This window comes from Limnospira indica PCC 8005 (assembly GCF_000973065.1).
Lineage (GTDB): Bacteria > Cyanobacteriota > Cyanobacteriia > Cyanobacteriales > Microcoleaceae > Limnospira > Limnospira fusiformis.
On record NZ_FO818640.1, the window covers coordinates 3,773,760 to 4,004,445 of the forward strand.

The following is a 230,686-nucleotide window of genomic DNA, read 5'->3' on the forward strand; positions in this document are numbered from 1 at the left end:
GACCTCAACAAGATAGAGAAATGTTGGTCGTGGCTGAAAGCCCGTATTCGCCACTGCACGTGAGCAGTTTGATTCTCTCCATGATGCCATGGATTCCGTTCTCAAAGCTGCGTCCTAACCACCTTGACTAATGCTATATTAATTGTAGAGGCGGGTTCTGCTGTTAGTTCTCTCACCCCAACGTTTGCTTAGAAACCCGGTTTCTTTGATAAACCGGGTTTCTTGACCACGATAGGGGCGGTGCGTCAGATGAACAAAATTGGCCGTTGACCCGATAGGTTATCCCTGTGACGCACCCTACGAGGGTGATAATTATTAATTGTAGAGGCGGGTTCTGCTGTTAGTTCTCTCACCCCAACGTTTGCTTAGAAACCCGGTTTCTTTGATAAACCGGGTTTCTTGACCACGATAGGGGCGGTGCGTCAGATGAACAAAATTGGCCGTTGACCCGATAGGTTATCCCTGTGACGCACCCTACGAGGGTGATAATTATTAATTGTAGAGGCGGGTTCTGCTGTTAGTTCTCTCACCCCAACGTTTGCTTAGAAACCCGGTTTCTTTGATAAACCGGGTTTCTTGACCACGATAGGGGCGGTGCGTCAGATGAACAAAATTGGCCGTTGACCCGATAGGTTATCCCTGTGACGCACCCTACGAGGGTGATAATTATTAATTGTAGAGGCGGGTTCTGCTGTTAGTTCTCTCACCCCAACGTTTGCTTAGAAACCCGGTTTCTTTGATAAACCGGGTTTCTTGACCACGATAGGGGCGGTGCGTCAGATGAACAAAATTGGCCGTTGACCCGATAGGTTATCCCTGTGACGCACCCTACGAGGGTGATAATTATTAATTGTAGAGGCGGGTTCTGCTGTTAGTTCTCTCACCCCACCGTTTGCTTAGAAACCCGGTTTCTTTGATAAACCGGGTTTCTTGACCACGATAGGGGCGGTGCGTCAGATGAACAAAATTGGCCGTTGACCCGATAGGTTATCCCTGTGACGCACCCTACGGCGGTGATAATTATTAATTATTAATTATTAATTATTAATTATTCATTGACGGGGTTTAGCTGTTAGCTGGTAGGGTTAGACCTATCGATAATCATTGATTGATGACAGATACAAATCAACTCACCCACCAATTGAGCAGTAATGGTATGATTATGTCGTCTCCCATCAAACCTTCTATCCACAGATGACGATTCACGCCACAGCTATAATTGAACCGGGTGCAACATTAGGCGAGAATGTAACAATTGGACCACTTAGCTATATTCAAGCGGGGGTGACAATTGGCGACCACTGCACGATCGCATCCCATGTTACCATTCTATGTGGAACTACCCTAGGCGATCGCACCCAAGTTCATGCCGGGGCGGTATTGGGGGACACACCCCAAGATTTAGCATTCTTAGACGAACCATCCTCAGTCAAAATAGGTAATAATTGTGTAATCCGTGAAGGTGTAACTATCCATCGCGGCACTAAGGCAGGTTCAATGACCCTGGTGGGTAATGATTGCCTATTGATGGCTAACTCCCATATCATATAGGTCATAATGTGAAGGTAGGCGATCGCGTGATTATTGCCAATGGAGCCTTATTAGCTGGATATGCCCAAGTAGGCGATCGGGCTTTTATCAGCGGTAACTGTCTCATTCACCAGTTTACCAGAGTTGGGCGATTAGCCATGATGTCTGGCGGCTGTGCTATCCAAAAAGATGTTCCCCCCTTCTGTATCACCCGCAGCCTCAGCACTAATACCGTTATGGGTTTGAATGTGGTCGGACTGCGACGGTCTGGCTTCAACGAAGGACAGCGCCGGGAACTTCAGCAAGCCTTTAAAATCCTGTATAGGTCAAATCTCAATATTTCTCAAGCTCTGGAAAAACTAGAATCTGAGTTTACCTCAGAATTAGTCCGGGAATTGTGCGAATTTATCCGCACCTCCGAGAGAGGATTATGCAAATTTATTAAATAAAATTCAGTAATTGCGATAAAATAACAACTGGAGATTCTCGAGTTTCTAACATTTTGGACAGTAGGGCTATGCAATCAGCAGTCAATCCCCATCCCGAAAAGACCATGGACGAACCCCAAGCCGCTTTACCTGTGACAATTATTACCGGTTTTCTCGGTAGCGGTAAAACTACCCTTCTTAACTTAACTACATACTCTCCAACCAACAAGGCTTGGCTTAAAAACGGCGGTTTTGGTTAATGAGTTTGGCGAAGTCGGAATTGATAACGAGTTAATTGTGGCTACCGACTCAGATAATACTATGGTAGAACTAAGCAATGGTTGTGTTTGTTGTACCATTAATGAAGATTTAGTGAACGCAGTTTACAAAGTCCTGGAACGCCCCGAAAAAGTCGATTATATCGTAGTTGAAACTACGGGTTTGGCTGACCCGCTACCGGTGGCTTTGACATTTCTGGGGACGGAATTAAGAGACATGACTCGCCTCGATTCCATTGTCACTATGGTAGACTGTGAAAACTTTAGTTTGGATTTGTTTAATAGCCAAGCGGCGGAGAGTCAAATCGCCTATGGGGATATTATTATCCTCAATAAAACTGATTTGGTAGATGAGGCTGATGTGGATCTGCTAGAAGTTCGCCTCCGAGACATGAAAAAAGATGCTCGAATCCTCAGAACTAAACGTTCTCAAGTTCCCCTTCCTTTGATTCTCAGTGTGGGTTTATTTGAGTCTGACAAGTATTTCCAACACAGGGAAGAATCAGACCATCATCACCATGACCATGACCATGAACACGAACATCATCACCACCATGACCATGACCATGACCATGACCATGAACACGAACATCATCACCACCATGACCATCATTCTAACCACCTAGAAAATGATGGGTTTACTTCGATTTCCTTTGAGAGCGATCGCCCCCTATCCCTGCGGAAATTCCAATATTTTTTAGACAATCAATTACCAGCTAATATATTTCGCGCTAAAGGAATTCTCTGGTTTGATGAAAGTCCGAAACGTCATATTTTCCACCTCAGCGGTAAGCGATTTTCCATTGATGATGATGAGTGGAAAGGTTCCCCAAAAACCCAACTGGTGTTAATTGGTCAAAACCTAGATAAACCCACCCTAAAATCTCAGGTTGAAAATTGTTTCTGTAAACCTTCCCCAACTCGCGGTCAAGGCTTTTCGAGGTAGTTAGATGGTAGTGGCAACCTTCTATGGTTGCCTACCCTCTCAGTCAAATTAAGCAATCAGTAACCTATGCGAGTTGTTATCCAAAGAGTTAAATCTTCACAGGTCACAGTTAATGGTCAAATTATTGGTAAAATTAATCAAGGACTAAATCTGCTGGTGGGTATTTCAGCGACGGATACAGAAGCAGAACTAGACTGGATGGCTAGAAAATGTCTGGATTTGCGATTATTTCCCGACCCGGATAATCATAGCGGACGTTGGGATAAATCCGTGCAAGATATTGGAGGAGAATTATTAGTTGTGAGTCAGTTTACCCTCTACGGAGATTGTCGCAAGGGCCGCCGTCCATCCTTTGAGCGTTCAGCGGCTCCAGAAGCTGCCGAAAAGTTATATCAGTTATTTATTGAAAAGCTCCGAATAAGTGGGTTAAAAGTCGCCACAGGTGAGTTTGGAGCGATGATGAATGTGTATATTGAAAATGATGGTCCTGTAACCCTGTTATTAGAACGGGAAGCTGATAACTAGATGATTCTCTCATAGTTGTTTCAAGTTTAACATAAGATTCTCTGTTTGAGCAAGTTCTCAGCAATGATGCTTTCCACTGGCTTAGAAAAATAGTAACCTTGTCCTTGGTCACAGCCTAAACTGCGAAGTTTAGCGAGTTGTTCGGCGGTTTCTATACCTTCCGCAACTACGCTAATTTGCAATTGATGAGCGAGGGTGATAATGGCATCAACAATTTGTAGGTTTTCGTTAGGTGTGCCAATACAAGTAATAAATGAACGGTCAATTTTTAAAGTGTTAACGGGAAACCTATGTAAATAACTTAGGGAGGAATAACCGGTGCCAAAGTCATCCAAACTCAAATGGATATTGCGATGAGTAAGCTGTTGTAAAAGTTGTCTAGCAGCTTCGGGATTTTCGACGATCGCCGTTTCGGTTATTTCCAGCTTTAGGTAACAACTTTGAAAGTTATTTTTAACCAGAATACGGTCGATTTCTTCAATCAAATAAGGCTGAGTAAACTGCTTAACTGACAAATTAACACTCATCCGAAACCCGTGAGTAATTAACCCTTTTTTTTGCCACTCATTTAACTGTTTAGTTTAACCGCCTGGTCTAAAACCCATAAACCAATAGGAATAATTAACCCAGTATCTTCAGCTATGGGAATAAATTCGGCGGGGGAAATTATGCCATGTTCGGGATGATGCCAACGCAAAAGGGCCTCAAAGCCTATGACGGAGCCATCTGCGAGTTCAATAATAGGCTGATAGTTGAGGACAAAGTGATTATTTTCTATTGCTAATCGCAGTTCATTTTCTAGTTGAAATCTGCGATGAGCATCATCGTGCATTGTGCCATCAAAAACCCGATAGCAGCCGCGACCTTGACTTTTTGCCTTATACATAGCAATATCAGCATCCCGCAAGATTTGTTCGGGTTCTGTGTATTCTGATGTACCGATAACAATACCAATACTAGCCTCTAAAAACAAGTCTTTATCATCTAGTTGAAACGGCCAAGTTAAGGCTTTTTGTAGGCGTTTAGCAATATTGGTAACGGCTTGGGGACTCTCAATATTTTCCAGTAAAATTGTAAATTCATCTCCTCCAAATCTCGCCAAATTAGTGGGAGACATTTTTAAGGTTAATTGCAACCTTCTGGCTAAGGAAATTAAAAGGCGATCGCCAGTTAAATGTCCGAGGGAATCATTAACGACCTTAAAGCGATCGCAATCCCAAAATAACACCGCAAAGCGATAATCTGGATTTTGTTTAGTTTGGGATATCGCTTGCATCAATTTATCCATAAAAAACACACGATTAGGTAAACCCGTTAGTGCATCATGGGAAGCCATGTGTAGCAGCTTACTTTGTGTTTGTTGGTGATGAAGAATCTCCCTCTCTAAAAGACTATTCATTTTTTTTAACTCTTCATTAGCGGACTCTAGTTCTTCAGTTCGTTGTAGAACCCGCTGTTCCAGTTCAGAATTAAGGCGCTGAATTTGCTTCTGAGCCTGTTTGAGAGCAATCTGATTTTCAATGCGAGCAATAACCTCCTCAATATGAAAGGGTTTAGTAATATAATCAACCCCGCCGACCTCAAAGGCTTGAACCTTATCAAAAACCTCATTAAAAGCACTAATAAAAATTACCGGGATTCCCCGTGTGTTTGGTTCAGATTGCAGTTGTTTACAAACATCATAGCCACTGATTCCCGGCATATTAATATCCAGCAAAATCAAGTCTGGAGGACTAGCTTTTGCTCCCATTAGTACCATTTCCCCGCTAATTGCACGCCGGACTTGATGACCGCGTTCTTCTAACAAATTTGTCAAAAGATTAAGGGTTTCCAGAAAGTCATCAACTATTAATATATGACCAGGAATAATATTCACCTCATCAGATTTCATAACTTCAATGCCGATTGGGTCAAACTAAGAATCATATCAAACCGCACCCTTTCAACCAAATCAATTAAACTCTGCTTCAATGCCAGTTGGTCTTCGGAAATCTCTTCAAGAAGTTGTAGAACTAGCTTATCATCTAATTCAGTAGCTGCCTGGTGAAGTTGCACAACCCAGTCTGTTGGCATCACCATCAAACAATTCGCCTCTAAGGGCTGATGTTGAACCACACGCGTAGGTTGAGAGCTTATCTGTTTTTCATAAATATAGCGAACACCTAGATGTTTAGCCATTTTCTCAAACAAAATCTGTTCTTCAAAAGGTTTGCGGACAAAATCATCACATCCAGCGGAGAGGACAACTTCACGTTCTTCCTCAAAGGCGCTGGCGGTGAGAGCAATAATCACGGTGGCTTGACCCTTTAAATGGGATTTAATTCGTTTAGTGGCTTCGTAGCCGTCCATAACTGGCATTCGCATATCCATCCAAATTAGATGAGGTTCCCATTGATTCCAGATGGCGATCGCTTCTTGGCCGTTTTCAGCTTCCAGTACCTCAAACCCTACAGGAATGAGGAATTTAACCAAAAGCTGTTGGTTACTTTCGCGGTCATCGACCACCAAAATCCGATATTTCGGTTGATTCGGAGCCAAGGAAACAATCTTTTGAGCCAGGAGTTGACTGCTTGATATTTCTTCTGGGTATCCTAAATTTACCTTGATATTAAATTTAAACACACTACCGACCCCTCGTGTACTAGATACGGAAATATCACCCCCCATTAACTGGAAAAATTCCTGACTAATCGGTAAACCTAAGCCAGTTCCTTGCTGATATTTTCGGCCAGTTTCCGTCTGTATAAATGGCTCAAAAAGCTGGTCTATATCTTCGGGTGCAATACCGGGTCCGGTGTCTTCTACTGTGAACTGTAAAACCATCTCCGCTTCCTGTTGGTTATCAATTTGGCTAGGTGGGTCAATAACTTCGCTGTGGAGAGTCACAGAGCCACTTTCCGTAAACTTCACGGCATTTCCGATTAAGTTAATTAGCACTTGTCGCAGTTTCCTTTCATCAGTTTTGATATAATGGGGGAGAGTCTGCGATCGCACAAAAATTAATTTTAATCCCTCCGCTGCGGCTCTGATAGAGAACATCTCCTCTAAAGAATCTAGTAAACTCCACAGGTCAAAGTTATTCTGATTAAGGGAGATTTGACCAGCCTCAATTTTCGACATATCTAAGACATCATTAATTAGTTGCAGCAGATGTTACCCACTGCGTTGAATAATGCACAGATGCTCTCTAAAATTATTCGGGTTATGGTTATTTTCTAAGCTAATTTGGCGCAGCATCAGTTGAGTAAAACCAAGAATTGCATTTAATGGGGTTCGCAGTTCGTGGCTCATGTGAGCCAAAAATTGGCTCTTAGCTTGATTGGCAACTTCGGCGTTTTCCTTGGCTTTTCGGAGTTCTGCTGTCCGTTGTTCGACACGAATTTCTAGGGTTTCAAATAATTCTTGTAGCTGGCTGCTCATCTGGTTAAAAGTTTGGGATAATTTCTTGACCTCTCTGATTTTTTTAATATCGACTCGATGGTTGAATTCTCCATTGGCGATCGCTTCACTAGCTTTAATCAATTGTAAAATCGGTTCTGCGACCCAACGGGAAGTGTAAACACCAAGGAAAATTGCCACAATTAAAGTTAATAAACATAACAACAACGTTTAACGAGCGTTACTGTGAATCCTCTCCATAAAATTCGACTCAGGAATTACCACGACAATTAACAAATCTAAACCTAGATTATCCTGATATGGTAAAACATGTAAAAAGTAGCGATCCTGATGTATTATTAACCTTTTGTTAAAACTTTAATTAATATTAAATAAACTACCACAATTACCAATTAAAAAACTATAAACTTCTCGGCTTAAATTATCTTGGCTAGAATCAATATATATTCGGGATGCTTGTTTATTTTAAATATGAAATGGCTGTGCCATTGTAGAACTAGCTACCACTAATCCAGACCTTTCTACAATCAAAATTCTACTATAATTACAAACATCTAACGATTGCAAAAAATCACTAATTTTGTCCAAAAAAAAGTTGCTGACAAATACCCCAATTATTTATTTGCCCTTGAGGATTCCTCACGGCTACACTAGCAGCTAAAGCCATTTTCGGATAGGCATGATAGGAAAAAATATCCCCCCACACCCCATGCCCAGAGGCGATCGCCGCCTGATACCATGTCCGACTTTTCACCGGAAAATCAGGTTTTTCATTGACCATTACCAGAGGATTTCCTGATTCATCCAAGCTAAAAAATTGAATGTTGCCATTAGTTTTTTCTCCGGCAATCATTAAGTGAGGTTGTTTACCGTCAATGCGTGCCAACCCGACAAATTCACCAGTGTCACTGCCCCAAAAAATCGAGTCAATTAAATCAAAATGCTCTAATTGGCTCCTAAACAATTTTTGCATTTGTTGACCATCTTGCCAATCCAAGTTATTGGATAATACCTGATCGCGATTAAGTTGATTAATCAAATTCGGAGTCATCAAGAACTGATCAAGTTGATCCTAAATCCGATTAGTAATTTCATCCTGAAGCTGATTGACGGCTTCATTAACAGCTTGATCGCCATTACTCCAGGACAGCCACCCAGTTAAGCCAACAGCGACAAAAATCTGAGTGACAAAAGGAACAATCAGAAAAAACTGTAGTGGCAAATGGTCAAAAAAATTACGGAACACTTTGAATGGTTCTCCCCAAATACCAATGCTCATGACCAAGCAGGTTAACTGCTGCGGCTCTGCTCAGGCATCAAGTCAACTTAAAACTAGGAATAAATACTAAGGATGCTTGACTACTGCTATTGTATCAAAATTCACCGGAAATGGTTTAAATTCAACAAGTAATCTTGTATAATGTCTGGTATGTAACTGAACCAGAAAAATGTGGATTGTTGTTTTAATGAATGTCACCATTGCCATAGGCTGTTTTTCTTTGGCCAGACGGACTTGGAGACTTCATTATAGACTAGAACGCCTAGAACGCCGGATACTTTTACTAGACCGACGGGTAAATACGGTTCTGCAACAGACGACCCATGTTTTTGAAAAGCAACAGGTCGTCAGTTCTAATCTGAAACAGCGATATTCGCGTCTTGAGGTCCAAATCCAACAGCTTCAGAAAATATTAACCCTGGTAAATTTGGGCCTAAGCCTGTGGCGGTGGCAACGACGGAGGAGACCTGCTCAGTAGTATCTAAATTTTCTTTCGTTGTTATGGTCGAAAGGGAAGTCACCTTCGCCAACTCCAATTCCAAACCGTGCTTGATACTTTCACATCACACGGCTCCTAATGTGAATACCCTATTGTCAGTAGGAACGGGACTACAACCCCCCGCTTTATGACTTCAACTTTCAGAGCTATATGACATACGTAGTCTTTAAACTCGCTTTCGCCGTAGGACTCCTACTTACCGCAGTCTCTATATCCACACCGTGACTAGTGGGCATATCCTAACCATTACAGTTAGGCATTAGCTTTCAGTCACATCCTTTCCCCTTAAAGGTATACGCTTACACTTTTGACTACTCAATAGACACAACACTACTGAGAGCCTAAAAGGGGTTTAAACGTTCCGTTTATACGGGCATTCCATCTTTAGACTTGTCCTATCCACCGGGTTACTTAAAAAGGTCTGTGTAGGTAGCGTGCTCAGACTCCTACTTTTCTCCTTACTCTTTTGAGTGCAGCGTATCAACCTATTTCGCTACTTACTATTGACGATGGTTCAAGTCGGAACATTCAGATTTCCTTAGTCATGGATGGTTGGCAGTGGTCGAGTGAGAGGTAGGTTCCCCTATTACGCCTTCCGTTCCCCGCTTCAACCCTAGGAGTGTGAATCCTCAAATTGGGGGTGGCTATCGCCGTTACTCTATCCCATAATCGCCCCAAGTGGGTTTAATACTCCTCCTAGGTATACTTGGACGGTATATTGCGATTTCTTAAAATGGGATTGACCTTGAGTTCCCTGCCTTGCTTAGATTTCTCCAAGCGTTGGGACATATAAACAGTTATGGGATGGTCAGGGTACGAGTCCCTTATATTTCACCAAGGTGTGAAAGTCCCACTAGGAAGTTATTTCAGGCATTGCAGCCCTATTTCACTCCTAAACGTCTCGCACGAACAAAAATAGCGATGCATTCCCCCACCTCGCCGAACGGCAGGTGGGGGTCAAGGAGCCGCCGATCTGACAAACCTTGGGTTATCATACCGTTATGGCACAAACCACATCAATCATCCGTACAGACCGATGGAATCTTAACCCGACAGCAGCAGCGCGAGTGCTTCTGAGCCAAACGGTTGAGGTCTCCCTAGGTGTCTGTCGGCATTTGATGGGAATTCTCTTAACCCATTGGCCGTCTATCGGAGGGTTATCGAGTCAAAAACGGGTTCTAGCCGTTGAGAAACTGATTCACCAAACCGCCAAGAACCCCAACCCCAAATACTGGCAATTTGACCAGACCTTTTACAAGTTCCCCAGCTACTACCGAAGGGCTGCCATCGTCTTCGCCGCTGGCCAAGTCAGTAGCTACATGACCCGATATCGGGAATGGCAATCGGGAACTCGTCAACGTCGGGATGCTAAACCTCCCGTACTCAATCCCAACAGTGGCTGTTATCCGACCCTGTATAAGGGTCAGTGCTATAAACTCCATGGCTATGACCGCATCGACATCAAGGTATTTAACGGAACTGATTGGGTCTGGACTACCATTGAGATAACCAGCCTACGAGAACGGCATACCGTAGATAGTAACAAGCTGCTGTCACCGTCCCTTATCTTCAATGAGCAGAAAAAAGCCTGTCATCTCTCAGTTCCATTTGAGTGTCATCCACCTCAACGGGAGGGAGAGGGTCGAGTTGTAAGTGTTGACCTGGGTATCAACACCACCGCTACTGTGGCAGTCGTGAATTTTGACGGCACTGTAACCTATCGGGAGTTTATTCACCCAGCCAGAGACATAGACGAAGTCGCCGCAGCCGCTGGAACCTGCGTCCAGCGGAACGGCGACCGTCGAGATAAGCGGCTGAAATCGGTATCTAAACGAGCTAGTAAGACAATGGGGCTAGGTGGAAGTCTCCAGAAAGGCTTCTGCTCTCATACCTACCGCAAATGCCGTAATATCAACCGTCAAATTGGGCAGATTGTCTCGAAGCGTATTGTGCAGATTGCCCAACAGTTCAATGCCGATGCCATTGTCTTTGAGAACCTGAAAGGATGGAAGGCTAAGGGAGGGCGCAAACGCTCCTTACTGCGCCAACGCTTTCATGGATGGCTCAAAGGGATGATTCGAGATTTGACCGAGATGAAGTGGCAAGAAATAGGCGGTAAGGTCATTGATGTCGTAGCCGCCTATACCTCAAAACTGGCTTATGACGGCAGTGGAGTCGAAAGGGCGAGACGGCCAAAACTATGCCCTGGCTAAATTTTCCTCGGGCAAGCGATACAATGCCGACCTCAATGGGGCGCTCAATATTGCTGCACGAGGTATTCTTCAGCTCACTCGCCGAAAGGACAGTGAGGAGCCCTCGAGCCAAAGTTCGAGGGCGATCGCCTAGAAGCTGGGCTTGTTTGTGTGACCTGTGGACTAGCACGGTTCCAGGTTAGCACCGACACCCCCACCTGCCCAAGGCAGGTGGGGTGAGCTTCATCAGATTGCCTAAAATTATATGTACAGATATTGATCAGAAAATATGTCAAAAAACCGTTCTGGATTATTTGTTAGCGGTCTAGTGATTGGGTCTGCCCTTGGTACAGTAGTCGGTCTACTGATTGCGCCGCGGTCTGGTCGCGAGACTCGAAAACTATTACAAAAATCGGCGGCGACTCTCCCGGAGTTAGCGGAAGATGTATCAACCACAGTGCAAAATCAAGCTGAACGAATGTCAGCATCAGCTTTGCGTAGTTGGGATGATACGCTAGTGCGACTAAAAGAAGCGATCGCCGCCGGACTAGAAGCGAGTCAGATGGAACGTCAGACTCTATCGGAACTTGAGAATCAGAATTTGGCTGAACCCCAGGAGACGAAAAGCGATCGCCGCTAAAAATAGTTATCGTGTTTGGAGCGAAGAGACACTAGCGATCGCCAGTTTCGATATCATAGTGTTGTCCGTTATCGCCGAATCCTACCATTGTTGTGCTTGATCCTATTTTTTGGCTAGGACTGTCCCTATTATTGGTTGCAGTCAGCCTGACCGCCTTATTAATTGCAGCACTCCCGGCGATACTCGCCTTGGGGAGAGCAGCACGCAGCGTCGAAAAATTAGCTGATACCCTGTCGCGGGAATTTCCTCCCACCCTAGAGGCTATTCGCCTAACGGGGATGGAAATTAGCGATCTGACAGATGATGTAGCCGAAGGAGTCCAAAGTGCTAACCAAGTAGTTAAACAAGTTGATCGCAGTATTAGCAGCGCTAAACAACAAGCGAAACAACTAAAAATCGGGACTGGGAGTATTGTCGCAGGTATCCGTGTCGGTTGGGGAACCTTCACGGGTAAAGGTCGCCCTTCCCACCAACCCAGTTTACCCCCAGAACGCTCCTCCCAGAGACTACCATCCGATCGCGATCGACTTCAATTAGGGGGAAACCCACCCTCCTATGAAGACTATGATTCTGAAACCCGACAGCCCTACGATTGAAAAAAAGCCATGGTAAATATCTAAGTAATTGACCAGTAATAATTATTGAATATCCACAGTTCCCAGCCCTAGCCATGAAAAAAGGGAACTTTCAAAAAAGTCCCCTATCAGTGTCCAGTCAAATATCGAGTAGACCACCCAATTTAATAGTCAGTCTAGTTATCCGTTTTTCCCAGTTAGGTAAAGGTCTTTTCGGATTCTATAAGTTAGATAATAACCCATAGAAGCACAAAAAACAAGCATATTGTGTGAACTTTATGCAAAAATTTGTAAAGTTTAGGCAAAGCCCTTACATTCGATCTAATACCGAAATCCCCAATAGGGATAGACCCAGCCTCAAAGTTTCAGCCGTTAAGTGACACAAAGCTAAACGAGAAGCGCGATCGCATTCATCAGCTTTCAAAACTGGACAGCGATCGTAAAACTGATTAAACTTCTGGCTCAATTCAAACAGATACTGACACAATCGATTCGGCAACAACTCTTGGGCTACCGTATCGATAACCTCATGTAATTGTAGTAAATGTTTAGCCAAAGTCAACTCAGAAGGGTCTTGTAAATGAATACTCGCCCTATCCCCCACCTGTTCAAAATCAATACTCCCCTTACGGCTAATCCCCTGAATCCGCACATAGGCATATAACATATAGGGAGCCGTGTTACCCTGTAGAGACAGCATCTTATCAAAACTAAAGATATAATCACTGGTGCGATTTTGACTCAAATCAGCATATTTAACCGCATCAATACCAACCACCTCCGCCACATGATGCACAAATTCTGGAGACTCTGCGCGTCCTTCCTGCTGTAGGCGAGTTTCCAAATCCTCCTGAGCGCGTTTAACCGCTTCGTCCAAAAGATCCCGCAGCCTGACCGTTTCCCCAGACCGAGTTTTTAGCTTTTTCCCATCCTCTCCCTTAACGAGACCAAAGGGAACATGGACCACATCCACCCCATCGGGTATCCACCTCACCCGACGGGCCACCTGCCACACCTGGGCGAAATGATTAGCCTGACCTGCATCAGTGACATAAATTAGACGAGTAGCACCTTCCGTGTTAATCCGATGACGCACCGCGGCCAAATCCGTAGTAGCGTAGTTATAGCCGCCATTGGACTTCTGCACGATTAATGGTAGGGGGTCTCCTTCCTTATTGGTAAATCCTTCTAAAAATACGCATTTTGCGCCTTGGTCTTCCACCAATAACCCAGATGCTTCCAAATCCGCCACCACTTCCGCCAACATGGGATTATAAAATGATTCACCCCTTTCGGTGAGTTTAATATCAAGGCGATCATAGATTTGTTGAAACTCCCGGCGAGACTGATCACAAAGTAATTCCCAGGCGCGGCGACTATCCTCGGATCCTGATTGTAAACGGACTACCTGATCGCGAGAGGCTTCTTTAAACTCTTCATCTTCATCAAACCGCTTTTTGGCTTGACGGTAAAACTCGACTAAATCCCCAATATCTAAAACGTCAGCAGTAGTTAAGGCTGAGGGGTATTTTTCCTGTAGGTAAGTAATCAACATCCCGAATTGTGTCCCCCAGTCGCCAACGTGATTCAGTCGTAGCACCTGATGACCTTCAAACTCTAAAATCCGGGCGATACAGTCCCCGATAATGGTCGATCGCAAATGACCAACGTGCATTTCTTTGGCAATATTGGGGCTAGAAAAGTCTACAATCACGTTTTGTGGGTTTCCATTCGGGGCGATTCCTAACCGAGGGTCAGTTAATTTAGCATTAAGTTGGGTTTCTAGGTACTCTGATTTGAGGCGCAAATTGATAAACCCAGGTCCGGCAATTTCTGGAGGGGAGCAGATATCATCAATTTGAAGATGCTCTATAATGGTGCTGGCTATCTGGCGAGGGTTACTTTTGAGCCTTTTGGTTAGGGACATGGCAACGTTGCACTGATAATCCCCGAATTTGGGGTTACTGCTGTTAACTATTAATGGATCAGTCCCGCTGACGGTTTCCCCAAAGGCATCAGTTAGGGCTGTTTCAAATCGCGATCGCATCTGTTGGATTAGAGAAGACATAATTTTCGGCTGCCGATTACGCAGTGGTTGGATTACAGAAAACATGATATTTTTTGCCGATTATATACAAATCGGCCCTTTGACCATCCCCAAGGGTGATCAACATCTATACTGGCTGATTTTATCGCATTAGGTCAACTCTTCGTTGTTTAGTTATGTGGATTTATGGACTATTAAATCCCGGTTTTTTCACAGAACAGAATCTATATTTACCCAAATATACACAAGCCATATAAAATAAAAATAAATTAAACCGCGCTCTCTTGGGGCTCACTATTTACTTGATGGACAACAGGCAGTCAAAATGTTAGAAGCACTTATTTGGATAGGGATTTTTGCAGTTAGTCTGGCGGTTCTCATCTATGCCTCGGATTCCTTTACAGAATCAGCTAGTAAACTGGGGCTATTTTTCGGCTTGAGTCCCTTTATTGTGGGCGTGACCATTGTGGCGATCGGTACCTCTCTTCCTGAACTGGTTTCTTCTCTGGTAGCCGTTTATCGAGATACATCAGAAATTGTAGCTAGTAATGTTATTGGTTCTAATATTACTAATATTTTTCTGATTGTTGGGGTTGCCGCCGTTATCAGTAGTCCGATGAAGATTAATTATGACCTGATTTCTGTGGATCTACCTATGTTGGTTGGTTCCGCTATTTTGCTCTATTTTACCATTAGTGATGATTTTTTCACCACCGGAGAAGCTCTGTTATGTCTCATCGGATTTGTGATTTATCTGGTTTATATTATCCGAGAAGGTCAAGAGGATAATGACCAGCAAATTGACGAGGAGGTGAACTCCACTCGATTTGTGATTGTGAATTTGGCGATTGTGATTTTGGGCGCGGTTTTTATCTTTGTCGGCGCTAACTATACCATTGAATCGATTATTAAACTCTCAGAAATTTTCCATCTGGGAACTGAGATTATTGCCGTTACTGTAGTGGCTTTAGGGACATCTTTACCGGAGTTGGTAGTCACTATTTCTGCCGCTCGAAAAGGTAATGCAGAAGTGGCGATCGGAAATGTGGTCGGCTCCAATATTTTTAACTCCTTAATCGTTATGGGAGTGCCGGGACTGATTAAACCGTTAGATATCCCTGATGAGATCTTAATTAATGCTCTTCCGGTCATGCTGGCGGCGACTTTACTGTTTTTCTTTGTCACCCAAGATAAACAGGTAACACAATGGGAAGGATTGCTATTTTTTGTGCTTTACGGTTGGTTTGTTGGTCACATTTTTGGCTGGTTATAAACTGTCCCCAGCAGAATAACTCCCCCAACCAATAGCCAGTCATCAGTAGGGGGGAGATTTTTCGCTCCTACTGATGATTAACAGAGGCGAAGGGAGTCTCAAGTTGATTTGGCTGCGTCAGAATCATCAGAGTTGGCTTTTTTTTGCCAGTTTAAGCTGTTCTTCGATTTGCTCTCGATGACTGACGGTGGTTTGGCGGGACTGTGGCCAACTGCGATCGCCTGTTTTCTCGGTTCCCGATGACTCAGAAGGATCACCGTTCAGCGTTTTGGCAATTCTAAGCTGCTCTTGAATCTGATCTCGGTGACTCAGAAGCGGTTCACGGGGAACTTTCCGACCCGCTACAGTTCTCCGAGGCGGAGGGGGAGGAGGAGTAGGAGAAGTCGGGGGAGATGCTAATGGTGCGATCGCATCCTTGAGCAGTTTAATCGCACTGTTACGAGCATCTGTTTGTTTCGGTAACAAATCTATTAGTTCCCGGATAGTTTGCTCGTACTGGACTTCTTCGGGAGATATCAACGGGGTGGATAATCTAATTGGATCTCGCTGAACAGCAGCGATCGCCTGACGCACCGTTTCTTGGATTTTACCCCTGTAGGTTTTCGCTCGTTGCTCCTGTTTGTTTCTACCCTCCTGACAAGACGCATACAACGGCGGCAGACGGTTAAGAGCATAGGTTGCTACTTCAACCCGACTAATATACTTTAGTAAATTCTGTGACAGACGCTGTAACTGACGATCAATTTCTTCATCTACCCAAATCTCCATCACATTTTGGTATTGTGGCGGTTTGTTATCGTTAGTAGTATTCATTTCATGAATTATATAGTAATAGTTCTATATTTAAATCAGTAGCATATTACTTGTGGATTGGCTCAATATTCTCTGTCTCCTTATCAAAAATTTACGCAATTTTGAGCAAATTTTATAAATCCCAGAGGTTTGTAAAGAACAACAATATAATAAGGGGTTATGCCCATCATGGGTATTACCACCCACCAAGACTGCGAGGACAAGTTACAGGACCATGATCTGATGAGCTGGCTAGTCACCTTGAGGGATGTACTTTTAGTCCTGATATTTATCGTGACAGTAGATTTATAATAGATAGTAAATTTGACTAACACCTAGTTAGTCACCATTTATACTCAATATATATTAACCAATTATGAATAGATTAAAATGGCAGTTGTCCAAAATCTTCAACCGCAGACAACTATCTAAACTGGTTAGAGCCTTAGCCCAACTACTCCGAGAATTGATAGAAATCGTGTTAATTTTAGTAGCTGTTTTCCTGTTAATTTCTGCAATCCTATATATAGAAGACACCCTACAAGCCAACACAGAATGGGGTAAATTCTTTATAAATGCCCTAGAAAAGTCCCGAATTCTTGGCACATTTGAAAGCATCAGTATTGTCACAGCATTAGTAATTTATGTCAGACAAGGAAAAAAGAAATCTCATTACGAAGCATGGCAAGTCATTGACTCAGCTCAAGGCATTAAAATTAGCCATGCTCGCATTAAAGCCCTAGAAGAATTATCAAAAGACGGAGTAAGTCTTAAAGGTTTATCTTTACCAATGGCTGATCTGGAACAAGTGACCTTGGTAGACACCGACTTCAAAGAAGCAAATCTAAAAACCGCTAAACTCCAGGAAGCCAACCTAAAAGGCAGTACCTTTGAACTCACCCAACTCCAAGGCGCTAACCTATGGAAAGCCAATTTACAGGAATGTTTTTTTCTGCTTACCCAACTCCAGAAAGTCAACCTAAATGCAGCCAACTTAGAAAATGCTGAACTTCAGGGAGTCAATTTATTAGAAGCTAATTTACAGCAAGCCAACCTACAGGGAGCCTATATTTTAGGAAACTTACAAGGAGCCAACTTTCAAGAAGCAAATTTAAAAGGTGCAAACCTTCAGGGAGCCTATCTTCAGGATGCCAACTTTAAACGAGCCAACTTGCGGGGAGTCAATCTTAAAGATGCCAATTTAACCGGGGTGAATTTTGAAGAAGCCAATTTACAAAGCGCTAACCTGCAAAATGCTCAGGGATTAACCCCCCAACAAATTAGAGTAGCCAAAAATTGGGAACAGGCTCGTTATTCTAAGACTTTTATCTTGAGTTTAGGACTACCTCAAGACTCATCATTGGTCAACCCAGAAGAGTTGACCTAAATCTACGATTATGGCAATAAAGATACCCATAAATTGGGGATAGTTCAATCAAAACTCAACCATCCCCAAATTTGATTGGGTGTTAATTCCAACTGGATACCATCCAAAACAGGTAGCACAGTATCTCCCTCATACAACTCTATTTTTTGTTCAGGAAACACCAGGATGACACTGCCATCTTCATCTGGATTAATTAACCATCCCAACTCCGTACCATTTCTTGAACACAATAACAACTTAGACAGAACTCTGGTCAAGTTTTGTTCTGGGGACAAAATTTCAATACACCAGTCAGGATATGTTTGAAAGCGATTAGCAATTCTCCCGGAAGGTTCGCGAGGAATCCTGGACCAGCGAAATACAGAAATATCTGGCACAATTGACCTGCCATCAAAAGTGCAGCGCAATTCAGGAAAAGCCTTAGCAATTTTCTGAGTCTTGGCTACCTGATTGATAGCTTCACAAAGATCGACTTGAATTGAACTATGTTCTCCCTGTGGCATAACTTTCTGAGTAATTTCTCCATTGATAAATTCTGAAGCTGGCTTAGTTTCCGGAAGTTTCAGAAACTCCTCCAACTCAAGCTGAGGTTGAGCAATTGTAATCATGTCAGTTCTGTTAAGAGTAAACTGGATTGTATCTTAGACAAGAGATGAGTTGGCATACATGGCCACCAAGTTAAGCCTAAACCAACTATAACATCTACAGTTTAGGACATTCAGCCAAGTAGGAGTTGAGGGTATGAGAATATTAGTAACGGGTGGAGCCGGATTTATTGGTTCCCATTTGATTGACCGACTAATGGAACAGAAACACGATGTTCTGTGTCTGGACAACTTTTTCACGGGGAATAAGCAGAATATTCTTAAATGGATAGGGAATCCTTACTTTGAACTGATCCGCCATGATATCACTGAGCCAATTCGCCTAGAGGTGGATCAGATTTATCACTTGGCTTGTCCTGCTTCCCCAGTACATTATCAATACAACCCGGTCAAGACCATTAAAACTAATGTCATGGGGACTTTGAATATGCTGGGTTTAGCCAAACGGGTCAAGGCTCGATTTTTGCTGGCTTCCACCTCAGAAGTTTACGGAGATCCAGATGTTCACCCCCAAACTGAAGAGTATCGGGGTAATGTTAACTGTATTGGTCCCCGTTCCTGTTATGATGAGGGGAAACGGGTAGCGGAAACTCTGGCTTTTGACTACTACCATCAAAATAAGGTAGATATTAGGGTGGCGCGCATCTTTAATACCTTTGGACCCCGTATGCTGGAAAATGATGGACGGGTGGTGAGCAATTTTATTGTCCAAGCTATCCGGGGAATTCCTTTAACAGTTTATGGTGATGGTTCCCAAACCCGTAGTTTTTGCTATGTTTCGGATTTGGTGGAAGGACTGATTCGCCTGATGAATGGGGAGTATATAGGGCCAGTTAATTTGGGTAATCCGGGAGAATATACGATTTTGGAGTTGGCTACCAAAATTCAACAGATGATTAATCCTGATGCCGAGATTCAATATAAACCCTTACCCCAAGATGATCCGAAGCAGCGACAACCGGATATTACCAAAGCCAAGAAGTATCTTAATTGGGAACCTACGGTACATTTAGATGATGGACTCGAGCTAACCATTGAAGATTTTCGGAGTCGGGTTATCCTTGAGAGTAAGTAGTTTAGGTAATTGCCGATTGATGGGTCTTCTACAATTCTAAATGGTTGTGCTAATAAATCATGGCACTGCTATAACTCCTGTTGTATCAATCATTTGAGGAAGTTTGTATGCGTGTTTGTGTAATCGGTACTGGATATGTGGGTTTAGTAACCGGGGTTTGTTTGGCTCATACAGGTCATGATGTGATTTGTGTGGACAACAACGAAGAAAAAGTTAAGTTGATGAAGTCGGGACAGTCCCCAATTTATGAGCCGGGACTTTCGGAGTTGATGAAGTCCTGTGCGGAGTCTGGGAAGTTGTCTTTTACTTCTGACCTGAAAGCTGGGGTTGAACATGGGGATATTTTGTTTATTGCGGTGGGAACCCCTCCCCTACCAACAGGAGAAAGTGACACTCGATATGTGGAAGCAGTGGCGCGAGGAATTGGCGCTAATTTGACCCGTGGATCTGGTTATAAGGTGGTGGTGAATAAGTCTACGGTTCCTATCGGTTCGGGGGACTGGGTGCGGATGATTGTTCTTGATGGTTTTACTGAACAACAAAAGGAACAAGGAACTTCTGGGTCGGCGGGAGAATTGCAGTTTGATGTGGTTAGTAACCCGGAATTTCTGCGGGAAGGTTCGGCGATTTTTGATACTTTTAATCCCGATCGCATTGTTTTGGGAAGCAATAGCCAAAAGGCTTTGGGTCTGATGCAGGAATTATATCAACCCATTGTAGACCGTAAATATGCTGATGATCCCGATTTACCTCCGGTTCCGGTGGTGATGACTGATTTAAGTTCTGCGGAAATGGTCAAATATGCGGCTAATTCCTTCCTGGCGACTAAAATCAGTTTTATTAATGAAATCGCCAATATTTGCGATCGCGTTGGTGCTGATGTTAAACAGGTAGCCACTGGTATCGGTTTAGACTCCCGTATTGGTAACAAATTCCTGCAAGCTGGTATTGGTTGGGGGGGGTCCTGTTTCCCTAAAGATGTCTCGGCTTTAATTCATACCGCCGATGATTATAATTATGATGCCAAACTGTTGAAATCAGCCGTAGAGGTCAATAATCAGCAGCGGGTAATTGCGATCGAAAAATTGCAGCAAGTTCTCAAAATTCTGAAAGGGAAAACCATTGGTTTACTGGGGTTAACCTTTAAGCCGGATACTGATGATATGCGGGATGCACCCGCTTTGAATTTGATTGAACAACTCAGCCGTTTGGGAGCCAGGGTGAAAGCCTATGACCCGATTATTTCCCAAAGCGGAATGCGTCATGGTCTGTCTAATGTGATGGTGGAAACCGACCCAGAATTGATGGCTGAGGGTTGTGATGCTTTGGTCTTAGTAACCGATTGGGAACAGTTCCAAAACCTTAACTATGCCAAAATGGTTAAATCTATGCACAGTCCTGTTATCATCGATGGTCGGAATTTCTTAGACCGCGAAAAACTCCAAGAACTTGGTTTCCAATATGTGGGAATTGGACACTAACTTATCATGAGTTAGTTTAATCTGCTAATTATCACTAATCAGAAAGAGATATATTGGATATATTGATAAATCTGGTTTCTCCCCAATTAAAAGACGGAAGATATTACCAACCTTCCGTCTTTATTTATTTGTTGATTTAGCGGTTAATTACACACGATTCTAGGCGTTAGAATCGTTAGTAGGTAGGAGAGCTTATACCGAGGTATCGGGGGCGATTTTGGGAGCTACAAACCCGCCTGAGTAAAGCACCGAACCGCGTTGTTGTTGAGCAAATACCGGGAAGATTTCACGGACTTGAGAAGCAACTTCAACAGTTTTTACATCATAGGTTTGAGTAGCTACTTTGGGATATAAACCAATCCCGATAATTGGTAATAGCAAACAGGTAGCAATCATCACTTCGCGAGGTTGGGCATCTCCCAGATATTTATCAATGTTGAATCCGCCACTATTTTCACCGTAGAAGACAACCCGCAATAGGTTCAGTAAATAAATGGGGGTTAAAATTAGACCGACAGCAGCTAAACCAATCACTACAATTTTGAAGCTGGAACTGTAGATATCGCTAGTTGTGATACCGAGGAAGATAGTTAATTCTCCGACAAAACCACTCATTCCAGGTAGTGCTAAAGAAGCCATTGAACCAGCAGTGAAGAGGGCAAACACTTTAGGCATATCCTTAGCCATACCGCCTAATTTTGCCATTGATAGGGTGTGGGTACGTTCGTAGGTAACACCTGCTAGGAAGAACAGCATGGCGGCGATTAAACCGTGGGAAATCATTTGCAGAACCGCGCCGTTCAGTCCCAATTCAGTTAAGGAAGCAATACCCAGGAGGACAAAACCCATGTGGGAGATAGAGGAACAAGCTAATCGACGTTTGAGGTTATCTTGAGCAAAGGCGCTTAATGCACCGTAGACAATATTAACCACTCCTAGAATTGCCAGAATTGGGGCAAAATACAGGTGAGCGTTGGGTAGCATTTCCATGTTCATGCGGATTAAGCCGTAACCACCCATTTTGAGCATAACACCCGCTAAAATCATTGATACAGGGGCGGATGCTTCGCTATGAGCATCAGGTAGCCATGTGTGGAGGGGGAAGATAGGGAGTTTGACGGCGAAGGCAATTAGGAAGCCTGCATACAAGAATAATTCTAAGGCTAGGGGATAGTTTTTGTGAGCGAGGGTGCTAATGTCGAAACTGGGGTTGGAGCCGTAGAATGCCATGGCTAGGGCGGCGGCTAGGATGAAGATGGAACCTAGGGCAGTATATAGGATGAATTTAGTAGCTGCATAGAGGCGCTTGGCTCCACCCCAGATGGAAATCAGGATATAAACGGGAACCAGTTCTAGTTCCCACATCAGGAAAAATAATAGCAGGTCTTGGGCTGCGAATACCCCCATTTGGGCGGAGTACAGCACTAATAAGAGGAAATAAAATAGTCTGGGCTTGTTGGTGACGCGCCAGGAAGCTAGAATAGCTAATGTATTAACGAAACCTGTTAGCACGATTAGGGGCATTGATAGGCCGTCTACTGCTACTGACCAGTTCATGCCTAATTGGGGAATCCAACTATAGGTTTCGGCTAGTTGGAATGTTGAATCGTTGAGATTGTAGTTAGAAAAGAAGCATACAATTGTCAGAACTAAGTCGAGCAAACCGACTCCTAGGGCATACCAGCGGATAGTTTTGCCTTCTCGGTCGGGAATTAGGGGAATGGCAAAGGATGCCAACAGGGGAAATAGGATAATTGCTGTTAACCAGGGAATTTGACTGCTCATGGTCAGTGTGTGAGAATAAATACCTATTGGTTGGTTGTTAGTGAATTATACTCAAAGAGTAAAGTTTTGTTAAGCCTTTTGGCAAATTTTGTTTCGAGATTGTCTGAATTCACTTGACAGTCAGGGTTTCAGGCTTTGTTTTTTTTTGTGTCCTGGGTGATCCTTGACTGTCAAGATTGATTATAGTCTATGGTTATAGGTATGTCAACTCATTTGAGTCTATTAAAAAATGGGGTCGGTGGACCACTTCTAGGGACTTTGGTTGAAAAAGATGGATATTTATTCAGAAGCGACAAACTCTGTGTCACAATTGGGATCGGTTTAACCCATTTGTTAAGAAGTATAAAGCTGTCATCAGTTATGGAACCCCTTTATCAATATGCCTGGTTAATTCCGGTGTTGCCCCTCTTTGGTGCAATGCTGGTAGGCATAGGGCTAATCTCATTGAACAAAGCCACTAACAAAATTAGACAGGGAAGCGCTATATTCCTGATTTCCCTGTTAGGTGCATCAATGGTTTTGTCCTTTGCTCTCCTAGCCAGTCAAATCAACGGCCATGAATCCTACACTCGTATAATTGAGTGGGCGGCGGCTGGAGACTTTAAAATCAGTATGGGCTACACAATTGACCATCTGACCGCTGTGATGTTGGCGATCGTCACGACTGTAGCCCTATTGGTAATGGTCTACACCGACGGGTATATGGCTCATGATCCAGGATATGTTCGTTTTTATGCCTATCTGAGCCTATTTAGCTCGTCTATGTTGGGTCTGGTAGTTTGTCCCAACCTGCTACAAGTCTATATTTTCTGGGAATTGGTGGGGGTATCTTCCTACCTACTGATCGGGTTTTGGTACGATCGCAAACCAGCAGCAGATGCCTGTCAAAAAGCCTTCATCACTAACCGTGTCGGTGACTTCGGTCTGCTGTTAGGGATCCTCGGTTTATATTGGGCGACTAACACCTTTGAATTTGAGTTAATGGGGTCTCGTCTAGAACACCTAGTAGAAAGCGGGTCCATTAGTGGGGCGCTGGCTGCTCTATTTGCCATCCTAGTGTTCTTAGGTCCCGTGGCGAAATCGGCTCAATTTCCCCTCCATGTTTGGCTTCCAGACGCAATGGAAGGCCCGACCCCGATTTCCGCTCTCATTCACGCCGCCACCATGGTAGCGGCTGGGGTATTCCTGATCGCCAGAATGTACCCGGTGTTTGAGGGTATCCCCGTGGTGATGACTACGATCGCCTGGACAGGTTGCTTTACTGCATTTCTAGGCGCTAGTATCGCTATCACCCAAAACGACATCAAAAAAGGACTCGCCTACTCCACCATTTCCCAACTAGGCTATATGGTCATGGCAATGGGTGTCGGTGCTTATAGCGCCGGACTGTTCCACCTAATGACCCACGCCTACTTTAAGGCAATGTTGTTCCTGTGTTCCGGTTCGGTTATTCATGGTATGGAAGCCGTAGTCGGGCACGACCCGGTTCTAGCCCAGGATATGCGACTAATGGGGGGACTGCGGAAATATATGCCCATCACTAGCACCTGCTTTTTGATTGGGACTCTGGCTATTTGCGGCATTCCCCCCTTTGCTGGCTTCTGGTCAAAAGATGAGATTCTCAGCAGTGCCTTTGCTTCTAATCCTGCCTTGTGGGTGGTAGGCTGGCTAACGGCTGGTATTACGGCATTTTATATGTTCCGTATGTATTTCAGTACCTTTGAAGGTCAATTTCGGGGTAATGATACAACCATACAGCAACAGCTAACGGCGGAGGCTAACGGCCCTAATTATGCCTTTGGTCCGGGTGCGATGAACCCAGAGGAACTACATAGCGATGATCATGGTCATGGTCATAATCACGGTCATGGTCATAGTGATAGCCCCCATGAGTCTCCCTGGACTATGACTATAGCTTTGATGGCTTTGGCTGTTCCCTCTGTGTTTATTGGGTTATTAGGAACTCCCTTTAATAACTATTTCGAGATGTTTATTCATGCTCCTGGGGAGTCAATAGCCGAGGTTATGGAACATTTGGCTGAGTTTGAACTCGGCGAATTTGTGATTATGGCGGGGAGTTCCGTTGGCATTGCTTTGATTGGTATTACTTTGGCATCCTTGATGTACTTGAAACATCAAATAGCTCCAAATGCGATCGCTAAAAAAATCCAACCTCTTTACCAATTCTCCCTAAACAAATGGTATCTCGACGATATTAATGACCTCCTTTTTGTCAAAGGAAGTCGCCGCCTCGCCCGTCAAATTCTCGAAGTTGACTATCGAGTTGTTGATGGTGCTGTTAACTTAACAGGTTTAGTCGCTTTAGTCACCGGAGAAGGTCTCAAATACTTAGAGAATGGTCGCGCTCAATTTTACGCCCTAATTGTATTTGTAGCAGTCCTCGGCTTTGTCGTATTTTCCGGCATTGGCTAACTGCAATTACCCCCGTGTTTCCGTAATTTGGGGAAGTGGAAAATCTCCGGTTTAACTAACCATTAGATTCACAACACTTTCCCAATCTTGTAGTGAATGATTGGCGCTTGTGTCCTAAGCGTGAAAGGACAACTAAAACATGACAATGGCTAATTTTCCTTGGCTGACGATTACAATTCTGTTTCCCATTGTGGCATCACTTTTTCTACCGTTTATCCCTGATAAAGAAGGGAAAACGGTGCGCTGGTATGCCCTAATCGTGGGATTGATTGACTTTTCAATTATTGTTTATGCCTTCTGTACTGGCTATGACTTGAATACCCCCGGTTTACAGTTGGTAGAACGTTATGACTGGCTGCCCGAAATCGGTTTGAGTTGGTCTGTGGGGGCTGATGGCTTATCTATGCCCCTAATTATCCTCACCGGATTTATCACCACCCTAGCGATTTTAGCCGCTTGGCCAGTGACTTTTAAGCCCAAACTTTTCTACTTCCTAATGTTGGCGATGTATGGCGGTCAGATTGCCGTTTTCGCTGTCCAGGATATGTTGTTATTCTTCCTGGTTTGGGAGTTGGAATTAGTTCCGGTTTACCTAATTCTTTCAATTTGGGGCGGTAAAAAGCGCCTGTATGCGGCTACTAAGTTTATTTTGTATACCGCAGGCGGTTCCCTGTTTATTTTGGTGGCAGCCCTGACTATGGCTTTCTATGGCGATGCTGTTACCTTTGATATGCAGGCGATCGCCATTAAGGACTTCCCCATTAAACTACAATTACTCCTGTATGGTGGCTTTCTGATTGCATACGGGGTCAAATTACCCATTTTTCCCCTTCACACCTGGCTACCTGATGCCCACGGAGAAGCTACCGCCCCCGCCCATATGTTACTAGCGGGTATCCTCCTAAAAATGGGCGGTTATGCCTTGCTACGCATGAATGTGGGAATGCTACCCGATGCCCATGCCACCTTCGCCCCCATTTTAGTGATTTTAGGCGTAGTTAACATCGTCTATGCCGCCTTCACTTCTTTCGCCCAACGCAACCTCAAGCGCAAAATTGCCTATTCCTCAATTTCTCACATGGGGTTTGTGTTAATTGGTATGGGCTCATTCACAGAAATAGGCCTCAGTGGTGCCATGTTGCAGATGATTTCCCATGGCTTAATTGGGGCTAGTTTATTCTTCCTGGTCGGCTGTACTTATGACCGCACCCATACCCTCATGTTAGATGAAATGGGGGGGGTTGGTTTAAAGATGAAGAAAGTTTTTGCCATGTGGACTACTTGTTCAATGGCATCTCTAGCCCTACCTGGAATGAGTGGATTTGTGGCTGAATTAATGGTGTTTATTGGTATTGCTACCAGTGACGCTTACAATGCCACCTTTAAAGTCTTAGTCGTCTTCCTCGCCGCCGTAGGTGTAATTATTACCCCAATTTATCTGCTGTCCATGCTGCGGGAAATTCTCTATGGCCCTGAAAATCAGGAACTCACCTCCCACGAAAAACTCGTAGATGCAGAACCCCGGGAGGTCTTCGTTATCGCCTGTTTATTAGTGCCGATAATTGGCATTGGGTTATATCCCAAAGTGGTAACACAAATGTATGATTCAACCACAACTCAACTCACCGCTTTAATGCGGCAGTCTGTCCCCACTTTGGTTAACAATAATCCCATTGCTACCAATACTCAAGAATTGGTTTCTCTAAATGCTCCCATTATCGGTAAGTCCCTGTCTGAGAATTAACCAATTTAACCAATTCAATACCTAATTAATCATTCCCCCCCCAACTGCTGGGGGGATTTTTTGATTTTACCTATTCTCGTCGGCTGCTGACCCACCAGGTCAATCACAATAATGAACCCGCCTTCACTAGCCAATGATTGACACAAGGGTTGCTTAGTATGTGGGGGGGTAAATTCACAAAAGACTTATGGCCGCTGGTCTGGTGAAAACCATATATGATATAATTGTATATAGTCTTGTCTTGTTGATACCAGGAAAGCTCATGAATCCATTTTCCCATCAGAACCCTAATTCTCATAAAAATCATCAATCCCCCAATGGATTAAGCAATATCCATCATCCCTCGGAATCAGAAATCGAAGACCTGCAATTTAATGAATATGATCCGCGAGTGGTTAAAAATCTCAAAAATTCCTTTCTGTTTCTAGTAGTTATTGGCTTAGTTTTAGGGTTGTTTATTGCGGCGGGGGTTGTCTATATCATGAATCGATTGGATATTAATGCTCAACCTAGTAATAACTCTAGCATCCCACCATTTGAAGAATTGTTATGAATTTTCTTTTCTGATTAATTATTCCGTATTATACCGCTGTTCGGCGATTTCTTTGACTTTTTTAGAAAATTGCGGATAGTTTTCTAAAACACTGTCAAAATCTTCTTTTAACAGCACAAAAAGCTCACAATAGCTGAGGGTTTTAACCGAAGCTGTGCGACGGGTAGAATAAAGTAGAGCAATTTCGCCAAAAAATGACCCGGCTGACATGATTCTATATACTTTTCCAGTTTTCTCGGAAAAGGCTTGCACTTCTCCCCGTTGGATAAAATACATTTCATGTCCTAACTGTTCCTCCCTAATTATATAGTCATTAGGTGGCAATATTCTCGGCTTTAGTTTAACCACTAAGGCTTCAATACAAGCCGGATCAGCATCTTTAAATAGGGGGACTTTTTCCAATAATTCCTGATACAAATACAGATAAATTTTGGTTTTTAAAGAATTGGGGATTTCATCAAGAAAATCCCGGTCAAATGATGTGTCTCGGTTGCATTCCCACAGATATTGATAGTAGTCCCTAACCTGCGCCTGTAAAAAAGCGGGAATTTGGCGATCGCGCATATAAGACTGAACTTGATCAAGTTGTTCTCTAAACCTAGCCTGACTAGCATCTAAACTACTGACCACAGAAGCCACATTACCAATAATAAACGCATACATAGACACCCCCAAAATCATTACAACTAAAGTAAATGCAATCTCTAAGTTACTGGTGGGGGTAATATCGCCATAACCGACAGTTGTTAAAGTAGTAATTGACCAATATAGAGATTTCATATATTGGGTAGCTATGGGGGCTGTATCTAAGTTAGAATTAATTAACCAAGAGTCTCCGTAAGCAATCATTGACTTACCAATCCAAAACCAGATACAGGCGACCCAATGATCAATCAGAAATATAATCAGCACTAACTCAGTCATACGCACTAGGGCTGGATTAATTTTAACATTAGTCTCCCATCGCCGAAAAATTCTAAAAAATTGCGACAGTCTCAACAGCCTCGGTATTCTGAGGATAGCCAATATCAATACTGATAATTGAGGAAAAAATAGCCTAGCCATTAAATCCAGGGGGAGACTAGCGGCTAGGTTCATTTTCAAATATGTAGCCCGGTAATTTTGAGCGATTTTTTGCAGGTCTGTAATACATTCTCCTTGGTCAATATATGCCATCCTAAATCTTAGGAAAATATCCATGATGAAAATTAAGTCTGCGGCTAAATCTATCCCTAACCATAAATGGGAAGTAGTGGTATCAAAAGCTATGCGAAATGGGATAACAACAAAATTGTATAGTATCACCAAAACTAATAAACATTCCCATAAAAAAACTTCTTTTGATTCTGGGTCAAAGATTTGCATTTATATCATCTCTCCTGATTGACTGTATCCGCGATTACCAAACATGGGATAATTTTAGAAATTTTCAGCTATGATTAGATCTAACCATGGCATAAATATGGTATCTGAGATAGACTGGGGAAGAAACTTGTGTTTTCAAAATTTCCGGTAATTTTAGCTAGATAGTTGTTACAATAACTGATCATCATAGTACTAGCCAATTAATCATGATTCAGACCACGATCGCACCATTTCACGAAACAATTAAATCCCCTTTAACCAAAAACTCGATTAGGGTTTTACAGATTAATCTAGGAAAACGCTGTAACCTCGCCTGTACTCATTGTCATGTAGAAGCTGGTCCGCGACGCACCGAAGAATTAACCCCAGAAATTTGTGAACAATTAATTGAGTTAATTCGGCGTTTTCCACAAATTGAAACGGTAGATTTAACTGGTGGTGCGCCCGAAATAAATTATGGTTTTAAGCCATTATTAGAAGTCGCGAAATCCCTCAATAAACAAGTAATTGTCCGTTCCAACTTAACTATTTATTTGGTTAAGGGATTTGAGGATATCCCCGCCTACTGTAGCCACCACCAAGTCAGGATTATAGCATCTTTACCCTGCTATTTGCAAGATAATGTCGATCGCATGAGAGGTTCAGGGGTCTATCAAGACTCGATCGCCGCCATTCAAAAACTCAACCAGCTAGGATATGGTCACGCGCCGGATCTGATTTTAGATCTAGTCTATAACCCAGCTTTACCCACCTCAGACAGCTTTTCCCTCCCCCCCCAACAGGAAAACCTACAACAAGCCTATAAGGTCTATCTGCGAGAGAAATTCGATATTGAGTTTAATCAACTTCTCACCATTACCAACCTTCCCATAGGTCGCACTAAGTTATTTTTACAGCGTCAAAAACTCCACGATAAATACTTAGATTTTTTGGCGGATAACTATAATCCTGATACCGTGGAAAATCTCATGTGTCGGAATGAATTATCAATTGATTATCTGGGAAATGTCTACGACTGTGATTTTAACCAGATGGAAAATCGACCCGCCAGAACCCCTGATGGTCAAAATATCACAGTTCAAACACTTCTGGAAGCTGACAGTTTAGATATCATTCAAACCGTCCACACTGAAGCCTATTGCTATGGTTGTACTGCGGGCTGCGGTTCTAGTTGTGGAGGTGCTTTAACATAATGATTTGGGGGCTAGTTTAGGCTCATACCCTTGACTATCGCCTACCATAAAGCCGGGAATATGTCAAGTAAAATCAATGATAATTCCTGGCTAATTAGCGGATAAGTTATAAGGTGAGTTTGGCAAAAATGTTGGCAATTCAAGATATATTAAGAAATGCGATCGAGTGGATAGACAGCTTAGGCGGCTGGGGGGCGGGAGTATTTATGCTCCTGTATATTGTGGCAACTGTTGCCTTTTTACCTGGTTCGATATTAACCCTAGGTGCGGGTTTTGTCTTCGGGGTAATTTGGGGTTCTGTTTATGTATCGATCGCCTCAACTTTGGGGGCAATTTGTGCTTTTTTAATCGGGCGATATTTAGCTAGGGGTTGGGTATCGGCAAAAATCGCAGGTCAAGCCCAATTCCAAGCGATCGATAATGCAGTAGGGAAGGAAGGCTGGAAAATCGTAGGACTCCTGCGCCTGTCGCCCATCTTTCCGTTTAACCTGCTAAATTATAGTTTGGGCTTAACCAAAGTTTCCCTAAAAGATTATTTTCTGGCTTCCTGGATAGGTATGATGCCAGGAACAGTCATGTATGTGTATATTGGATCTATTGCGGGTAGTTTAGCCACCCTGGGAACTGAGCGATCGCGCACAACAGGGGAGTGGATACTCTATGGCGTGGGACTTGTAGCCACCGTAGCCGTCACGGTCTATGTCACCCAAATCGCCCGCCGTGCGTTAAATGAGAAAATCGCCGGTCCTGAACGATCCTAAAACCTTCCCAATCGAGAAAAATTAGTTATAATGGTGGCAGCTTTGCCCAAAATCAGGTCGCAGTCATGCCACGTCAGGATACAATTTTTGAGCGCTATTTAGCGCCCATGTTCAAATTATTGGTAGACCGAGAAGCGATCGATAACTTGGACAAAAGTATCGATTGGGAATCAGTGTGCGATCGCCTTACTGACCCCAACCTCGTCTATCCCCAATATTACCAAACCCAAGACTTTCACGGTATCGAGGGAGGATACCTGAATAAAAGCGCCGCCCTCACCTACGACCCCATTACCCAATACGCCATTCCCCCCAATGAAACCTGGGTCCGCCAAGAAGCTATTGATACCATTACCGTTAAACCTAGACGCATATTAGACCTAGGGTGCGGCACAGGTTCAACTACCCTACTATTAAAACAAACCTTTCCTAATGCCGAAGTGATCGGCTTAGACTTATCTCCCTATATGTTGGCGGTGGCGGAAACTAAAGCCAAACAAGCCGGCTTAGATATCAAATTCTATCATGGTTTAGCAGAAGAAAGCGATCGCTTTGAATCTCAATCTTTTGACTTAGTTTCCGCTTCCCTGCTTTTCCATGAAACCCCCCCAGAAATAGCCATAGCCATAGCGCGGGAGGCTTTCCGACTTCTGAAAGCCGGGGGAGAAGTAATGATTCTTGACGGTCATCAGAAAATCTTACGCCAAAACCCCTGGCTAACCGAAATTTTTGAGGAACCCTATCTCAAAGATTATGCCACCGGAAGCGTTGATGCAACTCTTGGGGCGGCGGGTTTTGCGAAAGTGCGATCGGAGGATATATGGTGGATAAATCAAGTTACCGTAGGTCTCAAACCGATTATTAACCATTCCCCCAACATCAATTCACAATGGGAACAACAGCCCAATCAGAACCCATTTCCTGCCCCAGCCTAAGATAATTAATACTTTGGTAGGGGCGGGTTCTGCTGTCAATCTCAATTCCCACAGATAACACTGGTAAACCCGCCCCAACCCACCCCATATCCATCAATAATTGGTTATCATGTAGGGGCGGGTTCTGCTGTCAATCTCAATTCCCACAGATAACACTGGTAAACCCGCCCCAACCCACCCCATATCCATCAATAATTGGTTATCATGTAGGGGCGGGTTCTGCTGTCAATCTCAATTCCCACAGATAACACTGGTAAATCCGCCCCAACCCACCCCATATCCATCAATAATTGGTTATCATGTAGGGGCGGGTTCTGCTGTCAATCTCAATTCCCACAGATAACACTGGTAAATCCGCCCCAACCCACCCCATATCCATCAATAATTGGTTATCATGTAGGGGCGGGTTCTGCTGTCAATCTCAATTCCCACAGATAAAACTGGTAAACCCGCCCCCAACCCACCCCATATCCATCAATAATTGGTTATCATGTAGGGGCGGGTTCTGCTGTCAATCTCAATTCCCACAGATAATTATTAATTAATAATTATTAATTAATAATTTCCATAGATAACATTTGTCCATTATCCATTAACTGGGTATGAGTTTAAAGGCTGTTATTTTTGATTTTAATGGTGTAATTATCAATGATGAATCGATTCATGAACAGTTAATCGAGGAATTATTGGTCGCTGAAAATCTGCGGGTGAAACCAGATAAAATTCGTGAAGTTTGCTTAGGAAGAAGCGATCGCGCCTGTTTACAGGATTTACTCTCATTATACGGCAGAGTCGTAACTTCTGAGGAGCTAGAAAACCTGATCGCGCGGAAAGCACAAGCCTATCAACAGCGGTTAAATGCTATGTCAGACCTACCTCTATATGATGGGTTGCGGGAACTAATTACACGCATTCAGACGGCGAATTTGAAAATCGCCCTAGTTACCGGCGCTATTAGAGAGGAAGTTGAGTTAGTTTTGACTCGCGCGGGGTTGATTGATTATTTTTCCATCATTGTCGCTGGGGATGATATTACCACCAGCAAGCCGGAACCTGATGGCTATTTATTGGCGCTACAAAGGCTAAATTCTGCTGATGAGACCTTGAATTTGCAGCCGGAAGAGTGTTTAGCTATTGAGGATACTTTTGCTGGTATTGAGGCGGCGAAACGCGCGGGTATTCCTGTCGTGGGGGTAGCCCATACTTATCCTTTCCATATGCTACAGCGTCGCGCTGATTGGTGTGTGGACTATCTCCAGGACTTGGAGTTAGAGAGGATTTTGGGAATCTCTGGAGAAGTTGCACTATCGGAACCCGATTGATGTTATAATGGGCGGTTGTGTCCTATCTCTCTCTATACTTGGGGAATTAGCTCAGTTGGTAGAGTGCTGCGATCGCACCGCAGAGGTCAGGGGTTCGACCCCCCTATTCTCCATATCGCTTAAAAGCCTATTCTGGCTACGATAACCGGGAAACACTCAACCCGATAGTCGTACCGTTACACTCAAAATGCACTCCATTCAGTCTTAGCACACGGGACAATTAGTGCATATCCCTTAGCAATAAATCTTAATCATTGACGGGTTAATCAATAAGCACAACTTAATCAATATGTCAAATACCCATATCACCCCCATAACCGGACGCTGATAGGGTAGTTCCCTTGTGATACCCGTCAATGGCAAGTTTATCGGTTCGTTCCTCACCATTGACTGCTATCACATCGGTCACTCCCCAAGAGTGCTTGTCCCGGTTATGGGGGGAGGGTATGATTCAAAGCCAACACGATCGCCTATCCGGTTATCTATGGGTCCAATTGATAATCTCCGGTGAGGGAAACTAAAAGTGCGATCGCAAAACCTGAACTATCATCTACCGGAACCAACCCGATACCCCCCAAACAACTTTTCAACTGGAGGCAATTACCGGGATGGGAATCGATACCCACATAATTCTCAGCAAGTCTCCAATCTTTGATGGTAATCATCACGTCCAACAGTCACTACCAACATAATCGCCTTACCCAAAAATCTTAGTCGTAGGTTGTAGGTAAAGCGATCGGTTAGGGGTAATATCCGTTATGGGTAATATCTGGACATGATAGGGTGAGCATTCATATAAACCCGTAATTAGACTGTTGCAGTTAGACTGTTAGCATTTAAGCTAATGAAAAAATTGACATTTAATTAGACTGTTGCCGTTAGACTGTTAGCCCAAAATACATAGACACCCCCTACAGTCAGAAACCATAGGGGGTCATTAAGTTATTGAGTTAGCTGTTAGGCTGTTAGGGTTTACGCCAACCATCATCGTCAATATCATCTCTGTTGATTGAGTTAGGTGGTAAACGCGTATCATGGTCATATATTTTGGGGCAGATTATACTATCTAACGAATATTTAAAAAAATCAAATAATATGTCTAAATTTTTATTGTCTTAATCTAGCTTAGACTCCATGATTTTATTACCTATAAATAAAGAAATTACCAAATAAAAAATAACAATTATCAATAATGCCACCTCTAGTATAATTAGATTCATTGTATTAATCTCCAAAAATAAATGGTCAACCACTTAATCCTCTCTAAGGGGTCAAATACTGCGTCAAAATTGCTATATGGCGGCTCGGCAATGATTTGATATTGATTAAGCCAAATAATATATTGTTTAACCATCATATTCTGTTGGGCATCATTGTATGCGTAAAATTTTAACCATCCCGCGATTTTCCAATCTACAGGAATTTGGTCCGCCTCAAATAATATCCTCACAAATTGGCTACCTGATATATCTGGAAATTTCTGACTACCATGTTTTGAATCATCCTCTTTGATGAAATATTGGTGATAAACTCAAAACCAATGAGTCTCAGATATATCATAGTTGTTAGGCATTATCTAATCTGTTTGATTACATGATCGTTAGCTGTATCGCACCATAAATCACCAACCCTTAAACCTGTAGGGCTTGTCGGTAAATTACTGAAATTAATTCTATGCCCTCTTATATTTCCATTAACATCTAATCTTGTTTGTGCTACTGTGGTTCCGATACCGACGACGTCAGCAATACTGACGGCGCCAAAGTCATCGATGCGTATGGGTTCGGAGCCAGCGGTTCAAAATGATATTGAGCCTAATCCATTTAGTCTAACAATTGGGTAGATGTACAAGTTGGGCAGGTAGGCATGGAAATTGAACCCGAGTCGGTTTTTACACCTCTATCATTAATATTAGGCACTACCCCCGGTAATTGCCTCCAGTTGAAAAGTTGTTGAGGGGTATCGGGTTGGTTCCGGTAGATGATAGTTTAGATTTGGCGATCGCACTTTTAATATCAGCCAGATGATAGCCCATAGTTTCCCCTCACCGGAGATTATGAATCAGACCCATAGATAACCGGATAGGCGATCGCCATACTTTCATAATCTGATACTGAAAGGCGGTCTGATATCTTTGTACGTTGATTCCCTAGCGGGTTCCCCCCCACCTACGGCTATCGTGTTGGCTTTGAAACATACCCTCCCCCCATAACCGGGAAAAGCACTCTTGGGGAAGTGACCGACGTGATAGCAGTCAATGGTGACGAACGAACCGATAGGCTTGCCATTGACAGGTATCACAAGGGAACTACCCTATCAGCGTCGGGTTTAGGGAGTGATATGGGTATTTGACAGATTGATTAAGTTGTGCTTGTTGACTGAGTAATCATCCTATTGACAGAATTATTTTCCTGTGCTAGGACTAGATTGTGAGTAATATCTGAGTAATTAGGTGCGACTATCGGGTTAAGTGAATCCCGGTTATCGCTGCTAGGATAAGGATTTCCCGAAAATGGGCGATACTGGACTTGAACCAGTGACATCCTGCTTGTAAGGCAGGCGCTCTACCACTGAGCTAATCGCCCTTTTGCATTCGATGTTTTCTATTGTAGCAGCAATCGCTAAAATAGGGAAGCTATTTTTGAAAAAAATTTTTGCGCTATGCCTTCTGGCAAAACCCACGATCGCATAACACTCTGGAGCTTGCCACTGGTGGCGGCTTTGACGTTTGGACAAACTCGCAGCAGCCATCTAACTCTCCTAGTATCTGGCAGTTTTCTATTTAGTGGCCTGATATTTGGGCCAGATTTAGATCTAAACTCACGACAGTTTCAACGTTGGGGGTGGTTCCGTTGGCTATGGGTTCCCTATCAAAACAGTTTACATCATCGCTCGTTTCTGTCCCACGGGCCTTTTATTGGGACGGCTTTACGGGTTCTGTACTTGTTCACCTGGCTAGGCGGTTTTGGTCTGATTATGACTATGGCGATCGAGTTTCTGTTTCCGGTAGAGTGGACGCTATCGAGTTTAGCAGGGGAACTATGGCAATTTCTGTTAAATCACCCTATGGAATGGATCGCTATCTTCTGCGGTTTAGAAGTCGGTGCTATGAGCCACTATCTATCTGATTGGGGGTCATCTATTTATAAACGTCTTCAAAGCCAAGGGGTATATGGACTGATACCACCATCGGCTCTAGTCAAAAAACCGAAAAATAGCACCTCGCGGCGGTCTCGTTCCAATTCGTCGTCAACTTCCCCTAAAAAAAAAGCAGTCGTCGTTCTAGCAATTCCTCGACTGTGGGAAACTCCCGCAAACAATAGCATATATCCTAACTGTTGGGAGCAATAATGGGCATATATACTGTAGCCTTTTATCAGTGAGTCAAATTTGTATAATCCGACCCTATTAATCAATATGTCTGAATCTAGTCATAATCAACGGGAAAACGACACCCTAAATGCCTTGCAAGAACTAATTGATGTGGTGGCTAAATTACGATCGCCTGATGGTGGGTGTCCTTGGGATTTGGCTCAAACTCCCCAAAGTTTAACCCCTTATATTCTGGAAGAAGCCTATGAGGTAGTTGATGCGATCGCTACGGGAGACCCAAAAGCGATCGCTGATGAATTAGGAGATTTATTGTTGCAAGTAGTTCTCCAGGCTCAAATTGCCAGCGAATCTCAGCAATTTTCCCTAGCTGATGTGGCGGCTGGTATTACGGAAAAACTCATCCGCAGACATCCCCACGTTTTCGCAGATGTGAAGGTTGATAGCGTCGAAGAAGTACACGAAAACTGGGAAGCTATTAAGGATAAAGAAGCGGAAAATCATCAAGATTCCCAGTCTTTGAGTGCTAAATTAAACCGTTATTCCCGACAACTTCCGCCTCTCATAGCAGCTATGAAATTATCTAAAAAAACCGCTGCTGTTGGCTTTGAGTGGGATAATATTGAGGGGGTTTGGGATAAGTTTCATGAGGAATTGGCGGAATTTGAAGAAGCCTTACACCACGAAGATAAGGCACAACAACAAGCGGAATTGGGAGATATTTTATTCGTGTTAGTCAATTTAGCTCGTTGGTATGATATCGACCCTCATGAAGCACTACGGGAGACTAATCATAAGTTTATTCGCCGATTTTCTATGGTAGAGGCAGCCTGCGATCGCCCTTTAGCAGACTACACCCTAGCGGAATTAGATGTCTTATGGGATAGGGCTAAAGCTATCATTAAGGAACAGGGGAATTAATCGGTTCATAAAAGGCGATCGCACATCCTCCGTAGACTTTTTGGCGGACGATCGCTAAACCGGAAACCTCTACCATTTCTCGTTTTGGGTCATGTTCAGCAATTAACTCTCCTCCGGCGGCGAGTAGGGAATATTTGGCGATCGCTTCTAGGACAGGTTCATATAAATTGGCTGTATATGGTGGGTCAAAATAAATGCGATCGAACTCCTCGGCGGCTAAGGATTTTAGCCGTTTAACTACATCTCCCCGTAGGACGCGAAACTGTTGTTCTGGTGTAGCCACTTGCTGCCAATTTTGCTTAATAATTTGACAAGCTGGTCCCGACTGTTCGATCGCCACTGCCATCGCCGCCCCACGACATAGGGCCTCTGCCCCCATTGACCCACTACCAGCACAAAGATCCAGCCAACGACATCCAGTAATGTCCTGCCAAATATTAAACACGGCTTCCCTGACCCGTGAGGGAGTAGGTCGGGTATTTTGTCCGGGGAGGGTTTTTAGTTGGCGATTACCATAAATTCTCAAGGCCATCTGTGAACACTATCCCATCGAAGTAATTACCTTCTGAGAAGAGTTCACCAACTGCACAAAATTAGATAATAATTGCAGTCCGGCGACTGAGGATTTTTCGGGGTGGAATTGTACCGCCATCACATTTTGGTAAGCGATCGCAGCAGTGACGGTTTGGCTTCCGTGGGTGATAGTGGCGGCGGTAATTGTCGCATCAGCCGGATCGACATAATAGGAATGCACAAAATACACCCAGGGATTATCTCCTAAATTTTCCCAAAGACTGACTGATGGTTGAGTAAATGTTAGTTGATTCCAACCCATGTGAGGAATAGTCAGTCCGGGTTCGGATTTAAACCGTCGCACTTTACCGGGAAAAATTCCTAACCCGGGTTCTTCCCCTTCTTCCCCGGACTCGAACAAAATTTGCAACCCTAAACAAATCCCCAAAAATGGCACACCGTCCGCAATTACCTGTTTAATGGGTTCAATGAGATTACGCGATCGCAGATGTTGTACCGCCGGGTCAAAAGCCCCTACTCCTGGTAAAAGCACACCATCAGCCGCACTGATCACCTTTGGATCATCGGTAATTTCTGGGGTTCCTCCTGCATTTTCCAAGCCTTTACAGACGGAGTGCAGATTACCCATATCATAGTCAATTACTGCGATTCTCGCCATCTCTATCCCTCAAGCCACCATTTGATATTATCTCATATTTACGGACAATTTGGGAACATTTTAGAGTTGATGATGATTTCAATCATTAATTGATGGCTCAGTTGGCGGTTGGCTGTTGACTGTTCAAATCCAAGATTAAGGCTTGATTATAGGCATCAGTGGCTTCTGCATAGCGGTTTAAACCCTCTAAAGCTAATCCCCTTTGATGCCACACTTCTCGGTCTTTGGGGTCGGCATTTAGGGCTTTATTTAGGGCTATTAATGCCTGTTCATAAAGGCCCAAATGATTTAAGGCTATCCCCGTGTCTAACCAGCCATTTAGTTGATTGGGGTCAATGGCGATCGCCTTTTGCGCCGCCTCTAATGCTTGTTGATATTCCCCTAAATTACGCAAGGCTACACTTTTTTCTATCCAAGACCAATAGGCGTGGGGATTAATTGCTAAAGCGCGATCGCTTGCTTGTATAGCATCCCGATAACGACCCAAACCTCGCAACACCCAAGCGCGACTTTCCCAGGCCAAATGGGAGTTAGAATTGATTACTAAGGCGCGATCGCAACTCCCCAGGGCTTCCGGCATTCTGTCTAAAATACGCAACACCCGACAACGATAAAGGTGGGCATCAAAATAGTGAGGATTTTTGGCAAGGGCTTGATTATAGGCACTTAGAGCCTGTTCATAATCACCTTTATGGCGCGATATTTCTCCCTGATTAAACAATTCAGTAGGTGTGTAGTTAGATATAGCGGCTTTCTGCCATCTTTCGGTAGCCCGTTGATAATTGCGGGCGATCATGGTATTCTGAGGGTTGATACTGAGGGCGCGACTGTAGGATTGTAGCGCTTCCTGGTGGCGTGATAATCTCTCTAAAGCATAACCTCGATTATTCCATACCCACTCGGAATTATCATCAATTTCCATAGCGCGATCGCAGGCGTTTAAAGCATCCTGAAACTCCTGTAAGTTATTCAAAGACCAGCAGCGACCATTCCAACTATGGACATAATTAGGATGAATCGCAATAGACTTATTATAAGATTCTAAGGCTTCCCGATATCGCCCTAATTTATTTAAGATGTTGCCTCGTTGATGCCAACTCTGATATGACTGAGAGTTAATAGCGATCGCCGCCTCGCAACTTTTTAGGGCTTGATCATACTGTTCTAAATGATATAATGCTGAACAGCGACCCTCTAGGGCTTGCAGATAATTGGGGTTAATATCCAAAGCCAGATTATAGGCGGCTAAGGCTTGATCATATTGTTGTAAATCCAAAAAATTCTGACCTTGACGGCGTAATTTTACCGCCTCTGACCAGGGCGCACTAACTCTTAAACCATCTGATGGTCGGCTAAATTTTGCTTCTTGAGAATTGCTAAAATCTCGCGCCTCTTGCATAGCCATATTGCCCACTAGCACCATAAAAAATAGCGCCCCAATGGGTTTGAGTTGAGAGATAACTACGTCCCGGGAAGTGGTCGTCCTAGTCAAAGCGGATAAGGCTTGGGAGGCATTCTTAAACCGTCTTTTTGTGCTAGGTTCTACCAGCCTTTCTAACCATGCCAAAAAACGGCGATCGCCACCTTTTACCAGTTGTCTAAATTGGAAACAATAGTTATCATCAATAAGCTGACCAATATGGGCGGGATGAGTCCCTGTTAGCAGACAAATTAGGGTAGCCCCCAAACTGTAGAGGTCTGAAGATTCTGTTAACGGTCGGTTAAATAGTTCCTCCGGTGGCATAAACCCCGGTGTCCCAGCGGCGATACTACTGGTGGCGGTATCTTTTCCACCTACTTTAGCAAAGCCAAAATCGACTAGATAAGCATTCAGGCGATCGTCTACTAAAATATTAGCCGGCTTAATATCACGGTGAATAATCGGGGGATTATGCTGTTGTAAATATACCAGAATTCCTAATATAGAAATGGCAATTTGCCTAATCTGTTCTGGCGTGAAGCGTTGACCAGACTCTAGGGATGGTGCCTTTTTGTACTCCTGCACCAAACAGAAGCCAGCCGGAGTCTCAAAAGATGTCAGATAGCGTGGTATTCGGGGATGTCTAATCTGTTGTAACATCTCAATTTCCCGTTCATGGGCTTTTAGCCCCGCCCAACTCGCCCCTGTAAACGCAAAGCGAAATTCTTTGATTGTCACCTGTTGATTAGTTCTGGCATGGGTTGCCAGGTAGGTTATCCGCCCCCCTTCTGGGTTACATCCCAATTGCCTAATGGTGTGATAACCTTGATTTTGGAAGTCTGGAAGGTTGCTCATGGGTATGAATGGGTACAATACACCCCATTATATCACCGACTATCCCGATTATACCGGAAATTTACCAGAATGTCAAATATATTGTAATTTTTAGGTTTATTGATTGAGTAATTGCTGAAACTGGGAATATAAATTTTTCGCCAAGGCTTTAGGATTCCATAAAGGGGCTAAATTCTCAGATTTTTTCGATGCCATTAACTGTTGGCGAATTGATTGTCTAAGTTCAGGTTCAATACCCAAACGGATACCCCAATTTTGATACTCTTCCCAGGAGTCGGCTATTCCCATTTCCACACCCACGCCCTTTAAGAAAGAATAACCCATGCGGGATAAAAATTGTGAGCCACGGCGAGTGACTAGGGGAGTATTAAACCAGAGGGCTTCCAAGCTATGAGTACCACCATTGTAGGGGTAGGAATCTAATAGCACATCTGCCAACATATAGATTTTGCGGTGTTCTTCTTCGGTAGCAAATCGACTTATTTGCTTAATGCGATGTTGACCGACACCGATCGCCTTACAAGCCGCCGCATAGGTCTCACGAATTATCTGGGTATCTCCTAATGCTTTGTGAACTAAAATACTGTCGGGAACTTGTTTAAGGATATTGACCTGGGCTTTCACCAAATCAGGGTTAAATTTACGTCCTGGTGCTACACACAAATAAACCACCTGGTCGCGACTAATACGGTAGGCTTGTCTGAGGGTATTTGGATCTGCTGATACTCTCTGAAAGCCAGAGACTGCCATAAATGTCTGAGGCATCCTAATTAACTTTTCGGTATAATAAGATTCTCGTCCGGGGGGATGGGTATAATGGTCGCCAATAAAATAGTTGTCGGAGGCAATTTGAGGGCTATCAAAACCTAGCCAAGATATACAAAAGCGGGCAGGTTTTTGGGCTAAAACTTCGGTATTAATTTGGACGCTGAGAGAGTCTAAGTCTAGGAGAATATCGATTTGGTCTTGGCGAATAGCGTTCACAATTTCTTGGGGGTTTGGGAGTCCCTGGGGGAAGTTTTGGGGGGCAAAAACTTTGTGGGCAACTTGTTCAAATACTGGAGTTTGGTTATCTCGGATAGGTCGATCGCTCCAATATAGATAAATTTCTGTATTGAGGGCTGCTAATTCTTTAATGACATCGGCACTACACCAGCCGACGGAATGACGACAAAAGTTTTTAGAAAGAATCCCAATTTTAACGGTTTTGGGGCTGGGGATATTGCCAAATCCTTTAGTAGTTTGAATACGGGGGGGGGTGGAAGTAGGAGATATCAGGCTAACATAGCGATCGCTAATTAATCGTTGTAGTTTATAATTCTTTTCCAAATCATCCCGCAGATAGGGCAGGGCGAATAATAGGTTGGCATAAAGGGATTTAATCTCTACTGGTTTGGTGTGAGCCAGTAAACCGGGCAGTTGTGATTCTAGCTGCCAAAATCTTTGTAAAGCCACGGCATTTAAACCGGAAACCTGATAGATACTAACGGCATAAATGGCGGTCATAATCGGGTCGATACTGCTACAATTTTTCAGGTAGCGATCTACGGCATTGCGGGCGGCGGCGAGGTCGGAGGAGTCCCGATATATGCCACAGATATTTTGGTGGGCGGCGACAAAATTGGGTTTTAATTCGATCGCCTTTTGTAAGAAGGGAATCGCCTCTTTATGCTGGCCCTGATGTCTATGAACTATACCGAGTTGACAGTAGGCTTCTGCCAAATTCGGGTCAGCGACAATAGCCTGTTTCCACAGGGCGATCGCCTCTTCTAGTTTCCCCTGATTGAAAAGTTGATTTCCCTGATTATAAAGATGAACTGAACCCCCAGTTAAGGAATGAATTTGATTAGCTTTTTGTTCAACAATTAAGGCTTCCGACTCTCGCCCCATTTGTCGCAAAGCACGGGCGAGGTTAACATAAACTGCGGTTAAATCTGGCTTGAGGGCGATCGCTTTTTGATAACTGTCGATCGCCGATTCCAATTTTCCTTGTTTATAGAACATACTACCCAAGTTAGCATGGGCTTGGGGTAAATTCGGGTCAAATTCTAAAGCCTTGGCATAGCATCGGATCGCCTCTTCAATTTGACCCCGACCCTGAGACACATTACCCATAGTCACATAAACCGGAGGCCAGTTAGGTTTCAATTCTAACGCCCTTTGACAGGCGGCGATCGCCTGATCATACTCTCCCTGAAGATAAGAAGTCTCAGCCTGGTGTAATAATACTTCAGGACTCTGGTTAGATGGGGAGTTAGAAACAGGAGGTAACTGGGAAGACATTTGTAGGATCTCGTTGGATGGTTAAAATTGCGTCAAAATGGGTTCAGTCAATTCTGAGATACCCTAATTTTTCTATCATAACCTGTTATGACCGACAACTGTACAGAGAGGATCTTGATCAGTGACTCATATTTATCCTTGATCCCGATAGAGGCTATCGACTCTTGTATACACAAAAAGAGCAAATTGAGACTACAATAGTATTATATGAACCTTTAACTGCGATCGACTCAGCCAGTCTGAAATACGAAGGAGGTGTTATTACGGATAAGCCAACAGTTAACAATGAATCTAACAATGAATCATTAATAGATAAAGCCAACGCTGAAGGCAATAATGCCGTTTGTCAAGCAGCATTAGTCAGCCTAGTATGGGGATTAGCCCGATTAAATCGAGATGGCAATTTCGAGAAATATGAGGAAAGCAAATCGAAAATGCACGTCAATATTGATCCTCTCAAAGAATCTGAAAGCTATCTCAAAATCAACGAAGGAGGGATCTAGCCAGGCTACACCCCTCCTTTTGACGTTCAGATAATTAAGCAGGTTCCTAACGTCTGGCATTCATTAAATTAGTATTGAATAAATTGGCATCATCCAAATTAGCGCCTGCTAAGTCTGATGCAGTCAAATCAGCCCCACTTAGATTAGTTCCTGTTAAATCAGTATCCCGCAAATTAACACCAATGATATCAAAGCCATATAGGCTGCCTTCTTGAAGACGCACCAAACCCAAACTAACTACAGACTGACGAACATTTTGAAGATTCGCCCCAGTTAAATCAGCACTTTCCAAATTCGCACCAACTAGATTTGCGCCTCTCAGGTTCGCCTCAGTCAGGTCAGCAATCACCATCCCCGCTAGGGTTAGATTAGCATTCCTCAAGTTAGTACGGGTTAAGTCAGCGCCGTGGAGTTTAGCTGCAATCAGGGTAGTATCTGCTAGGTTGGCATCAACCAGGATAGCCCGGTTGAAGTTAGCCTCGTTCAAATTAGCACCCGCGAGGTTAGCGCCAGTTAGATCAGCCCTTCTTAGGTTAGCACCATTAAGGTCTAATCCTTGTAACTGTGCCCCGGTCAGGTCACATCCCTCACAGCTTTTAGTCTCCAGCAACTGCTTCAGGTGGGCGGGGTTTTCTGCACGAACTGCAGTAGTGATACCAATGGTAATAATTAATGTTGCGGCCGCGTAAGTTAATAATTTCATCCCACACCCTCCTCGACTCTCGATACTATATACTATGACTCATTTTGAGCCAAAAAGAAATGAGTAAAATCTCACCGTAAGCTGATCGATATCACAGTCAGGAGCTAAAATAGATGCTGCGATCGCATTTTTTCTCTAAACGACAACAGCCCTAACCACCTCAGCTAGGCGGTTAGCGCTATCAACCACGGCCAAAGACCCAGCCGCCTCAGCCATCCGATTTAGTTCTGTAGAGTCACCCAATAGATACAAAACTTTACCTTGAAGTTGTTCTGGTGTCAAGTCCTGCTGTTGAATTAATACCGCCGCCCCTTGTTGAGCAAAAACCTTGGCGTTAAAAGTTTGGTGGTTTTCGGCGGCGTAGGGATAGGGAATCAGAATAGCGGGGGTTTTAGTAATCGCCAATTCGGTTAAAGTCCCCGCCCCGGCGCGACTAACTGCGAAATTAGCGCGTTTCAGCAGAGGAGCTATATGATCATAAAAAGGCATAGCAATATAGTGGGGATGCTGGAGGCTGTGTGCATCGGGGTCGAGATTTCCGGTGAGGTGAACTATCCAAATACCTGCTTCTAACCAAGCTGGTGCAGCAGCCCTGACTAAGCGATTGACAGCGACAGCGCCCTGAGAACCTCCTAAAACTACGACCAGTGGCGCATGGTCAGGAATAGGGAATTCCAAGGGTTCTGACTCGTTGGTAAAGTCGGCGCGTACAGGAGTACCCACGACGGTAGTTTGTGCCTTGGGAAGATATCTAGCAGCCACGGCGAAGCCGATCGCCACCTGGGTACAGCGAGGGGCTAACCAGCGGGTGACTTTACCGGGAAGGGCGTTAGACTCATGGAGAATTATGGGTAAACGGAGGGAACGAGCTGCTAAAATGGCGGGGGCGGCAATATAACCGCCTGTAGTGAATACGCCTTGAAAATTACCCTGTTTGAGGAGGTGGCGGGCTTTGAGGATAGCGGTAGCTAGACGAGTCCCGGTCATGAGAGTTCCTAAGCCGGGTTTTCCCTGAAATCCACCCACGGCGATAGTATGGATCGGATACTTTTGCGGAACTAACTGGGTTTCCAGGCGGTCTGGAACCCCTAGCCATTCGATGTGATAATCACTTAAACTGTCGGCGGTGGCGATCGCCGGAAATAGATGCCCTCCAGTACCACTGGCTGCAACTAATAATCGCGTGGGTGTCTCGGTCAAGGCTGCTTTTCCTTTCGATATTCAATAATTTCGCTACAATCAAAACACATCGAGCCATCATGAGGGGGCATTCCTAACGGAAATCCCTAACTGCTGATCACTTTACAACCAAGACGCACACCTGACAACTATACTTATGACCCGCTTTGTGATTTTTCCGCTGCGCTACCCGGCTTTTTCCCCAGTTTTATCAGCCATTCTGACAATTGCTCTCTGGTGCGGTTTAGGCTGGGGGAGCGATCGCGCTTGGGCTGAGGAACCAGCCACCGCCCCACCGGAACTGAAAATGCTGTTAGAAAATATTGAGACTGAAGCTAATCGCCAAAATCTGGAAGCGTTGATGAGGTTTTATGCTCCCGATTTTCAAAATACTGATGGTTTAAATCATGATACTTTAAAACGGGGGTTAAGGCATTTTTGGGAACAATACTACTCTCTTAATTATCGCACGACTTTGCAGGATTGGGAACGAGATGGAAATGCGATTATTGCGACAACGGTTACGGAAATTGAAGGGGTGAAACGCTTTCCCGATCGCGATGTAATTTTGCGATCGACGATTACTTCCCAACAGCGCATTGAGAATGATATGATTGTGGCTCAAGAAATTTTAGCCGAACGCAATCAGTTAACTTCTGGTGAGGCTCCCCCAACTGTTACATTGAATATTCCTCAACAGGTGACCACTGGTCGAGAATTCAGCCTTGATGCTATAGTCGAAGAACCCCTAGGTTCGGAATTGTTGATTGGAGGGGCGATCGTCCAACCTGTTAATACTAATGCTTACTTTGAGCCTACGCCTGTATCTATTCAGTTTTTAACTTCTGGTGGTATTTTCAAAATTGGTCAAGCGCCCACATCACCTGAGGATAGCTGGGTTTCTACTATTCTTATGCGTCGTGATGGTATTACTTCCATTACCCAGCGCATGAGAGTTGTCGATTAAATCGATATGATAGGGGCGACCAATTTTTCGCCCCTACTGGGTAAGTTAGATCCTGTAGGGGCGGGTTCTCCGAGTTCCTCACCTCCCCACAGGAAGACTGATCAACCCGCCCTCTCCAAACCGGGTATTTGCTCACCTCCCCACAGGAAGACTGATCAACCCGCCCTCTCCAAACCGGGTATTTGCTCACCTCCCCACAGGAAGATTGATCAACCCGCCCTCTCCAAACCGGGTATTTGCTCACCTCCCCACAGGAAGACTGATCAACCCGCCCTCTCCAAACCGGGTATTTGCTCACCTCCCCACAGGAAGATTGATCAACCCGCCCTCTCCAAACCGGGTATTTGCTCACCTCCCCACAGTGAAGATTGATCAACCCGCCTTTTGACCTGTAGGGGCGGGTTCTCCGAGTTCCTCACCTCCCCACAGGAAGACTGATCAACCCGCCCTCTCCAAACCGGGTATTTGCTCACCTCCCCACAGAAAGATTGATCAACCCGCCCTCTCCAAACCGGGTATTTGCTCACCTCCCCACAGAAAGATTGATCAACCCGCCCTCTCCAAACCGGGTATTTGCTCACCTCCCCACAGAAAGATTGATCAACCCGCCCTCTCCAAACCGGGTATTTGCTCACCTCCCCACAGAAAGATTGATCAACCCGCCCTCTCCAAACCGGGTATTTGCTCACCTCCCCACAGAAAGATTGATCAACCCGCCCTCTCCAAACCGGGTATTTGCTCACCTCCCCACAGAAAGATTGATCAACCCGCCCTCTCCAAACCGGGTATTTGCTCACCTCCCCACAGAAAGATTGATCAACCCGCCCTCTCCAAACCGGGTATTTGCTCACCTCCCCACAGAAAGATTGATCAACCCGCCTTTTGAGGAGAAGATTAGTAAAAAGTTCCGGTTTTGCGATAGTGAACTGCTGTTACACCTTCATTATTTAACAGTTTGCCGTTTTGGACTTGAGCATAAATAACCCAGTGGTCGCCGCATTCCATGCGGTTTTTTACCTCACATTCCAAATAAGCCAAAGCATCATTTAAAATCAGACATCCGTTAGAGGCTTCTGTGGTTGATAAGGATGCAAATCTATCCTCACCGGGAGCAAACTTTTTCATAAAGTGTTTACGCAGTTGTTTACCTTCGTCCAAAATGTTTAAAACAAAGCGATCGCCTATGTGAGTCATGGATTCCATAGCGCGATCGCGAGCCACAGCCACAGTCAATCCTGGGGGGGTAAAAGTAGCTTGAGATACCCACGAAGCCAACATCCCACTTACCACATCTCCACGGCGACAGGAGACCACGCACAGGGAACCCACCAAACGACCTACAGCCTGAGCGGTTCGGTCAGCACTAGCAGACTGGGAAGTAGATTTGAGAGCGCGGCGTTTTTGGTCACGTCGCAACATTTGGGCGAAATCAATAGCAGTTTCCTCGCAGGTTTGTAGGGTGATATCTGTGGGTTTAAACTTGACCCTAATTGGTTCAAAGCCGAATTTATAGCCAGCATCTTTTAACTTATCCGCGATTAAATCTACCGCCTCTCCACTCCAACCAAAGGAACCAAAAACCCCGGCTAATTTATTAGTTGATGCGGTATTTAGAATAATTCCCAAAGCGGTTTGTATTTGGGTGGGAGCATGACCGCCGAGGGTAGGGGAACCGATAATAAATCCATCGCATTTTTCAACGGATGTTTGAATTTCGGTAGATTTAGCGTGTTCACAATTAATCAATTCTACCGCTACTCCCGACCTAGTTAATCCTCTGGCGATCGCATTAGCAATAGAGGCGGTATTCCCGTAAGCAGAAGCATATAGCAGCGCCACATTCAAATCCTGAGATTTTTGTTTTTCACTCCATTGTCGATATAAATTAGTTAATTCATTCATCCCATAGCGAACTAAGGGACCGTGACCCGTGGCATAAAATTCAATGGGTGATAACTCAGCAATTTTATCTAAGATTGACAGAATTTTTTTGGGTTGTGCCGCATGGAGACAGTCATAATAAAACCGGCGGTCTTCGTTGTAGACTGACCAGCCTTCATCAAAGACTTGATCACCGCAGACATGAGCGCCAAAAAACTTATCTGTAAACAGGATTTTAGTACAGGGGTCATAGGTCAATAGACCATCAGGCCATCGGGGAGTTGGTGCGGTGATTAATTGCAGTTCATGTCCGCGACCCAGGTTTAATTTTTCCTCACTTTTAACTGTTAAAATATTTAAGGTTAATTCTGGGAAAGATTCCCGCAGCGCCAAGGTAGCGGGGTTAGAACACACCCAAGTAATTTGGGGAGCCTTTTCTAACAAGGCTTTAATTGTCGCCCCTCGGTTAGCGTTAAAATGCCCTAAAATCACATATTTTAGGTTGTTAAAATCTAAGCGGTCTTCCAGGGATTTCAGATAGTTGGCGGTAAAAGATTCTCCGGGAGGGTCGATAATCGCCACTTGGTCAGCTTCGATGAGATAACTATTAGCTGTAGTCCCCCGTTGTAGGGAATATTCTACCTCAAACTTGAGTCTATCCCAAGTGCGCGATCGCAAAACTTTTGTATCATTCCCAATCAAGAAAACTTGAACATCACGAGCTTTTGAATTATACATTTTTTTAAAGTAATGTGGTGAACATAGCAACTCAGAAAAGGCGGGTGATTTAGCCATATTTAGATATGAATCAACCCGCCATCAGGGAATTTTTTAGTAGTGATTTCCCACCTTGCGATGATGAACGGCTGGTAAAGCATCAGGGTTACTAACGCGACCGCCATCAATAGTGGCATAAACAATCCAATGATCGGTTAATTCCATGCGACTAGCGACCTGACATTCCAGATAAGCCAGAGCATCATTTAAAATCGGACTGCCATTATTAGCGGCTTGAGTTTTCACACCTTCAAAACGGTCGGCACCAGGGGGAAAACGCTTGAGAAAATGCTTCATTAAGGCTTGATAATTGTTCTCCTCCAACACATTGAGAACAAAGGTATCACCCACCTGCATTAGGGCTTCGATCGCCCTATCTTTAGCGACCGCAATAGTTAACCCCAGAGGTTCAAAACTCGCCTGAGACACCCAGGAAGCCAACATAGCGCTACTCACTTCCCCTTTAGTGGCGGTGATAATATATAACCCGCCACTAATGCGACCCAAGGCTTTATCAACATCGCTATCTAGGGATTTCATCTGCTTAATAGCCTTATCCCGACTGAGTAACTGTCCCATATCGGTTCCGGCTTCATCACAGAGTTTATAGGTGTTTTCGGTGGGGGTTTCTGTAATCCGAATTGAGGGAAAAGCGGGTTTAAGTCCGGCGGCTTTAAACTTGACTTCCAGGGGGTAAACAGACAAATCATTACCGCTACCAGATTCGTACAAACCAAAGGTTTGCTTTTTGTTGGTAGATGCTAAAATGGTGCTGATGGCTTCCTCGGCTTCCTGGGCGAGTTCGGCATCTTGACCAGATACGGGAGGCATTCCGATGACTAATCCGGTAGCCATACTAGCTAACTCGCGGATTTCCTGGTTATCAGCCGATCGCAGATCCATCATTTCGACAGCGACACCAGTTCTAGTAATTCCGTGGGCGATCGCTTGAGAAAGGCGATCGCTATAACCGAAATCGGAATAGTAAAATACCGCCGCCGTGGTTTCGGCTTTGGACTGTTCCTGACTCCATTTTTGATAGCGATCGGTCAATTCCTGAACGTTATGGCGCAGTAGGGGGCCGTGTCCGGTGGCGATCGTGGTAATATTTCCGAGTTGTTTCATACGCTTAATGGCGCTGAGAACAGACCGGGCGTTGGGAGCCATCAAACATTCATAGTAGAATCGATAATCAGCCTCAATGTCAGCCAGGTTTGAGTCGTAGGTGAGATCGGAACAGTAGTGCATTCCGAAAGCGTCGCAGGTAAAGAGAGTTTCGGTTTGGCGATCGTAGGTGAAAATAGTATCAGGCCAGTGCAGGTTAGGCGCGGAAACGAATTCCAGCACATGACCGTTACCGAGGTCTAATGTATCACCGTTTTTAACTTGTTGAGACTTAAAGGGTTGATGAACTAGGTTTTCTAAAAATTGAATGGCAACTTTTGCGCCGACGACGGTAATTTGGGGCGCAAGTTGCAGAATATCGGCGACTAAACCGCTGTGGTCGGGTTCTGTATGGCTAATAATCAGATAATCAATGGCGGCGGGGTCGATTAATCCTTGGAGAGTGTCTAGGTATAGTTGCCGAAATTTGGCGTGGGATGTATCTACTAAGGCGGTTTGGTCGCCACGAATGATAAATGAGTTATAGGTTGTACCGTTTTGCAGACCAAATTCGATATCAAAGCGATCGCGGTCCCAATCAAGCGATCGAATGGTGGTGGTGTCTGTAGTAACTTCTGCTACCTCAACGGTCAACCGACCTGCTTTAACCCGGTCAGTGAGGGCTACCATGTATGACCTCCCAAAATTTAGCTATCTAATAATGTGCAAGTTTACAGATATTCTGACACGGATACCGAATCTGTGGGGGTTTGAAAAATCTATCAATGGGTTAAGACCCACAAAACTCAACACCCAACTCTCCCGGCTTTTCTGATGATGGTTAAATTTGGGAAAAACTGGGGCTCAATTCCCACCAGAGAAGGTCGCCAAAGTGCGATCGCACCTGAGATGATGGTATAGGTGAATATGCTCAAGAAATCTTAACGCCGATGAAATTAACCTAAGTATCGCCAATGGGGGGGTAATCAAATAATTATCACCAATGGGAAATCGCCCCCATGAATTACGATTAACAATAGATGGCGATGACGGAATTGTTATAATCAAACCGTCCCCTAGTCTCTGGTCGATACTATGCAGATTCAATCTCCCATCTATCCACCTTTGGAAAATGGCGATTCTCGTTCCGAGACGCTGCGCGATCGCCTCAGTTACCGAGAATTTGAGCAACGTTACGCCGCCATGACTACAGATCAGAAAGCCGAATTAATTGAAGGAGTAGTTTATATGGCATCACCTCGGCGGTTTACCACCCATGCAGAACCCCACGGTCGTCTCATCACCTGGTTAGGGGTTTATCAAGCCGCTACCCCTTCCACCGCAATGGGTATTGAACCGACGGTTCGCCTGGACTCGGACAACGAATTTCAACCCGATGGAGTTTTGTTGATTCCGGGGGGAAGTTCCCAACTCACCTCAGAAGGCTACATTCAAGGCGCACCGGAATTGGTGGTAGAAATTGCGGCTAGTAGTGCGGCGATCGATTTAGGGGATAAAAAACGGGTTTATCGGCGCAATGGCGTGCAAGAATATCTAGTGTGGCAAATCTTCGACCAAAAACTAGATTGGTTTTATCTGGAGGAGGGAGTTTATCAGTCTCTTTCTCCCAATGATCAGGGGATTTTGTGCAGTCGGGTGTTTCCCGGTTTATGGTTAAACGCAACGCAACTATTACAAAATAATCTCGCCGCCGTTTTGGAAACCCTACAAGGGGGACTAGCTTCCCCAGAACATCAAGCCTTTATTCAACCGGATTAAAACAGAGGTGAGAAATGAATATATCGTTAAGTTCAGAAATTGAGCAGTTTCTGGAAAGTCTGGTAGAAAGCGGTAAGTATGCTTCGGCTGAAGATGCGATCGTCGCAGGTATTAGGCTGTTAGCAGACCGAGAACGCATTTATCAACGGCGGTTTGAGGAATTGCAACGGGAAATTATGGTTGGTGTTGCTGCTTCCGAAGGGGGTGAGGTTGTTGATGGGGAAACAGTTTTCTGCCAACTGCAACAGAAGCTACAACAACGTGGCCATCAAGATGATTTATGACTAATATTTGTCGGTTTACATCTTCCGCCAGCCGAGATACAAACATTTAACAATAGATGGCGATGACGGAATTGTTATAATCAAACTGTCCCCTAGTCTCTGGTCGATACTATGCAGATTCAATCTCCCATCTATCCACCTTTGGAAAATGGCGATCGCCTAACTTACCGAGAATTTGAGCAACGTTACGCCGCCATGACTACCGATCAGAAAGCCGAATTAATTGAAGGAGTAGTTTATATCGCATCACCTCGGCGGTTTACCACCCATGCGAAACCCCACGCCGATTTAATCGGGTTGCTATGGACTTATAAAATGGCAACCCCAGGGACAGAAATAGGCATTGAACCGACGGTTCGCCTGGACTCCGACAACGAATTTCAACCCGATGGAGTTTTGTTGATTCCGGGGGGAAGTTCCCAACTGACCTCAGAAGGCTACATTCAAGGCGCACCGGAATTGGTGGTAGAAATTGCGGCTAGTAGTGCGGCGATCGATTTAGGGGATAAAAAACGGGTTTATCGGCGCAATGGCGTGCAAGAATATCTAGTGTGGCAAATCTTCGACCAAAAACTAGATTGGTTTTATCTGGAGGAGGGAGTTTATCAGTCTCTTTCTCCCAATGATCAGGGGATTTTGTGCAGTCGGGTGTTTCCGGGTTTATGGTTAAACGCAACGCAACTATTACAAAATAATCTCGCGGCGGTTTTGGAAACCCTACAAGGGGGACTAGCTTCCCCAGAACATCAAGCCTTTATTCAACCGGATTAAAACAGAGGTTAGAACAACTTAACGACTGATGAATTTACCAGAGCGACTGCAAGAGAAACGAGAGGAAATTTTGGCATTAGCTGCCCAGTATGGAGCCAGCAATATCCGTGTTTTTGGCTCCGTGGCACGGGGGGAAGCCGATGCCGATAGTGATGTAGATTTTTTGGTGGAAATGCAGCCCGGACGCAGCTTGCTGGATATGGGTGGACTGCTGATGGAACTCGAAGAGTTACTAGGCTGTCGGGTTGATATTATCACAGAGAAGGGGTTACGTCCTAGGATTCGCCAACAAGTCCTAGCGGAAGCGATACGGTTATGAGAAGCGATCTCGAAAAGTTGCTGGATATGTTGGAAGCAATAGAACGCATTGAGCGATATGCTGTTCAGGGGCGATCGGCTTATGAGCAAAATGAACTGATCCAGACTTGGTTTATACAAAACCTTCAAATCATCGGAGAAGCTGCCCGCGCGCTGACTTCAGAAATCAGAAGCCAGCATCCAGAAATACCTTGGAAAAACATCATCGGAATGCGGAATATCTTAGCTCACAACTACTTTGAAATTGACTTGGATATGGTTTGGGTTGTCGTAGAGCAAGAACTTCCATGGCTCAAGCAAAGCATAGAAAATATCGTGCGCTACTTAGAACACCCGGAATAGCAGGAAGGTCATAGCAAAATAACCTCGCCGCCGTTTTGGAAACCCTACAAGGGGGACTAGCTTCCCCAGAACATCAAGCCTTTATTCAACCGGATTAAAACAGAGGTGAGAAATGAATATATCGTTAAGTTCAGAAATTGAGCAGTTTCTGGAAAGTCTGGTAGAAAGCGGTAAGTATCCTTCGGCTGAAGATGCGATCGTGGCAGGTATTAGGCTGTTAGCAGACCGAGAACGCATTTATCAACGGCGGTTTGAGGAATTGCCAGGGGACATTATGGTTGGTGTTGCTGCTAACTGAGATGCACCCATTATGACACCCCCACCTCGCGCCCCGATGTGGGGAGAGCTTCATGTTATAAAACTTTACAAAATTGGCTCAAAAAGTCTTGACATCCTAAATTTCCCAAGGCTATACTCAATCGGAAACTTAAGTCTGAACATCCTAAATCTAAAGAGGCTGAACTAAATCTGATGCGTGCAACATAATTGAATTGTTAGTACGGTTTTCGTCCATTGTTTATGGCGGTTTTCGTACTGTTTTCGCTTCGTATATTTTCCTCCGGCAACTGTCCATCCGTGTTTGTCCGGTTGTTCATTTTTGAGTATCCAGTTATCTAGCGTTTTCGTAAATTACGGAAACTCTACCTTTAATGGGGTTGAGGGAATTTCTGGTATTCCATAGCTCCAGAAACTGGTATAGCGTTTGACGCAATCATGATGTGCAGTCTTGTCTTTACCCTAAGCCCCTCTCGCCAGGATGGCAAGGGGTTTCGGATCGTGCTGGGTAGGTGTAAAAACTGCTATTTCAAGCCTTTTTGATGAATTGACGATAAAAACATGAATATCCTCGAAAATTTCTAGATGGAAATACTAGGACTCTCAGAATTACAGAACCGCACCCAAGGTTCTCCGGAAATCACCATCGCCGTCCTGGATGGCCCCGTCGATCGCACCCACCCATGTTTCCAAGGTGCTAACCTCACCACCCTGCCCACCCTGGTCCCCGATGCCGCCCGCAGCGACGGCAGTATGTCCGGTCATGGCACCCACGTCACCAGCATCATTTTCGGGCAACCGGGCAGCGACATTCCCGGCATTGCCCCCCAATGTCGCGGCTTGATTGTCCCGGTCTTTGCGGACGATCGCTGTAGCGCCACCCAGCTTGACCTCGCCAGAGGCATTGAGCAGGCGGCCAACGCCGGAGCGCAGATCATCAACCTCAGTGGCGGTCAGTTAAGCGACTTTGGGGAAGCCGAGGGCTGGCTGGAAAACGCCGTCCGCCTCTGCCAGGAACGGAACATTCTGCTCATAGCAGCGGCGGGTAACGACGGGTGCGAGTGTCTGCACGTCCCCGCCGCCCTCCCCGCCGTCCTGGCGGTTGGTGCAATGGATGCTCGCGGGCAACCCTTGGACTTCAGTAATTGGGGGTCTAAGTACCAAACCCAGGGCATCCTTGCTCCGGGCGAGCAAATCTTGGGGGCCAAACCGGGCGGTGGGACGGAAAGGCTCAACGGCACCAGCTTCGCGGCCCCCATTGTTTCCGGTGTCGCTGCCCTGTTGTTGAGTTTGCAACGATCGCAGGGCGAAACCCCTGACCCCGCACGGGTGCGCCAAATCCTGTTGCAGAGCGCCCTGCCCTGTGACGCGGCCCTGCCTGCCGATGCCCAGCGATGTCTGGCAGGCCGAATCAATATCGCTGGAGCTTTAACCTTACTCACTGGAGGAAATATGTCTGAAGCACAAGAAGCCGTCACCCCCGCAGGTGTAGAACCATCGGGCGGTTGCGGCTGTGGCGGGGGTTTGTCTGTCCCCGATGCCACCCCGGCTCAGGAGGAGCCACAAGCTGCGGCCACTCCCAGCAACACAACACTGTCCAATCATTCACCCCTACTCAATCAACCCCTATGACCTCTAGCAACGCCGTCACTCCCAGCCAAGCCCCCAGCGAACTCGCATCCAGCCAACTGGTTTATGCCTTGGGCACCTTGGGCTATGACTTCGGTTCGGAAGCCCGTCGCGACACCTTCAAGCAACTGATGCCTCCCTTTGAAATCAGCGAGGGCGTGTCGGTGCCGGCCAACCCCTACGATGCGCGTCAGATGGTGGATTACCTGGCCAGCGATATTTCTGAGGCTCGGTCTTTGATTTGGACGCTCAATATTGAGTTGACTCCGGTTTATGCGATCGAACCGAAAGGCCCCTTCGCCCGTGAAGCCTATCTGGCACTGCAAGAACTCCTCGCCGGCCAAATTCAGCCGGAACATGACGACGACTACATTGAGCGGGTCAGTATTCCGGGTGTCTTGACCGGGCGCACGGTGAAGCTGTTCTCTGGGCAGGTGGTGCCGATCATCGAACCCCAAAGCACGCGGGGACTCTACGGCTGGAAAGTGAACAGCCTCGTCAATGCCGCCTTTGAAACGGTACAGGCGGCCGAAGGTGAAGCCGATCGCGATGCCATGAGCCGCACCCTGGGCAGTTTCCTGAACCGGGTTTACTACGATTTACGGAACCTGGGTACAACTTCCCAAGACCGCGCCCTGAATTTCTCCGTCACCAATGCCTTCCAAGCCGCCTCGACCTTTAGCCAAGCCGTCGCCCAGGGGATGGAACTAGACAGCATCACGGTGGAGAAAAGCCCCTTCTGTCGGATGGATAGCGACTGCTGGGATGTGAAGCTGAAGTTCTTCGACCCGGAAAATAGCCGTCGGGCTAAGAAAATCTTCCGCTTCACCATTGATGTCAGCGATTTGATTCCGGTGACGTTGGGCGAAGTGAAGAGTTGGTCTTCGCCCTATTAATCTTCAAGGTTTGAGGCGGAGGAAAAGTCAACTTTCTAGCCGCCTCTCCTCTTTTTTCCGTTCCCAGTTCTTATCTACCCCTCAAAAAACAATGACATTTCCTAAACAATCCGCCCCGGTTAAGCGACCTCATTTCACCCAACCCGCCTTAGCGGTGGATTTGGAAGATGGGGAGATCGAGGATTTGGTGCATATTCGGATGGATCTGCTTCACGGCGCTAACTACAACGACCCGGCAGTTTTTGCCCCGCGCAGCTACAACCAAGTGATGCACTCTGGCTTTGCTTCAATGGGTCGTTTTTTCTAACCCCAGAACATTGCCAATTTTTACTGTTCTTATTGAAATACGGAGACGATGATGGCGAAAAAAAACACCCCAAAAAATCCAGATGATCTGCCGGAAACTGCTCCGGCAGCTAACCCGGCAACACCACCCGCGCCAGCGCCAAAATCCTATGTTCCCACAGCGATGACGGGGCTTCAGGATTATTCCTACTGGTGGGAGTATGCCCGCGAACACGCCAATAAACCCAAACCTAACAGTAAAACCTTTCGCCGAGGGCGGATTTGGGCCTGAGTCTTGGCTGCGAATTGATACCTTGAGTTTTGAGGCGATCAGGGCATTGTGAGGGGAGAGGGGGGAGCAAGGAGACTGACGCCTGGGGTTAAGTTTACCCCATCGCCTCGTTACCCTTTTCTCGGCTCCCCTACCCTCCGAGTTGCTGCTTCAGATCACGAATGGCTGCACTGGTATTTCGCTGATAGGCAATTTCTAAACATTGAGCAACGAGAGCGGCTGGATTTACCGCCGGGAAATATTGGCTTTGGGATGTGATGCCGTATTCATTGCCCTGAAGTTGGTAAATCATCAGTTGCTGGTTCCGAAATAGCCACACTTCTGGCACCTGATAGGGCAGATAATCCTGCACGTCTGAGTAGCTGGTGATGTCAATTTCTAATACCAAATCTGGCGGGGGGTCATTGCGCCAATCAATCCGTTCCTTACCGGAAACCGCTTGCCAATGGTCAATGTAAAAACAATAATCTGGTTCAATCCCGCTTTCTTCTGGCAGTTGCATTGTCACGGGTGTGAAAGCATCGTATTCTCGCTCCTGATTATCCAGCAAGGTTGTAATGATGGCAGCAATTAAATGAGCATCTCGACCATGTTTGGGTAAAGGCGACATCAACAATACTTCTCCAGAACGATATTTAAGCCGAGGAATGGAACCATCTCCCCGCTGTTCGCACAATGCTTGATATTCCTGCCAGGTGGCAGGCGATCGCATGACTGTTCCGGCGGAAAGATAAAGTTTTTGCGGTGAAACGACGGTCAACATTTCTTCACCTCTGTATTTTTGCCTGATCAGTATTGTACTAACCCTTATCTTCCTCTACCCTATGTCCTTCCAAATCAAACCCCACTACCACATCGAAATCATCCCCCCCAAACAGGTCTATCTCTTGGGGGAACAAGAAAACCACGCCCTCACTGGGGGACTCTACTGCCAAATTCTTCCCTTTCTGGACGGCAACCACTCTCGCGAACAAATTGCCGACAAGCTCAACGGTGAAGTCCCCCTTGACCATATTGATTTCGTTCTCAATCGCCTCAGCGAAAAAGGCTACCTGATTGAGTCTGCACCAGAACTGGCTCCCGAAGTTGCTGCTTTTTGGAGTGAACTGGGTATTGCCCCCGCAGTCGCCGCCCAAGCCCTGAAACAACCCGTCACCCTCAAAACCGTCGGAAACCGCATTAGTGAGGGTATGGTTGACATTCTGGGGGCTGCTCTGCGCGATTTAGGCATTCCCCTCCAACCCACCGAAGCCGAGGCTGCTCTGGCGATCGTTCTCACCGATGACTACCTTAACCCAGACCTCGCCCCCCTCAACCGTCATCAGGTCGAAACCGGCCAACCTTGGATTTTAGTCAAACCCCTGGGGAGTGTCCTTTGGCTCGGCCCAGTCTTCAAACCGGGAGAAACGGGCTGCTGGCACTGCCTCGCCCAGCGTTTGGAGGGCAACCGGGAAGTGGAAGCCTCGGTGCAGCGCGAAAAATACGCCGCTGCCCAAACCAACGGCAACATCCCTCACACGGTCAATACAATAGTTATCTACCCACAGCCCGCGCCGCCTTGCCTTCGACGTTGCAGACTGCCCTTCAGTTTGCGGCTACCGAAATCGCCAAATCCCTTGTTCTTGCCCAGTCCCCCACGCCTTCCCCCACCCTGGAGGGCAAGTTAATCACGTTCAACCAGCGCACTCTGGACTTCAAAACCCACAGCCTCATCCGTCGCCCTCAATGCCCTACTTGCGGCGACCCGGAAATCCTCCAGCGTCGAGGGTTTGAGCCTGTGGTTTTGGAATCTCGCGAGAAACACTTCACCCGCGATGGCGGCCACCGCGCCCTCACTCCCGCCCAAACGGTGCAGCAACATGAGCATTTAATCAGTCCGATTACGGGAGTGGTGACGGAATTGGTGCGCGTCACCGACCCGGCTAACCCTTTGGTGCATACCTACCGCGCCGGACACGCCTTTGGGGGTGCGACTTCCCTGCGGGGACTCCGGAGCACTCTGAAACATAAGAGTTCCGGCAAGGGCAAAACCGACAGCCAATCCCGCGCTAGTGGTTTCTGTGAGGCGGTGGAGCGTTATTCGGGGATTTACCAGGGGGATGAACCTCGCAAGCAGGCGACTTTCGCGGAGTTGGGGGAGTTGGCGATTAATCCTGAAGATTGTCTCTGTATTAGTGACAGCCAATTTGCCCGCCGTGAGGAGATTAATCAAAATCGCCAAGCGGCCCATGACTGGATTCCCCAGCGATTTGACCCCAACCAAAGCATCGACTGGACTCCGGTTTGGTCGCTAACGGAACAGTGTCACAAATACTTACCCACGGCTTTTTGTTACTACAACTATCCGATGCCAAAAGGTCAGCGATTTTGCAGGGCTGATTCCAATGGCAACGCGGCAGGGAACACCCTAGAGGAGGCGATTTTACAAGGGTTTTTTGGAGTTGGTGGAACGGGACAGTGTGGCGCTGTGGTGGTATAACCGCTTGCGTCGTCCGGCGGTGGATTTGAGCAGTTTTGATGAGCCTTACTTTTTGGAGTTGCAACAGTTTTATGGGGAGAATGACCGGGATTTGTGGGTGTTGGATTTGACGGCAGATTTGGGAATTTCTGCCTTTGCTGGAGTGTCGCGGCGCAAAGTGGGCAATTCGCAACGGTTGATTCTCGGTTTTGGGGCGCACCTCGACCCGACCATTGCCATTCTCCGCGCCCTGACGGAGGTGAATCAGTTGGGCTTGGAACTGGACAAAGTACCGGATGACCAACTGGATGGCGATGCCAAACGTTGGCTCTTGGAAGCGACGTTAGAGAATCAGCCCTATTTGGCTCCTGATGCTGCTCAACCGCTGAAAACGATGCAGGACTATCCGAAACGCTGGGGGAATGATATCCGCGAGGATGTGACTACCTGTGTGGAGATTGTGCGAGCGGCAGGGTTAGAAACGTTGGTACTAGACCAAACTCGCCCGGATATTGGTTTGAATGTGGTCAAGGTGATTGTGCCGGGGCTGCGTCATTTTTGGTCGCGGTTTGGGCCGGGGCGGCTTTATGATGTGCCGGTTCAATTAGGTTGGCGGGAAACTCCGACTTTGGAAACGGAAATGAACCCGATGGCGATGCCGTTTTAAGGGGTAATCACTGGATTAATTTTTATGGAGGTTCTCATGATGTATAACCCTCACCCCAAACCCCTCTCCCAAAGAGGGCGAGGGGCTTTAAACCGTACATCACATCACAGCTTGGGAAACCGCTATATTCTGGTTTTTAATAATGTTTCAGTCGGGGCTGAAAGCGAACTGCTGAGGGTTCTGTGGCGACCGAAAAAGTGATTTTGCGCCGGAAGATTGCGCCTATTTTTTGGTCGCCTAACTCAGGTAAAATATCAATTTCTAAAAGGTAAATAAATTGAAGAAAACTGTTGACAAAAACGAGAGATGTGTTTAATATTTTCAGCAAGGGCAATATCTAATCCCTTTAGTGGGTTTTATAGAGTTTGCTTGTTCCCTCAATTGCCGAATTGTGAGAGCTGGAAAATCGTTGCAGTTTCTCGGAAATTGGAGGCTTCGGGAAGTTAAAAGTCAAGACAGAAAGTTTTGTTGGACTGAATGGGGTGCTACCCCAAACCAGAATTTTCGTGCCGCGCCCACCGCTACGGGGCAGCACAAACAGGCTTCTTGACAACAAGAAGGGACTGACCGCCCCAAGCGGTCAATCTGTAAACCTAACAAAAGAGTGAAAACTCCAATGAACAAGAAAAACATCTCTCCCAACCCCCAGCAGCCCGTTGACCGCATTCCTACGGGTCAACTGCCCAGTGTCCTGGCTGAACTGAGTGAAGAGGCGATCGGCTCCCAAGCCCAGGCGGCTAGCGCTCGGCTAGCAGCAGGGGGGATTTGTTCCTATGAGGGGGACGACGAGTAGTCGGGGTTGATTTTACCACAACCGTTTTCAATCCTCAAACTTCTCGTGAGGACAGCCAGGGCGCTTGGTTCGCCGCGATGAATTGACGGGCAACCGTTGATACATCAAGGCTGGACGATACCTGGCACGCGGTTGGGGTGGAGGGAGCATCACTCCCTCTGCCCCTCTTCCCCCGACCCAGAGTTTTGTTGGATTGAATGGGGTGCTACCCCAAACGAGAATTTTCGTGCTGCGCCCACCGCTATCCAGGCAGCACAATCCAGGCTTCTTGACAACAAGAAGGGACTGACCGCCCCAAGCGGTCAAACTGTAAACCTAACAAATGAGTGAAAAACTCCAATGGACAAGAAAAACATCACCCCCAACCCCCAGCAGCCCGTTGACCGCGTTCCTACGGGTCAACTGCCCAGCGCTTTGGCTGAATTGAGCGAAGAGGCGATCGGCTCCCTTGAGGCCCTTCCCTCGGGTTTCATGGGCACCGGGTGTTTTCCGCACTGTTCCTATGATGGGGACGACGAGTAGTCGCGGTTGATTTTACCACAACCCTTTTCAATCCTCAAACTTCTCGTGAGGACTGCCAGGGCGCTTGGTTCGTCGCGATGAATTGACGGGCAACTGCCGATACCTCAACAAGGCTTTCCGATACCTGGCACGCGGTTGGGGTGGAGGGAGCATCACTCCCTCTGCCCCTCTTCCCCCGACCCAGAGTTTTGTTGGACGGAATGGGGTGCTACCCCAAACGAGAATTTTCGTGCCGCGCCCACGGCTACGGGGCAGCACAAACAGGCTTCTTGACAACAAGAAGGGACTGACCACCCCAAGTGGTCAAACTGTAAACCTAACAAATGAGTGAAAAACTCCAATGAACAAGAAAAACATCTCCCCCAACCCCCAGCAGCCCGTTGACCGCGTTCCTACGGGTCAACTGCCCAGTGCGCTGGCTGAACTGAGTGAAGAGGCGATCGGCTCCCTTGAGGCCCTTCCCTCGGGTTTCATGGGCACCGGGTGTTTTCCGCACTGTTCCTATGATGGGGACGACGAGTAGTCGCGGTTGATTTTACCACAACCCTTTTCAATCCTCAAACTTCTCGTGAGGACTGCCAGGGTGCTTGGTTCGCCTCGATGAATTGACGGGCAACTGCCGATACCTCAAGGCTTTCCGATACCTGGCACGCGGTTGGGGTGGAGGGAGCATCACTCCCTCTGCCCCTCTTCCCCCGACCCAGAGTTTTGTTGGACGGAATGGGGTGCTACCCCAAACGAGAATTTTCGTGCCGCGCCCACGGCTACGGGGCAGCACAAACAGGCTTCTTGACAACAAGAAGGGACTGACCACCCCAAGTGGTCAAACTGTAAACCTAACAAAAGAGGTAAAACTCCAATGAACAAGAAAAACATCTCTCCCAACCCCCTGCAACCCATTGACCGCGTTCCTACGGGTCAACTGCCCAGTGCTCTGGCTGAACTGAGTGAAGAGGTGATCGGCTCCCAAGCCCAGGCCTCTTACGCTTCGGACCTGCGCGGGACGGAATTGTGTTCCTATTCCGGGGACGACGAGTAGTCGCGGTTGATTCTACCACAACCCTTTTCGATCCTCAAATCGGCTGTTGAGTCAGCCAGGGTGCTTGGTTCGCCTCGATGAATTGACGGGCAACTGCCGATACCTCAAGGCTTTCCGATACCTGGCACGCGGTAGGGGTGGAGGGAGCATCACTCCCTCTGCCCCTCTTCCCCCGACCCAGAGTTTTGTTGGACGGAATGGGGTGCTACCCCAAACGAGAATTTTCGTGCCGCGCCCACGGCTACGGGGCAGCACAAACAGGCTTCTTGACAACAAGAAGGGACTGACCACCCCAAGTGGTCAAACTGTAAACCTAACAAAAGAGGTAAAACTCCAATGAACAAGAAAAACATCTCCCCCAACCCCCTGCAACCCATTGACCGCGTTCCTACGGGTCAACTGCCCAGTGCGCTGGCTGAACTGAGTGAAGAGGCGATCGGCTCCCAAGCCCAGGCGGCTAGTATCCGGCTTCCAGATCCGAGTTTTTGTTCCTATGAGGGGGACGACGAGTAGTCGGGGTTGATTCTACCACAACCCTTTTCAATCCTCAAACTTCTCGTGAGGACTACCAGGGCGCTTGGTTCGCCGCGATGAATTGACGGGCAACCGTTGATACATCAAGGCTTTCCGATACCTGGCACGCGGTAGGGGTGGAGGGAGCATCACTCCCTCTGCCCCTCTTCCCCCGACCCAGAGTTTTGTTGGACGGAATGGGGTGCTACCCCAAACGAGAATTTTCGTGCCGCGCCCACGGCTACGGGGCAGCACAAACAGGCTTCTTGACAACAAGAAGGGACTGACCACCCCAAGCGGTCAAACAAGTCAAAAGTTGAAAAGTCAAAAGTCAAAATTAAGAGGCTTTAATGACTTTTTGATTGGAGACGAGAAAACCTAGCAAACTCAGGAGAAATCCAATGGACAAGAAAAACATCTCCCCGAACCCCCAGCAGCCCGTTGACCGCGTTCCTACGGGTCAACTGCCCAGTGCGCTGGCTGAACTGAGTGAAGAGGCGATCGGCTCCCAAGCCCAGGCGGCGGCTGGCCTTGGCCGGTGTTGTCATATTTGTTGTTCCTATGAGGGGGACGACGAGTAGTCGCGGGGTAATTCTACCACAACCGTTTTCAATCCTCAAACTTCTCGTGAGGACTGCCCTGCCAGGGTGCTTGGTTCGCCGCGATGAATTGACGGGCAACTGCCGATACCTCAAGGCTTTCCGATACCTGGCACGCAGTTGGGGTGGAGGGAGCATCATCACTCCCTCTGCCCCTGTTTCCCCGACCCAGAGAAGAAGACTGACGTTCAGCTTTCATCCCCGCCAGTAGCCTTGAACCCCAATGACACTTTTTCGCGGGTTTACTTTTGGGTTTGTAGCGGTTGCAAAATCCTCGATATTTTCGAGCGCAATCCTCCAAAGTTGCCCCCAACTGCAAGAAAGCCGGATGCCACTGGGTCAAGCCATCATCGGTGAGTTTTTCATAACTGCTATAGTTGCTGAACTCGTAGAAAAAGGTCGATCGCATTTTGGCCGCTTTGGGATTGCCGTGGATGTAACGCAGGGTATTCAATGCTCGGTCTTTGTCACTGGCGGGAAACCCTTCGGCAAAATAGCGCTTTTCCCAAAAATGTCCCGTGCGGTTGAGCATTCGGTTAAAGCACATAGCAGTGTACCAATTGAGAAAATGCATGATTTTGGGCAAATCCTCTGGCTGTTTCGGTTCGATGAGATAATGGACGTGATTGCTCATAATGCACAGGGCGTAAAGTCGGAAATCAAACTTGTTTACCGCCCGTTTGATGGCATAAAGAAACACCTCCCGACTGTCTCGACGACTCAGCTTAAACTCGCGATTATTGCACCGCGTCGTGACGTGGTAGGCGTATCCTGACTGAAAATTTCTGGGTTTTCTGGACATTTTTTCTGCAAAAACATCATTGATAGACATCATTTATGAACTGTACCTCTATTCTCCAACAAAATCATTTACGGGAAAAGCGACTGCAATTTATTCGCGCCCATCAAACTGCCTTTGAAGTCGAGCCGGTTTTCCCCCTTCAATTGTTTGAAGACTTCGTGGTTAGCGTTGAAGGGGATTGCACAATTGAGGCATCTTGCAAAGTTGAGTCCGACCATTTAATTGCTTCCCGATTTCTCTTGTTTTTTCAAGAGATGACTCAATCATGGCCCCAAAAATTAGACCAGGCTTTTAGGTTTTTTCATCAAACCGAAAATCAGGTAGACGTTCATTTAGACTATGGCTTGCTTCAGCATTTCTTGGGGAATGACTTCGACTTTAGCAAGATGTCGGTTTTATCGACTGGCATCGACCTGCGGCAAAACTTGGCCGACTCTAGCCTGAAAATGCACATCACGATTGAAGACTATCCTGAAAAGATTGCAACGGCTTTCAGTTTGGCTAAACTCCCTAGGGACAATTTTCACCAAATTCTGTTATCATCTGTCTCTCTGATTGGGTTTGATTTTTATCTGGATGGTCGCAGTGAAATTGAACTATATGCCAGTCTGAAAGAAGAAGAATTTAATTCTCCTCATGTCCAATCTTTTCTGGCTTCAATTTTCTGTGCTTCTGCCTTAAAACCACTTGGTGCTTCTAGTTCATTTTATATGGGTCTGTCCATAGCAAATGAAAATCCAGTTCTATATTACCTACTCAAAAACAAGCAAGAATTACAGAATTATTTTCGACTAAATGATATGGGAAATCGGGTGCATTCTTTTTATAACCAGCAAGAAATACTTCCCCACGCCTGGGTTGGTGTAGCCGAACAAGAGCTACAACAAGGAAGAATTGAAAATATTCGCCTCTATTACTATCAAAGATTTGCGGCAGGGATGACTGGATGACATCCACTTAAAAGTTTTGTGTGCCGCGCCCACCGCTACGGGGCAGCACAAACAGGCTTCTTGACAACAAGAAGGGACTGACCACCCCAAGCGGTCAAACAAGTCAAAAGTTGAAAAGTCAAAAGTCAAAATTAAGAGGCTTTAATGACTTTTTGATTGGAGACGAGAAAACCTAGCAAACTCAGGAGAAATCCAATGAACAAGAAAAACATCTCCCCCAACCCCCAGCAGCCCGTTGACCGCGTTCCTACGGGTCAACTGCCCAGTGCTTTGGCTGAATTGAGTGAAGCAGCCCTCTCCTTCGCGGGTGTTTATGCCTCCAATGCCCAAGACATTCAAAATGCCGCTGAATTTGGGTATGAGCTGATAGGGGCTTGTTCCTTCGACGGAGACGACGAGTAGTCGGGGTTGATTTTACCACAACCGTTTTCAATCCTCAAACTTCTCGTGAGGACTGCCAGGGCGCTTGGTTCGCCTCGATGAATTGACGGGCAACCGTTGATACCTCAAGGCTGGACGATACCTGGCACCCTGGGAGGGGGAGAATCTACCCCCTCCCAGACCCAAACCAAAATTTTTGTGCCGCGCCCACCGCTATCCAGGCAGCACGATCCAGGCTTCTGATCACCTCAGAAGGGACTGACCACCCCAAGCGGTCAAACAAGTCAAAAGTTGAAAAGTCAAAAGTCAAAATTAAGAGGCTTTAATGACTTTTTGATTGGAGACGAGAAAACCTAGCAAACTCAGGAGAAATCCAATGGACAAGAAAAACATCTCCCCCAACCCCCAGCAACCCATTGATCGCGTTCCTACGGGTCAACTGCCCAGCGCTCTGGCTGAACTGAGTGAAGAGGCGATCGGCTCCCTTGAGGCCCTTCCCCAAGGATTTGACCCGTATAATCCCTGTATGTGTTCCTATGATGGGGACGACGAGTAGTCGCGGGGTAATTCTACCACAACCCTTTTCGCTCCTCAAACTTCTCGTGAGGACTGCCAGGGCGCTTGGTTCGCCTCGATGAATTGACGGGCAACTGCCGATACCTCGGGGCTGGACGATACCTGGCACGCGGTTGGGGTGGAGGGAGCATCACTCCCTCTGCCCTTCCCCGACCCAGAGTTTTGTTGGACTGAATGGGGTGCTACCCCAAACCAGAATTTTCGTGCCGCGCCCACCGCTACGGGGCAGCACAAACAGGCTTCTTGACAACAAGAAGGGACTGACCACCCCAAGCGGTCAAACAAGTCAAAAGTTGAAAAGTCAAAAGTCAAAATTAAGAGGCTTTAATGACTTTTTGATTGGAGACGAGAAAACCTAGCAAACTCAGGAGAAATCCAATGGACAAGAAAAACATCTCCCCCAACCCCCAGCAGCCCGTTGACCGCATTCCTACGGGTCAACTGCCTAGCGCTTTGGCTGAACTGAGTGAAGAGGCGATCGGCTCCCAAGCCCAGGCGGGGAGGAAGTGTCGTAGTGCTGAGTTGTGTTCCTATGAGGGTGACGACGAGTAGTCGGGGTTGATTTTACCACAACCGTTTTCAATCCTCAAACTTCTCGTGAGGACAGCCAGGGCGCTTGGTTCGCCTCGATGAATTGACGGGCAACTGCCGATACCTCCGATACCTGGCACGCGGTAGGGGTGGAGGGAGCATCACTCCCTCTGCCCCTCTTCCCCCGACCCCGAGAAGAAGACTGACGTTCAGCTTTCATCCCCGCCAGTAGCCTTGAACCCCAATGACACTTTTTCGCGGGTTTACTTTTGGGTTTGTAGCGGTTGCAAAATCCTCGATATTTTCGAGCGCAATCCTCCAAAGTTGCCCCCAACTGCAAGAAAGCCGGATGCCACTGGGTCAAGCCATCATCGGTGAGTTTTTCATAACTGCCATAGTTGCTGAACTCGTAGAAAAAGGTCGATCGCATTTTCGCCGCTTTGGGATTGCCGTGGATGTAGCGCAGGGTATTCAATACTCGGTCTTTGTCACTAGCCGGAAACCCTTCGGCAAAATAGCGCTTTTCCCAAAAGTGTCCCGTGCGTCCGAGCATTCGGTTAAAGCACATTGCTGTGTACCAATTGAGAAAGTGCATGATTTTCGGCAAATCTTCCGGCTGTTTCGGTTCGATTGACGGGGCGATCGATTGGTTCCGCTGGGAAGACGGTCAGTATGTCCCCCTGAATGTGGATGGTGATGGCATCGTGCGATCGCTCGTATTTCCCGGTTTGTGGTTGGACAAAGATGCGCTGTTGGCGGGGGACTTGGCACAAGTATTGGCGATCTTGCAACAGGGAATTGCTACGTCCGAACATCAAACTTTTATCGAGCAATTATCCCGGACAGACATCCAGTAGTCAGTGATGTTTTTGTTGATTCCTTTTCTGATGACTGAAAGCCGACTGATAATCCCTATAGATGGCGACCGAAAAAGCGATCGCTCATCGTGCGTTCGCACCATTTTACCGACCAATTAAAGTTGACCGAAAGCCGACTGATAATAGCCGAATAAATCTCAAAAAAAGGTTGACAAGAATGATAAATATGCTAATATATTTAGCAAAGGAAATATCACCATGCAACTGACAATAGACCTGCCAGAATCTGCTGTTCGACGCTTATCTCGCCTTGCCGAGTTGACCAACCAACCCCTGTCGGAATTGGTCATCCAAAGTATTGCTGGAAACTTACCCCCTGCGATCGATACAGCCCCGGCGGAAATACAGGCTGAATTGCTGACCCTGCAAACGCTGAGTGTAGATGAACTCCGGCAAATTGCCCGAAGTCAAATCGCTCCAGACCAGCAGGAACGCCATCTGGAACTACTCGATCGCAACCAAGAGGGAACATTAACGCCCAGCCAACAGCAAGAGTTGCGCGATCTTTCCCAAGCCGCCGATCGCTTGATGCTCAAAAAAGCTCATGCCTGTGCGATTTTGCGCTGGTTGGGACAGCCCATCCGAGATTTGAATCAGCTATCACCCATTTGAAAGTCAAAAGTCAAAAGTCAAAAGTCAAAAGTCAAAAATTTGTACTTCTGGCTTGCTGATTTTAACTTTATTTCAGCTTTCTTTTGGCGGTCAGGATGGATTTTGAAATGATTTTGATTAACTGTTCGCATTCATCCAAGAGACTGGATACTTTTGTCTCGGGTATCATTTCTGATTGAATTAATAGCCTGAGACAATATCTTGTTTCTTTGGCTTCCTTGAGAGCGATCGACTGCTTGCTGATAAAATCTCGGTCACTTTCAGCCGAACCCGATTCGGCAATGTTGGCACCGATTGACGTTCCCGATCTAAACAGTTGATTGGCTAACAATCGCGGTGTTCCGGGTTGTTGATCGAGATGGGAGCAAAGCTTGGTAATTCTCACGGCAAACTCAAATGTGCGATCGGGAATCGGCCGATAATCCATAATAATCAAGTCAAAATCTATGGAATCAAAACTGATACGAGCAGTTTACCAACTTTTTTGAATTTTGAATTTTGAATTGACTATGAATCCGTTTACTATTTCTCTGAGTTCCGGCATTCAAATTAATCCCTCCGAAAACGGTTACACCCTCGGCCTGGTTTCTGGCAATGATGCCGGTGCAACCGCTTCCCTACTCACCGTGCCCGCGTTACCCGGATTTGAAAATGCGATCGCCCTGTCACCCAATCCCCTTGTCTACTCATCCGTCAGCGATCGCTGTTGGCTGGAAAAGCGCCGAATGCGGCCTTGAATTTCCTCAGCGATCGCGCCCACCTCTGTCAGATCACTGGGGAGAAGATGGGCAGACAGAATTTTTATCAGGTTATCAATATCTACCGAATAGTTTAATAGGAGGAGAAGAATGTCATTTTCGTAAATACTGGCTCGGCTAAATTGCCCCTGTCGATAAAGAGACGGTAGGGCATAGCATTTCAGCAGCACAAGTCCTTCCACTGTGGCACACCGAATAATGCGATCGCCAAATTGTCTACCTATGGAAAATTGTTCTAAAACTTCCTTGAATAGCTTGTTTTGGGTTAAAAAAATGTCGATCTGCAAGGGGTCAAATAGACCCTGTATAAAATCCTTATCTTCATCCTCGATCACAACTTCGGGCAAAGCATCTAGATCGGATCGAGCCAGAATCAAGTTAATATCTTGAGTATTGCGGCTTTCTACATAACTCAGTAGAGCCACTCCTCCAACCAATAAGTAATTTATGTTTCTGTCAGCCAATGTGTTAAAAAGTGCTTCAATCGTTTGAAAAAAATCGTCTCCTTCAGGCATAGCATTTGACCATTTTTTGACATCAAATAAGATACCATTGCTAATGATTTCCCCAATGGCTGCTGTTATTTCCTTTCCTCTGTAACATTACCCATCTAGAACCTATGCGTACCTATCCCTTTGCGGTTTCTCTCAATTCCACCATTCAGGTTAGCACCACGACAGAGGGCTATGCCCTCAGCCCCGCGAATACCGATCCTAGCCAATCCATTGCTCCCTCTATGGTAACTCTCCCTGCCATCACCGGGATGGGCGATGCCCTAGCCCACTTACAGGAAGGAACCGCCACCCTCCAACAGTTGACCCAAACTCTGAGCGAACGGGAAGGGATGGAAGCGGGGGAACAGTTAGCCGCCACATTGCAACAGATGGGCGATCGCGGCTGGTTGCAGTATGCTGTATTACCGTTGGCGATCGCCGTGCCAATGGTGGAATCCGCCGAACTTAACCTGGACTCACCCCACTGGACTCGGGCCAGTGTCAGCCTCTCCCGCTTTGCCTACCAACGCAGCCACGAGGGCGGCATGGTGTTGGAATCTCCCTTATCCAAATTTCGAGTCAAGCTGCTGGACTGGCGAGCCAGCGCCATCCTCGCCCAACTCGCCCAACCCCAATCCCTACGACGGGTCACGCCCCCGCCCCAAATTGGGGCAGAAACCGCCTATCAATTCCTGAATCTCCTCTGGGCAACGGGTTTCCTTTCCATCGAAGCCGAAGCCCCAGAACTGAAACTGTGGGAGTTCCATAACCTGCTATTCCATAGCCGTTGTCGCCAAGGTCGCCACGACTACCCCACGGGGGATATTGCCGCCAGTTTGGAGGTTTGGGACGAGTTTCCCGTAGTCAAGCCCCCCATGAGCGGGCAAATTGTCGCCCTGCCCCAAATGAGCATTGATGCCATCCGCCAACGGGATAAAACCCTGACGACGGCGATCGAACAACGGGCATCGATTCGCGAATATGACGAGAATCACCCCATCACCATCGAGCAATTGGGCGAACTGCTCTACCGCACCGCTCGCATCAAGGAAATTTATACCCACGATGCCGAGCAAACCGAACTGCTCAAAGCCCAATTCGGTGAAGATTTCGACTGGGGCGAAATCAGCCGCCGCCCCTATCCCTGCGGTGGCGCGATGTACGAACTAGAAATCTATTTAGCGGTGCGTCGTTGTGAAGGGGTGAAACCGGGACTTTATCACTATGATCCCCTCAATCACCAACTGGCTCAAATTGATGCTGCTGAGGCCGATATTCAAGCATTACTTAAAGACGCTCACCAGTCCAGTGGTGAACAGGGGATGCCCCAAGTTTTGCTGATTATTACGGCTCGGTTTGGGCGACTGTTCCGCAAATATCGATCGCTGGCTTATGCCCTAGTTCTCAAGCACGTCGGCGTCCTGTATCAGAATCTCTATTTGGTGGCGACAAATATGGGGCTGGCTCCCTGTTCGTTGGGGGCGGGAGATAGCGATCGCTTTGCCCGGGCGACAGGATTAAATTATGTGGTGGAATCCTCTGTGGGTGAATTCATGTTGGGGTCATTGCCTAACGGGAATATTCAGGCGAGTGGGGTAGATGATTCAGTAGCAGATAATATTCAGGCTTCTGAGGAATTGGCGGTGGAAGCGATCGCCATTGAAGCCGAATCCGCATCTGTTGAACCGAGCGAACTCGAAACCCCAGCAACCCTTCACCCCTCCGAATTGGATTCACAAATTGAAGCGACTGAAGCCGAATCCGCATCTGTTGAACCGAGCGCAGTCGAAACCCAAGCAACCCTTCACCTCTCCGAATTAGATTCAGACATTGAAGCCATTGAAGCCGAATCCGCATCTGCGGAACCGAGCGAACTCGAAACAATGAACCCCTCCGAATTGGAGGATTCTGTCGGGTTGAGCGCAGTCGAAACCCAAGGGACTACTGCCCAACATCCCCACGACCTCGACGATCGCATCCCCGGACTGGCTGAACTTCGCAACCAAACCCTCGGCGACCCCCGCATCACCATCGTCATCCTCGACGGCAACCCCGATCACACCCTCTCCTGTTTTGAAGGGGCGGAAATTTCCAAAGTTTTCCCCTATTGGCACGAACCCGCCGAACCCGTTCCTACAGAGGCTTATCTCCTATTTCAGGCGATCGGCAAGGATGATACTTTAGATAAAGACCAAAAAGCGGAAGCCCAGAAAGCCGCCTTCCCTGAACCGATCCTCAAACGCATCCACGGCGACAACCACGCCTGCCACATCACCAGCACCATTGTCGGCCAAGAAAACACCCCCTCTCCCGGACTCGCGCCGCGTTGTCGTGTGATTAACGTCCCCCTCAATACCAGTGGCACGGATGAAGAATTCATCTCACCCATCAATCTAGCTCGTGCCTTTGAACTGGGTCTGGAGTTAGGCGCAAATATCATCCACTGTGCCGCCTGCCGCCCCACCCAAACCGGGGAAGGGGAAGAAATTTTATTGCAAGCTCTGAAAAAATGCCAGGACAACAATATTCTGATCGTCGCCCCCGCAGGCAACAATAAGGGGGAATGCTGGTGTATGCCCGCTTCCCTGCCGGGAGTGCTGTCTGTGGGAGCGTTAAAGCCTGACGGTACACCTTACAAGTTCAGCAATTGGGGGGGTAACAATGCCCTAGAAGGCATCATGGCTCCGGGGGGTGAAATTCTGGGGGCGCAACCGGCTAATGAAGAACCTGTGCGCCTTCTGGGAACAAGTATGGCGGCTCCGGTAATGACCGGGTTGTGCGGTTTGCTGATGAGTCTGCAACTCCAACAGGGTAAACCTGTGGATGCGGAAGCGGTGCGGGCGGCGCTGCTCAATACCGCCATTCCTTGCACCCCTGAAGACACCGACGAACCGGAACGCTGCCTGCGGGGTAAAGTGAACCTCCCCGGCGCGATGGGGCTGTTATTTGGGTCTGGGGTGACGATTTCCTTTGCGGGCGATCAAGTGAATCGCACCGAACACAGCGCCCTTGGGGTGAATGCCATCGGTTCCGCCGTGGGTATCGAACCATCTGCGGTTAAGGTGAGCAACGTTGTAACTCAAACCACAACGCCAGTATCTTTAACCGCTTCCGCCTCCCTCACCCCTGCCGATGTTCAACCCAGCAAGGCTGGTTCAGGTCACGTTTTCGCCCTCGGTACGATTGGCTATGATTTCGGAGACGAGGCGCGGCGGGATACGTTTAAACAAACGATGGCTCCGGTTAATTTGCATGGGGTGATGGTGCCGCCCGACCCCTACGATGCCCGCCAGATGGTGGAACATTTAGACAATCATCCCGACGCGGCTTACTCGCTGATTTGGACGTTGAATCTCGACCAAAATACCATCTACGCCCTCGACCCTAAAGGCCCCTTTGCTGATGATATTTATGAGATGTTTTTGTTGATGCTCAATGGACAACTTGAACCGGAAACGAGCGCCGAATTTATGGAGCGCGTCAGTATCCCGGGCCGACAAACGGAGCGGATGGTGGAACTGTTTTCGGGGGAAGTGGTTCCGGTGCTCAACGTTCGCAATCCTCGCGGGATGTATGGCTGGAATATTAACCTGCTGGTTGATGCGGCGTTGGGGACTTTAAATAACCTTGAGGAGGGGAGTGAAGGCCTGCTGCGGGAAGGGCTGACGGCGTTTTTGAATCGGGTGTATTATGAATTGCATAATGTGGGGAAAACCTCCCGCGATCGCGCCCTCAATTTTGCAGTAACCAATACTTTCCAAGCGGCTGCTACCTTTGCGGAGGCGATCGCCGCTGACCGACGCTTGGATACCATCGAAGTGGAGAAAAGCCCCTACTGCCGCCTGAATAGCGACTGTTGGGATGTGTTACTGACTTTCTTTGATCCGGAAGATGGGAAGCGATCGCGTCAGGTGTTTCGCTTCACCATTGATGTGGCGGATAGTATGCCGGTAACGGTGGGGAGTATCAAACGCTGGGCTATTCCGGGTAAAAAGCGAACCTAGGGCGATCGCGCTTCACTCTCCCAGGAGTGATTTAAAATACTGACGCACTCCCCCACCTCGCCGCCAAACAGTGGGGGAGCGTTCACCAATTGACCGCGCCTTGGTCTGGTAGGTTGGGTGCAGCGAAGCGCGAAACCCAACCATTCACCGCCCCCAATTTTGAGAGATTTCATCCCAAACCCCCTCACCGTCCCCGCATCCACAGACAATAAACGAACGTCAGCAGTCTCGTAGTCTGGTAGGTTGGGTGAAGCGAACCGCGAAACCCAACCATTCACCGTCCCCAATTTTGAGAGATTTCATCCCAAACCCCCTCACCGTCGGCGCAGGCTATCGGGATTTGTCAAGAGTTTTTGAATAACCTTGAGCCATATTCGTCACACCAGAGCCACTGGAAATCGCGCCTCAGTTATAATTATCCCAAGGTTGAGGAGATGGGTATGGATGTGGGGCGATCGCTCCTAAAACTAACCATCGGTGGCGGCTGCATTTTGGGTAGCCGGGAATTTAGATCAATTCATGAGGTAATCTGATGACAGAAGGTAAAGAAGGTAAAAAGCAACAGTTCAACGCTCCAGTCGGCAGTGTGGATAATCAAGGCACTCAAAATAATGTGGCGGGAGTCAACTACGGGGTTCAGACGAACACCTTAGACCCTGAACTTCAGGCAACAGTCAAAGAGATTCAAACTTTGCTTTCCAGTTTAGACGTGACTCAGGCAACCACCACGAGCGAAAAGATGAGGCTCGCGGGAATGGTCATTGCCAAAATTGAGGAAAAGCCAACCTTTAAGGAACGAGCAATCCGGGCGGCGCGGGGTGGACTGGTGGAAGGACTCAAGCAAAATCCAGTGGGGGCGATCGTTGCTGGGGCGATCGAGGGTTGGACAAAAGAGAAGGATTAGTCTATGTCAGAGCCAACTAATCATCAAAACACGGGCAGTCAAGGGAATCAGGGTCAGCAAGGCAATGTTGCTGGTGTGAATTATGGTGTTCAAAATACCTACATTGGAGGAACAACCCAGCAGCGCCAGATTGACCGCGATATTTGCCGTCGGATGCTAGACCGACAAGTGCAGTTAAGCAGTAATACGGTTATCGGTCAGGTTTATGGCGATCGCAATTTAATTGATGAGGATTTATTTGTCAATTTAGCTCTGGTGAAACCGAAACGGAGTGAGAACCCAAAACACCCCCAAGAGATTGACCCGGAAAAAGGTTCCGAATTCTTCACCTGGCAGGAAGTAGAGAAACGGTTTGCTTACCGAGAGTTTCTCGAAGAAGTGATTCGTCAACGCACGGAGAAATGTCTGGCGATTATTGGGGAACCGGGGGCGGGAAAAACGACGTTACTCCAGAAATTAGCCTTTTGGTTATTACAAGAAACCGATGATTTAGTGGTGTGGGTATCCTTGGCAGAATTGGGCAGTCAACCCCTGGGAGAGTATTTAGAGCAAAAATGGCTCACCGAGGCATTGAGGCAGTCCAGAGAGGAAATTAAAGCCGACTGGGGGAATAAATTTGAGGGGGGTGCAGTCTGGTTACTGTTGGATGGCTTGGATGAGATGAGCCAGACCGACCTACAGGGGTTAAAATTCCGAGGTTGGGTGACCGATGCGCGGATGATTGTCACCTGTCGCTTGAATTTGTGGCAAGGGAACCCCAGCCAGTTACAGGGGTTTCAAACCTATCTCACCCAACCCTTTCAGGATGAACAAATGCAGGAGTTTATCCGGCGCTGGTTTCGGGGGTTGGTGGCGGCGGGTGAGGATGTCCAGTTAGCGGAATCGTTGTGGTCAGAATTGCAAGAGTCGGGGAAAGAACGGATTAAGGATTTATGCCGCAATCCCCTGCGGTTAACGTTGTTATGTTCGACTTGGAAGGTGGAGGATGCGCTACCGGAAACGATGGCGGACTTGTATGAGGGGTTTGTGGAGTCCGTCTATGGGTGGAAGGAAACGGCTTTTCCGGTGACGGAGGAGGAAAAGGAACAGTTAAATGCGGCTTTGGGAGAGTTGGCGAAGGCATCCCTGGAGGCGGAAACGAGTCGATTTCGGTTAACTCATCGGTTGGTGTGTAAGCATTTGAAGAAACCGAAGGCGGCGGGGTCGTTGTTTCCTCTGGCGTTAAGGTTAGGTTGGTTGAATGAGGTGGGGGTGGCGGCGGAAAATCTCCGTGAGAAGGTGTATGGGTTTTATCATGCGACGTTTCAGGAGTATTTTGCGGCGTTGGCGGTGGCGGATTGGGATTATTTTCTGCCGAAGGATCATTGCGATCGTCCGGTGGAGGGGAAGCGGTATCGGATTTTTGAGAAGCAGTGGAAGCAGGTGATTTTGTTGTGGTTGGGGCGTGAGGATCTTGGGGATGAGGAGAAGGAGGCGTTTATTCGGGCGTTGATTAAGTTTGAGGATGGATTGACCGAATTAGAACATCACAATGGTAGAGGTTTTTATGAATATCAATCCTATTTTCTAGCTGCTGCTGCGATTAATGAGTTTAAAACTTGTTCTCTAGTAGATGAAATTGTGCGGCAGGTGGTACAGTGGGGGTTGAGTGAGTTCGACATTCAGAAGCCAAAATGGATGACTTTTCGCGCAGCGGTTGAAGAAGGGGCAAGAAAGGCGATACATGAGACCATTCGACGGCTGACGATTACAGAACTGAGTGCAATTATTGATAATTGCCCAGATGAAGATACCCGGATGCAGGCAATGTTGATTTTAAAAAAAATTGATCCCAAAAATGCTAAAGTTTGCCCTTGGAACACAATTAGAATCTCCAACGGGGATAAAGATACCTCGCGGCAAGCGTCTGAGAGCCCAGATAAAATTAACACAGTAAACTCTCAAGAAATTGCGGATTTACTCGAAGTTATCGAAACCAGTCCGTCTGGATATACCCGGCTGGATGCGGTTTTGTTGCTAGAGAAAATCGGACAGGGAAATCCTCAAGCCATCTCTGGTTTGGTCAAAATAATGGCAAACACTAAGTCTGAAGATATCCGTTGGATGGCGGCTGAGACCTTAGAAAAAATCGGACAAGGAAATCGCTCGGCGATCGCTAATTTGCAGAACATTATCGCAAACACTGAGTCTGAAGATATCCGTTGGCGTGTGGCGGCGAGTTTAGGGAGGATTGACCCGGGAAATTGTAAAGCGATCGCTGAATTAGTCAATGTTATCACCACCACTGAGGATGAAAAAACCAGGATGTGGGCGGCTCAGAGTTTAGGGGAAATCAACCCAGGGAATCGAGAGGCGATCGCTGTTTTGGTTAAACTTATAGAAACTACTGAGGATGAAGATACCCGCTGGCGGTTAGCTTTGAGTCTGCCAAAAATCCTCACTACCCCCCAACAATATGCAGGGGTTGTCACCGCCTTAAAACACAACCTCAGCGATGGAGTTGACCAAAACAACTTTAAACGATTCCATCCATCCTACAACGTCCTCTGGAATTGTGCCGAAAATCTGCCCTATCCCGAATTTTACCAAGCATGGCACAATCCCCCCACCTCCCCCCATAGCGGCGAACAAACTTTCGCCTCTCCCCTCACCTGGGAATCCCTGCAACACCTGCCCCTGTATTGCCTCAACGCCGACCTCCTCGCTGACGAAACCCGCGAACGGGAAATCGCCCTCACCGTCAGCGAACTGATTTGGGAAATCACCTGTCCCGAGGAAGACCCCCCGGAACCCGCCACCCCCGCTGAACTGCGCCGCCACCTCAAAACCCTAAAACGCCGTAACCTCCTCCCCCACCGTGCCATCCTCCTCGGTAGCGAAACCGTTTCCACCCCGACCCAACCCACCCCAGAAGCGATCGCCTTTTGCCAAAAACTGACCGGGGTAATTGCTGTAGCCTTCCTCACCGACGACCCCCTAGAAGCGCCGTTAAAAGGCTTTCCCCCCAATCAACGGAATCTGATATCTGCGATCGAAACCTGGTTAGGGGAGATTTGAGGATTGGCATTTTTTAGGTTAAAATATCGATAGATTAATAGACAAAAAAAGTAAAAAATGGTTAATTCTTTTGAATTTAAAGCGAAAATCAAACAAGGCATGATAGAAATTCCGCCGGAATATCAACAAAGTATTCAAGAAGGAAGGGACGTTAGAGTGATTGTGGTTTCAGAAGCAAAGCCCCAAACCAGATTAATGGATCAATTGGCAGAAAACCCCATTCCGGTTCAAGGGTGGGTCAAACCAACCCGAGATGAAATTCACGACAGAAAGTGATGAGTGATAAAACCCTATTTATTGATTAAAATATTTGGCGATATCGTTGTCAAGTTGATGAATTAACACTATAATTGATAAATAGAAATCACCTTAATACTTCGAGTTCGATGAATTGACTTTTGAGGTTTTTCATTGGTTATGAATTCCGTTGCTCCAACCGAGACTGCTGCTGCAATATGTAAAGCATCCATAGCCCCTAGTCCAAATTGACTAGATTCTCGATAGGCTTGTTCAATGATAGTGTTGATATCGTTTGCCCAGTAAATGACGGCATCAAAAAAAGTTTCATAAAACTTTATCTCGCTACTTTGTTGATGATGAATCGCTTTGGGTAAAACCTCTAATTTCAAAAAAATACTAGAAGCAAATTCTCGCTGGTCATCTTCTAAGATTTGTAAAGAAAGTTCAGCCATTTCATTTTCAGCGCGAGCCGCATAAATTAACACTCCAGCATCAACAAAAGTTCGGATCATTATTAGTCCACATAGCCTCCACGGCGTTCGGCTTTTTCTTGTTCTATTTCTTCTGGCGTTAACAAGGGGATGCCCGATTCTATAATTTCTTGGCGGATTTTTCTTAACTTTGCTCCAAGCGGGGAACTGGGTTTAGTCGGTTGGGGCGTTTGATGAATAGAGTCAATAAAAGCGAGAACTTGTTGCTGTTGTTCAGGGTCTAAACGCTGCCATTTTTCTAATAATTTTTGGGTAGTCATTTGGCTTGATTCCTGATTTTAGGCTCTGATTAATTGTAATATAGCCTGACTTGCGATCGCCACCTCAAAACCCTAAAACGCGCCCCACCTCCTCCCCCACGGAGCCATCCTCTTTGGCGGCGAATTTCCACCCCGACCCAACCCACCCTAAAAGCGATCGCCTTTTGCCAAAAACTGACGGGGGTAATTGCGTTCCGGAAGCGTCTGGGTAGGAGAGTACGATTTCTCGCCGACGACCCCCTAGAAGCGCCGTTAAAAGGCTTTCCCCCCAATCAACGGAATCTGATATCTGCGATCGAAACCTGGTTAGGGGAGATTTAAGCAGCCACCAAGAAACCCGGTTTCTGAACCCTCACCCCAAGTTCTCAAATTCGCTAAAATATCAGCAAACCCTAGCCTTCAGCTAAAACATGGAATCAATTGTTAAATTTATTGTTTCTACTCCCCTAGGGTTCACCGTCCGCACCACCGAAAGCTACTGGCAAACACTGCTTATCAAGCATCCCGATATTACCCATTATGAAACTGAAATTCAGCAAACCCTTAATCAACCCGATGCCATTTACCAAAGTCAGCGCGATATTGATGTCTTGCTATTTTATCGCACCCTCAAAGCCAAAAGGTGGCTGGTTGCCGTTGCGCGGCGTTTAAATGGAGAGGGTTACTTGATTACAGCTTACCAAACTGATGCAATCAAAACAGGAGAAAAATTATGGCCCAAATAAAAGTCTTTTACGAACCCGAAACCGAACTCTTAACCATTTTTTGGCAATCTCCCCGCCCTAACCAAATTGCTACGGAACTTGGGAACGATATTATCCTTTTCAAAGATGGAGATACCAATGAACCTATTGGCATCGAAGTGTTATCCTATCGCCCTGGAGACGATCGCATTAGTGGCATCTCCCTAGAACTCGGCCAACAAAACCTTATTAAAACCTGAAAAAATCCACTGCACTCAAATCTAAGCGAAAATTACCTTCCTCCCCCAGTACCCCCTAGAAGCGCCGTTAAAAAGTTTTCCCCCAATCAACGGAATCTGATATCCGCCATTGAAAGTTGGTTAGAGGAAATTAAGGCGTATTCGTAATTTCCACAATCATTTCTCCTTGCTGCAATTGCTCCAACGCATTCGGTAAAGTTGCCATTAACAATTTTCGCAAATTACGGTTCGTGACATTGCCACAAGTTAGCCATAAAATTTGAGGAGGCGATCCTAAACGACAGACCAAATCAATAAAATCACTGTCTTTCGTGACAATCACCACATTTTCAGACCGTGCTGCTGCAAAAATCTCGATATCTTGAGCATCCCGCCAGCCTAAATCCCGCAATGCACTCGCTTCTAAACCAAAGGTTTCTGTCAGCCAACTTGCCAACGTAGGCGGAAGTTGAGCATCGACCCAAATTTTCATGCGGTGAGTCTGGGAAAATCAGTACGTCTTGCCGCAAACAGCAGACAGGCTTGAATATCTGCTAGTTCTAAATCGGGAAAATCTTCTAAAACTTCAGAAATGCTCACATTTTCCGCTAACATTTCTAAAATATCGGTGACTCTAATTCGCATCCCGCGAATACAGGGACGACCCCCACATTGACCGGGATTTTGCGTAATTCGGCTCATTAATTCAGGAGTTGAAGTCATATTTTTAAGGCTGAATGTGTGATTACACCTCATAAATTATAGCCGATCGCGCTCCTCAATTCTTTCTCCGAATAAGCGCTCACCGGGGAATCCCTGCAACACCTACCCCTGTATTGCCTCAACGCTGACATCCTCGCTAACCAAACCCGCGAAGGGGAAATCGCCCTCACCCGATCGCCAACTGATTTGGGAAATCACTTATCCCGAGGAAGACCCCGCCGAAATGCGATCGCCACCTCAAAAGCCTAAAACGCGCCCCACCTCCTCCCCCACCGTGCCATCCTCTTCGGCGGCGAATTTCCACCCGGACGAAACCCACGCCAGAAGCGATCGCCTTTTGCCAAAAACTGACGGGGGTAATTGCGATCGCGAAGCGTCTCCGTAGGAGAATCGCATTTCTCACCTCAGAACCCCTAGAAGCGCCGTTAAAAGGCTTTCCCCCCAATCAACGGAATCTGATATCTGCGATCGAAACCTGGTTAGAGGAGATTTAAGCAGCCAAGAAACCCGGTTTCTGACCCTTAGCACCAAAATTAGCTAAAATGTCAACAACCCCTAGCCCCCAACTCAAAAATGACTCAAACTCTTGATATCACCGGACTCACCCCAGAACAAATCGAGCAAATTCACAAGATGATAGAAACTTTTAAAACTATTAATCAACAGCAGAAACAAGGCGATCGCCCACTAATAACTGACTCCACCAGCCCCCTCACCCAGGCTCAAAAAATAGTCAAAAAATATGCGAAAAATCGCAACCTAACAGAGGAACTGATTCAAGAACGCCGTCACGAGTCTATCCATGAGTAATGTCATCATGGATGCCTCTGCTATATTAGCATTTCTCAATCAAGAAAGCGGGAGTGAACAAATAACAGACTTGATTGAAAATGCAACGATTAGCACCATTAATTTATCGGAAGTTATTGCTAAATTGGCCGAAATTGGCATCTCAGAAACCGAGATTTTGCAAATTTTGTCCGACTTGAACTTAAAAATTGTTCCCTTTGATGAACCGCAAGCTCAAATTGCGGGTATGCTACGACCCATGACTAAACCTCTAGGCTTATCCCTAGGCGATCGCGCTTGTCTAGCCCTGGGTCTTGTTCTCAATCAACCCGTGATTACCGCAGACCGCCAATGGAGTCAGTTAAATCTTAACCTCGAAATTCGAGTGATTCGGTAAAAAGGGTTTCCCCCCAATCAACCTCATCTGATATCCGCCATTGAAACCGGGTTAGAGGAGGTTTGATGATTCAAGAAACCCGGTTTTTGACCCTTAGCGCCAAAATTAGCTAAAATGTCAACAACCCCTAGCCCCCAACTCAAAAATGACTCAAACTCTTGATATCACCGGACTCACCCCAGAACAAATCGAGCAAATTCACAAGATGATAGAAACTTTTAAAACTATTAATCAACAGCAGAAACAATCAACCCGAGAAAATCTCTCAGAATCAGACTTGAATTCTTTGTTTTTTGCCAGCGAAATTCTCCAGCCCTTTAATCGGACGATGCTTTATGGCAGGGGAAGCTAAACGAATTTATCTGGATACGAACATCCTCGCTTATGTTGCTAATACCAAAGCCCCTCAACATCAAGCCGCTTTAGAAATATTTAGACCCACCGAAAGGGAAATTTTGTGTGTCTCATCGCAGGTTTGAGCGGAATTTTACTCCTATATTACTAATCCCGCTATTTTAGCCACGCCTTTACAGCCAACGGAAGCAATTATCCGCATTAACCGGATTTGTCAGATGCCCCATATCTGTCTACTTTCAACTCCGGTGGATTTGTTTGAACGTTGGATCGGTTTATTGGCAGAAAGACCTGTAAGCAATGGAGGTGTTTTTGATTTACTGCACATTGGGATTATGTTAGCCCATGATGTTACCACAATCTACACTTTTAACATCAAGGACTTTTCTTGGTGTTCTCAAATTGAGGCGATCGCTCCGAGTCACCGTTAATCAACCCACCCCAGAAGTGATCGCTTCGGCGTTGACCTAGGAGAGTACGATTTCTCACCGACGAACCCCTAGAAGCGCCGTTAAAAGGCTTTCCGCCGAATCAAGGGAATCTGATATCGGCGATCGCTTCGGCGTTGACCTAGGAGAATCGAAACCTGGTTAGGGGAGATTTGAGGATTGGCATTTTTTAGGTTAGAATAGGGTTAGAGGAGAGTTGATAATTAATTATTGTCAGGTCGAAAGCGTAAACTATTAAGGCTGGTTGCCGTTGCAATTGTCTCAAAATCCCTGTCATTATGAATTAAGATCAACTGATGTGCGATCGCCAGTTGAGCAATACAACAATCAATACTACTTCTAACCGTTAATCCCTGTCGTTGTAAATCGTAATAAATTCGGGCAGCCGCCACCCAAGTATTAGGAGTGGGTTCGATATAGTCTTGGTCTTGCAGATAGGTTTCTAATAACCTCCACTCCCGTTCATCTCGGCAACCTTGCAACAGTTCCATTTGAGTAAATCGGCTCAAAAAAATGGGTTGCTCCTTAATAATTTCTGATAAAGATTGACCAACCGTACCCGTCTTGTCTCGCAAAACAGCAATCCAAACTGATGTATCAATCAAAAACATTCCGGTTTAACCGTAAGGCTTTATAGTCGTAATCTGTTGAGAATTGAATCTGTCCGCTCAAATCGAGTAAATTTCGTTTTTTGCGGTTTTTGACTAACTCGGATAAAGCCAAGTTAATTAATTCTTGTTCTGTCTGAATATTGGTTAAGCGCAATGCTTCTTTCACCAATTCTTCATTGAGTTCGATGGACTTTTTCATCGCTAGTGGTTGATTTTATGTTCAGATTTATTGTCGTGCCGATTTACTTATATTAACATTTTTCTGACTCAATGTCCCCCTGATTTGGGAAATCACTTGTCCCGAGGAAGACCCCGCCGGAAATGCGATCGCCACCTCAAAACCCTAAAACGCGCCCCACCTCCTCCCCCACAGTGCCATCCTCTTTGGCGGCGAATTTTCACCCCGACAAAACCGACCCCAAAAGCGATCGCGAAGCGTCTGGGCAGGAGAATCGCTTCGGCGTTGACCTAGGAGAGTACGATTTCTCACCTCAGAACCCCTAAAAGCGCCGTTAAAAGGCTTTCCGCCGAATCAAGGGAATCTGATTGATATAGGCGATCGCTTAGGCGTTGACCTGGGAGAATCGAAACTTGGTTAGGGGAGATTTGAATATCTGAAACTGTTACAATCTGACGCAAACGTATTATTCCCCAGCCGCCAAGAAGTGCCTCAGAAACGGGGGTGGTGACCATTTCATCCAGAGGCGTAAAGGATTCTTCTGGGCTTTAGGTGTCGTCGTGGGCGTAACGACGATAGAGGAAGTCTAGGGCTTCGTTGCGTAGCTCGTAGTATTCTGGCTGTTCCATGAGTCGGGTGCGATCGCGCGGCCGAGGGAAGGGTAAGTCGAGGATTTCACCAATGCGGGCAGCCGGGCCGTTCGTCATCATGACCAGGCGATCGCCCAGGAAGAGGGCTTCGTCGATATCATGGGTAATCATGAGTACGGTGACTTTGTGATCGGCCCAGATTTGTAGCAGTTCTTCTTGCAGTTCTTCCCGGGTGATGGGATCGAGAGCGCCGAAAGGTTCATCGAGAATGAGAACTTTGGGGCGAAGGGCTAAGGCTCTGGCGATGGATACCCGTTGTTTCATTCCCCCGGAGAGTTCTTTGGGCTTCTTGTCGGCGGCCTCAGTTAAGCCCACCAGTTCCAGATGTTCTCGCACGATCGCCACTTTGTCCCGTTGTTTGAGCTTGGGAAAGACGGAGTTGACAGCCAGGAAGATATTCTCGTAGGCGGTTAGCCAGGGCAGGAGGGCATAGTTTTGGAAGACCACCATGCGATCAGGCCCGGGTTCTTTAATTCGTCGTCCTTCTAAGCGAACTTCTCCTTCGCTGGGTTGACGGAAGCCGGAAACCATATCCAGGAGGGTCGATTTACCACAGCCGGAGTGCCCAATCAGACATAAGAATTCTCCTTCCCGGACGGTGAGTTGGATGTTGTCGAGAACTCGATAGGGCCCCTCTGGGGTGGCATAGGTTTTGCTAAGGCCATCAATGACCAGATAAGAGTCATTGGTGGTGTAGGTGTGGGAGGTGGAGTTGGTTACAGTTTGCATTGGGTAAGAAGGAAATAGACAGTAGGTAGCAGGGGTGAAAGAGGAATGGGGGATCGGTTGTCCTCTAGGGATGGCTTAGGGGTGGGTTCTTTGGGGTTAGGCGGCCGATAGTTCTCGGGGGGCTGGGTTGAGATCGATTTCTGTGATGGTTAGGTTGGTTTTGATTTGTAGTTGTTCTAGGTAATGGATGGGATCGTCTGGGTTGAAAATAGCCCCGTCGAAGAGGATGATGGGATAGCGATCGCGGCCAATGTCCATCATGTTTAAGCCTTGGGCGGCTTGGGAGAACATATCGAGACGGCGGACGCGATCAATGACTTCAATCCAGTTGCGGGGGAAGGGGGTAATGCCCCAACGGGCCATTTGGGTGAGAATCCACAGGGCTTCGGTGCGATCGGGACAGTTGGTTTTGTCGCAGAAGAACTGGTTGTAGCGGGGGATAGGTTGGGGGTCGCCGATGCCTTTGTTGTAGGCATCAATGAAGCCGGGACGGGTGTAGATGGGGTCGGACCCGACATATTCGGGACGACAGATGAGGTCTAAAACCTCTTCCCGATGACGCATATCGTCGCAGTAGTCGCAGGCTTCTAAGAGGGCTTGGATGAGGGCTAGATGGGTTTTGGGGTGAGTTTGCGCCCAGTCTTCCCGGACTCCGAGGACTTTTTCGCAATGGCCAGACCAGATTTCCGGGTCGGTGGCCATGACGAAACCGATGCCTTCATGGACGGCGCGGGAGTTCCAGGGTTCGCCGACACAGTAGCCGTCGATGTTGCCGGCTTTGAGGTTGGCGACCATTTGTGCGGGGGGAATGATGACGATATCCAGGTCGCGATCGGGGTCGATGTCAGCGGAGGCGAGCCAGTAACGTAGGATGAGGTTGTGCATGGAGGTGGGATGCACGGCTCCCAGGGTGAGTCGTCGGTCGGGGTGGGCGGCGATAAAGCCTTTGAGATCGGCGAGAGTTCGCACCCCTTCCTCGTAGAAGTGACGATGGAAGGTGATGGCGTTGCCGTTGCGAGAGAGGGTCATGGCGGTAATGACGGGCAGGGGGGTATGGTTATCCCGGCCTATGGTCATTCCGAGGGGCATTCCGGCAACCATTTGGGCTGCGTCGAGGCGTTGCTCTCGAATGCCCGATTCGATCGCGTTCCAACTGAGTTCGCGACTGAGGGTGACTTGGGTCAAGCCATGTTTGGCGAAGAATCCCCGTTCTTTAGCCACCACGAGGGGGGCGCAGTCGGTGAGGGGGATGAAGCCTAGGTTGAGGTTGACTTTTTCTAAGCCGTTTTCGTGAACTTCGATGGGTTGGGGTTGGCTTTGGCGTTTCTTAGCCCGTCGCTGTTGGTTGAGGAAATAGACGATCTCGTTGCGGAGTCCGTAGTAGTTGGGATCTTTGACCACCGAGACATGGGTGCGGGGCCTGGGGATGGGGACATCGAGAATTTGCCCGATGTATGAGGCGGGGCCGTTGGTGAGGAGGACGATGCGATCGCTCAGGAGGAGGGCTTCGTCCACGTCATGGGTGACCATGATACAGGTGACTTGGCTTTCCTCGCAGATACGCATCAGTTGTTCTTGCAGTCCCCCTCGGGTCAGGGCATCTAGGGCTCCAAAAGGTTCGTCCAGGAGGAGGAGTTTGGGGCGGATAGCCAGCGACCGGGCAATGGCAACCCGCTGTTTCATGCCCCCGGAGAGGTGGGCGGGGCGTTTATGGGCCGCATGACGTAAGCCCACTAGGTCAATGTGATGTTCAATGATACCGCGTTGTTCTCCTCGGGGGCGATCGCCCATAACGGATTCGACCGCCAAGGCGATGTTTTCTCGCACCGTTAGCCAGGGCAGCAGAGAATAGTTTTGGAATACCACCATGCGATCGGGTCCCGGCTCTGTCACCTGGCGACCTTCTAGGATGATGCCCCCTCGGGTAGGTTTATCGAGTCCGGCAATTAGGTTTAAGAGGGTTGATTTACCACAGCCCGAATGACCCACCAAGGAGATAAATTCACCTTTACGAATCTTGAGTTCAATGTTACTCAAGGCAACATAAGTGCCTCCATTAGGGAGATTAAAGACTCGTTCAATATGGTCAACTTCAGCAAAAATAGACATGGGCTTTAAGCAGGAGTAGGGGACAACGAAATCAGAACAGAAGACAGCTAATTAATTATTGAGCTTAGTCTTCAGACACCACCAAACTGGCCAAGAAGGTAATAAACTTATCCAGCAGTAGGCCGACGACCCCGACATAAATCACCGCTAGGATAATGTCACTCATGCGAGAACTGTTCCAGGCATCCCAGATAAAGAAACCAATACCCACACCACCAATCAACATTTCGGCGGCGATAATTGCCAGCCAAGACAGACCAATCCCAATCTTGAGTCCCGTAAAAATATAGGGAACCGTTGCCGGGAAGAGGATTTTAAAGAAATAGGTCTTGCGGTCAAGTCGTAGCACCCGTGACACATTATTATAATCCTGAGGAATTTGCCGCACTCCCTCAGTTGTATTGATAATAATCGGCCAAATTGCTGTAATAAAAATCACAAAAATAGCCGAAGGGTTTGCTCGCTCAAAGCCTGCCAAGGAAATCGGTAGCCAAGCCAAGGGGGGAATCGTTCTCAAGATTTGAAAAATCGGGTCTAAGGCACGGTACATTAGAGTGTTCGTACCAATCAGAACTCCTAACGAGACTCCCACCACCACAGCGAGGGAGAACCCCAAGGCCACCCGTTGCAAACTCGTCAAAATTTGCCAGAATAGCCCCTTATCAATGCCGCCGTGGTCAAAAAACGGGTCGATAATCAATTCCCAAGTTTCTGACACTGTGCGGATAGGACCGGGCAACGTCGAATCGGAAACAGCGGTGAACACCTCCCAAACAACCAGGAAAATCAGAATAGCAACCGCAGATGGAATCAGCTTTTTCCCCTTGTTAAGAACGGCTTTAAGCCACCGTTGTGGGGAAAATTGAAATTTATGGCGTCGGCGATAAGTAGGAGAAGTCATAGGTTCATGAGGAGAGAAGGGGACAGGGAACTGATACATTGACGCGACATTTATCCGGCTATTGCCTGACAATGCGACGATAGCACTATTACCCGTTAAGGTAACAGAGGCGGTATCCCGCAAAGCTTTTAGAAAGATTCCCAAAGCACCGTTCCAGTCCCTGGGTAGAGTGAACCCACACTCAGGACATCGGAACACTTTTGAGCCACCTAGCTGGGAATGCACATGACCACAGTGAGTACAGGTTTTGCTGGTGTATTCTTCCGTCACATCTACAACTGTGGTTCCAGTTATTTCCCCTTGATGTCTCAGGGTTAGTTTGAATCGATAATGCGCCCATGTCAGCAGGGCGCGGGCAGTCTTAGACCTGATTAGACGCTTCACCTGACTGGCCATATCGGAAGTCTCGAAGGTAGGCCAAAAAATCAGGCTGTGTTATGGGATGGTCAGGGATGCGACCCAATCAACCAAGGGGTTGAAGTCCTCACCGGGTAGTCCCCACGCCCATTTCAGCTCTATTTCATACCCGAAGGTCTCGCACCATACTTGGTATTATACCGTATTGCCCTAAAATGTTAACCTAATTTGAGATTAAATCATGCTCTTAACTCTTAACAGGCAATAGGGGTAGGATGTGTTTCGGCATCAGTCTTAAATTCGGGTAATCTCTAAACTCTTGAGATAATCTTGGGGGTCTTCTGGGTCAAAGACCTTGCCATCAAAGAAGGTTTCGGGACCTCGAGAGGTGCTTTCGGGAATCATGTCTCCCTGGCCGATGGCTTCAGCCGCTTCTCGCCAGAGGTCTTCCCGATTTACTCGGTCCACCATGCCTTTAATATCCGCATCCGGGGGCAGATACCCCCAACGGATATTTTCAGTGAGGAACCAGAGCTCATGACTTTTGAAGGGATAGGACGCATTATCCCGCCAGTATTTCTGCATCAAATCTGGCATTTCCCTCACCTCACCGATGCCGAAATCATAAATACCCCGAGACCGGTCGATAATGTCATCAAACGGCACATTGAACCAAGCCCGGCGGGAGAGAATCTGACACATCTCCTCCACATTCTCCGGTTCACTACACCAGATTTGGGCTTCTAGGGTTCCCATCAACAACGCCCGGGCGGCTTTGGGATGTTCGTCAACCCAATCTGCCCGCATTCCTAGGGCTTTCTCAGGATGGTCTTGCCAGAGTTCCCCAGTGGTTAAGGCGTTATAGCCAATATCTTGGTTCACCAATTGCAGGGGCCAGGGTTCCCCAACACAGAAGGTATCCATATTGCCAACCCGCATATTAGCCACCATCTGGGGTGGGGGGACGACAATCGTCGAAATCTCCTGGTCTGGGTCAATCCCTCCCGCCGCCAGCCAGTAGCGAATCCAGCAGTCATGGGTTCCTCCGGGAAAGGTCATGGCGGCCCGTAAGTCTTCACCCGCAGCCCGTCGTTCAGCGAACCGTTCCTTGAGGGGGGTACTATCGACTCCAATTTCTAAATCGCGATAGTCATTGGAGAGGCAAATCCCCTGACCATTCAAATTCAGACGCGCCAAAATGTACATCGGGACTCGCCGACCATCGGTGACAATCCCCTCTGAAATCAGATAAGGCATTGGTGTGAGAATATGTGCCCCATCAATACCACCGCCCCGAGAACCCAGAACTAAATTGTCACGGGTGGTTCCCCAGGATGCTTGTTTTTCAACGGAGACATCCGTCATGCCATACTTAGCAAAAAAGCCTTTTTCCCGTCCAATAATTAGGGGAGCCGCGTCGGTTAAGGCAATAAAGCCGAGTCGTGCTGTTGGAGTTTCCGGGGCATTTTCTGGGTCAATTTCTACCTCAAATTGGGTTTGGTCATTAATCGGTCCGCAGCTATGGAGTAATAAGCTGCCAGCCGTTGCTGCACCAGCTGTAATCAGGAATTGGCGACGGTTAAATCGGGGCATTGTTTAGTTAAGAATCAACAGTGAGTTTTTAGGTTCTAATCACAGGGGATGAGTGCTTAGAGATAACATAGGGTCGGTTTGATGTTGTGTCCACAATCTAAGAAAAATCACCAGGGGTTTATGTATCGGCAACTACAATTTTTAGATTGTTTTTTATTTTACGCATTTCGGTCATGCGTAACTTGCATCTGAGTGAAAAGGACCCATGAAATAGCAGAAAAAAAGTAGCCATTGATATGATGACCCCAAGGCTAGGGCGACCCGGCAGGACAACCACAAGGGGTCGCCCCCACCTCTTCCCCCTCTCCTCCTCTGTGTCCTCTGTGGCTGAAGTGCTAACCCAGAGGTGGTTAGACCTTCTTCCCGCCATTCTGCGCCAGAGTGGCTATGCTGGAAGTTGCGGGTGCGTTCGTCTCCCCAGCGACCGATAGCCCAATCAGGATTTAACGAAAGTGGTGGGGAAGGTCGTCGCTACATTCATGGCCGTCGGCGCATCCACAGACAATAAACGAACGTCAGCAGCAACCATCCCGATACACAGCCCAAACAAGCCGACATCACCGGAGCCGGAGGAGTCTCTAAGGAGGAATTAAGCTGAATTTCCATCACCTCATTAACATAGGGTTCCACGAAATTACTATATGCGTCTTCTAAGGCGGCGCGTTGTTTGAATTTGTCTTGTAGATTAGCCATGACTGACCTCATTTGTGTCTCTGAGGTCAGTGTTTTTTTGGGCTACTGCCCAAGCAAACCCACAGGTAAAATCCGGAAATCCTTGCTACAATGGCTTTACCTGGTTTGGGCAACTCTCCCGTTTGGGCAAGTTTCCCCAAACCAGCACCAGTTTTCTATCGAGGGTCGTCATGGTGGGAAAATCGGGTCAGCCTTTCAAAAAAAGCCGCAAGTATGGAGAAAGCGCGGAGGACTTGCAAGACCGTCTGGACTTCGTGGCGGCGTTGCTGGCTTGGGATGATAAGGAGATCACGATTCCCCCAGACTCACTCAAGGCACAGTTTGAACTGGAGTGGGTGAAAGAGGACGAGTTGAGGGTGTCTGGCATCCTTGAGCAAAAACAGCGCAATGGACAGATTAAGCGGATAGAAAAGGGGATTACTAAGAAGGAGTTAGGGATTTTATTAGAAACCTATCGCCAGAAACCGATTTTGGAAGCGGCGAGGGATGAACTGATTCAAAATGCCTTGGCTTGCCTTCGAGATTTGGGGATTCTGAAGGAGCATGAATCAGCCAAAAATCAAGGATATTGGAAGTTTTCGCTCTGTCTCAAACATCAAACCAAGAGAGAAGAGAACCTACAGGTTATTCGAGATAAATGGAAAGAGTCCTTTGGGGAACTGCCTGAACCTAACCATCCGCCCCAACTCACGGCGACGCTCAACCGCTGCATTTTAGGACTCAAAGGCGACTATCAAAAAGCGCAACAGCAACTCACGGAAATCACCCAAACCCTGCAAAACCTCCTCAAGGATAAAACCCTCTCGATTACCAAAGTTGAGCAAGGCAGTATTATCCTGATTGTGGAGAGTTCCCAAACCGGGTATGAGCAACTTAAACGCCTGATTGGACAAGAGATTGCTGGGTTCCCGGTGGAATATGCGATCGATGAATGGCAAGATATTTGCCGTCGGATGTTACTGGACCGGAAACCGTTAAGCAGTAATACGGTTATCGGTCAGGTTTATGGCGATCGCAATTTAATTGATGAGGATTTATTTGTCGATTTAGCCCTAGTGAAACCGAAACGGAGTGAGAACCCAAAACACCCCCAAGAGATTGACCCGGAAAAAGGTTCGGACTTGTACAATCGGGAGGAAGTGGAGAAACGGTTTGCTTACCGAGAGTTTCTCGAAGAAGTGATTAGTCAACGCACGGAGAAACGTCTGGCGATTATTGGGGAACCGGGGGCGGGAAAAACCACGTTACTCCAGAAATTAGCCTTTTGGTTATTACAAGAAACCGATGATTTAGTGGTTTGGGTATCCTTGGCAGAATTGGGCAGTCAACCCCTGGGAGAGTATTTAGAGCAAAAATGGCTCACCGAGGCATTGAGGCAGTCCAGAGAGGAAATTAAAGCCGACTGGGGGAATAAATTTGAGGGGGGTGCAGTCTGGTTACTGTTGGATGGCTTGGATGAGATGAGCCAGACGGACCTACAGGGGTTAAATTTCCGAGGTTGGGTGACGGATGCGCGGATGATTGTCACCTGTCGCTTGAATTTGTGGCAAGCGAACCCCAGCCAGTTACAGGGGTTTCAAACCTATCTCACCCAACCGTTTCAGGATGAACAAATGCAGGAGTTTATCCGGCGCTGGTTTCGGGGGTTGGTGGCGGAGGGTGAGGATGTCCAGTTAGCGGAATCGTTGTGGTCAGAATTGCAAGAGTCGGGGAAGGAACGGATTAAGGATTTATGCCGCAATCCCCTGCGGTTAACCTTGTTATGTGCGACTTGGAAGGTGGAGGATGCGCTACCGGAAACGATGGCGGACTTGTATGCGGGTTTTGTGGAGTCGGTCTATGGCTGGAAGGAAACGGCTTTTCCGGTGACGGAGGAGGAAAAGGAACAGTTAAATGCGGCTTTGGGAGAGTTGGCGAAGGCATCCCTAGAGGCGGAAACGAGTCGATTTCGGTTAACTCATCGGTTGGTGTGTGAGCATTTGGGGAAACCGAAGGCAAAGGGGTCGTTGTTTCCTCTGGCGTTAAAGTTAGGTTGGTTGAATGAGGTGGGGGTGGCAGAGGAAAATCCCCGTGAGAAGGTGTATGGGTTTTATCATGCGACGTTTCAGGAGTATTTGGCGGCGTTGGCGGTGGAGGATTGGGATTATTTTCTGCCTCGGAATCATGTAGATTGTCCGGTGGAGGGGAAGCGGTATCGGATTTTTGAGAAGCAGTGGAAGCAGGTGATTTTGTTGTGGTTGGGGCGTGAGGATGTTAAGGATGAGGAGAAGGAGGGGTTTATTCGGGCGTTGGTTGAGTTTGATGATGGATTTGCAGAATTGAAACATCATAGTAGAGATTTTTATGAATATCAAGCCTATTTTATAGCTGCTGCTGCGATTAATGAATTTAAGGTTTGTTCCCTAGTGACTGAGGTTGTTAGGCAGGTAGTAAAGTGGGGGTTTGGTTATTTCAATATTGAAAAACAGGAATGGCGAATTTTTTTAGAACCGATTGGAGAAGTAGCGAGAGAGAGTATTTCAGAGACGATTCGACGACAAGCTATTTCAGAACTGATTGCTATTCTTGAACATTGTCCAGATCATGAAACCTGTAGGAGGGCAGCGGAGAATTTAGGGGAAATCGATCTGGGTAATGCTAGAGCAACCGAGGTCTTAATCCAACTGCTGGAAACTATTGATTCTGAAGGATTTCATGGAAAAGTAGCTGAGAGTTTGGGGAAAATTGGACAAGGAAATCGTAGAGCAGTTGAAGCGTTAGTCCGGTATCTCGAAACTACAAACGATGAATTTTCTCCTATAGCAGCAGTGAATAGTTTGCTGCAAATTGGTCAAGGAAGTGTAATTGCAGATTTGGTTCGTATTCTCACAACTACTGAAAGTGACGATACTCGTTGGAATATAGTAAGCGGTTTGGGTAAGCAAGTCAATGCGGGAAATCCGATCGTGATAGCAGCATTACTCCAAGTTATCAAAACCCCTCCAGATATATTATCTACTCATCTGGCTCCCATTGGGTTGGGTGAAATTGCACAAGGAAATTTAGAGGCAATTACAGCGTTAATTCACATTGTCAAAACACATGAAGATGAAACTCTCCGTGAAAATGCGGTGAAAAGTTTGGGTAAAATTGCACAAGGAAATTCAGAGGCAATCAGAACATTAATCCATATTCTCTACACAAATTCAGATGGAAGTCTTCGTCGAACTGCAACAGAGAGTTTAGGGAAAATTGCACAAGGAAATTCAGAGGCGATCAAAACGTTAGTTCACATTCTTATAAGCACACAGGATTACTATACTCGTAGAAGTGCAGCAAAGAGTTTGGGGAAAGCCGAATATGACAGCCTAGAAGATATCGCTATGTTAATTCACATTCTCAAAACTACTAAAAATGAAGATGACCGTAGAAAAGCAGCGAAGAGTTTGGGTGAAATTGCAGAGGGAAATTCAGAAGCAATCATGGCATTAGTCCATACTCTCGAAACCCCACAAGATTACTATACTCGTAGTAATGCAGCAGAGAGTTTAGCAAAAATTGGACAAGGAAATCCCGATGCGATCGCAGCCTTGCTCAATCTGATCGCCACCACTGAGGATGAAGATACCCGGAGGGAAGCGGCTGAAAGTCTGCGAAAAATCCTCGCCACACCGCAACAATATGCAGGAGTTGTCTCCGCCTTAAAACACAACCTCAGCGATGAAGTTTACCAAAGCAACTTTGACCGATTCAACGAATGTTATAAACTCATCTGGAATTGTGCCGAAAATCTCCCCTATCCCGAATTTTATCAAGCATGGCACAATCCCCCCACCACCCCCCATCCCGAAGTCACCGAACAAACCCCCCATAGCGGCGAACCCTCTTTCGCCTCTCCCCTCACCTGGGAATCCCTGCAACACCTGCCCCTGTATTGCCTTAACGCCGACCTCCTCGCGGACGAAACCCGCGAACGGGAAATCGCCCTCACCCTCAGCGAACTGATTTGGGAAATCACCTGTCCCGACGAAGACCCCCCCGAACCCGCCACCCCCGCAGAACTGCGCCGCCACCTCAAAACCCTACAACGCCGTAACCTCGAACCCCACCGTGCCATTCTCTTCGGTAGCGAAACGGTTTCCACCCCGACCCAACCCACCCCAGCACTCATCGCCTTTTGCCAAAAACTGACGGGGGTAATTGCGATCGCATTTCTCACCGACGACCCCCTAGAAGCGCCGTTAAAAGGCTTTCCCCCCAATCAACCGAATCTGATATCTGCGATCGAAACCTGGTTAGGGGAGAGTGTACATAGGGGTTCTCCCTGAAACTTAGGATAAAATTGGAATTGACCTTAAAACCTGATTTTGGGTAACGAAGCGGACTGAACTGTTATGAATACCCTAGCTCAAGAAATTCTCAAAAACTTTGATGATTTGCCGACTACAGAACAACAGGCGATCGCAGCAGAAATACTCAAGCGCGTTATCAATTTTGACGTTCCCCCTTTGACCGATGAGGATTTAGTCCTCAATGCAGAAGAACTGTTTTTAGCCTTAGATGAGCAAGAGGCAGATTATGAGTAGTCCTAACCGGGGAGAAGTCTGGCTTGTGGATTGAGGTTACACCGCCAAGGTTAGGCTACCCCCGGACCCGCCACCCCGCTTGAAATGCGCTGCCACCTCAAAACCCTCAAACGCGCCCCACCTCCTCCCCCACCGTGCCATTCTCTTCGGTAGCGAATTTCCACCCCGACCCAACCCAACCCAGAAGCGATCGCGAAGCGTCTCCGTAGGAGAGTACGATTTCTCACCTCAGAACCCCTAGAAGCGCCATTAAAAGGCTTTCCGCCCAATCAACGGAATCTGATATCTGCGATCGAAACCTGGTTAGGGGAGATTTGATCACCCAAGAAACCGGGTTTCTGCGAGAGTTTCTGCTACAAACCCGATATTTTGCTAGAAACCCGGTTTCTGAAATTTTAGGTTAAAATATCCTTTCATAGACAAAAAGAGGAAACAAGAGAAATTGCCACTCAACTCACTATTGAACTCGAACCTGACCTAGCTGAAAACTGCAAATCATAACGAACCATGCTTACCCTAGAAATAGCCATCCAAAAAATTCAAAAATTGCCCCCTGAACAATGGCAAAAGTTACTTGAATTCATCGAATTCTTAGAATATCAATCTAGCCACCAGAAAACAGCGCCCCAAACCATAGAAACCCCTGAAGTTTCATTCGCAGAAGCAGCAAAAGAATTTATGGGCTGTCTCGATAGTGACTTAGAGGATTTGTCCCACAATCCTCAATATTTAGAAGGATTAGGTGAAGAATGAGTCCAAAAATCATTGTAGACACGGGAGTTTTAATTGCTTTTCTGTTGCCCAAGGATAAATTTCATTCTTGGGCTGTTAACCAATTATCCAAAATTACCGCCCCCGTCATCACCAATGAATCCGTCATCACAGAAGCCTGTTTTCTGGCCCGAAGAATTCATCAAGGACAAGCAACTATCTTAAAATTAATCAAACAAGGACATCTGGTTATACCCTTCACCTTAATCCAAGAAATAGAAGCGATAGAGAGCCTCATGCAACGCTATGTTTCAGTCCCCATGTCGTTAGCCGATGCCTGTTTAGTGAGGATGAGTGAAATGTATGAAGATAGCCAAATTATTACCCTAGATAGTGATTTTACCATCTATCGAAAACACAGAAACCAAACGATTCCGATTATTATGCCACTGGATAATTAAGGCGATCGCTCATGACCTCAATTCCTGAAAAATGATTCTAATCGGATTAGCAATATCCTTCAGTAGTTGCCCAACAACCTGGAACGATATAAGGAGACATTGCCTTGCTCACCTCCGAACCCCTAGAAGCGCCGTTAAAAGGCTTTCCCCCCAATCAACCGAATCTGATATCTGCGATCGAAACCTGGTTAGAGGAGATTTGAGAAACCGGTTTTCTGCGACAGTTTCACCTACAAATCAGAGATTGGGATAGAAACCCAGTTTCTGGCTACTTAATACACCTCATCATGGCTGCCCATATCAACAAATACAGCTTTTTCATCCTCTGTAAAATAGAATAACACTCTCTCATCATAACCCACACTGAAACTCCATAAATCTTTCAACTTACCCGATAGTTTGTGCGTCTTTAAAGTAGGGTCAAATGGATCGAGGATAAACAAGTCTAACTTTTGCCAAAACCTTGTTTCTAAATCCTGATTGCCTTTAATTTTCTTTTTAAAAGCCCGTTTAAAAGCAGAGCTAAAACTAACTTCCATAATTATTCTTCAATCATCTTCTTCAATTTATCAATCTGGTTGGAGAACTTAAGATTTCCTTGTTTTTCTTCCTGCTGGGCTACTTGGAAATTCTTATAAATATTGTCACGAGATTCTTCACGAAGATATTGCTGTAACAACATTGAAATTTCTTGTTTTTCATCGATAGAAAGACCTTTTATTGCTTCAACTACATCATTAAATCTCATCATTGACTAAGCCTCACGGTACTGACTTACTTTGAATGATATTCTATTTTGCCATAAACCAACCGACACCCCAGCCTTCCTCACGGACGAACCCCTAGAATTGCCTCAACGCCGACATCCTCGCCAACGAAACCCGCGAACGGGAAATCGCCCTCACCGTCAGCGAACTGATTTGGGAAATCACCTGTCCCGACGAAGACCCCCCGGAACCCGCCACCCCCGCAGAACTGCGCCGCCACCTCAAAACCCTAAAACGCGCCCCACCTCCTCCCCCACGGAGCCATCCTCTTTGGCGGCGAATTTCCACCCCGACCCAACCCACCCTAAAAGCGATCGCGAAGCGTCTCGGTAGGAGAGTACGATTTCTCACCTCAGAACCCCTAGAAGCGCCGTTAAAAGGCTTTCCCCCCAATCAACCGAATCTGATATCGGCGATCGAAACTTGGTTAGGGGAGATTTGAAAGTTACCGTTTTTTAGGTTAAAATTTCCATAAGGTGATAAACGAAAAGGGAGACATAATGAAAATTGCCACTCAATTAACTGACGAACAAGTACAAAAATTGGCTTTTATTCAACAAAAAACTCAACAAAATTCCGATGAAGTTTTAGGAGCTGCTCTTGATTATTATTATCGAAAAATCTTGACGACTTCTACCAGTCATATAGAGAACTTTAGTAAAATTGGCTTTGTTGGTTGTATTGAAGCCGAACCTGACCTAGCCGAAAACTGCGAATCAATATTAATGCAAGAAATTAATACTGAACAATGATTATTGTTGATACCGGGTTTTGGGTTGCCTTAGCCAACAAAAATGATAACTACCATGAAGCCGCTAAACAAACGTTTAGTCAATATCATGAACCGCTGATTACCACATGGTGTGTTGTCACCGAAACCTGCTACTTTCTACAAACTCGTCGCGGAGTCCAAGCTTCGGTTACGTTTATTAGTGCCATATCTGAGGGATTATTCCAAGTTTTTGAAATTAAGCCTAACCAGATTACTAGACTCAAATATTTGATGAATAAATATCGCGATGTTCCCATGGATTTAGCTGACGCATCCCTGGTTTTGTTGGCAGAAGAATATAAAACTGGACGAATTTTATCATTAGATGTTAAGGATTTTAGTATTTATCAATGGAATAATAACAATTATTTTGAGAATCTTTTCAGATCTTAATAGCAAAGCACGACATGGTAAAATCGCCTTCCTCACCTCCGAACCCCTAGAAGCGCCCTTAAAAGGCTTTCCCCCCAATCAACCGAATCTGATATCTGCGATCGAAACCTGGTTAGGGGAGATTTGAGAATATTGGTTTCTATAACTCTCGATTTTAGAGCATCTCGTTTACTCTGATGCCTTACCAGCCCAGCTATAATTTCTACAACAACGACAGAGGTAAAACTGTGTCCAACCTAAAAGAAATTGAACAAGCAATTCTCTCCCTGCCATCCCATGAGTTTGAAAAACTAAAACAATGGTTCTTTGATTTGGATTATCAACGGTGGGATGAACAGATAGAACAGGATATTGCCGAGGGTCGTTTAGAAGCCCTCGCTCAAGAGGCGATCGCGGAGTTTGTATCTGGACATTGCCGAGAACTCTGATGCACTATACCACTCGACGATTTTGGCAATGTTACCATGCTTTACCGGAAGCTGCACAAACAACTGCCGATGAATGCTACAACTTACTCAAATCTGACCCGTCTCATCCGTCTCTCCATTTCAAAAAACTGGGGAAAAGGTATTGGTCGGTTAGAGTAATCCAATTTTCCCCGGTACTTTGAGATAGTCTCCTGCCAACTTAACGTTGGCAGGATAACTCAAAGCCTGCCGACCATGCTTTGATTTGAAACGGGGTAACTGCGCCCGTTGTAGCCACGGCACAGATTAAGTCTTCAACTAAGGCCATAATTTGGAAATAGTCAGCATAGGCTTGATAGACTTCAATGGAGGTAAATTCTGGGTTATGGGTGCTATCAATTCCCTCGTTACGAAAGACACGACCAATCTCGAAAACCTTTTCCATACCGCCACAAACGGCACGTTTTAAGAACAATTCGGTAGCAATACGCAAGTATAAATCAATATCTAGGGCATTGTGATGGGTGATAAAGGGTCGCGCCGCCGCGCCGCCATAAATAGTCTGGAGGACGGGGGTTTCAATTTCATCAAATCCGGCATTCCATAGATAGGTGCGAATGCTGCGGATAATGCGGCTACGGAGTTTAAATCGCTGTAGGGATGTGGGATTACTACTAGGTCTATTTCCCGGTGGCGGCGACAGAGTTCGGGGTCATTGATGCCATAGTAGGAGTCGGGGAAGGGTATGGTAGCTTTGGAGATCACGTCAAGGCGGGACACTTGAATGGAGAGTTCCCCCCGGTTGGTGCGGCAGCCAATACCCTCGACTCCGATAAAGTCGCCAATATCGAGAAGTTTTTTAATTTGGTTGAATGTTAAACCGGGGTCGCCTGTGACGAGTTTTTTCTCGATTTTGAGTTGAATGGTTGCTGATGCGTCGGTTAAGCCAATAAAGCCAATACTACCGCTATCACGTTTGAAGGTGATGCGACCACAGACTCGCAGGGGAAGTGCTTGGGGGTCGGCTTCTCCGTTGGCGAGTTGGTGTTGTGGTTGGGAAAAGTGATCGTGAATTTCTTGGGCGAGGTGCGATCGCTCAAAAGCTACGCTAGGATAGGGTTCAATACCCTGACTACGCAATTCTTCGACTTTTTTGGCACGAACTTCTAATTCGTTGCGGGTTGGATTCTCAGGCATTTCGGAAATTACATTATAGATTAGAGTCCTAGGATCTCATATCATAGCGATCATGAAGATCAGAAGAACCGGATAATTGACCAGTTACTGTGGTTAACAGTTATTGATCCCATGAGGAAGGTTAAACCCAAAATTAGGCTCGTTGTCCTGGGTGCTATTATACTGGCAGTAGGTGCGATCGCTATTGGTTTAGCGTTCAGGCTTGATGCTGAAAAGGATTTGAAGGCTAATGGGGATGCTCTGTTTGAGCCGATAGTGGGGAATCCTGGCTTTGAGGGGGAACCGCCGCCAGAGGTGAGGCGCAATTTTCCTGATGGTGAGTTTCGGGGTGCTGATTTTTACCCGCGAGCCAAGGCTAGAATTAGGAGTAATCGGGTAAATGTTCGCCGACTGGCTACTCTCAACACTGGAAGTATTGCTAGGTTATCGGAGGGGACGGTGGTGGAGGTGGTCGATCGCATTGATAATTCTGAGGATGGTTATATTTGGTATAAGGTTGTGCTTCCGGAAAGCGATCGCCAGGGATGGGTTCGCGGCGATTTACTTACCCAGATATCCGATTAAAGATTACGTCCCCTCTCCCCCTCTTCTCTGGGTTCTTTCTGGGTTGGTGAACCATCGGTAAACGAATTGACTCACCACCCAACCCAAGAAGATACTTACAAAAATCGTCAGAAGTCCCCCCCACCATAGGCTACTGAGCGACGGTTGCTGATTGGGATCTTTATCAATTTGACATTCCCATCCCTAAAAGCCAGCGATTCTTGAGCTAATCACAGCCCTTTATGCTGATGAGTTTGGGGCTTGCTGTTAAGGAGGTGTCGAAGGTGGAACAGGAAACGAATCGTTATTGGAGTTGGGAGTATTTGCGCCGGGGGATGAGGTGTGGGAGGCGATTCTGCTGCGGTAGTTGCGGAAGGATAGTAATTTGGGGTTGGTGATTTGGGAGGAATTGGGGTTAAAATTGCGCTTTTCTTACCTTTACCGATTTGACCTAAGTTTTCTGCCGCTCGTCTGCGGGTCCGCTCATCGGTAGTAGTTTCCAGAATATCAATTAACTCATCAATGCACTTGTCTTTCATCATATTTCAGACCGCTTTAGAGTGGTTGTCAGATTAATCTCATAAAGGACGAAGCATGACCGGATCAAGTCTCTGCTTTCAGAAACCGGGTTTCTTGTAGGAGCCAATAGGCATTCGCCCGTACTCGGTATGAAGCATAGATCGCCCCTCTGTATTTGGGATAAACTGATTATAATCTGAGAAAAGGCTGTCAGCGCGGTGAGTATCCCTGGCGGGGACGGGAATAACGCTTGAGGGTGCCGGAATTACCGTGAAGAGTCTTCCCGGGAAAACCTGCTGCCTAAGTTTGTGTTATTTTTATCAGTAAAATTTGCGGATCAAGTGAATTGAGAAAGAGAATATGCAAGCAGAACAATATCCATTTTAGCAACTATTCCCAATCTGATTAAACTGCCGAAGGGTAAGGATTCCCAGTCAGCAATAAAGCCACGGGAAACGGAAGCATCGATCGCACTTAGTTTAATAAAGGAAAATCAAATTTCTCCAGACATATCCAACCAACAATGGGAGTCCGAATAAAAAGAGGACTTAGCTACCCTTAGCTGAAATTGCTATAATGAAATGAAGTTTCTCAGTTTCTCTCCTTTCACCAACGGATCGACATGACTCAAAGCCCAGACCCGACAATAGTACCGCCGGCTTTTCCCGATCATACCCAATTACCTGAATCCGACGGTACCTTTACACAAAACTTTTTCAAACATCCCCAGAGTATTTTATTGACCGATTCTCTGGAAAGTACATTGCAAAACCTCCACCCCAATGGACAATATGCGATCGGTCAAAATTCCGGCATTTATTGGCGGGAAACTGACCCGCCGGAACGGGGTGCCGAAGCCCCAGATTGGTTCTATGTTCCCAATGTGCCACCGCAATTAGATGGTCAATATCGCCGTTCTTATGTATTATGGCGGGAGTATGCGGCTCCCTTTATTGCCATTGAATTAACCAGCGGTGATGGTTCGGAACAACGAGACAAAACCCCCCTCTCTCGATCGCCAGAAGGCGTTAACCAAAGACCTGGAAAATTTTGGGCTTATGAGCAGATTATTCGCATTCCCTATTATGTCATTTATCTGATTCAAACCCATGAGTTAGAGGTTTATCGCTGGGTGGGTGGTCGCTATGATCGCTGGGAAGCCAACGATCGCGGACGTTACCCGATCGCCACTATGGGAGTCGAGTTAGGCGTGTGGGAAGGTAGCTATCAAAATCAGACCCAGCAATGGTTACGGTGGTGGGATAACCAGGGTAATTTATTGCTCACTGGTAGCGAACTCGCTAAACTCGAACGCCAACGAGCCGATCGCGCGGAACAAAGCCAACGAGAAGCCATTCCTAAACTGCTGTCAATGGGTTTAAGTATAGAGCAAGTAGCTGAGGCTTTGTCCTTGTCGGTGGAAGATGTGGAAAAACTCGGCTCGGTTAGAGATTAAAATCAACGGCGATCGCGGATAACTGCGATCGCTATTCAAGACTGTGGCGATAATTCCCCAGCCGATAACGTTGCCAAAAGTGCATCAATTTAGAGGCGGATAACCCAGCCATAGAAGCAGAAGGAAGCATCCCACTCAGCTTAACTCACCAATATGAATGGGTCGAGAAGTGGGGGATATAAGAGAGAATCGGATGAGCAATCCAGAGACAGTAGAGATAAGATTATCGGGTATCATTAATGCGATCGCACCTAAATTTAACCCATTACAAAACCCAATCAGAAGATACCAGCATCGATGCGGAATTGATGCAATTTGGGCGATCGCGTCAACTCAGCGCCAGTCAAAAACTGGCATTTCTCAAACGGATCATCCAACGGGGTATAAAATTGGTCTGCTGGGGAATTCACCAACAATCCCCCAATGGCGACAATTTGACATTCAAACAACTGTACGTCCGCAGACGCTGGGGGGAACTGTTTGCTACTTATAGTGATAATAACCTGTTTGATGAAAGGGAGCCATTGATGATAGAAGATCCGATCGCGATCGCCTATAAAATTATCGACAAACTCAATCTCTTAAATATCCCCTACTATATCGGCGGTTCCGTCGCCAGTTCCCTACAAGGTGAAGCCAGATTCACCCAAGATATTGACTTGGTTATTTATCTCGAATTATCTCAAGTCGAAGTTTTCATCGAAACATTCAGCTCGGATTTTTATGTCAGTGATGTCGCGGTAAAAGATGCCATATTAGGTGTCAGCAGTTACTTGAACTTAATCAATTTTGAATCTCTCGAAAAAGCCGATATTTTCATCTCCCGAAGCGATGATTTTTCTCGTTCCCAAATGAACCGCCGTCAACTCTATGTCCCGGAAGAAAACCCAGAACAAGCCTTTTATCTTTGCACTCCAGAAGATACCATATTACAAAAGCTGGTCTGGATGAGAATTGCCCAAAACGAATCCCAGAAACAATGGCGAGATATATTAGGTGTGCTGAAAATACAACGAGAACGCCTCGACTTAGACTATCTTTGGCAATGGTCAGAATATCTTCACATTTCCGCATCACTGAATCAAGCCATCCAGCAATCTGGTATAATGTAAATGAATCCCACAATTTTATGTCGATATTATCTACTATTAATTAGGGGATTTTACCAATGCTTAGGGAAATTTATGGTTTCCCAAGAAATGGGGTCTTAGCTGTTGGTATTAAGTTTAGTAACAACTCTTGAGCGATCGCTTTAACCACCGGAATGGTAACCGAATTTCCCAACTGACGATAAGCCTTATTCTGATTGGGGTGAAGTTGAAAAGAATCTGGAAACCCCTGTAAACGCGCCGCCTCACGGGGAGTAATTCGACGGACTCTTCCCCCATAATATACCCCCAATCGGTTCCCATCACTAGCCACCAAAGTCACCGATATTTTATCGGGGTCGAGAAACTTATATACTTCAAAGGAAAAATTACCCGCCACTGGCTTATATTTATCATCAATAAGTTGCAGATAGTTTTTGTCAACTAAAGAGGCTAATAATTGCGCTAAATTAGGATGGGTATAAAAACTAGCAATTTGAGCCTTGGTAAGTAACTTCCCATCTTGATGTTGACCAAAAACCTTATGGCGGCGTTTAGTAATCAAGCGATTCATCAGGTCAATTTCCTGGGGGGTACAGTCTCCCCGTAACCCCAACTCCCAAGAGTGAATCGAGTTTCCCCCCCGATAGTCAATCAGTCTCACCCCATGTAATTTCTCTAAGTCCCCCTTCAGAAAGGTTCGTAACGCCGTTGTAAATTCCGCAGAACAATCATAATGTTGGGGGGGATTATCCTCTAAAATATCTCTGACTGTACAGGGAGTTTTAGACCCAGAAAATAAAGACAGTTGACCGGACTGATAAGAGTGAGAATCCTTAGCACCCAAATCTGACACCAGGTTGAAGTGAGGGGTTTGGTTCAGCACACCCATCATATAGGCTCGGACGCGATTTTGGGGGACACCATAGTTGGAGCTATTCAGTAAAAATAGGTCAAAACTATAACCCCTATCTTGCATTTTTTGGCGAATTGTGTTAATGGTTTTTCCTTGGTCATGGGTGACTAAACCGCGAACATTCTCAAAAATAAAAGCCTGGGGTTGTTGGCTATCTATGAGGCGTAAAATCTCAAAAAACAAGGTTCCCCGCGTATCTCCAAATCCGGCTTTTTTACCGGCGTATGAGAAACTTTGACAAGGAAATCCAGCCAGCAAAATATGATGGGGGGGAAGGGAGGAAATGGTCTTAATATCCCCTTGGGGAGTTTCGGAAAAGTTGGCTTGATAAACCTGTCTAGCATCCCTATCAATTTCACTACTGAGGAGACAATCAGGGATGCAACCGAAGGACTCAACCGCCTGCTCAAAGCCGAGGCGCAATCCCCCAATTCCGGCGAATAAATCTATAAATTTAACGGTTTTCATTTTCTATAAAGTCGAGAATAAAGTAGTGTAAGTAATTCAGTTCTGACTCAGAAAATGCCAGAAGCAAGTGGCTATACTCATCAATGGTATTCAGAGCAGATTGGCGTTGGAAGTTACCGACTCCATCAATAATATAAATAATCTTGTAACCCAAGCCATCAATCTGCTCAAATCTTGATTTTGCTTGACCCGCTTTCCGCTCAATTGTGCTATTTGTGGTTTCCTGAAAGCTAATTTCAATTGCTATATATTTTTCACCTTTACTTACGACAATATCAAAGTTAGTGTCTCTTTTTCCTGTTTGCTTATGACTGACTCCAGGGATGGTAGAATTGAGGTTGATATTAATATCATTTTGATTTAAATTTTTACCTAAATATTGATATATATGACGTTGCAAAAGCTGACCTAAATCATTACTTTTAGCTCCTGCGGTAATACGGCTTAGATAAATATAACGCTGGCGTATAAACTCGGAAAGTTCATCATACTTACCCATTAATTGTCCAATCTGACATCCCCAAGTCTTAAAAATGCCAGAAATTTTAGGATTTGTTGAATCTCCAGCAAACAGGAGGACGACAATAATATCTTTATAAACTTCAGACAGAGTTTGTTTCCTTAACAGTAATTTCTGGCTGGAAACGTTGAGTTTTTGGTTTGATAATATTCCTGATATGGGTAACACCTGAAAACGATAACAAAATTGAGTGTTGTTCCAAATATACTCTAATTCTCCATCGGGGAACAATAAATCAAACTCTTGATTTAAACGTTGTAGTTTTTCACCTCCAAAATCTGCTAAGATCAGAAGGTGTTTGAGGAATAAATTAGCAGAGAGCTTTGATATTTCTAAAGTGGTAAATATATCTAGGGGATTTTCTAATTCCAAGGCTAGAATTGAGAGAAACTGCTGTTGGGTTTCAATCAGCACCGGGATAATACTCTGTTCGAGTTGTTGTTGAACCAAAAACTTTGGCCAGAATAAAGATGCTGACTGATGCAATTCCTCAATTGTTCGTTTTTGAACCATAGATGATTAAACAGTTTTTCTGTCAGAATTTGCGAACCATTGATCAAATGTGGGTATCCAAAGGTAAACCTATCATGACTTAGAGAGTGAACTAGATGGGGAATACCTGGGGGACGCAATATGGTATTAGGAGGAGAAAGTGGGATGGAGACGAGACGGAAAGTAGCGTAAAGTGTGGTTGTATTGGGGCTATTTTGGCGACGCTGTGAATTTTACTACTGTTTAAATAAGGACGATCGCATTATTAAAATCACCAAAATTGATAAGATTTCTACCTGTTTAACGCCATGGTTTCTGACTGCAAAGAAGTGGCTATTTGTTCTTGATTAAGACTACGACCAATAAACACCAGTTGAGTTTGGCGAGGTTCGTCGGCTTTCCAGGGGCGATCGAAGAAGGTATCAAATCGGTTTCCGACTCCTTGAACTACCATCCGCATTGGTTTGTTGGCGACGGCTATAAAACCTTTAATGCGGTAGATTTCCAACTGCTGGGCGATCGCTTTTAATTGATTAACTAAACTGGCGGAGTCCTTAACTGGATCTAAGACTAAATGCACAGCATTGATATCATCATCGTGTTCGTGTTCTTCTTCCTGGTCATGGTGACTAGGGCGACTGTCGAGATGGTCTTCTACCGCTGCATTAAAGCCTAATAATATGTCAGGGTAAATTTTCCCTTGCTGACAGGAAACCACCTGCACTCCTGGGGTTAACTCCTGTTTTAGCCATTGTTGAACCCGGTTTTGAGACTCTCGATCAATGCGATCGCCTTTCGTCAAAAGTACCAAATCAGCACAAGCTAACTGGTCTTCAAATAACTCCTCGATTGGTGTTTCATGTTCCAAAGTTTCATCCGCTTGACGCTGCTTTTCTAAAGCCTCTAAATCTCCCACCAGTTGACCATTGGCTAGGGCTTCACTATCAACTACCGTAATCACACCATCTACCGTCGCTTTGGTGCGAATTTCCGGCCATCGGAAGGCTTGAACCAGTGGCTTTGGTAAAGCCAAACCAGAGGTTTCTATTAATATCGAATCAATCGCATCTTGGCGTTTAAGTAGTTCTTGCATAGTCGGCAAAAACTCTTCCTGGACGGTGCAACACAGACAACCATTCGCTAATTCGATGATATTAGTTTCCGTTTCTTCTTCGTCACAAACTTGGCAAGATTTGAGGATTTCGCCATCAATACCTACTTCGCCAAATTCATTGACTAATACCGCGATCCGACGACCTTGGTTATTTTGCAGTAAATGGCGGATCAGGGTGGTTTTTCCAGCCCCTAAAAATCCGGTGATAATGGTTACAGGAATTTTATGCACGGTTTTTTGACTCCTCCGAAATTATAGCGATTTGCTATCTATAAATGTTGAGATTTTCCTAGAGTTTAGATGGGCGATCGCTATGATATTTAGATTGTGAAAATACTAAATCAACCATCATCCATACCTCGCAGATGAATCAACAATAGGTTACTTATCGGCGGGCATTCTGACTGAGAGACTAACAGAGTCCCATCACAGTCGCGGGACAGCGCCGGACTTACACCGGACTTTCCCCCTTTCCTCTAAGGGCTGATTTCCCTTAGAACCGATATCGGGAATATCTTATCACAGGTTGGGCGAATTCGGGGAAAAACCAAAAAAGTCCCTGCTTATTTCTAAACAGGGACGGTTTGTTATTAGTGAATAGGGAGAGATAGGTAAATTTGATGACTTAGACTAAGTTAGTGAAAATCAAAGCCCCAATAGCGCCACTAACGGCGATCGCCATCAGTAAATTTGTAAAAAACCTGCCGTATTCTGCATTATAACCAAGGGCTTTGTCTTCCTGACCACCTGTGAAGAATAAAGACCAGGCTTGGTTAGCTGTAATTACTTCTGAGGTACTGTTAAAGTCCGGTCGAAAGATTACAGGTCCGATTAAGTATTTGTTAGGAAAGTTAAAATCTGTTTTCATACAAGTCTCCGAAATGCTACTGAATTATAGGTTGACAAAATCTGGGTTTTACAGGCTAGTTAACCAGCCAATTACACCATGTCCGGTTAATGCTTCTAAGGCTAGGGCGGATATAAACCCGATCATAGCTAGTCGTCCGTTGAGTTTCTCTGCGTATTTGTTGAAACCGAATTGTTGCGCTTCCTCTACATATACTTGGGGTTCGATCGCGTAAACATTTGCGCGTCCACCTTCTTCCATAATTTGTCCACGAACCATAGTATTTTTGCCTCTCTGACTTCTTGTAAACAAATGTAACACACTGCAAACAAATATTGCAAGGGGTTGACAAAATTAATTTTTGTAGTATAGTTTTGTGCTTTTTCCAAACAAGGGGGTTTGTTAAAAATTTATTAACAATGGGATTTTTACTTAGTTACATGGTATTAATTAAAATTAATTCTCAATTAGCTCAACAGAGAGCCAATAGATTATGGACAATGATAACTACTGTGCCGATGTATCCGTGAACGGCTTTGATGGTGGCTCAAGCTGGTCAGGATTTACTTACCTCAAAGACAACACTGGTCATGCTCGCACCATAAGTGAATCACCAGAATCATTGGTTGTAGTGGGCGAATCATCAATTCCGGGAACCTTTGCTTTGTCCGAGGCGAAGGTAGGCGATCGCTTATATATAGTTGCTCTCAATTGTGCCGGAGGCAATACCCGTCTAATGGGGATGGGGTTAATGCCAGGTGTAGAATTAAATGTCATTAGTTCCACAACCAGTGGATCAGTGATTATCGCCCTAGGCGACCATCGCTTAGGACTGGGGGCAGATATGGCTGAGAATATTCAGGTCGCCACAGAAAACCTCACCCAGTCGAAAAGGAAACTCTCATCAATGAATAAGACTAATGTTGTGCAGTTGCGCCATGCGGCGATCGGTTCTCGGTTGCGGGTGGTTGGTTATGACCCCGCCGCCCGTAGCTACAAACGGAAATTATTAGCCATGGGATTAACTCCAGGGGTGGAATTTACAGTCAAACGCCACGCACCTTTAGGAGACCCAACCCAAATTGAGGTCAGGGGATTTAACCTGAGTTTACGCAAAGACGAAGCAGATGCCCTCCAGGTGGCATTGATCAACCCATCCTAAAGGAGGAACAAAATTGTGAGTCAGTCTATGGAACTGAACCGCCAAACCGATAATAAGGCTGCGATGTCCTGTATTGCTTTGGTGGGAAACCCTAACTGTGGGAAAACGACCCTATTTAATGCTTTAACTGGTAGTAATCAGCGGGTAGGTAACTGGCCCGGAGTTACCGTAGAAAGGAAAGAGGGAAGCTATCGTTATCAAAACCAGGCCATCAAGGTGATTGACCTGCCAGGGGTTTACTCTCTGGACGTGGAAGATGCCAGCACTGGATTAGATGAACAGGTAGCGCGAGACTATTTACTATCGGGTGAAGCCACCTTAATTATCAATATCGTAGATGCGTCCAACCTAGAGCGAAATCTGTATCTAACCACCCAACTGCTGGAAATGGGTTTGCCGATCGCGATCGCCCTGAATATGATAGATATAGCCCAGCAGCGGCAAATTACCATTGATGCCCAACAATTAGGCGATCGCTTAGGCTGTCCGGTAATTCCCATGAGTGCTAGTTCTGGGCGAGGGGTAGAACAACTGCGGGAAATTGTCCGAGATGCCATACTTATGGCAGACCGCCCCCAAGCTAAAGTCGCCTATCCAGCCCTTATCGAAGCCGCCCTCAATGAAATTACCGAATCTATAGCCCAACAATATAACTACTTACCCCCAGACTATCGTTGGCAAAGTCTCAGTTTATTGCAATATGACGATCGCCAAAGTTTGGTTAATCAAGATGTCGTTAAGCAAATTGCCACCCACCGCCACCGCATACACCAAACCCTGGGAGAAGATATCGACTTATTGATTGCTGATGCGCGCTATAGCTGGATTCATCAGATGTTACAGGGTATCACACAGCGATCGGACCTAGTACAACAGCACGTTTCCGATCACATTGATCAGGTAGTCCTCAGTCGCGCCTGGGGTATACCCATTTTTTTGGTAGTCATGTACCTGATGTTCCTGATTTCCATTAACTTTGGCGGCGCATTTATCGACTTTTTTGAGATCGCCTTTGGTACCGTATTTGTAGATGGCATGGCTCATGGCCTTGAGCAAATTAACGCCCCCGGTTGGTTAATCGGTACTCTAGCCGAAGGAGTTGGCGGCGGTATCCAAACCACTGCTACATTTATCCCCCAAATTGGCTTAATGTTTATCTGTCTAGCCATCTTAGAAGACTCTGGCTATCTCGCCCGCGCCGCCTTTGTTATGGATCGGTTTATGCGGTTTATGGGGCTTCCGGGTAAGTCTTTTGTGCCAATGATGGTCGGTTTTGGCTGCAATATTCCCGGTATTATGGCAACCCGGACTTTAGAAAATCCTCGCGATCGCCTAATGACCGTCTTAATGAATCCCTTTATGTCCTGTGGGGCGCGCCTGCCAGTTTATGCCCTGTTTGTAGCCGCATTTTTCCCCAGAAACGGACAAAATATCGTTTTCTTGCTTTACATCATCGGGATTTTAGCAGCCGTGTTCACCGGGTTAGTCATGAAGCATACCCTCTTACGCGGTCAATCTGCACCCTTTGTCATGGAATTACCCCCCTATCATATTCCCACCGCCAAAGGTGTATTAATCCGCGCTTGGGAAAGGTTAAAAGCCTTTATCACCCGCGCCGGGAAAATGATTGTTATTGTCGTGTTAATTCTGGGTTTATTAAATTCTGTCGGCACTGATGGTTCTTTCGGGAAACAGGATAGCCAGGATTCTCTTTTAAGTGCCGTTAGTCGCACAATTACCCCAGTTTTTAGCCCCATGGGAATCACTCAAGATAATTGGCCGGCTACTGTCGGCTTATTTACCGGAGTATTTGCTAAAGAGGTCATGGTTGGCAGTATGGATGCCCTTTATAAGCAATTAGGGGCTGATGAAGCATCCGCTGCCGACTCAGTGGAAGAACCCGAAGAAGAATTTAGTTTTTGGGGAGGTATCGCCGAAGCCTTTGCTAGTATTCCCGCTAACTTAGCTGATTTAGGTAATCAAATACTTGATCCCATTGGTTTAAGTATTATGGAAAGCACTGATAATCAGGAAGAAGCCGCCACAGTACAGGAGGTTAGTTATAGCACCTTTGGTCAAATGTCTCAAAGGTTTGGTAGTTCTACCGCCGCTTTTGCTTTCCTGTTATTTGTGTTGCTTTATTTCCCCTGTGTGTCTGCCATTGCTGCTGTTTACCGGGAAACTAATCTCGGTTGGACGGTGTTTGTGGCGCTTTGGACTACTGGACTAGCCTACTGGGTTGCTAGTTTCTACTATCAGGCTATGACTTTATCACAAAATACCGGAGAGGCTTTGGGTTTATTGATGGGACTCTGTATCGTCATGGGTGCTACTTTAGTTAGTCTCAAAGCTGTTAGCAACCGTCGCCATTCTCCCCGTTTGTAGCCAGGGTTAGACTTGCCAAAAAAGCAGGTTATTAGCCTTTTGGCTGTAGCTAGTCTCAAGGATTTGTGAATTTATGGTTATCGGTGTTAACAGGTATATTCATGATACCATAGAGACTAGCGATCGCACCATTTATCCCGTCGTCAACTATGCTACTTCAACAACTGCAAAATCATCTCAGAAATCATGGTCGCGTTTCTTTGGCAGAATTAGAACATCAGATGAAAATTGATGCTGATACCCTGCGATTCATGCTGGGCAAATTAATTAGAAAGGGGCGAGTTTGTAAAGTGGAGGGTAAAGCCTGCGGGGGCTGTCATAGTTGCCCCCCAGAAGCGATCGAGTTTTACGAATGGATATCTCCCTAATTTAATGAGTTAATCAGGAGTTAATCAAAATGTCAGATAATCCAGCCCTGGATAGTCTTAAACAGGCTTTATGTGAAGCCATACAGGATGAATATAAAGCCTGTGCTACCTATCGGTTAATTATCCAAAAATTCGGACCGATTAGACCCTTTGTGAATATTATCGAAGCCGAAAAAAGGCATATACAGGCATTAATTCCACTGTTTATTAGGTATAATATTCCCATACCAGAGGATGATTGGGAAACTCGTATAATTCCCCCTAACTCAGTACAAGAAGCCTGCGAACAAGGAGTTAAAGCCGAAATTGAAAATGGGGAAATGTATCAAAGGTTATTGAAAGCCACATCAAATTACTGGGATGTACAAAATGTGTTCTTAAATTTGCAACGTGCATCCCAAGAAAACCATTTACCCGCCTTTAAACGTTGTGTCACCAGACGTACTCAAACCATAGCCATATCTAATCAAAACAACTGTTATGGTGGACACCGACATCAGCGCCGGAGAGGTTGTCAATTCTCCTAGTTATTGGGTTCGTGAATTATCTATGGTATACTGTCCTGAAAATAAGGTAAATTGACCATGACGGATTCAGCATTATCTACCGAAATTCAAACCGCAGAAAACCCCGACATTCTTCCCCAAATAGGTCGGTGGTTAGAAGACTATGAGGAAGTGGTGACGATTTTACCTGTGGTAGCAGGTTTATTAGTTACCAGTCGCCTGCGGCTACGGGGGGCGCAAGCCTTGATAGTTAACCTGTTAATGGCTGCAATTATTCGCCAATTAGTTCGCCAATTGAAGCAGGAGGCTAAGGCTAACTCTCCCGCTACTAATTCCACTCAAGCCACAAGTCCTAATAACCATCAAGATAATAGTCCCACAGCTACCACAACTGAAACCGAAGATTATACTATTGTTCATTCTATACCCGGACGGCTTCGGTTGCGTATTCCCCGTTTAATGACTGATGTTCTCTATGCGAAACGCTTAGAAAAACTGTTGTCTGAGGAACAGCGAGTTAAGTCGGTACGCATTAACCGCACCGCTGCATCTTTGATTATTCAATATGACCCGGCTGGGGTTTCGGAATTGGAGTTAGGTATGTATTTAGTTACTATCCTAGAAAAGGCTGAAACTACTGCTGAACCTGATACAAATTCCGTCTCCGATGATTCTGAACCCACATCATGACTACCGCGATATCAACATCATTATCTAATCAAGAATGCCAGGTTATTCATCAGGTAGCTGGACGGACTCGCTTTCGTATTCCCCTATTAGCTAAATATCCCCAATTAGCTACTGAAATTCAGCAGATTTTAGCAAAAAACTCCGGTATTACCTATGTGCGGATTAACCCCATAGCCGCCTGTATGGTGGTGCAATATGTCCCGAATAAATTGGCGGCGGTTGATTTATCAAATTTGGTGATTAATGTAGTCAAAGACTTGACAAATCATCAATTTTATGATAAGCCAATTTATGGTGTTAATAATGAGCCGAAAACCCCTGAAAAATCAGGGACTTTAGAGGAAAACGAGTCGAGTCTGCGGCTGCCAATTATAGCCACTGCGTTGGCGGTTTTAAGTCGGTTTCCGCAATTAACACCATTGCGCCATGTGGCGAGAATAGCGTTTATTCTAGCGGCTTTTCCTGTGGCTAAACGGGCTTTTAACAGCCTGATTAATCAGCGACGGTTAAATATTGATTGTCTGGATTTTCTCGCCTTGAGTTTAAGTGCGACTCAGGGTAAGTTAGTTACCCCGGCTATGGTGATTTTACTGCATGAATTGGGGGATGTAATTCGGGAACAAACGGCGCGGGCGACGGAGGTACGCACGGCGAGTTTGATGGATGCTATTGGTAGGTTTGCATGGGTGGTGGTGGATGATGATTTACCCCCGAAACAAATCCCAAGCGATCGCCTTCATGTGGGGGATAAAGTCGTCGTTTATCCGGGGGAACAAATCCCCGTAGATGGTACTGTCTTAAAAGGAGAAGCCGTTATTGATGAACAGGGTTTAACTGGGGAAGCAATGCCATTAGTTAAACGGGTGGGAGAGTCGGTTTTAGCTTCGACTTTGGTGCGTTCAGGACAGCTTTACTTAAAAGCCGATCGCGTCGGTTCTCAAACTAGGGCTGCTTTGAGTATAGAATTATTACAAAAGGCTCCCGTTTATGATACCCGCATGGCTAATTATGCCGAAAAAGTCGCAGATAGGTTAATCTTGCCTTCTCTACTTTTGGCGGGTATTGTATTAGTTACTAGCCGAGATGCTGCTAGGGCTGCCGCTATTCTTACCCTCGATTTTGTCACCGGAATTAGAGTGTCAATTCCGACAGCTTTTTGGGGTGCATTAAATCATACAACCCGCCATGGTATCTTGGTTCGCAGTGGTCGTACTTTGGAACAACTCGCCGAAGTTGATACCGTGGTTTTTGATAAAACCGGAACTCTGACCGAGGGTGAAATTGCGATCGCTGCCGTGCGGACGCTTCCCGGAGGAATGTCCGAAACCGAACTGCTAAAACTGGCGGCGGCCGCGGAAATGAGACTTAATCACCCCGTCGCCGAGGCGATCGTTAATTATGCTGCTCAACTTGACATTACTATTCCCCCACGAGGAGAATGGTTCTATGATTTAGGCTTGGGAGTACGAGCCGAAATTGAAGGTCATCAGGTATTGGTGGGAAGTCAACGTTTTCTCGAACAACAGCGGGTTAATTGGGGTGATAATTCCCTGATTTCTACTAGCCAAATGACCCAAATTTATGTCGCTTGTGATGGCGATTTTCAAGGGGTGATTGAATATACTGACCCCCTGAAACCAGAAAGCGATCGCCTCATACAAGCCCTGCAAAAAAATTATGCGATCGAAGTCCATTTACTCACCGGAGATAACCCCCAACGCGCCGCCTTAGTTGCTGAACAATTAGGGATTCCCAAATCGCGGGTTTATGCCGAAGCCTTCCCCGATGAAAAAGCTCGTATTGTTCGTGATTTACATCGCGCCGGTCGGACTGTCGCCTTTATCGGAGATGGATTAAATGATTCCGTCGCTTTGGCTTATGCGGATGTTTCCATTTCCTTTCAACATGGTTCTGATATTGCTCGTGAAACCGCCGACGTAGTGTTGATGAATAATAACCTCTTAGACGTTTTAGAAGCCATTGATATCGCCCGTCAAACTCGCAATTTAATTGACCAAAATATCGCTCTCGTCGTCGCCCCGAATTTAGCAGCTTTGGGGTTGGCTTCCACCGTAGGGCTTAATCCCTTAGTGGCTACTGCTATCCACAATGGTTCAGCGATCGCCGCCGGAATGAATAGTCTCCGACCCCTAGTTGAACACCAGATGAACAATTAATAATTAATAATTAATAATTAATAATTAATAATTAATAATTAATAATGGTCGGGACTGGTTCCGCTGTCCATTGGTGGCTGAGAAACCGGGTTTCTTGATCTCTGCAATCATTAATAATGGTCGGGACTGGTTCCGCTGTCCATTGGTGGCTGAGAAACCCGGTTTCTTTGAGAAACCGGGTTTCTTGACCTCTGCAATCATTAATAATGGTCGGGACCGGTTCCGCTGTCCATTGGTGGCTGAGAAACCCGGTTTCTTTGAGAAACCGGGTTTCTTGACCTCTGCAATCATTAATAATGGTCGGGACCGGTTCCGCTGTCCATTGGTGGCTGAGAAACCCGGTTTCTTTGAGAAACCGGGTTTCTTGATCTCTGCAATAATTGATAATTGTCCGGGCTAGTTCCTCGCCTGATACAAATTGTTGCAAATAGTTGTCAGTTATGCGCCAAATCCTGCTAACCTGATAAATAGCAGAATTTTGATGTTATTATATTTGAGTCGAACGGGTTATGTCTCTGATTCATTTGGAAAAATCGGTACTCACCTTTCATTTTAAAGAGATGATCGAGGATGGACATGGCAATCATCCCTTAACTTGGGTAGGCCTGGGGGTGTTGGTTTTAGGGCCGAAACTCCTGCCAGCTATTACTAAAATTTCTCAAACAAACACCAAGACAGTTAGTAAACCCCGGTTATCTTCATCACGTCGTCGAGAAATTCCACTCTCTCAGTGGATAGCAGAAGCTAAGGAACGGGAGTTATCCAATTCTATCTATAAGCCCATGATTACCCCAAGTTCTGAGGCTTTCAACCATGGGAATGCTCACGAATTATCAGTTTTGAATTAATCGTAATACATCCACAGGTGGCTGATAGAATATTCAAGCCACCTATAATTATAGTCTCAATCCCCCTTTAGCTTATTCCTGGTTGGGCGAGAGTTGCGGGGTAGAAATAGCCGACTTTAAACTAGCCCTTTTTTGGGCTTCGGTCAAGGCTTCCGCTTTGGCTTCTGCTGCTATGTCTGCCACCATTTCCCCAGTTTCAGCCATAGCGACTTTAGCTTTTTCAAACAAAGTAACGCTCGTTTTAATCGTAGCCTTCAGAACTGGCTTAACCAGGGGCAAAACCACCGGGGTCAGCGCTACTGCTGTCACTCCAATGGCAATGGCTTGAGCATTAGGATTGGCTGATAGTTGGGCGATACGTTGTCGTAGTCCCGTTGCCCCCTGAGACATTTCTTGCATAACTTTCTCCTATTTCAGGTGAGGATATTTAAGGTTAATATCCCCAATTGAATTATACAATAAATTTGCCAAAATACCAATTTTGGGGGACTAATTTTGCCAGCAATTATTGACATTTGCCTATGTTCTCCACTGTTGATATTTGCGAAATATAATCAAGTTCCATGATTCCCTAATGGCTGGCCATGGTGTGGGCTATCTCCACAAAAGTCTTAAAAAAACCTTAATTTTTAGGGATATGGGTTGACAGTGAAGTTTTTTTTTGCCACCAGTGTTATAATCTCATGCTTGTGATCAATAAAAATTGGGTTTAATGACATCAACAACGTCAAAAGTAACTTTTGGGAAAAGTATTGGGTTCCGCAAAGAGCTAAATCGTCGAGTAAACGCTTATTTGGAAGCGGAGAATATTTCCCCTCGTGATAACCCCGCCATGTACCTGAAAACAGCAATTATTTTGGCTTGGGTAGTATCAGCTTGGACCTTCGTGGTTTTTGGTCCTGATGTGCTATGGATGAAACTACTGGGTTGCATTGTTTTAGGTTTTGGAGTTTCCGCCGTCGGTTTTAACATTAGCCATGACGGAAATCATGGAGGTTATTCTAAATATCAATGGGTGAATTATCTATCTGGATTAACCCATGATGCGATCGGAGTTTCTAGTTATTTATGGAAGTTTCGCCACAATGTACTTCATCATACCTACACCAACATTTTAGGTCATGATGTGGAAATTCATGGGGATGAATTGGTGCGGATGTCTCCTAGCATGGAATATCGCTGGTATCATCGCTATCAACATTGGTTCATTTGGTTTGTCTATCCGTTTATCCCCTACTATTGGTCTATAGCAGATGTACAAACTATGCTATTTAAGCGCCAATATCATGACCACGAAATCCCCCCCCCGACATGGGTAGATATAGCAACCTTGCTCGCCTTTAAAGCCTTCGGTGTGGCTGTGTTTTTAATTATACCGATCGCCGTTGGTTATTCTCCCTTAGAAGCAGTTATCGGCGCTTCTATTGTGTATATGACCCATGGACTGATCGCCTGTGTCGTATTTATGTTAGCCCATGTCATTGAACCGGCGGAATTTTTAGACCCCGACAATTTACACATTGATGATGAATGGGCGATCGCACAAGTAAAAACCACCGTTGATTTTGCCCCCAAAAACCCAATTATTAACTGGTATGTAGGGGGATTAAACTATCAAACCGTCCACCATCTATTTCCTCATATCTGCCACATCCATTATCCTAAAATCGCCCCGATTTTAGCAGAAGTTTGTGAAGAATTTGGGGTTAATTATGCCGTACATCAAACCTTTTTTGGTGCTTTAGCTGCTAACTATAGCTGGCTGAAAAAAATGTCCATCAACCCGGAAACAAAAGCGATCGAGCAGTTAACTGTTTAATCTAACTGTTTAATCATCACTAACCTTTTCAAGACTCTAGGGGCGCATTTTATCTAACTGATGCGCCCTTTTTTTAGCCTTTAAATTAACCAATAGAGAAACCCACAGCAGCCATTAATAAGTCTTAGAAAAAATGCGGTTACTCCACTTATTCAAATGAGACTCAGCCAACATTGCCAAACTCTGCAACTCCTGAGTTCTTTGTTGCAAAGCCGAAATCGCCCGCGCCTGTGACTCTAATTTTTGCCTAACCAGCCCACAGCATTTAACCAGACCATCAACAGTTTCCAGTTCTCCAAACTCTAGGTTATGGTCTGAACTTACCAAATCCCACAACTGTTTTTTCATGGTTTCAACCATATAGCGCTGATGTTCTGATTGTATTTGTAAAGCGCTATACTTATCCGCCGGAACAGTTTGTGATATCATAGCTTCCAGTTCCGCAATCCGAGTAAGTTTTTGCCGAACCTCGGCTATTTCTGTTTGTCGATTTTCTAACTGTTCTTGTAACTGATTAATCAGGTTTTTGTGTTGTTCTGCTTCCTGTTCGAGTTTCTGGTAGGTGTCCATGGAAACACTTGCAGATAACTGTGATTGCAAATCAGCCACAGTAGATTTATGCTGTTCCAATTGCTGTTGTAGCTTTTGGTGAACCTCAGCCGCCACCGTTTGTTTTAACTGTGATTGCCAATCAGCCACAGTAGATTTCTGCTGTTCCAATTGCTGTTGTAGCTTTTGGTGAACCTCAGCCGTCACCGTTTGTTTTAACTGTGATTGCAAATCAGCCACAGTAGATTTCTGCTGTTCTAATTGCTGTTGTAGCTTTTGGTGAACCTCAGCCGTCACCGTTTGTTTTAACTGTGATTGCAAATCAGCCACAGTAGATTTCTGCTGTTCCAATTGCTGTTGTAGCTTTTGGTGAACCTCAGCCGTCACGGTTTGTTTTAACTGTGATTGCAAATCAGCCACAGTAGATTTCTGCTGTTCCAATTGCTGTTGTAGCTTCTGAGAGTCACCCAGTTGGCTTTGGAGTTGATTAAGAGTTTCCTGATTTTGCTGTTTCAGCGCTTCGTGGTCTTCCAGAGAAACCGTGTTCGCCAGTTTACTCTCAAGTTCTCCAATCCGTTTAAGCTGTTTTTTCAGGTCAGTAATTGAGTCTTTATGTTGTTGGAGTTCTTGCTGAACGTGATGATATTCCTTAGCCGGAACACTATTTTCAAGTTGCGCTTGTAATTCTGGGAAATGACCTAGTTTTTGTTCTAGTTCAGCGATAGTATTCGCCTGTTCTATAACTTGTTTTTGCAGGGTTTCGTATTCCTGCTGAAGTTGATCATATTCAGCCGATCGCTTTTCTAATTCGGCGGTAATAGCCGGGCTATCATCGGATTGATCATCAACTTCTGTTTGTGTATTAGTGTTAGCCAGGCTAATAGTTGTGCCTTCTTCATCCATAGAGATCTTAAAGTCACCCCTAGCAATACGTTCGACAAATTCCGAACGCGACAGACCCAACTCTTTAGCAGTTGTGCTTAATAATTTCGCTCCTGTGGGTGTTAGCGACACCCCTATTTTTACCTTAGTTTCTGAATACAAAGTCGTGACTCCCCGTTTTTTCTTTCTTGGCATTACCCCCTCCTCAGCCGTTCTACAACTTAGCTGCTCTAACCAGATCTTACCAAAAACTGATCACAATTCAACATTTGGTTAATCTTTGTGATCAGAACCGGAAAAATTTAAAGTTTTGTAAAGCAAAATTCGGGGGGGACTACCTTAATGGGGAGCCGATACATAAGCTGATCTGGGAGTTCCAGAGCCAGAAACAGAGGGAAACACGCGCACGGAGTCTTGAGGAAACATCACCTGTACTCGCATACCGACAGGAAGCGATCCCCCTCCGAAGGGAGTACGAGCAATCAGTTCACCTCCAGAAGGAACCTGTAAACAATAATGAAGTTCGCGACCCAAAAACTGGCGATCGCGAATCACCACCGAAGCCGTTTCGTCAGGTTTGAGGATAAAATCTTCTTGGCGCACCATCAAATCTGCTTTTTCAGTGATATCGGAATCATCATCTAAATCCAAGTTAGAGGCGATCGCAAAACAGCCCACCTCAGTTTCCCACAAATTCCCCCGGCGCTGTGCTGGGATAAAATTAGCCTGGGTAACAAACTCCGCCACAAACCGAGAAGCCGGTTCTAGGTAAATTTCCTCTGGAGTCCCCCACTGTTCCAAATGTCCATGGCGCATTACCGCCACCCAGTCAGAAATTGATAAAGCCTCTTCTTGGTCATGGGTAACAAACACCGCTGATGCTCGTGCTGCTTTCAGAATTTCCCGCAATTCCTGGCGCAATTTCAGCCGCACTTGTACATCTAAATTACTCAGGGGTTCATCCAATAATACCAACGCCGGATTAGGGGCCAAGGCTCGTGCTAAAGCCACCCGTTGCTGTTGTCCCCCAGAGATTTCATGGGGATAGCGATCGGCATATCCCGACAACCCCACCAATTCTAACACTTCCGCCACTCGCAACTGTAGTTGTTTGGGGGATTTTTGGCGGAGAGTTTCCAAACCAAAAGCAATATTTTTGGCTACTGTCAGGTGAGGAAACAAGGCATAATTCTGGAACACCATACCCACCCCCCGACGTTCTGGGGGAACCCACTGTTTTAACCCAGAAACCACCTGTCCCGCAATCTCTACCACTCCCCTATCTGGCTGTTCAAACCCTGCAATTATCCGCAACAGAGTAGTTTTACCACATCCAGACGGACCCAGTAGACTCAGAATATCTCCCTGGTTCAAGGTTATGCTTATATCCTCGACGGCGGGGGTGTAAGTGTTGGGATACTGCTTTGAGATCCCTACCATATCCAAGATAGCAGACTCAGACATCGTTAGTTTTGTTAACCTTCCTTTAACTGTGTGCCGGGTTTATTGATAAACTTTCCAATCAATACCCCCTACCATCATAGGACATTATTCGTATAGATTCTCACTAAGTTGGTGTTAAGTTTTATGGAATTTTCCCAGATGGGGATTTTCCCGAGTCAGCCGCCAAAAGTGATTGCGGTTGAACATGGCGCGGTAGTAAGATGAGACAATATCAGCCCGCTTCCCACTCCTGGTTAGGCGCGGTTGCGGGTATATATGGGACTTTCAACCCCTCTGGCGGTGGTGGCGCGGCTATTTATCGGGTTTTCCTGGTTGATTGCCAGTTGACTACATGGGCTAATTTTGTACTATGATCATCCCAGTTATTGTGGGCAAGAATATTAACTAATGATAAAGACTCTCAATAAAATTGGGAAAATCAGTGGTCAATTAGTAGCAATTTGTACGGCTATTTTAGCAGTAGTTAATTATGCTGAAAATACCGCACCCAAAATCACAAATCAGGGAAAATGACAACGAATCCAAATCAACCGAAAATCCCCCTTTGGCGAGACGATCGCTTCTGGAAAATCGCCTTCCAGGTAATCATCCTAGTAATTGTGATCGCGATTATTAGCATATTTACCATTAACCTGAATCAGAACCTACAAAGAAGCGGAATTAGGTTCGGGTTCGGATTTTTAAATAGTACCGCCGGATTTGCGATCGGTGAAAGTATCATCCCCTACCAACCGACGGATCCCTATAGACAGGTTCTCCTAGCGGGTTTAGTGAACACGCTGCGAGTGATGTTTTTTGGGATTATCCTGACGACCATTGTAGGAATTGTTGCGGGAATTTCCTATTTTTCCGGTAACTGGCTAGTGCGTCAAATTGGGTTAGTATATGTAGAAATAGTCAGGAATACCCCCCTACTGCTACAACTGCTATTCTGGTATGGGATATTTCTGCAACTACCCCCAGTGAGAGATCGCCTGGGGGTTTTTAATGCCATTTTCCTAACTCAGCGGGGGATTTTTATTCCTTGGCCATCTAGTTCTCTAATCTGGGTATGGTTAGGGTTTTTGGCAATAGCAGCGATCGCCTCTTTTGTAATTTGGAAACAACGCACTAAAATTATGGTAGAAAAGGGGGTTTCTGGTCAACCCCAATTAATCGCCCTAGGTATCATCGCCCTAGTGTCGTTGTTAATCATCCTGTTTGGCTTTGGTTGGGAAGTTCCCGCCATTATCGGAAGCGAAAACAATCCCATTTTACGAGGTGGTCTCAGGCTAACTATTGAATTTAGTGCTTTGTTAGTGGGGTTAGTATTTTATACTGCTGCTTATATTGCCGAAATTGTCCGCGCCGGGATTCAATCTGTAGCCAAAGGACAATGGGAAGCCGCCAGATCCCTAGGGTTAAAATCAGGTTTAGTCATGCGTCTGGTCGTGTTTCCCCAGGCTTTGCGGGTGATTATTCCTCCTCTCAATAGTCAATATTTGAACTTGGCGAAAAATTCCAGTTTAGCGATCGCTGTAGCCTACGCTGACCTTTATAATGTTGCTAACACCACCTTTAACCAGAGTGGGAGGGCGGTAGAGGTCATGCTAATTATTATGGCAACCTATCTAACCATCAACCTGATTATTTCCCTATTTATGAACTTCCTTAATCGCCGGGTTCAACTTCAGGAAAGATAACTACAGTCAACCGTGACTAACAGGGAGTTTTTAGCAAATATCAAAATCCCCAACCTTCCCTACCATCACAGTTAAGAATTACCTATTCTAAAAATGACAGCAAATCCTGAACCCACCTTAAACCGTCAAGCCCCTTCCCAGTCAACAGACTTTCCCCAATGGCTGCGTGATAACCTGTTTAATACCTGGTATAATGGGTTAGTTACCATAGCGATCGCCAGTTTCCTACTGTGGATGTTAGTAGGGTTTGTATCCTGGGCGAGATTAGTCGCCCAATGGGAAGTAATCCCCGCCAATTTGCACCTATTTATGGTCGGTCGGTTTCCCAGTGATCAATATTGGCGCTTGTGGTTATTGTTGGGAATAGTTAGCATTTTATCAGGTCTGACCTGGGGATTTTTAGCCCGCCGCCAAACCATCCTCTTCAGCCAAAATATTGTCATTTTCCTGAGTGTCGTCGCCATGTTAATGGCTTTATTACCAACTGCCATATCTTATCGTATCATAGCGATCGCCCTATTATTTGTCTTTGTATTTAGCAGTTGGGGAGGGCGACAAATTGGCAGCCGGAAACCTCTACTGGGAAAATGGCTGCCTTTTTCTTGGTTTGTGCTATTAATTATCAGCCTGTGGTTAATAGGTGGCGGCTTAGGATTAAGGGGAGTTTCCACCGACCTATGGGGAGGATTAATGCTAACCTTGCTGATGTCAGTAATTAGCATTTTACTATGTTTTCCCATCGGTGTTTTATTAGCTTTAGGTAGACAAAGCGATTTACCAGTAATTAGAGGATTATCCATCGCCTATATTGAAATTATCAGAGGCTTACCCCTAATTACCATTCTGTTTATGGGTCAAATTCTTCTCCCCCTATTTTTACCAGAAGGAATGCGACCCGATCGCATTTTGAGGGCGATCGTAGGTTTAACCATGTTTAGTTCAGCCTACCTAGCAGAAAACGTCCGAGGCGGACTACAAGCTATCCCCAGGGGTCAATATGAAGCCGCTAAAGCCCTAGGTCTAAATCCAGCCTTAACTATGGTTTTAATTATCTTACCGCAAGCCCTAAAAATCTCCATCCCCTCCATTGTCGGTCAGTTTATTAGCCTGTTTCAAGACACCACCCTATTAGCCATAGTCGGACTGGTAGAATTGCTAGGGATCAGCCGTTCAATTTTAGCTAACCCTCAATTTTTGGGACGCTATGCGGAGGTTTATCTATTCCTGGGTGTTCTCTACTGGCTATTCTGCTATTTAATGTCTTTAGCCAGTCGGAAATTGGAGAAACAACTCAATACCGAAAATCGCTAATTTCCCCAATTATAGATTAATGCTGCATCGGCGAATCAGATTAAGTTCGCAGATACAGCATAATTAGCCTATGAGACTATTTAGATCAGTTTTACCAGTCGCAGGGTGAACATAATGCCAGCCGCAGCGCCGATAGCTACTACATAGAGTAAAGCATAAGCGATCGCACCATCAATGGTCATCGTCAATATCTCCCGATAAGTCAACTTTTGCATCTTCCATTGAAACACGACCTGCGCTAGAATATAGCCTTCTATGGGAAATTAGCGGAATTTGCGAGGAAGCCATCATGTCGTCTGTCATTCGGGTGAATTTGGGGCCAATGTCCTATGATATTTCTGTGGCGGCGGGGAATTTAGACCGCTTGGGGTCTTTGGTGTCTTCCCTGAAGTTAGGAAAAAAAGCCCTATTGGTATCTAACCCGGAAATTTTTGCACACTACGGACAAAGGGCGATCGCCTCAATGGAGAATGCTGGCTTTCAGGTTTCCTCAGTAGTCCTTCCCGCTGGAGAACAGTATAAAACACTCTCCACCGTCCAATCTATCTATAATAGCGCCCTAGAACACCGCCTAGAACGTAGTTCCACTATGATCGCTTTAGGGGGGGGAGTAATTGGAGATATGACCGGGTTTGCTGCTGCTACCTGGCTGCGGGGAATTAATGTTGTACAGGTTCCCACCTCTCTACTGGCTATGGTGGATGCTTCTATTGGTGGGAAAACAGGGGTAAATCATCCCCAGGGTAAAAACTTGATTGGCGCTTTTCATCAACCCCGTTTAGTCGTGATAGATCCCCAGGTTTTGACAACTCACTCTACCAGCACGAGAATTTCGGGCGGGAATGGCGGAGGTGATTAAATATGGGGTGATTTGGGATAAACAGTTATTTGAACGCCTAGAAGAGGCAGATAACCTCCATAGCATTGATGATTTGACCGGGGAACTACTCACCGAAATTATAGTTCGTTCCTGTCAAAGTAAGGCTGATGTGGTTAGCAAGGATGAAAAGGAATCGGGACTGAGGGCGATTTTGAATTATGGTCATACTATCGGTCATGCGGTGGAGAGTCTGACCGGATACTTGGAATTGGTACACGGGGAAGCGGTGGCTATTGGGATGGTTGCTGCTAGTCAAATTGCGGTGAAGATGCAATTATGGGGAAATGATGGCGATCGCCGCCAGGAATTACTGATTAAAAAGGCAGGTTTACCTATTCATCTTCCCCAAGGATTAAAGATTGATGAAATCATCGACATCCTACAAACTGATAAGAAGGTGAAAGATGGTCAAGTCCGCTTTATTCTCCCCAGGGAAATTGGCACAGTAACTATTAGCGATCGAGTCCCTTCCCAGACTATTGCTGATGTATTAGCCACAATTAACAATTAATAATTTTAGTAGGTTGGGTGAAACCCAACATGATGGAGAGATGGTGGCGTTGGGTTGACTGTGGAGGGGGGCGGGTTTATTAATCTTACTGCTGGGAAATGTGGTTGACTACTTGCCAAAACCCCAGCCATGTAGGTTGGGTGAAACCCAACATGATGGAGAGACGGTGGCGTTGGGTTTCGTACCTCCACCCAACCTACTCAAATTGGGAAAAAAGGCTATTGCTGGGCTTCCATATGCGATCGCAGTAAACGATTAATCTCAGTCTGATAACTCTGACCTTGCGATTTAAACCAGTCTAAAACATCACTATCAATACTTAAAGTCACTTGTGTTTTGGTCTGATAATTAGGTGAACCTCGCCTAACTACTGCTTTAGTAACCATTTCTGGCGTAATTTCAGGACAATCAGAAAAATCAATTTCTTCATCAGTCATCCGGTCTAGGCGGTTCCAGTCAGTTTGAGAGTTGCTCGAAGTAAATTTGTTGTTCATATTTAGTAGCTTTTCTCGCAGAAATAATCCGAATACATTTTTCTTGTTCTGTATGGACAATAGCGACCACTCGCCCTTGCAACAAACCCAAAGTCACAAACCTCTGCTCTCCATAATTGAATCGGTCATCTTCAAAGGTTACGATATCTCCATCAAAAACAAGGGGAACATCAATAAAATTAATGCCATGTTTGCGGAGGTTCGTCAGACGTTTAGTTTCATCCCATTCAAATTCCATGCCTTGACTGTTACTACATATTGTAACTAAATTTTCCCAAAAAATTAATATTAACAGAATCAACGGTGGTAATTTTCTCTTACTTCCCAAAACCCATGTAGGTTGGGTGAAACCCAACATGATGGAGAGATGGTGGCGTTGGGTTGACCGTGGAGGGGGGCGGGTTTATTAATCTTACTGCTGGGAAATTTGGTTGACTGCGGAGGGGGGCGGGTTTATTAATCTTACTGCTGGGAAATGTGGTTGACTGTGGAACCCGCCCCTACACAATATCGGAAATGTGGTTGACTGCGGAGGCGCGCCCCTACGGAATATCGGAAATGTGGTTGACTCTGGAGGGGGGCGGGTTTATTAATCTTACTGCTGGGAAATGTGGTTGACTGTGGAGGGGGGCGGGTTTATTAATCTTACTGCTGGGAAATGTGGTTGACTGTGGAACCCGCCCCTACACAATATCGGAAATTTGGTTGACTCTGGAGGCGCGCCCCTACGGAATATCGGAAATGTGGTTGACTCTGGAACCCGCCACGCCTATGGCTTGGGAAATGTGGTTGAGTCCGTGGTGTTCTAGTTTTTGTAGGAGTCCCGTTAGAAGACGATGTACCATGAGAGGACCTTCGTAAACCCATCCGGTGTATACTTGGAGGAGACAAGCCCCAGCCGTGATTTTTTCCCAAGCGTCCTCGGCGGTGAAAATGCCACCAACGCCAATGATGGGAATTTCACCGTTGGTTTGTTCCCATATATGGCGAATGACGGCGGTAGACCTTTCCCTTAGGGGTGCGCCACTAATTCCTCCGGCTTCGGAAGTTATCGGGTTTCCGGTTTGGGGTAACCATTGGGTTTTTAGGTTGTCCCGACTAATGGTGGTGTTGGTGGCAATTATACCCGCTAGGTTATGGGTTCGGGCTAGTTCTATTATATCATCGATCGCTTTCCATTCTAGATCGGGGGCGATTTTGATGAATAGGGGCTTCGATGCTGCTATGTTTTCCTGTTGTAAAACTGTTAGGATTTCATTGAGTTCTGTGCTTCCTTGTAGCGATCGCAAACCTGGTGTATTCGGTGACGACACATTCACTACAAAGTAATCACCTAGGTCTCGCAATAGCTGAAAACTCCCAAGATAGTCGCTGGCTGCTTCCTGTAGGGGGGTGATTTTCGATTTTCCTAGGTTGATGCCTAGGGGTATTGTCGGACCGAGGCTAGAAGGAGTATAATTCTGTAAACGGTGGGCTAGGGTGGCAGCGCCTTGGTTATTAAACCCCATACGATTTAAAACTGCTTCATCTTCTAGTAGCCGAAACAAACGCGGGCGCGGGTTTCCGGGTTGCGGGTGTAAGGTCACTGTGCCTAATTCGGTGAACCCAAAGCCAAAACTTCCCCATAACCCCGCCGCCACGCCGTCTTTATCAAAACCAGCGGCTAACCCCACGGGATTGATGAAATTTAGCCCCCACATGGTTTGCTGGAGTCGGGGGTCAACTAGGCTGAATCGGGGCTGTAGTTGCGATTCTAGCCAGGATAGGGGGAGATTTGATTTGTGGGTGTCTATCCAATGGAGAAGTTCCAAGGTTTGATGATGCGCCCACTCTGGATCGACTTTCAGGCCTTTAAATAAAATCGGTTTCAGCAGAGATTGATACAGATCCAAGCTACTACTACCCCCCCCTCATTGACGACAATCACCCACATGGCTAAAATTTAGTGCATCGGCGACAGAAATTCAACCTCTGTTGGTATATGATTTTAAACGGAGTCGGGAACCAATCGGGTTGAGGGAACTGGTACGGGTTGATGATGCACAATTTGCTACTATCGACTACAGCTTGTTCACCAATCGCTTAATACATTGCCCTCACCCTAAATCCCTCTCCCAAAGAGGGAGAGGGACTTTGAGAAGGGACTTTGAGACGTGATCAGATGATTTCTGAACAGGCTGGAGAGGGACTTTGAGAAGGGACTTTGAGACGTGATCAGATGATTTCTGAACAGGCTGGAGAGGGACTTTGAGAAGGGACTTTGAGACGTGATCAGATGATTTCTGAACAGGCTGGAGAGGGACTTTGAGAAGGGACTTTGAGACGTGATCAGATGATTTCTGAACAGGCTGGAGAGGGACTTTGAGAAGGGACTTTGAGACGTGATCAGATGATTTCTGAACAGGCTGGAGAGGGACCTTGAGACGTGATCAGATGATTTCTGAACAGGCTGGAGAGGGACTTTGAGAAGGGACTTTGAGACGTGATCAGATGATTTCTGAACAGGCTGGAGAGGGACTTTGAGAAGGGACTTTGAGACGTGATCAGATGATTTCTGAACAGGCTGGAGAGGGACTTTGAGAAGGGACTTTGAGACGTGATCAGATGATTTCTGAACAGGCTGGAGAGGGACTTTGAGAAGGGACTTTGAGACGTGATCAGATGATTTCTGAACAGGCTGGAGAGGGACTTTGAGAAGGGACTTTGAGACGTGATCAGATGATTTCTGAACAGGCTGGAGAGGGACTTTGAGAAGGGACTTTGAGACGTGATCAGATGATTTCTGAACAGGCTGGAGAGGGACTTTGAGAAGGGACTTTGAGACGTGATCAGATGATTTCTGAACAGGCTGGAGAGGGACCTTGAGACGTGATCAGATGATTTCTGAACAGGCTGGAGAGGGACTTTGAGAAGGGACTTTGAGATGTGATCAGATGATTTCTGAACAGGCTGTATATGTTGATATCACTGCGGATCGAAAATTTTGCCTTAATTGACCACCTGGACCTGGAATTCGGACCGGGGTTGAATGTGTTTACCGGGGAAACTGGGGCGGGTAAGTCGATTATTTTGGATGCAGTTGATGCCGTCTTGGGGGGAAAGGTCGATCGCCGTAGTATTCGTACAGGTTGCGATCGCTCTATTTTGGAGGCTTGCTTTGAGGTAGACCCTGGTTTGATTGACTGGTTTCGACAACAGGAAATTGACCTGGTAGATGGTTCCCTGGTAGTCTGTTGTCGGGAATTGGTGGTAAATCAGGATAAGTTTCGCAGTAGATCCCGATTAAATGGCATTCTGGTCGGTCGTGGAATTATAGACCGTCTGCGCGATCGCTTTGTGGAAATTACCGCCCAAGGTCAGACGGTACAGTTGGGGAAACCGGCGCTACAACGGGAATGGTTAGACTTGTATGGGGGAAGTAATACTCTCCGGTTGCGCGAAAGGGTTGGGGAGGCTTATATGCGCGCTAGGGAGGTGCAAAACGCCCTACAAAAACGCCGCCAAGACTCCCAGCAACGGCTACAGCGTATAGATTTATTGCAATATCAAATTAGGGAACTGCAAAATGCTAATCTGACCGATGCCGGGGAGTTGGAGGCTCTACAACAGGAACAACAGCGCCTCAGTCATGTGGTGGAGTTGCAGCACCAAAGTTATGGCATTTGTCAAGCCCTCTATCAGAATGATAAGGGAGAATTGGCGGCGGCGGATCTGTTGAGTCAGGCGGAAATGGTTTTGCGGGACTTGGTGGAATATGACTCCCAACTGCAACCTATTTTGGCTATGGTGGAAGATGCTTTAGCACAAGTGACGGAAGCGGGACAGCAAATAGGGCGCTATGGTGAACAGTTGGAGTCGGACCCGGAAAGACTCCAGGAGGTGGAAGACCGCATTGCTGACCTCAAACAGATTTGTCGGAAATATGGTCAGACTCTCCGTGAGGTGATGGATTATTATAATGCCATTGAGCAGGAGTTGGCGCAACTGGAGGATGGGGAAAATTCCCTGGAAACTCTGGAGAAGGCTTATTTTGAGGCGCAGGGGAAACTTAAACAAGTCTGCGACCTTCTCAGGGGGGAACGTGAAAAAATCGCCCGTGGTCTGGAAACTCATCTGATCGCCGAGTTGCAGCCTTTGGCTATGGATAGTGTCCGGTTTCAGGTGCAAATTACCCCCACTTCCCCGTCACCAATGGGCGCTGACCAGATACAATTCTGTTTGAGTCCTAATCCCGGTGAACCGATTAAACCTTTGAGTGAGACGGCTTCTGGGGGGGAAATGAGTCGGTTTCTGTTAGCCCTGAAAGCCTGCTTTTCCCAAATTGAGGGGTCGGGAACTTTGGTTTTTGATGAAATTGATGTGGGGGTGTCGGGACGGGTGGCTACGGCGATCGCTCAAAAATTATACCAGCTTAGTCATTGTCATCAGGTTCTGTGTGTCACTCATCAACCTCTGGTGGCGGCTATGGCGGATCATCATTTTCGGGTGGCGAAGGTGGTTATTGGTAACTCTCCCCAGGATACGGAGGAGGCGGTTAAACAGCGGACGGTGGTGCGGGTAACGGTCCTGGATACTCCCGGGCGGCGGGAAGAATTGGCTCAGTTGGCTAGTGGGCGATCGGTTCAAGAGGCGATCGCCTTTGCGGAGTCATTACTAACCCAAGCCGCTACCCTCCGTCAAGCCAGGACACCGCCTTTGACACAGACTCAAGCCGTTTGAGAGACTCCCTAGATTCTAGCAGTTTAACTTATTGTCAACCCGCGCCATGCGAATTTTAGTTACTATTCCCCACTTTTTTAACTCCCAGGGAGACGCTACCCACGGGTCTCTGAGTAAGGATCCGCGACCAAGGTTAATTGGACTAACCATGAGTTTAACCGCATTGCGCGCCCTCTATGACCAACGCCAATGTATTATTGATATTGGGAAATGTGAGGCTTTTGGGGTTAATAACGCCCAGGATAATATACTTGATATTCTCCTTTGTACGACCCAGGACTGTCACCTGCTTAATCAACTGCAACTTCCCCCTCGGTTTTACCGCCATTGTCCCACGGAAGCGGAACCGATGAAATTGGGGTTTGAGTGTCAAGCCTTGCTGCGAGATGCTCTGGGAAAGTATGATTATTATTGTTATATGGAGGATGATTTAATTCTCCATGACCCCTGGTTTTTTGTCAAGTTGGCTTGGTTTAATGCTTATGGGGGGGATGATTGCCTTTTGCAACCTAATCGTTATGAGGTATCCCCCTACGGACCGATTAATAAAGCCTATGTGGATGGGGATTTATTACCCCATGTAACCGCGAAGTTTCAAAATATACGCGATCGCCCCCAATTGGTGGGTAAAGTGATGGAACAACCCATTCAATTTAATCGCAGCTTAAACCCCCACGCTGGCTGTTATTTCCTGAATAATAACCAGATGGAACATTGGGTAAAACAGCCTTATTTTTTAGACCGCGATAGTAGTTTTGTGGGTCCCCTGGAAAGCGCGGCGACGCTGGGAATTATGAAGAGTTTTAGGATTTATAAACCGGCGCCTGCTTATGCTAACTTTCTGGAAATTCAGCATTTTGGTTCGACTTTTTTAAGTCTCATTGGTAAGCAGGTGAGGTTAGGAAATTCCCCCCAACCAACTAATCAGGAAGTGGAAGGTTAATTGATGGGAAATATCTTCTCCTCACACGGTTTCCCAACCCCCCCCACACTTTGATTAACAAGACTTCACCATTGGCGCTTTTTTTTTTGACCACTCGGTTTTATCGCCGGTTTCCGTCCCCTGGTGGGGAATTGGTCGGGTTGGACACTGACGCCAAAATGGAGGGCGATCGCTTAGTTTCCGTCCCCTGACGGGGAATTGGTAGGGTTGGACCTGGACAGGAGCCGAAAAGCGGTATGCTATTACGAACAACTTGCTTGTTTCCGTCCCCTGACGGGGAATTGGTAGGGTTGGACCCTCGGTTATTCACAGAAAATAGTCTGTACATCGACAGCGTTTCCGTCCCCTGACGGGGAATTGGTAGGGTTGGACCAAGGTTGGCATACGAACATGACCTGCCGGTGCTATACCAGCATGTTTCCGTCCCCTGACGGGGAATTGGTAGGGTTGGACGAGGAAGATAAATTCTTCCTAGTAACTGGGGTTTATGACGAGCGAGAGACGGTTTCCGTCCCCTGACGGGGAATTGGTAGGGTTGGACTTGGACGCAGGGCATCGCCCCAAGAGGCTATCCCTGTTGAACAATTTTGGTTTCCGTCCCCTGACGGGGAATTGGTAGGGTTGGACTTCAAACCTCGCTACAGACGTGTGCCATCGCGTGGCGCCTCATGTTTCCGTCCCCTGACGGGGAATTGGTAGGGTTGGACAATTCTTTAAAAAGAACAAATATTAATGTTATACTTATAGTTTCCGTCCCCTGACGGGGAATTGGTAGGGTTGGACGGGGGGAGTTGGTCACTGGCATCTTATCGATGCACAGTTTGGGTTTCCGTCCCCTGACGGGGAATTGGTAGGGTTGGACTCGATTTCCGGAAGGATTCTAATGTGATCGCCAACCACCTCTGTTTCCGTCCCCTGACGGGGAATTGGTAGGGTTGGACTTTATATTGAGTTAAAAAACAAAAAGAAGTGATAAAACAATTGTTTCCGTCCCCTGACGGGGAATTGGTAGGGTTGGACTTGGACTCTTGTTTTTCGCATTTTTGCGTTATGGAATAATTAGGTTTCCGTCCCCTGACGGGGAATTGGTAGGGTTGGACACGCACCCGACCGTGTTTAAGTCTTGCGACTTGTTTAGTGGGCTCGGGTTTCCGTCCCCTGACGGGGAATTGGTAGGGTTGGACTTTATATTGAGTTAAAAAACAAAAAGAAGTGATAAAACAATTGTTTCCGTCCCCTGACGGGGAATTGGTAGGGTTGGACTTGGACTCTTGTTTTTCGCATTTTTGCGTTATGGAATAATTAGGTTTCCGTCCCCTGACGGGGAATTGGTAGGGTTGGACACGCACCCGACCGTGTTTAAGTCTTGCGACTTGTTTAGTGGGCTCGGGTTTCCGTCCCCTGACGGGGAATTGGTAGGGTTGGACAAGTGTTGCATCTCAACATACGGCAGAACTGGGATGTGTACAGCGTTTCCGTCCCCTGACGGGGAATTGGTAGGGTTGGACAAGCAGTACGGCAAGTGGCTGCAGGAAGAAGCCACTGTCGAGGTTTCCGTCCCCTGACGGGGAATTGGTAGGGTTGGACTCGGGACCAATGGGGGTTTAACAATTACTCGGAAGAGGGCTCCGTTTCCGTCCCCTGACGGGGAATTGGTAGGGTTGGACAATTGAAGAAGGGGGCTCCTTCTATGTCGAATTGCCTTATAATACCCAGTTTCCGTCCCCTGACGGGGAATTGGTAGGGTTGGACCAAGAATCTCTTCTTGCTGATAAGTTCGGATCATATATCCGCGAGAGTTTCCGTCCCCTGACGGGGAATTGGTAGGGTTGGACTTAACAGCAGTGATCGCTGCCGTAATCGGCGCTGCGATCGTAACAGGTTTCCGTCCCCTGACGGGGAATTGGTAGGGTTGGACTCGATGACCAACTCCAGACCGTTGTTGTCGTAACGTTGCAGTTTCCGTCCCCTGACGGGGAATTGGTAGGGTTGGACAACCTGTTCAACAAGCGAGTTGCTTCCCAGCAAGAGGGAGTGTTTCCGTCCCCTGACGGGGAATTGGTAGGGTTGGACACAGAAGAAAAAAGGAAATAACAAATGAGAATAATATTAATAGAAGTTTCCGTCCCCTGACGGGGAATTGGTAGGGTTGGACGAAGGTCGAGGTCCCAGCACCTTCGACCTCCAAAACCGGAGGAAGTTTCCGTCCCCTGACGGGGAATTGGTAGGGTTGGACTATACTGGAATCGAACCAGTTTAATATTGAATTAAAAAAAACAGTTTCCGTCCCCTGACGGGGAATTGGTAGGGTTGGACGAAGAAAGGACGTAACGCTGTACGATGAAAAACGGTCTGAAAGTTTCCGTCCCCTGACGGGGAATTGGTAGGGTTGGACATATACAAAAGAATATTATAAAAAGCAATTAGAATCAATAGTTTCCGTCCCACCTGACGGGGAATTGGTAGGGTTGGACACCTCTTGCTGGCAAGAGGTAGCTAGAACTATAGCTCGCAAGAGCGAGCGAGTTTCCGTCCCCTGACGGGGAATTGGTAGGGTTGGACAGTTCAAAACCCGCTGGGTATTTAAATTCAGCCCTGAGGAAGTTTCCGTCCCCTGACGGGGAATTGGTAGGGTTGGACCTGATAGCCTTATTGGGCATACTTTTTGGAGTTTTGGGAGCATCAAGTTTCCGTCCCCTGACGGGGAATTGGTAGGGTTGGACCCGAGGAGGTGTTTAACGTAGATACCCTCTTTGGGAAGGTGGAGTTTCCGTCCCCTGACGGGGAATTGGTAGGGTTGGACACCCGCCGTCGGGACAAGTGGGCAGATCTCCGGCAAGACCTTCGGTTTCCGTCCCCTGACGGGGAATTGGTAGGGTTGGACATTGGGTCGCTCCCAAACTGGGTAACCATCCCCTGTTAATAGTTTCCGTCCCCTGACGGGGAATTGGTAGGGTTGGACAATTTTAGAAGACATCTACGACTGGGGAGCGGAGCCCCAATGTTTCCGTCCCCTGACGGGGAATTGGTAGGGTTGGACGAGGATGAGGATGAGGGGGTCAAACCCCTGAACTCCGAAGACGTTTCCGTCCCCTGACGGGGAATTGGTAGGGTTGGACCTACCGGGTTCGACTGGGCGGCGAGGGCTATCAATATACGCCCTCTGTTTCCGTCCCCTGACGGGGAATTGGTAGGGTTGGACCCTATACCTTTGGAAACCTTACAGTATGCGGTTTTCAAGGTGCGTTTGCGCGAGAGCACGTAGAAGGTGCTTAACAAAACTTTACAGGCCTGTTTGGCGCGAGTAAATTCGTTTGTTTTGCGATGTTTTTATATTATCAGGAGTTGTGCGAGACTGTCAACCCCCCAAAAAACAAATTTCTCTTTTTTTAGCTCAAGTTTATATCAGGTTTCTGTTGTATCCTCGTCGCGCCATATTATTAAAAAATGCAATATAACTTTACATTGCTGAAAATCATTGGCTCAAAGGCATTTCAGCCCCAAAGTGATGAAAAATGAGACGATCGCAACCCTTACAAAATGAGAAAGTCTGGTGGTTCGTAGGGAAGCGGTCCCCCGTAGACCTTAACCTGAGCTTTGGTGGAGGGATTGAGGGGATAAGCCCGCAGACTATCCTTTTCTAAATTCAAAACCTTTAGCCACCGCTTATTCAATAAGTCCTCCAGAATTTTTTCCTCCAGGGGACACTCAAACACCGAATACTGAACCCGCTGACACCGCTGTTCCAACAACTTCGCCAAAAGTTGGCGACGCTTGTCGTCCCTCACGTCGTAGCAAACCAACCAAAAATTCGCCATAATGATATCCTTCTAAAGACTTGAGAGTAGGATCTGATGCACCGATTAGTTCACCGAAAAATAAAAGCCTCATAGTCCAGGCGAGTTTCTACCAGACAACGACCGAGCGATCGCGCCTGCTCCAAAAGGATCTGACTTAGTTTCAGCTTCCGATGTTGGGGGGGATATAAAATAGAATCCTGGAGTTGGCGTTCCAAGTGTCCCAAGTACAGCTTTTTCGCCGTTTGTCCCAACCAGATCCCCTCCTCCTCCCCCGGTGCGGGTTCAAAATCGTTAGGATCAATCAACCGACTGTTAACTATAGCGATCGCCACCCGATCGACCACCACCGGGCGAAATTCCTCCATCAGATCTAGTACCAAATTGGGCCGAAATGGGGCGATCGCATGAAAAAACCCCAAATAAGGGTCGAACCCCGCCTGAACAGTCGCCGCAAATACCCGCGCCAACAAAACCCCGTAACCCCAACTCAACAGGGCATTAACGGGATCTTTAGGTGGGCGGCGGTTGCGTCCGGTGAACTTCCATTGAGACGGGAACCAGTGGGTCAGGGCTTGAAAATAAATGCGGGCACAGATCCCCTCAACTCCCATTAATTCATTGCGATCGAGGGGAGTTTCTGTCTGTTTGAGGCGAGGAAGGTAGGAGGCGATCGTGTCGATCGCTTCAGTTAATTGGGTGATTTTACCGTGAGTTTCTCGGTTGCGTCGCTGGAGAAGGTATCGCTGGTTACGGACTTTCCCCAAAATTAGCTTTTGGGCCAGAGCCATGCCGAAGGTGGTGTCCAGGGCGCGATATTGGGCGAGTCTTACCGTCGGGTTGGTGTGAAAGTGTCCCTGGAGACGGCCGCGAAACCGTCCGTCTTGGCGTAGGAAAATGGTTTCGATGCCACGATCAAGAAGTTGGGCGATCGCCCTATCGGTTAACTGAACGCCGGGAAGTATCACCACTAAATCAATTTCCGCTAGGCGGCAAGTTGTGGAACCTTTGGATTGCTCAATTATTAAGGTTTGATTATGATAACGAACCACAGTCCGAGGGGCGGTTAAGTAAAGAGTTGTCATGGTTATAATATTACCAAAAATTCGGAATTTTACGAAATGTTACAAGTTTTTTAAGTTGAGAATATTAATGCTATAATTTTTTGTGAAAAGTACAAATTATAATCGGGGTCTAAAATCATGAATAGTTCTAGTGCCAGAACTCTAATTCGGTATCGTAGTATTGGGGTTGCTATCGCTAATGCTGCTGCTACTTGGGTAATCTTAATTATCGCACCTTTGGGATTATTTACTGTCATCACTTGTACAGTCTTAATTTTCGGGATTTCTCTAGGAGGAGGAATCGTTAGCGATCGCCCCATGTTATCTCTGTCGCCGCGCAATGGTTGGGAAATGCTGATGTCGGATGCTCCAGAATTGTATACCCCAAGTGCAACCGCCAACGCCACCCCCCCTCTCTCCCAGAAATCATCAAATCAAAATCCCTGGGGTTGCCGCTGAGTCACCCCCGCTTAAATCGATGGGATTTACAACGTGAATTTACTGGCTAAATTCCTGTTGGAGATGAATAGCAATGGTATTGGTTTCCGCGAGATTTCGTCCCGTGGTCTGGATGCAAATACCATAACCCGCATCTGTCCAAGTTAGCACAAACTCCACAATCCCATTGGGGTAGGTGCGGCGAATCGGTGTTTTTTGATGAGGGTTAAAAGGCAGAGAATTGACAATCTTTTTGACATAGGGTGAACGGCAAACTTTTTGAGAAAAAGCCATCAATACATCTTTGCCATGGTCATCTCGCAAACTGATATTTTTCGCCTCGGGTTTAGTGTCATCTTGGGGAATTAGCGCTAAAATTGCCGTTTCCTGTTTCGCGAATTGTAGGCGCGATCGCTCATTAAATAGCACCCCCATAGCCGACAAACTAATCAAATCATCTTCCCGGTCTATCAAAGATGATAAATAGGGGTCGTCGATGTCAGATTCTACTAGGGAGACTTCAGCCGTTTGTTCAGTTTCCAGATATTCAAACAGTAAATAGTTGTTCAGCCAAAAAGCTAAATCTAGGGCGACTGGTTGGGGGGGAAGTTCGATGACTTCGGAAAATTTCTCGAATAGGTAATAGACCGGAATTCCTAGGGCTTGTCCAATCATTCCCGCGAAGGAAATTTGGGCTTTATATCCACCCGTAGCATTAATGGCGATCGCTTCCGGGGAAAACGTGCGAACCTCGGTGCTAATTTCCTTAACCAAATTTTTCAAGCCTTTTTGTCGAAAATCCTGGACGCTATCATCACGCAGTCCGGTCAAAACTCGATATTCAACCTGTTGAAAATTGAGGGGATTTCTGGTATAATCAAAATAGAGTTTCAGCAGATTTCCCATGGCTCTGCCATCATCAGTATCTGATACCAAAAATATCAGACGGTTGCGGTCTGCCAAAAAGCCCTTATCACAAATACTGGCGATCGAGTTAATTTCCGCCCCACAAAGGCGATCGGTATTCCTACGTTCCAGCAGCAGAAGGGATAACTGTTTCCAGTTTTGGGCATTAAAAGCCCCTTGAATAGCCGCATCATCAGAGCGTTTTAGGTTATTCAGCAGGCTAGTTCCCACGGTGCAAATGAGTGTATTTCTCATGATTATCTCCGATTTATTGTTGGGAGTTTAGGGTTAAATTAGAGCCAGTTTTTGGTCTGCAAGCTGATGTTAATTTCCGGCAAAATAGCTAGTATAGCCCTCACCCTAAATCCCTCTCCCAGGTGGGGATAGGGACTTTGATATAACTCCCCTCCTCCCTGTTCCCTGAACCTGTCGAAGGGGGTAAAAAGGGCTTGTGAATAGCTACACTTAATAATCACGGGAAAGGCTGTAATTGCAGCACAAACCGTTTTTAAATTGCACTAAAGCACATCTGGATATCCTAGGTAATTTTGACCTAATTTAATATCGCCAACCTCCCCCATTTTAGCGAACATTCAGGGGGATTTACTTTTAGGTATTGTCCCCTTGCGGGGAAAGAGATGGTGCATTGAATCAGAAAGTTCTCAGCACAGCATCTCACGGATTTAAGTTTCCGTCCCCATCGGGGAAATTATTAGAAAACTGACTACCCCAAACCGATTAATCCAAGCCGAGACTTTTGCTCAGATCGTCAATGTTACCAACTGGAAGTGATTGCGATCGAGCGCGAGAAATGGCTGCAAACAAACGCGACGCATTTCGAGGAGAACCCAGCAAATGCAAGGATTCTTTCATCTCTTCCAATTCCACAGCAGGTAAAACAGCGATATCTTCTTTGTCTGGATGTTTAATGACAACTTCTCTGCGAGTGAGGATAACTTGATCGCAAATTGATCCTAAGTTCTGAGACGCTTCCGCGTAAGTGTAAACATCCTTTTTGATTATAGACATAGAGTTCATATCCTGTGATATTCCGAAAATTTCTTTGCTATACAACTTCCATAAAGTTAGCTTTTTGAGTAAATTAACAACTGGAACCGGGCCGGAAGCCAAAACCATGAGTTTCAGCTTCCAGCTTAAACATAAATTACGAGTAGTGATATCGAGCTTGCAGGAAGTGGATCACATTGTGTTCTACCATATAAACCAGTCGATCAACTTCGCTAATTCGACGGGACCAAATATTTGGGCCCAAATATTTTAGGGGTTCGGGGTGGCCTTCTCCTGTAAAGGGATCTCGTAGCGATGCTTTAGCAAGTTTGAGTACCTTTGTCGCTTTTTTGGTATCTCGGCTAACCCAGTATTCTAAATCTTCCAGGAACTGAGGGTCAAAGACTGATAAACGCGGTGAACAGTCGTGAGACTTGCTTTTGATTGAACTTTGGGGAGGATTGTTTGCCGTGGGGGATGCGGTGTGCATTGAACTTTCTGATTCGCGCTTTAGCGATTTTTGGTTTCGCTGCGCGCTTTTAGATCTTTTTGTAGCCATTTCGCGTGCCTGTAATGGTTATGTGACCATCATCACCTGGATTCTAGGTTTTGTCAAGTGTTTTGTGAAATATTTTTCAAATCCCGATTTTCGCTCTGATCTACTCAAGCCTCAGTAGATCAGTAGCATTCAACCCAAAGCCATCAGTCAATCAACTTAACTTTCTTAATTGTCCCATCATCCTTTAACTCGATAATCTCTACCCGCATAGTTTGACCCTCAGACAGGGAACTGGCCTTTTTGGGTTCCTTCTGAGTCAGGCGAATTGTACCCAGCATTTCATAAGTCACCTTATTTCCCTTAATTCCTGTTACTATTGCATCTAATTTACTACCCACAGATATATCAACGTTTGCGATCGCTTCCTCGATTTCTTCTTGGCGTTTGGACTTACCCTCTGTCACTTCTATTTCATCCCCCCTTTGTCTGATGGTTTCTGGGGGGACACCTTCCTTGTAATAGCGCATCAAACGAAACGACCAACCCATAATTGCTAACAGTGTGGCACCGTTTTCTAACTCTCCCTGAAGGTGCTGTTTACAAACACTTTCCATGCTGGCAAAATATTCGCTTGTTCTTTTGCTATGTCCGATGCGATAGCCTTGTTTGGCTAGGGTTTCTAAGTATGCTAAAAACCGCTTTCCGGCATCGGGTTCCTGTTGAATTTCCCGCAAATAAGACAGGGCTTTTCCCAGTTCGTTAGTATCAGCATTATCGAGAACTAAATCGATGGCTACTTTGTGGGCGAGTTGCCACTGGCGTTCAGAGAGAGAATAATCGGTTAAAGTTGAAGTTACCATGATGTGATTTTCTGGGGGTGTCAGGAATTGCTTAATCGCTGTATTTAGGGATTAGTAATAATTAACCCATCCGCTTTGGTTAATACATCCCCGCTGGCGCTTCCCGGTTGGTGGGATAGGCGAGGATTTTTTGCAGTTGTTTTAACTGGGGAAGTTCCAGCAGTTTTTGTTGGTGCGCGGCGGCGATCGCTTGTTTAATAAAAGTTTGCAATTCAGAACCTGTTAAACTGGGCGGCTCTGTGTTATAATCGCTATAGCGATCGCGCATTGAGTCAGTTCTTTGAATTTGCGTGATTTTCACCGTCATAGTTCCCATGCCGATAGGTTTTCCCGCTCCCACTTTTAAGGAAAATGGATAATCTTTATCCTGCCCCAAAGAAGCTAAAAGCGCTCCCAATTCGGCTTGGGTCAAGTTCATAAATTGCAGTTGAGTCTCAAAGGTATATTGTGCGGCGGCTTGCTGAGTAGGAATGCCTTTTTCCCCTCCCGCCACTGCTTTAATAGCGTGATAATAAAACTTCCGAGATACCGGGTTAAAATATTTGCGCCGTTGGTCGGGACGGGGACGGTATAGGGAAGGCATAAAACCCGGTGCAAATCCTTTTTTAACGCATCTCGCATCCTGAAAACTAATCAATCCTTGCCAGTCCAAAGCACCAAATACTCGACTAGCCGGACAGAGTTTTTCTTTACTCCCACAAGGTAGCCGATTTCGTGGCATTTTATCTTTATATCGGTTAGTTACTACCGCCAATGTGCTATTGGTAATAGCCTCATAAATTGACCGCACCACCCCTTTTAAAGAACTACCGGGAATGGTGAGTTTTTCATTGCCGGTTTGCATGGTTTTAATTAGGGGAATTTTAGACTGTCCCAAATCCCTGCCCATCATCACAGTTCCCGTGGAAATATGCAGGGCAGTTTCTACGGTTAATTGTAGGTGCAAAATCCCATGAATTCGGTTTTTTAAATACTTATGATGTCCGGCTGGAGAAGTTAAGGTCGGAGCATTAGGGGGAAATTCTACAAACTCGTAAGGTTTGGGAACTTGGGGGGCGTTGTCTGGTCGTCGATTAGGAGGTGCCATAATTATTGATAAGTTAATGCGGTAAAGTGGATAGTGGCAGTTTGGCGATCGCGAAAATATCGCTGTTTGATATCGATTTCATCCGGTAAATTACGCAGGCGGCGAGGTAGTTTAGTTTCGGTCGGCGGATACACTTTCGCCTGTAAATCCTGAAGGTCACAGCACCAATCCCCCTCCATGGCAGTAAATCCTGGGGGCAATTGTGCGGGTTCTATTCCTAACCATAGTATATCATAACTATCGCCTTTCTGTTGCCACCGAATTTCGGCAGTTTGGTTAAAAACCTGTCCGGTTGGGGCAAGTTTTTCCGGGTCAAAATTCTGGCAAAATCCGCTAACCTTATCTACAGTGCGACCAAAGTAAATCGCCTTAGAAAGTTCCTGAATTAAAGCCTGTAATGCCGTAGCAGAAACCTGGTTTTTTGTCCCTACAAAAGCTGTTCTCATGCGGCTACACCTCCCAATAATTTACGCCATTTGGGAACGGATTTGGTAAATAAGTCTTTAACCTGTTCGCTTCCTGTACAGGTCTGTTTGACTCCAAAACCTAACTCCATTAATTCCGTAATCACTGAAATTTCAACTTGATCATCAGTAGGAAAATGATAGGGATTTTCTGTTAAAAATACGCCCGCGCCGAGTAGTTGGGTACGTTCCCAAGATTTATCAGAACCCAGCAAACAAATGCGATCGCCTTCCAATATACAACCGGGATAACTGACCACGGCGGAGTTAAGTTTAACGTCTACTGTTCCCAGTCCGCGAGATTTAGCAAACCCTAAACCGAACCATCCATCATCAAGATCCCGCAGGACTAAACCGATTAATGCTAATTGTGCTAAAGTAAAGTTTTTCAGGTGAATTTTAGTGCGAAATTCCCCCGCAGTACAAACTTGATAATTAAAGGGACCCACCGCGACGGAACCGAAAACGCGATCGATAGCGACTCCGTTTCTTTCTTCGAGTTTTAGGGGATGTTCTTTGGTGGGGTAAGCGTCCTCAATGCGTAAACGGCTGGCGATCGCAGTATTCCCAAAAAGGCGATCGGTAAATGAGGAATGGCGATAAATTTCGGCGGGGTTAGTAATGTTGTCCAGATACTTATTCGCATTCAAATCTAGGGGGTCATTCGCCCAAAGTGTATCAGGATTTTGGGGGCGTTTATCTTCCCCGACGGTGCGGACTATGCGTTCAGCGTGGGCGCGAATTGCCCCTTTTAAACTACTTCCGGGAAGGTAAACTGTGCGCCCCCCTTGATGGTAGGTTTCTACAAATTCCATATCCGGCTTGGTGGGGTCTGCTCCCTCTTTACCGGATTTAATTAACAGGGGACCCAAGGGCAAAATACTCAGGTCAATGGTACAGTGATTAACAAATCTTTTGTGCATGAGTTTAACCTTGGTCGATTAATTAGGATTTAAAGATATCTGATACTGTGGTTTGCAGTTCAGGAAAGGTGGGGGAAATAAGGCGATCGCTTTCTCGGTAGGCGTTGGTTTTATACAGTCCATTTTCATCAACCATTTGCGGTGGTTCTAACAAGGCTGAATAACTGGTGGGGTACGCTTCCCAAATATCCCGATCAACAACGGTAATATCGGGGTAGCGACCCGGTTCGGTACCAGATCAGGTAACTGTTCAATAAACCGTCTAAAAGTTAGTTTGGTTTTGGTTTCTTGGGTCGCAGTCATAGGGTATCCTCAATTAAACAGCATTGGTTTCCGTCAAGTGTTGCGATCGCACATTTCTGAGTTTATCAATTAACGCCCTTGTCCAGGATTGTTTGTAACCCTGTTGTTCATCTTCATTGAGTTCATACAAACTCAAATCCTGATTAACTAGCATTTCCAAATATTCCAGTAATTCTTCAGGATTATCTGGATTAACCCATTGCATTTTATCAATGTCTAATCTCACCACTCCTAAACCACGCGATCGCCCTCCACCGAGGGGAATTTGTTCCGTTTCAAATTGATGTAATCCCACCATTAACAACCCCAATTCCCACTCTTCGGCATTTTCCACTACAGCTTTAAACTCGAAGGGAGTCCCAGCGGGGACGACTTGGAAATCATAAAGTTTCCCTTCCGCCGCCGTTTCCGTATCGCGATCGATAGCGACTCCATCCCTTTCTTGATACTGACCAAACCAATTATTTTCGGGGTCAAATATGGTTAAATCTCGCACTTGAAATTTACTGGACAACCAGGGAGAACCGAATACCAGAGAAACCAGATCCGTATGTTCGATAATAACTTGAGTTAGTTGGCGATCGCTATAATCACTATTTTTGAAACCTTGCATTTCTTTGGATGTAATTGACCATTCATTTTCATTAGCCGGGTTAGCGACCAAGTGACGCAATTGGTCAGCATCAATCTCACTAAAAACCCCCCGCAAAAAACTTTCCAGACGCGATCGTAAAGCACCTTTAAAACTCGATCCCGGAATCAACGGACGACCCAAAGCATCTTTAATCACCGGAAGGTCAGAGCCAATGGGTTCGAGGGAACGTCCCGCACTCACCCGTAAAGCGGTTACAGTATGGAGAATTCCTGTAATTTCTAAGCGGTTTTTGAATCTAGCAAACATAAGAACACCTACAATAATAACGTTAACCAAAATTCAAACAACTACATCCCTTTCAGTAATCATGCAATACGCCTTCAAAGTCCCTATCCCCCCCTGGGAGAGGGATTTAGGGTGAGGGTAATGTTTAGTAAGATTTCCGAACAAGCTGTAAAAATTAATTTCTGTCCCTAGCCAGGTTAGTAGTCGTCTTGACATCGGTTTTAGGGAAATTTTACCATTAATGTATTCCCTCACAGGTTTGGTTTTTGGGAGTGGCAGAAAATCACTCAAGGTGATCCAATCAGACCGGATAGATACTCTCATGGTGCTGGCAAAAGTAGAGTCAATAAACTATCAAGATTTGGAATTTTTCATTTCGTTTTTATACTTGAGATATCGTGCGCCATAACCTAAATAGCGGCGAATCAACTCCAGCCATATACTATTGATATTTTTGCGATTGACCGATTTGCCAATATTTTCTGCTGCCGTTTTTAGGGTTTTATCAATGTCGTAAATAATGCGATCGGCGAGAGAATTTTTCCCCCTTCCCCATTTCCTTTCCCGTCCCACCTGATAGAGTAAGAAGTTTTTAATCACCTCTGTACTATCGGTGGTATCTGCTACGCGAACCAGGTTGCGAAATTGTGACTCTTCCAAATTTTCATATTGGGTTTTATCTAGTGCATCCTGAATAGCTATAACCAGTTGGTCTTCAGCTTGGCGGATACCGCGCTGAATTTTTAGTTCAATTTGAGTCTCTGAATTGCTGGTAGTCATACGGCATTCTCCCTAAATACATGGTGAAATTCATGGCAAATATCCACTTGACCGAAACCTTCCGAAGTGCGATCGCCAATCCCTTGAGCCTCCATCTTTTCTAACACATTATACCATGTGTCAATCTGCTCGGTTCCGAATAGATAAACACTGCCTTTGGTGGTGATTAGATCGATATCTTTCATCAATCCCCAGGCGGCATTCCAACCGGAAACATAGTCATAACTGCTGTAAGCCGCATGGAGGGTTAAGCTGTCGTCTGCAACGCCACCAAAGTCGCGCAACATCTGCGGGGTGATCACGGTAGTTCGTCGCCAGTTATCCCTAAAAATACCATCAGATTTTAAGTTAATGGTAAAGTAGGTATGTGGCTCTGTACTGACATTATACAACTTCTGCCATATTTCCAAGCGGTTTTTTAACTTTTTGTTAAATTTGTCTATTTGCTGCTTAGTCTGGGATTGCCAATTAACGCATTTTGCCTGCAATTTCACACGACCTAATCCCCGTGAAACTCCCCCACCTAAACGAAAGCGATCGCCATGATTATTAAGAAACTGAGTCAGTCGGTTCGCCAAAGCGTCATCACCCACCAAAATAGAGCCTTGATATTGACTCGGCTGATGAACTTGATCAACAACTTGGGACTCGTTGAGAACCTCCAAACTATAAAGGATTTGTTCTTCCGAAGTAGCGCGACGGCGGTTAATTCCCACCCTGGTTAACAATCGTTTAGAAGCGGATATGCTTTGATACTGTTTCCCATGGGAAATATAGAAACCATTAAAAGGTTCAACTCGTCCGTCACCATTATTTTCTAAGTCTTTAGGACATTTGGGATCATAAAGTTGTCCGCAACTTTCCGCACAAAAGCGATCTATTAAAGTATCAAAAACCCCGCAGTTATCAGGTAAAAATCCCGATTTAGCTTTGGCGCTAACAGCCGTGACAGGTAAAAGTTTAACCTCGGCTTGATTTTGGGTTGGGTAAGCATTAGCAAAAATCGCCGGATTATCATCAACAAATAACTGAGAAAAATCATCATCAGACTGAGGTTGATTATTACTTAGTCGCAGTAAATAGCCAGCGATCGCACCTCGAATCACAGAACCCGCGATAAAATCGGCAGCTTCACTAACAGAACCCGGTTTTTTGCGACCAATAGCTAAGGGTGATTCAGCTATAATCGTCAATTTAATTTCCTTCATGCTGCACCTCTAGGAATTAACTTTTTCCACTCCGTTGGAGAAATATTTGAGGGTTGAATTTGCCAAGTTAGCCAACCCAGCCCAGCAGATTTACTCCCTCCTAAAGCCGTGATATGATGTAAAGCAGCTAAGATTAAAAGTTGTGCTTGGGGAGTCACATTAGGATAAATGTTGATCTGTCCAGTAAACTCTAATTTTAGGTTAGCTGGGGAAGTTTCCAAAAAGTAAAGTTTTTGGTCCTCCGCCATGCGACGGCTACGGTTAATCGTCACTCCCGGACGTATAACTTCCGGCAAATTGTCGGCGGTCACATTACACACCAAATCATCAAAATCTACACTAGCAGGAAGGCTAGGGTTGCCAAAAATTTGGCAAATAATACAGTGATAATCGCCATTGTCATCAGCTTGATATTGATGCTGAAACCCGGCTTCTTCTTCATCGGAAAATCCGTTTCTTTGAGGACACATAGTTTCAGCTTTGGGGGAGTCGCAGACATTCCATCCTAAACTGCGTGCTAATTTTTCGCACTCATGGCGCAAGCGACCTTTAAATTGAGAAGCCGGAATCAACAGTTTGCCGTCGGCGGTGCGGACGATGGGTTTATCCGCCAAGGAACCAGAGGAACCCCCCGCACCCACACACAAGGCTGTATCAATGGTGGCTGTAATTGGTAAAGAGGCGATCGCTGGGTTAATAGACTGAAGGTTAATCATGATTTACTTACCTCTGTTTCTTGGGGTTTTTCAGACTCAGATTGATAGTCTAGTTCAATGAAAGGATAAAGGTCAATAATTTCTCGCCACAGAGTTTCATATATGGTAGTCTTGTCATCAACAATTGACATCCAAGGAGCCAGGTTTCCGTTATTATTTTTATCTTGTGGTAAACACCAAGCATCCTCAAAATCGTCTTTAATTATACGGCGATTGTCGGATTTTAAACGAACGCAAAAATAGCGATAATTGAGAATTGCCGTCCGTTTACCCCGTTCCAGAAAACTACGGATTTGATAAAGTTGCGATCGCGGAAAGTCCACCTTTTTAAATGCTTGAATTGTCTTAATCAAACCCCCAACTTCATGGAGAGTATAGGGTGCTGCATAAAGTTTCAGTTTTGGCTGGGTATTAACCACTAATCCATCTTCCCTAAACTTTTTAATATTGGATGAAATCATCGTAACAGATTTTAGGGTTAAAATGTCAACAGTTCCACCAAAATAATGATAATCTTTTTTGAGTTTTTTCGCCTTCTCCTTAGCAGATTTCAGCAGTTGAGAAACCAAATGATTAGCGTAGTAGATGGGGGTATCATATTTAATCGTCAGAACTCCCATAGAGGTGCTGAGAATGCTATCATAGTGGGTAGCATTTTCGGCTAAGTAGCGATGAATATTCCCCGGTTTTCTAGGTTCGGTAGATTTCTCAATAATATTATTAGGTTCGGGAGATTTCTCAATAATATTATACCTACCTTTGGCTGCTAAAATCTCCTCAAATTTTTCGCCGATATCTTTGGCGATCGCTAAAGACTTATTAGCCGGAACCATAATCATCACATCATCCCCACCAATGGCAATAATTTCAAAGGGATGAACCCAGGCATTTTCGCGTTTTCGATTGTCCGGTTTTCGGAGATTTTTAAGCTGGTGAGGATGCAGGTTTTTAGCTAAAGCATAATAAACCGACTTTTCTGTAGCTTCCAAAATATCTTGACTGAACTGGCGGTATTTTTCTGGGGTCTTAATTTGTTGAATGTACCCACCCATATTATTGCCATCAGCATAAATCATGCTTAAAAAGTAATTGCTACTATTAGCAATTTCCTCCATATTCCGACTTTCAGTCACATTTCGAGAATGGTTTCCTCCATAGTATTTTTGGTGTTCACTCTCGGAATCATCCAGATAGTTTTCAAATTTTTTCACCCAACTTTTAACATATCCAGGTTGCCAAGTCAAGCCTAAACTTTGATACCAGTTGCGATTAGTATCATCCCGTTTAGTAACTTGACCCATGAAATATTTTCGCGCTATAGGTTCCGAAAATTTGGGTTTACTGGGAAGTCCCTCCACCGTATCAATTGCGGAAGTGCGATCGTTAGTATCTCGCACTAAATAAGGATGGGTTTCTAAATGTGGGGGATAGCTACGACTTGGACGATTTTCCGTAGCATTCCCACTCCGACGCTGATTAAACCTAATGGCTAATTTGCGAGTTAATTCATTGAAACTCTTGGTATTAAAAAAGCATTTCTTAACATCACTATTATCAGCTTTAGGATTCCCAAAATATGCCTCAACCAAAGGATTATTAACTTGCTTTTTATACCAATCAAACCAAGGGGTATCATCAAGATTTGGGGCCAGCATCCCAAAGCGAATTTCTAGAAGTCTGAACTTATCCCCCACCGCACAACTATTAGCGGTTAAAGTTTCATGGGTGTATCGTTTTTCAATAGCATTAGCGAGAGTGTCAACATAAGCAGCCGGACAAAAAGCGAGGATATTACCACCCGTAGCATAGATAATCAGTTCCGGTATAAGTGCATCAGAGAGTTGGGGAAATTCTCGGTTTAGCCAGTCACGAGGACTGCGATAGTCTTCTAAGTCATTATCAGGTTTTTGTTGTCCAAAAAAAGCCGGTAAATCAATCAAATTAATCCGGTCTAAAATTGCCGAAGCACCCCGAATTTCCATTAAGTTAGCCGACTCAAAAACATATCCTTTAACCTTAGTGACACCGCCATAAACTAAGCCAATAGGTGTAGTTTGATTCCACAAATCCCCCGCCAGTTTTTTTAAGGCGGTAATATCTTCGGGTTGATCATCATCAGGGATGTTTTGTAGATGTTCAACTTGTGTGACAATACCTGCTACTTCTGGGGGGACTTCGCCATTATTTCTCAGTGCATTTACTGCGGTCTCTAGTTGTTGGCGATCGCACTTGGGCTGTAGTTCTTCTCCCCACGCCAAACACCAAACTAGGGCGATTTTGAGGTCTTTTTTGATTTCTTGAATTGTAGACATTGGATTGGACATTATATTAGCAATTGAAATTTAATGATTGGAACTGATGAATGGAGAATTACCCAAAGGTTTTAGTTCTGAAAATTCGACTTGCTTCATCGCAATACTTCATGGCATTGTCGATGGCTGTTTTTAAATTTGTCCTTCGCTCTTCGAGGGAAGCATGGGCAATGGCTTTGCGAATGGGATTGACTTTTTTAAAGTATAATTCACCCAAAGCTGTGTTTTTTTTATTAGATAATAAATTTTTCCCTTTTTCTCTTTCTTGATGATTAGCTATATCCTGAATATTTTGAACCTCACAACTATAGGTAATAATGGATTCTACTAAAGCAATATAGCCAGTTGCGTAACGTTTGTTTTGAAAATACCATCGAGCCAGATCGAGTTGAAGTTCGCTATCGGGGATATTCTGACGAGAAAATCGTTTGACAAAGCGTTCGAGTTCCGGCTTCAGATACTGAAGTGGAGTTTGAGTTGTTGTCTCATCAAGTTCTCGCTTTAAGTCAGTGGCATTTTGGCGAAGTGTGGGAATGTAATTCAGATTCAGGGTATCAGAAAGTTTTGAAATAGAATTTGCCAGGGATTTTTCACCCTGTTCTGCAAGCAGAGAAGCGATCAGATAACCATTGCCAAAATTTTGTAAACTATAACCGCCTTTGATCCATCTGGTGATGTCGAATAAAGATTGCAAGTTGACAATTGGTGCATAGTTTAGTTCGCGAGAAATGTCTAGCATTCCATAGTAAACGCCTTTGATACTGACATTTAGTTCGCTGGCTATATCATTTATAAATGTCAAAACTAGAAAAAGAAATAAAGACAGCGACCGGAAAGAGTGAGTGATATCGATGTATAGTTCATCGCCGGATTGAAGGACATCAATCAATTCAACAACTCGCTTAAAGTTTTCCTCAATCTCCCTTTCGTTGAGTCCATATTTGATGGCAATACACTTGGATTTATCTCCTAAACTTTTTTCTAACTTGCCGAGTTGGATGCTGTTTAAGTCACTTTTATGATTGGCACTTTCAACAATTTCGGAAAGTTGAATATAATATTCAAAGTCGATTTCAATGTTCCGGTCTTGGCAAAACTGCTCATAAACAGCTTCCCACATTGATTTTACCGTTCCGATCAAAATGACTTCATCTATTTTGAGGTGTTGGTACAAAACAGATGCAATAAAACTACTTTCATAGTATTTGCCGTCTATTTCATATTTAGCGGTTTTGTATTGACGAATTTTTTGTTCGGTGATAGTGCTAGGCCCAGTCCCGATGGATGAAATTAAAATTTTTGCCATTTTTCCAACCTGATGGTAACAAAACTACATCAACTAATTGAAACCCGGGGATTTTGGTTGTCAGTCAAATCTAATCTGAGAACATCCGATCGCATCTCCTTTGACTACTAAAATCTAAAATCGCCCCTCCTGCGGCGAAAGTTCTAAAAAAGGGTGCTACAAAATGTGGGTCAGTAGAATCTATAACCCTTACAGTGAGGCACTTTTACGATTTTGAACTTAATGCTTAAACGCCTAATGTTATCTCCTTATTATTAAACACAAATCTACTTTTTGACTGTAAACTTTTCTAAACGTTATCCTCCCATTTCAGTGATCCTCAGTTAGAGATGGCCATCCGGTGGGCTGATCATCTATCTACCTATCAGCGACAACCACTAAATTTACGCAAATTTAGAAAAATTGAATTGATCAATTACCTCTAATATCAGTGTAGAAGCCATTTACAGGAGCGATCGCTCCCCCTTGGGGGGCTTGTCCGATTGGAGATGTTCAGAAATACCGTTATGGTCGAAAGGGAAGTTGCCTTCCCCAACTCCAATTCCAAACCGTGCTTGCGAGTTTCCCAGCACACGGCTCCTGATGTGGATACCCTATTGTCAGTAGGAACAGGGCTACAACCCCCCGCTTGATGACTTCAACTTTCAAAGCTATATGTCTGCGTTAGTCTTTCAACTCGCTTTCGCCATTAAACTCTTACTTATTGCAGTCTCTATATCCACACCGTGACTAGTGGGCATATCCTAACCATTACAGTTAGGCATTAGCTTTCAGTCACATCCTTTCCCCTTAAAGGTATACGCTTACACTTTTCACGCTCTGCCGTGAGGCAGAGCCAATGAGGGGTTTAAACGTTCCATCTATGGGGGCATTCCATCTTTAGATTCGTCCTATCCACCGGGGTAATTTTAAAGGTCTGTGTAGGTAGTGAGTTGAAACTCCTACTTTTCCCCATACTCTTTTGAGCGCAGCGTGTCAACCTATTTCGCTACTTACTGATGACGATGGTTCAAGTCGGAACATTCAGATTTCCTTAGTCATGGGTGGTTGGCAGTGGTCGCATCTGGTAGTGGGTTCTACTTCACGCCTTCCGTTCCCCGCTTCAATCCTGGGGTTGTGATTCCCAAAACTGGGGGTGGCTACCGCCGTTACTCTCTACTCCCTGATTTCTCAGTTTGTCTAGGACCTTGAGTTCCCTGCCTTGTTTGGATTTTTCCAAACGTCGGGACATATAAACAGTTATGGGATGGTCAGGGTGGCGAATCCCTTATATTCCACCAAGGAGTGGAAGTCCCACTGGGAGGTTATTTCAGGCATTGCAGCCCTATTTCACTCCTCAACGTCTCGCACCAACCCTTTCAGTATAACCATCGCTGGAAGGGCCCCCTTCCATTTATTATAATGGCAAATTGATAGCCTGAAACTTTGAGCGCAAATGTTGGGCTTGCTGGGGGTCTTGGCGGTCGTACAGTGTCACAGCCTGACGATAGGCTACTAAGACCTCCCGGGGCGATTTAACTTGACCGTCTGCAGTTCGCAAATTCAACAAAACCCAGCCCAGATTTCGATAAGCTGCCGCCAAATTGCGATCGCATTTAACTGCATTCTCCAAATAATTTTTCGCCTGATGCCACTCACCGCTGGCGGCTAAAACTGTCCCTAAACGATAACAAATCCAAGCATCTTTGGGTTGTTTTTGATATATTTTATTATACCAATCAGCCGCTTTTTGAAAATCTCCCAGATGTTCATAAATTAAACCTCCATTTCTCATCACCCAATCGGGTATTTCCGGACACTGACTTGCTAAATTGAGACTTTGACGACAAGATACATGATCACTTTTACGGTACTCATACCACGCTTTAAATCCTAAAGCCAAGGCATTATTGGGGACTTGTTGAGTGAAGGCTTGCAGTCGCCGTGTTATGTCACCAGACTTGTTGGTTGTCACTCGTTCTAAAGCGGCAATTGTGAGAGGATAAAGCCAGGATTTTAGGGCGATCGCCACCGAGGAGGGCTGCTGCTGAGATTTAAAAATTCCCTGGGTTCCCGCCTGAACTACGATTTTCCACTGGCGAAGATGGAAAGATATCCAAGCCTTAACCCCCAGAGCAAAACTAGAATTAGGATCTAGGTTTAATGCTTGTTGAATTGTCTGATCCGCTTTTGGCCAGTTTCCCTCTTTTCCCCATGCCCAACCTAGGTTAGCGTGCATCCAGGCTTGTTTTGGACTAAGTTTAATGCCATGCTGTAATTGTTGAATCGCTTGTTTCCACTGCTGGCTACGACAGCTAACTAACCCCAAAATGCCATAAATTCGACCGTCTTGGGGTTGAATTTGCTGGGCTTTTCTGGCAATACTATCAGCGCGATCGCTATGATGATATAATAATATAATCGCCAATTCTATGAGGGCTTCGGCGTTGTCTGGTTCTTGAGTTAAACAATTTTGATAGGCGGTGACAGCATCGGTTAACTTGCCTTTTTTAACACAAGTTTTGGCGGTTTTATGAAGGGGAGAAATCAGTTGACCATCCAGGGCATCGATAAAATCTTGGGCGGTTTGTATGCGTTCATTTACCCGAAATTTTAACCCGGTTAATATTACCTTTTGAATGTAGGGGCTAATATTAGGGTTGAGTTGTCGGGGGGGAACTAGAGGATCGGGTAAGTTATTAGAAATAGCTTGGGCGCGATCGGCTGAGTCGGCGGGTAATTTTCCTGTTAATAATTCGTACATAGAAGCACACAGGGCATAAATATCAGTGGAGGGATAGCGTTTGGCTTGGCTAGAATACTGCTCAAATGGGGCGTATCCTCTGCTTAAAATTACGGTCATATCTCCGGTTTTTCCAGCGATAAATTCTCGGGTAGTTCCAAAATCAATTAAAACGACACGATCGCCACTGCCAATCATAATATTGTCGGGCTTAATATCTCTATGCAATAAATTGTGCTGGTGAACAATTGTGAGTGCTTCAGCGACGGTTTTGGTATACTTAATCACTAGAGGCTCATCTAGGGGTTGGTGATTATTCAATAACAGATTGGATAGAGTTGAACCCTCTATAAACTCCATCACCATATAAATAGTTGAATTTTCTTCAAAGCAATCATAAACTTTAGCAATATGAGGAGATTTACAACGACTTAAATAAATAGCTTCTAATTGGAACTCATGAAGTTGTTTCTTTCGATCAACCGGGGTAATTGATAAGGGCCAGAGTACAGATGTGCCTTGTCTGCATCCATTTTCTGGCCACAACTCTTTGATGGCTACAGTAGCAGAATTAGCGCAGTAAATCCCTTTGTATGTAATCCCAAAACCGCCTTGACTTATAAATTTTTTGATTTGGTATTTGCCCTGTTTTAGCCATGTACCTGTGGGTAAATACAGTCCTGAGTTAGTGGGAGTAGTAGTGGTGCTAGTGGGAGTTAAAGTAGCTCCGCAGGCCATGCAGAAGCGATCGCCTGGGCTGTTGTCATAGGCACATGATGGACAGATGTTACTCATAATTAGTTACCGTCAATTAAATTAAAGTTTTTGAGGATTGTTCAACTCTGTTAAATTTAACAGCAATGGGAGTAATACTGCATCGTAATGCCAACAAAGTCGCGTTATCGGGTGCGTCTCGTTTTAGCACCAAATTAATTGCTTCATTAACCGCAGTTTGCAAGGGTTGAGATTGGCTAAAAATTTCGATAAATTCCTCATTACTAATTAAATCCCAGACTCCATCGGAACATAACAAAATTAGATCGCCATCTTGCAATTGAATATCGCTTTTCGTTTGCACGTAACCCGGGGAAAGATTGGGTTTCGAGCCCAAGGATTTAGTCAAAACATTGCGATCGGGATGTTCGAGGCTTTGTTCGGCGGAAATTTGACCGCTGGCGACCAGCAGCGCCACCAAAGAATGATCCTCACTCAACTGCTCAATTTTGCCGTCACTCACCCGATAAATGCGACTATCACCCACATGAGCGATCGCCAATTTTCGGGACTCTATCAAGGCTAAACTTAACGTAGTTCCGCCATTATGTACCGCCTCAGATACCACCGAGTTAGCGCGATCGACAATAGAAATTAACCACTGGCTGCTGTTTTTTGAAATATTTTCTTCTTCCTGGCGAAATCCATCAATAACCGTTTTCACCGCCAAACGACTGGCTACCTCACCCGCCGCCATTCCTCCCATACCATCCGCCAAAGCTGCTAAAATAACCTGCTCAGATGCTCCTTGATTAATTTGAGCAATTCCGTAGCTATCTTCATTTTGGAGTCGTCGGGGAGACAGTCCCAGGGTAGATTCACTGGCGATTTCCCAATTGACGCGATCGCCCCCCAATAGTTTACGAGTTTCGATGACCAAACCTCGCAGTTGTGACAAGGAAAAACGCTCATCAGGAATGGCGGACAAGGAGATAGTTAGCAGTTGTGACAAATGGGGCATATCGCATTTTTTTACACCCAGAAAATCACTGTCTGGCTCTCTTCCATACAACCCATGATACAGTAAAGCACCAATGGTATAAACGCTGCTTTTTTCACTAGGAATAGGATGGGATGATAGTTCGGGGGCACAGTAATTTCCCATGACTCCCGAACTCATTGGGGTGTCTTCTGGGTAAACGCCAGTCAGGTCAAAACAGCGAATGGGTTGACCTATTTCTAACCAATCTGGGTTGATGTCGATCGCACACCAGTGACGTTGATGGAAATACCAGAATAATTGACAAATTGGCGTGATCGCTTTTAAAACTTCCAGGGGGTTCGGACTATTTTTTAACCACTGACTTAATACCCGCTCAGGATGGGGAAATTCGGTCAATACCAATAGGCGATCGCCTTCATCACTCGCTAGATTTTCTTCAGGATAATATTCAGGTTCCAGGTAATTTTCTCCCTCATCTGTCTCCGGCTCAGACCCTTCATATAAATCTTGATTATCCGTGATATTTTCCGCCGTATTTTCTAGGGTCTGATTTTCTTGATTTTCGGTTATGCTTTCTGCCGGATCTGCGGCGGTTTCTGTTTCATTTGTTAACTGCTCTATATCCTCCGAATTTTCGGGGATTTCCTCGGACCCATCAGGACTCGATAAAGTCGATAATTCGTGGTCTTGATGGGCAGTTAATTCCGGGGTGATATGGTCAGCTTCGATGGTTTCTTCTGTCAAGGGTTCTTGCACAATTTTAGACAGATCAGGAACCTGGATTTGAGCGAGTATGGGTGCAACCAAACTATAATCCGCCAAGGTTTCCCGCAATTGTAATTCTTGTTGCAACAAACCCGTTGCCGAACCCACTCGCAAAAGTCCCAGTTGAGGATGTTCACTACCTGCATTTTCCAGACTTACTTTAAAATAGTGAATGCGATCGTTGCTTTGACCCAGGTTGGCGGCAACTCTTACCACAAAATCTCCGATTTGTAAACAGGTATTTTCTGAAATCACGAGCCCATTTAATAATCCGTATAAGTTGAACCATAAGACAGGAGATAATCCCAGTTTTTTATCTCCTAATTGAGTCAATTAAAACTCAGAGTTTGCCCACACAAACTGAACTTTTCCAAAAGCAACCTCATCACCGGGATTAAGACAAGTTGGGCTAGTAATCCTCGCTCCGAAGCGACTTTGACCCTTTGGTTTAATGAAAATTCCATTAGTTGAACCCAAGTCTTTAATCATCCAATTACCCGCTTCCGGGTAAATTTCTCCGTGATGGCGCGATACCGTTTCTCCCCCGGCAAAGTTTTCTAAATCGATATCCACCGGCCCCATATCCGGGTCAAAAACTCCCACCAGTGCCACACCATCTAAACGAAATTCAGGTTGAGGTGCGTTAGCTTGTTTGGCGACCAGACGCGCAGTGGTAGCCGTAGGGAAAGTGAGGGGTTCGTTTTTGGGGAAAAGATCGACTTCCTCAAAGGGAGGGGTGAAGGGAAAAAGTTCGGGGCTGGAATTACTGACAGGTTCAGGGGGTGCGGGCACAGATGTGGCAGTGTTCAATTCTGTACCACAGACCTCGCAGAATTCGGCATCATCCAGGTTATCATAGCTACAGCTTGGACAAGTAATAGACATGATTTTATCTCCTAATAAAGGGCTAATATTTTAGTGAGAGTTGGAATCATTTATGATCCGGTTAAATTGCGAATTTGGTCTTCGGAAAGACCCAGTTCGGAATCGTTGCTCATTTTCACAGTTTTACCTTTGGCTCCCATTTTGACGGTTTTGCGGGTTCCAGAAGAAAGTTTGCGAGTTTTGCGGACTTCTTCAATGCCGACGTTGAGAGATTCAACCATTGCGTCGTTGCCAATTTTAACGGTTAATCGTCGGGCAGTTTCCAGCAATTCTGCCGCTTGTTCGGGATTTTGATCAGCGAGGTTGGCGGCGCGATCGACAATTCCACTGATATTTCGCTGCTGCACATATCCCATGACTTCCGGGTTGGTTTGGGCGCTTCCTCCCTGTCCTGCCACAAACTGAACGACTAGGTTTTGGGGGGGAAGTTCACCCCGCCGTTGCTTTCCCGGAATGTCGTAAGTCAGACCAAGTTGGGCAATACGAACCTTGGCTTGGCTATGACTTTCCAGGTCAAATTCTAATAGAAAAACCGTGTCATCATTGGCGATCGCACTTCCAATTAAATAAGGCTTTTTATCCAGGGCAATTTCAGCACTATCGGGATATACGCGACTAATTCGTGCTAATTTGACACCCTTGACTGTGCTGATATTTAACTTGAGGTTATTGATCACTTCCGATTGAGCTTGTTGAACTTCCTCAAAAATTGTATTAGGAAGTTCGGAAATAGGAATATCCGTGGTTCCGGTGTGGGTTTGTGTTTCCACAACATTAAAAACTCGGCCCCCAGTACGATCGCTCAAATACAGTAACAAATCCTCGTTATACTCGCCAACTCCCAAAGCTGTAATGGGGATTCCCGCCTCAGCGAATTGTGTCGCCAGGTCTCGACAATCGCTTTCATCAAAAGTCTGTCCGTCGGTGAAAATGAGAGTCCGGCGACTGCTGAGATCGCAGTTTTTCAGGATGTTTAAAGCCTCTTCCATTCCCAAAGCCATGCGAGTGCCGCCGCTGAAATTTCGGAGTTGACCGATCGCATTTTTCAAAGATGCCGTATCTGTCGATGCAGTCAGGGGAAGCAGGACCGACGCGGAGTCATCAAACCGGACTAATGCAATCCGATCGCGGGAGTCAGCTTGGCCGGAACTGACCAGACCTTCGAGGGATTCGATCACCTGGTCAATTTTAGTTTTTCCCCCGGTGACTTGTGTATATTGCTTTCCATCCAGGAAATAACTATTACCTGTGGGTATAGTCTCCTCCCCTTCCAAAACTTCATACATGGAGCCACTGGTATCGATCACAAAGCTAAATGTGGTCGAGGGACGACTGGCGGACACCTCCGCATTAGGTCGCAGTTTCAGCATCACAAATAGCTTTTGTCCAGCTTTATCAGCATTGAGAAATTCTAAGTGGGGGGTGATAGTAACGTTCAGCATGGTTGGTGAAATTTAGGTAAAATCCAAGGGAGGTAAAGCACCGCCTTGGGGTTCAATTTGCGAAAAATCGGGAGGGAATAAATCGGGAATTCGACGATCGCCCGAATCTTGTATTTGGTGGATCTCCTCGAATTCCAGGGCAGGTAAATCCAACGTGAGAGATGTGGTTCGATAGCCTTCTCGGATATCTTCTAGCCATGTCTGTATGATTTGTTCGAGGTTAGCATTGTTCAGGGCACAGGCGGTTTGTTGTTGCAATTGCGATCGCATTTTTTCACGCAATTTTGAATTAAAAATACTCTCCGGGTTGTTTTCCTCCTTTTCACTGATATTCAGATTATAGGATACTGGATGCGGGTCGGGTTGACTGGTGCTTAACAGGTAAAGTGTATATTGAACCATTTACATAAAATTAATCAAATAATACCTGATTTAAAGCCTTTCTTGAACTTCCAATATAATATCTCCAAACTGGCGGCGATCGCCATCATTTAGTTCTTGTCTAAATCGCTTCATTTTTCCAAATTTCGGATGCTGTGACAGAGCCGAGTCAAATTCTAAGATAATTTTACCATTTTCTAGGAAAATTTTGGCAAATTCTGCCGGAAATCCGGCATCTTTTGATAAGTAAACATGGGCATTTCGGGAACTGCCGATTTCGATGGGCTTTTCTCCCAAAGCAACCATCGTACATTCTTGGTTATTCCAGTGAACCAACAGCACTACAGAACCGGACAAGGAACTATAAAATTGTTCGCTCAAGGCGATCGCCAAACCGATACAAAATCCCAAAATCGTCGCCCCTGCCAAACGCGCTAAAATCACCCCCGTCACAGCTTCAAAAATTAGAAAACTTAAAGAACCAAAAACACCTCCCACCGACCCCGCTATCAGCGCATTTTTCCGAGGTAGATTAGGCACAAATAGAGACATTCCACCGCCGACGAGGGTTCCCAGTACCGTCCACCCCGTCAGCCGAGCCACCACCGACAAAACCGGAAGGTAACCACTGGGAAGAAACACCACTTGACCGACGGCTCCCCCGACGAATCCAGCCACCAAACCACCCCCACCTCCCCAACTCCCTTCTTGAAAAGAGAGGAGGCGACGACGCAGGGTGTAATTTTGTCCGACAATCAAGGCGAGGGAAGTTCCGATCGCCAAAAATCCCGTCCATACGCCTATACGAAAAACACCGAAAAAGAAGCCATAATTACCGCTTTCATCCGACTCGACCAATTGTTGTCCATATATCGCTTTTTCTGCCCCCCGGAAGGCACGATCAAGGTCGCCGAAGTTGGCATAAAACACCAAATCTGGATCGCCAGTTAGAGCGGTTAAGTAGTTGATTTGTGCGTCTCCCGTTCCCACCGCGACCAAATTAATTCCAGAGGCTCGGATTTGTTGGGCGATGGATGCGGCCATCGGCGGATTGTTGGGTACGCCGTCGGTAAAGAGTAAGATATTGGGAGTGCGATCGCTATTTTGGAGGACAGAAGTTGCCAGGTTGAAGCCTTCGCTGAGGTTAGTTCCTCCCCTGGCGGAAAGGCGAGCGATCGCCTGTTGTAGTTCCGTTTCATTGCGGGTAAAATCTGCCACCACACTCGCCCGGCTGGAAAATTCTACCACAGCTAAATCATGGCGTTTCAGGTTTTGTCGGCTCACAAATTCCGATGCCGCCGTTTGCACCTCCCGCAGTTTTTGGCCGCTCATACTTCCAGATGTGTCTATCAGCAGGACCACCGCTTTAGGCTTGGTGAGAAACCCCGGAGGTTGTCGAGTTAGATACAGCCATATTTCACCGAAAATTAGCGCCCCCAGCAAACATCCGGCTCCCCCACAGACTCCGAATAGCAGCGGTTTATATATTTTTTTGGTAATCATTGTTATATTTATCATGGTTGTTTCCAAGTTTAAAAAATGAAATTAATTTGATTTTCAAGTCTCAGCCATCGTATTCCCCGGAGCAATTGCCATATCAATTTACTGCTTGTCTTTCGTAAATTTTCCACCGTCCGTTATCCTTGACAAACCAATATCGATAGTTCCCTTTACTCGCACCAGATAGACGCGAATCAATTCCCCTTGGTGTATGGAATGTTCGATCTTCGTAGACAGTAACGATTAATTCTGGACGAGAGCCGGAAACCGAAAAAGAAACAACATTGATCACTTTTGATTCCCGATAGGTGTAATACGAGTTATTTTTGCGAAGCCAATCTATCGAACCATTAGGTTGTGTAATATTTTTATATAAAGGACCGGAAGTATATTGGCGAACTAACTGAAGATCGAAAGGAGCCGCAAAAATACGCCCTTTAGAACTCAACCATCTATTCACTAACGTTACCGCTTGCTCCTGGGTCAAGTCTATCTGGGGAGAATTCCTAGAAGTTTGAGTTTGAGTCGGTGTCGCTGTCCGTGTCTGGGTCGCTGTCGGTGTCGCTGTCCGTGTCTGGGTCGCTGTCGGTGTCGCTGTCCGTGTCGGTGCCGGTGTCGGTGTCGGTGTCGGTGTCGCTGTCCGTGTCGCTGTCGGTGTCGGTGCCGGTGTCGCTGTCCGTGTCGGTGTCGCTGTCGGTGTCGCTGTCGGTGTCGCTGTCGGTGTCGCTGTCGGTGTCGCTGTCCGTGCCGGTGCCGGTGCCGGTGGTGGTACTGCTGCCACTGGAGCCGACAAACTCATTTCTATCTCGAAATTTCTGGTTCCTCCGAGTGAGGCGACATGAACCGTATACCTCCCATTAAGAGGTAATTCATTACCCAATACTAAACTGTTATCTGGGGCGTAAATCCAAACACACACTCCCTCATTATAGCGATAACTTAATAGTTTGCCTTTTTCACCCGAAAACACAAAACCAGTATCCTCACCCGATCGCACAATTCCCGTTCCTTGAAAGTTTTGGCTATCTATGGCGATCGCCTCTGGATTCGACAAAGAACCACGGGGCATCTCCGGACATTCTAACGAGTTAGTCAGACTCTTAGGGAGATGGTTTAATACCTCCCTTGGCAACACCTCCGAGACAGCCTCGCAGCCCCATAATCCTCCTACAAATAGGATCGAGAACAACCGCATTAGTAGCTTTAACTTAATTATCATGGCATTTAATCCCCGGATTTCCATATATTTTATAGGGTTGATCTGGGCTATCGACTCATTCAGTCTCAATCAAGGTGCATTGATTACACTCGCTACTCCAACACTTGCTCCTGAGACTTGTTCGTTAACCATTCTGGCAAAAGCCTCCGCCCTTGAACGACTGTTAAATGAGGCAACTTGAATCAGATAATCATCATTGGCATGACGATATCTTCGATAGGCATCTCTACAAAAAATCGCTTTTGTTCTTTGTAAGTTACTTTCACTATCAGGAACGTTTACCGGATAAAATCTAATTGGATAGTCTGCCCGATTAGTTGGCAGTCGATCGCCACAACTTGATTTCGGAAAATCCGATCGCCTAAAGGGTGTGATCGCTGTTTCTTGCCTCTGAGGTCTAGGCGCGCGACCAGTATCATTGGCAGTTCTTTCCGGTCTTTGTCTTGCCGTTGATGTGCGTGTCTGGGTCGCTGTCCGTGTCGGTGTCGGTGTCGGTGTCGGTGTCGCTGTCCGTGCCGGTGCCGGTGCCGCTGTCGGTGTCGCTGTCCGTGCCGGTGCCGGTGGGGGTACTGCTGCCACTGGAGCCGACAAACTCATTTCTATCTCGAAATTTCTGGTTCCTCCGAGTGAGGCGACATGAACCGTATACCTCCCATTAAGAGGTAATTCATTACCCAATACTAAACTGTTATCTGGGGCGTAAATCCAAACACAAACTCCCTCATTATAGCGATAACTTAATAGTTTGCCTTTTTCACCCGAAAACACAAAACCAGTATCCTCACCCGATCGCACAATTCCCGTTCCTTGAAAGTTTTGGCTATCTATGGCGATCGCCTCTGGATTCGACAAAGAACCACGGGGCATCTCCGGACATTCTAACGAGTTAGTCAGACCCTTAGGGAGATGGTTTAATACCTCCCTTGGCAACACCTCCGAGACAGCCTCGCAGCCCACCAATAACCCACCGCTCAACAGGAAAAAACCTAAGCGATATTTAAAGCATTTCACGGTCTGATTTGTTTTTGTTATGATACCCATTTTATACAGTTATCCTGAGATTGTCAAGTAACAATATAGAAACCATCATCAAAAATCATGCTCCGCCTCTCTTTTCATATAATTGCTCCAGCTCAAGAAAGGGATAACCCCTCCCAAAATCAGCACCAATAAGAGGATACCAGTCATAATTAAGCGTGTTTTCTGGGGAAGCGATCGCCCAAAAACCATCATCGTGTAAGTTTTCGGTTGCGTCTTGATTTGCTGATTATTAACCGTCACTTGTACCAAAACTTCGTGTTGCGTTCCCCGTTCCGCGTTCGGTTGCTGGAAAACAATCTCGTATTCTCCCAACAGGGAATCTAGGAAAAGTTGCAAGTTCCTGGCAATGTCATTGGCGTTTCCCGAAAATTCCGCAATTCCTCCTGTTGTTTCCGCAATGGTCTGCAGGCGTTCTTTATCGACAAACTCCCTTGCAACTTGGGGATTTTTATCAGCATCAGCTCGAGTAGCCGCTCGTCCCAAGTTATATTTTTGCCCCACCTGTTGGGGGGTTAAGCCATAGCCGAGAGTGTGAACAATAATGTTATTATTTCTCTCCAGTAAGGTAATTAAATTATCGAAATCTTGTTGTTCGTTCGGTTGATTGTGGAAGCCGTCCGAGAGGAGAATCACCGATAGCCGAGGTTCCGGTCTACCCGAATCTTCCGGAACGTAAAACCGTGGATCTTGCCGATTTCCCAGGACTCGGATCGCTTCTGACAACGGACTGTAAATATCCGTAGCTGCACAAAGTGTTTGCGCGGCCAGATAATCCAGAAAGTTGGTTTGTTTGATATCATTCGCCGGGAAAAATCTGGAGTCAATCCCCCGCTGTGTCACCTCGAAACCCGGACAGTTTCTGCCACCTTCCCCAAACGGAACGATCGCCACCTTCGTATCACCACCGCGATCGCTCATTTGTTCTAAAAATCGTCGCGTCGCGTCCAGGGCACCATCTATTCTTCGCTTTCCACTTGTATCGAGTTCGTTCATACTCCCACTCAAGTCAACTAAAACCACAATCCAAGCCGGAGGAGGGGTGCTTTCTTGGGGACTTTGCCAAGATTTGATCCCGACGGGTTCATCATCTGTAATCACTTGAAAATCCGACTCCTGCAATTGCATGACCGGACGACCTCTCCCATCCCTGACTTGCAGGCGCAGGGTAACATTGTCATTGTTTATCCTCGGACGACCCACAATTTCCGCCGTTTTTCCGAAAACTGGGGACGCGATCATCAATGCGATCGCACTACCACTAAGCCATCGGATCGAAAAAGCGATTATAAAATACAAACCGGTAGAATTTCGGGACTTTAAAACTTTCGGATGGTTCGGTATAGAATGTAATAACATAGTTGTGTTTTAGTGAAACTTTACGTCGAGATCTCAGCTTGGTTCCGTTAATCGCAATTTTCAGGAATTGTCTCTGATGGGGCGTTAAAAAAGCCCGGTTTCCTTCGATTTTAATATTTGCCAGGTACGGGAGCAGATGGGGCAGATAAATATCCGCTTTGTTTTCTGATTTTACAGAAGAACCGATCCGAATCATGCCCCGCCTGGGTAGTTCGATTGACATCCCTTCTTCGATTTTTTCATCATCATCAAATTCGTCGTGCGATCGATAAGTAATAAATCGCAGCATCGAGGAATTGATTTTCGGATCATCATCTTCGCTGTCCTCATCCAAAACAGAAATATCTTGGTACTCTTCTTCCTGGTACTCAAATCCGCTTCCCGCCCTCAAAGCCGGCAGGTAAGTGGGGGAAGCATTCGTGATGGCAAATGCCACACCCAAACACAACCCCAACACTGCAAAGCCCAACGGGTCTTCGTAGGGTTTAAAAGCCGCTGGCATCAGCCTTAGCAAACGCATCAGCTCAAAAATACCCGCCGCGATGAGACTGGCAATACTCGCCGCCAAAATACTGATAAATAGGCGCAGGTAAAAGCGTTTGGGGTTTCCCGCCTCCAGGCTATGAAACCGCCAACTCAACCCCTCAGCCAAACCCACCGAACCTCCCACCACCAACCAACCAAACACCCGAATTATCACCGGCGGAATTGCCAGGCTAGGGTCGAACAGAATTTGGGAAATACCCCCCGCTATTCCCCCCGCTATCAGTCCCACCATAAACGCCAACATCAGCGGAACTCGCAGCATCCGTACACTCAGTTTAGGACGGGTGGGGTTACTGATAAAAATCTCGTTGGTGACGCTGCCAATTGCCAGGGAAATCGCCATGCAGGGAAACAAGACAATTTCCGGAAACCCTTGCAGCCAGCCGAAATCGCTAAGGAACACCTGGGCGATATTCCACCCCAGCAAAGCAGATATTAGACCAGCCAGTATATAGAAATAGAGTCTCATAATGCACCCTTTCCGTTAACCAATCGAACCCCATAGCACAGGCATCCTGTCTGTAACATCATTAACATATTTTAGCCTCCATCTGGGTTTAAGTATTGATTTCTGATATCTTCCTCCAACCATCTTTGTGTTTGACCATCTTTATCAATCACGCCATCAGGAGTATTTGCTCCTTTGGATTTCTGATATTTCTTAATTGCGTCACTAAATTTTTGCCATCTTTCGTTATATTTACCGATTTCTCCATATTGTAAGTTTTGGTCGATTCCTAATATTTGTCTGACACAAAATAAAACTATATACTTGTTATTATCCTGTACATTCTCGCGAATACCTATGCTATTTAGAGTGTTTGGTGGTAGTTGATTTATGTCATCAGTTAAATTCTTAATCATTGCCTTGATTGCCTCATCTGTTCTGTCAAAAAGTTTTTTATTTTCAGGACTAATTTCGGTCAAAGTCTCTGGGTTATTCGTGTCTGTTGTTGATGCCTGTGCAGATTTTAATTCATCCTTTAGAGTGGCTATTTTCTGTTCCATACTTGCCTGCAAAGTCTTGTCATACCGAGATGTCAGCCAACTACTTATTAACAATATTGTTGTTAATCCTATTGTACCTAATAATAAACCTATTACCATCCCTCTTATAATCAATATTAAATTTTCTGTGACAAAATAAATCCCTGCATCTAAAGCAGAATGGATATGGTCGCGCCATCCCTTTTTGCGAATTAGCGTCATCTCGAACAATGTTCCTTTTTTAACATTGCCCTTTCGAGATAGGCTGTAAAATATATTTGCAGGAACCTCACCGGTTGAGATTTGATAAAAAATGGCGGCGAAATGTGGCTCCTCCACTTCTTCAAAGAATTGAGCTAAGGATAAATAGTTCTTGTCAGTTTTGCCGGGATATCTCCAAAAAGGCTGTAAATTTGTTAAGAATTTCTGCTGTTCTTCTGGGTAATCTTTGATGACTCCTGGTTCCGATAAATCTGGTATTTGGGTGAGAGCATCTGCCAAATCTTTGGTGAAAGACACGCGGTAAACCTGCGACCAAAACCCATCCTTTTGGGTGAGTAATAATTTAGTCGCTTTAACAAGTTGTGGTATATCAAATTTGGAATGCACTAAACCACGGAGTTTATGTTGAATTTTGCTGTCGGATTTGGAGGATTTTGGTTTGGTGATTAAGCGCGAGAGAAGACTATAAATTCCGTCCTTAACATTTCGAGTCAGACATGGCAAGCAGCCGATATTCTTTTTGTACTCTGTGACAATCGATGCCTGCAATTTCCGGCAAAATTCCCAACAGTCATCCGGCTTGGGGGCGGTTTGCATCCAAATCAAAAATTCCGGCAAGAATTTCGGTATCAGTAGGGCTTTTAAGGTCAACAGCCTAACCATCGGTTCGGAGTATATTTTGTCTTTGTTGGCTTTGGATGCTCCTCGACTATCTAAGAGTTTGTTCCAAAATTGAGCATCGATTTGGGGATGGGCTAAAGCGATTTCCAAGCTGTTTATGTGTTCGGGTTTGACGCGACCTTTTATGATGGCTTTGATCGCGGTTTTAATCCCCGCTTCCCCAGAGATAAATACGGAATCACGGGGACGACGGGCTAAAACTTCCTTGAAATTGTTTTCCGCTTCGGAACTGGCGGGATAAATTACTTGGAAATACCAGGGATTTTCTAAGGCCGCTACATTATAAGCCCAAGAATAGTCCTGGCCTTGTCGTTTCGCTATCTCTTTCGCTATCTCGTTTAATATCAAATGCGTACAGGGTTGTTCATGGGGAATAACGATGGGTGGCGATGAGTCTAAATATTCTGCAAATTTATCTAATGAAACAGGCTGTGAATCCGGGTTTAAAGGGTATCCGGTTGACGGGGGTTGGTAATCGGGATCGAAGACGAATCGCGAAATCATCATTCGCAAAATTGCTTCGATATAGTCCTTTCCCTCACACCAAAAATAGCGGTATAGCGATACGCTCCGCCCGCGATCGTCCCGTCCCCGGCTGACGACGGCTACCACGGAATATCCCCCGACTTGTCGCCCCACCATCGCCCAACTCCCTTGGAGGCCCCCTTCGGACAAGGAAAATTCGCCACTAGAAATGGCATTTAATATCTCCGGGGGAATTTCACGGGTACAATTCATGTACTGTCCGGTAAATCCCCCCGATTCCCACCCTCCATCGGAAGTTCGTTTCACTTCAATTCCGGTACTAAATTCGTGAATGTAGATCATCGTCATGGCTGTGAAAAGATTGCAAATGAGGACATCGGGAATATCGCATTAGTCGCGATCGAGTTCCGGGTGGCGTTTTCCGGTACAAAGCCAGTAAATGGGGGCGACTAAACCAAAGGGCCGCCAGACTCTCGGTTTTTTAATCACGGAAGTTGTCCCATCACGCGATCGCTTCAACCGTTTCGAGTTGGGTTCGGGGTACTGTTTCCCCAAAATCCCAAAGGCGGAAGTAGTGAAATACTCCACCCCCACGCGGTTTAGTTTGGAATAGCTTTGCAGTTGGGCGGAGAGTTTGGGAAATCTCATGTTTGCCAACTTTTTCGGTTCGTGGCGGTTCACCCACAACTCCGACTGTTCGCACTTAGTCAACACAAAGGCAATCCGTCGATGTTGGTTCTTCAACTCAGCGCGATCGAGTTCCACCAACAGTTTTTCGATCCCCGCGCAATAGTCCTTATCCTTGCGGTGAGCGGTTCCATCGACGAGTACCATTAACCCGGTCGCCAAACAGCAATCGTCGAGGTAATCATCCAGCATCGGATCGCCACTTTTATGCACCAAATCCCGGAAAAACTCGCCGCTGTAATCCTTACAACTGACGTTGATTTGCACCATCTTTCCCGACCCCCGCAACCAGGAAAAGCGATCTTTGAGGGTGATGCTGAGGGTGTAATCCTTCACCGCGTCGATATCGTGGAGGTTGGTGGGTTCCAGTAATAATCCCTGTTCTAGGATGTCTCTGGCTTTGTCTACCAGTTCCTCGCTGTCTTCGCCGACGGGGGAGACGGTTTGCACGGGATTATCGGGGCTGGCGTTGGGCCAGTAAGCCAGGGATGCCAAATAAGTGGTTTTCCCGGAACTGCGATCGCCGATAATTCGCACCACGGAATCTCCGCCCAAGGTTTTGACGGATAATGATGTCGAGTTGGTTTGGTTGTCAAATAGCATGATCGACTCACTCTTAAAGTTCAGATTTGGCCGGTACTTAACCAACACAACGGTTCAACTAAATTGTAAGGTTGCCACCGGTTCGGTTCTCGTAAAATCGAGACTCGTCCGTTAGTTCCCCGAGCATCCGCCCGGTTGGGGCGAGGGTCATACCGTCCCGACACGCCGAAGGTTGACATGGCGTAAAACTGCAAGTTTTTGGGGGGAACGGATTTTTTGAGGGTTTTGAGGGTTTTTTTCAAGTAAATGCCAAATAGGTCGGTTTCCGGGTCCAATCTTCCCGGCCAAATTTCCCCCCGTTCGCATTTACTCATGGCTACGGCTAGGCGATAGTTATTTAGGCGATCGTGTTCGTCCATAATTTTTAAAAATTGCTTGATCAATTGGCTATAAAAACGATCTCGGCTGCTTTCCCACTCGGTAAACAACAGCAAACAACCATCCACGTCAGCCCTAAAACATTCGTCGATAAATTCTTCCATAATCGGGTCTGGGGAAGAGTGGAGAATTTTATCGAACACTTCGCCGGGGTAGTCGCGAACGGTCAGTTGGATATCGATTCGGGGTCTGAGGAATCTCTGTTTGACTTCGATTTTAAAGGAGTAGTCGGGAAGGTCATCCACACTTCTGATGCGATCGCCTAGCACAGTCGGTTCAACCGCTAACCCGTTGCAAATTGTCTGGTCGGCATCTTCCGCCAGCTTGTGAGTCTCGTCGTTCAGGGGTTCGATGCTGTATTCACTGCGGGAACCCCGGTACTCAGAAAAGTAGCTGAGTCCGGCGAGATAGGTGGTTTTTCCAGATGCCCTGGGGCCGATTACGCAAATGTTGCCCATAGCTGACTCCTTTATTGGTTACTACTAAGATAAGTGCCCAGATAAATCCAAGGAAGTTCCACCAGTTCCCGGCTGTAAATGCTAGTGATGAAACATTTCACGGATAAACCGGAGGTATATTGGTTCAGTTCGGCGATGTGGGATTGTAGGGGACTGAAAAACCTTTTGAAAACGTAGTTGTTGCGTTGCATCCAGTTCATCTCCGCATTGACGGGATGGTAGGCTAGTTTTTGGGCTTCTTCTTTCAGGTCGATGCCTCGGATCAGGTCGGCTTTGTTCAGACACAGAACCAGATGTTTGGCTTGGCGACAGTCTTGGCGGAAAAATTTTACCCAGCGCTCAAATCGTTTAATCCATTGTTTGCGGGTGATAAAGTCTTCCTGAATGATGCCATCCCCCTGGCGGATAATTTCCCGGTAGGGGGACAGGACTAGGCACACCCCTTGACTGCTGTGAGCGGTTTTCAAAAATTTTCTCCACTCGTCGGGGTTGTCGTTTTTCCAAGTCGCGCGCCATATTTCCCCCGGTGTATCTATCCATTCGGTATAGATGTTTTTGGGTCGGCTGGGCAGGGTCACTTCGATCTCCAGTTGGCGATCGTGGGTAGCCTGGCTGGCATCGGTAGCCTTGGTTTTTCCCTTGTCACACAGAAGGGCTTTAAGTTGATCGTAAAGGGGATCGGTGACTTTGACGAACTGGCTGCTGGGATGAGCCAGTTCCAGGACTAGGGAAGTTTTGCCAGTATTGCGATCGCCGATATAGATAACGCCCATAGGAAAAGTTCCAATAAAAAGGTCTAAACATGGTGGTCGGGTCAATCGGTTCTGGGTGAGTCTATGGCCAGACTTCCAGTTGGCGATCGCATCCCACCACCACCGCGCCGCCACCTTAACCCAGAGGCGATCGTCCCTCACCCCGGCAAAAGTTCTAAAAAAGGGTGCTACAAAATGTGGGTCAATAGAATCTATAACCCTTACAGTGAGGCACTTTCACTCTATTAAACCTAATGCTTAAAGGCTTAATGGTATCCCCTTATTATCAAACACAAATCTACTTGAATCTACCTTGGGACTGTAAACTTTTCTAAAGGTTATCCTCCGATTGCAGTTAGAGATGGCCATCCGGTGGGCTGATCATCTATCTACCTATCAGGGACAACCACTAAATTTACGCAAATATCTAAAAATTTAATTGAGCAATTGCCTCTAATGTCAGTGTAGAAGCCATTTACAGGGGCGATCGCTCCCCCTTGGGGGGCTTGTCCGATGTGACTAACTGATAGTTAGCCAAGTTTCCGAAATGGCAAGTCTCATGTTGATTGTTCTCAATTAGTGATTTTCACAGGCGATCTGGCTCAACTTTTACTTGTGAAGCATATTTGACTCCCTCTGGGTTGGGAGGAATGAATGACACGCTAACTATTAAAATTGGGCTTTTCTATTCTTCATCAAATACACCCCAGACCTGAGCAATTGTTTTCAGGTCTTCGACAATTTTTTGTAATGTTTGTTTGATCTCTTCAACACTTTTCGGATCTTTACGGAAACCAGAATGAAGAACATCATTGCGTAAATTAGCCAACTTACAAGGGGGATTATTCCATAACTGATTGATCATCTTACGCTTAGATGGTTCAATCTCTTTATATTGACTGCGGTAAATTGACTCACGCTCTCCCACTTTACCACCACAACAAAGGATTTCCATTTCCTCCCGTGCTTGTTTCTCCATTGGATCGAGTTCAAAATGATAACAGAGGAGAGAAGGTAGCCATTCCCGTCCTAGTGATATAGCTTGGACATATAGACCCTTCTTGGCATACCACTCAATCTCAAAAAGCTGTTTCTGCAATGCAGCTTTGCCATTGACTTGATAGTTTTTCGGTTCAGCTAAAGCAAATTGACCATACTCACTCACCACACGATTTAATAATAGTTCAAAAGGTGGAACAACTCGTGCTAAGTCTGGTTTACCTTGTTCAATACTTTCCGGTAAAGCTGCGGCGGCGGTCATGACATCCATGGGACGCAATAACTGCAAACCTTGAGAAATTTCTAAAATGCGATCGCCCAATGCTTGAGTATGACCCTGTGCCTCTTGCAACAATTTCGCCAAGTCTTCACCATTCCCAGTTTTCAGAAACTGATCGGTTGCTGTAAGCCAGTCAAACAAGCGGACTACTGGTAAAAGGTCAAAGGTGGGGGTAATGCCATTCTCCTTAGCTTCAAATGCACCATAAAGCAAACCTTCAATGGTAATATTTCGCACCACTCGAAAATAACTAACTGCCAAAAGCGCAACAATTGGCACAGAGCGAAATGAATGAGTAATATCAAAAATGACGCGATCGCCATCTTCCAAACATTCATTAACTTTATTGAAAATTGTCCAGATATCTTCTGGACTATTCCGCTCAGGAATGTTTTTGACTGGGACAATCTCAAGTTCAGGAAACTTGTGTGCCAATATTTCTTCAAGTTGATGCCAATTTGAGCGGTCTTCTTTCTGGTCTCCCCTACCAGGACATTTTGTTTCAACTGTTGGAGTCAAGAAAATATATATTTTCTGGGGCTGATAAAATTCAGCCAAAGCCTCTTGGTAATATTTGGTTGTTAAAGAGATTGACTGGGTAGGATGTTGATATTTGGTAACTTGGTAAGAGTTGAATCCCAGAAAAGAAATGATTTTCGTGATAGCGGTTCTCATAATTAATTAATCCTTGAATAAGTTTCTGTATGACCCATTCCCAATCTTGTCTTAATTCCAGTTCCTGAAAACTCAGAATATTGAACCAACAAATTCGCGACATTCACCAGTAGGGGGTCGGTTTTGTACAATGCCTTTAAGGTGATTTCACCAACAAATCCATTAACTGAGTCTTTCCCAATTCTACATAGCTGAGTAGAAATTCGATGACGTTTAAGAGCGATCGCATTTGCTAAATAAGTAATCAATTCTCCACTACCCAAATAAATCGGAGCAAAATTATTCCAAGATTGCAGCCAACTCCGAAACATCAGTCCGGGAACTGGAAGGGGGAGCTTTATGGCTTTTTGGGCGAAAGAAGTGGGAGTTGTAAACTTGAGTTGAGACTCAAAAATTGGCTCCGGTTCATTAGCTACTAAGGTAGTGTAAAGTTGTTCGTAACTTGTGATATTATCTTGGCGATCGGTAACTTTAAATTGAACTCCTAAAAATTCTAAACCACCTGATAAATCAAGAGATGCGATCGCTTTAGAACTTTTTTCTTGCAAACCAGAAAAGGTTAGCTGATACAACTCTTCAGGTTGAAATGTAATGAAATCTCCAGCCCCCAAGCACCGTCCCATGATGCTAGAAAAGCTGGTGTCGGGGATCATATTGAGACCAATTCCTAACCCCAATTGATGATGAAGTTGTTTGACCAACTCCAAGCCGTAAGACCTAGGAAGTGTCATCGGTTCACAAACAGTCAATGTCCAAGTTGAACGAATCAGCATTAATTATCCTCGAAACTTTACCCACCCCGGGACATATTTAATATTGCCATTAGGATCGACCACAGTACGACGAGATTTGGGAGCTTCAAATTGGGGAGCTCTTATCCCACAAGTATCTCTAATTTGGGATCTCAAATCATCTGCAAATAGCCATCCTACCGTGGTTCCGGTCATCCCACTAGCCCAACCTATTCGCAAATGATAAGGGCATTGTTCTGGTTCATAAAAATCTCTAATTGCTGCAAAATCAAGATTTTTACCTTGATGCTGTTTGTTTTTGACCATCATCCAGTAATCATGTTCTCCATCCCACTGTTCTTTAGCAAAACTTTGGCAAATATTCAGCAATTCATCAACGGATTTAAAAGGAATTTTCATGCCTCTTTTGTGTTGAAACCAGGATAACATTTCCGTATCTAAGGACAAAGTAAACTGGGTTTTAACATTTCTGACAACTTCTGCATAAATAGAAGCTCTGTATTTAGCATTATCATTATCAAAGTGACTAGAAACCAGAATTTCAGCTACAACGGGAATGTTAAAAGTAACTATTTTGTGATTTTTCATCGTCACTTTCCTTTCTATTAGAGGTTGAGAATCAGTGACTTGAACAGCTCGCATAATATCAGTATTCGGCCCGGTAGCCGCTGCCATTGATTTTCCCTGATAATTTAATGAGAAATCCGCAAATAAACTATCCATGAATAGCTGATCGTCTGCCCACTTTTGTTGTTTTTGCAAGTGGTTATTATCTAACTGCTGCCTCAGTCGTTCCTCGATCGCACTCACTCGGTTAGAATTAGGAACTCCGTACTTCTCAGCATTTTTGAGTAAGTAATAAGCGATCGCTGTTCTAATGGCACCTTTAATTGAGCTGCCGGGAATGTAAAGCTGTCCGAATCCATTACGAATCATGGGCCGTAAATCAGTTACTTTTTCATCAGTCCATTTCCTATCAATTGCTCCTGGTGGAAAAATAGGATTTCCCAAAACATCTTTAGCATCTTGCCAATTTTCACCAAAAGTTGATCTCAGAATACTGAGAATTTCTTGTCGATGCTCTATCGCACTGATATAATCCTGCAATTTGCCTCGATTTGACAATTCTCTAGCCAGAGCTTCTTGCTCTGGAAGATAGACTCTTTGACTGGTTTGAACATATTCAAATGGGTTGAGCCGAGAGACCGCAGAGCCAATGTGTAAAAGCGGACTCGATAACTGAATTGTTCTAGTTTCATAAACTTGAGGCTTGGAAATATTGAAAGCTGAAACCATGACTCTTGTTGTTATAGGATAATAGGCAAGCTAAAACCAATTCCACTCCGATACACTTTATGCAATTTTTGAAATTCGTAGGGAGTTACATCCGCTAATTGTCCGTCAGTACGCACCGGAAATACCGAGCCTTCCACAAACATCCGCACTTTTTTACGTCGCAGTTGTCGCCCAGAAAAGGGAGAGGAAATCCATCCCCCTCGTTCCAGTATTCCATAACTAGCTCTATCATTATGGAGTGTATCCGAAATCGGATTTTCCCAAAGCAAACTGATTAAACTGTAGTCGGTTGATTGAGGACAGTTAAGCAAGTTTTGCCATGTATCAGATAGATCTGACCAAGTGGGTTTAAACTGTCCTGCGCCACTGGAGCGCTCACCGCCTAAGCCTTCATCCCCCAATAAATTTAAGGCGGCAAAAAGTCTATTTTCTAGGTCTTTATCTACTTTAACCAAATCTATTAAAAAGTACAATCCACAGGACTTATTAAATTGCACAAAACCAGTATGGTAGAAATTGGTCGCCCGAGTTGTTCGGTCGATCGCCACTTTGGGAGTTTTATGGATTTGATAGGCTTGGCTATAGTCGAAAATTCCCGAATTTTTAAGATTACCAGAACTGTTAGCCTGGTTAGTATAATCAATCAATTCGGTGCGATCGGTTACCGTAAAACCACTACCTTGATACCAGCGTTGCCAAATATCCAGAGGTAAGTAGTGAATTTTTTTGTAAGTCTTGGTAAATTCCAAGTCATTCCCCACCGGATACCCGCGCGGAAATTTGAGCGGTTTTGGTAGGTAGTCAATCCTTTTTTGACCATTCTCAGAGTAAATAAATGTTGAGCTGACCCGAAAAGGAGGCGATGAGTCAAAAGATTTTAGTAAATCTTCAACAGCATCTTTTCCAAATAACCGAGCATAGGCAATAATTAGCGCGCTAAATAATGTATCAGAACGCACTCGTTCGCTCGTTTCTTCAACTCCAATTCCGACTTCACCAAAATGGGTAGAGTGTTGTCCGAAATTGAGGCTAACTAGCTTGTAGTTGCTCATAATTTAGGTTTAACTGCCTGGTAACTGAGATTGAATTTCGCTAAATCTGCTTAAAAATTCAGCCGTATTTTTGAGGGATGGGAAGTTAATAGAAGTACCGCCACCACTGGCAATATTTTCGTATTGTTTGGCATCACGGTAATCAAAATTAAAGTTCTCAAATCTCACTTTTCCGTAACCCCTAGAACCATGTCCTCCCAAGGCATCATCTTCTAAAATTGACAGAGCGATCGCCAAGTTTTTTACATCTTCAATCGCCTGATTTTCATCCTCAACAGTATAGACCATTTCAAAAGTAAATTTTGCTCCGGCTGGCACTCGCTCTAATTGTCTGGGGTTAGCCGCTGCTGTCACCCGATCTAATCCATTCTCAAACTTCCACTCGGTCATATACAACCCAGTGTCAATGTTACGAAGTTGCTCGGCTGATTCAGGAGTTAAATGGCAATCCCGAACAATCAAGCGAGCCGGACAATTTCTGCCTTTAATCTTCGTATGAGATACACCATTAATGGTTTTATTTCCCTGACTACCTAATTCCTGTGACTGAGCAATATTAGTAGGAATCCAACACTTAGAACCACCAGTGGAGCCAAAGAGACGGCTAACTTGACAGGTTTTTGCACCTTCATATTCAACATACTGATCCGCTTGAATCTCTGTATAGCCACTCTCTATATCATCACTTTCATAACGGTATGTTCCGCTTCCTCCCCCTCGATTTAAAGGTTTATTAAGCCATCTTTCTAAAATTGATCGAAGTTTACCTTTAATCGAAGAACCAGGCAAATATGGATATTGACTCACCGGATCGCGAATTACAGGTTTATCCAGTCCTCCAATTTCCAATGTTTCTCCGCCACCACCGATATGCAGTCCGGTTTCAACAATCAAAGTTCCGGTAATTTTTAACTTTCCAACTAGGGGGGTTTGAGGTCTTTCAATAACTGTCATTATTTTCCTCCTTCGGCTTTATGATAAGCAATAATGGACTCGATCAATTGAACTAAGCGTTCAAAATCTTCTAAAGAATGTACATGATCGATAGCAGCAGACATAACATCACTCAAAGGTTTGGCTGCCTCTTGTCTGGCTGCTGCATAAGCTAATTTTGGTTTGAGAAGTACAATTTCCGGTTCAATTTCGGCAAAAAGCTGATTCTGATTTTCTTCAGTTTGAGCCAGTTTGGCTTTCAAACGATTAATAGCATCCAAAAACTTGCGGATCTGATTGGTCTCTAACCTCCGGTTTTTGAGATAAGGCCCGAACATCTCAGCGTGTTTAACCAGATCTCGAATTGGGTAATCTTTGAGAGTCCCATTTTTCTTGTCCTGGTTCAGCTTGTGAATAGCTTTAATCATCTCTCTGTCCGGAGTTGGGGACGATGCTGATTGAGGTGTTGAATTGCGTCTCGGTTGATTGGAAGTCATAAGAATTTCCGGTTTTTATATGAGCAGGGTCTGACTGAGAATGCGGGCGGGGTTTTATTCACTGTTAATTGAAGAACGGTTAAGCATCTCTAGCCAGGTGGCGATCGCTCGAAAGTAGGGAGCATTATAGGGGTTTTTCAGAGAAGTACGAATTGGTTCAAAATTAGGATGATTACGAACATGATCTGGTAGCCTGGCTAAAGTATAAGCAATTTTGGGCAGGTGCAGGAAGTAACGGACATCCCACTGATACTCCTGGGGTTTGCTGGCAGCTTCTTTTATCATTTTATCCTGAAGTTCTGCTGTTGCCAATAGATTCCTTATAAAACTTCGAGAATAGTTTATTTCTAGGGATGGATGCAATTGTTTAACAAATGGCAACACTCCCCAAAGACTCGGTGATATTTCGTTAGCAAGATAAGTTTGCAATTCCTTCGGTTTGAGGAAATTATGCGGACTCCGTGGCATATTTGGCAAATTTTTTAATTCAGTTCCCAACCACTCATCCCATTTAAATACACTCCCAAATAATCCCAAGCTGTCCCGACCATTTGCTTTAGCTTGATCTTCTGCTTGTCCAGATTCCTCTGCTGCTTGGTAGAGAGGAAATTTAGCAACTGATAAGCTAATACCGCCAGAAAGGCTGATGTCTGGGTGATGCCCAGTATAAGCGCGAAAACATTGATAAACATCAAAAGCAAATTCCACAACTTCATGCCATGCGCCACTCACAAATAAATCATCTCCTCCCGCATAAATAAATACTAAATTTTGGCGTTCTCCAGTTAGTCTCTGAAACACTGTATTATGTAAATTTTCCTGACGAAATTGAGCCAGACTATTCAAATAAACTTTAAAAAAATAACTCATTTGGCGCGATAATCCAGCTAACCGAGGTAAGGTTTGATCATTTCCTAAACCTTTGGCAAAAATCTGCCCTAATTTGTCTACATCCATTCGCAAATAACCAACTCTGGGAATACAACCGTCTTTTTTAGCCAGATCTGCCATTTCATTGGCTGTCATTGTTCCATATTCTTCCTGACTATTTTGAGCATAGTTGCCGAGTAATAAAGAAACTGAGTTGCCATTTTGATAGTCGGCAACTTTCCAATTATTTACCAAAAAAACAGTTTCCGATTCTTCTAAATTTTTAACTTGCTGCTTTCCCCGAAATAAGTGATAATATATACTCTGTCCTGGTAACTTAATCTGCAAGCTATCTAAGGCTTTGGCAATACTATCGCGAACCGGCGATCGCACGATCGCATCTACCCTAAAAAGTTCACTTCCTAGGCGAAACATCTGCCGACAAGTCGGACAAGCTAAAACTGAATCGGCTTCTTGATGGTTAAGCGGTTTTAAGTTTTCCTCATCATCTCGATGGCAAACCCGACAAGGTTCATAGGTTTCCTGAATCGCTAAGAAATTATCCAAATGATGATCGAATTTGCGAGCTTTTTGGAGAGCTAAGTTTTGAGTAATGGTTGCCCATTGTTGGGCAAATTTAGCCGTTCCAATTTCCTCGATATCAAAATTTTGAGTTCCCAGACTTAAAAATACTTTGCCTTGAAATTCATCAATCAGCCATTCATTGAAAGCATCTCGTATGGGTTCAACTAAATTTTCATTATTATTCTGTTCTGGAGCTAATAAATATAAATTGCCGCCGCCAACATAAATAATATTAGTCCGAGGTATATTTAATTTATTTAGCAGTTGTTGGGCTACTTCTTCCGTCACTAATTCCATATAAAAACTTCTAGCTCTTAGTGATTTCAAGGCTCCGTCAGATGAAATGGTATAGATAAAGTCTTGAATTCCAGACAAATCACCCGCTATTAAGCTAATCTTTGATGCTTGATAATCATTTGATAAAATCGCGGCGATCGCCGCAGTTGATTTGACCAAATCATAAAAAGCTACATTTTCAAATCCTAATGATAAACAGGAGCCAAACTTTTCTAAAAGCAAGGTTAATAGTGACAAGTTTTCCCAATCTTCTAGCCTTAAATTAGCGATAGTTTCTCTAATTTTTTGTTGCAAAAAATTAATTTGTTCGGCTTGAACTGGTTCATTTGTAGGATAAGGAATTGTAGGGTTGCTATCCTCAATGGCGATAGCGGGTACATAATGCTGATGAGATTGTGGCTGTGATAGATTCACCGCATCAAACAAAAGGTGTAAGGGTTGAATCTGGCTAGTCTCTGTCCAAGATAACAATTGTTTTGCTCTAGCGATCGCCGGATTCTCTTCTGGGACATTAAAATTGGGGGGCCATTTGGCTTGTGCCCAATTTGCTAAATGCCAAACTGCCTCTCTAATTACCTGTAGAGCTATTATATTTGGGGCTGTAGAATTAACCATATCTCAATCGTGAAACTTAGTAAAACTTAACTGTATATTGCTGAAAATACAAAGCATGAAAGGAAGCGCGATCGCATCTCCTTTGACTACTAAAATCTAAAATCGCCCCTCCTGCGGCGAAAGTTCTAAAAAAGGGTGCTACAAAATGTGGGTCAGTAGAATCTATAACCCTTACAGTGAGGCACTTTTGCGATTTTGAACTTAATGCTTAAACGCCTAATGTTATCTCCTTATTATTAAACACAAATCTACTTTTTGACTGTAAACTTTTCTAAACGTGATCCTCCCATTTCAGTGATCCTCAGTTAGAGATGGCCATCCGGTGGGCTGATCATCTATCTACCTATCAGGGACAACCACTAAATTTACGCAAATTTAGAAAAATTTAATTGATCAATTACCTCTAATGTCAGTGTAGAAGCCATTTACAGGGGCGATCGCCGCCACTTGGGGGGGCTTGTCCGATTGGAGATGTTCAGAAATACTCAACCCTTTCAGTATAACCATCGCTGGAAGTACCCCCTTCCATAATTATCATGCTGCGTCAGTTTCCCCACCAGAATTTAAATATGCTCAGGGGGAGGCTATAGCGAATTATAGAGATTTACCGGATTAATACTACTGTAAACCTATAAAAATCGATTTTATTTGGATTATCAACGATTATTTAAATACCTGAATTAATGCTGGTTATAGTTGATGTTTGGCAATGTTAGATACTTCGGTAATTACCACATTAATCGGAACCAATCGCCCCACCGTGGTATAATAGCTATTACCCACATTGGTGGTAGTTGACCTTTCGCGGAAACGGTTAATATTCTCAAGAAACCAGTGGCGGGTTGCTGGCATAGGCAATTGGTAAAGCAGACGGGGAGTCACGAAGTAGTAAAACACCCAATCTGCCTCTGTGTAGAGAAAACAGCCGGGTGTATTGCGTTCCTTATTACTGTGAGTTTCCAAAAAGAAATTACCAGTTTTGTGGTAGCGATCGCCCTTAATTTCCACTTGATAGGATCCGGTTTGAGTTATCCAAATCAAATCAACATCAACCCTTTGATATTGCGGGTTATCTTCCACATTTTCAATAGCCACAGTTTCCGGCAGACCAGATAACCAGCCTTCGATATCTCTGGTGGCTTGTTTAGCCACTTGCAGGGATTGATTCATGTTATACATAGTTGACTGCTCCTGAAAAACTGTCGTGTTGCTGTTGATGAATTATTGCCATTAGCCAAATTCAGCCCTGTTCAAACCCCGACTAAAATCGTGTTTCATACTCAAACCTAATCTCACTTTCATTGCCAAAATTCGTAGCCCCCCGCAAAAGCAAGCGGTCATTAACCCGATAGTTGAGATTAAATTGAGTAGGCTGGTTCGCCGCCAGAACCCGACTCACCGAAACCGACACATCATTAGTAACATCCAAACCCACCTCTAGCCCCAAACCCAAAGCCGTCGAACCCGAACGTTCCTGGGACTGAGACACCCGCGCCGGATAAATGCGAAATTCAGTCAACCCAGTAGCATCAAGAACACTCTGTTGAATCTCATTAAACAGTCCCGCACTAGCAATATTTGCCAAAACTAAAGTCGTATCCCCCGTTACTCCCTCGATCGCACTACCTCCTAACAAAGCTAACAGTTGAATTTCCGATCGCGGTGGTGAACTGCGTAACTCCAGAATATCGTTAATCTCAGAAGCCGGACCCTGAGCCAAAGCAGTTACCCTAATAGTGCGTACCGTACCAAATTGAGAAGCCCTAGGTACTTCCATAAGTTCCGTTTCAAAAGCAGAAGTTGAAGCCACAGCCGGAGTCGTTTCCGATACCCTAGTCACCAGTCGCACATCTAAAATCGGGTCAAGTCCATTATCAGGAACAAAAGTAGCCCGTTGAGGATAACCCCGGTCTAACTGAAATCGACTGGTGTACAAATTCACCGCACCTCCCGTCAATTCAATAGTTCCCTGGGGGCGAAGACTCTCCAAACTATCTAAATCTCCATTAACTATAATTGTGCCATTGGCGTTAAAATTCAGCACAGGGGCATCAAAAATAGGCGTAATAGAAGCCGATCGCACTTGAATATGCTCTCCCAAAGTCAACATAAAATTATTCAAGCTCACCTCTAGCGGTCCAGTATTTAGCAGTTCTCGATTATCTCCGTTATCCGTAGCCGGGGGTTGGTCTGCTTCCGGTAAAGTTACAGCCCCATCAAACAACACCACCTGACCACCAATTCCCGGTTGCAAAGCCGTCCCACCAATCACAATTTCTCCCGCCGCTTTTCCCTGATACAATAGGGCTAAATTTAACTTTAAATTTTCCAGAACCATTTTCAGGGGCGAGTCAATATCTGGATCTTCCGGTCTCATTGGTTCAAAAATTGGCAATACCCCATCGATAACAACCTTTCCCGTCCCAGCGTCTCCCAATAATTCCCCTTCCATACCCTTAACCCGCAGGCGATTTCTCAGGAAAGTTGCTGTTCCCGATAAACCCGTAATCGAACTGTTATTACTAGCCAGCCTCAACACCACATCTTCCAGCTTCAACACCCCATCAGGTTCTATGAGAATATTCTTAATTGAGCCATCATCAGCCTGTTCTAGCACTCCTCGCGCCCGCATTTGTACAAAACCCTGTCCCTCAACCCAACTCACTTCTGGATTGAGTAAATTAATAATCTTGAATCCCTCATTCAGCATTTCCACCTCAGCGCTGACCAGATTACTTTCTGGTCTCACCTTAGCAAAGGGTAATCTAAAGGGTACTGATGCACGATATTCTATAGGATCTTGTTCCGTAACTAACACCGTTCCACCTAGGTTAAACCGGGCGTTATTATAGTTAAAACTACCCCGCGCCTCTTTCAGGGGTTCATCATTAAATAAGCCTTCAAGTACCGTAAATTCCCCGGAGGCTTGGGGATTATCTAAACTCCCGGCGAACAAAGCGCGCAGGTTTAATTGTCCACTCAAAGCAATATTGGGGATGTCATAAAATTCTTCTATGGTTTCTAAGCGGAAATTCTTAACCCGCAACTGACCCGAAGGTATTTGCTCATCTAAATCTAGTTGTCCCTGAAACCCCACCAATGTCTCACCGTAACGCACTCTCAACGGTAACACCCGGACTATATTATCCTCGAAACTTGCCTCTAATCCTAACTCATCAATTCGGTACTCGCCCCATGTCCAGTCAGCACCATTTATGTCCGCAGTGGCGGTTAAATTGGCTGGGGAACCGCTTATTTTGATTTCGGCATCAAATTTGGCATTTACTTGCTCTAGGGGCGGAAATGGCGAAGCATTCTCCTTCTGTTTGATTTCCCATTGTTCCAATAGGGCGTTAATTTCTGCCCAACGTTGTAGCTGTTGGTGGAGGGTCGCTGTCTCAGATAATCCTACGGCCACGGTTTCTAGGTCGGCTGCAGTGCCACGTTGGGGTTGCTGGAGACCGTTGGCGATATCACTTAACTGGAACCATTCTAAGGCGGTAAATATATCTTGTAGTCTACCTTGGGGAACCCTGATATCAGCTTGAAATTGGGGTTCTTCCTGGGAGTGGGGAACCTGGGCTATAATAGCACCTAGGTTGGCTTGTCCTACTATGAAAACTTGGGTTTCTCCTAGGCGAAGTTCCCCGTCATTAAAGCTAAATTGACCACGGCTAAGGTTTAGTTGAGTAATGGTGAAGCTATCGGCTTCTATATGACCTAAACTGGGGTTTTGGACGCTAATTTCACCAGTTGCGCCTATTTGATTGATGTCTAAACTGGCGAGATTAGTAATGTTTAATATTGCGGCTAAGTCCCCTCCTAAATTACCATAACCTTCTGCTACTATGGGGTATATTCCTAATTGGTCTATGGGGAAATCTTCTAGGGTTATTTGTAGCTGGTTTAGGCTGGGGGTGGTTCCTTTGGCGATCGCATTTCCTCGCTGTACTAAAAATGCAGTCGGTAAAAAGCGATCGTCTAATACTAACTCGATTTTGTCCTGTTGACCTGATAAGGCTAAGGTGACACCGCCGCCACCTAGTCCTGCTGTTAAAGTTCCGGTCATTACTGGGTCAAATATGAGAGACCGCAGGCTAAAATTTTCTAACCTGACATCACCCTGTAAATTTAAGGCAGAAATAGCACCTTTTAACTGACCAGCAAAACTCACATTACCCGCCAAAGGTGGCACTTCTCCCCGTAGTATTTCTGAGGGAAGGTTGGCTAAGAGGGGTTCTACTAAAGGCGAGTTTAAATCAAAGTTAGATACCCGTAAATTTAGATCGACATTGGCTAAACTGGGAACCCCACTTCCACTAAATTCTAGCGCTAATAAACCGTTAGCACCAAATTGGGGAGTTTCGGCTTGGTCAATGTTTACTTGTCCGTTTTTCAGTCTCGCTATGGCTTCCAAGGGTTGACGAATTATTGGTAATTCTGTTAGTCTTAGTTGGCTGGTGGCTTCCAGGGTGGCGGGGTTGAATTCGGTGACTGAACCTCTAGCATTTAATTCGGTATCTAACAACCCTCGCAATAAGGGCATATTTTGGGCTTGGTTAAGTAATCCCGTCGGTCTGAGGGCGGTTTCGATTCCGGTGAGATTTTCGACTAATGGTGAAAAGCGATTTAAGGCAATGCGATCGCCTATTATATTAGCATTCCAGTCACCAGCTTGAGTCCTACCTGTGGCTTTAATTATGCCATCTCTCCCTAAGTTTAACTGTCCGTCTAAACTAATGGTTAGCGCTTCTGGAGTCATGCTGGCTAGGTTTCCACTAAACCGGGTTTCCCCTTGTAGTTGTGGGTTGTCTAGGTCTAAGTTCCGAATTTCTGCTACTACATTCGCGGGTAAATTCGCTAAAGGTAGCCCTAAGTTGATTAGGGGATTTAAAGGCAGATTATTACTGATGATAGTTCCCTCAAAGTCTCCCGCCTCAATTTCGCCTCTGGCGGTGATTTCTCCCCCTAATTGGGGAAGGTTAACTAATCCATTCACACTACCTTTAATCTGATTAAGATTATTCAGATTTCCTCCGGCTATCATGACTCCATTTAAGCGACTGTTTCTTAACTCTGGCGATCGCCTCAATTTTTCCCTAGTTTCCGGTGGTAAATTACCCAAATTGCTGGCTACATTTAACCAGGGATTAACATGGATACTATTCGCCTCCAACTCCAAGTTAAATACCCCATTCGCTAGGCGAGTTTCTCGTAAAGATATCACCCCTCCCATATTGCCTAAATTGATGTCGCCGATAGCATTAGCCGTGATGTTATTGGGGTCAAAATTATTTAAGTCCGCCGACACAACTCCTCTACTTTGCACGGTTCCATTGCTGAAATCTAGAGTTTGCAGTTGGATAAGAGTTTCTGGCGGTAAATTTATTAGGGGTAGTCCGATACCTATTATTTGCTGTAAATTTAGGCGATTTGCCAGAAAATCTGCCCCCAATTTTCCACCTATTAATTTGAAATCACTGTTGATTTCTCCATTAGCGATCGTTAGGTTAAAATTGCCATTGGCGATGATGTCGTTTAGGTTCAGTTTATCTAGTTGACCTGTGATGGTCGTGTCTAGGTTTAATTTATCTTGTCTCAGGTCAATTTGTCCGATAATTAACTGCACCTCTGGGGGTAAATTGGCGAGGGGTAATCCTAATTTGACTAGGGGATCTAAGCCTAATTCATTGGCGTTCAGGGTGGCTATCCAATTATTATTATCCGCCAGTTGCACATTCGCATTTACTATACCCTCGGCTATCGCTATATTCGCGGTTAACTGATTTTTGGTGATTTGACTAGAACCCAAAATCGGCAAGGTTCCATTTGGGAGATTAAAGTTAATATCCCCTTGGAGGTTATCTAGGGAACCTGAAACTTTAGCCGTCGCGAACATATCCCCTAATCTAGTATTATTCGGAAGTTCATATAGACTGGCGATCGCATCTAAATATAGACTGTCAATATCTAGGGTAAATTCTACCGTTGGCTGTAAAACAAATTCCTCTGGTGATTCTGTCGTCAATGTGGCGGCGCGAAGTAACTCCGTCAGTCCCGTTAATTGCATACTACCAGCGCCGCTAATTTCTCCCCCGCTTATGGGTTTAATCCTTAAATTGTTAATGCTGATACTTGGGTCGGCTACTAAATTAAACTGCTGATCTAGTTCTGGTGTGATGGCTATTTCCGTGGAAATTTCGCTAAAAATTACCCGATCTATTTGGGTTGCTTCTGTGGTGGCGATCGCTATTTCTAGCTGAGGCTGTTGTAGGTTTCCCGTCAAGTTAATATCAGCCGTAACTTCCCCCGCGACCTGAACTGGTAAAACCAGAGTTTCCCCTAATTCTCGATCCGCCGTTTCTAATAACGTCGCCAAAGTAACAGGGAGCAAATTTGCCTGTAAATCGAATTCCGTTTGTAACAAGTCAAATTCTGCATTAGTTCTGATTGTCCCTCCGCTCGTTACTCCTAAATCACCCCAAGCTATTTCTAGGGTCTCCACAGTCGCCTCTGTCTCCTCAAACCCCAAATTAGCATTGGTGATCGTCACCGGTTCCGAAAGGGTTGCTAAAATGGCTTGTACTTCCCTAAGTTGCAGATTTCCCCAAATACCAGTCGGCTGAAAATTCGCCAATTTTACCCTTAATTGGGCATCCGCTTCTCCCTCGCCTAAAATTATACCGGGGGTATTGACTAATAATCCTAATTGTGGTAAATTAAGACTATTAGCTGTGATAGTGGTATCGAAATCTCCAGCAGATAAAATACCATCCGCTCTAACCTGTATGTTCCCGCCTCGGTGAAACTCACCTGTGAGGTGGGTTCTGATGCGATCGTTCTGGTCACTGATATCTAAAATCAGGCGATCGACATTGAGGGCGATCGGGTCTTCTCTCACCTCAGCCGTCAGCAGAGTTTGAGGCATGAGTTTAACATTAGCATTCTCAATGGTAATAGAGCCAATTTCCACATCCACAGGACTTTCATCCCCCGGCGCTATCTCAGTCCTAATCCAATTTCCGAGTTCGTCTTGTTCAAGATAAACTTGGGGATTGATCACCCGTAAATTTAAGCCGACAGTTGGCGTTAATAGTGATATAATGGAAATGCTGGCTTCGATCGCTTCAAGTGAGGCGGTATTGGGATCAGTATCTGTGGGAGGAATCACAGACCGTCCAAAACGAACACTAATAATCCCAAAGCGTTCAACAGGTCCGACTTCTACAGGTCTATCGAGAGTCCCCTCTAAGGCTGTAGCGATGGTAGAGGCTAAACGGTAATGTATAAACCAGCTTACACCACCAGCGATCGTCACAGAAGTAAGACCTAAGCCAACACTTCCCCAAATAAGCCAACGCCGCCAACGTTTGACCGACCTTGGGTTGTCTTCTGGGTCTGGTAATGGGGTATGGATCATGTTTCTCAATCTGCGTGATTTAACGGAAGTCCTTATCCAGAAAGGGTAGCTTATCACAGCCTAACTGGAGTGTATAAATTTTCCGGGGTTAGACCCTCGTTAACCCCACTCTCGGCCATAATTTCTCGTCCTACCCCCATAATTGCAACATTTCGACAGATTAAAACAACACAAAAATATAAAAACTTTGTGAAATTTCCGTGCTTAGATAAATAATCAGAGGTAGCCGGAGTTACTTTTTCATGAACGTCAGCCATCTTTTAAGACTTTACGAACAAGGCGAAACCGACTTTACAGGAGTCGATCTCAGTGGCGTAGACTTGACAGGGGTCATTCTCATAGGTGTTAACCTATCGAGAAGTAACCTGACGGGTGCTAACCTGACTCGCTCATTTTTAAGTCGTGTTAAGTTCAATGGTGCAAATTTACACCGTGCCAACCTGAGTTTTGCTAAAATGAACGAAGCCAAGCTGGTGGAGGCTGAGTTAACCAAAGCCAATCTCAACGGTACTTTTTTAGTCAAAGCTAAATTACCTGGTGTCCAACTCAGTGGCGCAAGTTTGGCGGGTGCTAATTTGCGTGGCGCTAGTCTCCCCAATTCTAACTTATGTGGTGCTAACCTGCAATTTGCTAATCTGCGGGGGGCTAATTTGACTGGCAGTGATTTGAGATATACTAATCTCAATGGTGTGCGACTCAGTGGCGCTAAGTTATTTGGAACCAGGCTCACTGATGTTAACTTGCAAAATGCTTATATGAATGGTGTTAATTTGAGTCGCCTAGATTTGAATGGTGTTAACTTGAGTAACGCTAGGCTTTGTGGTTCTAATTTGACCGGAACTAACTTGATTAGGGCTAATCTCAGTTCTGCTAAACTCCTAGGTTCCCAGTTAGAAAATGCCGATTTAAGAGGCGCTAATTTAGAAAATGCTTGCTTGAGTTATGCTGATCTGAATGGTTCTAAATTGTCGGGGGCTAATTTCCGAAATGCTGATTTGCGCGAGGCTAAATTACTGGGAGTCGAGGTAAAAGAGGCTAATTTCTGTGAGGCAATTTTACCGTTGTCTTTTCGCTTATATCTGGATTTAGAAAATTTCTGCTGTTTAACACTTTCTCAATCTCAAGTTTAGATGTTTGTGGTATAATTGATATGGTGGCTCAATATGGTATAGTATTAGTAACGGCAAGTTCCCGGACGGAAGCAGAGGCGATCGCCCATACTTTAGTCGAGGGAAAACTAGCCGCCTGTGTGGGTTTAATGCCCATCCATTCAGTTTACACCTGGAAAGGTGAGATCTGCTCATCCGATGAGTGGCAATTAATTATTAAAACTGACCTGAATCAGTTTGACGCTTTGGCTGCTAAGGTCGCCGAGGTTCATTCCTATGAAGTGCCGGAAATTATTGCCTTACCAATTGTCGCAGGTTCCCCCTCTTATTTACAATGGATTTCACAACAACTAGACCCCACATGACAGGGGCGAAATATTTACGCCCCTACCTAGTGGTTGAAAATTACTTTAAACTAATTGTCTAAAGGCTCAATACCAGCCTGGCGCAGTTGTTCCATGAAACGTTCAGCCCGTTGTCGTTCAGCATCAGCCCGTTGTCGTTCAGCTTCCACCCGTTGGCTTTCAACTTCAGCCCGTTGGCTTTCAGCTTCCACCCGTTGGCGTTCTTGGGCGACCAATTCAATACCCCAAAGCAGCAACTCTCCGGCTTCATTCCACCAGCGCAACCAGTAACCGTTACGGTTTTCGCGGGTTCCTTCCCAAACCCCTAAAAACAGTTCCATGGGAGCGATCGCATATCGTCCATCATCTAGTGGTTCTTGTATTTGATAGAATCCCTGTTCATCAAGGCGATAAAGTTCTAACTTACCAGTTTTGGGGTCAAAAATAGCATAGTAAGGGACCTCTAACACCCGTTCATAAAAGAACCATTTTCCTGGGGGATAGGTAGGCTTAATCGAATATTCCCCTCCGTCAGTATCAGAGAGAAATTCCATAACTATAATCGGACGCGCACCCTGCAACTCAGGAGTATAGCTGCGTTCAACCTGCGATCGCTCAACCCGAATTTCTGGAATAAACGCCCAGTCTGGGGCTTTCACCACAATTTTACCGTTGAGGGTGGCACAGATCCCATAATTGGTGGGCGTGATACTCAGTGGGCTCAGTTTACCAGCCACAGCTAGACTATCAGTCAGGGCTACAGCTAAAGCCGGTTGATTAATATTGTCCACAGGATCGTCCGGTAGAATAAAATCATCGGGAAGTTTTTCCCAAGTAATCTCCAAGTCAACAATCCGGAGAGCCATAATACATTAGGGATGATTAACAATTATTGTTATTATAGCGATCGCCCCCACGAAAAATTCGCCGCCAAATGTTAGACATCAAGAGTTAACCATTGGGTCAAAAACTCCGAATATCTAACCGCTGGCAGCGACTGTCAATCCAAATTAAGTAAGGATTAGATCCTATTAGCGCTGACGGTAAGGAACCATGGTGTCAAAATTGATGCTACCAAGGGCAACGCGAGTTACTGTGTTGGCAGGACGAGAAACCTGTTTCGCCATAGCCAGGAAGTTGGCGGGATCGCCAGCTTTGGGTTGCTTCTCTTGGGGTACAAAGCGACGTACAGAAGTTTGCCAGATAACTTGGGGGAATCCCAACTGGGTCCGGTGGTATTCATTGTACCGGGGAGTCTTCAGGTTAAAGGGTGTTTCGCCCATATTGCGCTGAGGCAGAATCCGACGACGTTGATAAGGAACTGTATCATATCCGAAGTTATCCAGGTACTCGTCGCTATTGAGTAATTCCTCAATGAAGCCCTTGGGTCCTTTGTTAGCAATCACAATTGACCAAGCGATTTTTTCCCGTTCGTTGTAAACATCCCGGCCGAGAATTCGCTGAACGCACATTTCCGCAAAGCGGTAGTTGCTGTTGGTTTGGTAGTTTCTCTCCAAGAAAGGAGCCGAAGTCGCTAACCCACCAATGAAGTCACGGACGGTGATCTGACCAAACTTGAGTTGGGACTCAAGGAAGGTTTGGCGATTGCTTTTCAGCATTTGATGCTCACTAAAGATTTGCCGATAAGCCGCCCAGATCAGAGCGTCCCACTCAGAACCCGAAGGCATATTTTCAGCCGTATAAATTTGGGGCTGCTCATCACCTGGAACTTCATATCCAGCAACACGAGTATTGAAACTCGTTGTAGTGTAGCTTAATAATGGAAGGGGCACCATTAATCTCCTTATTCTCAAACGTCAGCATTGTTTATCAGTTGTCGCCAATGATCTATCCCAGGATGATTGGGATTTAGCACACTGGCATTAATATACCATGCTTACAGATTAGGGGATTGAGGCGATCGCAGTCTAACTTTTATGAAGCTCTGCAATAATATGTAACATTTTAGCAATCTTCCCCCAAACACTAATAGAGCCACTACCACCTACCGCCTAGCTTCAACCCTTTTTTTTTGGTAAACTTTTGTAAATATGCTCAAAGCCGCTAGCCCTATGAAAGGAACATTAACCCAAGGATCTGTTACATCTACCCTGATTAACCTCACTCTACCAATGATTTGGGGAGTGTTTGCCATTATTGCCTTTAGCCTAGCAGATACCTACTTCGTCGCTAAGTTGGGAACCCGACAACTAGCCGCGATGAGTTTTACCTTTCCAGTAGTCACCCTATTAGGAAGCGTATCTATGGGACTGGGGATAGGCGCTGCTTCTGTCATTGCTAGGGCTATTGGGGAGGGAGAACGCGATCGCGTCCGCCGCCTCACCACTAACTCTCTCAGTCTCTCTCTGCTTATGGTTAGTGTCTTAGTCGTCCTCGGTATCAGCACCATTAACCCCGTGTTTCAAGCCTTGGGAGCCAGTCCTGATATCTTGCCATTTATCCGCGAGTATATGACCATTTGGTATGGAGGTGTCATTTTTCTGGTGGTTCCTATGGTCGGGACTAGCGCTATTCGCGCGGCGGGTAATACCTTCGTTCCTAGTGTGATTATGACTGTCGCTGCTGTCGTTAATATTATCCTTGACCCCATATTTATCTTTGGCTTTGCTACTATACCAGCCATGGGACTGCGGGGAGCCGCGATCGCTACTGTTATCGGTCGTGCTACCACTTTAATCGCTTCCGTCTTATTCCTGCATTTCCGCGAAAAAATGCTCCTCTGGAAACTTCCCACCCCCAAAGACCTATTGTCCGACTGGCGACAAATTCTCCATGTTGGTATTCCCGCTACCGGAACCAATATGATTACCCCTATTTCTACCGCCGTCGTTACAGGTTTGGTCGCTACAGAGGGTGCCGAAGCCGTCGCTGGTTTTGGTATTGCTACCCGAGTCGAGGCTTTCGCTTTAATTGTGATTATGGCACTCTCTGCTAGTATTGGTCCTTTTGTTGGTCAAAATTGGGGCGCTCAACTTTATCATCGCGTACACACTGCTATCCGACAGTCTTTCCTGTTTTGTATATTTTGGGGAGTCCTATTAACTCTTATTTTGGCTGCTAGTTCTGAACAAATCGCTACCGCTTTTGATCAAAATCCCAATGTAGTCGCGATCGCTGCTAGTTACCTCACCCTCGTTCCCGTTAGTTATGGAACTATGGGTCTCATGTTCATCGCTAGTTCTACTTTTAATGCTTTGGGTAAGCCTTTACCATCTTTGATGATGACTATTACCCGGATGTTATTACTTTATGTTCCTTTGGCTTATTTGGGTAGTCTCTGGTGGGGAGTTAAAGGCATTTTTGTCGCCGCTTGTATTGCTAATTTACTTGTCGGTATTGGCGCTTATTTTTGGACTTGCAAAACTTGGCAATTGCGATCGGCTGATCCAGTTGTCCTAGAATAGCTTTTTTTTAAAAAAATGGCCCGGCCGCCCAAGTGAAAAGGGGTTGACAGGGCGGCGCTAGTCGGCTATGATAGGAGTATGTTACATAATGGGATGTAAGCAAAAATAATATTTTCGCAACTATTCCCATTATCTTATAGTATAGCACGGACTCCCCCAAAAAGATAGGGTTTTCTGAAAAAAAAAGCGCGGGGGCCGCCCAGAAAAAATTTTTAGCTATCTAGGTTCACTGTTGAAATAGCTGGTGAGGAGTTATCATATTTAATTATTGATTGAATCACCCAAAAGTCTGCTAACTTCTGCTTCTGTAAAAGGATTGTTTCCATTTTCTAGATCATAAATATAATACAGCACTTGACTTTTTAATTCTTCATCTTCAGTCATGTTTAGGAATTTGTCAAAATCCTGAACTGCTCCATCTGTATCGCCGTTGATAGCCTTAGAGATAGCTAGGTTGCCTCTATACATCGCAGAGTCTGGGTTCAGTTTCACTGCATTTTCACACGCTTCAATAGCTACTTCTGCATGACCACGTAAACTTCCAAACCAACATATCCTATTCCAATTCCTAGCCGAAATGACTAAATTCTGGTCAATTTTTTGTGCTTCTTTATAAGAATCAATTGCACCTTGATACTTACCTTCTTTTAACTGTTGATCTGCCCACTCTGTCCAAGCCTTAATACTAAGCATTTTTGCTTCTTTATCTGGGTCTAAATTTAAGTTAGGGTTATAAGTGATAGCTTCTTTAAATCTCTGTCTTGCTTCCTCATAGTCACCCCGTGCAGCCGAATTTTTACCTTCTTCAACCAAAGCCACAGCAGCAATCCTATTAACTGCCACCTGCGGTTCTATATCTAAACTATCGTCAAGGCTAATAGCTTCCTGGAACGCTGCTATGGCCGCTTCAATTTTTCTAGTCTTCGCTAACTGTTCAGCCTGTTCTAGTAAAGCTCTAACTGTAATTTCTTTGGCTTTATCCTCTGGTTCTATATCTAAACTGTGATCAATATTTATAGCTTCTTTGAATTTTTCCAGCGCTTCATAATACCGACCCTGAAAAGCAAAATTTTCGCCCATTTCAACTAAAACCGGAACTACAATTTCTTTAGCTTTATCCTCTGGTTTTAAATCTAGTGTAGGATCAATTTGAAGCGCTTGTTGGAATTTAGCTACAGCCAAGCCATAATCTCCACGATATGCGAGAGTTATACCCTCCGCCACCAAACCTGGAACAGCCATTTGTTGTGCTTTTGTTTCCGGTTCCATGTCTAAATTAGGATTGAGCTTCAAAGCCTCTTTAAACTTGGCCACTGCTGCTCTTATCTCACCTCGATCAGCCAAAGCATTACCTTGGCGAACCAGAAAATCTGCCGACTCAGCTGGAGTCCAGGCATACTTTTGACAAATGTTTCCAACATCACGAGCCACATCCGTTTCTGGTGTCACCAGTGTCCGATGATGTTGCAACTGGCGACAGCCTATCTGAAGAAAATTTTCCCATCCCAGAGGCGACAAGCGCACAATACCATCGCCACCACCACTAATAATGCTTTGCCCATCTGGACTAAAAGCTACTGCCATGAACCAATTATTCCCCCGTAGTTCCCCTATCTGTTGTCCTTGGAGGTTCCACAGGCGCACTGTATTGTCTTGAGCAGCACTGACAATGGTTTTCCCATCAGGGCTAAAAGCTACCGATCTGATTGGACTCTGATGCCCCTGTAGTTCCCCTATCTGCTGTCCCTGAAGATTCCACAGACGTACTGTATTATCCGCACCACCACTAGCAATGATTTGCCCATCAGGGCTAAAAGCTACTGCATCCACCCAATTCTGATGCCCGCTCAGTTTGGCAATCTCTTGTCCCTGAAGGTTCCATAAGCGCAGGGTTTTGTCTGAACTACCAGTAACAATAGTTTCCCCATCGGGACTAAAAGCTACCGCCGAGACCAAATGATGATGCCCCCGCAGTTGCCTCAGAGGTTCTCCTTGGCTACTCCACAGGCGTGCGGTATTGTCATAACTACCACTGACAATGGTTTTCCCGTCCGGGCTAAAGGCTACTGCCCAGACCTGATTTTGATGTCCCCGTAGTGGGTTCCCTATGGCCTCCCCCATCCGGTTCCATAGTCGCAGGGTATTGTCATAACTGGCACTGACAATCGTTTCGCCATCGGGACTAATAGCTACTGCCCAGACTTGATTCTGATGTCCCCGCATTTCTCGAAGCACTTCCCCGGTAGGTTTCCACAGGCGTAGTGTATTGTCTGCACCACCACTGACAATCGTTTCGCCATTGGGACTAAAAGCTACTGCATTCACCCCACCTTGATGTCCCCGCATTTCTCGAAGCACTTCCCCCTCTGGCTTCCACAAACGTACTGTATTGTCATAACTGCCACTAGCAATGGTTTGTCCATCAGGGCTAAAGGCTACTGCCAAAACCCCACTCTGATGCCCCTGAAGTTCCCTTATTTCTTGTCCCTGGAGGTTCCACAGACGCACTGTATTGTCTTGAGCAGCACTAACAATGGTTTGTCCATCAGGGCTAAAAGCTACAGCCAAAACTTCACGCTCATGGCCGCTCAGTTTTGCTATCTCTTCTCCCTGAAGATTCCACAGACGCACCGTATTGTCTGCACTGCCAATAGCAATGGTTTGTCCGTCCGGGCTAAAGGCTACTGCCCAGACAGAACTATCATGGCCACTCAATTCTGCTATTTGTTCTCCTCGAAGGTTCCACAGACGCACTGTATTGTCCGAACTGCCACTGGCAATGGTTTGTCCGTCCGGGCTAAAGGCTACTGCCGCGACAGTATTCTCATGCCCGCTCAGTTCTTTGATTTGTTGTCCTTTAAGGTTCCACAAACGTACTGTATTGTCTGAACTGCCACTGGCAATAATTTGTCCGTCGGGACTAAAGGCTACTGCCCAGACTTTATTTTCATGCCCGCTCAGTTCTTTGATTTGTTGTCCTTTAAGGTTCCACAAACGTACTGTATTGTCTGAACTGCCACTGGCAATAATTTGTCCGTCGGGACTAAAGGCTACTGCATTTACCTGATTCTGATGTCCCCGCAGTTCCTCTATCTGTTGTCCTTCAAGGTTCCACAGACGCACCGTATTATCCGAACTGCTACTAACAATGGTTTGTCCATCGGGACTAAAGGCTACTGCCCAGACTGCATCCTGATGACCTTGAAAACGATTTTGTTCTGTAATGGCTTGAGTTGCTACCACCAAACTATTGTGAACCGGACTGATGACTTGCCTTAGTTTATCTTGGCTCTCCCCCGCAGCCTGAATTGCCGCAACTAAACCTTGGACAGGTTGAACTGATGCCAAATTCTCAGCCCTTGCAGCTTTTTCTCCTAATTTAGCGATGGTAGATTGTCGTTGAGCATTTACCCAAAGTCCCGTGACTACTGCCAACACTGTCGCCACAGTTCCGGCAATGAAAATTCGTTCTGCGTTCCTTCGCCTGATGCTTTTTTGGACAAACTCTAGAGATATTCCAGATAGGGGGAAAGCATTTATCAAATCTTCTGCTTTGACTAACTCTGACCCTTTTAGCAAGTCATATCGGGGTTTGCCTGCACTTTTCCACTCTTGGGCTTTTTCCTCAATTTTGCGTTTTTGCAGCTCTACTTGAGGATTTTCGTTAATCCACTGCTTTAATTTTTCCCAGTTGCGAATCAGAGTTTCATGGGCTACGTCTACCACAACCAGGGCATCATCATCTTGTTTTGCTATTGCCTCCTTTGTGGGGTTGAGTTTCCGAATTACCAATAATCCTGCTTCCTGTAATTGATTGAGTACCGTTTCCACCTGAACCTTTTCTACCTGCTTTGAGGAGAATTGGCTGAGTAAATCAAATTTGCGAACTTGTCTACAGGTGGGTTGAATTCCTTCCCCAAAATGTGTCAGAATCAAAAATATTTTTTGCGCTATCTTTTGCTTTTCTTCAGTGAGAGACTCATAAACTTGATCCGCCTGCCTTTGCAGAGCTTCTTGTACTCCGCCCATATCGTCGTAGGCTTTCGGAAATCCCTTTTTGCCACGCTGGTTCCACATTGATTCCAGGATATATTGCAATAAAGGCAATTTTTCCGGCAGACCTTGCATATCTTTAACTATTCGGTCTGCTAAAGATTCGGGAATAGGCCACCCAAGTTTTTGTGCTGGTTCGGTTATGGCTTCCCGCAACTCAGCGTCGTTCATTTCGGTGACAAATTCCTGATTGTCTTTAATTAATTGTGCAAGTTCAGGATATTTCAAGCATTCACCTAAAAAGTCCGCTCGCATGGTAATAACTACTCGAATAGACGGTTCTAATTCTGCCTTAACCGCTCCTACAAGACAGTCGAAAAAACGCTGTCTATTTGCCTCATTTTCGGATTGAAAAACTTGCTCAAACTGATCGACCACCAACACGCAAGGGTTATTTTCCCGGGAAATCAGGCGTTGCAAAACTTCTGCACCTTGTTTGAGTTCAGCCTGGATTTCTTCAATAGAGTGATTTTCGTCTTCCAATACCCGAGCCAAACTCTCAATTGGATTATCTCCGGGTTTGAATGGGTCATAAATTTTCCAGCTTTGGCTCTGGGAAATTTTGAGATCTTTTTCTAATTGTGGAATTAAACCTGCTCTCACAATTGAGGATTTGCCACTTCCAGAATTGCCCAAAACTGCTAGAAATTTATGATTTCGCAGGTTATGAGCTAAGGCGTGCGTCAGTTGAATTCGTCCAAAGAAATATTCGGAATCCTCTTTTGTAAAGGCTTTCAATCCTTTGTAGGGACATTCATCCTGTAAAATTTCATCTGTAGATTCTACTTCTGGCTGTCGTAGAATAATCTCTCCCCAGGTATTGCAATAAGGTTTGGGATTGTGTTTTTCCAGTGTTTTTTGGAGATAATTACAAAGGTGAACACTGGTCAAAATACCTTCTTGCTTCAATCCTTTCAAAATGGCTTCGGTAAGGAAGCTATGTTCCCCCTGTGTCGGTTCCTTGGCTCGCTCAAATTCGCGACAAGCAGTTATAAAGCAGCGAGAGATGGTTTTGCCGTTACTCGGTTGAGCTTCATCAAAGTTGAGTAATTCTCCAGCATAGCAGCAGTCTAATATCACGATCTGTTCTTTTACCGGGCTTTTGTCCAAAATATTTCGCAACTTTTGCAGGGAAAGTCCAGGGATTTCTGGGGGATCTACACCACTGGTGGCTAAAAAACCTTCGGCAAGAGTTCCTTTGACTTTCCGTTGCCCGTGACCGGCAAAAAATAGTAAGGCTGTTTCGGGTATGCTGACGCTGGCACTCAAAGCAAATAAGTTGGTAATGGCATCCTCCAACTCAGGGGTGAGCAAGTATTTCTTTGGATCAACCTGCCATGCTTCCTCACTGCTCGCGGAAGGTAAGCCGATTACGTCAAATCCTAGTTCTAAGAGGCATTGGGCGATCGCATTTGCATCGTTGGCGGCTGTCCCCAGTTCATCCAGCATCCGATAACTATTAATTCCCACTACCAAAGCCTGCCGTTTCCTCATTGGCTTGCCCCCTGCTAGAATGTTACAATTATCTCTATCTCCATAATAATCTTAACCCAAGCTCTATGGATGCCTCAGTTGACAAAACTTTACTTGCTTTATTGCTGGCGCTGTACCACCTAAAAACAGAACTGGCTCCCGCAGAAGTTTTGGCTTTACAAACTAATGTGGGAAGACTCTTGGAGCTGCGCCCGGATAAATCGACGGCGATCCAATCCGAAATTAACGCGATTCTGGACAAAAACCCAGAATTACAGCGATTGTGTCAAGAAGCCATGACAAAACTGGATTGCCTCGATCGCCCAGATTGTTATCTGCCCAACCGGACAGAACTCGAAACACAACTAGAAATTGAATACAGATATAGAGGTTATTTTGGTGGAAAGCCAAAAAAGAATACGAACGAAATTCAGAATTTAACAGTTCTTATCTTGACGAGCGATCGTCCACATAAAACTGCAAAAAAAATTAAAAATTTCGATCAATATTGGGAATTGCCACAAACACCGATGTTTTGAGCAATTCTACTCGTGCTGATTTTGGAACAAATCATATTTCTGTAATTATGAATGAAATAATTTATCCGACTGTCAATACATATCTATATGATTTACGGAATAGCTTGGGGGAAAGCACCGATGATGTTCAGCAAAGAAGGCAAAGTTTTTTCGCCAAAATACCATATAAATTAAACGGATATTTATACGATAATGAGCAATGGGAAGCCGAATATATAGAAATACTTGGAGACCAACAAATTATTCGCTTTGGAGAAGATCGGGGCGCAACCTATGAAGGTTTTTATTATCCAGTGTGTTTGAATGATAGTTATGGATTATTGATCAGTTGTTCTGTCAATAACAAAACCCCACAACCAGCTACAATCGTTAAAGACTTGAAACAAGAAATTGATCGAAAACTGTCCGAACACAAACCCACATTAGGACAAACTTGGTTGATTTACGGTGAGTTGGCGTGTCCTGGGAAACAAAACTCAAAGCAGATTGCTATAAGTTTGTATCAATCGCTATTTCCTGAACGGAACTGGGAAAATGACTTACAAGGAAGTAATGATGCTTTTGAATCTCATTTTTTTGAACTCAGTTTTCATCGACTTAAGTTTAATGCAAATGAAAACATATCCGAAGATTTTAGAAGGTGTCGATACTCGATAGATGAAGTTTTAGAAAATTACCATGTCATTATTATTTTATATCCCCATAAAATAGTGGCTGAAACAATTGCCAAATTACTCAATTTTGAAGGAATGTCTTTGTTTTGTTATCGTTCTAAAATTCTTTGGTCTTATAGCCAAAGTAGAATTTTACAACAATGGCTCAAACAGGATACTATCTCCATTCGTGAATGCTTGCAAGAAATTCGAGATAGTGACTTATCAAAAGTTGATTATAAGCAAATCCAGAAAACTCTCAATAAAGCAAAAACTATTTTACCTAATTATGCGATAGATCTTAGTTGTTTGAATGATCAATCTAGAACCATTGACATAAATTTGCATGATTATCAATTAAGAGTTCGTAAAATTAGCGAATATTTAAAGTATGAGCTTTGTGATTTAAAATCAAAATCAAACCTCACGTTTTTATCTAAATTCGCAATTACTGCCAGCCAAAAATATTTACTACAAATTCAAAAAGATGGCGAATATTTTACATCTTCTTTAGAGACTCTAAGAGATCTAATTGATGCGACTTGGGCTATTGTAGAAATCGATCGTTCTCGGCGCGATCGTAATTTCCAAAATACCGTCGCTATTGTGGGTGTAGGTTTAGGTGCAAGTTCGATTACAGCTTCCCTTTCGGGACAGTTTCCAATTTCAAATACCAACATTTCTACAAAGGAATTAGAACAACATCCTATTGGCTCTTTAATTATAGAAATTCCGAATTTTCCCAAACCTTGGTTACAAACAGCTATATTAGGTTTTTATTGTCTTAGCATTGCTATTTTATTTGCTGGATTAACAGCGATATCACTAGCATTATGGAACCACTTTCGTTCTTGATTGTATCTATATAATGGATGCTCATGTGTTGATTTTTTTTGACATTTTTAATTGCAACTTGTTCAAGTTTTTAGTAATTCCCAAAACCAGATAAGATAATGGATATGGCAGAGGAGTTAACGAAATGAACCCTGAAGCATCCAATACAGAAAGGGGATTTTGATTCACCATTGTTCGTCCTGCTGTGTTTCGGAGCGCTGTTCTCGAATTAGTTTGTCGCTGAAACTGACACCGTCTGCATCTTTAAAAATTCCCCGGAGTTTTTGGACTTGTTCACGCCAACTGACCAGACGCAGGCTGCCATCTTTTTCAAGGGTTAAAGTGAGCCGATCGCCCACTTGCCGGTTTAGTTGTTTCCGCACAGTTTCGGGAATCATTAACTCGCCGGCTTCTTCTCGGCTAACGGTGTATTGTTCCAGGCGGGGGAGACATAGATATTTTATATTTGCACTGATGACCCTAGCTCAGATCCAAGGTTATTGATGATCGAAAAAGGTGGCATTCTTGCCACGAAAATTAATTGCTGCTTTGGGATCTAGTATATCAAAAAGTAGTGAAAAGGGGTTGACAGGGCGGCGCTAGTCGGCTATGATAGGAGTATGTTACATAATGGGATGTAAGCAAAAATAATATTTTCGCAACTATTCCCATTATCTTATAGTATAGCACGGACTCCCCCAAAAAGATAGGGTTTTCTGAAAAAAAAGCGCGGGGGCCGCCCAGAAAATTTTTTTTTTTGGCCCAGCCGCTGAGTCCTAAAAATCAATTAACGACCAACTAATTTATCGCGTAAAATGCGAATGCGATCGCGAAATTGAGCCGCCTCCTCAAACTCCAACTGTTGCGCCGCCTCCTTCATGCGAACCTCCAACTGTTGAATTAAAGTTGGTATTTCTTCCAAGGGTAAATCATCCACCTGTGGACAAGGCAGATCAATTTGTTGATAATTTAAGCGTCTGGAGACATCCAAAAACGCCAAAATGGCATTACTGGAAGTTTTGTGAATAGATTTAGGGGTAATGCCATATTTTTGATTATACTCCAACTGAATTGTTCGCCGTCGGTTAGTTTCGGCGATCGCCGCCCTCATGCTGTCAGTCATATTATCAGCATACAAGATAGCCTGACCGCGAACGTGGCGCGCCGCCCTCCCAATAGTTTGAATAAGGGACCTTTCCGTCCGCAAAAAACCTTCCTTATCCGCATCAAAAATAGCCACCAGAGACACCTGTGGTAAATCCAAACCTTCCCGCAATAAATTCACCCCAATTAACACATCAAATTCGCCTTCTTGTAAAGACTGAAGAATCTCAATGCGCTGAATCGACTGTATTTCCGAATGTAGATATCTGACCCGAATACCCCTCTCTTGCAAATACTCAGTTAAATCCTCCGCCATACGCTTAGTTAAAGTCGTAACCAAAACCCGTTCATTCCTGGGGATTCTCTCTTGAATTTCAGCGATTAAATCATCAACCTGTCCTGTGGTTGGGCGGACAAATATTTCCGGGTCAACTACCCCCGTTGGTCGAATAACTTGTTCAACCACCTGACCTTGAGATTGTGCAATTTCCCAATCTCCTGGTGTCGCCGAGACGAAAATACACTGTTTAACTTTTTGCCAAAATTCCTCAGATTTCAAGGGTCGATTATCCGCCGCACTAGGAAGACGAAAACCATGTTCAATTAGCACCTTTTTTCTGGCTTGGTCGCCATTGTACATAGCCCGAATTTGAGGAACCGTCACATGAGACTCATCGACCACCAATAACCAATCATCCGGGAAATAGTCCACCAAACACTCAGGAGGAGAACCGGGAAGCCTTCCAGCGAGGTGACGAGAGTAGTTTTCCACACCATTACAATATCCGACTTCTCGCAGCATTTCCAAGTCATAGCGAGCGCGTTGATCTAGGCGTTGGGCTTCTAAAAGTTTACCAGCTTTTTCTAATTCGGCTAACTGTTGTTTAAGTTCAGCAGCAATAGCATCACAAGCAGCATCTAACCTATCTCCCGGTGTCACAAAGTGGCGGGCGGGGTATATATTTAATGTGTCTAAACTCTGTAAGACTTCTCCGGTTACGGGGTCAATATAACGAATTGCATCAATTTCATCCCCGAAAAATTCTACCCTAATTATACGGTCTTCATAGGCGGGTCCAATTTCTAAGACATCTCCGCGAACTCGGAAGCGTCCGCGAGTGATTTCCGTGTCATTGCGGGTATATTGAATAGAGGCTAGGTCTCGCAAAAGTTGGCGTTGGTCTAGGTCTTCTCCCACCCGTAGGGGAATGGCTGCGTTCAGGTATTCGGTGGGTATTCCTAACCCGTAAATACAGCTAATGGAAGCTACAACAATTACATCTCGCCTTTCAAATAAAGACCGAGTAGCTGAGTGTCTCAGCATATCAATTTCATCGTTAATTGAGGCGGTTTTTTCTATATAAGTATCGGAGACAGGAATATAGGCTTCCGGTTGATAATAGTCGTAATAGCTGATAAAGTATTCAACGGCATTGTTAGGGAAAAATTCCCGCAGTTCATTGCAGAGTTGGGCGGCGAGGGTTTTGTTGTGGGCGAGGACTAGGGTGGGGCGACCTAATTCGGCGATGGTGGCGGCAATGGTAAAGGTTTTTCCGGTTCCAGTTGCGCCTAAGAGGGTGGTTTTAGGATGACCGGATTTGATGCTTTGAATTAATTGGGCGATCGCTAATGGTTGATCTCCTGTAGGTTGAAAGGGTGCTTTTAACTCAAATTTGACCATAGTTCAATTTGATATGATTCCGATCATATCTGATAGTTGGTTGTTGTGGGAGTTAATGGCTGACCAGACTGGGAGGGATTAATGATTTAAACAGGACTCTATAGTTGCCACTACCGAATCCGCCAAACTTTTCAAATCATATCCCCCTTCTAATCCTAACACAATTTTTGTAGTTATTTGGCAGCAATAATCTGTAAATATCCCAAAATCTTGCGGTTGTAAGGAAATACTGGCTAAGGGGTCAGCTTGATTGGCATCATATCCAGCACTGATAATTAATAAATCTGGCTGAAAACTTTGTAAAAAAGGGATCACTTGATTTTCAAAAGCTGGCTGGTATAATGCCATGGTACTACCTGGAGACATGGGGATATTTAAAACATTATTATATTGACCTTTTTCTTGGGGGTAGCCAGTTCCGGGATAACAGGGGGACTGATGAAGGGAACAGTAAGCCATTTGGGGGTGATTTTCGACCAGGCTTTGGGTTCCGTTACCGTGGTGAACGTCCCAATCAAGAATAGCAACTCGATTGACTCCTGGCTGTTGAATGGCATAATGAGCAGCGATCGCCGCATTAGAAAACAAACAGAAACCCATCCCCCGACCCGCTTCGGCATGATGTCCGGGGGGACGGGCTAAAATAAAACTAGGTCTGGCGGTAGTCAAAGTGCGATCGACACCATCTAACCAAGCACTGATCGCCAATAGCGCCACCTGGTAACTCTCCTCAGAAATGGGAGTATCGCCGTCAAGATGGCCGCCGCCAGCACTGGCAATATTTTTAATCCTGTCAATATGGGAGTCGGTGTGAACAGCCTTGAGGACTTGCATAATCAGACTGTGGCGTTCTTTTACCGGAGTGGGTGATAACCAAGTCAGTTGGTCACGCCAGGGGGTGGCCCGCAAACCTTGGACGATCGCTTTGAGGCGTTCGGGTCGTTCTGGATGAAATAAACCCGTTTTGTGTTCCAGAAATTCGTCAGAGTAGATAACAGTTAACATTGACCGTGCCGGGGCTAACAACAGGGGACAAAAAGGCAATAGGGCCGAGAGGGATTCCCATCGAAAATATGTGCAAAGTATGCTATAATTTTATAGCCTAGTCGCGCCTTTTCAAATAATAATCGAAAATCAATTTATTTGATCTGAATTATTTCACAAAAAAGCGACGGTTTTTGCAATATTAATGGAGTTTTCAATTCTATGAGCGCTTCCGAATCCCGAATTATCCCAACGGATTTGCGGAACGAGATGCAGCAATCCTATCTCGAATACGCCATGAGCGTCATTGTAGGTCGGGCGCTGCCAGATGCCAGGGATGGGTTTAAACCAGTCCATCGTCGCATCCTGTATGCCATGAATGAACTAGGCCTAATGCCCGATCGCCCCTTTCGGAAGTGCGCCCGGGTGGTAGGGGAGGTTCTGGGGAAATATCACCCCCACGGTGATACAGCCGTCTACGATGCCCTAGTGCGGATGGCCCAGGAATTTTCGATGCGATCGCCCCTAATTCAAGGTCACGGGAACTTTGGGTCTGTCGATAATGACCCCCCCGCCGCCATGCGATACACAGAATGTCGCCTGCACTACCTGACCTCCGAAGCCATGTTGCGGGATATCGACTCCGATACCGTAGATTTTGGCGATAACTTTGACGGTTCCCAACAAGAACCCCTAGTGCTTCCGGCCCGCATTCCTCAACTGTTGCTCAACGGTTCCTCCGGTATCGCCGTCGGAATGGCAACTAACATCCCCCCCCATAACCTCAATGAGTTAGTCGATGGCTTAGTCGCGCTAATTCATAACCCCGAAATTACTGATACTGAACTAATGCGCTATATTCCCGGTCCTGACTTCCCGACCGGGGCGAAAATTCTCGGAAGGTCTGGTATTCGGGAAGCCTACACCACCGGACGGGGTTCTATCACCATGCGGGGAGTTGCCCAAATTGAAACCATTGAACACCGAGGACGACCAGACCGGGAAGCTATTATCATCACTGAGTTACCCTACCAAACCAATAAAGCCGCTTTAATCGAAAAAATCGCCGAAATGGTGAATGAGAAGCGCCTGGAGGGGATATCAGATATCCGAGATGAAAGCGATCGTGAAGGGATGCGGATCGTCGTGGAACTCCGACGAGATGCCTATCCTAGGGTGGTTCTCAACAACCTTTATAAACAAACTCCCCTTCAGACCAACTTCGGCGCTAATATGTTAGCCCTAGTTAACGGAAAACCAGAATTGCTTACCCTCAAGCGATATCTCCATGTTTTCCTAGACTTCCGCATCGACACTATCCGGCGGCGTACTGAATATGAAAAACGCAAAGCTGAAGAACGTGATCACCTCCTGCAAGGACTATTAATTGCTCTCGATAATCTTGATGCAATTATTGCCCTAATTCGCCATGCTGCTGATAGCCCTACAGCTAAACAGGAGTTAATCGAAAGGTTCGGACTTTCTGAACCACAAGCTGATGCTATTTTACAAATGCAACTGCGACGTTTAACCGCCTTGGAAGCTCAGAAAATTGAACAAGAACATCAAGAACTTTTGGCGAAAATTGCTGACCTAAACGATATTTTAAATCGCCGAGAACGGATTTTAGAAATTGTTGAACAGGAAGCTCAAGAAATTAAACAACGTCACGGCACACCCCGACGGACCGAAATTGAACTCGAAGAAAGTGAGCTAGAAGATACCGATTTGATTGCTAATGAAAAAGCAATTATTCTTCTCACTGAACAAGGGTACATTAAACGGATGCCCGTTAATACTTTTGAGGCTCAAAATCGCGCCACTCGCGGTAAATCTGGAACCAAAATGAAGGAGGATGATGGGGTTAAACATTTCTTGAGTTGTTGCGACCATGACAGTATTATGTTCTTTACTGAACGGGGGGTTGCTTACTGTTTAAAAGCCTATCAAATACCTATCGGCTCCCGCATCGCTCGGGGGGTTCCGATTGTGCAAATGTTACCAATTCCTCGGGATGAGAAAATCACCTCTTTGGTGGCGGTTGGGGAATTTAGTAACGATGAATATTTGGTGATGCTAACTAAGGGGGGTTACATCAAAAAAACTGCCCTTTCCGCTTTTAACAATATCCGTTCTAATGGCATAATTGCGATTTCCTTAAATGAAGGAGATGAGTTGCGTTGGGTACGCAGTGCTAAGGTGGATGATAGCGTTATTATCGGTTCTCGCCTGGGTATGGCTATTCATTTCCACACTGATGATAAACAATTACGACCCCTCGGTCGCGCTACCCGTGGGGTTAAAGCTATGAAACTAAAACCAGATGATGAACTCATTGGGATGGATATTCTCCCTAGTTTTATTGTGGCTAGTATTCCTAAATTGGGGGGTGAAGAAACGGAAATAGAAGAGGAGGAAAATACTACCGTTGAAGAGGTGGATGATACGGAATCTGAAGAGATAGCTACTACTGAAGTTGAACCTGATGGGGTTTCTATTTTGGTCATTACTACTAGGGGTTATGGAAAACGAGTTCCTGTGTCTCAATTCCGCTTACAAAATCGCGCCGGAAAAGGCATTATTGCTACTAAGTTTAAACCCCATTTATCTGGTGATTGTGTGGTGGCGCTTCAGGTGGTACATAATACTGATGAATTGATGTTAATTACTAGCCGGGGGATTATTATTCGTCAGGTGATTAGCGCTATTTCTCGACAGTCCCGCAATGCTACAGGGGTGCGGGTACAACGCTTAGATAAGGAAGATGCGATCGCTGCTGTGGCTTTAGTCCCTTTATCCGGTGAAGGGGACGATACCGAAGTTGATGTTGACCCTAATACTGACGTTGAACTTCAAGAAGTCAATAACTGAACTCTGACAACCTAGAAACCCTACTCCCCCCATTTCCTCCTAATAGGTCTGGTTAGGGGGGAGTTTTTCATATATCAATTCAATATATCAATTCAATATATCAATTAACAATTTGAGCAAGTCCATCAATACAAAAAAGTTGCACAAATCGGATATAAAAATCTGACAATATCGGTTATAATCAGATTAGAAACCTAAGTAGTGTGCTTTCCAATCGATATAACAAAAGTCATGGCGGGTTTTCCTGCCTGACTTTTGCTATATTGACTACGTTGGGTCAATTGACCTCTGTTGGGTTTCACCCAACCTACGTTGGGTCAATTGACCTCTGTTGGGTTTCACCCAACCTACTACTCTCTTTGTTGGGTTTCACCCAACCTACTACTACTCTCTTTGTTGGGTTTCACCCAACCTACGTTGGGTCAATTGACCTCTGTTGGGTTTCACCCAACCTACTACTCTACTACTCTCTTTGTTGGGTTTCACCCAACCTACATTTTCCGTTTCACCCAACCTACTACTCTCTTTGTTGGGTTTCACCCAACCTACATTTTTGTCAAGGGTCAATATTTATTTATGTCATTTTATTTAACTCCTAGCTTCTGGTCAGGAGTCGGTAATATCAAATGGATAGGATAAGCAGCATCACTGATATGGATAGCGTAAGCGGCTTGTAAATATTGCTCATATTCAGGATTATTAGTTATGTGGGTTTGGAAAAATGCTACACTTAGACTTTTCATATATCCCCGAGAAATTTCTGTGGCTGGACGAGTTAAACCTCCTAAGTTGGGTATGGCTTCAGCCGTGTATTGATTCATATCAAAAAAGTGACTATCTTTTTCTTTAAAGACTAAATATCGGTGGGAATTGGTTAACCAATTAAAAGCTGGGATTTGTTCTAATACTGCTGGTGCTAATATATCCAAGCCACTGGCTACCATCATCACCGGGATTTGGATTTGATTGATGCTTGCTTCTCCTAAGATACTACTATTTAGAGGGTTTATCAGTAAGATAGCATTAACTCTTTCATCTCTCAAGTTGGTGTCGGTTTGCGGTAATTCTAGGGCGCGACACTGGAGAAATAAGGCAGGATTAACGGAAAAGTTATCTTGATTGCAGTCGATTTTCAGTTGTGCAAAATTCAGCGGCGCACCCCCTAAGACTAAAGCTGTATAGCCTCCGAGAGAATGTCCGAGAACTCCGACATTATCCAAGTTAAGGCGATCGCTTAAATCTCCACGATTTAATGATTCCAGATAATCTAATACTTGGGAAATGTCAAGGGGTCTGTCTATAAATTCTCGCGGGTTAAACATATCTGATACTTTCCCAATTAACAAGTCTTGGAATTGCTGAAAATCGCTACCAGTGTGCTGAGGAACAGCTACGGCGAAACCATAGGAGGCTAAATGGCGCGCGAGGTATTCAAAGCGACTGCGGTCTGATGCTAAACCATGAGATATGATTAAAGTGGGGATATTACTATCAGTAGTTTCCGGGAGGTATAAATCAAAATTAAATTGGCGATCGCGAATTGAATCACTAACTCTATAGGTGTATTTAGAACTTGGAAAATTTCCGGGTTTTCGTAAGTCGCGCCATTGACTAAAATCAATATTTCCAGCAGTTTGTCCTTGGGAAGATGCCAGTCTTTTGATGTCGGCAATTATATCATTAGTTGACTCAATTAAAATCGCTACATTAGTTAATGCTTGTAAAGCCTCATTTAGGTTCATATAAATACTAGGACTAGGAAACTCTCGCATCATATCAATGAGGGTAAATCCGTCGGGGAGACTACTGGCTGATACCATGGCATTTCGGATGGCATCTGCGCCATTAGCACCGGGTTCGGTTTCGATAATATCTCCCATCTGAATTAAAAAATCTGCTACCATCGGAGAACTCAATAAATGCCTGATTTCGGCATCACTAAACTGATAACGTCTCGCTAATATGTCCCGCAGTTGTGTCTGGATTTTGGGACTCAATAAATTGGCGACATTATCTAACTTGTGATTTTCGGAATGGTCGGGCGGATTTTCGATATAAGTTTCTAAAACATCGACAGGTATAGAAACATCTCTATTTCCGATGGAAAAACGCAAAAAATCAGCGGCTTGAGTGGGGGTAGCGATCGCTACCAGGGTGGAGACCCCTAGAGCGATCAACTTGAGACCAAGTATTATATAATTGGGCTGCATTAGTATTCTCAGTGTGAAACTTAGGATGAGACAGTGGTTCAGTTTTTGATAAAATCAAGACTCTGCAACCTGTAATCCCTAAACCTACAAACAATTATGGCAGTAACCACCCAACAATTAATCGATTGGAAACAGCAGGGACACCAAATTACCATGCTAACTGCTTATGAGTATGCGATCGCCAAAATTATCGACCAAGCAGGTATTGATATTATTCTAGTCGGTGATTCCCTAGCCATGGTCGGTTTAGGTTACGAAACCACCCTACCGCTAACCCTTGAGGAAATGTTGCACCACGCCAAAGCAGTGCGTCGGGCGGTGGTAAGATCCCTATTGGTAGTGGATTTACCATTTTTGACCTACCAGGAAAGTCCCCAACAGGCGATTCATTCAGCCGGACGGGTATTGAAAGAAACAGGAGCATCCGCCGTAAAGTTAGAAGGGGGCTATGATGAAATGGCTAATACAGTCAGCGCCTTAGTCAAAGTGGGTATTCCCGTTATGGGTCATGTCGGCTTAACTCCCCAGTCTGTACATCAATTGGGAGGGTATCGCCAACAAGGTAAAACCACAGTGGCAGCAGAACGTATTTTATCAGAAGCGATCGCCTTACAACAAGCGGGAGCCTTTGCTATAGTCCTGGAACATATCCCCAAGGACTTGGCGGCGGAAATTACCCAACAACTAACCATTCCCACTATCGGTATTGGCGCGGGTCCTTACTGCGACGGACAAGTGCTGGTAACCTCTGATATATTGGGATTAACCCCCTGGCAACCACCCTTTGCCAAAAAATACGCTAACCTGCACGATACCATTACCAACGCCGTGACACAATTCTGCACAGAAGTTCAACAAGGGAAGTTTCCCTAATGACCACCTCGACCAGACCCCTGATTATTGGCGTTTCCGGTGCTTCGGGACTCATTTATGCAGTCCGCGCCTTAAAATACCTGCTACAAGCCGATTATGCTATCGAATTGGTAGCCTCCAAGTCTTCCTACATGGTATGGCAAGCGGAGAATAATTTGCAAATGCCTGGAGATAGCGCGCGCCAGGAGTTATTTTGGCGACAACAAGCCGGGGTGGAAACCGGGGGAAAACTGCGTTGTCATCCTTGGCAGGATGTAGGCGCTAATATTGCTAGTGGTTCCTTTCGCACTATCGGTATGATCGTCATTCCCTGTAGTATGAGTACAGTGGCTAAAATTGCCCAAGGTCTCAGTTCCGATTTACTTGAACGGGCGGCAGATGTACAATTAAAAGAAGGTAGAAAATTGGTAATTGTGCCACGGGAAACTCCCCTAAGTCTTATCCATCTGCGAAATTTGACTACTTTAGCAGAAGCAGGCGCGCGGATTGTCCCGGCTATCCCCGCTTGGTATCATCATCCCCAAACTATTGAGGATTTGGTAGATTTTGTGGTAGCGCGAACCCTCGATCAATTTGAGATTGATTGTGTACCTTTGCGTCGGTGGAAACCTGATGAATTCTGAGGGAATTTCCTAATTAGTTATTGATATTTTCGATTTCGATGGGGTTATTTATGTGATGTCTGGAAAAAGTGCGATCGCTATTTTGATTATAGTCGGTGGTTTGATATTGTTCACCATACAAAATCTTTCCCCCGCCATATCTTTAGTATTTTTAGGGATGCAATTACCCACTTTACCTTTGTCGGTGTGGCTACTAATTGCCCTCTTCATCGGTATATTCACCTCTCTGATGATTGCCAGTTTATTCCAACTCTCTTACACCCCCTCTCCGTCACGTCCTCAAGCCAGTAAAAAACCTATACAACCATCCCCCCAACCTAACCCACCTGATCCAGCAATTCCCCCGTCACCACAAGCCGATGATTCGGAGTGGGATAATTTGCAATCTGAACTAGAATTAGAACCGGAAAATCAACCCCCTATCCCTACCCCCAAAAATCAATCCCCCAAAACTCACAAAAATAGTGATGATTGGGAAACCGAAGTCCGCCAAGTTAGCGATAGTTGGGATGAAAATGATAGCGATCGCCAAAATGAACCAGAAACCCCACCCGTTAGACAAACTACCCCCAAACCATCAGAATCAGAATCCTGGAATAAACGCGATATCAATCCCCTAAACTCTCCTAATACTGATGAAGATTGGGATAATTTACCTCCCCAGAATGCACCAACCACCCCCACTTCTCCACCCCCAGAAAACACCCCCACCACCACTCCCACACCCCCAGAAAACACCGGAAAAACCTTTGAAGTACAGCAACAACCTCAAAAAGAATCCTGGTCAGGTTCCGTCTATTCCTTCAATTATAAAGACGGTCAAAATTCCGGTGCTGGTCGTACCGAATCAGTTTATGATGCAGACTATCGCCTAATTAATCCCCCTTCTCCCCCTACCAAAATTCAATCTGATGAGGAAGATTGGGGTTTTGATGATGAGGATGAAATCGGCTAAAATTATCTAGCTAGTTATGATCACTTTCGGACTTTTAGACAATCTCATGGTTTTAGAACAAATACAAGGAATTAACATCTATTTAATTGGTATGATGGGGGCGGGAAAATCTACGGTAGGTCAGATATTGGCTAATCGATTAAGCTATAAGTTTTTTGATACCGATGTTTTGATTAGCCAAGTGGCGGGACAAGCCATTCCCGAAATTTTTGCCACCCAGGGGGAGGAAGAATTTAGGAACTTAGAATCTCAAGTCCTATCTAGTCTTTGTGCTTATCAACATTTAGTGGTAGCTACTGGGGGAGGGGTTGTGATTAAACGGACGAATTGGAGTTATTTAAGACATGGTATCATTGTCTGGTTAGATGTTCCAACTCATTGCTTATATGAACGTCTGAAAGGAGACACAACCCGACCTCTACTACAACACCCAGACCCCCTCACTCGCCTCGATAATATCCTGGAAACTAGGCGACATCTTTATCAACAAGCCGATATTTATATTGCTATCAATGAGGATGAAAAACCCTCAGAAATTGCCGAACAAATTATTACTAAAATCCCTAATATCCTCAAGCAGACTGAATCACACCTTAATTAATTATTATAGATGGGTTTCTCTCCCAGATTTCCAGAAACCCGGTTTCTTTGAGAAACCGGGTTTCTTAGCCGATAAGGTTTCTCAGCCGATAAGAATTATCAATTACCCAATCAAAACTCAATATCGGGGGAATTTTGCGATCGCCATAAAGCCCTAACTAATTGAATTTCCCCATAACTGTAGGCTTTTCCTAGATGTTCATAAATTGTTGTTAGGTGTTCATCTCCCAAAATAGCGATCGCTTCTAAAATCACCTGTTGTCGTTCAGGAGATACCAATGTATTAATATCGATATCGCCATAATTGTTAGCAATTAAATCCGCCAAATGACCATAAATCGTAGTAGATTTTAAGCCTCTCTGATAAGCGATCTCTTCCACATTTAAACCCTGCTTAAATAACTCCCAGGTTTGCAGAACAGTAGGGGAGACATGATACCACTTAGAGATAGATGATGATGAAACAGCAGGTAATGGCGGTTTAGTAGGCTTGAGGGGAATACCTTGTTCCAGACAATATTGATGGATAGCATTTAAGAACTGCTGACCATAATGTTGAACCTTATAAGCAGTCACCCCAGAAAGTCTCAACAGATCCTGTTTAGTTTGGGGACGTTCTCGCGCCATTAACCCCAAAGTCGAATCGGAAAAAATCTTATAGGGAGCAATATCATTTTGGTCAGCCAGTTGTTTACGAACTTGACGGAGATGCTCTAATAACATTTTAACATCCGCCGCCATAGACCAAGTTTGTTGTGGAAGTTGGCGATCGCGTACCACCGCAATTTTGACTTCCCGCTGTCTTTTCATCACCTCCCAACTGAGGTTATTTAACTTCAAAATAGAATAGCCATCATTAGTCTGGTCTAACAGTCCTTGATGCAAAAGCGATCGCGCCAACATTTTCCACTCATCAACAGTCCGGTCTCGTCCTATATTATAGGTGGAAAGTTTATCATGTCCCCTACTCAAAACCCTTTGATTTTTAGCACCCCGCAACACATCAATAATATAACTCATCCCAAACCTTTCCCGACACCGCGCCACACAGGATAGAAACTTCATTGCTTCCACTGTCCAATCTTCCATAGGTCGTTGATGGCAACAATTATCACAGGTGCCACAATTACCGGGAAATTCCTCTCCAAAATAGCGCAGTTGAATGCGGTGCCGACACTCGGTAGACTCAGCATAATCAATTACCTGTCGCAACTGTTGGCGCGCAATTCTTTGTTCATCAACATCAGGCTTTTGCTCAATCAAATATTCAATGGTTTTCATATCCCCATAACTAAAAAATAGCAGACATTGAGCCGGTTGCCCATCCCGTCCAGCACGTCCTGACTCTTGGTAATAGTTTTCCAAACTTTTCGGTAAATCGTAGTGTATAACGAACCGGACATCTGGCTTATCTATACCCATACCGAAGGCGATAGTAGCCACGATAATTCGGACATCATCTCGGATAAAACGGGTATGACTTTCTAGGCGATCGCTATCCGCCATTCCCGCATGATAGGGGAGGGCTTGGATATTATGATGTTGTAATTTTAATGCGACTTCTTCCACCCTTTTCCGACTGGAACAGTAAATAATTCCTGAACCCGACATAGATTCAATTACTTTTAATAGTTGAGTGAACCGTTTTTTCGGTTGTTTAGGGATTACCTGATAGTAGAGATTAGAACGGTAGAAACTGGCGACGTGAACATAAGGTTGTTTGAGGACAATTTGTTTAATTATATCAAATCTGACCCGTTCCGTAGCCGTAGCCGTGAGAGCGATCGCTGGAACGTGGGGATAACGCGATCGCACCTGTTGAATTTGTCGATATTCTGGTCGAAAATCGTGACCCCAATCTGAGACACAATGAGCTTCATCAATTACCAGAGTTGATATGCCAAATGCCGCCTCAAGGCGGTCTAAAAACTCTAAAAACTGAGGAGATAGTAACCTTTCCGGTGCTACATAAAGCAGCTTAATTTGACCTTGTAGAATAGCTGACTCTCGCTGACGCGCTTCGTGAATATCTACGGTACTATTCAGAAATGTCGCCCCAATACCATTATCTTTTAGCGCTTCTACCTGGTCTTGCATTAAAGCGATTAAAGGCGAAACCACCAATGTCAGACCGGGTTTCAAGAGAGCGGGAAGTTGAAAGCACAGGGATTTTCCACCCCCTGTAGGCATAATCGCGAGTACATCCCGCTTTTGCAGCACTTGTTCTATAATCTCCTGTTGTCCTGGTCTAAAGCTGTCATAGCCAAAATACTGTTTAAGGCATTGTTGGAGGGATTGAGGTTGCGCTAGAGGTGGCGGAAAACTTGACATAACTTCACTGATTCCATTGACTGCTAAGGTGGACTTATTCGGTGGGTTACGGATAATCCCTTAGTTTATCTCATTTTATGATCAGTTCCAGTTGATCATAGGCTGGCGCTTAATTCCAGCCCCCTATTGAGAAACCGGGTTTCTTATGATGTATGATTAATTATAAGGTAGAATAGCATCATCCAAATTAACCCGTTTTAAAATAGCGCCGTTCAGGTTAGCGCCTCGCAAATTCGCACCGCGTAAATCAACTGAGTGTAAAATAGCGCCGTTCAGGTTAGCGCCTCGCAAATTCGCACCTCTTGCGTCGATGTTTTCCCAAACAGATTTTCTGAGATTAGCGAATCGCAAATCAGCCCCCATTAATTGGGAATTAGTGAACTTCACCCCCCAGAAATAAGACCCATTTAAATGGCTATTAACCAAGTTAGTACCATAAAAATTAGCTTGATAGCCGATCGCATTTATCAAAACCGCCTCATGGAAATTAGCGTGACTCAAATTAGCCTGATTCAAATTAACCGCCGCTAAATTCGCCTGGGTAAAATTCCCCCGTCTTAGGTTTGCGCCATTCAAATTAATCCGACGGGCGATCGCCTCTCGAAATTCCACCCCAATTAAATTAGCATTTCCCAAATCCGCATCAGTCAAATTCCCATCAGATAAATTAGCCCCCAGTAAAACCGCCCCCATTAAATTAGCCCCTTGCAAATCACCACCTTCCAGGTTGGCACCTGCTAAATCAGCCCCCATTAAATTAGCCAACCTCAATTTAGCACCCCTTAAATTAGCGCCATGAAGATTAGCCCCCTCTAAATTCACCCCTTCCAGGTGAAAACCAGAGAAATTAGCCTCTTGTAAATCCGGTGCGATCGCCGCATTTTCGCGCCGCCAAAACTCCCATTTCACCACACCCCGCCTCAAGATTGCCAATTGTTCAATATTAGCCATAATAACCCCCCTATTCCTCACTCCTTACTTTCCGCAAATAAGGTATCGCGACCATAAACATTAGCGATCGCATTTAAAGCCGCCGCCGACCCCGCCAAAATATCCTGTTCATTTCCACCCAGATACAAACGTCCAAAACTCCCCACCGCTTGCACCTGTAGAATATTAATCAAAGCCGCCTTTTCCGCCTCATTCGCAGCCAAAGCAGCATAAGCCGCTGGTTGCACCTCTAAAACATATAAAGTTTGTTTAGCCAGCAACAACTGTCCCCGGCGAGTCCGATTAATCAATTGTGCCTGGTGAGGGTCAATATTGCGAATAATTTGACTAGAGACCACACGCGGCTTGAGGCGATCGCTTTCTTGTACCCCCAAAGCATCCAAAATCGCCCTACCCGCCGTTAACGTATCTCCCTGGCGGCTAGAGTGAATTTCCAACAAACCATACAACCTTTCCACAAACTGAACACCAGGACGGACAGCCGTAGACTTTAAAGCCACATCAGTAATGCGGTTAATCTCAATTCCCGGTGAAATTTCAATCCACAGGGACGCATCCCCAGGTAACGGCAAAAACCCCAACGATACCGTCCCAATATAGGCAGCGTGTTGGGGCTGTAAATTGTCCAGATAAACATAACTTCGCAGTTCTACACCCAAAGTCAAACCTCTTTCCGAGTTCCTCCCCACATCAAGAACAGGAAAACCCCCTGATGTGAAGATGCCAAGCCTAACCATTGTACCCCTTAGCGTCACACAAAAGTTAGGCTCTCAACTACCTACCTGACAACATCCATACTGCTAATCAGCAATTCCTGGCGGGTTTTTCCACAGGGTTCAATGCTTTCGCAATCATTAACATTTTGCAGTGAATATTTTAGGGAAACCCGACGATTGATGAATTGATTAGCCTTAGCACAAATATCGAAAGTTGCGCCTAACTGGTGTTCCCGGTTCATCTGATCTTTAAGGGTCACATAGCACATAATGTCCCCCTGAACGATATTAGTAACTTGTCCCATTTGCGGTTGCTCATTGCTGGCCTGTCGTGCTATATATGCCTGTAATTCAGCCGTGCGATTGGTGGTCATCTTAGTGAGACAGTTGGTGAACAGCAGACCCTCTAAAGTCCCCCCCAACGCTTCCGCCGATTCAAATCTACAATTCGTGTCGCGGAATTGAATCCAAGCGCGTTGTGCTGCAATCAGGCGCTGTCTTTCCTCCCCTTGCACTTTCGGGGTCAGTTGTTGGTAAACTTCATTCAGTTTGCGATCGGCTACTCGATAATCATCATCAGCACATTTTTTCATTTCAGCCATGGAACCCTTAGGGTTACACTGTATCCCTTGGGCTACATGAGTTTCCGCCACTTCTGAGTTAGTAGCGCCAGGGAAAGCCAGGAAAGCAGCAAAGATAGCCGTAGCAATTTTGTCAAGCATAGTGGGTAGGTGTTAGTGAATTGGTGAACTTGTATGTATGTAAACTATCCTTTCTGACTACAGATATCAGCTTGAAAAGTGCCACCTTCTTAACTGGTGGCGTTTTTCCTGACCTTTCCCGCTTCTTGGCGCTGAAATTCTCTCTGTAGTCATAACAACTTCTGAAACTGCCACATCGGTGGTAGGAATTATCTATAATCAATGCCCCTCACCCGATCATACCTGATATGCTATCTTAGCTGTCAACGTGCTTTCTACTTGCTCCATCGATCTCCACGATATGAATATATGTAAAGTTTTGCCTCAAAAATTGCTCACCCTGATTTCTGGTAGTTTGTTTCTCTTGGTTATCGGCTGCGATATTGTACCCAGTGCTAGGGTTGAACCCATAGACCCAGAGAAACTCACCGCTTTAACCAAACCCCCCAAACCCTATACCCAGTCAGCTTTATTAATTGCCGTTGGCGATATTATGATGCACGGACCACAAATTAGGTCCGGTTATAATCCCAGCACAAACACTTATAATTATGACCCTTTTTTTACAGAAGTTAGCGACATTCTCCAAACCGGAGATTGGGTAATTGGGAACTTAGAAACTACCCTAGCAGGTTCAGCAACCGGATATACAGGTTATCCCTTATTTAATGCACCGGATACCCTCGCAGATGCCCTGAAAAATGCCGGATTTAATATTTTAACCACAGCTAACAATCACTCCCTAGACCGTCGCGAAGCTGGTTTATTAACAACTCTGGAAAATGTCAGAAGTAGAGGTTTGGTTCCCGTCGGTACAGCCGCCTCCCAGGAGGAAGCAGACACCATTACTGTGATTGAAAAGAATGATATATCAATGGCGTTTTTTGCCTATACCTACGGCACTAATGGCATTCCTATCCCTAGGGGAAAGGATTATTTAGTTAACTTAATTGATGAAGCGAAAATCATCCAAGATATTCAGAAAGCGCGAGAATTAGGAGTTGATATAGTTACTGTGGCTTTGCATTTTGGCACCGAATATCAACGCCAGCCGAATGCTGAACAAAAACGACTGGTCGCCAGTTTGGTTAATGCGGGTGCGGATATTATTTTAGGTAGTCATCCCCATGTGGTTCAACCCTATCAAATTTTTGATATCACCGAGGAAGATGGTACTATCCGCCAAGCTGTGGCTATTTACTCAATGGGGAATTTCATTTCTAATCAGCGGGGGAATTATCGGGATGTGGGAGTTATTTTTAAGGTGAGAATTAACAAGAATTTTCCTGATGAAACTATAGAAATTGCTGAGGTGATAGCTTTACCCACTTGGGTGCATCGATACTCACTTCATGGCAAACTCAATTATCGTGTTTTGCCTTTAGAATCATTGTTAAATAGTCAGGATAACCCCCTACTAACTAGCCGTGATTATTCTCAACTAGCCAGATATTTAGACGAAATGAATCGCCATCTTACCTCCTTACTGCCGACATCTTCTCTGGTGGGTCAGAACCGGTAAATCACGATAATCACGGGATAACTGACTATCAAAACTTAGCGCGAATGGTAAAAGAATAATCGCCGCCTGGTTCAAGTTTATAGTCCCACTTTTCCAGAAATCGTCCTAGGGGTTCTTGGATTAAAGCGCGACCCTGGGAGGGTCGAATAACTAAACTTTTACGTTGTCTAAATCGCCATTGAAATTGCCATACATAGTCCCCGGCGCTGACATCTCCTTCGAGAATACCAGACTGCCAGGACTGACGGGTAATGCGGATATGGGCATTGGTTTCGGGTAAAGGATCTCTAGCATGAGTCACTGGCAACCTCCTGGGATAATGCAGGAAATTCAGATTCTGGACATTAGTCAACACTGCGACTATTGTAGAGGCTCATAGCTTTTTCTACTCCATCTTCTAGGGCTAATTCTATGGCTTCTAATACCTGTTGTAACAGTTTATCCATAGTCTGGCGCTCATTAGGGGGAAATTTACCCAGGACGTGGGAGATGGTTTCTCGGTCGTGGTTAAGGACTGCGGCTTGGGGTTTATCAATTCCCAGGCGCAGGCGAGGGAAATTTTGAGTCCCTAAATGAGCGATCGCCGATTTCATGCCATTATGTCCCCCAGCGGAACCGGACAGCCGCAGGCGCAGCCGTCCTACTGGTAAATCCATGTCATCATAAATCACTAACACGGATTCCGGGGGGAGTTTGTACCAGTCCACCACAGACCGAATAGCTTGACCTGACCGATTCATGTAGGTTAAGGGTTTCAGGAGATACAGCTTGTCATGCGATCGCATCTTAGCCTCACCAAATACCCCCTGAAACCGACGGTTTTCCGACAGGGTAGCCCCCCACTTGTCAGCCAAAAAATCGACGGCTTCAAAGCCAATATTGTGGCGGGTACGGTCATATTTTGACCCCGGATTACCTAAACCTACAATTAATTGTGGTATTAAAGCCATTGCAGAGGACAAAATTGCTGCTAAGAATTATCACTTTCGGAGTTAGTATTTTGGGGGCGAGTAGCAGCTTGGATCTGTTCTGCTTCTCGATTAAACTCGGTCTTAAATTCCTGGGAGGCTTCTTGAAACTTGCGGATCGCCTCTCCTAAACTGCGACCCATTTCGGGTAATTTTTTCGGACCAAAAATCAAAAGTGCTAATACCAGGATGACTGCCATCTCTGGTAAACCCATGCCAAAAATATTCATTTAATGTCTCCAGTAGTTGGGAAGTCGCCTAGGGTATAGGGCTAAAAATATGGCGATCGCCAGTGAAATATGATTCCCAGGGAGAGTCGCCCTAAGCCATGAGACCAACCAGACCCGAAATCCATAGCGATCGCCAATTGATCCAGTTCATAGATTGGCGCCTGATACATTTACGCGACATTTATCCGGTTGTTCCCGGACAATGCGACGATAGCACTATTACCCGTTAAAGTAACAGAGGCGGTATCCCGCAAAGCTTTTAGAAAGATTCCAAAAGCACCGTTCCAGTCCCTGGGTAGAGTGAACCCGCACTCCGGACATCGGAACACTTTTGAGCCACTTAGCTGGGAATGAACATGACCACAGTGAGTACAGGTTTTGCTGGTGTATTCTTCGGTCACATCTACAACTGTTCAGTTATTTCCGCGCTTATGTCTCAGGGTTAGTTTGAATCGATAATGCGCCCATGTTAGCATGGCGCGGGCAGTCTTAGACCTGATTTTCCGCTTCACCTGACTGGCTATATTGGAAGTCTCGAAGGTGAGCCAAAAAATCAGGCTGTGTTATGGGATGGTCAGGGATGCGACCCAATCAACCAAGGGGTTGAAGTCCTCACCGGGTAGTTATTTCGCCCATTTCAGCTCTATTTCATACCCGAAGGTCTCGCACCATACTTGGTATGGTAGCGCATCGCCCTAATTGGTTCAACTAATCTGCGATTAAATTAAGCTCTCCCGGACTCTCAACTTAGCGAGTTAGGTTGGCCCAGTCCACGCTAACATTTTCGAGAATCAGTGAGGAGTTATAGATCTGTAGGATAATCAACAGAAACACGAAGAATAACCCCATAAAAACCCCCATCAGGGGAGTAGTACCCCAACCGGGGGCAACCTTACCATATTCTGAGTTAAGGGGTCTGAGTCGATCGCCTAACCAAGTTCTTTGTGCCATAAGTCACCTTATCAATGGGTTGAACAGCAAATTTTAATGTTTCGTAATATTATATAAGAACAAGGCTCATAATTGAATCAAATCTCATGGAACCTGCAATAGCTCTTAACATTTCCCTAGCTGCTACCGTAGTAGCGATCGCTGCCTATGCCATTTATACCGCCTTCGGTCCTCCTTCAGAAGAACTCAGTGACCCCTTTGAGGATCACGAAGACTAATTGAGGCAGCAGCATTCCGAGTATAAACCACTGTAGCCCGGTCCGTTGATAGTGCAAGATCTGATAGGATCGAGACTCTACAACCTTTTAGACAAGACCAGTATGGGCAACACATTTGGGCATTTATTTAGGATCACCACCTTCGGTGAATCCCACGGTGGGGGGGTTGGAGTCATCATCGATGGCTGTCCTCCCCGCCTCTCCCTGGACATCTCAGAAATCCAACAGGAATTAGATCGTCGCCGACCCGGACAAAGCAAAATTACCACCCCTCGCAAAGAAAGCGACACCTGCGAAATCCTCAGTGGGGTATTTGAAGGGCAAACCCTAGGAACCCCGATCATGATCATGGTCAAAAATAAAGACACCCGTCCCCAGGATTATGATGAAATGGCGAAAAAATATCGCCCCTCCCATGCCGATGCCACCTATGATGGTAAATATGGGATTCGCAATTGGCAAGGCGGCGGTAGGTCTTCCGCTCGTGAAACTATTGGTAGAGTAGCAGCAGGTGCTATAGCTAAAAAAATCCTCAAACAGGTCGCCAATGTCGAAATCATCGGTTATGTCAAACGCATCAAAGACCTAGAAGCAGCGATCGATCCGGCAACGGTTACCCTTGAGCAAGTCGAAAGCAATATAGTCCGCTGTCCTCACCCCGACAGGGCGCAACAGATGATTCAACTAATTGAAGACATCAGAGACCAGGGGGACTCCATTGGTGGGGTAGTCGAATGCGTAGTTCGTAACGCTCCTACTGGACTAGGTTCGCCAGTATTCGATAAACTAGAAGCAGACCTAGCCAAAGCTGTCATGTCCCTACCCGCTAGTAAGGGTTTTGAAATCGGCTCTGGTTTTGCTGGTACTCTGCTCACAGGTAGTCAACATAATGATGAATTTTATATTGATGACACTGGAGCCGTCCGCACCCTGAGCAATCGTTCCGGCGGTGTCCAGGGGGGAATTTCTAACGGAGAACTGATAATTTTGCGAGTTGCCTTCAAACCAACTGCTACAATTCGTAAAGAACAGAAAACTGTCACCCGTGAGGGCTCCGAAACCACTCTGGCAGCAAAAGGACGACATGATCCTTGTGTTTTGCCCAGAGCGGTTCCTATGGTAGAAGCAATGGTTGCCTTGGTACTCTGTGACCATCTATTGCGCCATCACGGTCAGTGTAGAACTTTAAATCCTGAAGATTAAAACATGGAAACCATCACACCATCTTCTGTGTTGGCAACTGGTCGAGATAACCCAGACTCCTGTGATCAAAATCCCGATGATTTTGTGGTGGAGTTTTGGGGAGTTCGCGGCAGTATCCCCACCCCAGGAAAAGACACTATCCGCTATGGCGGGAATACCTCTTGTTTGGAAATGCGTATTGCCGGAAAAAGGCTGATTTTTGACGGTGGTACTGGGTTGCGGTCCTTGGGTGATTCCCTAGTCGCACAAATGCCTATGGAAGCCTATATGTTTTTTACCCATTACCACTGGGATCATATCCAGGGTTTCCCCCTGTTTACTCCGGCTTTTACCCCAGGGAACTGCTTTCATATCTATGGCACTATCCCCCCAGATGGAGAATCGATGAAAAAGCATTTCATCGATCGCGTACTTCATCCCAACTCCCCCATTCCCCTGAGTGGGTTACAGGCAGATCTGAGGTTTTATGAATTGAAACCGGGGGATACTATGATGCTTGATGATATCAAGATTGAAACCGGACAACTTAATCACCCTAATACGGCTATGGGGTATCGTGTTACTTGGCAAGGACGAACTGTGGTCTACTGTTCCGATACAGAACATTTGCCTGATGGGTTGGATGAGAATGTGCTGGAATTGGCTCAGGGGGCTGATATCCTTATTTATGATGCTATGTATACTGATGAGGAATATCATAATCCTAAATCTCCCAAGGTGGGTTGGGGACATTCAACCTGGCAAGAAGCAGTCAAAATCGCTGAGGCGGCGGATGTGGCACGGGTGGTGATTTTTCATCATGACCCTAGCCACTCAGATGATTTCCTTGACCAAATTGAACATGAAGTTCAGGCGGTTTTTCCCAAGGCAATTATGGCTCGTGAAAGGTTGATTTTGCCTGTGGCTAGTTAGCGATCGCTTTCCATAGTCTCGGAGTTAGTCTCGGAGTTAAACATTTCCAACAATCGCTCAAATTGGAAGTTTTCCACAATGCTGGTTAAGGCTTCAGCTAAATCTGAATGCTCTGGGGGCATTTGTTTGATCAAAGATAAGATCATCAGATCATTTCCTAATTGAGCAGCATAGTGGATTTGCTCTAACCATTCTGCTGGCATCATGGCGAAGGTTTCTGGATTTATGGCTAAATGGTCATGGTTTTTAGGTGCGGAAGTAGCTACCGCTGTAGAGGCGATCGCATTGGGTTCAGGAGTTTGGTATTTGACCCCTAAATATTTAGTCAGGGTTTCTAAAACTTGTTCCCGCCGAAATGGCTTACTGATAAAGTCATCACACCCGGCATTAATGCAGTTTCGTCTTTGTTCAGTAAAGGCACTGGCTGTAATAGCAACAATTACCGGAATTGTATCAACTTCAGCCTGTTTAATATATTGGGTTGCCTCAAACCCATCTATCACTGGCATATGCATATCCATAAAAATTAAGTGGGGATGCCACTGTTGCCAAATGGCGATCGCTTCCTGTCCATTTTCCGCTTCCTGAACCTCAAAACCCACATCCTGCAATAGTGTAGTTAGTAATAACCGATTAACTGGGTTATCTTCCACCACCAAAATTCGATAGTCTTCTTGTCCCCGTGCTAACCGACAAGCCTGATTTAATTTACTTTCGGATTCATCAACCATCTGGTCGGCCACACCCACAGGAATTTGGAAACTAAAACAACTACCCTCACCCGGTTTACTACTTACCTTAATTTCACCCCCCATTAAGTTAACAAATCTCTGAGATATCACTAATCCTAGACCCGTTCCCTGTTGCGATTCTCGACCCGCTTTGGTTTGCTTAAATGCCTGGAATAGGTCATTAATTTCCTCTGATGCAATACCGCATCCAGTATCTATAATCTCAAACAGCAAGTAGGTATTACTCACCCAATCCTCATCAGATAAACCTAGGTCTTCATCAACTCCACCAACTGACACCCTTAAACTAACTTCCCCGTCCTGGGTAAACTTAATAGCATTACTAATTAAATTAACCAAAACTTGGCGCAATTTACTTTCATCAGTCCTCACGAATTTCGGCACCGACTCTTCCACCTGAAAATTGAGAGTTAATCCCTTCGACTCAGCCTTGAGTTGTAACATCACTTGAATGGCTGGCAAACAGCGTTTAATGTCAAACTCAGTCGGGTTACAAGTAATCCGTCCCGCCTCAATTTTTGACATCTCTAAGACATCATTAATTAACTCTAGTAAATGTTGACCACTTTGATTGACAATTTTAATATATTCTTGATGTTTAGCTGCTAAAGTGCGATCGCGTTGTAGCAATTGAGTAAAGCCTAAAATTGCATTAAGGGGAGTGCGAAGTTCATGACTCATATTAGCCAAAAACTCACTTTTAGCGCGGTTAGCCACATTAGCAGCATCCGCAACCCGCTTCAACTCCGCCGCCTGTTGCTGAGTTTGTGCGAACAATTCCGCCTGTTTCACAGCCACCCCCAACTGATTAGCAATTTGACTAACCACCTTAGATTCTGCCGCTTTCCATTCTCGAGGACTATCATTTTGATACACACACAATAATCCCCAAAGTTGATATCCTTGAAAAATCGGACTAATAATATATGACCGGATTTGAAATTGTTCTAAAAATCGCAGGTAGCAATCCGAAAAATCAGCCTTGTAAATGTCTTCAATACAACAACAACTCTTTGACCGTGAGTAAAAACCTCCCTGGGTTTCTTGTAAGTAAGTATCCTCAATTAATTCGTGGGAAGAACCTAGCTTTTTAACAATACAATTTTCTTCATCTACCGTATTCTGTGTAGTCACTTCTTCTCCCTTATTTGCGGTCAGAATTTTCCGCCATCCCGGACTCACAGACTCTTTGATGATTACCCCACTCCAGTCAGAATTGAACCGATAAATTAGGGCGCGATCTACTTCAATTACCTGACGCAATTCATTAACAGTCGCCTGAAAAATCACCTCCAAATTTAAACTTTGTCGCATTTGTGAAATCACGCGATTAATAGCTCTCTCTTGGTCTGCCATAAGTTGCATAGCTATTTCTGTAGCCATACGCTCCTGAATTTGATTTTCTAGGGCAATATTAATATTTTTGAGAGCTGATGTCCGTTCCTCAACCCTCACTTCTAGATCTTCATAGGCTTTATTTTTCGCTTCTTCTGCCCATTTTCTTTGTAGTTCTGTAGCTGCCCTCGATGCGAAAATACTCAGGACAGCGTGTGCTAATTCATCTTGGACTAAAGGTTTCACGTCTAAGATAGATAAAATCCCGATCGCTTTCTGATTTTGAGCCATTAATGGAATGCCTAAATAACTGTGAGCATTCAACTCTTGGAAATATTTATTGTCTGGGAAAATTTGTTGTAAATTGTCTGGATAAAAGCAAACTTCTTGAGTATCCAAAACTATCCGACAAGGACTATTTTGTAATTCATATTCATCATGATCGGCAAAATTATCCTGAGACCAAAAAGCCAGATTTCGTAATTTTATCGGTTCCTGATCGCTGACAATTTCCGTCACCAATACATAGGGTATATCTAAACATCTAGCCAGGTTCTGCGCTAAAGCCGGGAAAAAATCCGCCCCAGTTACTGATGCCGTACCCATCACAATTGCCCGCAAAATTTCCTCGGTTTTTTCTCTCTCTTGAATCTGCTTTTTCAGCTCATTATTAACCGCTTCTAATTTTTCAGGAGTTTTTAATGACAAAAAATAGGGTAATATTTTCAGTAACACTAGGGCTGTATATACCGAGACTAAAGCAGTTATGGCTCGTTCAAATCCCGACCACCAATAATTAGGAAACCACAGAGTCCAAATGTCGAAACCATGACCAATACCGCAGAGAATAATAAACGCACTAAATAGCTTAAAAATATTTAAAAATGGCAGATCATTGCGTTTATTGACGAAGTAAATTAGCATCGCCGGAATTGAGAAATAGGCAATGACAATTAACCCGTCACTGATGACATGAAGTGCCACCAAGGAAGGTTGCCACAGGTAACAATGACCGTGAGCTATATAAAAATTGGGTTTCCAAAAATACTCCAATAACTCTGGCACTGTTCTCTTCTCCGAAACAAGCTGCTCAAATTAGACGGCAAAACTTTATAGTATGCCAATGCTACCTTTAATATGTACCTAATATGTACTTAATATGTACCTATAATATTGTAGCGTTGATGAACGACCAGCCTTGATAGATCATCTTTAAACTACTAATTTTCCCAGCCGCCAATATCAAAAAACACTTTGATTGAGAAATTCCAGATAAGACTGGCTAAGTTCCTTTACCGCTAACTCATAGAGTTTTTTGCCATGGTCAGGGGTAGCTAGACTGGGGTCTGAACCCATGCGACCGTCGGGATAGTTATGGCGAAAGTTAGCGGCACCATAGATGGGATGACCTTTAGCAACATTAGGGTTGAGGGATGCTTTTTTAATGGACTCTGGATATAGGTACTGGGTAACTGCGACCTCGCTGGGGGTAGCGTGGGAACCTTCACTCTGCCCATAAAGTTCTTTAGCTAGTTTATACACTGATGGACACATAAACCAGTTACCAACCCGGCAACGAATGCGATCGCTATTTGCTAAGTTAAGATCAGCTAAGTGGGCATAGGTTTCCGAAAAGGCAGCTTTGAGGGTGGCAATATTCCCCCCATGACCGTTAATAAAGAAAAATGTCGTAAACCCACTTTTTGCCAAAAATGTGATATAATCCTTGATTACCCTAATCAAGGTACTAGGTTGTAAACTGATGGTTCCTGGAAAAGCAGTATGGTGGAGTGCCATACCCACATTTAACGTAGGACCGACTAAGGCTTGGGTAGCCTCCCCGACCCCTTTAGCGATCGCTTCAGCACAAATGGCATCAGTGCCAATTAACCCCGTCGGTCCGTGTTGTTCAGTTGATCCAATCGGTAGGATAATCCCTGTAGACTGCTGGAGGTAAGCCTCCACTTCCGGCCATGTGCTTAGGTGTAACAGCATTTATTTGTGTATTTTTATAAATTTATTAGACACTAGCAACACCATTTTAACCAAATCCCATAGCTTAACCAAAACATTACTTTTCCTTTACCTAAAGTTAACCCATCTCAAATACGATGGAACATAGCTCCACTAATGATCCACGAACATTCAACAACACCGGGCAGATTGGGGGTGGAAACTAATGTTTAACAACCTGGCCATTAAGCCAGAGTCAGAGACAAGTGAGGTGCTTGCGGGTCGGGTCAACCCCGACCATAAGGTTGTCATTGTCAGACACTCACAACTCCTCAAACTCATAAATAATGGAGAACATACCTTTGTCGGATGGATGGTGATAGATTAATTTTCCTCAAAACTAGCCAACTTGGGGGTTAATCTTCTAAGTTTTGACAAACATCATCATTCACCCAGGAATAAATACTTATGTTTTCCCCAGATTTGAGTAAGAAGTCTTACCGCTCAGATGTCATAGATAATGGACATATCTTGTTGCTGGAAAATGAGGAGCCGTGGCGGGATATATTATCCATTGCTTTGGAAGAACAAGGCTATAAAATCATGATTGCCCAAGACAGCCGAGATGCCCTGCCTTCTATTTCCAATACAGGAGCAGTTACCGGAGAGTTTCCCTTTAGCCTTCTCATTCTAGATGCAACCAATGGTTTAGATCTGTGTCGTATGTTACGGCATCATGGTCAATCTGTGCCAATTTTGATTATTGGCAACAAAGAAAACGCCAACAATTGTGCATTTTATTTAGAAGCAGGGGCGGATGATTACCTGACCAAACCCTTCAGTATCCGTGAATTTATCGCTCGGTGTCGTGCGTTAATCCGTCGCCAAAGAATAGGGAAATTTCCAGGACCTGTGATGCTTCAATATAAAGATATCATCCTATATCAAGAAGAATGTCGGGTGATAGTTCGGGGTGAGGAAGTTCAACTCTCACCTAAACAGTTTCGTTTGCTAGAGTTATTTTTGAGTTATCCCCGTCGAGTTTGGTCTCGTGAACAACTTTTAGATGTAATTTGGGGTACAGATTTTGTGGGGGATAGTAAAACTGTGGATGTTCATATTCGCTGGTTGCGAGAAAAGTTAGAAGTTGAACCCAGTAAACCAGAATATATCATTACAGTTAGAGGGTTTGGTTATCGGTTTGGTTAAAATTATCCAAGGTTTGAGAAATAGGCAGATTTATGGCTTCTTGTAATCGTCGGGATTTTTTGCTGTTTATTACTGCGGGTATGGGGGCGGCGGCTTTGAAAGGCTGTGAGCAACCATATCGGAGCAATTTTCTGGGTTCATCAACTACAGAAACACCCTCGTTTGCCCCTAGTTTTAAATCGGTCAAAGGTCCTATGCCTTTACCGACCTATGAGCAAATCAGCGGTGCAGACCATCAAGCTATATCCCGAAAATATGGTAAGTACGAGGTAATTGATGATTTGGTACTTCCCGAAGGGTTTACCTATGATGTAATCGCCAGTTGGGGAGACCCGGTGGGTGATTCTCGGTGTGGGTATAACAATGATTATCTGTCCTTTGTACAAACTGGTGAAAATCAAGGTTTTTTGACTGTTAACTTTGAGTATATTAGCGGTACCTGGGGACAAAATTACGAGGAAGTGATAGGGATATCCTTACCTATTGCGGTGGTTAAACAGGCTTTAGAGGCTGCCCAAAGCCAGAGTATTGATGCTTTTTCTTTGCCGGGAAAAGACCCTCTCAGACAAGCAATTCTGGAGATTTCTAAAGAAGGGTTAATCGATATGGGAATGGGGGTAATTTCCCTCGGTCGAGATAGTGAGGGGAAATGGGTACGGACTTACTCATCTGTCGATCGCCGCATTACCGGAATTTCTGGTTGGACTGATGGACGCTATCTCAAGGCTACAGGTCCAGCGGTGGCAGTTTTTCGCCAGGGGGGACGGGGTTATCACGATCGCCTCGGAGATAAAATTATTGGCACTTTTGCTAACTGTGCGGGGGGAACAACCCCTTGGGGAACAGTATTAAGTGCCGAGGAAAACTTCCAGAGTTTTGTCACCGAATCAGTACATCCCGATGGTACATCTTTTTCCCCTTCAGAGACTCCCTTTTCTACCACCAGGGGTCTGGGTAACGTCTTAGGACTAGCTGGGAACAAATATGGTTGGATTGTAGAAGTGAATCCAGCCGACCCGGAAGATTATGGGACCAAACATACTTGGCTGGGTCGGTATCGCCATGAAGCCGTTGGTGTCAGGGTAACAGCCGGAAAACCTCTAGCCTTCTATTCGGGATGCGATCGCCGTAGTGGACATTTATATAAATTTGTCAGTAGTGACCGGGTAATTGATCCAAGCGATCGCCAAAATTCTCGGCTATTGACCAGCGGAATGCTATACGCCGCCAAATTGTACCCAGACGGAACCGGAAAATGGATTCCTATGGCTGCTAAAACAGCCGTTAACCCCGATCCAGCCAGTGTTCATATAGGGGGAGCCATAGCCTTACCATTGCGCCCAGAAGGGGGCAGTTTTGTGGCTACCACAGATGAAGAAGTCGAAGCCTTTAAGAAACAGTACAAAACCTTGGGAGATTTGTATTTAGGCGACTCGCAAACCCAACAGGGTGCTATCCTGGTTGATGCCCATTTAGCAGCTAGTGCCGCCGGGGCTACTTGTTGCGCCCGTCCAGAAGATACTATGATTGCTCCTGATGGTTCCTTATATATAGCATTCACCTCTGGAGGTGGCGATCGCAATGGTGAGGGACCAGATGGGCGGATTTTTCAAGGTCCAGGGGGAGTTATTCCCCATGACCCAGGATGGATAGTTCGTCTGATTGAGGATAATGGAGATCCGGACGCGCTGAGATTTCGGTGGGAAATGTGGGCAGCGGGTGGCGAAATTTTCCAAGGTGGGTTAGGATTTTGCAATCCAGATAATTTGGAGTTTGATAGCCAAGGTAATCTGTGGATGGTCACAGATATTAGCACTGGCTCTCAAAACAAATCCGTCCCCCCAGGTCGGGTAAATCAAGCCGGAGAACCCTTAGCATCGAGAGATTTAATGGGTATATATGGCAATAACTCCCTGTGGTGTTTACCAACCACCCCACCAGATGCGGGTCAAGCCTATCTGTTTGCGATCGGACCCATGGAATGTGAATTGTGCGGACCATTTTTTAGCCCCGATCAGCAAACTCTATTTGTGGCAGTACAACATCCGGGAGAGTATAATGGTAAGCGCCAAAATATGGCATCCCAATTTCGTGAGTTTGCCATGACTGGTCTGGATGGTCAGGAGTTTATCCAAACCCGTGAGGTTCCCATCGGCTCTAACTGGCCAGGTAAAAACCCCACAGACCCCCCCAAGCCCTCTATTGTGGCAATCCGTAGACAAAATTTGGGTGCGATCGTTTAATGTCAGCACCCCCGGCTGAAGCACGGGGGCTTCGTGCCCCCCTTTCAGGTAGCTGACCAGCTATAGCCTTAACTGGCTCCGTTCAGAGCAAGAGTTAAAGTTCCTACCCTGGAATGCGTGCTAGTTCCAGGCTCTAGAACCGAATCGTTAAACATCTCTAAGGGGTTAAGGACGTGCGATTTGGATAGTACCGACTCTGAACATTGGCGTTCGCGCAGCGTGCGCGTTAGCGCAAGCGCAAACATTACCCCGCAAGGGAGTCGGAGCCAACCATAGCTCCATGGAGGGGCAACCATACCCCTCCACCCCGCAAGGGGGTGCTGGCGGCTAAAGCCGCTTGAGTCGGTTTTCCTCTCCGTGATCAATCACGGAGCTTCCAACCCTCCCAGGAGTTTTACGTGAAATCGTGATACTATTGGTTCATTCGAGCTGGGGACATCCTCGCTTAGGTCTTTTTAAGTCGGTGTGAGATTTGAGATGATGAACAAAATTCTATGGAACACTCTCAAGCAGAGTCCAGGCGTTCTGGGTGCTGCTCTTCTGTTAAGCACAACTGCTGCATTAGCCACAGACAGCCCTTCAGACAAGCTGGTTACTACTTCCGAAGTGGCATCCCTAGCTTCAGATGCAGCGGAAGGAGTTAGTCAATTTAGCCTGGATGCGGATACTACCTCGCTAATGGCAGTTGCGCCAGAGGTCGATAACACGGCTCCTCTGTCTCAGGATGTAATCGATTTAGGTTTGGAGTCCTCTGGCGAAACCCAAGAGGTAGCTCAGGTACAACCTGAGATGGAACAGGAACTCAGAATTGCTGACCTAGAACAAATCAATCTATACAGTGAAGTTGCCGACTCTATGGAGCAGGTGACCTCTGTATCTCAATTGTCTGACGTTCAACCTACAGATTGGGCATTCCAAGCGCTTCAGTCTTTGGTAGAACGTTATGGCTGTATTGCAGGTTATCCAGACGGAACCTTTAGAGGAAACCGCGCCATGACTCGTTTTGAGTTTGCGGCTGGTTTAAATGCCTGTTTGGAACGGGTTAACGAATTGATTGCGGCTTCTGTGGCTAATTTGGTAACTCGCGAAGATTTGGCGGTTCTGCAACGGCTCCAGGAAGAGTTTGCGGCGGAATTGGCAACTTTGCGCGGCCGTGTGTACGCTTTGGAAGCGCGGACGGCGGAATTGGAGGCTAATCAGTTCTCCACCACTACCAAACTGCGCGGGGAAGTAGTGTTCTGGCCAGGAGATAGCTTTGGCGATCGCGCCAGACATAACGTGGCTGGAGGTCCCCAAGGCAATCGCAATGAAGACCCCACTCAAACTTATTTGGGCTACCGGGTTCGTCTGAACTTTGATACCAGCTTTACCGGCGAAGACCTATTGAAAACCCGTCTGCAAGCGAGAGATATCCCTAACCTCAGCAATTTTGACCTCACCAATAGCTTAATGTCTCGGACTGCTATTGATGGCAATTCCAATGGGATAGAGCTAGATGATTTGTACTACCGTTTCCCCGCCTTCAATCGTCGGGCGCACATCTTTATCGGTGCTAACAGCCTTGATTTAGATGACATCATGGATGTGATCACCCCATTTAACAGCGGTTCTAATGCCTCAATTTCTCGGTTTGGTCAGCGTAACCCTGCCATTTTCCGGGGTCCAGAAGGTGCAGGGGCGGCGGCTAAGTTTGCCTTTGGTAATGATCGTCAGTTCAGACTCAATCTGGGTTATTTAGCTGGTAACGCCTCCGATGCTACTGCTGGTAATGGCTTATTCAACGGTAGCAATACTAAGTCGGCTCAGTTGATCTATGAACCCACAGACAGGCTGGCTTTTGGGGTAGAGTACGCGCGTAAATATTTCACCAGCGACGATGTCAATATGGCGGGTGCTACCGGAAGCTGGATCGCCGATCGCCCCTTTGGTGATAACGCCACCACCAGTGATAACCTAGGCTTCCAGTTTAACTGGCGGATAGTTGAGAAGTTCGAGTTGGGTGGCTGGTTTGGAGCTACCTGGGCTCATCAACAAAGAAGTGGCAGTGATAGTGCTACAATTCTTAACTGGGCTGTGACTATGGGCTTCCCAGATGCTTTCAGTGAAGGAGATTTGGGTGGTATTATTATCGGAATGCCTCCGAAAGTTACCTCCCATGACATCGGCGCTTTGGAAGATCGCGATACTTCCTTCCATATTGAAGCCTTCTATCGCTATGCTTTCAACGACTACATTTCCATCACTCCTGGCTTCTATGTTTTGACCAATCCTGATCACAATGCCCGCAATGCTAATATTTTGGTAGGAACCCTGCGGACTACTTTCCGCTTCTAAAATAGGGGCCTGAAAGCTAAGAGTTTCCCGGAGGGAGGAGTAGGGGCGGGTTTAGGCAATATAGCGATCGCCTGGTTAATTCCCAAATGACCACCGCGCGGAGCCAACCTACACCCCCCCATATAACTCCCCTCTGGGGCTACAGCTTTAGCTGCCAGATTTTAATGGTTTTATCCTCACTACCACTGGTGAGGATTTTGCCGTCTGGGGTGAGGGCTAGGGCTGTGATCAGGTCTCCGTGACCCCAAAGGGTAGTGATTATTTCCCCGGTGTTGAGATTCCATAAAACAATGTGATCGCCTCCAGCAATTAAAGTTTGGCCATCTGGGGTAATCACTAGGGATTTCACCGGGCCTCTGTGTCCCTCAAAAACCCGCAGTTGTTCCCCTGTGTTAGCATTCCACAAGCGCACGGTTCCATCATCACTAGCGCTGGCGATGGTTTCACCGTCGGGGCTATAGGCGATCGCATTAATACTATCTCCATGGCCAGTAATTGTCAGTCGGCGACTACTATCACCGACATTGACATTCCATAATCTGATACTGGCATCTGCACTAGCACTAGCGAGAACATTACCCTGGGGATTGAAAGCCAAAGCATTAACCGGGAGGTCATGGGCGAGAATAGTTGATAATCGCCGACCATTGGTATCCCACAGAATAATAGTCCTGTCTTCGCTACCACTAGCTAAAATTTGACCGTTGGGACTAAAAACCAAAGCATGGACACTTCCTGTATGTCCTTCAATAGTACGTTGACGCGATCCCCACCACATACGGATAGTTTTATCATTACTACCACTGACCATAATCTCTCCATTGGGGGAGAATGCTAGGGCCCTTACCCAACTCGAATGGACGCTTTCGGGATTAAAAACCTCTCCAGAATGGATACCCCAGCGTCGAATTGTGCCAAAAGTTCCCGCAACCAGAGTTTCACCGTCTGGGGCGATCGCCAAAGCATAAACCTGCCCTAAAGCCTCCTTATGCCCCAGTAGCCACATACGATTAGGCCACCCTCTAATCACCAACATAGGGTTAGCCGGAATTAAGCCATAGCGCCGATAACCGTCTACCTGGGTATAAATCAACCCCCCCATGGTCACAATCACACTCAGAATACCAATAGCCTTGAAGGGAATCTTAATTTTCAGTTCACTGAGGTGGATTTTCGCCTTCAGCTGTTCTTTCTTTTTACCTTTGGTATCTGATTTGGGATCTTCTCTTTCATCACTATCGCGGGGTGGCGGATTAAGTTCCACTTCAGCTAAACACTGGAGAACTACCCCAGGGTTCTGGGGGCGATTTCCCGGAAATGGTGCCATCAGATAATCAAGAACATCCGCCAATTGTTTCGGGATATTTGGCGCACCCTTACGCCACAAAAGTTTCCCAGTGCGAGGATTTTCTGGGTAAGCCGTGGGGGGTTTTCCCGTCAACAGATAAACAAAAGTCCGACCCAGGGCAAAAAAGTCCGACTGAGGTACTGCTTTCCCGTTCGTTTGTTCTGGCGGCGTATAACCAGGGGAGACAAT

216 protein-coding genes, 2 tRNA genes, 12 pseudogenes, 2 CRISPR repeat arrays and 1 riboswitch (2 of these 233 only partly in view) are annotated in these 230,686 nt (G+C 45.4%); of the genes and pseudogenes, 114 read left to right on the forward strand and 116 right to left on the reverse strand.

All coding sequences use genetic code 11. The annotated features are described in order from the left end of the window. The 5 genes and pseudogenes from XZ46_RS36835 to dtd all read left to right on the forward strand — a co-directional run. Nucleotides 1-118 (forward strand): annotated as a pseudogene (locus XZ46_RS36835) (transposase); its annotated part reaches 30 nt to the left of the window's first position; the annotation flags it as partial. A gap of 1,076 nt (nucleotides 119-1,194) precedes the next feature. Next, nucleotides 1,195-1,551, forward strand: a complete 357-nt coding sequence (locus XZ46_RS36840; RefSeq protein ID WP_230428068.1) for a DapH/DapD/GlmU-related protein — start codon at nucleotides 1,195-1,197, stop codon at nucleotides 1,549-1,551. A 26-nt stretch (nucleotides 1,552-1,577) separates the two neighbouring features. Beyond that, the gene (locus XZ46_RS36845; protein WP_322786883.1) at nucleotides 1,578-1,979 is read left to right on the forward strand and encodes a hypothetical protein; all 402 of its coding nucleotides are present in this window, start codon (nucleotides 1,578-1,580) and stop codon (nucleotides 1,977-1,979) included. Between the two features lie 68 nt (nucleotides 1,980-2,047). Next, nucleotides 2,048-3,182, forward strand: a pseudogene (locus tag XZ46_RS37365) (CobW family GTP-binding protein). A gap of 66 nt (nucleotides 3,183-3,248) precedes the next feature. Next, nucleotides 3,249-3,707, forward strand: a complete 459-nt coding sequence (gene dtd, locus XZ46_RS16475; RefSeq protein WP_006624807.1) for a D-aminoacyl-tRNA deacylase — start codon at nucleotides 3,249-3,251, stop codon at nucleotides 3,705-3,707. A 26-nt stretch (nucleotides 3,708-3,733) separates the two neighbouring features. On the opposite strand, the pseudogene XZ46_RS16480 reads toward dtd, so the two are convergent. The 5 genes and pseudogenes from XZ46_RS16480 to XZ46_RS36865 all read right to left on the reverse strand — a co-directional run bounded on the left by XZ46_RS16480 (nucleotide 3,734) and on the right by XZ46_RS36865 (nucleotide 8,385). Beyond that, nucleotides 3,734-5,598 (reverse strand): annotated as a pseudogene (locus XZ46_RS16480) (EAL domain-containing protein). Further along, nucleotides 5,595-6,827 (reverse strand): ATP-binding protein, encoded by a 1,233-nt coding sequence (locus tag XZ46_RS36850; protein ID WP_006624804.1) that lies wholly within the window; start codon nucleotides 6,825-6,827, stop codon nucleotides 5,595-5,597. Before XZ46_RS36850 ends, XZ46_RS16480 begins: the two are co-directional and overlap by 4 nt. Before the next feature lie 33 nt (nucleotides 6,828-6,860). Next, nucleotides 6,861-7,286 carry a histidine kinase dimerization/phospho-acceptor domain-containing protein gene (locus tag XZ46_RS36855; protein WP_157234541.1) on the reverse strand — a complete coding sequence of 142 codons (426 nt, stop codon included), beginning with the start codon at nucleotides 7,284-7,286 and terminating at the stop codon, nucleotides 6,861-6,863. Between the two features lie 394 nt (nucleotides 7,287-7,680). Continuing rightward, entirely contained in the window at nucleotides 7,681-8,157 is a 477-nt protein-coding gene (locus tag XZ46_RS36860; protein WP_008055066.1) for a PDC sensor domain-containing protein, read from the reverse strand. Between the two features lie 21 nt (nucleotides 8,158-8,178). Then, a complete protein-coding gene (locus XZ46_RS36865) occupies nucleotides 8,179-8,385 on the reverse strand; it encodes a hypothetical protein (protein ID WP_008055064.1) in 207 nt (68 codons plus the stop codon). A 169-nt stretch (nucleotides 8,386-8,554) separates the two neighbouring features. Here XZ46_RS36865 and XZ46_RS29960 point away from each other — a divergent pair, with 169 nt between their 5' ends. The 4 genes from XZ46_RS29960 to XZ46_RS16515 all read left to right on the forward strand — a co-directional run bounded on the left by XZ46_RS29960 (nucleotide 8,555) and on the right by XZ46_RS16515 (nucleotide 12,312). Then, entirely contained in the window at nucleotides 8,555-8,863 is a 309-nt protein-coding gene (locus tag XZ46_RS29960) for a hypothetical protein (RefSeq protein ID WP_006624800.1), read from the forward strand. 1,022 nt (nucleotides 8,864-9,885) lie between these two features. Then, the gene (locus tag XZ46_RS35470; RefSeq protein ID WP_048895141.1) at nucleotides 9,886-11,097 is read left to right on the forward strand and encodes an IS200/IS605 family accessory protein TnpB-related protein; all 1,212 of its coding nucleotides are present in this window, start codon (nucleotides 9,886-9,888) and stop codon (nucleotides 11,095-11,097) included. A gap of 268 nt (nucleotides 11,098-11,365) precedes the next feature. After that, complete coding sequence (locus XZ46_RS16510; protein ID WP_006624796.1) at nucleotides 11,366-11,716, forward strand: YtxH domain-containing protein; 351 nt, start codon at nucleotides 11,366-11,368, stop codon at nucleotides 11,714-11,716. Between the two features lie 92 nt (nucleotides 11,717-11,808). Further along, nucleotides 11,809-12,312 carry a hypothetical protein gene (locus XZ46_RS16515; protein ID WP_006624795.1) on the forward strand — a complete coding sequence of 168 codons (504 nt, stop codon included), beginning with the start codon at nucleotides 11,809-11,811 and terminating at the stop codon, nucleotides 12,310-12,312. 289 nt (nucleotides 12,313-12,601) lie between these two features. On the opposite strand, the gene argS is transcribed toward XZ46_RS16515, so the two are convergent. Continuing rightward, nucleotides 12,602-14,359, reverse strand: a complete 1,758-nt coding sequence (gene argS / locus XZ46_RS16520; protein ID WP_146743214.1) for an arginine--tRNA ligase — start codon at nucleotides 14,357-14,359, stop codon at nucleotides 12,602-12,604. A gap of 304 nt (nucleotides 14,360-14,663) precedes the next feature. Between argS and XZ46_RS16525 the strand changes: the two genes are divergently transcribed. Then, complete coding sequence (locus XZ46_RS16525; protein WP_006624793.1) at nucleotides 14,664-15,611, forward strand: calcium/sodium antiporter; 948 nt, start codon at nucleotides 14,664-14,666, stop codon at nucleotides 15,609-15,611. Between the two features lie 126 nt (nucleotides 15,612-15,737). Here the strand turns inward: XZ46_RS16525 and XZ46_RS16530 are convergent, their stop codons facing one another. Further along, entirely contained in the window at nucleotides 15,738-16,424 is a 687-nt protein-coding gene (locus tag XZ46_RS16530; RefSeq protein ID WP_006624792.1) for a late competence development ComFB family protein, read from the reverse strand. A 355-nt stretch (nucleotides 16,425-16,779) separates the two neighbouring features. Between XZ46_RS16530 and XZ46_RS16535 the strand changes: the two genes are divergently transcribed. Next, nucleotides 16,780-17,790, forward strand: a complete 1,011-nt coding sequence (locus XZ46_RS16535) for a pentapeptide repeat-containing protein (protein ID WP_006624791.1) — start codon at nucleotides 16,780-16,782, stop codon at nucleotides 17,788-17,790. Between the two features lie 44 nt (nucleotides 17,791-17,834). Here XZ46_RS16535 and XZ46_RS16540 read toward each other — a convergent pair whose 3' ends face one another. Then, entirely contained in the window at nucleotides 17,835-18,398 is a 564-nt protein-coding gene (locus XZ46_RS16540; protein WP_006624790.1) for a Uma2 family endonuclease, read from the reverse strand. A gap of 133 nt (nucleotides 18,399-18,531) precedes the next feature. Here XZ46_RS16540 and XZ46_RS16545 point away from each other — a divergent pair, with 133 nt between their 5' ends. Beyond that, a complete protein-coding gene (locus tag XZ46_RS16545; protein ID WP_006624789.1) occupies nucleotides 18,532-19,470 on the forward strand; it encodes a UDP-glucuronic acid decarboxylase family protein in 939 nt (312 codons plus the stop codon). Nucleotides 19,471-19,577: 107 nt separating this feature from the next. Beyond that, nucleotides 19,578-20,951 carry a UDP-glucose dehydrogenase family protein gene (locus tag XZ46_RS16550; RefSeq protein WP_006624788.1) on the forward strand — a complete coding sequence of 458 codons (1,374 nt, stop codon included), beginning with the start codon at nucleotides 19,578-19,580 and terminating at the stop codon, nucleotides 20,949-20,951. 192 nt (nucleotides 20,952-21,143) lie between these two features. On the opposite strand, the gene XZ46_RS16555 is transcribed toward XZ46_RS16550, so the two are convergent. Further along, on the reverse strand, nucleotides 21,144-22,736 hold the full coding sequence (locus tag XZ46_RS16555; RefSeq protein WP_008049674.1) for an NAD(P)H-quinone oxidoreductase subunit 4: 1,593 nt from the start codon (nucleotides 22,734-22,736) through the stop codon (nucleotides 21,144-21,146). Between the two features lie 360 nt (nucleotides 22,737-23,096). On the opposite strand from XZ46_RS16555, the gene XZ46_RS16560 reads away from it, so the two are divergent. The 3 genes from XZ46_RS16560 (at nucleotide 23,097) to XZ46_RS16570 (ending at nucleotide 27,466) form a co-directional block, all read left to right on the forward strand. Beyond that, nucleotides 23,097-25,169: an NAD(P)H-quinone oxidoreductase subunit 5 gene (locus XZ46_RS16560; RefSeq protein ID WP_008049675.1), complete on the forward strand. Its 2,073-nt coding sequence runs from the start codon at nucleotides 23,097-23,099 to the stop codon at nucleotides 25,167-25,169. Nucleotides 25,170-25,314: 145 nt separating this feature from the next. Beyond that, nucleotides 25,315-26,913: an NAD(P)H-quinone oxidoreductase subunit 4 gene (locus XZ46_RS16565; RefSeq protein ID WP_006624785.1), complete on the forward strand. Its 1,599-nt coding sequence runs from the start codon at nucleotides 25,315-25,317 to the stop codon at nucleotides 26,911-26,913. A 262-nt stretch (nucleotides 26,914-27,175) separates the two neighbouring features. After that, a complete protein-coding gene (locus XZ46_RS16570; RefSeq protein ID WP_008049677.1) occupies nucleotides 27,176-27,466 on the forward strand; it encodes a hypothetical protein in 291 nt (96 codons plus the stop codon). 18 nt (nucleotides 27,467-27,484) lie between these two features. Here XZ46_RS16570 and XZ46_RS16575 read toward each other — a convergent pair whose 3' ends face one another. After that, the gene (locus XZ46_RS16575) at nucleotides 27,485-28,831 is read right to left on the reverse strand and encodes an ion transporter (protein WP_006624782.1); all 1,347 of its coding nucleotides are present in this window, start codon (nucleotides 28,829-28,831) and stop codon (nucleotides 27,485-27,487) included. A gap of 206 nt (nucleotides 28,832-29,037) precedes the next feature. Here XZ46_RS16575 and arsS point away from each other — a divergent pair, with 206 nt between their 5' ends. The 5 genes from arsS to XZ46_RS16600 all read left to right on the forward strand — a co-directional run bounded on the left by arsS (nucleotide 29,038) and on the right by XZ46_RS16600 (nucleotide 33,155). Beyond that, nucleotides 29,038-30,024 (forward strand): arsenosugar biosynthesis radical SAM (seleno)protein ArsS, encoded by a 987-nt coding sequence (gene arsS / locus XZ46_RS16580; RefSeq protein ID WP_006624781.1) that lies wholly within the window; start codon nucleotides 29,038-29,040, stop codon nucleotides 30,022-30,024. Nucleotides 30,025-30,152: 128 nt separating this feature from the next. Next, the gene (locus XZ46_RS16585) at nucleotides 30,153-30,785 is read left to right on the forward strand and encodes a TVP38/TMEM64 family protein (RefSeq protein ID WP_006669992.1); all 633 of its coding nucleotides are present in this window, start codon (nucleotides 30,153-30,155) and stop codon (nucleotides 30,783-30,785) included. Nucleotides 30,786-30,850: 65 nt separating this feature from the next. After that, a complete protein-coding gene (locus XZ46_RS16590; RefSeq protein ID WP_008049678.1) occupies nucleotides 30,851-31,720 on the forward strand; it encodes a class I SAM-dependent methyltransferase in 870 nt (289 codons plus the stop codon). Between the two features lie 602 nt (nucleotides 31,721-32,322). Further along, nucleotides 32,323-33,042 carry an HAD family hydrolase gene (locus XZ46_RS16595; protein ID WP_006624778.1) on the forward strand — a complete coding sequence of 240 codons (720 nt, stop codon included), beginning with the start codon at nucleotides 32,323-32,325 and terminating at the stop codon, nucleotides 33,040-33,042. Between the two features lie 40 nt (nucleotides 33,043-33,082). Next, nucleotides 33,083-33,155 (forward strand) — tRNA-Ala (locus XZ46_RS16600). A gap of 369 nt (nucleotides 33,156-33,524) precedes the next feature. On the opposite strand, the gene XZ46_RS16605 is transcribed toward XZ46_RS16600, so the two are convergent. From XZ46_RS16605 to XZ46_RS16615, 3 genes are all read right to left on the reverse strand, one after another. Then, on the reverse strand, nucleotides 33,525-33,707 hold the full coding sequence (locus XZ46_RS16605; RefSeq protein ID WP_006669990.1) for a hypothetical protein: 183 nt from the start codon (nucleotides 33,705-33,707) through the stop codon (nucleotides 33,525-33,527). Between the two features lie 551 nt (nucleotides 33,708-34,258). Beyond that, entirely contained in the window at nucleotides 34,259-34,492 is a 234-nt protein-coding gene (locus XZ46_RS16610; protein WP_006624774.1) for a hypothetical protein, read from the reverse strand. A 1,063-nt stretch (nucleotides 34,493-35,555) separates the two neighbouring features. Further along, nucleotides 35,556-35,627 (reverse strand) — tRNA-Val (locus tag XZ46_RS16615). 76 nt (nucleotides 35,628-35,703) lie between these two features. Here XZ46_RS16615 and XZ46_RS16620 point away from each other — a divergent pair. After that, complete coding sequence (locus XZ46_RS16620) at nucleotides 35,704-36,393, forward strand: metal-binding protein (protein ID WP_008049687.1); 690 nt, start codon at nucleotides 35,704-35,706, stop codon at nucleotides 36,391-36,393. A 66-nt stretch (nucleotides 36,394-36,459) separates the two neighbouring features. Continuing rightward, entirely contained in the window at nucleotides 36,460-37,293 is an 834-nt protein-coding gene (gene mazG, locus XZ46_RS16625; protein WP_008049690.1) for a nucleoside triphosphate pyrophosphohydrolase, read from the forward strand. Here mazG and rsmD read toward each other — a convergent pair. The 4 genes from rsmD to XZ46_RS16645 all read right to left on the reverse strand — a co-directional run bounded on the left by rsmD (nucleotide 37,274) and on the right by XZ46_RS16645 (nucleotide 43,043). After that, on the reverse strand, nucleotides 37,274-37,825 hold the full coding sequence (gene rsmD, locus XZ46_RS16630) for a 16S rRNA (guanine(966)-N(2))-methyltransferase RsmD (RefSeq protein ID WP_006624771.1): 552 nt from the start codon (nucleotides 37,823-37,825) through the stop codon (nucleotides 37,274-37,276). The two genes, mazG and rsmD, sit on opposite strands and share 20 nt — an antisense overlap. Nucleotides 37,826-37,834: 9 nt before the next feature. Then, nucleotides 37,835-38,485 carry an imidazole glycerol phosphate synthase subunit HisH gene (gene hisH, locus XZ46_RS16635; protein WP_008049693.1) on the reverse strand — a complete coding sequence of 217 codons (651 nt, stop codon included), beginning with the start codon at nucleotides 38,483-38,485 and terminating at the stop codon, nucleotides 37,835-37,837. 97 nt (nucleotides 38,486-38,582) lie between these two features. After that, nucleotides 38,583-40,760 carry a serine/threonine-protein kinase gene (locus XZ46_RS16640; protein WP_048895142.1) on the reverse strand — a complete coding sequence of 726 codons (2,178 nt, stop codon included), beginning with the start codon at nucleotides 40,758-40,760 and terminating at the stop codon, nucleotides 38,583-38,585. A 96-nt stretch (nucleotides 40,761-40,856) separates the two neighbouring features. Beyond that, the gene (locus tag XZ46_RS16645; protein ID WP_008049697.1) at nucleotides 40,857-43,043 is read right to left on the reverse strand and encodes an O-linked N-acetylglucosamine transferase, SPINDLY family protein; all 2,187 of its coding nucleotides are present in this window, start codon (nucleotides 43,041-43,043) and stop codon (nucleotides 40,857-40,859) included. 164 nt (nucleotides 43,044-43,207) lie between these two features. Between XZ46_RS16645 and XZ46_RS16650 the strand changes: the two genes are divergently transcribed. Continuing rightward, entirely contained in the window at nucleotides 43,208-43,546 is a 339-nt protein-coding gene (locus XZ46_RS16650; RefSeq protein WP_008049699.1) for a hypothetical protein, read from the forward strand. 46 nt (nucleotides 43,547-43,592) lie between these two features. Here XZ46_RS16650 and XZ46_RS16655 read toward each other — a convergent pair whose 3' ends face one another. Together XZ46_RS16655 and murG are read right to left on the reverse strand one after the other, a co-directional pair. Next, nucleotides 43,593-44,249: a pentapeptide repeat-containing protein gene (locus XZ46_RS16655; protein WP_006624766.1), complete on the reverse strand. Its 657-nt coding sequence runs from the start codon at nucleotides 44,247-44,249 to the stop codon at nucleotides 43,593-43,595. 135 nt (nucleotides 44,250-44,384) lie between these two features. After that, nucleotides 44,385-45,449: an undecaprenyldiphospho-muramoylpentapeptide beta-N-acetylglucosaminyltransferase gene (gene murG, locus XZ46_RS16660; protein ID WP_008049702.1), complete on the reverse strand. Its 1,065-nt coding sequence runs from the start codon at nucleotides 45,447-45,449 to the stop codon at nucleotides 44,385-44,387. Nucleotides 45,450-45,585: 136 nt separating this feature from the next. Here murG and XZ46_RS16665 point away from each other — a divergent pair, with 136 nt between their 5' ends. Next, complete coding sequence (locus XZ46_RS16665; RefSeq protein WP_006669986.1) at nucleotides 45,586-46,395, forward strand: nuclear transport factor 2 family protein; 810 nt, start codon at nucleotides 45,586-45,588, stop codon at nucleotides 46,393-46,395. An 894-nt stretch (nucleotides 46,396-47,289) separates the two neighbouring features. On the opposite strand, the gene XZ46_RS16675 is transcribed toward XZ46_RS16665, so the two are convergent. Together XZ46_RS16675 and XZ46_RS16680 are read right to left on the reverse strand one after the other, a co-directional pair. Continuing rightward, nucleotides 47,290-49,014: a diflavin flavoprotein gene (locus XZ46_RS16675; protein ID WP_008049706.1), complete on the reverse strand. Its 1,725-nt coding sequence runs from the start codon at nucleotides 49,012-49,014 to the stop codon at nucleotides 47,290-47,292. 93 nt (nucleotides 49,015-49,107) lie between these two features. Beyond that, a complete protein-coding gene (locus tag XZ46_RS16680; RefSeq protein WP_008049709.1) occupies nucleotides 49,108-50,847 on the reverse strand; it encodes a diflavin flavoprotein in 1,740 nt (579 codons plus the stop codon). Nucleotides 50,848-51,252: 405 nt separating this feature from the next. Between XZ46_RS16680 and XZ46_RS16685 the strand changes: the two genes are divergently transcribed. The 10 genes and pseudogenes from XZ46_RS16685 to XZ46_RS16725 all read left to right on the forward strand — a co-directional run bounded on the left by XZ46_RS16685 (nucleotide 51,253) and on the right by XZ46_RS16725 (nucleotide 57,029). Further along, complete coding sequence (locus XZ46_RS16685) at nucleotides 51,253-51,936, forward strand: Uma2 family endonuclease (protein WP_008049712.1); 684 nt, start codon at nucleotides 51,253-51,255, stop codon at nucleotides 51,934-51,936. 14 nt (nucleotides 51,937-51,950) lie between these two features. Continuing rightward, on the forward strand, nucleotides 51,951-52,220 hold the full coding sequence (locus XZ46_RS16690) for a ribbon-helix-helix domain-containing protein (protein ID WP_006669982.1): 270 nt from the start codon (nucleotides 51,951-51,953) through the stop codon (nucleotides 52,218-52,220). A 111-nt stretch (nucleotides 52,221-52,331) separates the two neighbouring features. Beyond that, a complete protein-coding gene (locus tag XZ46_RS16695; protein WP_008049714.1) occupies nucleotides 52,332-52,991 on the forward strand; it encodes a Uma2 family endonuclease in 660 nt (219 codons plus the stop codon). Nucleotides 52,992-53,019: 28 nt separating this feature from the next. Continuing rightward, on the forward strand, nucleotides 53,020-53,310 hold the full coding sequence (locus tag XZ46_RS16700; protein WP_008049716.1) for a nucleotidyltransferase family protein: 291 nt from the start codon (nucleotides 53,020-53,022) through the stop codon (nucleotides 53,308-53,310). Beyond that, nucleotides 53,307-53,651, forward strand: coding sequence for a HepT-like ribonuclease domain-containing protein (locus XZ46_RS16705; protein WP_008049718.1), 345 nt, complete (start codon nucleotides 53,307-53,309; stop codon nucleotides 53,649-53,651). Before XZ46_RS16700 ends, XZ46_RS16705 begins: the two co-directional genes overlap by 4 nt. Nucleotides 53,652-53,665: 14 nt before the next feature. After that, nucleotides 53,666-53,749, forward strand: a pseudogene (locus XZ46_RS38350) (Uma2 family endonuclease); the annotation flags it as partial. A 14-nt stretch (nucleotides 53,750-53,763) separates the two neighbouring features. After that, entirely contained in the window at nucleotides 53,764-53,949 is a 186-nt protein-coding gene (locus XZ46_RS16710) for a ribbon-helix-helix domain-containing protein (protein ID WP_008049719.1), read from the forward strand. A gap of 563 nt (nucleotides 53,950-54,512) precedes the next feature. After that, nucleotides 54,513-56,452: pseudogene (locus XZ46_RS16715) on the forward strand (S8 family peptidase). A 91-nt stretch (nucleotides 56,453-56,543) separates the two neighbouring features. After that, a complete protein-coding gene (locus XZ46_RS16720) occupies nucleotides 56,544-56,759 on the forward strand; it encodes a cyanobactin biosynthesis system PatB/AcyB/McaB family protein (RefSeq protein WP_006624746.1) in 216 nt (71 codons plus the stop codon). Between the two features lie 48 nt (nucleotides 56,760-56,807). Then, entirely contained in the window at nucleotides 56,808-57,029 is a 222-nt protein-coding gene (locus XZ46_RS16725) for a cyanobactin biosynthesis PatC/TenC/TruC family protein (RefSeq protein ID WP_006624745.1), read from the forward strand. A gap of 130 nt (nucleotides 57,030-57,159) precedes the next feature. Here XZ46_RS16725 and XZ46_RS16730 read toward each other — a convergent pair whose 3' ends face one another. After that, a complete protein-coding gene (locus XZ46_RS16730) occupies nucleotides 57,160-57,792 on the reverse strand; it encodes a Uma2 family endonuclease (RefSeq protein WP_008049736.1) in 633 nt (210 codons plus the stop codon). Nucleotides 57,793-57,853: 61 nt separating this feature from the next. On the opposite strand from XZ46_RS16730, the gene XZ46_RS37370 reads away from it, so the two are divergent. The 9 genes from XZ46_RS37370 to XZ46_RS16770 all read left to right on the forward strand — a co-directional run bounded on the left by XZ46_RS37370 (nucleotide 57,854) and on the right by XZ46_RS16770 (nucleotide 63,602). Continuing rightward, on the forward strand, nucleotides 57,854-58,696 hold the full coding sequence (locus tag XZ46_RS37370) for a TOMM precursor leader peptide-binding protein (RefSeq protein ID WP_251077536.1): 843 nt from the start codon (nucleotides 57,854-57,856) through the stop codon (nucleotides 58,694-58,696). Further along, nucleotides 58,600-59,508 (forward strand): TOMM precursor leader peptide-binding protein, encoded by a 909-nt coding sequence (locus XZ46_RS37375; protein ID WP_251077537.1) that lies wholly within the window; start codon nucleotides 58,600-58,602, stop codon nucleotides 59,506-59,508. Before XZ46_RS37370 ends, XZ46_RS37375 begins: the two co-directional genes overlap by 97 nt. Continuing rightward, the gene (locus XZ46_RS37380) at nucleotides 59,474-60,154 is read left to right on the forward strand and encodes a YcaO-like family protein (protein ID WP_251077538.1); all 681 of its coding nucleotides are present in this window, start codon (nucleotides 59,474-59,476) and stop codon (nucleotides 60,152-60,154) included. Before XZ46_RS37375 ends, XZ46_RS37380 begins: the two co-directional genes overlap by 35 nt. Nucleotides 60,155-60,770: 616 nt before the next feature. Beyond that, nucleotides 60,771-60,947, forward strand: coding sequence for a DUF5837 family cyanobactin class RiPP (locus XZ46_RS16745; protein ID WP_008049742.1), 177 nt, complete (start codon nucleotides 60,771-60,773; stop codon nucleotides 60,945-60,947). Nucleotides 60,948-61,286: 339 nt separating this feature from the next. After that, nucleotides 61,287-61,469 carry a DUF5837 family cyanobactin class RiPP gene (locus XZ46_RS16750; protein WP_048895144.1) on the forward strand — a complete coding sequence of 61 codons (183 nt, stop codon included), beginning with the start codon at nucleotides 61,287-61,289 and terminating at the stop codon, nucleotides 61,467-61,469. Nucleotides 61,470-61,809: 340 nt separating this feature from the next. Further along, nucleotides 61,810-61,992: a DUF5837 family cyanobactin class RiPP gene (locus tag XZ46_RS16755; RefSeq protein WP_048895145.1), complete on the forward strand. Its 183-nt coding sequence runs from the start codon at nucleotides 61,810-61,812 to the stop codon at nucleotides 61,990-61,992. Between the two features lie 336 nt (nucleotides 61,993-62,328). Continuing rightward, nucleotides 62,329-62,508, forward strand: coding sequence for a DUF5837 family cyanobactin class RiPP (locus XZ46_RS16760; protein ID WP_048895146.1), 180 nt, complete (start codon nucleotides 62,329-62,331; stop codon nucleotides 62,506-62,508). Between the two features lie 336 nt (nucleotides 62,509-62,844). Continuing rightward, on the forward strand, nucleotides 62,845-63,021 hold the full coding sequence (locus tag XZ46_RS16765; protein WP_008049952.1) for a DUF5837 family cyanobactin class RiPP: 177 nt from the start codon (nucleotides 62,845-62,847) through the stop codon (nucleotides 63,019-63,021). Between the two features lie 401 nt (nucleotides 63,022-63,422). Then, nucleotides 63,423-63,602 carry a DUF5837 family cyanobactin class RiPP gene (locus XZ46_RS16770; protein WP_008049954.1) on the forward strand — a complete coding sequence of 60 codons (180 nt, stop codon included), beginning with the start codon at nucleotides 63,423-63,425 and terminating at the stop codon, nucleotides 63,600-63,602. A gap of 28 nt (nucleotides 63,603-63,630) precedes the next feature. Here the strand turns inward: XZ46_RS16770 and XZ46_RS16775 are convergent, their stop codons facing one another. Beyond that, the gene (locus XZ46_RS16775) at nucleotides 63,631-64,422 is read right to left on the reverse strand and encodes a transposase (RefSeq protein ID WP_048895430.1); all 792 of its coding nucleotides are present in this window, start codon (nucleotides 64,420-64,422) and stop codon (nucleotides 63,631-63,633) included. 35 nt (nucleotides 64,423-64,457) lie between these two features. Between XZ46_RS16775 and XZ46_RS16780 the strand changes: the two genes are divergently transcribed. The 4 genes from XZ46_RS16780 to XZ46_RS16795 all read left to right on the forward strand — a co-directional run bounded on the left by XZ46_RS16780 (nucleotide 64,458) and on the right by XZ46_RS16795 (nucleotide 66,881). Further along, complete coding sequence (locus XZ46_RS16780; RefSeq protein ID WP_008049959.1) at nucleotides 64,458-65,372, forward strand: LynF/TruF/PatF family peptide O-prenyltransferase; 915 nt, start codon at nucleotides 64,458-64,460, stop codon at nucleotides 65,370-65,372. A 195-nt stretch (nucleotides 65,373-65,567) separates the two neighbouring features. After that, complete coding sequence (locus XZ46_RS36130; RefSeq protein ID WP_008049961.1) at nucleotides 65,568-65,774, forward strand: DUF5837 family cyanobactin class RiPP; 207 nt, start codon at nucleotides 65,568-65,570, stop codon at nucleotides 65,772-65,774. A gap of 355 nt (nucleotides 65,775-66,129) precedes the next feature. Further along, nucleotides 66,130-66,309, forward strand: coding sequence for a DUF5837 family cyanobactin class RiPP (locus XZ46_RS16790; RefSeq protein ID WP_008049965.1), 180 nt, complete (start codon nucleotides 66,130-66,132; stop codon nucleotides 66,307-66,309). 398 nt (nucleotides 66,310-66,707) lie between these two features. Continuing rightward, entirely contained in the window at nucleotides 66,708-66,881 is a 174-nt protein-coding gene (locus XZ46_RS16795) for a DUF5837 family cyanobactin class RiPP (protein WP_008049969.1), read from the forward strand. A 34-nt stretch (nucleotides 66,882-66,915) separates the two neighbouring features. Here XZ46_RS16795 and XZ46_RS16800 read toward each other — a convergent pair whose 3' ends face one another. After that, nucleotides 66,916-67,455, reverse strand: coding sequence for a hypothetical protein (locus tag XZ46_RS16800; RefSeq protein ID WP_048895147.1), 540 nt, complete (start codon nucleotides 67,453-67,455; stop codon nucleotides 66,916-66,918). Between XZ46_RS16800 and XZ46_RS16805 the strand changes: the two genes are divergently transcribed. Further along, a complete protein-coding gene (locus XZ46_RS16805) occupies nucleotides 67,454-67,717 on the forward strand; it encodes a PDDEXK family nuclease (protein WP_006624739.1) in 264 nt (87 codons plus the stop codon). The two genes, XZ46_RS16800 and XZ46_RS16805, sit on opposite strands and share 2 nt — an antisense overlap. A 219-nt stretch (nucleotides 67,718-67,936) precedes the next feature. Next, nucleotides 67,937-68,350: a hypothetical protein gene (locus XZ46_RS16810; protein WP_006624738.1), complete on the forward strand. Its 414-nt coding sequence runs from the start codon at nucleotides 67,937-67,939 to the stop codon at nucleotides 68,348-68,350. Between the two features lie 67 nt (nucleotides 68,351-68,417). On the opposite strand, the gene XZ46_RS16815 is transcribed toward XZ46_RS16810, so the two are convergent. Further along, nucleotides 68,418-68,777: a four helix bundle protein gene (locus XZ46_RS16815; RefSeq protein ID WP_008049975.1), complete on the reverse strand. Its 360-nt coding sequence runs from the start codon at nucleotides 68,775-68,777 to the stop codon at nucleotides 68,418-68,420. A gap of 82 nt (nucleotides 68,778-68,859) precedes the next feature. Between XZ46_RS16815 and XZ46_RS34455 the strand changes: the two genes are divergently transcribed. Then, nucleotides 68,860-69,087: a hypothetical protein gene (locus XZ46_RS34455; RefSeq protein WP_157234381.1), complete on the forward strand. Its 228-nt coding sequence runs from the start codon at nucleotides 68,860-68,862 to the stop codon at nucleotides 69,085-69,087. On the opposite strand, the gene XZ46_RS16820 is transcribed toward XZ46_RS34455, so the two are convergent. Beyond that, nucleotides 69,033-69,533, reverse strand: coding sequence for a hypothetical protein (locus XZ46_RS16820; protein ID WP_228116362.1), 501 nt, complete (start codon nucleotides 69,531-69,533; stop codon nucleotides 69,033-69,035). The genes XZ46_RS34455 and XZ46_RS16820 overlap by 55 nt on opposite strands. Nucleotides 69,534-69,727: 194 nt before the next feature. Here XZ46_RS16820 and XZ46_RS16825 point away from each other — a divergent pair, with 194 nt between their 5' ends. The 4 genes from XZ46_RS16825 (at nucleotide 69,728) to XZ46_RS16845 (ending at nucleotide 77,843) form a co-directional block, all read left to right on the forward strand. Next, nucleotides 69,728-73,606, forward strand: a complete 3,879-nt coding sequence (locus tag XZ46_RS16825; RefSeq protein ID WP_008049979.1) for a PatA/PatG family cyanobactin maturation protease — start codon at nucleotides 69,728-69,730, stop codon at nucleotides 73,604-73,606. Nucleotides 73,607-74,138: 532 nt separating this feature from the next. Beyond that, nucleotides 74,139-74,510 (forward strand): hypothetical protein, encoded by a 372-nt coding sequence (locus XZ46_RS16835; RefSeq protein WP_006624731.1) that lies wholly within the window; start codon nucleotides 74,139-74,141, stop codon nucleotides 74,508-74,510. Nucleotides 74,511-74,513: 3 nt separating this feature from the next. Next, nucleotides 74,514-77,567, forward strand: coding sequence for an NACHT domain-containing protein (locus XZ46_RS16840; RefSeq protein ID WP_008049983.1), 3,054 nt, complete (start codon nucleotides 74,514-74,516; stop codon nucleotides 77,565-77,567). Between the two features lie 57 nt (nucleotides 77,568-77,624). Continuing rightward, on the forward strand, nucleotides 77,625-77,843 hold the full coding sequence (locus XZ46_RS16845; protein ID WP_008049985.1) for a hypothetical protein: 219 nt from the start codon (nucleotides 77,625-77,627) through the stop codon (nucleotides 77,841-77,843). A 68-nt stretch (nucleotides 77,844-77,911) separates the two neighbouring features. On the opposite strand, the gene XZ46_RS16850 is transcribed toward XZ46_RS16845, so the two are convergent. Further along, nucleotides 77,912-78,319 (reverse strand): type II toxin-antitoxin system VapC family toxin, encoded by a 408-nt coding sequence (locus tag XZ46_RS16850; protein WP_008049987.1) that lies wholly within the window; start codon nucleotides 78,317-78,319, stop codon nucleotides 77,912-77,914. Between the two features lie 2 nt (nucleotides 78,320-78,321). Further along, nucleotides 78,322-78,558 carry a hypothetical protein gene (locus tag XZ46_RS16855; RefSeq protein WP_008049988.1) on the reverse strand — a complete coding sequence of 79 codons (237 nt, stop codon included), beginning with the start codon at nucleotides 78,556-78,558 and terminating at the stop codon, nucleotides 78,322-78,324. Between the two features lie 186 nt (nucleotides 78,559-78,744). On the opposite strand from XZ46_RS16855, the gene XZ46_RS38355 reads away from it, so the two are divergent. From XZ46_RS38355 to XZ46_RS16865, 3 genes are all read left to right on the forward strand, one after another. Beyond that, the gene (locus XZ46_RS38355) at nucleotides 78,745-78,879 is read left to right on the forward strand and encodes an NACHT C-terminal alpha/beta 1 domain-containing protein (RefSeq protein ID WP_423241847.1); all 135 of its coding nucleotides are present in this window, start codon (nucleotides 78,745-78,747) and stop codon (nucleotides 78,877-78,879) included. An 89-nt stretch (nucleotides 78,880-78,968) separates the two neighbouring features. Continuing rightward, entirely contained in the window at nucleotides 78,969-79,283 is a 315-nt protein-coding gene (locus tag XZ46_RS16860) for a hypothetical protein (RefSeq protein WP_006624725.1), read from the forward strand. Then, nucleotides 79,271-79,501: a hypothetical protein gene (locus XZ46_RS16865; RefSeq protein ID WP_006624724.1), complete on the forward strand. Its 231-nt coding sequence runs from the start codon at nucleotides 79,271-79,273 to the stop codon at nucleotides 79,499-79,501. Before XZ46_RS16860 ends, XZ46_RS16865 begins: the two co-directional genes overlap by 13 nt. A gap of 130 nt (nucleotides 79,502-79,631) precedes the next feature. Here the strand turns inward: XZ46_RS16865 and XZ46_RS16870 are convergent, their stop codons facing one another. From XZ46_RS16870 to XZ46_RS32825, 3 genes are all read right to left on the reverse strand, one after another. Next, entirely contained in the window at nucleotides 79,632-79,973 is a 342-nt protein-coding gene (locus XZ46_RS16870) for a DUF5615 family PIN-like protein (protein ID WP_006624723.1), read from the reverse strand. Then, nucleotides 79,970-80,203, reverse strand: a complete 234-nt coding sequence (locus XZ46_RS16875) for a DUF433 domain-containing protein (RefSeq protein WP_006624722.1) — start codon at nucleotides 80,201-80,203, stop codon at nucleotides 79,970-79,972. Before XZ46_RS16875 ends, XZ46_RS16870 begins: the two co-directional genes overlap by 4 nt. A gap of 166 nt (nucleotides 80,204-80,369) precedes the next feature. Next, a complete protein-coding gene (locus XZ46_RS32825; protein ID WP_157234382.1) occupies nucleotides 80,370-80,606 on the reverse strand; it encodes a hypothetical protein in 237 nt (78 codons plus the stop codon). Here XZ46_RS32825 and XZ46_RS38360 point away from each other — a divergent pair. From XZ46_RS38360 to XZ46_RS38365, 6 genes and pseudogenes are all read left to right on the forward strand, one after another. Further along, entirely contained in the window at nucleotides 80,569-80,697 is a 129-nt protein-coding gene (locus XZ46_RS38360) for an NACHT C-terminal alpha/beta 1 domain-containing protein (RefSeq protein WP_396442658.1), read from the forward strand. The genes XZ46_RS32825 and XZ46_RS38360 overlap by 38 nt on opposite strands. A 79-nt stretch (nucleotides 80,698-80,776) precedes the next feature. Continuing rightward, complete coding sequence (locus tag XZ46_RS16880) at nucleotides 80,777-81,013, forward strand: hypothetical protein (RefSeq protein WP_006624720.1); 237 nt, start codon at nucleotides 80,777-80,779, stop codon at nucleotides 81,011-81,013. Continuing rightward, nucleotides 81,006-81,389, forward strand: a complete 384-nt coding sequence (locus XZ46_RS16885; protein ID WP_006624719.1) for a type II toxin-antitoxin system VapC family toxin — start codon at nucleotides 81,006-81,008, stop codon at nucleotides 81,387-81,389. Before XZ46_RS16880 ends, XZ46_RS16885 begins: the two co-directional genes overlap by 8 nt. A 145-nt stretch (nucleotides 81,390-81,534) precedes the next feature. Beyond that, nucleotides 81,535-81,741 (forward strand): hypothetical protein, encoded by a 207-nt coding sequence (locus XZ46_RS16890; protein WP_008049993.1) that lies wholly within the window; start codon nucleotides 81,535-81,537, stop codon nucleotides 81,739-81,741. A 220-nt stretch (nucleotides 81,742-81,961) separates the two neighbouring features. Further along, entirely contained in the window at nucleotides 81,962-82,174 is a 213-nt protein-coding gene (locus XZ46_RS16895) for a hypothetical protein (protein WP_006624715.1), read from the forward strand. 44 nt (nucleotides 82,175-82,218) lie between these two features. Next, nucleotides 82,219-82,317, forward strand: a pseudogene (locus XZ46_RS38365) (histidine kinase); the annotation flags it as partial. A 78-nt stretch (nucleotides 82,318-82,395) separates the two neighbouring features. Here XZ46_RS38365 and vapC read toward each other — a convergent pair. Beyond that, entirely contained in the window at nucleotides 82,396-82,803 is a 408-nt protein-coding gene (gene vapC / locus XZ46_RS16900; RefSeq protein WP_006624714.1) for a type II toxin-antitoxin system VapC family toxin, read from the reverse strand. Then, entirely contained in the window at nucleotides 82,790-83,002 is a 213-nt protein-coding gene (locus tag XZ46_RS16905; RefSeq protein ID WP_006624713.1) for a type II toxin-antitoxin system VapB family antitoxin, read from the reverse strand. Before XZ46_RS16905 ends, vapC begins: the two co-directional genes overlap by 14 nt. A 122-nt stretch (nucleotides 83,003-83,124) precedes the next feature. Here XZ46_RS16905 and XZ46_RS34465 point away from each other — a divergent pair, with 122 nt between their 5' ends. After that, nucleotides 83,125-83,307, forward strand: coding sequence for a hypothetical protein (locus XZ46_RS34465; protein WP_155839148.1), 183 nt, complete (start codon nucleotides 83,125-83,127; stop codon nucleotides 83,305-83,307). Here the strand turns inward: XZ46_RS34465 and XZ46_RS16910 are convergent. From XZ46_RS16910 to XZ46_RS16935, 7 genes and pseudogenes are all read right to left on the reverse strand, one after another. Continuing rightward, nucleotides 83,290-83,442 (reverse strand): hypothetical protein, encoded by a 153-nt coding sequence (locus XZ46_RS16910; RefSeq protein ID WP_228116363.1) that lies wholly within the window; start codon nucleotides 83,440-83,442, stop codon nucleotides 83,290-83,292. The genes XZ46_RS34465 and XZ46_RS16910 overlap by 18 nt on opposite strands. 87 nt (nucleotides 83,443-83,529) lie before the next feature. Beyond that, nucleotides 83,530-84,360 carry a nitrate ABC transporter ATP-binding protein gene (locus XZ46_RS16915; protein WP_006624709.1) on the reverse strand — a complete coding sequence of 277 codons (831 nt, stop codon included), beginning with the start codon at nucleotides 84,358-84,360 and terminating at the stop codon, nucleotides 83,530-83,532. 96 nt (nucleotides 84,361-84,456) lie between these two features. Continuing rightward, a complete protein-coding gene (locus XZ46_RS16920) occupies nucleotides 84,457-86,469 on the reverse strand; it encodes an ABC transporter ATP-binding/substrate-binding protein (RefSeq protein WP_006624708.1) in 2,013 nt (670 codons plus the stop codon). A 64-nt stretch (nucleotides 86,470-86,533) separates the two neighbouring features. Further along, the gene (gene ntrB, locus XZ46_RS16925; protein ID WP_321176498.1) at nucleotides 86,534-87,409 is read right to left on the reverse strand and encodes a nitrate ABC transporter permease; all 876 of its coding nucleotides are present in this window, start codon (nucleotides 87,407-87,409) and stop codon (nucleotides 86,534-86,536) included. A gap of 3 nt (nucleotides 87,410-87,412) precedes the next feature. Beyond that, a pseudogene (locus XZ46_RS36870) lies at nucleotides 87,413-87,805 on the reverse strand (zinc ribbon domain-containing protein); the annotation flags it as partial. Nucleotides 87,806-88,021: 216 nt separating this feature from the next. Further along, complete coding sequence (locus XZ46_RS16930) at nucleotides 88,022-89,320, reverse strand: CmpA/NrtA family ABC transporter substrate-binding protein (RefSeq protein WP_006616041.1); 1,299 nt, start codon at nucleotides 89,318-89,320, stop codon at nucleotides 88,022-88,024. Nucleotides 89,321-89,797: 477 nt separating this feature from the next. Beyond that, entirely contained in the window at nucleotides 89,798-90,013 is a 216-nt protein-coding gene (locus XZ46_RS16935; protein WP_006624704.1) for a hypothetical protein, read from the reverse strand. 170 nt (nucleotides 90,014-90,183) lie between these two features. Here XZ46_RS16935 and XZ46_RS16940 point away from each other — a divergent pair, with 170 nt between their 5' ends. Together XZ46_RS16940 and XZ46_RS16945 are read left to right on the forward strand one after the other, a co-directional pair. Beyond that, complete coding sequence (locus tag XZ46_RS16940) at nucleotides 90,184-94,320, forward strand: HEAT repeat domain-containing protein (protein WP_008050000.1); 4,137 nt, start codon at nucleotides 90,184-90,186, stop codon at nucleotides 94,318-94,320. A gap of 66 nt (nucleotides 94,321-94,386) precedes the next feature. Beyond that, entirely contained in the window at nucleotides 94,387-94,578 is a 192-nt protein-coding gene (locus tag XZ46_RS16945) for a hypothetical protein (RefSeq protein ID WP_006624702.1), read from the forward strand. Between the two features lie 50 nt (nucleotides 94,579-94,628). On the opposite strand, the gene XZ46_RS32835 is transcribed toward XZ46_RS16945, so the two are convergent. Beyond that, nucleotides 94,629-94,805, reverse strand: coding sequence for a hypothetical protein (locus XZ46_RS32835; protein WP_228116364.1), 177 nt, complete (start codon nucleotides 94,803-94,805; stop codon nucleotides 94,629-94,631). Between XZ46_RS32835 and XZ46_RS38370 the strand changes: the two genes are divergently transcribed. From XZ46_RS38370 to XZ46_RS38375, 4 genes and pseudogenes are all read left to right on the forward strand, one after another. After that, nucleotides 94,768-94,896: an NACHT C-terminal alpha/beta 1 domain-containing protein gene (locus tag XZ46_RS38370; protein WP_039933462.1), complete on the forward strand. Its 129-nt coding sequence runs from the start codon at nucleotides 94,768-94,770 to the stop codon at nucleotides 94,894-94,896. The two genes, XZ46_RS32835 and XZ46_RS38370, sit on opposite strands and share 38 nt — an antisense overlap. Nucleotides 94,897-95,085: 189 nt before the next feature. Next, nucleotides 95,086-95,331 (forward strand): DUF2281 domain-containing protein, encoded by a 246-nt coding sequence (locus XZ46_RS16950; protein ID WP_008050001.1) that lies wholly within the window; start codon nucleotides 95,086-95,088, stop codon nucleotides 95,329-95,331. After that, nucleotides 95,328-95,750 (forward strand): type II toxin-antitoxin system VapC family toxin, encoded by a 423-nt coding sequence (locus XZ46_RS16955; RefSeq protein WP_008050002.1) that lies wholly within the window; start codon nucleotides 95,328-95,330, stop codon nucleotides 95,748-95,750. The genes XZ46_RS16950 and XZ46_RS16955 overlap by 4 nt, the downstream gene beginning before the upstream one ends. 98 nt (nucleotides 95,751-95,848) lie before the next feature. Then, nucleotides 95,849-95,953: pseudogene (locus XZ46_RS38375) on the forward strand (NACHT C-terminal alpha/beta 1 domain-containing protein); the annotation flags it as partial. Between the two features lie 69 nt (nucleotides 95,954-96,022). Here the strand turns inward: XZ46_RS38375 and XZ46_RS16960 are convergent. Together XZ46_RS16960 and XZ46_RS16965 are read right to left on the reverse strand one after the other, a co-directional pair. Continuing rightward, nucleotides 96,023-96,289 carry a type II toxin-antitoxin system RelE/ParE family toxin gene (locus XZ46_RS16960; protein ID WP_006624692.1) on the reverse strand — a complete coding sequence of 89 codons (267 nt, stop codon included), beginning with the start codon at nucleotides 96,287-96,289 and terminating at the stop codon, nucleotides 96,023-96,025. Between the two features lie 2 nt (nucleotides 96,290-96,291). Continuing rightward, nucleotides 96,292-96,501 carry a hypothetical protein gene (locus XZ46_RS16965; RefSeq protein WP_006624691.1) on the reverse strand — a complete coding sequence of 70 codons (210 nt, stop codon included), beginning with the start codon at nucleotides 96,499-96,501 and terminating at the stop codon, nucleotides 96,292-96,294. 143 nt (nucleotides 96,502-96,644) lie between these two features. On the opposite strand from XZ46_RS16965, the gene XZ46_RS38380 reads away from it, so the two are divergent. The 5 genes and pseudogenes from XZ46_RS38380 to XZ46_RS16980 all read left to right on the forward strand — a co-directional run bounded on the left by XZ46_RS38380 (nucleotide 96,645) and on the right by XZ46_RS16980 (nucleotide 98,110). Beyond that, on the forward strand, nucleotides 96,645-96,959 hold the full coding sequence (locus XZ46_RS38380; protein ID WP_438829476.1) for an NACHT C-terminal alpha/beta 1 domain-containing protein: 315 nt from the start codon (nucleotides 96,645-96,647) through the stop codon (nucleotides 96,957-96,959). Between the two features lie 58 nt (nucleotides 96,960-97,017). Continuing rightward, nucleotides 97,018-97,269 carry a hypothetical protein gene (locus tag XZ46_RS16970; protein WP_008050004.1) on the forward strand — a complete coding sequence of 84 codons (252 nt, stop codon included), beginning with the start codon at nucleotides 97,018-97,020 and terminating at the stop codon, nucleotides 97,267-97,269. Next, nucleotides 97,266-97,682 carry a type II toxin-antitoxin system VapC family toxin gene (locus XZ46_RS16975; protein ID WP_008050006.1) on the forward strand — a complete coding sequence of 139 codons (417 nt, stop codon included), beginning with the start codon at nucleotides 97,266-97,268 and terminating at the stop codon, nucleotides 97,680-97,682. Before XZ46_RS16970 ends, XZ46_RS16975 begins: the two co-directional genes overlap by 4 nt. Before the next feature lie 22 nt (nucleotides 97,683-97,704). Then, nucleotides 97,705-97,809: pseudogene (locus tag XZ46_RS30005) on the forward strand (NACHT C-terminal alpha/beta 1 domain-containing protein); the annotation flags it as partial. Nucleotides 97,810-97,909: 100 nt separating this feature from the next. Beyond that, nucleotides 97,910-98,110: a hypothetical protein gene (locus XZ46_RS16980; RefSeq protein WP_006624686.1), complete on the forward strand. Its 201-nt coding sequence runs from the start codon at nucleotides 97,910-97,912 to the stop codon at nucleotides 98,108-98,110. Between the two features lie 268 nt (nucleotides 98,111-98,378). Here the strand turns inward: XZ46_RS16980 and XZ46_RS16990 are convergent. After that, nucleotides 98,379-99,286: pseudogene (locus XZ46_RS16990) on the reverse strand (amino acid--tRNA ligase-related protein); the annotation flags it as partial. Nucleotides 99,287-99,397: 111 nt separating this feature from the next. Here XZ46_RS16990 and XZ46_RS16995 point away from each other — a divergent pair. Continuing rightward, nucleotides 99,398-99,850, forward strand: a complete 453-nt coding sequence (locus XZ46_RS16995) for an SH3 domain-containing protein (RefSeq protein ID WP_008050012.1) — start codon at nucleotides 99,398-99,400, stop codon at nucleotides 99,848-99,850. A 209-nt stretch (nucleotides 99,851-100,059) separates the two neighbouring features. On the opposite strand, the gene XZ46_RS17000 is transcribed toward XZ46_RS16995, so the two are convergent. Continuing rightward, entirely contained in the window at nucleotides 100,060-100,371 is a 312-nt protein-coding gene (locus XZ46_RS17000; protein ID WP_046320866.1) for a hypothetical protein, read from the reverse strand. A 599-nt stretch (nucleotides 100,372-100,970) separates the two neighbouring features. On the opposite strand from XZ46_RS17000, the gene XZ46_RS17005 reads away from it, so the two are divergent. Further along, nucleotides 100,971-101,804, forward strand: a complete 834-nt coding sequence (locus tag XZ46_RS17005; RefSeq protein ID WP_008050014.1) for a Uma2 family endonuclease — start codon at nucleotides 100,971-100,973, stop codon at nucleotides 101,802-101,804. Nucleotides 101,805-102,043: 239 nt separating this feature from the next. Continuing rightward, nucleotides 102,044-102,916, forward strand: coding sequence for a hypothetical protein (locus XZ46_RS17010; protein WP_008050016.1), 873 nt, complete (start codon nucleotides 102,044-102,046; stop codon nucleotides 102,914-102,916). Between the two features lie 70 nt (nucleotides 102,917-102,986). On the opposite strand, the gene dcm is transcribed toward XZ46_RS17010, so the two are convergent. The 5 genes from dcm to XZ46_RS17035 form a co-directional block, all read right to left on the reverse strand. Beyond that, the gene (gene dcm / locus XZ46_RS17015; RefSeq protein WP_008050019.1) at nucleotides 102,987-104,276 is read right to left on the reverse strand and encodes a DNA (cytosine-5-)-methyltransferase; all 1,290 of its coding nucleotides are present in this window, start codon (nucleotides 104,274-104,276) and stop codon (nucleotides 102,987-102,989) included. Continuing rightward, complete coding sequence (locus XZ46_RS17020; RefSeq protein WP_006624676.1) at nucleotides 104,263-105,309, reverse strand: DpnII family type II restriction endonuclease; 1,047 nt, start codon at nucleotides 105,307-105,309, stop codon at nucleotides 104,263-104,265. Before XZ46_RS17020 ends, dcm begins: the two co-directional genes overlap by 14 nt. A gap of 271 nt (nucleotides 105,310-105,580) precedes the next feature. Further along, nucleotides 105,581-106,633, reverse strand: coding sequence for a cobalamin biosynthesis protein CobW (gene cobW, locus XZ46_RS17025; protein ID WP_008050021.1), 1,053 nt, complete (start codon nucleotides 106,631-106,633; stop codon nucleotides 105,581-105,583). 142 nt (nucleotides 106,634-106,775) lie between these two features. Beyond that, a riboswitch (cobalamin riboswitch) is annotated at nucleotides 106,776-106,921 on the reverse strand. 106 nt (nucleotides 106,922-107,027) lie between these two features. Beyond that, nucleotides 107,028-107,270, reverse strand: a complete 243-nt coding sequence (locus tag XZ46_RS17030) for a hypothetical protein (protein WP_006624674.1) — start codon at nucleotides 107,268-107,270, stop codon at nucleotides 107,028-107,030. A 48-nt stretch (nucleotides 107,271-107,318) separates the two neighbouring features. Continuing rightward, nucleotides 107,319-107,528: a CAB/ELIP/HLIP family chlorophyll-binding protein gene (locus XZ46_RS17035; RefSeq protein WP_006670588.1), complete on the reverse strand. Its 210-nt coding sequence runs from the start codon at nucleotides 107,526-107,528 to the stop codon at nucleotides 107,319-107,321. Between the two features lie 214 nt (nucleotides 107,529-107,742). Here XZ46_RS17035 and XZ46_RS37710 point away from each other — a divergent pair, with 214 nt between their 5' ends. The 6 genes from XZ46_RS37710 to XZ46_RS17065 all read left to right on the forward strand — a co-directional run bounded on the left by XZ46_RS37710 (nucleotide 107,743) and on the right by XZ46_RS17065 (nucleotide 114,537). Beyond that, nucleotides 107,743-108,411: a ferrous iron transport protein A gene (locus XZ46_RS37710; protein WP_006670587.1), complete on the forward strand. Its 669-nt coding sequence runs from the start codon at nucleotides 107,743-107,745 to the stop codon at nucleotides 108,409-108,411. 27 nt (nucleotides 108,412-108,438) lie between these two features. After that, entirely contained in the window at nucleotides 108,439-110,796 is a 2,358-nt protein-coding gene (feoB, locus tag XZ46_RS17045; RefSeq protein ID WP_008050027.1) for a Fe(2+) transporter permease subunit FeoB, read from the forward strand. A 149-nt stretch (nucleotides 110,797-110,945) separates the two neighbouring features. After that, nucleotides 110,946-111,164 carry a FeoC-like transcriptional regulator gene (locus XZ46_RS17050; RefSeq protein ID WP_008050029.1) on the forward strand — a complete coding sequence of 73 codons (219 nt, stop codon included), beginning with the start codon at nucleotides 110,946-110,948 and terminating at the stop codon, nucleotides 111,162-111,164. Nucleotides 111,165-111,193: 29 nt separating this feature from the next. After that, nucleotides 111,194-111,691 (forward strand): ferritin-like domain-containing protein, encoded by a 498-nt coding sequence (locus XZ46_RS17055; protein WP_006624669.1) that lies wholly within the window; start codon nucleotides 111,194-111,196, stop codon nucleotides 111,689-111,691. A gap of 57 nt (nucleotides 111,692-111,748) precedes the next feature. Then, nucleotides 111,749-112,360, forward strand: a complete 612-nt coding sequence (locus XZ46_RS17060; protein WP_006624668.1) for an HMA2 domain-containing protein — start codon at nucleotides 111,749-111,751, stop codon at nucleotides 112,358-112,360. After that, a complete protein-coding gene (locus XZ46_RS17065) occupies nucleotides 112,357-114,537 on the forward strand; it encodes a heavy metal translocating P-type ATPase (protein WP_008050031.1) in 2,181 nt (726 codons plus the stop codon). The genes XZ46_RS17060 and XZ46_RS17065 overlap by 4 nt, the downstream gene beginning before the upstream one ends. A 31-nt stretch (nucleotides 114,538-114,568) precedes the next feature. Here XZ46_RS17065 and XZ46_RS36885 read toward each other — a convergent pair whose 3' ends face one another. Further along, nucleotides 114,569-114,964: a hypothetical protein gene (locus tag XZ46_RS36885; protein WP_008050033.1), complete on the reverse strand. Its 396-nt coding sequence runs from the start codon at nucleotides 114,962-114,964 to the stop codon at nucleotides 114,569-114,571. A gap of 82 nt (nucleotides 114,965-115,046) precedes the next feature. Here XZ46_RS36885 and XZ46_RS17075 point away from each other — a divergent pair, with 82 nt between their 5' ends. Further along, entirely contained in the window at nucleotides 115,047-115,385 is a 339-nt protein-coding gene (locus tag XZ46_RS17075; RefSeq protein WP_006624665.1) for a hypothetical protein, read from the forward strand. 72 nt (nucleotides 115,386-115,457) lie between these two features. Here the strand turns inward: XZ46_RS17075 and XZ46_RS17080 are convergent, their stop codons facing one another. Next, complete coding sequence (locus XZ46_RS17080; protein ID WP_006624664.1) at nucleotides 115,458-115,784, reverse strand: DUF5132 domain-containing protein; 327 nt, start codon at nucleotides 115,782-115,784, stop codon at nucleotides 115,458-115,460. Nucleotides 115,785-116,097: 313 nt separating this feature from the next. Between XZ46_RS17080 and XZ46_RS17085 the strand changes: the two genes are divergently transcribed. Next, nucleotides 116,098-117,204: a fatty acid desaturase family protein gene (locus XZ46_RS17085; RefSeq protein WP_008055097.1), complete on the forward strand. Its 1,107-nt coding sequence runs from the start codon at nucleotides 116,098-116,100 to the stop codon at nucleotides 117,202-117,204. Nucleotides 117,205-117,318: 114 nt separating this feature from the next. On the opposite strand, the gene XZ46_RS17090 is transcribed toward XZ46_RS17085, so the two are convergent. Both XZ46_RS17090 and XZ46_RS17095 read right to left on the reverse strand, forming a co-directional pair. Then, entirely contained in the window at nucleotides 117,319-118,830 is a 1,512-nt protein-coding gene (locus XZ46_RS17090) for a coiled-coil domain-containing protein (protein WP_048895149.1), read from the reverse strand. 144 nt (nucleotides 118,831-118,974) lie between these two features. Continuing rightward, a complete protein-coding gene (locus tag XZ46_RS17095; RefSeq protein WP_006670584.1) occupies nucleotides 118,975-120,099 on the reverse strand; it encodes an ABC transporter ATP-binding protein in 1,125 nt (374 codons plus the stop codon). Between the two features lie 387 nt (nucleotides 120,100-120,486). Here XZ46_RS17095 and XZ46_RS37605 point away from each other — a divergent pair, with 387 nt between their 5' ends. The 3 genes from XZ46_RS37605 to XZ46_RS17105 all read left to right on the forward strand — a co-directional run bounded on the left by XZ46_RS37605 (nucleotide 120,487) and on the right by XZ46_RS17105 (nucleotide 123,092). Further along, nucleotides 120,487-120,612: a hypothetical protein gene (locus tag XZ46_RS37605; protein WP_006624657.1), complete on the forward strand. Its 126-nt coding sequence runs from the start codon at nucleotides 120,487-120,489 to the stop codon at nucleotides 120,610-120,612. Beyond that, entirely contained in the window at nucleotides 120,609-121,781 is a 1,173-nt protein-coding gene (locus XZ46_RS17100) for an amino acid ABC transporter permease (protein ID WP_008050339.1), read from the forward strand. The genes XZ46_RS37605 and XZ46_RS17100 overlap by 4 nt, the downstream gene beginning before the upstream one ends. Nucleotides 121,782-121,874: 93 nt before the next feature. Continuing rightward, nucleotides 121,875-123,092, forward strand: a complete 1,218-nt coding sequence (locus XZ46_RS17105; protein WP_006624655.1) for an amino acid ABC transporter permease — start codon at nucleotides 121,875-121,877, stop codon at nucleotides 123,090-123,092. A gap of 80 nt (nucleotides 123,093-123,172) precedes the next feature. On the opposite strand, the gene petL is transcribed toward XZ46_RS17105, so the two are convergent. Further along, the gene (gene petL, locus XZ46_RS34470; RefSeq protein ID WP_157883448.1) at nucleotides 123,173-123,322 is read right to left on the reverse strand and encodes a cytochrome b6-f complex subunit PetL; all 150 of its coding nucleotides are present in this window, start codon (nucleotides 123,320-123,322) and stop codon (nucleotides 123,173-123,175) included. 59 nt (nucleotides 123,323-123,381) lie between these two features. On the opposite strand from petL, the pseudogene aroB reads away from it, so the two are divergent. Next, nucleotides 123,382-124,483, forward strand: a pseudogene (gene aroB / locus XZ46_RS17110) (3-dehydroquinate synthase). 218 nt (nucleotides 124,484-124,701) lie between these two features. Here the strand turns inward: aroB and XZ46_RS17115 are convergent. From XZ46_RS17115 to XZ46_RS17125, 3 genes are all read right to left on the reverse strand, one after another. Next, nucleotides 124,702-124,977, reverse strand: a complete 276-nt coding sequence (locus tag XZ46_RS17115) for a BrnA antitoxin family protein (RefSeq protein ID WP_006670774.1) — start codon at nucleotides 124,975-124,977, stop codon at nucleotides 124,702-124,704. Then, complete coding sequence (locus XZ46_RS17120; protein WP_228116365.1) at nucleotides 124,940-125,278, reverse strand: BrnT family toxin; 339 nt, start codon at nucleotides 125,276-125,278, stop codon at nucleotides 124,940-124,942. The genes XZ46_RS17115 and XZ46_RS17120 overlap by 38 nt, the downstream gene beginning before the upstream one ends. Nucleotides 125,279-125,702: 424 nt before the next feature. After that, nucleotides 125,703-126,869, reverse strand: coding sequence for a quinone-dependent dihydroorotate dehydrogenase (locus XZ46_RS17125; protein ID WP_048895150.1), 1,167 nt, complete (start codon nucleotides 126,867-126,869; stop codon nucleotides 125,703-125,705). Nucleotides 126,870-127,932: 1,063 nt separating this feature from the next. Here XZ46_RS17125 and recN point away from each other — a divergent pair. Further along, on the forward strand, nucleotides 127,933-129,696 hold the full coding sequence (gene recN, locus XZ46_RS17130; RefSeq protein WP_006624648.1) for a DNA repair protein RecN: 1,764 nt from the start codon (nucleotides 127,933-127,935) through the stop codon (nucleotides 129,694-129,696). Nucleotides 129,697-129,742: 46 nt separating this feature from the next. Then, nucleotides 129,743-130,639, forward strand: coding sequence for a hypothetical protein (locus XZ46_RS17135; RefSeq protein ID WP_006670771.1), 897 nt, complete (start codon nucleotides 129,743-129,745; stop codon nucleotides 130,637-130,639). Nucleotides 130,640-130,748: 109 nt separating this feature from the next. Further along, a CRISPR array of direct repeats spans nucleotides 130,749-133,035; the repeat unit is 37 nt; unit sequence GTTTCCGTCCCCTGACGGGGAATTGGTAGGGTTGGAC. Nucleotides 133,036-133,164: 129 nt separating this feature from the next. After that, a CRISPR array of direct repeats spans nucleotides 133,165-133,841; the repeat unit is 37 nt; unit sequence GTTTCCGTCCCCTGACGGGGAATTGGTAGGGTTGGAC. Between the two features lie 331 nt (nucleotides 133,842-134,172). Here the strand turns inward: XZ46_RS17135 and cas2 are convergent. Together cas2 and cas1 are read right to left on the reverse strand one after the other, a co-directional pair. Then, complete coding sequence (gene cas2, locus XZ46_RS17140; protein ID WP_006624641.1) at nucleotides 134,173-134,457, reverse strand: CRISPR-associated endonuclease Cas2; 285 nt, start codon at nucleotides 134,455-134,457, stop codon at nucleotides 134,173-134,175. A gap of 50 nt (nucleotides 134,458-134,507) precedes the next feature. Next, the gene (gene cas1, locus XZ46_RS17145) at nucleotides 134,508-135,521 is read right to left on the reverse strand and encodes a CRISPR-associated endonuclease Cas1 (RefSeq protein ID WP_048895151.1); all 1,014 of its coding nucleotides are present in this window, start codon (nucleotides 135,519-135,521) and stop codon (nucleotides 134,508-134,510) included. 117 nt (nucleotides 135,522-135,638) lie between these two features. On the opposite strand from cas1, the gene csx18 reads away from it, so the two are divergent. Beyond that, complete coding sequence (csx18, locus tag XZ46_RS17150; protein ID WP_008051036.1) at nucleotides 135,639-135,959, forward strand: CRISPR-associated protein Csx18; 321 nt, start codon at nucleotides 135,639-135,641, stop codon at nucleotides 135,957-135,959. A gap of 39 nt (nucleotides 135,960-135,998) precedes the next feature. On the opposite strand, the gene XZ46_RS17155 is transcribed toward csx18, so the two are convergent. The 3 genes from XZ46_RS17155 to XZ46_RS17170 all read right to left on the reverse strand — a co-directional run bounded on the left by XZ46_RS17155 (nucleotide 135,999) and on the right by XZ46_RS17170 (nucleotide 138,342). Continuing rightward, nucleotides 135,999-137,099, reverse strand: coding sequence for a putative CRISPR-associated protein (locus XZ46_RS17155; protein ID WP_008051037.1), 1,101 nt, complete (start codon nucleotides 137,097-137,099; stop codon nucleotides 135,999-136,001). A 483-nt stretch (nucleotides 137,100-137,582) separates the two neighbouring features. Further along, a complete protein-coding gene (locus tag XZ46_RS17165) occupies nucleotides 137,583-137,873 on the reverse strand; it encodes a type II toxin-antitoxin system Phd/YefM family antitoxin (protein WP_046320929.1) in 291 nt (96 codons plus the stop codon). A 136-nt stretch (nucleotides 137,874-138,009) separates the two neighbouring features. Beyond that, a complete protein-coding gene (locus XZ46_RS17170) occupies nucleotides 138,010-138,342 on the reverse strand; it encodes a Txe/YoeB family addiction module toxin (RefSeq protein ID WP_008051040.1) in 333 nt (110 codons plus the stop codon). Here XZ46_RS17170 and XZ46_RS35050 point away from each other — a divergent pair. Further along, nucleotides 138,293-138,529, forward strand: a complete 237-nt coding sequence (locus XZ46_RS35050; protein WP_162198541.1) for a hypothetical protein — start codon at nucleotides 138,293-138,295, stop codon at nucleotides 138,527-138,529. The genes XZ46_RS17170 and XZ46_RS35050 overlap by 50 nt on opposite strands. Nucleotides 138,530-138,554: 25 nt before the next feature. Here the strand turns inward: XZ46_RS35050 and XZ46_RS17175 are convergent, their stop codons facing one another. The 24 genes from XZ46_RS17175 to XZ46_RS17290 all read right to left on the reverse strand — a co-directional run bounded on the left by XZ46_RS17175 (nucleotide 138,555) and on the right by XZ46_RS17290 (nucleotide 168,153). Beyond that, the gene (locus XZ46_RS17175; protein ID WP_008051048.1) at nucleotides 138,555-139,211 is read right to left on the reverse strand and encodes a hypothetical protein; all 657 of its coding nucleotides are present in this window, start codon (nucleotides 139,209-139,211) and stop codon (nucleotides 138,555-138,557) included. A 79-nt stretch (nucleotides 139,212-139,290) separates the two neighbouring features. Further along, on the reverse strand, nucleotides 139,291-140,298 hold the full coding sequence (locus tag XZ46_RS17180; protein ID WP_008051049.1) for an RAMP superfamily CRISPR-associated protein: 1,008 nt from the start codon (nucleotides 140,296-140,298) through the stop codon (nucleotides 139,291-139,293). A 2-nt stretch (nucleotides 140,299-140,300) separates the two neighbouring features. Further along, the gene (locus XZ46_RS17185) at nucleotides 140,301-140,744 is read right to left on the reverse strand and encodes a hypothetical protein (protein ID WP_008051051.1); all 444 of its coding nucleotides are present in this window, start codon (nucleotides 140,742-140,744) and stop codon (nucleotides 140,301-140,303) included. Beyond that, nucleotides 140,741-141,685 (reverse strand): RAMP superfamily CRISPR-associated protein, encoded by a 945-nt coding sequence (locus tag XZ46_RS17190; protein ID WP_008051053.1) that lies wholly within the window; start codon nucleotides 141,683-141,685, stop codon nucleotides 140,741-140,743. The genes XZ46_RS17185 and XZ46_RS17190 overlap by 4 nt, the downstream gene beginning before the upstream one ends. A gap of 316 nt (nucleotides 141,686-142,001) precedes the next feature. Beyond that, nucleotides 142,002-142,889 carry a type III CRISPR-associated RAMP protein Csx7 gene (gene csx7 / locus XZ46_RS17195; protein ID WP_008051058.1) on the reverse strand — a complete coding sequence of 296 codons (888 nt, stop codon included), beginning with the start codon at nucleotides 142,887-142,889 and terminating at the stop codon, nucleotides 142,002-142,004. Nucleotides 142,890-143,222: 333 nt separating this feature from the next. Beyond that, nucleotides 143,223-143,648, reverse strand: a complete 426-nt coding sequence (locus XZ46_RS17200; RefSeq protein ID WP_008051060.1) for a hypothetical protein — start codon at nucleotides 143,646-143,648, stop codon at nucleotides 143,223-143,225. Further along, entirely contained in the window at nucleotides 143,645-144,856 is a 1,212-nt protein-coding gene (gene csx10, locus XZ46_RS17205) for a type III-D CRISPR-associated RAMP protein Csx10 (protein WP_008051062.1), read from the reverse strand. Before csx10 ends, XZ46_RS17200 begins: the two co-directional genes overlap by 4 nt. Then, nucleotides 144,853-145,572 carry an RAMP superfamily CRISPR-associated protein gene (locus XZ46_RS17210; protein ID WP_008051064.1) on the reverse strand — a complete coding sequence of 240 codons (720 nt, stop codon included), beginning with the start codon at nucleotides 145,570-145,572 and terminating at the stop codon, nucleotides 144,853-144,855. Before XZ46_RS17210 ends, csx10 begins: the two co-directional genes overlap by 4 nt. Then, nucleotides 145,569-147,884, reverse strand: coding sequence for a type III-B CRISPR-associated protein Cas10/Cmr2 (gene cas10 / locus XZ46_RS17215; protein WP_008051066.1), 2,316 nt, complete (start codon nucleotides 147,882-147,884; stop codon nucleotides 145,569-145,571). The genes XZ46_RS17210 and cas10 (XZ46_RS17215) overlap by 4 nt, the downstream gene beginning before the upstream one ends. A gap of 58 nt (nucleotides 147,885-147,942) precedes the next feature. Then, complete coding sequence (gene csx2, locus XZ46_RS17220) at nucleotides 147,943-149,190, reverse strand: TIGR02221 family CRISPR-associated protein (RefSeq protein ID WP_008051068.1); 1,248 nt, start codon at nucleotides 149,188-149,190, stop codon at nucleotides 147,943-147,945. A 1,396-nt stretch (nucleotides 149,191-150,586) separates the two neighbouring features. Continuing rightward, the gene (locus tag XZ46_RS17225) at nucleotides 150,587-152,707 is read right to left on the reverse strand and encodes a protein kinase domain-containing protein (RefSeq protein WP_048895152.1); all 2,121 of its coding nucleotides are present in this window, start codon (nucleotides 152,705-152,707) and stop codon (nucleotides 150,587-150,589) included. Between the two features lie 16 nt (nucleotides 152,708-152,723). Continuing rightward, a complete protein-coding gene (locus tag XZ46_RS17230) occupies nucleotides 152,724-154,649 on the reverse strand; it encodes a PP2C family protein-serine/threonine phosphatase (RefSeq protein ID WP_228116366.1) in 1,926 nt (641 codons plus the stop codon). Between the two features lie 78 nt (nucleotides 154,650-154,727). Beyond that, entirely contained in the window at nucleotides 154,728-155,279 is a 552-nt protein-coding gene (locus XZ46_RS17235) for a double zinc ribbon and FHA domain-containing protein (RefSeq protein ID WP_006624628.1), read from the reverse strand. A gap of 50 nt (nucleotides 155,280-155,329) precedes the next feature. Continuing rightward, a complete protein-coding gene (locus XZ46_RS17240; RefSeq protein ID WP_006624627.1) occupies nucleotides 155,330-156,721 on the reverse strand; it encodes a vWA domain-containing protein in 1,392 nt (463 codons plus the stop codon). 12 nt (nucleotides 156,722-156,733) lie between these two features. Beyond that, nucleotides 156,734-157,123 carry a hypothetical protein gene (locus tag XZ46_RS17245; protein ID WP_006624626.1) on the reverse strand — a complete coding sequence of 130 codons (390 nt, stop codon included), beginning with the start codon at nucleotides 157,121-157,123 and terminating at the stop codon, nucleotides 156,734-156,736. A gap of 30 nt (nucleotides 157,124-157,153) precedes the next feature. After that, a complete protein-coding gene (locus XZ46_RS17250; RefSeq protein WP_048895153.1) occupies nucleotides 157,154-158,620 on the reverse strand; it encodes a vWA domain-containing protein in 1,467 nt (488 codons plus the stop codon). Between the two features lie 79 nt (nucleotides 158,621-158,699). Continuing rightward, nucleotides 158,700-159,821 (reverse strand): ARC6/PARC6 family protein, encoded by a 1,122-nt coding sequence (locus XZ46_RS17255; RefSeq protein WP_008051081.1) that lies wholly within the window; start codon nucleotides 159,819-159,821, stop codon nucleotides 158,700-158,702. Between the two features lie 69 nt (nucleotides 159,822-159,890). Beyond that, nucleotides 159,891-160,862 carry a hypothetical protein gene (locus XZ46_RS17260; RefSeq protein WP_048895154.1) on the reverse strand — a complete coding sequence of 324 codons (972 nt, stop codon included), beginning with the start codon at nucleotides 160,860-160,862 and terminating at the stop codon, nucleotides 159,891-159,893. A 48-nt stretch (nucleotides 160,863-160,910) separates the two neighbouring features. Further along, nucleotides 160,911-162,101 carry a VWA domain-containing protein gene (locus tag XZ46_RS17265; RefSeq protein ID WP_008051085.1) on the reverse strand — a complete coding sequence of 397 codons (1,191 nt, stop codon included), beginning with the start codon at nucleotides 162,099-162,101 and terminating at the stop codon, nucleotides 160,911-160,913. Between the two features lie 19 nt (nucleotides 162,102-162,120). Further along, entirely contained in the window at nucleotides 162,121-163,233 is a 1,113-nt protein-coding gene (locus XZ46_RS17270) for a hypothetical protein (RefSeq protein ID WP_008051086.1), read from the reverse strand. 71 nt (nucleotides 163,234-163,304) lie between these two features. After that, nucleotides 163,305-165,488 carry a YtxH domain-containing protein gene (locus XZ46_RS17275; protein WP_008051087.1) on the reverse strand — a complete coding sequence of 728 codons (2,184 nt, stop codon included), beginning with the start codon at nucleotides 165,486-165,488 and terminating at the stop codon, nucleotides 163,305-163,307. A 42-nt stretch (nucleotides 165,489-165,530) separates the two neighbouring features. Then, nucleotides 165,531-166,430 carry a hypothetical protein gene (locus XZ46_RS17280; protein ID WP_008051089.1) on the reverse strand — a complete coding sequence of 300 codons (900 nt, stop codon included), beginning with the start codon at nucleotides 166,428-166,430 and terminating at the stop codon, nucleotides 165,531-165,533. A gap of 20 nt (nucleotides 166,431-166,450) precedes the next feature. After that, complete coding sequence (locus XZ46_RS17285; RefSeq protein WP_006624615.1) at nucleotides 166,451-167,266, reverse strand: hypothetical protein; 816 nt, start codon at nucleotides 167,264-167,266, stop codon at nucleotides 166,451-166,453. A gap of 11 nt (nucleotides 167,267-167,277) precedes the next feature. After that, nucleotides 167,278-168,153 carry a GTPase domain-containing protein gene (locus XZ46_RS17290; RefSeq protein WP_081593260.1) on the reverse strand — a complete coding sequence of 292 codons (876 nt, stop codon included), beginning with the start codon at nucleotides 168,151-168,153 and terminating at the stop codon, nucleotides 167,278-167,280. On the opposite strand from XZ46_RS17290, the gene XZ46_RS35055 reads away from it, so the two are divergent. Continuing rightward, nucleotides 168,103-168,267: a hypothetical protein gene (locus XZ46_RS35055; RefSeq protein ID WP_162198542.1), complete on the forward strand. Its 165-nt coding sequence runs from the start codon at nucleotides 168,103-168,105 to the stop codon at nucleotides 168,265-168,267. The genes XZ46_RS17290 and XZ46_RS35055 overlap by 51 nt on opposite strands. A gap of 436 nt (nucleotides 168,268-168,703) precedes the next feature. On the opposite strand, the gene csx2 (XZ46_RS17295) is transcribed toward XZ46_RS35055, so the two are convergent. The 9 genes from csx2 (XZ46_RS17295) to XZ46_RS17335 all read right to left on the reverse strand — a co-directional run bounded on the left by csx2 (XZ46_RS17295) (nucleotide 168,704) and on the right by XZ46_RS17335 (nucleotide 184,289). After that, the gene (gene csx2 / locus XZ46_RS17295) at nucleotides 168,704-169,972 is read right to left on the reverse strand and encodes a TIGR02221 family CRISPR-associated protein (protein ID WP_006624612.1); all 1,269 of its coding nucleotides are present in this window, start codon (nucleotides 169,970-169,972) and stop codon (nucleotides 168,704-168,706) included. 2 nt (nucleotides 169,973-169,974) lie between these two features. Then, nucleotides 169,975-170,745 (reverse strand): CRISPR system precrRNA processing endoribonuclease RAMP protein Cas6, encoded by a 771-nt coding sequence (gene cas6, locus XZ46_RS17300; protein ID WP_006670428.1) that lies wholly within the window; start codon nucleotides 170,743-170,745, stop codon nucleotides 169,975-169,977. Between the two features lie 3 nt (nucleotides 170,746-170,748). Further along, the gene (csm5, locus tag XZ46_RS17305; RefSeq protein ID WP_008051096.1) at nucleotides 170,749-172,020 is read right to left on the reverse strand and encodes a type III-A CRISPR-associated RAMP protein Csm5; all 1,272 of its coding nucleotides are present in this window, start codon (nucleotides 172,018-172,020) and stop codon (nucleotides 170,749-170,751) included. 11 nt (nucleotides 172,021-172,031) lie between these two features. Beyond that, nucleotides 172,032-173,072 carry a type III-A CRISPR-associated RAMP protein Csm4 gene (csm4, locus tag XZ46_RS17310; RefSeq protein ID WP_006624609.1) on the reverse strand — a complete coding sequence of 347 codons (1,041 nt, stop codon included), beginning with the start codon at nucleotides 173,070-173,072 and terminating at the stop codon, nucleotides 172,032-172,034. Between the two features lie 9 nt (nucleotides 173,073-173,081). Next, nucleotides 173,082-174,026 (reverse strand): type III-A CRISPR-associated RAMP protein Csm3, encoded by a 945-nt coding sequence (gene csm3, locus XZ46_RS17315; protein ID WP_008051098.1) that lies wholly within the window; start codon nucleotides 174,024-174,026, stop codon nucleotides 173,082-173,084. After that, a complete protein-coding gene (gene csm2, locus XZ46_RS17320; RefSeq protein ID WP_228116368.1) occupies nucleotides 174,026-174,502 on the reverse strand; it encodes a type III-A CRISPR-associated protein Csm2 in 477 nt (158 codons plus the stop codon). Before csm2 ends, csm3 begins: the two co-directional genes overlap by 1 nt. Before the next feature lie 54 nt (nucleotides 174,503-174,556). Further along, nucleotides 174,557-176,869 carry a type III-A CRISPR-associated protein Cas10/Csm1 gene (cas10, locus tag XZ46_RS17325; protein WP_008051101.1) on the reverse strand — a complete coding sequence of 771 codons (2,313 nt, stop codon included), beginning with the start codon at nucleotides 176,867-176,869 and terminating at the stop codon, nucleotides 174,557-174,559. A 690-nt stretch (nucleotides 176,870-177,559) separates the two neighbouring features. Continuing rightward, entirely contained in the window at nucleotides 177,560-178,048 is a 489-nt protein-coding gene (locus XZ46_RS17330; protein WP_048895155.1) for a hypothetical protein, read from the reverse strand. Nucleotides 178,049-178,130: 82 nt separating this feature from the next. Continuing rightward, a complete protein-coding gene (locus XZ46_RS17335) occupies nucleotides 178,131-184,289 on the reverse strand; it encodes a translocation/assembly module TamB domain-containing protein (protein ID WP_008051105.1) in 6,159 nt (2,052 codons plus the stop codon). Nucleotides 184,290-184,531: 242 nt separating this feature from the next. Here XZ46_RS17335 and XZ46_RS17345 point away from each other — a divergent pair, with 242 nt between their 5' ends. Beyond that, a complete protein-coding gene (locus XZ46_RS17345; protein ID WP_006624593.1) occupies nucleotides 184,532-185,419 on the forward strand; it encodes a pentapeptide repeat-containing protein in 888 nt (295 codons plus the stop codon). Nucleotides 185,420-185,439: 20 nt separating this feature from the next. Then, complete coding sequence (cutA, locus tag XZ46_RS17350) at nucleotides 185,440-185,763, forward strand: divalent-cation tolerance protein CutA (protein ID WP_006624592.1); 324 nt, start codon at nucleotides 185,440-185,442, stop codon at nucleotides 185,761-185,763. A gap of 50 nt (nucleotides 185,764-185,813) precedes the next feature. On the opposite strand, the gene XZ46_RS17355 is transcribed toward cutA, so the two are convergent. Next, nucleotides 185,814-186,608 carry a Uma2 family endonuclease gene (locus XZ46_RS17355; RefSeq protein WP_006624591.1) on the reverse strand — a complete coding sequence of 265 codons (795 nt, stop codon included), beginning with the start codon at nucleotides 186,606-186,608 and terminating at the stop codon, nucleotides 185,814-185,816. 165 nt (nucleotides 186,609-186,773) lie between these two features. Continuing rightward, nucleotides 186,774-187,538: a phycobilisome rod-core linker polypeptide gene (locus XZ46_RS17360; RefSeq protein ID WP_006624590.1), complete on the reverse strand. Its 765-nt coding sequence runs from the start codon at nucleotides 187,536-187,538 to the stop codon at nucleotides 186,774-186,776. 276 nt (nucleotides 187,539-187,814) lie between these two features. Here XZ46_RS17360 and XZ46_RS17365 point away from each other — a divergent pair, with 276 nt between their 5' ends. Then, nucleotides 187,815-189,167, forward strand: coding sequence for an MATE family efflux transporter (locus XZ46_RS17365; RefSeq protein ID WP_006624589.1), 1,353 nt, complete (start codon nucleotides 187,815-187,817; stop codon nucleotides 189,165-189,167). Between the two features lie 261 nt (nucleotides 189,168-189,428). Here the strand turns inward: XZ46_RS17365 and XZ46_RS17370 are convergent, their stop codons facing one another. Next, complete coding sequence (locus XZ46_RS17370; protein ID WP_008051109.1) at nucleotides 189,429-194,714, reverse strand: nSTAND1 domain-containing NTPase; 5,286 nt, start codon at nucleotides 194,712-194,714, stop codon at nucleotides 189,429-189,431. Nucleotides 194,715-194,779: 65 nt separating this feature from the next. Between XZ46_RS17370 and XZ46_RS17375 the strand changes: the two genes are divergently transcribed. Then, nucleotides 194,780-195,232 (forward strand): hypothetical protein, encoded by a 453-nt coding sequence (locus XZ46_RS17375; protein ID WP_008051110.1) that lies wholly within the window; start codon nucleotides 194,780-194,782, stop codon nucleotides 195,230-195,232. After that, nucleotides 195,229-196,740: a hypothetical protein gene (locus XZ46_RS17380; protein ID WP_052584710.1), complete on the forward strand. Its 1,512-nt coding sequence runs from the start codon at nucleotides 195,229-195,231 to the stop codon at nucleotides 196,738-196,740. The genes XZ46_RS17375 and XZ46_RS17380 overlap by 4 nt, the downstream gene beginning before the upstream one ends. A gap of 164 nt (nucleotides 196,741-196,904) precedes the next feature. Here the strand turns inward: XZ46_RS17380 and XZ46_RS17385 are convergent, their stop codons facing one another. From XZ46_RS17385 to XZ46_RS17395, 3 genes are all read right to left on the reverse strand, one after another. Next, nucleotides 196,905-197,117 carry an AbrB/MazE/SpoVT family DNA-binding domain-containing protein gene (locus XZ46_RS17385; RefSeq protein WP_008051122.1) on the reverse strand — a complete coding sequence of 71 codons (213 nt, stop codon included), beginning with the start codon at nucleotides 197,115-197,117 and terminating at the stop codon, nucleotides 196,905-196,907. Between the two features lie 389 nt (nucleotides 197,118-197,506). Continuing rightward, entirely contained in the window at nucleotides 197,507-199,504 is a 1,998-nt protein-coding gene (uvrB, locus tag XZ46_RS17390; RefSeq protein ID WP_008051124.1) for an excinuclease ABC subunit UvrB, read from the reverse strand. Nucleotides 199,505-199,582: 78 nt separating this feature from the next. Further along, entirely contained in the window at nucleotides 199,583-200,509 is a 927-nt protein-coding gene (locus XZ46_RS17395; protein WP_008051126.1) for a histone deacetylase family protein, read from the reverse strand. A 201-nt stretch (nucleotides 200,510-200,710) separates the two neighbouring features. Between XZ46_RS17395 and gyrA the strand changes: the two genes are divergently transcribed. After that, nucleotides 200,711-203,359, forward strand: coding sequence for a DNA topoisomerase (ATP-hydrolyzing) subunit A (gene gyrA, locus XZ46_RS17400; protein WP_006670378.1), 2,649 nt, complete (start codon nucleotides 200,711-200,713; stop codon nucleotides 203,357-203,359). Nucleotides 203,360-203,943: 584 nt separating this feature from the next. Here the strand turns inward: gyrA and XZ46_RS17410 are convergent. Further along, nucleotides 203,944-205,569, reverse strand: coding sequence for an alpha/beta hydrolase (locus XZ46_RS17410; protein WP_008051128.1), 1,626 nt, complete (start codon nucleotides 205,567-205,569; stop codon nucleotides 203,944-203,946). Nucleotides 205,570-205,665: 96 nt separating this feature from the next. On the opposite strand from XZ46_RS17410, the gene panB reads away from it, so the two are divergent. Genes panB through XZ46_RS17430 form a run of 4 tightly spaced genes read left to right on the forward strand, consistent with a single transcriptional unit; the run spans nucleotide 205,666 to nucleotide 208,621 of the window. Further along, nucleotides 205,666-206,442 carry a 3-methyl-2-oxobutanoate hydroxymethyltransferase gene (panB, locus tag XZ46_RS17415; protein WP_006624583.1) on the forward strand — a complete coding sequence of 259 codons (777 nt, stop codon included), beginning with the start codon at nucleotides 205,666-205,668 and terminating at the stop codon, nucleotides 206,440-206,442. Beyond that, the gene (locus tag XZ46_RS17420) at nucleotides 206,442-207,065 is read left to right on the forward strand and encodes a flavin prenyltransferase UbiX (RefSeq protein ID WP_006624582.1); all 624 of its coding nucleotides are present in this window, start codon (nucleotides 206,442-206,444) and stop codon (nucleotides 207,063-207,065) included. Before panB ends, XZ46_RS17420 begins: the two co-directional genes overlap by 1 nt. Nucleotides 207,066-207,120: 55 nt before the next feature. Continuing rightward, nucleotides 207,121-208,020 carry a LapA family protein gene (locus tag XZ46_RS17425; RefSeq protein WP_008051129.1) on the forward strand — a complete coding sequence of 300 codons (900 nt, stop codon included), beginning with the start codon at nucleotides 207,121-207,123 and terminating at the stop codon, nucleotides 208,018-208,020. Between the two features lie 16 nt (nucleotides 208,021-208,036). After that, complete coding sequence (locus XZ46_RS17430; RefSeq protein WP_008051130.1) at nucleotides 208,037-208,621, forward strand: shikimate kinase; 585 nt, start codon at nucleotides 208,037-208,039, stop codon at nucleotides 208,619-208,621. Between the two features lie 110 nt (nucleotides 208,622-208,731). On the opposite strand, the gene recQ is transcribed toward XZ46_RS17430, so the two are convergent. From recQ to XZ46_RS17450, 4 genes are all read right to left on the reverse strand, one after another. Further along, nucleotides 208,732-210,951 carry a DNA helicase RecQ gene (gene recQ / locus XZ46_RS17435; protein WP_008051131.1) on the reverse strand — a complete coding sequence of 740 codons (2,220 nt, stop codon included), beginning with the start codon at nucleotides 210,949-210,951 and terminating at the stop codon, nucleotides 208,732-208,734. Nucleotides 210,952-211,107: 156 nt separating this feature from the next. Continuing rightward, nucleotides 211,108-211,902, reverse strand: coding sequence for a pentapeptide repeat-containing protein (locus tag XZ46_RS17440; RefSeq protein WP_008051133.1), 795 nt, complete (start codon nucleotides 211,900-211,902; stop codon nucleotides 211,108-211,110). Between the two features lie 17 nt (nucleotides 211,903-211,919). Then, nucleotides 211,920-212,561, reverse strand: a complete 642-nt coding sequence (ccmP, locus tag XZ46_RS17445; protein WP_008051135.1) for a beta-carboxysome protein CcmP — start codon at nucleotides 212,559-212,561, stop codon at nucleotides 211,920-211,922. A gap of 119 nt (nucleotides 212,562-212,680) precedes the next feature. After that, on the reverse strand, nucleotides 212,681-213,340 hold the full coding sequence (locus tag XZ46_RS17450; RefSeq protein ID WP_006624575.1) for a lysozyme inhibitor LprI family protein: 660 nt from the start codon (nucleotides 213,338-213,340) through the stop codon (nucleotides 212,681-212,683). Nucleotides 213,341-213,620: 280 nt separating this feature from the next. Here XZ46_RS17450 and XZ46_RS17455 point away from each other — a divergent pair, with 280 nt between their 5' ends. Continuing rightward, entirely contained in the window at nucleotides 213,621-214,841 is a 1,221-nt protein-coding gene (locus XZ46_RS17455) for a CapA family protein (RefSeq protein ID WP_008051138.1), read from the forward strand. 28 nt (nucleotides 214,842-214,869) lie between these two features. Here XZ46_RS17455 and XZ46_RS17460 read toward each other — a convergent pair whose 3' ends face one another. From XZ46_RS17460 to psbH, 6 genes and pseudogenes are all read right to left on the reverse strand, one after another. Then, entirely contained in the window at nucleotides 214,870-215,142 is a 273-nt protein-coding gene (locus tag XZ46_RS17460; protein ID WP_006624573.1) for a DUF3146 family protein, read from the reverse strand. 43 nt (nucleotides 215,143-215,185) lie between these two features. Next, on the reverse strand, nucleotides 215,186-215,791 hold the full coding sequence (pth, locus tag XZ46_RS17465) for an aminoacyl-tRNA hydrolase (protein ID WP_006624572.1): 606 nt from the start codon (nucleotides 215,789-215,791) through the stop codon (nucleotides 215,186-215,188). Nucleotides 215,792-215,811: 20 nt separating this feature from the next. Continuing rightward, the gene (locus XZ46_RS17470; RefSeq protein ID WP_006618394.1) at nucleotides 215,812-216,039 is read right to left on the reverse strand and encodes a TatA/E family twin arginine-targeting protein translocase; all 228 of its coding nucleotides are present in this window, start codon (nucleotides 216,037-216,039) and stop codon (nucleotides 215,812-215,814) included. Nucleotides 216,040-216,080: 41 nt separating this feature from the next. Then, nucleotides 216,081-216,209 (reverse strand): hypothetical protein, encoded by a 129-nt coding sequence (locus XZ46_RS37610; RefSeq protein ID WP_006624571.1) that lies wholly within the window; start codon nucleotides 216,207-216,209, stop codon nucleotides 216,081-216,083. Then, nucleotides 216,210-216,602: pseudogene (locus XZ46_RS30015) on the reverse strand (zinc ribbon domain-containing protein); the annotation flags it as partial. A gap of 184 nt (nucleotides 216,603-216,786) precedes the next feature. Then, complete coding sequence (gene psbH / locus XZ46_RS17475) at nucleotides 216,787-216,990, reverse strand: photosystem II reaction center phosphoprotein PsbH (RefSeq protein ID WP_006618393.1); 204 nt, start codon at nucleotides 216,988-216,990, stop codon at nucleotides 216,787-216,789. 86 nt (nucleotides 216,991-217,076) lie between these two features. Here psbH and psbN point away from each other — a divergent pair, with 86 nt between their 5' ends. From psbN to XZ46_RS17490, 3 genes are all read left to right on the forward strand, one after another. Then, nucleotides 217,077-217,208, forward strand: a complete 132-nt coding sequence (gene psbN, locus XZ46_RS17480) for a photosystem II reaction center protein PsbN (RefSeq protein ID WP_006618392.1) — start codon at nucleotides 217,077-217,079, stop codon at nucleotides 217,206-217,208. Nucleotides 217,209-217,310: 102 nt separating this feature from the next. Further along, complete coding sequence (gene aroC / locus XZ46_RS17485; protein WP_008051149.1) at nucleotides 217,311-218,411, forward strand: chorismate synthase; 1,101 nt, start codon at nucleotides 217,311-217,313, stop codon at nucleotides 218,409-218,411. Nucleotides 218,412-218,414: 3 nt separating this feature from the next. Then, complete coding sequence (locus XZ46_RS17490) at nucleotides 218,415-219,323, forward strand: MBL fold metallo-hydrolase (RefSeq protein ID WP_006624569.1); 909 nt, start codon at nucleotides 218,415-218,417, stop codon at nucleotides 219,321-219,323. On the opposite strand, the gene XZ46_RS17495 is transcribed toward XZ46_RS17490, so the two are convergent. Both XZ46_RS17495 and XZ46_RS17500 read right to left on the reverse strand, forming a co-directional pair. Continuing rightward, on the reverse strand, nucleotides 219,320-222,475 hold the full coding sequence (locus XZ46_RS17495; RefSeq protein WP_008051151.1) for a response regulator: 3,156 nt from the start codon (nucleotides 222,473-222,475) through the stop codon (nucleotides 219,320-219,322). The two genes, XZ46_RS17490 and XZ46_RS17495, sit on opposite strands and share 4 nt — an antisense overlap. A gap of 177 nt (nucleotides 222,476-222,652) precedes the next feature. Beyond that, the gene (locus XZ46_RS17500) at nucleotides 222,653-223,405 is read right to left on the reverse strand and encodes a creatininase family protein (protein ID WP_006624567.1); all 753 of its coding nucleotides are present in this window, start codon (nucleotides 223,403-223,405) and stop codon (nucleotides 222,653-222,655) included. A 184-nt stretch (nucleotides 223,406-223,589) separates the two neighbouring features. Between XZ46_RS17500 and XZ46_RS35475 the strand changes: the two genes are divergently transcribed. The 4 genes from XZ46_RS35475 to XZ46_RS17515 all read left to right on the forward strand — a co-directional run bounded on the left by XZ46_RS35475 (nucleotide 223,590) and on the right by XZ46_RS17515 (nucleotide 229,149). Beyond that, nucleotides 223,590-223,751 (forward strand): hypothetical protein, encoded by a 162-nt coding sequence (locus XZ46_RS35475; RefSeq protein ID WP_006670365.1) that lies wholly within the window; start codon nucleotides 223,590-223,592, stop codon nucleotides 223,749-223,751. Nucleotides 223,752-223,831: 80 nt separating this feature from the next. After that, complete coding sequence (locus XZ46_RS17505) at nucleotides 223,832-224,572, forward strand: winged helix-turn-helix domain-containing protein (protein WP_006670364.1); 741 nt, start codon at nucleotides 223,832-223,834, stop codon at nucleotides 224,570-224,572. 32 nt (nucleotides 224,573-224,604) lie between these two features. Then, nucleotides 224,605-226,815, forward strand: coding sequence for a PhoX family protein (locus XZ46_RS17510; protein ID WP_008051153.1), 2,211 nt, complete (start codon nucleotides 224,605-224,607; stop codon nucleotides 226,813-226,815). 480 nt (nucleotides 226,816-227,295) lie between these two features. Continuing rightward, nucleotides 227,296-229,149: an iron uptake porin gene (locus XZ46_RS17515; protein WP_008051156.1), complete on the forward strand. Its 1,854-nt coding sequence runs from the start codon at nucleotides 227,296-227,298 to the stop codon at nucleotides 229,147-229,149. Nucleotides 229,150-229,288: 139 nt separating this feature from the next. Here XZ46_RS17515 and XZ46_RS17520 read toward each other — a convergent pair whose 3' ends face one another. Further along, nucleotides 229,289-230,686: the 3' portion of a serine/threonine-protein kinase gene (locus XZ46_RS17520; protein ID WP_046320912.1), read on the reverse strand. 642 nt of this gene lie beyond the right edge of the window; 1,398 of the gene's 2,040 nt are visible here — the last part of the coding sequence; the start codon falls outside the window, past its right edge — the gene reads right to left on this strand; its stop codon occupies nucleotides 229,289-229,291.

Coding starts and splice junctions, on each gene's coding strand:
- XZ46_RS36840 (WP_230428068.1), top strand. CDS start 1,195: ATGACGATTCACGCCACAGCTATAATTGAACCGGGTGCAACATTAGGC.
- dtd (WP_006624807.1), top strand. CDS start 3,249: ATGCGAGTTGTTATCCAAAGAGTTAAATCTTCACAGGTCACAGTTAAT.
- XZ46_RS36850 (WP_006624804.1), bottom strand. CDS start 6,827: ATGTCGAAAATTGAGGCTGGTCAAATCTCCCTTAATCAGAATAACTTT.
- XZ46_RS36860 (WP_008055066.1), bottom strand. CDS start 8,157: ATGACTCCGAATTTGATTAATCAACTTAATCGCGATCAGGTATTATCC.
- XZ46_RS36865 (WP_008055064.1), bottom strand. CDS start 8,385: ATGAGCATTGGTATTTGGGGAGAACCATTCAAAGTGTTCCGTAATTTT.
- XZ46_RS29960 (WP_006624800.1), top strand. CDS start 8,555: ATGTGGATTGTTGTTTTAATGAATGTCACCATTGCCATAGGCTGTTTT.
- XZ46_RS35470 (WP_048895141.1), top strand. CDS start 9,886: ATGGCACAAACCACATCAATCATCCGTACAGACCGATGGAATCTTAAC.
- XZ46_RS16510 (WP_006624796.1), top strand. CDS start 11,366: ATGTCAAAAAACCGTTCTGGATTATTTGTTAGCGGTCTAGTGATTGGG.
- argS (WP_146743214.1), bottom strand. CDS start 14,359: ATGTCTTCTCTAATCCAACAGATGCGATCGCGATTTGAAACAGCCCTA.
- XZ46_RS16525 (WP_006624793.1), top strand. CDS start 14,664: ATGTTAGAAGCACTTATTTGGATAGGGATTTTTGCAGTTAGTCTGGCG.
- XZ46_RS16530 (WP_006624792.1), bottom strand. CDS start 16,424: ATGAATACTACTAACGATAACAAACCGCCACAATACCAAAATGTGATG.
- XZ46_RS16535 (WP_006624791.1), top strand. CDS start 16,780: ATGAATAGATTAAAATGGCAGTTGTCCAAAATCTTCAACCGCAGACAA.
- XZ46_RS16540 (WP_006624790.1), bottom strand. CDS start 18,398: ATGATTACAATTGCTCAACCTCAGCTTGAGTTGGAGGAGTTTCTGAAA.
- XZ46_RS16545 (WP_006624789.1), top strand. CDS start 18,532: ATGAGAATATTAGTAACGGGTGGAGCCGGATTTATTGGTTCCCATTTG.
- XZ46_RS16550 (WP_006624788.1), top strand. CDS start 19,578: ATGCGTGTTTGTGTAATCGGTACTGGATATGTGGGTTTAGTAACCGGG.
- XZ46_RS16555 (WP_008049674.1), bottom strand. CDS start 22,736: ATGAGCAGTCAAATTCCCTGGTTAACAGCAATTATCCTATTTCCCCTG.
- XZ46_RS16560 (WP_008049675.1), top strand. CDS start 23,097: ATGGAACCCCTTTATCAATATGCCTGGTTAATTCCGGTGTTGCCCCTC.
- XZ46_RS16565 (WP_006624785.1), top strand. CDS start 25,315: ATGGCTAATTTTCCTTGGCTGACGATTACAATTCTGTTTCCCATTGTG.
- XZ46_RS16570 (WP_008049677.1), top strand. CDS start 27,176: ATGAATCCATTTTCCCATCAGAACCCTAATTCTCATAAAAATCATCAA.
- XZ46_RS16575 (WP_006624782.1), bottom strand. CDS start 28,831: ATGCAAATCTTTGACCCAGAATCAAAAGAAGTTTTTTTATGGGAATGT.
- arsS (WP_006624781.1), top strand. CDS start 29,038: ATGATTCAGACCACGATCGCACCATTTCACGAAACAATTAAATCCCCT.
- XZ46_RS16585 (WP_006669992.1), top strand. CDS start 30,153: ATGTTGGCAATTCAAGATATATTAAGAAATGCGATCGAGTGGATAGAC.
- XZ46_RS16590 (WP_008049678.1), top strand. CDS start 30,851: ATGCCACGTCAGGATACAATTTTTGAGCGCTATTTAGCGCCCATGTTC.
- XZ46_RS16595 (WP_006624778.1), top strand. CDS start 32,323: ATGAGTTTAAAGGCTGTTATTTTTGATTTTAATGGTGTAATTATCAAT.
- XZ46_RS16605 (WP_006669990.1), bottom strand. CDS start 33,707: ATGATTACCATCAAAGATTGGAGACTTGCTGAGAATTATGTGGGTATC.
- XZ46_RS16620 (WP_008049687.1), top strand. CDS start 35,704: ATGCCTTCTGGCAAAACCCACGATCGCATAACACTCTGGAGCTTGCCA.
- mazG (WP_008049690.1), top strand. CDS start 36,460: ATGTCTGAATCTAGTCATAATCAACGGGAAAACGACACCCTAAATGCC.
- rsmD (WP_006624771.1), bottom strand. CDS start 37,825: ATGGCCTTGAGAATTTATGGTAATCGCCAACTAAAAACCCTCCCCGGA.
- hisH (WP_008049693.1), bottom strand. CDS start 38,485: ATGGCGAGAATCGCAGTAATTGACTATGATATGGGTAATCTGCACTCC.
- XZ46_RS16640 (WP_048895142.1), bottom strand. CDS start 40,760: ATGAGCAACCTTCCAGACTTCCAAAATCAAGGTTATCACACCATTAGG.
- XZ46_RS16645 (WP_008049697.1), bottom strand. CDS start 43,043: ATGTCTTCCCAGTTACCTCCTGTTTCTAACTCCCCATCTAACCAGAGT.
- XZ46_RS16655 (WP_006624766.1), bottom strand. CDS start 44,249: ATGAAATTATTAACTTACGCGGCCGCAACATTAATTATTACCATTGGT.
- XZ46_RS16665 (WP_006669986.1), top strand. CDS start 45,586: ATGACCCGCTTTGTGATTTTTCCGCTGCGCTACCCGGCTTTTTCCCCA.
- XZ46_RS16675 (WP_008049706.1), bottom strand. CDS start 49,014: ATGTATAATTCAAAAGCTCGTGATGTTCAAGTTTTCTTGATTGGGAAT.
- XZ46_RS16680 (WP_008049709.1), bottom strand. CDS start 50,847: ATGGTAGCCCTCACTGACCGGGTTAAAGCAGGTCGGTTGACCGTTGAG.
- XZ46_RS16685 (WP_008049712.1), top strand. CDS start 51,253: ATGCAGATTCAATCTCCCATCTATCCACCTTTGGAAAATGGCGATTCT.
- XZ46_RS16690 (WP_006669982.1), top strand. CDS start 51,951: ATGAATATATCGTTAAGTTCAGAAATTGAGCAGTTTCTGGAAAGTCTG.
- XZ46_RS16695 (WP_008049714.1), top strand. CDS start 52,332: ATGCAGATTCAATCTCCCATCTATCCACCTTTGGAAAATGGCGATCGC.
- XZ46_RS16700 (WP_008049716.1), top strand. CDS start 53,020: ATGAATTTACCAGAGCGACTGCAAGAGAAACGAGAGGAAATTTTGGCA.
- XZ46_RS16705 (WP_008049718.1), top strand. CDS start 53,307: ATGAGAAGCGATCTCGAAAAGTTGCTGGATATGTTGGAAGCAATAGAA.
- XZ46_RS16710 (WP_008049719.1), top strand. CDS start 53,764: ATGAATATATCGTTAAGTTCAGAAATTGAGCAGTTTCTGGAAAGTCTG.
- XZ46_RS16720 (WP_006624746.1), top strand. CDS start 56,544: ATGACATTTCCTAAACAATCCGCCCCGGTTAAGCGACCTCATTTCACC.
- XZ46_RS16725 (WP_006624745.1), top strand. CDS start 56,808: ATGATGGCGAAAAAAAACACCCCAAAAAATCCAGATGATCTGCCGGAA.
- XZ46_RS16730 (WP_008049736.1), bottom strand. CDS start 57,792: ATGTTGACCGTCGTTTCACCGCAAAAACTTTATCTTTCCGCCGGAACA.
- XZ46_RS37370 (WP_251077536.1), top strand. CDS start 57,854: ATGTCCTTCCAAATCAAACCCCACTACCACATCGAAATCATCCCCCCC.
- XZ46_RS16745 (WP_008049742.1), top strand. CDS start 60,771: ATGAACAAGAAAAACATCTCTCCCAACCCCCAGCAGCCCGTTGACCGC.
- XZ46_RS16750 (WP_048895144.1), top strand. CDS start 61,287: ATGGACAAGAAAAACATCACCCCCAACCCCCAGCAGCCCGTTGACCGC.
- XZ46_RS16755 (WP_048895145.1), top strand. CDS start 61,810: ATGAACAAGAAAAACATCTCCCCCAACCCCCAGCAGCCCGTTGACCGC.
- XZ46_RS16760 (WP_048895146.1), top strand. CDS start 62,329: ATGAACAAGAAAAACATCTCTCCCAACCCCCTGCAACCCATTGACCGC.
- XZ46_RS16765 (WP_008049952.1), top strand. CDS start 62,845: ATGAACAAGAAAAACATCTCCCCCAACCCCCTGCAACCCATTGACCGC.
- XZ46_RS16770 (WP_008049954.1), top strand. CDS start 63,423: ATGGACAAGAAAAACATCTCCCCGAACCCCCAGCAGCCCGTTGACCGC.
- XZ46_RS16775 (WP_048895430.1), bottom strand. CDS start 64,422: ATGTCCAGAAAACCCAGAAATTTTCAGTCAGGATACGCCTACCACGTC.
- XZ46_RS16780 (WP_008049959.1), top strand. CDS start 64,458: ATGAACTGTACCTCTATTCTCCAACAAAATCATTTACGGGAAAAGCGA.
- XZ46_RS36130 (WP_008049961.1), top strand. CDS start 65,568: ATGAACAAGAAAAACATCTCCCCCAACCCCCAGCAGCCCGTTGACCGC.
- XZ46_RS16790 (WP_008049965.1), top strand. CDS start 66,130: ATGGACAAGAAAAACATCTCCCCCAACCCCCAGCAACCCATTGATCGC.
- XZ46_RS16795 (WP_008049969.1), top strand. CDS start 66,708: ATGGACAAGAAAAACATCTCCCCCAACCCCCAGCAGCCCGTTGACCGC.
- XZ46_RS16805 (WP_006624739.1), top strand. CDS start 67,454: ATGATTTTCGGCAAATCTTCCGGCTGTTTCGGTTCGATTGACGGGGCG.
- XZ46_RS16800 (WP_048895147.1), bottom strand. CDS start 67,455: ATGCACTTTCTCAATTGGTACACAGCAATGTGCTTTAACCGAATGCTC.
- XZ46_RS16810 (WP_006624738.1), top strand. CDS start 67,937: ATGCAACTGACAATAGACCTGCCAGAATCTGCTGTTCGACGCTTATCT.
- XZ46_RS16815 (WP_008049975.1), bottom strand. CDS start 68,777: ATGGATTATCGGCCGATTCCCGATCGCACATTTGAGTTTGCCGTGAGA.
- XZ46_RS34455 (WP_157234381.1), top strand. CDS start 68,860: ATGAATCCGTTTACTATTTCTCTGAGTTCCGGCATTCAAATTAATCCC.
- XZ46_RS16825 (WP_008049979.1), top strand. CDS start 69,728: ATGCGTACCTATCCCTTTGCGGTTTCTCTCAATTCCACCATTCAGGTT.
- XZ46_RS16835 (WP_006624731.1), top strand. CDS start 74,139: ATGACAGAAGGTAAAGAAGGTAAAAAGCAACAGTTCAACGCTCCAGTC.
- XZ46_RS16840 (WP_008049983.1), top strand. CDS start 74,514: ATGTCAGAGCCAACTAATCATCAAAACACGGGCAGTCAAGGGAATCAG.
- XZ46_RS16845 (WP_008049985.1), top strand. CDS start 77,625: ATGGTTAATTCTTTTGAATTTAAAGCGAAAATCAAACAAGGCATGATA.
- XZ46_RS16850 (WP_008049987.1), bottom strand. CDS start 78,319: ATGATCCGAACTTTTGTTGATGCTGGAGTGTTAATTTATGCGGCTCGC.
- XZ46_RS16855 (WP_008049988.1), bottom strand. CDS start 78,558: ATGACTACCCAAAAATTATTAGAAAAATGGCAGCGTTTAGACCCTGAA.
- XZ46_RS16860 (WP_006624725.1), top strand. CDS start 78,969: ATGGAATCAATTGTTAAATTTATTGTTTCTACTCCCCTAGGGTTCACC.
- XZ46_RS16865 (WP_006624724.1), top strand. CDS start 79,271: ATGGCCCAAATAAAAGTCTTTTACGAACCCGAAACCGAACTCTTAACC.
- XZ46_RS16870 (WP_006624723.1), bottom strand. CDS start 79,973: ATGAAAATTTGGGTCGATGCTCAACTTCCGCCTACGTTGGCAAGTTGG.
- XZ46_RS16875 (WP_006624722.1), bottom strand. CDS start 80,203: ATGACTTCAACTCCTGAATTAATGAGCCGAATTACGCAAAATCCCGGT.
- XZ46_RS16880 (WP_006624720.1), top strand. CDS start 80,777: ATGACTCAAACTCTTGATATCACCGGACTCACCCCAGAACAAATCGAG.
- XZ46_RS16885 (WP_006624719.1), top strand. CDS start 81,006: ATGAGTAATGTCATCATGGATGCCTCTGCTATATTAGCATTTCTCAAT.
- XZ46_RS16890 (WP_008049993.1), top strand. CDS start 81,535: ATGACTCAAACTCTTGATATCACCGGACTCACCCCAGAACAAATCGAG.
- XZ46_RS16895 (WP_006624715.1), top strand. CDS start 81,962: ATGCCCCATATCTGTCTACTTTCAACTCCGGTGGATTTGTTTGAACGT.
- vapC (WP_006624714.1), bottom strand. CDS start 82,803: ATGTTTTTGATTGATACATCAGTTTGGATTGCTGTTTTGCGAGACAAG.
- XZ46_RS16905 (WP_006624713.1), bottom strand. CDS start 83,002: ATGAAAAAGTCCATCGAACTCAATGAAGAATTGGTGAAAGAAGCATTG.
- XZ46_RS34465 (WP_155839148.1), top strand. CDS start 83,125: ATGCGATCGCCACCTCAAAACCCTAAAACGCGCCCCACCTCCTCCCCC.
- XZ46_RS16915 (WP_006624709.1), bottom strand. CDS start 84,360: ATGCAAACTGTAACCAACTCCACCTCCCACACCTACACCACCAATGAC.
- XZ46_RS16920 (WP_006624708.1), bottom strand. CDS start 86,469: ATGTCTATTTTTGCTGAAGTTGACCATATTGAACGAGTCTTTAATCTC.
- ntrB (WP_321176498.1), bottom strand. CDS start 87,409: ATGTATCAGTTCCCTGTCCCCTTCTCTCCTCATGAACCTATGACTTCT.
- XZ46_RS16930 (WP_006616041.1), bottom strand. CDS start 89,320: ATGCCCCGATTTAACCGTCGCCAATTCCTGATTACAGCTGGTGCAGCA.
- XZ46_RS16935 (WP_006624704.1), bottom strand. CDS start 90,013: ATGGCTAATCTACAAGACAAATTCAAACAACGCGCCGCCTTAGAAGAC.
- XZ46_RS16940 (WP_008050000.1), top strand. CDS start 90,184: ATGGTGGGAAAATCGGGTCAGCCTTTCAAAAAAAGCCGCAAGTATGGA.
- XZ46_RS16945 (WP_006624702.1), top strand. CDS start 94,387: ATGAATACCCTAGCTCAAGAAATTCTCAAAAACTTTGATGATTTGCCG.
- XZ46_RS16950 (WP_008050001.1), top strand. CDS start 95,086: ATGCTTACCCTAGAAATAGCCATCCAAAAAATTCAAAAATTGCCCCCT.
- XZ46_RS16955 (WP_008050002.1), top strand. CDS start 95,328: ATGAGTCCAAAAATCATTGTAGACACGGGAGTTTTAATTGCTTTTCTG.
- XZ46_RS16960 (WP_006624692.1), bottom strand. CDS start 96,289: ATGGAAGTTAGTTTTAGCTCTGCTTTTAAACGGGCTTTTAAAAAGAAA.
- XZ46_RS16965 (WP_006624691.1), bottom strand. CDS start 96,501: ATGATGAGATTTAATGATGTAGTTGAAGCAATAAAAGGTCTTTCTATC.
- XZ46_RS16970 (WP_008050004.1), top strand. CDS start 97,018: ATGAAAATTGCCACTCAATTAACTGACGAACAAGTACAAAAATTGGCT.
- XZ46_RS16975 (WP_008050006.1), top strand. CDS start 97,266: ATGATTATTGTTGATACCGGGTTTTGGGTTGCCTTAGCCAACAAAAAT.
- XZ46_RS16995 (WP_008050012.1), top strand. CDS start 99,398: ATGAGGAAGGTTAAACCCAAAATTAGGCTCGTTGTCCTGGGTGCTATT.
- XZ46_RS17000 (WP_046320866.1), bottom strand. CDS start 100,371: ATGATGAAAGACAAGTGCATTGATGAGTTAATTGATATTCTGGAAACT.
- XZ46_RS17005 (WP_008050014.1), top strand. CDS start 100,971: ATGACTCAAAGCCCAGACCCGACAATAGTACCGCCGGCTTTTCCCGAT.
- XZ46_RS17010 (WP_008050016.1), top strand. CDS start 102,044: ATGCGATCGCACCTAAATTTAACCCATTACAAAACCCAATCAGAAGAT.
- dcm (WP_008050019.1), bottom strand. CDS start 104,276: ATGAAAACCGTTAAATTTATAGATTTATTCGCCGGAATTGGGGGATTG.
- XZ46_RS17020 (WP_006624676.1), bottom strand. CDS start 105,309: ATGGTTCAAAAACGAACAATTGAGGAATTGCATCAGTCAGCATCTTTA.
- XZ46_RS17030 (WP_006624674.1), bottom strand. CDS start 107,270: ATGAAAACAGATTTTAACTTTCCTAACAAATACTTAATCGGACCTGTA.
- XZ46_RS17035 (WP_006670588.1), bottom strand. CDS start 107,528: ATGGTTCGTGGACAAATTATGGAAGAAGGTGGACGCGCAAATGTTTAC.
- XZ46_RS37710 (WP_006670587.1), top strand. CDS start 107,743: ATGGACAATGATAACTACTGTGCCGATGTATCCGTGAACGGCTTTGAT.
- feoB (WP_008050027.1), top strand. CDS start 108,439: ATGGAACTGAACCGCCAAACCGATAATAAGGCTGCGATGTCCTGTATT.
- XZ46_RS17050 (WP_008050029.1), top strand. CDS start 110,946: ATGCTACTTCAACAACTGCAAAATCATCTCAGAAATCATGGTCGCGTT.
- XZ46_RS17055 (WP_006624669.1), top strand. CDS start 111,194: ATGTCAGATAATCCAGCCCTGGATAGTCTTAAACAGGCTTTATGTGAA.
- XZ46_RS17060 (WP_006624668.1), top strand. CDS start 111,749: ATGACGGATTCAGCATTATCTACCGAAATTCAAACCGCAGAAAACCCC.
- XZ46_RS17065 (WP_008050031.1), top strand. CDS start 112,357: ATGACTACCGCGATATCAACATCATTATCTAATCAAGAATGCCAGGTT.
- XZ46_RS17075 (WP_006624665.1), top strand. CDS start 115,047: ATGTCTCTGATTCATTTGGAAAAATCGGTACTCACCTTTCATTTTAAA.
- XZ46_RS17080 (WP_006624664.1), bottom strand. CDS start 115,784: ATGCAAGAAATGTCTCAGGGGGCAACGGGACTACGACAACGTATCGCC.
- XZ46_RS17085 (WP_008055097.1), top strand. CDS start 116,098: ATGACATCAACAACGTCAAAAGTAACTTTTGGGAAAAGTATTGGGTTC.
- XZ46_RS17090 (WP_048895149.1), bottom strand. CDS start 118,830: ATGCCAAGAAAGAAAAAACGGGGAGTCACGACTTTGTATTCAGAAACT.
- XZ46_RS17095 (WP_006670584.1), bottom strand. CDS start 120,099: ATGTCTGAGTCTGCTATCTTGGATATGGTAGGGATCTCAAAGCAGTAT.
- XZ46_RS37605 (WP_006624657.1), top strand. CDS start 120,487: ATGATAAAGACTCTCAATAAAATTGGGAAAATCAGTGGTCAATTAGTA.
- XZ46_RS17100 (WP_008050339.1), top strand. CDS start 120,609: ATGACAACGAATCCAAATCAACCGAAAATCCCCCTTTGGCGAGACGAT.
- XZ46_RS17105 (WP_006624655.1), top strand. CDS start 121,875: ATGACAGCAAATCCTGAACCCACCTTAAACCGTCAAGCCCCTTCCCAG.
- XZ46_RS17115 (WP_006670774.1), bottom strand. CDS start 124,977: ATGAACAACAAATTTACTTCGAGCAACTCTCAAACTGACTGGAACCGC.
- recN (WP_006624648.1), top strand. CDS start 127,933: ATGTTGATATCACTGCGGATCGAAAATTTTGCCTTAATTGACCACCTG.
- XZ46_RS17135 (WP_006670771.1), top strand. CDS start 129,743: ATGCGAATTTTAGTTACTATTCCCCACTTTTTTAACTCCCAGGGAGAC.
- cas2 (WP_006624641.1), bottom strand. CDS start 134,457: ATGGCGAATTTTTGGTTGGTTTGCTACGACGTGAGGGACGACAAGCGT.
- cas1 (WP_048895151.1), bottom strand. CDS start 135,521: ATGACAACTCTTTACTTAACCGCCCCTCGGACTGTGGTTCGTTATCAT.
- csx18 (WP_008051036.1), top strand. CDS start 135,639: ATGAATAGTTCTAGTGCCAGAACTCTAATTCGGTATCGTAGTATTGGG.
- XZ46_RS17155 (WP_008051037.1), bottom strand. CDS start 137,099: ATGAGAAATACACTCATTTGCACCGTGGGAACTAGCCTGCTGAATAAC.
- XZ46_RS17165 (WP_046320929.1), bottom strand. CDS start 137,873: ATGTCTATAATCAAAAAGGATGTTTACACTTACGCGGAAGCGTCTCAG.
- XZ46_RS17170 (WP_008051040.1), bottom strand. CDS start 138,342: ATGCACACCGCATCCCCCACGGCAAACAATCCTCCCCAAAGTTCAATC.
- XZ46_RS17175 (WP_008051048.1), bottom strand. CDS start 139,211: ATGGTAACTTCAACTTTAACCGATTATTCTCTCTCTGAACGCCAGTGG.
- XZ46_RS17180 (WP_008051049.1), bottom strand. CDS start 140,298: ATGGCACCTCCTAATCGACGACCAGACAACGCCCCCCAAGTTCCCAAA.
- XZ46_RS17185 (WP_008051051.1), bottom strand. CDS start 140,744: ATGAGAACAGCTTTTGTAGGGACAAAAAACCAGGTTTCTGCTACGGCA.
- XZ46_RS17190 (WP_008051053.1), bottom strand. CDS start 141,685: ATGCACAAAAGATTTGTTAATCACTGTACCATTGACCTGAGTATTTTG.
- csx7 (WP_008051058.1), bottom strand. CDS start 142,889: ATGTTTGCTAGATTCAAAAACCGCTTAGAAATTACAGGAATTCTCCAT.
- XZ46_RS17200 (WP_008051060.1), bottom strand. CDS start 143,648: ATGACTACCAGCAATTCAGAGACTCAAATTGAACTAAAAATTCAGCGC.
- csx10 (WP_008051062.1), bottom strand. CDS start 144,856: ATGAAGGAAATTAAATTGACGATTATAGCTGAATCACCCTTAGCTATT.
- XZ46_RS17210 (WP_008051064.1), bottom strand. CDS start 145,572: ATGATTAACCTTCAGTCTATTAACCCAGCGATCGCCTCTTTACCAATT.
- cas10 (WP_008051066.1), bottom strand. CDS start 147,884: ATGTCTACAATTCAAGAAATCAAAAAAGACCTCAAAATCGCCCTAGTT.
- csx2 (WP_008051068.1), bottom strand. CDS start 149,190: ATGGCAAAAATTTTAATTTCATCCATCGGGACTGGGCCTAGCACTATC.
- XZ46_RS17225 (WP_048895152.1), bottom strand. CDS start 152,707: ATGAGTAACATCTGTCCATCATGTGCCTATGACAACAGCCCAGGCGAT.
- XZ46_RS17235 (WP_006624628.1), bottom strand. CDS start 155,279: ATGTCTATTACTTGTCCAAGCTGTAGCTATGATAACCTGGATGATGCC.
- XZ46_RS17240 (WP_006624627.1), bottom strand. CDS start 156,721: ATGCTGAACGTTACTATCACCCCCCACTTAGAATTTCTCAATGCTGAT.
- XZ46_RS17245 (WP_006624626.1), bottom strand. CDS start 157,123: ATGGTTCAATATACACTTTACCTGTTAAGCACCAGTCAACCCGACCCG.
- XZ46_RS17250 (WP_048895153.1), bottom strand. CDS start 158,620: ATGATAAATATAACAATGATTACCAAAAAAATATATAAACCGCTGCTA.
- XZ46_RS17255 (WP_008051081.1), bottom strand. CDS start 159,821: ATGATAATTAAGTTAAAGCTACTAATGCGGTTGTTCTCGATCCTATTT.
- XZ46_RS17260 (WP_048895154.1), bottom strand. CDS start 160,862: ATGGGTATCATAACAAAAACAAATCAGACCGTGAAATGCTTTAAATAT.
- XZ46_RS17265 (WP_008051085.1), bottom strand. CDS start 162,101: ATGATCGCGTCCCCAGTTTTCGGAAAAACGGCGGAAATTGTGGGTCGT.
- XZ46_RS17270 (WP_008051086.1), bottom strand. CDS start 163,233: ATGAGACTCTATTTCTATATACTGGCTGGTCTAATATCTGCTTTGCTG.
- XZ46_RS17275 (WP_008051087.1), bottom strand. CDS start 165,488: ATGACGATGATCTACATTCACGAATTTAGTACCGGAATTGAAGTGAAA.
- XZ46_RS17280 (WP_008051089.1), bottom strand. CDS start 166,430: ATGCTATTTGACAACCAAACCAACTCGACATCATTATCCGTCAAAACC.
- XZ46_RS17285 (WP_006624615.1), bottom strand. CDS start 167,266: ATGGGCAACATTTGCGTAATCGGCCCCAGGGCATCTGGAAAAACCACC.
- XZ46_RS35055 (WP_162198542.1), top strand. CDS start 168,103: ATGGCCAGACTTCCAGTTGGCGATCGCATCCCACCACCACCGCGCCGC.
- csx2 (WP_006624612.1), bottom strand. CDS start 169,972: ATGAGAACCGCTATCACGAAAATCATTTCTTTTCTGGGATTCAACTCT.
- cas6 (WP_006670428.1), bottom strand. CDS start 170,745: ATGCTGATTCGTTCAACTTGGACATTGACTGTTTGTGAACCGATGACA.
- csm5 (WP_008051096.1), bottom strand. CDS start 172,020: ATGGTTTCAGCTTTCAATATTTCCAAGCCTCAAGTTTATGAAACTAGA.
- csm4 (WP_006624609.1), bottom strand. CDS start 173,072: ATGAGCAACTACAAGCTAGTTAGCCTCAATTTCGGACAACACTCTACC.
- csm3 (WP_008051098.1), bottom strand. CDS start 174,026: ATGACAGTTATTGAAAGACCTCAAACCCCCCTAGTTGGAAAGTTAAAA.
- csm2 (WP_228116368.1), bottom strand. CDS start 174,502: ATGACTTCCAATCAACCGAGACGCAATTCAACACCTCAATCAGCATCG.
- cas10 (WP_008051101.1), bottom strand. CDS start 176,869: ATGGTTAATTCTACAGCCCCAAATATAATAGCTCTACAGGTAATTAGA.
- XZ46_RS17330 (WP_048895155.1), bottom strand. CDS start 178,048: ATGTATAACATGAATCAATCCCTGCAAGTGGCTAAACAAGCCACCAGA.
- XZ46_RS17335 (WP_008051105.1), bottom strand. CDS start 184,289: ATGATCCATACCCCATTACCAGACCCAGAAGACAACCCAAGGTCGGTC.
- XZ46_RS17345 (WP_006624593.1), top strand. CDS start 184,532: ATGAACGTCAGCCATCTTTTAAGACTTTACGAACAAGGCGAAACCGAC.
- cutA (WP_006624592.1), top strand. CDS start 185,440: ATGGTGGCTCAATATGGTATAGTATTAGTAACGGCAAGTTCCCGGACG.
- XZ46_RS17355 (WP_006624591.1), bottom strand. CDS start 186,608: ATGGCTCTCCGGATTGTTGACTTGGAGATTACTTGGGAAAAACTTCCC.
- XZ46_RS17360 (WP_006624590.1), bottom strand. CDS start 187,538: ATGGTGCCCCTTCCATTATTAAGCTACACTACAACGAGTTTCAATACT.
- XZ46_RS17365 (WP_006624589.1), top strand. CDS start 187,815: ATGAAAGGAACATTAACCCAAGGATCTGTTACATCTACCCTGATTAAC.
- XZ46_RS17370 (WP_008051109.1), bottom strand. CDS start 194,714: ATGAGGAAACGGCAGGCTTTGGTAGTGGGAATTAATAGTTATCGGATG.
- XZ46_RS17375 (WP_008051110.1), top strand. CDS start 194,780: ATGGATGCCTCAGTTGACAAAACTTTACTTGCTTTATTGCTGGCGCTG.
- XZ46_RS17385 (WP_008051122.1), bottom strand. CDS start 197,117: ATGATTCCCGAAACTGTGCGGAAACAACTAAACCGGCAAGTGGGCGAT.
- uvrB (WP_008051124.1), bottom strand. CDS start 199,504: ATGGTCAAATTTGAGTTAAAAGCACCCTTTCAACCTACAGGAGATCAA.
- XZ46_RS17395 (WP_008051126.1), bottom strand. CDS start 200,509: ATGTTAACTGTTATCTACTCTGACGAATTTCTGGAACACAAAACGGGT.
- gyrA (WP_006670378.1), top strand. CDS start 200,711: ATGAGCGCTTCCGAATCCCGAATTATCCCAACGGATTTGCGGAACGAG.
- XZ46_RS17410 (WP_008051128.1), bottom strand. CDS start 205,569: ATGCAGCCCAATTATATAATACTTGGTCTCAAGTTGATCGCTCTAGGG.
- panB (WP_006624583.1), top strand. CDS start 205,666: ATGGCAGTAACCACCCAACAATTAATCGATTGGAAACAGCAGGGACAC.
- XZ46_RS17420 (WP_006624582.1), top strand. CDS start 206,442: ATGACCACCTCGACCAGACCCCTGATTATTGGCGTTTCCGGTGCTTCG.
- XZ46_RS17425 (WP_008051129.1), top strand. CDS start 207,121: ATGTCTGGAAAAAGTGCGATCGCTATTTTGATTATAGTCGGTGGTTTG.
- XZ46_RS17430 (WP_008051130.1), top strand. CDS start 208,037: ATGATCACTTTCGGACTTTTAGACAATCTCATGGTTTTAGAACAAATA.
- recQ (WP_008051131.1), bottom strand. CDS start 210,951: ATGTCAAGTTTTCCGCCACCTCTAGCGCAACCTCAATCCCTCCAACAA.
- XZ46_RS17440 (WP_008051133.1), bottom strand. CDS start 211,902: ATGGCTAATATTGAACAATTGGCAATCTTGAGGCGGGGTGTGGTGAAA.
- XZ46_RS17450 (WP_006624575.1), bottom strand. CDS start 213,340: ATGCTTGACAAAATTGCTACGGCTATCTTTGCTGCTTTCCTGGCTTTC.
- XZ46_RS17455 (WP_008051138.1), top strand. CDS start 213,621: ATGAATATATGTAAAGTTTTGCCTCAAAAATTGCTCACCCTGATTTCT.
- pth (WP_006624572.1), bottom strand. CDS start 215,791: ATGGCTTTAATACCACAATTAATTGTAGGTTTAGGTAATCCGGGGTCA.
- XZ46_RS17470 (WP_006618394.1), bottom strand. CDS start 216,039: ATGAATATTTTTGGCATGGGTTTACCAGAGATGGCAGTCATCCTGGTA.
- XZ46_RS37610 (WP_006624571.1), bottom strand. CDS start 216,209: ATGTATCAGGCGCCAATCTATGAACTGGATCAATTGGCGATCGCTATG.
- psbH (WP_006618393.1), bottom strand. CDS start 216,990: ATGGCACAAAGAACTTGGTTAGGCGATCGACTCAGACCCCTTAACTCA.
- psbN (WP_006618392.1), top strand. CDS start 217,077: ATGGAACCTGCAATAGCTCTTAACATTTCCCTAGCTGCTACCGTAGTA.
- aroC (WP_008051149.1), top strand. CDS start 217,311: ATGGGCAACACATTTGGGCATTTATTTAGGATCACCACCTTCGGTGAA.
- XZ46_RS17490 (WP_006624569.1), top strand. CDS start 218,415: ATGGAAACCATCACACCATCTTCTGTGTTGGCAACTGGTCGAGATAAC.
- XZ46_RS17500 (WP_006624567.1), bottom strand. CDS start 223,405: ATGCTGTTACACCTAAGCACATGGCCGGAAGTGGAGGCTTACCTCCAG.
- XZ46_RS35475 (WP_006670365.1), top strand. CDS start 223,590: ATGTTTAACAACCTGGCCATTAAGCCAGAGTCAGAGACAAGTGAGGTG.
- XZ46_RS17505 (WP_006670364.1), top strand. CDS start 223,832: ATGTTTTCCCCAGATTTGAGTAAGAAGTCTTACCGCTCAGATGTCATA.
- XZ46_RS17510 (WP_008051153.1), top strand. CDS start 224,605: ATGGCTTCTTGTAATCGTCGGGATTTTTTGCTGTTTATTACTGCGGGT.
- XZ46_RS17515 (WP_008051156.1), top strand. CDS start 227,296: ATGAACAAAATTCTATGGAACACTCTCAAGCAGAGTCCAGGCGTTCTG.